The organism is Paenarthrobacter sp. NPDC091669 (genome assembly GCF_044756725.1).
Taxonomy (GTDB): Bacteria; Actinomycetota; Actinomycetes; order Actinomycetales; family Micrococcaceae; genus Arthrobacter; species Arthrobacter bambusae_C.
This window is the reverse complement of record NZ_JBIVTK010000002.1, coordinates 56,609-287,294: the sequence shown is the minus strand read 5'-3', so window position 1 is coordinate 287,294 and position 230,686 is coordinate 56,609. Positions and strand designations below refer to the sequence as shown.

General features: G+C 61.7%; 205 protein-coding genes, 1 tRNA gene and 3 pseudogenes (2 of these 209 cut by a window edge). 93 read left to right on the top strand and 116 right to left on the bottom strand.

Annotated elements, in window-relative coordinates; translation table 11 throughout:
• A protein-coding gene (locus ACIQLI_RS04255) for a glycoside hydrolase family 2 TIM barrel-domain containing protein (protein WP_400385376.1) crosses the window boundary here: on the top strand, window positions 1-345 show its end. Its footprint begins 2,751 nt before the window's first position; 345 of the gene's 3,096 nt are visible here — the last part of the coding sequence; its start codon lies off the left edge, out of view; the stop codon is at window positions 343-345.
• A 164-nt stretch (window positions 346-509) separates the two neighbouring features.
• Here the strand turns inward: ACIQLI_RS04255 and ACIQLI_RS04250 are convergent, their stop codons facing one another.
• Entirely contained in the window at window positions 510-1,925 is a 1,416-nt protein-coding gene (locus ACIQLI_RS04250) for an MFS transporter (RefSeq protein WP_400385373.1), read from the bottom strand.
• Complete coding sequence (locus ACIQLI_RS04245) at window positions 1,922-2,452, bottom strand: winged helix-turn-helix transcriptional regulator (RefSeq protein WP_400385371.1); 531 nt, start codon at window positions 2,450-2,452, stop codon at window positions 1,922-1,924. Before ACIQLI_RS04245 ends, ACIQLI_RS04250 begins: the two co-directional genes overlap by 4 nt.
• Before the next feature lie 197 nt (window positions 2,453-2,649).
• Between ACIQLI_RS04245 and ACIQLI_RS04240 the strand changes: the two genes are divergently transcribed.
• Complete coding sequence (locus tag ACIQLI_RS04240; RefSeq protein WP_400385368.1) at window positions 2,650-4,788, top strand: phosphocholine-specific phospholipase C; 2,139 nt, start codon at window positions 2,650-2,652, stop codon at window positions 4,786-4,788.
• Window positions 4,789-4,888: 100 nt separating this feature from the next.
• On the opposite strand, the gene ACIQLI_RS04235 is transcribed toward ACIQLI_RS04240, so the two are convergent.
• The 4 genes from ACIQLI_RS04235 to ACIQLI_RS04220 form a co-directional block, all read right to left on the bottom strand.
• Window positions 4,889-6,142, bottom strand: a complete 1,254-nt coding sequence (locus ACIQLI_RS04235; protein ID WP_400385366.1) for a glycosyltransferase 87 family protein — start codon at window positions 6,140-6,142, stop codon at window positions 4,889-4,891.
• Between the two features lie 4 nt (window positions 6,143-6,146).
• Entirely contained in the window at window positions 6,147-7,316 is a 1,170-nt protein-coding gene (locus ACIQLI_RS04230; RefSeq protein ID WP_400385364.1) for a cystathionine gamma-synthase, read from the bottom strand.
• 62 nt (window positions 7,317-7,378) lie between these two features.
• Window positions 7,379-8,764, bottom strand: a complete 1,386-nt coding sequence (locus ACIQLI_RS04225; RefSeq protein ID WP_354230361.1) for a cystathionine beta-synthase — start codon at window positions 8,762-8,764, stop codon at window positions 7,379-7,381.
• Between the two features lie 50 nt (window positions 8,765-8,814).
• A complete protein-coding gene (locus tag ACIQLI_RS04220) occupies window positions 8,815-9,207 on the bottom strand; it encodes a VOC family protein (RefSeq protein ID WP_400385361.1) in 393 nt (130 codons plus the stop codon).
• Between the two features lie 292 nt (window positions 9,208-9,499).
• Between ACIQLI_RS04220 and ACIQLI_RS04215 the strand changes: the two genes are divergently transcribed.
• Window positions 9,500-10,264, top strand: coding sequence for a heparin lyase I family protein (locus ACIQLI_RS04215; protein ID WP_400385359.1), 765 nt, complete (start codon window positions 9,500-9,502; stop codon window positions 10,262-10,264).
• 85 nt (window positions 10,265-10,349) lie between these two features.
• Here the strand turns inward: ACIQLI_RS04215 and ACIQLI_RS04210 are convergent, their stop codons facing one another.
• Window positions 10,350-13,025 (bottom strand): polysaccharide lyase 8 family protein, encoded by a 2,676-nt coding sequence (locus tag ACIQLI_RS04210; RefSeq protein ID WP_400385357.1) that lies wholly within the window; start codon window positions 13,023-13,025, stop codon window positions 10,350-10,352.
• Between the two features lie 181 nt (window positions 13,026-13,206).
• Here ACIQLI_RS04210 and ACIQLI_RS04205 point away from each other — a divergent pair, with 181 nt between their 5' ends.
• The 3 genes from ACIQLI_RS04205 (at window position 13,207) to ACIQLI_RS04195 (ending at window position 16,062) form a co-directional block, all read left to right on the top strand.
• Window positions 13,207-14,178 (top strand): DNA-3-methyladenine glycosylase family protein, encoded by a 972-nt coding sequence (locus ACIQLI_RS04205; RefSeq protein ID WP_400385355.1) that lies wholly within the window; start codon window positions 13,207-13,209, stop codon window positions 14,176-14,178.
• Between the two features lie 103 nt (window positions 14,179-14,281).
• Entirely contained in the window at window positions 14,282-15,250 is a 969-nt protein-coding gene (locus tag ACIQLI_RS04200; RefSeq protein ID WP_400385353.1) for an ATP-binding cassette domain-containing protein, read from the top strand.
• Window positions 15,250-16,062, top strand: coding sequence for an ABC transporter permease (locus tag ACIQLI_RS04195; protein WP_354230354.1), 813 nt, complete (start codon window positions 15,250-15,252; stop codon window positions 16,060-16,062). The genes ACIQLI_RS04200 and ACIQLI_RS04195 overlap by 1 nt, the downstream gene beginning before the upstream one ends.
• On the opposite strand, the gene ACIQLI_RS04190 is transcribed toward ACIQLI_RS04195, so the two are convergent.
• On the bottom strand, window positions 16,059-17,735 hold the full coding sequence (locus ACIQLI_RS04190; RefSeq protein WP_400385351.1) for an AMP-binding protein: 1,677 nt from the start codon (window positions 17,733-17,735) through the stop codon (window positions 16,059-16,061). The two genes, ACIQLI_RS04195 and ACIQLI_RS04190, sit on opposite strands and share 4 nt — an antisense overlap.
• Before the next feature lie 83 nt (window positions 17,736-17,818).
• Between ACIQLI_RS04190 and ACIQLI_RS04185 the strand changes: the two genes are divergently transcribed.
• A complete protein-coding gene (locus tag ACIQLI_RS04185) occupies window positions 17,819-18,097 on the top strand; it encodes a putative quinol monooxygenase (protein WP_011775682.1) in 279 nt (92 codons plus the stop codon).
• A gap of 106 nt (window positions 18,098-18,203) precedes the next feature.
• Here ACIQLI_RS04185 and ACIQLI_RS04180 read toward each other — a convergent pair whose 3' ends face one another.
• Both ACIQLI_RS04180 and ACIQLI_RS04175 read right to left on the bottom strand, forming a co-directional pair.
• A complete protein-coding gene (locus ACIQLI_RS04180; RefSeq protein WP_089595875.1) occupies window positions 18,204-18,581 on the bottom strand; it encodes a co-chaperone YbbN in 378 nt (125 codons plus the stop codon).
• A gap of 90 nt (window positions 18,582-18,671) precedes the next feature.
• A complete protein-coding gene (locus ACIQLI_RS04175) occupies window positions 18,672-20,540 on the bottom strand; it encodes a GDSL-type esterase/lipase family protein (RefSeq protein WP_400385347.1) in 1,869 nt (622 codons plus the stop codon).
• 136 nt (window positions 20,541-20,676) lie between these two features.
• Between ACIQLI_RS04175 and ACIQLI_RS04170 the strand changes: the two genes are divergently transcribed.
• From ACIQLI_RS04170 to ACIQLI_RS04160, 3 genes are read left to right on the top strand one after another with little or no spacing between them, the layout of a single operon-like run.
• Complete coding sequence (locus ACIQLI_RS04170) at window positions 20,677-21,354, top strand: TetR family transcriptional regulator (RefSeq protein WP_400385345.1); 678 nt, start codon at window positions 20,677-20,679, stop codon at window positions 21,352-21,354.
• On the top strand, window positions 21,351-22,397 hold the full coding sequence (locus ACIQLI_RS04165; protein WP_400385343.1) for an ABC transporter ATP-binding protein: 1,047 nt from the start codon (window positions 21,351-21,353) through the stop codon (window positions 22,395-22,397). Before ACIQLI_RS04170 ends, ACIQLI_RS04165 begins: the two co-directional genes overlap by 4 nt.
• A complete protein-coding gene (locus ACIQLI_RS04160) occupies window positions 22,390-23,190 on the top strand; it encodes an ABC transporter permease subunit (protein WP_400385340.1) in 801 nt (266 codons plus the stop codon). Before ACIQLI_RS04165 ends, ACIQLI_RS04160 begins: the two co-directional genes overlap by 8 nt.
• Here ACIQLI_RS04160 and ACIQLI_RS04155 read toward each other — a convergent pair.
• Complete coding sequence (locus ACIQLI_RS04155; protein WP_400385338.1) at window positions 23,187-23,732, bottom strand: acyl-CoA thioesterase; 546 nt, start codon at window positions 23,730-23,732, stop codon at window positions 23,187-23,189. The two genes, ACIQLI_RS04160 and ACIQLI_RS04155, sit on opposite strands and share 4 nt — an antisense overlap.
• A gap of 185 nt (window positions 23,733-23,917) precedes the next feature.
• Between ACIQLI_RS04155 and ACIQLI_RS04150 the strand changes: the two genes are divergently transcribed.
• Together ACIQLI_RS04150 and ACIQLI_RS04145 are read left to right on the top strand one after the other, a co-directional pair.
• Window positions 23,918-24,133, top strand: a complete 216-nt coding sequence (locus tag ACIQLI_RS04150) for a hypothetical protein (protein WP_354230711.1) — start codon at window positions 23,918-23,920, stop codon at window positions 24,131-24,133.
• 83 nt (window positions 24,134-24,216) lie between these two features.
• On the top strand, window positions 24,217-25,008 hold the full coding sequence (locus ACIQLI_RS04145; RefSeq protein WP_400385336.1) for a potassium channel family protein: 792 nt from the start codon (window positions 24,217-24,219) through the stop codon (window positions 25,006-25,008).
• 269 nt (window positions 25,009-25,277) lie between these two features.
• Here the strand turns inward: ACIQLI_RS04145 and ACIQLI_RS04140 are convergent.
• Window positions 25,278-25,359: transfer RNA gene (locus ACIQLI_RS04140), tRNA-Tyr, on the bottom strand.
• A 128-nt stretch (window positions 25,360-25,487) separates the two neighbouring features.
• Window positions 25,488-25,754, bottom strand: a complete 267-nt coding sequence (locus ACIQLI_RS04135; RefSeq protein ID WP_172322794.1) for a hypothetical protein — start codon at window positions 25,752-25,754, stop codon at window positions 25,488-25,490.
• Between the two features lie 181 nt (window positions 25,755-25,935).
• Between ACIQLI_RS04135 and ACIQLI_RS04130 the strand changes: the two genes are divergently transcribed.
• From ACIQLI_RS04130 to epsC, 5 genes and pseudogenes are all read left to right on the top strand, one after another.
• The gene (locus ACIQLI_RS04130; RefSeq protein ID WP_017200185.1) at window positions 25,936-26,427 is read left to right on the top strand and encodes a YajQ family cyclic di-GMP-binding protein; all 492 of its coding nucleotides are present in this window, start codon (window positions 25,936-25,938) and stop codon (window positions 26,425-26,427) included.
• A gap of 300 nt (window positions 26,428-26,727) precedes the next feature.
• Window positions 26,728-27,356 (top strand): annotated as a pseudogene (istA, locus tag ACIQLI_RS04125) (IS21 family transposase); the annotation flags it as partial.
• Window positions 27,357-27,393: 37 nt separating this feature from the next.
• On the top strand, window positions 27,394-27,537 hold the full coding sequence (locus ACIQLI_RS04120) for a hypothetical protein (protein ID WP_400385331.1): 144 nt from the start codon (window positions 27,394-27,396) through the stop codon (window positions 27,535-27,537).
• Window positions 27,538-27,592: 55 nt separating this feature from the next.
• Window positions 27,593-28,159, top strand: a complete 567-nt coding sequence (locus tag ACIQLI_RS04115; RefSeq protein ID WP_400385328.1) for a LysE family translocator — start codon at window positions 27,593-27,595, stop codon at window positions 28,157-28,159.
• 57 nt (window positions 28,160-28,216) lie between these two features.
• A pseudogene (gene epsC, locus ACIQLI_RS04110) lies at window positions 28,217-28,794 on the top strand (serine O-acetyltransferase EpsC).
• Between the two features lie 533 nt (window positions 28,795-29,327).
• Here the strand turns inward: epsC and htpX are convergent.
• Window positions 29,328-30,197, bottom strand: a complete 870-nt coding sequence (gene htpX, locus ACIQLI_RS04105; RefSeq protein ID WP_089595884.1) for a zinc metalloprotease HtpX — start codon at window positions 30,195-30,197, stop codon at window positions 29,328-29,330.
• Window positions 30,198-30,307: 110 nt separating this feature from the next.
• The gene (locus tag ACIQLI_RS04100) at window positions 30,308-31,579 is read right to left on the bottom strand and encodes an MFS transporter (protein WP_354512080.1); all 1,272 of its coding nucleotides are present in this window, start codon (window positions 31,577-31,579) and stop codon (window positions 30,308-30,310) included.
• Window positions 31,580-31,683: 104 nt separating this feature from the next.
• Between ACIQLI_RS04100 and ACIQLI_RS04095 the strand changes: the two genes are divergently transcribed.
• The 4 genes from ACIQLI_RS04095 (at window position 31,684) to ACIQLI_RS04080 (ending at window position 35,231) form a co-directional block, all read left to right on the top strand.
• Entirely contained in the window at window positions 31,684-32,460 is a 777-nt protein-coding gene (locus ACIQLI_RS04095) for a hypothetical protein (protein WP_400385324.1), read from the top strand.
• A gap of 30 nt (window positions 32,461-32,490) precedes the next feature.
• Window positions 32,491-32,967: a Fur family transcriptional regulator gene (locus ACIQLI_RS04090; RefSeq protein WP_089595887.1), complete on the top strand. Its 477-nt coding sequence runs from the start codon at window positions 32,491-32,493 to the stop codon at window positions 32,965-32,967.
• A 14-nt stretch (window positions 32,968-32,981) separates the two neighbouring features.
• Window positions 32,982-34,463 carry a catalase gene (locus ACIQLI_RS04085; RefSeq protein ID WP_354512082.1) on the top strand — a complete coding sequence of 494 codons (1,482 nt, stop codon included), beginning with the start codon at window positions 32,982-32,984 and terminating at the stop codon, window positions 34,461-34,463.
• Window positions 34,464-34,595: 132 nt separating this feature from the next.
• Window positions 34,596-35,231 (top strand): DUF2461 domain-containing protein, encoded by a 636-nt coding sequence (locus tag ACIQLI_RS04080; protein ID WP_400385320.1) that lies wholly within the window; start codon window positions 34,596-34,598, stop codon window positions 35,229-35,231.
• A gap of 84 nt (window positions 35,232-35,315) precedes the next feature.
• Here ACIQLI_RS04080 and ACIQLI_RS04075 read toward each other — a convergent pair whose 3' ends face one another.
• The 6 genes from ACIQLI_RS04075 to ACIQLI_RS04050 all read right to left on the bottom strand — a co-directional run bounded on the left by ACIQLI_RS04075 (window position 35,316) and on the right by ACIQLI_RS04050 (window position 43,087).
• Window positions 35,316-36,869: an APC family permease gene (locus tag ACIQLI_RS04075; RefSeq protein ID WP_400385317.1), complete on the bottom strand. Its 1,554-nt coding sequence runs from the start codon at window positions 36,867-36,869 to the stop codon at window positions 35,316-35,318.
• 167 nt (window positions 36,870-37,036) lie between these two features.
• The gene (locus ACIQLI_RS04070) at window positions 37,037-37,453 is read right to left on the bottom strand and encodes a DUF779 domain-containing protein (RefSeq protein WP_400385314.1); all 417 of its coding nucleotides are present in this window, start codon (window positions 37,451-37,453) and stop codon (window positions 37,037-37,039) included.
• Entirely contained in the window at window positions 37,453-38,463 is a 1,011-nt protein-coding gene (gene adhP / locus ACIQLI_RS04065) for an alcohol dehydrogenase AdhP (protein WP_354230707.1), read from the bottom strand. The genes ACIQLI_RS04070 and adhP overlap by 1 nt, the downstream gene beginning before the upstream one ends.
• A gap of 104 nt (window positions 38,464-38,567) precedes the next feature.
• Window positions 38,568-40,091, bottom strand: coding sequence for an aldehyde dehydrogenase family protein (locus ACIQLI_RS04060; RefSeq protein WP_400385311.1), 1,524 nt, complete (start codon window positions 40,089-40,091; stop codon window positions 38,568-38,570).
• 96 nt (window positions 40,092-40,187) lie between these two features.
• Complete coding sequence (locus ACIQLI_RS04055) at window positions 40,188-41,549, bottom strand: GAF domain-containing protein (RefSeq protein WP_400385308.1); 1,362 nt, start codon at window positions 41,547-41,549, stop codon at window positions 40,188-40,190.
• Between the two features lie 89 nt (window positions 41,550-41,638).
• Complete coding sequence (locus ACIQLI_RS04050; protein ID WP_400385305.1) at window positions 41,639-43,087, bottom strand: FAD-dependent oxidoreductase; 1,449 nt, start codon at window positions 43,085-43,087, stop codon at window positions 41,639-41,641.
• Window positions 43,088-43,204: 117 nt separating this feature from the next.
• Between ACIQLI_RS04050 and rarD the strand changes: the two genes are divergently transcribed.
• Window positions 43,205-44,293: an EamA family transporter RarD gene (gene rarD, locus ACIQLI_RS04045; protein ID WP_400385302.1), complete on the top strand. Its 1,089-nt coding sequence runs from the start codon at window positions 43,205-43,207 to the stop codon at window positions 44,291-44,293.
• A gap of 95 nt (window positions 44,294-44,388) precedes the next feature.
• Here the strand turns inward: rarD and ACIQLI_RS04040 are convergent, their stop codons facing one another.
• The 5 genes from ACIQLI_RS04040 to ACIQLI_RS04020 are packed head-to-tail and all read right to left on the bottom strand — an operon-like array spanning window position 44,389 to window position 51,426.
• Window positions 44,389-45,714 (bottom strand): alpha-L-fucosidase, encoded by a 1,326-nt coding sequence (locus tag ACIQLI_RS04040; protein ID WP_400385299.1) that lies wholly within the window; start codon window positions 45,712-45,714, stop codon window positions 44,389-44,391.
• A 50-nt stretch (window positions 45,715-45,764) separates the two neighbouring features.
• On the bottom strand, window positions 45,765-47,729 hold the full coding sequence (locus ACIQLI_RS04035) for a DUF2264 domain-containing protein (RefSeq protein WP_400385296.1): 1,965 nt from the start codon (window positions 47,727-47,729) through the stop codon (window positions 45,765-45,767).
• Between the two features lie 41 nt (window positions 47,730-47,770).
• The gene (locus ACIQLI_RS04030) at window positions 47,771-49,420 is read right to left on the bottom strand and encodes an extracellular solute-binding protein (RefSeq protein ID WP_400385293.1); all 1,650 of its coding nucleotides are present in this window, start codon (window positions 49,418-49,420) and stop codon (window positions 47,771-47,773) included.
• A 25-nt stretch (window positions 49,421-49,445) separates the two neighbouring features.
• Window positions 49,446-50,402 carry a carbohydrate ABC transporter permease gene (locus tag ACIQLI_RS04025; protein WP_400385290.1) on the bottom strand — a complete coding sequence of 319 codons (957 nt, stop codon included), beginning with the start codon at window positions 50,400-50,402 and terminating at the stop codon, window positions 49,446-49,448.
• Window positions 50,386-51,426, bottom strand: a complete 1,041-nt coding sequence (locus ACIQLI_RS04020) for an ABC transporter permease subunit (protein WP_310206320.1) — start codon at window positions 51,424-51,426, stop codon at window positions 50,386-50,388. The genes ACIQLI_RS04025 and ACIQLI_RS04020 overlap by 17 nt, the downstream gene beginning before the upstream one ends.
• A 254-nt stretch (window positions 51,427-51,680) precedes the next feature.
• On the opposite strand from ACIQLI_RS04020, the gene ACIQLI_RS04015 reads away from it, so the two are divergent.
• The 3 genes from ACIQLI_RS04015 (at window position 51,681) to ACIQLI_RS04005 (ending at window position 56,452) form a co-directional block, all read left to right on the top strand.
• A complete protein-coding gene (locus tag ACIQLI_RS04015; RefSeq protein ID WP_400385287.1) occupies window positions 51,681-52,706 on the top strand; it encodes a hydroxyacid dehydrogenase in 1,026 nt (341 codons plus the stop codon).
• Window positions 52,706-53,800 (top strand): substrate-binding domain-containing protein, encoded by a 1,095-nt coding sequence (locus ACIQLI_RS04010; protein WP_400385284.1) that lies wholly within the window; start codon window positions 52,706-52,708, stop codon window positions 53,798-53,800. The genes ACIQLI_RS04015 and ACIQLI_RS04010 overlap by 1 nt, the downstream gene beginning before the upstream one ends.
• 210 nt (window positions 53,801-54,010) lie before the next feature.
• The gene (locus ACIQLI_RS04005) at window positions 54,011-56,452 is read left to right on the top strand and encodes a polysaccharide lyase 8 family protein (RefSeq protein ID WP_400385281.1); all 2,442 of its coding nucleotides are present in this window, start codon (window positions 54,011-54,013) and stop codon (window positions 56,450-56,452) included.
• A gap of 182 nt (window positions 56,453-56,634) precedes the next feature.
• Here ACIQLI_RS04005 and gabT read toward each other — a convergent pair whose 3' ends face one another.
• Both gabT and ACIQLI_RS03995 read right to left on the bottom strand, forming a co-directional pair.
• Entirely contained in the window at window positions 56,635-57,990 is a 1,356-nt protein-coding gene (gene gabT, locus ACIQLI_RS04000; RefSeq protein WP_311214652.1) for a 4-aminobutyrate--2-oxoglutarate transaminase, read from the bottom strand.
• Between the two features lie 46 nt (window positions 57,991-58,036).
• The gene (locus ACIQLI_RS03995) at window positions 58,037-59,467 is read right to left on the bottom strand and encodes an aminobutyraldehyde dehydrogenase (protein ID WP_310206333.1); all 1,431 of its coding nucleotides are present in this window, start codon (window positions 59,465-59,467) and stop codon (window positions 58,037-58,039) included.
• A 144-nt stretch (window positions 59,468-59,611) separates the two neighbouring features.
• Between ACIQLI_RS03995 and ACIQLI_RS03990 the strand changes: the two genes are divergently transcribed.
• The 3 genes from ACIQLI_RS03990 to ACIQLI_RS03980 all read left to right on the top strand — a co-directional run bounded on the left by ACIQLI_RS03990 (window position 59,612) and on the right by ACIQLI_RS03980 (window position 63,095).
• The gene (locus tag ACIQLI_RS03990) at window positions 59,612-61,054 is read left to right on the top strand and encodes a PucR family transcriptional regulator (RefSeq protein WP_400385277.1); all 1,443 of its coding nucleotides are present in this window, start codon (window positions 59,612-59,614) and stop codon (window positions 61,052-61,054) included.
• A 77-nt stretch (window positions 61,055-61,131) separates the two neighbouring features.
• Entirely contained in the window at window positions 61,132-62,418 is a 1,287-nt protein-coding gene (locus ACIQLI_RS03985; protein WP_400385275.1) for an MFS transporter, read from the top strand.
• Window positions 62,415-63,095, top strand: coding sequence for a FadR/GntR family transcriptional regulator (locus ACIQLI_RS03980; RefSeq protein ID WP_089595901.1), 681 nt, complete (start codon window positions 62,415-62,417; stop codon window positions 63,093-63,095). The genes ACIQLI_RS03985 and ACIQLI_RS03980 overlap by 4 nt, the downstream gene beginning before the upstream one ends.
• Before the next feature lie 10 nt (window positions 63,096-63,105).
• On the opposite strand, the gene ACIQLI_RS03975 is transcribed toward ACIQLI_RS03980, so the two are convergent.
• The 6 genes from ACIQLI_RS03975 to ACIQLI_RS03950 form a co-directional block, all read right to left on the bottom strand.
• Entirely contained in the window at window positions 63,106-64,485 is a 1,380-nt protein-coding gene (locus tag ACIQLI_RS03975; RefSeq protein WP_400385270.1) for a rhodanese-like domain-containing protein, read from the bottom strand.
• Between the two features lie 84 nt (window positions 64,486-64,569).
• Window positions 64,570-66,036, bottom strand: a complete 1,467-nt coding sequence (locus tag ACIQLI_RS03970; protein ID WP_400385267.1) for an FAD-dependent oxidoreductase — start codon at window positions 66,034-66,036, stop codon at window positions 64,570-64,572.
• Between the two features lie 20 nt (window positions 66,037-66,056).
• Window positions 66,057-67,334 carry a uroporphyrinogen-III C-methyltransferase gene (cobA, locus tag ACIQLI_RS03965; RefSeq protein WP_400385264.1) on the bottom strand — a complete coding sequence of 426 codons (1,278 nt, stop codon included), beginning with the start codon at window positions 67,332-67,334 and terminating at the stop codon, window positions 66,057-66,059.
• A 90-nt stretch (window positions 67,335-67,424) separates the two neighbouring features.
• Complete coding sequence (locus ACIQLI_RS03960) at window positions 67,425-68,204, bottom strand: DNA alkylation repair protein (RefSeq protein WP_400385261.1); 780 nt, start codon at window positions 68,202-68,204, stop codon at window positions 67,425-67,427.
• A gap of 15 nt (window positions 68,205-68,219) precedes the next feature.
• Window positions 68,220-69,131 (bottom strand): glutaminase, encoded by a 912-nt coding sequence (locus ACIQLI_RS03955; protein WP_347782883.1) that lies wholly within the window; start codon window positions 69,129-69,131, stop codon window positions 68,220-68,222.
• Window positions 69,132-69,136: 5 nt separating this feature from the next.
• Window positions 69,137-70,753, bottom strand: a complete 1,617-nt coding sequence (locus ACIQLI_RS03950; protein ID WP_400385257.1) for a PucR family transcriptional regulator — start codon at window positions 70,751-70,753, stop codon at window positions 69,137-69,139.
• Window positions 70,754-71,092: 339 nt separating this feature from the next.
• On the opposite strand from ACIQLI_RS03950, the gene ACIQLI_RS03945 reads away from it, so the two are divergent.
• Window positions 71,093-72,571 (top strand): amino acid permease, encoded by a 1,479-nt coding sequence (locus ACIQLI_RS03945; RefSeq protein WP_400385255.1) that lies wholly within the window; start codon window positions 71,093-71,095, stop codon window positions 72,569-72,571.
• Window positions 72,572-72,599: 28 nt separating this feature from the next.
• On the top strand, window positions 72,600-75,317 hold the full coding sequence (locus tag ACIQLI_RS03940) for an aminotransferase class I/II-fold pyridoxal phosphate-dependent enzyme (RefSeq protein WP_400385252.1): 2,718 nt from the start codon (window positions 72,600-72,602) through the stop codon (window positions 75,315-75,317).
• On the opposite strand, the gene ACIQLI_RS03935 is transcribed toward ACIQLI_RS03940, so the two are convergent.
• Window positions 75,314-76,351, bottom strand: coding sequence for an LLM class flavin-dependent oxidoreductase (locus ACIQLI_RS03935; protein ID WP_400385249.1), 1,038 nt, complete (start codon window positions 76,349-76,351; stop codon window positions 75,314-75,316). The genes ACIQLI_RS03940 and ACIQLI_RS03935 overlap by 4 nt on opposite strands.
• Window positions 76,352-76,494: 143 nt before the next feature.
• On the opposite strand from ACIQLI_RS03935, the gene ACIQLI_RS03930 reads away from it, so the two are divergent.
• From ACIQLI_RS03930 to ACIQLI_RS03905, 6 genes are all read left to right on the top strand, one after another.
• Window positions 76,495-78,414, top strand: coding sequence for a hypothetical protein (locus ACIQLI_RS03930; RefSeq protein WP_400385246.1), 1,920 nt, complete (start codon window positions 76,495-76,497; stop codon window positions 78,412-78,414).
• A gap of 17 nt (window positions 78,415-78,431) precedes the next feature.
• Window positions 78,432-78,959 (top strand): hypothetical protein, encoded by a 528-nt coding sequence (locus ACIQLI_RS03925; RefSeq protein WP_400385243.1) that lies wholly within the window; start codon window positions 78,432-78,434, stop codon window positions 78,957-78,959.
• A gap of 220 nt (window positions 78,960-79,179) precedes the next feature.
• Window positions 79,180-79,596, top strand: a complete 417-nt coding sequence (locus ACIQLI_RS03920) for a hypothetical protein (RefSeq protein WP_400385241.1) — start codon at window positions 79,180-79,182, stop codon at window positions 79,594-79,596.
• 191 nt (window positions 79,597-79,787) lie between these two features.
• Entirely contained in the window at window positions 79,788-80,204 is a 417-nt protein-coding gene (locus tag ACIQLI_RS03915) for a hypothetical protein (protein ID WP_400385238.1), read from the top strand.
• A 217-nt stretch (window positions 80,205-80,421) separates the two neighbouring features.
• Complete coding sequence (locus ACIQLI_RS03910; RefSeq protein ID WP_310206364.1) at window positions 80,422-80,847, top strand: hypothetical protein; 426 nt, start codon at window positions 80,422-80,424, stop codon at window positions 80,845-80,847.
• A gap of 86 nt (window positions 80,848-80,933) precedes the next feature.
• Complete coding sequence (locus tag ACIQLI_RS03905) at window positions 80,934-81,449, top strand: hypothetical protein (RefSeq protein ID WP_310206366.1); 516 nt, start codon at window positions 80,934-80,936, stop codon at window positions 81,447-81,449.
• 51 nt (window positions 81,450-81,500) lie between these two features.
• Here ACIQLI_RS03905 and ACIQLI_RS03900 read toward each other — a convergent pair whose 3' ends face one another.
• Complete coding sequence (locus ACIQLI_RS03900; RefSeq protein ID WP_400385233.1) at window positions 81,501-82,058, bottom strand: dihydrofolate reductase family protein; 558 nt, start codon at window positions 82,056-82,058, stop codon at window positions 81,501-81,503.
• A 692-nt stretch (window positions 82,059-82,750) separates the two neighbouring features.
• Between ACIQLI_RS03900 and ACIQLI_RS03895 the strand changes: the two genes are divergently transcribed.
• The gene (locus ACIQLI_RS03895) at window positions 82,751-83,368 is read left to right on the top strand and encodes a DUF305 domain-containing protein (protein ID WP_400385231.1); all 618 of its coding nucleotides are present in this window, start codon (window positions 82,751-82,753) and stop codon (window positions 83,366-83,368) included.
• Between the two features lie 108 nt (window positions 83,369-83,476).
• Here the strand turns inward: ACIQLI_RS03895 and ACIQLI_RS03890 are convergent, their stop codons facing one another.
• The 10 genes from ACIQLI_RS03890 to ACIQLI_RS03845 all read right to left on the bottom strand — a co-directional run bounded on the left by ACIQLI_RS03890 (window position 83,477) and on the right by ACIQLI_RS03845 (window position 94,140).
• Entirely contained in the window at window positions 83,477-84,013 is a 537-nt protein-coding gene (locus ACIQLI_RS03890; protein ID WP_400385228.1) for a hypothetical protein, read from the bottom strand.
• A gap of 179 nt (window positions 84,014-84,192) precedes the next feature.
• The gene (locus ACIQLI_RS03885; protein WP_400385225.1) at window positions 84,193-85,137 is read right to left on the bottom strand and encodes an ABC transporter permease; all 945 of its coding nucleotides are present in this window, start codon (window positions 85,135-85,137) and stop codon (window positions 84,193-84,195) included.
• The gene (locus ACIQLI_RS03880; RefSeq protein WP_207594348.1) at window positions 85,127-85,858 is read right to left on the bottom strand and encodes an ABC transporter ATP-binding protein; all 732 of its coding nucleotides are present in this window, start codon (window positions 85,856-85,858) and stop codon (window positions 85,127-85,129) included. Before ACIQLI_RS03880 ends, ACIQLI_RS03885 begins: the two co-directional genes overlap by 11 nt.
• Window positions 85,859-85,953: 95 nt before the next feature.
• Window positions 85,954-87,105 carry an ABC transporter substrate-binding protein gene (locus ACIQLI_RS03875; RefSeq protein ID WP_400385221.1) on the bottom strand — a complete coding sequence of 384 codons (1,152 nt, stop codon included), beginning with the start codon at window positions 87,103-87,105 and terminating at the stop codon, window positions 85,954-85,956.
• Between the two features lie 155 nt (window positions 87,106-87,260).
• Window positions 87,261-88,214 carry a homocysteine S-methyltransferase gene (gene mmuM / locus ACIQLI_RS03870; protein ID WP_400385218.1) on the bottom strand — a complete coding sequence of 318 codons (954 nt, stop codon included), beginning with the start codon at window positions 88,212-88,214 and terminating at the stop codon, window positions 87,261-87,263.
• 99 nt (window positions 88,215-88,313) lie between these two features.
• Window positions 88,314-89,732, bottom strand: a complete 1,419-nt coding sequence (locus ACIQLI_RS03865) for a sulfate adenylyltransferase subunit 1 (RefSeq protein ID WP_026546387.1) — start codon at window positions 89,730-89,732, stop codon at window positions 88,314-88,316.
• Entirely contained in the window at window positions 89,733-90,776 is a 1,044-nt protein-coding gene (gene cysD / locus ACIQLI_RS03860; RefSeq protein WP_400385215.1) for a sulfate adenylyltransferase subunit CysD, read from the bottom strand.
• Window positions 90,773-91,525, bottom strand: a complete 753-nt coding sequence (locus ACIQLI_RS03855; protein WP_089595926.1) for a phosphoadenylyl-sulfate reductase — start codon at window positions 91,523-91,525, stop codon at window positions 90,773-90,775. Before ACIQLI_RS03855 ends, cysD begins: the two co-directional genes overlap by 4 nt.
• Window positions 91,522-93,264 carry a nitrite/sulfite reductase gene (locus ACIQLI_RS03850; RefSeq protein ID WP_400385212.1) on the bottom strand — a complete coding sequence of 581 codons (1,743 nt, stop codon included), beginning with the start codon at window positions 93,262-93,264 and terminating at the stop codon, window positions 91,522-91,524. Before ACIQLI_RS03850 ends, ACIQLI_RS03855 begins: the two co-directional genes overlap by 4 nt.
• 153 nt (window positions 93,265-93,417) lie before the next feature.
• On the bottom strand, window positions 93,418-94,140 hold the full coding sequence (locus ACIQLI_RS03845; RefSeq protein WP_400385210.1) for a sirohydrochlorin chelatase: 723 nt from the start codon (window positions 94,138-94,140) through the stop codon (window positions 93,418-93,420).
• Window positions 94,141-94,203: 63 nt separating this feature from the next.
• On the opposite strand from ACIQLI_RS03845, the gene ACIQLI_RS03840 reads away from it, so the two are divergent.
• Complete coding sequence (locus ACIQLI_RS03840; RefSeq protein WP_354229762.1) at window positions 94,204-94,875, top strand: trimeric intracellular cation channel family protein; 672 nt, start codon at window positions 94,204-94,206, stop codon at window positions 94,873-94,875.
• Window positions 94,876-94,888: 13 nt separating this feature from the next.
• On the top strand, window positions 94,889-95,314 hold the full coding sequence (locus ACIQLI_RS03835) for a hypothetical protein (protein ID WP_354229760.1): 426 nt from the start codon (window positions 94,889-94,891) through the stop codon (window positions 95,312-95,314).
• Between the two features lie 184 nt (window positions 95,315-95,498).
• Here ACIQLI_RS03835 and ACIQLI_RS03830 read toward each other — a convergent pair whose 3' ends face one another.
• The 4 genes from ACIQLI_RS03830 to ACIQLI_RS03815 all read right to left on the bottom strand — a co-directional run bounded on the left by ACIQLI_RS03830 (window position 95,499) and on the right by ACIQLI_RS03815 (window position 100,201).
• Entirely contained in the window at window positions 95,499-96,368 is an 870-nt protein-coding gene (locus ACIQLI_RS03830; RefSeq protein ID WP_400385206.1) for a type IV toxin-antitoxin system AbiEi family antitoxin domain-containing protein, read from the bottom strand.
• 585 nt (window positions 96,369-96,953) lie between these two features.
• Entirely contained in the window at window positions 96,954-98,057 is a 1,104-nt protein-coding gene (locus ACIQLI_RS03825; protein ID WP_400385203.1) for a polyprenyl synthetase family protein, read from the bottom strand.
• Window positions 98,058-98,066: 9 nt separating this feature from the next.
• Window positions 98,067-99,410 carry a geranylgeranyl reductase family protein gene (locus ACIQLI_RS03820; protein WP_400385200.1) on the bottom strand — a complete coding sequence of 448 codons (1,344 nt, stop codon included), beginning with the start codon at window positions 99,408-99,410 and terminating at the stop codon, window positions 98,067-98,069.
• Window positions 99,411-99,439: 29 nt separating this feature from the next.
• The gene (locus tag ACIQLI_RS03815) at window positions 99,440-100,201 is read right to left on the bottom strand and encodes a demethylmenaquinone methyltransferase (protein WP_089595934.1); all 762 of its coding nucleotides are present in this window, start codon (window positions 100,199-100,201) and stop codon (window positions 99,440-99,442) included.
• Window positions 100,202-100,292: 91 nt separating this feature from the next.
• Here ACIQLI_RS03815 and ACIQLI_RS03810 point away from each other — a divergent pair, with 91 nt between their 5' ends.
• The 4 genes from ACIQLI_RS03810 (at window position 100,293) to ACIQLI_RS03795 (ending at window position 104,296) form a co-directional block, all read left to right on the top strand.
• The gene (locus tag ACIQLI_RS03810; RefSeq protein WP_400385197.1) at window positions 100,293-101,648 is read left to right on the top strand and encodes an isochorismate synthase MenF; all 1,356 of its coding nucleotides are present in this window, start codon (window positions 100,293-100,295) and stop codon (window positions 101,646-101,648) included.
• Between the two features lie 158 nt (window positions 101,649-101,806).
• Window positions 101,807-102,604 carry an ABC transporter substrate-binding protein gene (locus ACIQLI_RS03805; protein ID WP_400385194.1) on the top strand — a complete coding sequence of 266 codons (798 nt, stop codon included), beginning with the start codon at window positions 101,807-101,809 and terminating at the stop codon, window positions 102,602-102,604.
• A gap of 94 nt (window positions 102,605-102,698) precedes the next feature.
• Window positions 102,699-103,490: an amino acid ABC transporter permease gene (locus ACIQLI_RS03800; protein WP_089595937.1), complete on the top strand. Its 792-nt coding sequence runs from the start codon at window positions 102,699-102,701 to the stop codon at window positions 103,488-103,490.
• A gap of 11 nt (window positions 103,491-103,501) precedes the next feature.
• Window positions 103,502-104,296 (top strand): amino acid ABC transporter ATP-binding protein, encoded by a 795-nt coding sequence (locus ACIQLI_RS03795; protein WP_354229747.1) that lies wholly within the window; start codon window positions 103,502-103,504, stop codon window positions 104,294-104,296.
• Between the two features lie 266 nt (window positions 104,297-104,562).
• Here the strand turns inward: ACIQLI_RS03795 and menD are convergent, their stop codons facing one another.
• The 4 genes from menD to ACIQLI_RS03775 form a co-directional block, all read right to left on the bottom strand.
• Entirely contained in the window at window positions 104,563-106,272 is a 1,710-nt protein-coding gene (gene menD, locus ACIQLI_RS03790) for a 2-succinyl-5-enolpyruvyl-6-hydroxy-3-cyclohexene-1-carboxylic-acid synthase (protein WP_400385189.1), read from the bottom strand.
• Between the two features lie 152 nt (window positions 106,273-106,424).
• Window positions 106,425-108,512, bottom strand: a complete 2,088-nt coding sequence (locus tag ACIQLI_RS03785; RefSeq protein WP_400385186.1) for a PhoX family protein — start codon at window positions 108,510-108,512, stop codon at window positions 106,425-106,427.
• Between the two features lie 77 nt (window positions 108,513-108,589).
• A complete protein-coding gene (locus ACIQLI_RS03780; protein ID WP_400385183.1) occupies window positions 108,590-109,606 on the bottom strand; it encodes an o-succinylbenzoate synthase in 1,017 nt (338 codons plus the stop codon).
• 61 nt (window positions 109,607-109,667) lie between these two features.
• Window positions 109,668-110,276: a hypothetical protein gene (locus ACIQLI_RS03775; RefSeq protein ID WP_400385180.1), complete on the bottom strand. Its 609-nt coding sequence runs from the start codon at window positions 110,274-110,276 to the stop codon at window positions 109,668-109,670.
• 102 nt (window positions 110,277-110,378) lie between these two features.
• Here ACIQLI_RS03775 and ACIQLI_RS03770 point away from each other — a divergent pair, with 102 nt between their 5' ends.
• Together ACIQLI_RS03770 and ACIQLI_RS03765 are read left to right on the top strand one after the other, a co-directional pair.
• The gene (locus ACIQLI_RS03770; protein ID WP_400385177.1) at window positions 110,379-111,020 is read left to right on the top strand and encodes a DUF2510 domain-containing protein; all 642 of its coding nucleotides are present in this window, start codon (window positions 110,379-110,381) and stop codon (window positions 111,018-111,020) included.
• 64 nt (window positions 111,021-111,084) lie between these two features.
• Window positions 111,085-112,137: a LacI family DNA-binding transcriptional regulator gene (locus ACIQLI_RS03765; protein WP_400385174.1), complete on the top strand. Its 1,053-nt coding sequence runs from the start codon at window positions 111,085-111,087 to the stop codon at window positions 112,135-112,137.
• Window positions 112,138-112,230: 93 nt separating this feature from the next.
• Here the strand turns inward: ACIQLI_RS03765 and ACIQLI_RS03760 are convergent, their stop codons facing one another.
• From ACIQLI_RS03760 to ACIQLI_RS03745, 4 genes are read right to left on the bottom strand one after another with little or no spacing between them, the layout of a single operon-like run.
• Entirely contained in the window at window positions 112,231-113,625 is a 1,395-nt protein-coding gene (locus ACIQLI_RS03760; protein WP_400385171.1) for a glycoside hydrolase family 32 protein, read from the bottom strand.
• A gap of 28 nt (window positions 113,626-113,653) precedes the next feature.
• The gene (locus ACIQLI_RS03755) at window positions 113,654-114,526 is read right to left on the bottom strand and encodes a carbohydrate ABC transporter permease (RefSeq protein ID WP_354229731.1); all 873 of its coding nucleotides are present in this window, start codon (window positions 114,524-114,526) and stop codon (window positions 113,654-113,656) included.
• Between the two features lie 8 nt (window positions 114,527-114,534).
• Entirely contained in the window at window positions 114,535-115,500 is a 966-nt protein-coding gene (locus ACIQLI_RS03750; RefSeq protein WP_400385168.1) for a carbohydrate ABC transporter permease, read from the bottom strand.
• Window positions 115,497-116,915 carry a sugar ABC transporter substrate-binding protein gene (locus ACIQLI_RS03745; protein WP_089595948.1) on the bottom strand — a complete coding sequence of 473 codons (1,419 nt, stop codon included), beginning with the start codon at window positions 116,913-116,915 and terminating at the stop codon, window positions 115,497-115,499. The genes ACIQLI_RS03750 and ACIQLI_RS03745 overlap by 4 nt, the downstream gene beginning before the upstream one ends.
• A gap of 155 nt (window positions 116,916-117,070) precedes the next feature.
• Here ACIQLI_RS03745 and ACIQLI_RS03740 point away from each other — a divergent pair, with 155 nt between their 5' ends.
• Window positions 117,071-117,982 (top strand): phosphatase PAP2 family protein, encoded by a 912-nt coding sequence (locus tag ACIQLI_RS03740; RefSeq protein ID WP_400385164.1) that lies wholly within the window; start codon window positions 117,071-117,073, stop codon window positions 117,980-117,982.
• A 100-nt stretch (window positions 117,983-118,082) separates the two neighbouring features.
• Here the strand turns inward: ACIQLI_RS03740 and ACIQLI_RS03735 are convergent, their stop codons facing one another.
• Window positions 118,083-118,271 carry a hypothetical protein gene (locus tag ACIQLI_RS03735; RefSeq protein WP_400385161.1) on the bottom strand — a complete coding sequence of 63 codons (189 nt, stop codon included), beginning with the start codon at window positions 118,269-118,271 and terminating at the stop codon, window positions 118,083-118,085.
• Between the two features lie 299 nt (window positions 118,272-118,570).
• On the opposite strand from ACIQLI_RS03735, the gene ACIQLI_RS03730 reads away from it, so the two are divergent.
• On the top strand, window positions 118,571-119,911 hold the full coding sequence (locus ACIQLI_RS03730) for an acyltransferase (protein ID WP_400385158.1): 1,341 nt from the start codon (window positions 118,571-118,573) through the stop codon (window positions 119,909-119,911).
• 110 nt (window positions 119,912-120,021) lie between these two features.
• Window positions 120,022-121,563 carry a M28 family peptidase gene (locus ACIQLI_RS03725; RefSeq protein WP_400385155.1) on the top strand — a complete coding sequence of 514 codons (1,542 nt, stop codon included), beginning with the start codon at window positions 120,022-120,024 and terminating at the stop codon, window positions 121,561-121,563.
• A gap of 110 nt (window positions 121,564-121,673) precedes the next feature.
• Here ACIQLI_RS03725 and ACIQLI_RS03720 read toward each other — a convergent pair whose 3' ends face one another.
• The 7 genes from ACIQLI_RS03720 to ACIQLI_RS03690 form a co-directional block, all read right to left on the bottom strand.
• On the bottom strand, window positions 121,674-122,891 hold the full coding sequence (locus ACIQLI_RS03720) for an MFS transporter (RefSeq protein WP_400385152.1): 1,218 nt from the start codon (window positions 122,889-122,891) through the stop codon (window positions 121,674-121,676).
• A gap of 152 nt (window positions 122,892-123,043) precedes the next feature.
• The gene (locus tag ACIQLI_RS03715) at window positions 123,044-124,483 is read right to left on the bottom strand and encodes a cell wall anchor protein (protein ID WP_400385149.1); all 1,440 of its coding nucleotides are present in this window, start codon (window positions 124,481-124,483) and stop codon (window positions 123,044-123,046) included.
• A 98-nt stretch (window positions 124,484-124,581) separates the two neighbouring features.
• Entirely contained in the window at window positions 124,582-125,646 is a 1,065-nt protein-coding gene (locus ACIQLI_RS03710) for a hypothetical protein (RefSeq protein WP_400385146.1), read from the bottom strand.
• A gap of 113 nt (window positions 125,647-125,759) precedes the next feature.
• Entirely contained in the window at window positions 125,760-126,632 is an 873-nt protein-coding gene (locus ACIQLI_RS03705) for an MBL fold metallo-hydrolase (RefSeq protein ID WP_400385143.1), read from the bottom strand.
• Window positions 126,633-126,747: 115 nt separating this feature from the next.
• A complete protein-coding gene (locus ACIQLI_RS03700) occupies window positions 126,748-128,955 on the bottom strand; it encodes a S8 family serine peptidase (protein WP_400385140.1) in 2,208 nt (735 codons plus the stop codon).
• Window positions 128,956-129,145: 190 nt separating this feature from the next.
• A complete protein-coding gene (locus ACIQLI_RS03695; protein WP_400385137.1) occupies window positions 129,146-129,511 on the bottom strand; it encodes a cupin domain-containing protein in 366 nt (121 codons plus the stop codon).
• Between the two features lie 48 nt (window positions 129,512-129,559).
• Entirely contained in the window at window positions 129,560-130,030 is a 471-nt protein-coding gene (locus tag ACIQLI_RS03690) for a DUF2000 family protein (protein ID WP_400385134.1), read from the bottom strand.
• Window positions 130,031-130,044: 14 nt separating this feature from the next.
• On the opposite strand from ACIQLI_RS03690, the gene ACIQLI_RS03685 reads away from it, so the two are divergent.
• The 4 genes and pseudogenes from ACIQLI_RS03685 (at window position 130,045) to ACIQLI_RS03670 (ending at window position 131,732) form a co-directional block, all read left to right on the top strand.
• A complete protein-coding gene (locus ACIQLI_RS03685) occupies window positions 130,045-130,308 on the top strand; it encodes an AraC family ligand binding domain-containing protein (RefSeq protein WP_400385132.1) in 264 nt (87 codons plus the stop codon).
• A 67-nt stretch (window positions 130,309-130,375) separates the two neighbouring features.
• Complete coding sequence (locus ACIQLI_RS03680; RefSeq protein WP_400385125.1) at window positions 130,376-130,846, top strand: helix-turn-helix transcriptional regulator; 471 nt, start codon at window positions 130,376-130,378, stop codon at window positions 130,844-130,846.
• Between the two features lie 82 nt (window positions 130,847-130,928).
• Window positions 130,929-131,081, top strand: a pseudogene (locus ACIQLI_RS03675) (MerR family transcriptional regulator); the annotation flags it as partial.
• 192 nt (window positions 131,082-131,273) lie between these two features.
• Entirely contained in the window at window positions 131,274-131,732 is a 459-nt protein-coding gene (locus ACIQLI_RS03670) for a GyrI-like domain-containing protein (RefSeq protein WP_400385830.1), read from the top strand.
• A 62-nt stretch (window positions 131,733-131,794) separates the two neighbouring features.
• Here ACIQLI_RS03670 and ACIQLI_RS03665 read toward each other — a convergent pair whose 3' ends face one another.
• Both ACIQLI_RS03665 and ACIQLI_RS03660 read right to left on the bottom strand, forming a co-directional pair.
• Window positions 131,795-132,070, bottom strand: coding sequence for a helix-turn-helix domain-containing protein (locus ACIQLI_RS03665; protein ID WP_354229699.1), 276 nt, complete (start codon window positions 132,068-132,070; stop codon window positions 131,795-131,797).
• Window positions 132,067-132,471 (bottom strand): VOC family protein, encoded by a 405-nt coding sequence (locus ACIQLI_RS03660; protein ID WP_400385122.1) that lies wholly within the window; start codon window positions 132,469-132,471, stop codon window positions 132,067-132,069. The genes ACIQLI_RS03665 and ACIQLI_RS03660 overlap by 4 nt, the downstream gene beginning before the upstream one ends.
• A 362-nt stretch (window positions 132,472-132,833) precedes the next feature.
• Between ACIQLI_RS03660 and ACIQLI_RS03655 the strand changes: the two genes are divergently transcribed.
• Window positions 132,834-133,613 (top strand): hypothetical protein, encoded by a 780-nt coding sequence (locus ACIQLI_RS03655; protein ID WP_400385119.1) that lies wholly within the window; start codon window positions 132,834-132,836, stop codon window positions 133,611-133,613.
• Window positions 133,614-133,774: 161 nt separating this feature from the next.
• Here ACIQLI_RS03655 and ACIQLI_RS03650 read toward each other — a convergent pair whose 3' ends face one another.
• Window positions 133,775-134,092 carry a hypothetical protein gene (locus ACIQLI_RS03650; protein ID WP_400385116.1) on the bottom strand — a complete coding sequence of 106 codons (318 nt, stop codon included), beginning with the start codon at window positions 134,090-134,092 and terminating at the stop codon, window positions 133,775-133,777.
• Between the two features lie 256 nt (window positions 134,093-134,348).
• Between ACIQLI_RS03650 and ACIQLI_RS03645 the strand changes: the two genes are divergently transcribed.
• The 4 genes from ACIQLI_RS03645 (at window position 134,349) to ACIQLI_RS03630 (ending at window position 137,863) form a co-directional block, all read left to right on the top strand.
• Window positions 134,349-135,008, top strand: coding sequence for a DNA-binding response regulator (locus ACIQLI_RS03645; RefSeq protein ID WP_400385113.1), 660 nt, complete (start codon window positions 134,349-134,351; stop codon window positions 135,006-135,008).
• 290 nt (window positions 135,009-135,298) lie between these two features.
• Window positions 135,299-136,348 (top strand): ATP-binding protein, encoded by a 1,050-nt coding sequence (locus tag ACIQLI_RS03640; RefSeq protein ID WP_354229689.1) that lies wholly within the window; start codon window positions 135,299-135,301, stop codon window positions 136,346-136,348.
• A complete protein-coding gene (locus ACIQLI_RS03635; RefSeq protein ID WP_400385110.1) occupies window positions 136,341-137,354 on the top strand; it encodes a hypothetical protein in 1,014 nt (337 codons plus the stop codon). Before ACIQLI_RS03640 ends, ACIQLI_RS03635 begins: the two co-directional genes overlap by 8 nt.
• Before the next feature lie 119 nt (window positions 137,355-137,473).
• Window positions 137,474-137,863 carry a DUF4870 domain-containing protein gene (locus ACIQLI_RS03630; protein ID WP_400385107.1) on the top strand — a complete coding sequence of 130 codons (390 nt, stop codon included), beginning with the start codon at window positions 137,474-137,476 and terminating at the stop codon, window positions 137,861-137,863.
• Between the two features lie 154 nt (window positions 137,864-138,017).
• On the opposite strand, the gene ACIQLI_RS03625 is transcribed toward ACIQLI_RS03630, so the two are convergent.
• Window positions 138,018-138,164: a hypothetical protein gene (locus ACIQLI_RS03625; protein WP_400385104.1), complete on the bottom strand. Its 147-nt coding sequence runs from the start codon at window positions 138,162-138,164 to the stop codon at window positions 138,018-138,020.
• Window positions 138,165-138,189: 25 nt separating this feature from the next.
• On the opposite strand from ACIQLI_RS03625, the gene ACIQLI_RS03620 reads away from it, so the two are divergent.
• Both ACIQLI_RS03620 and ACIQLI_RS03615 read left to right on the top strand, forming a co-directional pair.
• A complete protein-coding gene (locus ACIQLI_RS03620) occupies window positions 138,190-138,597 on the top strand; it encodes an NPCBM/NEW2 domain-containing protein (RefSeq protein WP_024817787.1) in 408 nt (135 codons plus the stop codon).
• Between the two features lie 239 nt (window positions 138,598-138,836).
• The gene (locus tag ACIQLI_RS03615) at window positions 138,837-139,484 is read left to right on the top strand and encodes a hypothetical protein (RefSeq protein ID WP_400385101.1); all 648 of its coding nucleotides are present in this window, start codon (window positions 138,837-138,839) and stop codon (window positions 139,482-139,484) included.
• Between the two features lie 126 nt (window positions 139,485-139,610).
• Here the strand turns inward: ACIQLI_RS03615 and ACIQLI_RS03610 are convergent, their stop codons facing one another.
• Genes ACIQLI_RS03610 through pdhA form a run of 3 tightly spaced genes read right to left on the bottom strand, consistent with a single transcriptional unit; the run spans window position 139,611 to window position 143,379 of the window.
• On the bottom strand, window positions 139,611-141,098 hold the full coding sequence (locus ACIQLI_RS03610) for a dihydrolipoamide acetyltransferase family protein (protein WP_400385098.1): 1,488 nt from the start codon (window positions 141,096-141,098) through the stop codon (window positions 139,611-139,613).
• Window positions 141,099-141,100: 2 nt separating this feature from the next.
• Window positions 141,101-142,189, bottom strand: a complete 1,089-nt coding sequence (locus ACIQLI_RS03605) for an alpha-ketoacid dehydrogenase subunit beta (RefSeq protein WP_142938199.1) — start codon at window positions 142,187-142,189, stop codon at window positions 141,101-141,103.
• Window positions 142,186-143,379: a pyruvate dehydrogenase (acetyl-transferring) E1 component subunit alpha gene (gene pdhA, locus ACIQLI_RS03600; protein WP_400385094.1), complete on the bottom strand. Its 1,194-nt coding sequence runs from the start codon at window positions 143,377-143,379 to the stop codon at window positions 142,186-142,188. Before pdhA ends, ACIQLI_RS03605 begins: the two co-directional genes overlap by 4 nt.
• 171 nt (window positions 143,380-143,550) lie before the next feature.
• Between pdhA and ACIQLI_RS03595 the strand changes: the two genes are divergently transcribed.
• From ACIQLI_RS03595 to ACIQLI_RS03565, 7 genes are all read left to right on the top strand, one after another.
• Window positions 143,551-144,015, top strand: coding sequence for an Lrp/AsnC family transcriptional regulator (locus tag ACIQLI_RS03595; protein WP_280623364.1), 465 nt, complete (start codon window positions 143,551-143,553; stop codon window positions 144,013-144,015).
• A 60-nt stretch (window positions 144,016-144,075) separates the two neighbouring features.
• Complete coding sequence (locus tag ACIQLI_RS03590) at window positions 144,076-144,648, top strand: YdcF family protein (RefSeq protein WP_400385091.1); 573 nt, start codon at window positions 144,076-144,078, stop codon at window positions 144,646-144,648.
• A 212-nt stretch (window positions 144,649-144,860) separates the two neighbouring features.
• The gene (locus ACIQLI_RS03585) at window positions 144,861-146,507 is read left to right on the top strand and encodes a hypothetical protein (protein ID WP_400385088.1); all 1,647 of its coding nucleotides are present in this window, start codon (window positions 144,861-144,863) and stop codon (window positions 146,505-146,507) included.
• A 308-nt stretch (window positions 146,508-146,815) separates the two neighbouring features.
• Window positions 146,816-147,040 carry a hypothetical protein gene (locus ACIQLI_RS03580; RefSeq protein WP_400385086.1) on the top strand — a complete coding sequence of 75 codons (225 nt, stop codon included), beginning with the start codon at window positions 146,816-146,818 and terminating at the stop codon, window positions 147,038-147,040.
• Between the two features lie 89 nt (window positions 147,041-147,129).
• Window positions 147,130-148,290 (top strand): non-hydrolyzing UDP-N-acetylglucosamine 2-epimerase, encoded by a 1,161-nt coding sequence (wecB, locus tag ACIQLI_RS03575; protein WP_400385083.1) that lies wholly within the window; start codon window positions 147,130-147,132, stop codon window positions 148,288-148,290.
• 75 nt (window positions 148,291-148,365) lie between these two features.
• The gene (locus ACIQLI_RS03570; protein WP_400385080.1) at window positions 148,366-151,284 is read left to right on the top strand and encodes a glycosyltransferase; all 2,919 of its coding nucleotides are present in this window, start codon (window positions 148,366-148,368) and stop codon (window positions 151,282-151,284) included.
• Window positions 151,285-151,326: 42 nt separating this feature from the next.
• Complete coding sequence (locus ACIQLI_RS03565) at window positions 151,327-153,261, top strand: glycosyltransferase (RefSeq protein WP_400385077.1); 1,935 nt, start codon at window positions 151,327-151,329, stop codon at window positions 153,259-153,261.
• 341 nt (window positions 153,262-153,602) lie between these two features.
• On the opposite strand, the gene ACIQLI_RS03560 is transcribed toward ACIQLI_RS03565, so the two are convergent.
• The 9 genes from ACIQLI_RS03560 to ACIQLI_RS03520 form a co-directional block, all read right to left on the bottom strand.
• Complete coding sequence (locus tag ACIQLI_RS03560) at window positions 153,603-154,319, bottom strand: SGNH/GDSL hydrolase family protein (protein WP_400385074.1); 717 nt, start codon at window positions 154,317-154,319, stop codon at window positions 153,603-153,605.
• A gap of 352 nt (window positions 154,320-154,671) precedes the next feature.
• Window positions 154,672-155,649 (bottom strand): FkbM family methyltransferase, encoded by a 978-nt coding sequence (locus ACIQLI_RS03555; protein WP_400385071.1) that lies wholly within the window; start codon window positions 155,647-155,649, stop codon window positions 154,672-154,674.
• Window positions 155,650-155,836: 187 nt separating this feature from the next.
• On the bottom strand, window positions 155,837-157,123 hold the full coding sequence (gene wecC, locus ACIQLI_RS03550; RefSeq protein WP_400385068.1) for a UDP-N-acetyl-D-mannosamine dehydrogenase: 1,287 nt from the start codon (window positions 157,121-157,123) through the stop codon (window positions 155,837-155,839).
• A 16-nt stretch (window positions 157,124-157,139) separates the two neighbouring features.
• A complete protein-coding gene (locus tag ACIQLI_RS03545; RefSeq protein ID WP_400385065.1) occupies window positions 157,140-158,924 on the bottom strand; it encodes a glycosyltransferase in 1,785 nt (594 codons plus the stop codon).
• Window positions 158,925-159,024: 100 nt separating this feature from the next.
• The gene (locus ACIQLI_RS03540; RefSeq protein WP_400385062.1) at window positions 159,025-159,921 is read right to left on the bottom strand and encodes an ABC transporter ATP-binding protein; all 897 of its coding nucleotides are present in this window, start codon (window positions 159,919-159,921) and stop codon (window positions 159,025-159,027) included.
• Window positions 159,908-160,795: an ABC transporter permease gene (locus ACIQLI_RS03535; protein WP_400385060.1), complete on the bottom strand. Its 888-nt coding sequence runs from the start codon at window positions 160,793-160,795 to the stop codon at window positions 159,908-159,910. Before ACIQLI_RS03535 ends, ACIQLI_RS03540 begins: the two co-directional genes overlap by 14 nt.
• Window positions 160,795-162,546 carry a glycosyltransferase family 4 protein gene (locus tag ACIQLI_RS03530; protein ID WP_400385057.1) on the bottom strand — a complete coding sequence of 584 codons (1,752 nt, stop codon included), beginning with the start codon at window positions 162,544-162,546 and terminating at the stop codon, window positions 160,795-160,797. Before ACIQLI_RS03530 ends, ACIQLI_RS03535 begins: the two co-directional genes overlap by 1 nt.
• Complete coding sequence (locus tag ACIQLI_RS03525) at window positions 162,543-163,817, bottom strand: glycosyltransferase family 4 protein (RefSeq protein WP_400385054.1); 1,275 nt, start codon at window positions 163,815-163,817, stop codon at window positions 162,543-162,545. The genes ACIQLI_RS03530 and ACIQLI_RS03525 overlap by 4 nt, the downstream gene beginning before the upstream one ends.
• A 3-nt stretch (window positions 163,818-163,820) precedes the next feature.
• Window positions 163,821-164,057, bottom strand: a complete 237-nt coding sequence (locus ACIQLI_RS03520) for a hypothetical protein (RefSeq protein WP_400385051.1) — start codon at window positions 164,055-164,057, stop codon at window positions 163,821-163,823.
• 656 nt (window positions 164,058-164,713) lie between these two features.
• Between ACIQLI_RS03520 and ACIQLI_RS03515 the strand changes: the two genes are divergently transcribed.
• Both ACIQLI_RS03515 and ACIQLI_RS03510 read left to right on the top strand, forming a co-directional pair.
• Window positions 164,714-166,462, top strand: coding sequence for a hypothetical protein (locus ACIQLI_RS03515; protein WP_400385049.1), 1,749 nt, complete (start codon window positions 164,714-164,716; stop codon window positions 166,460-166,462).
• A 96-nt stretch (window positions 166,463-166,558) separates the two neighbouring features.
• Window positions 166,559-167,635 carry an LCP family protein gene (locus ACIQLI_RS03510; RefSeq protein ID WP_400385047.1) on the top strand — a complete coding sequence of 359 codons (1,077 nt, stop codon included), beginning with the start codon at window positions 166,559-166,561 and terminating at the stop codon, window positions 167,633-167,635.
• Between the two features lie 104 nt (window positions 167,636-167,739).
• On the opposite strand, the gene ACIQLI_RS03505 is transcribed toward ACIQLI_RS03510, so the two are convergent.
• On the bottom strand, window positions 167,740-168,696 hold the full coding sequence (locus tag ACIQLI_RS03505; RefSeq protein ID WP_400385045.1) for a hypothetical protein: 957 nt from the start codon (window positions 168,694-168,696) through the stop codon (window positions 167,740-167,742).
• A gap of 189 nt (window positions 168,697-168,885) precedes the next feature.
• Here ACIQLI_RS03505 and ACIQLI_RS03500 point away from each other — a divergent pair, with 189 nt between their 5' ends.
• A complete protein-coding gene (locus ACIQLI_RS03500; RefSeq protein WP_400385043.1) occupies window positions 168,886-169,587 on the top strand; it encodes a DUF6270 domain-containing protein in 702 nt (233 codons plus the stop codon).
• Window positions 169,588-169,750: 163 nt separating this feature from the next.
• The gene (locus tag ACIQLI_RS03495; protein ID WP_400385041.1) at window positions 169,751-171,643 is read left to right on the top strand and encodes an FG-GAP-like repeat-containing protein; all 1,893 of its coding nucleotides are present in this window, start codon (window positions 169,751-169,753) and stop codon (window positions 171,641-171,643) included.
• 43 nt (window positions 171,644-171,686) lie between these two features.
• Here ACIQLI_RS03495 and ACIQLI_RS03490 read toward each other — a convergent pair whose 3' ends face one another.
• Window positions 171,687-172,511, bottom strand: coding sequence for an alpha/beta fold hydrolase (locus ACIQLI_RS03490; RefSeq protein WP_400385039.1), 825 nt, complete (start codon window positions 172,509-172,511; stop codon window positions 171,687-171,689).
• 728 nt (window positions 172,512-173,239) lie between these two features.
• On the opposite strand from ACIQLI_RS03490, the gene ACIQLI_RS03485 reads away from it, so the two are divergent.
• Together ACIQLI_RS03485 and ACIQLI_RS03480 are read left to right on the top strand one after the other, a co-directional pair.
• On the top strand, window positions 173,240-174,502 hold the full coding sequence (locus ACIQLI_RS03485) for a choice-of-anchor P family protein (RefSeq protein WP_400385036.1): 1,263 nt from the start codon (window positions 173,240-173,242) through the stop codon (window positions 174,500-174,502).
• 330 nt (window positions 174,503-174,832) lie between these two features.
• Window positions 174,833-175,018 (top strand): hypothetical protein, encoded by a 186-nt coding sequence (locus ACIQLI_RS03480; RefSeq protein ID WP_400385033.1) that lies wholly within the window; start codon window positions 174,833-174,835, stop codon window positions 175,016-175,018.
• A 103-nt stretch (window positions 175,019-175,121) separates the two neighbouring features.
• On the opposite strand, the gene ACIQLI_RS03475 is transcribed toward ACIQLI_RS03480, so the two are convergent.
• On the bottom strand, window positions 175,122-175,550 hold the full coding sequence (locus tag ACIQLI_RS03475) for a hypothetical protein (protein WP_400385030.1): 429 nt from the start codon (window positions 175,548-175,550) through the stop codon (window positions 175,122-175,124).
• A gap of 247 nt (window positions 175,551-175,797) precedes the next feature.
• Between ACIQLI_RS03475 and ACIQLI_RS03470 the strand changes: the two genes are divergently transcribed.
• From ACIQLI_RS03470 to ACIQLI_RS03440, 7 genes are all read left to right on the top strand, one after another.
• Window positions 175,798-176,817: a hypothetical protein gene (locus ACIQLI_RS03470; protein ID WP_400385027.1), complete on the top strand. Its 1,020-nt coding sequence runs from the start codon at window positions 175,798-175,800 to the stop codon at window positions 176,815-176,817.
• Window positions 176,818-176,928: 111 nt separating this feature from the next.
• The gene (locus tag ACIQLI_RS03465) at window positions 176,929-177,117 is read left to right on the top strand and encodes a hypothetical protein (protein WP_400385024.1); all 189 of its coding nucleotides are present in this window, start codon (window positions 176,929-176,931) and stop codon (window positions 177,115-177,117) included.
• Window positions 177,118-177,156: 39 nt separating this feature from the next.
• Window positions 177,157-178,548: an APC family permease gene (locus ACIQLI_RS03460; protein WP_400385021.1), complete on the top strand. Its 1,392-nt coding sequence runs from the start codon at window positions 177,157-177,159 to the stop codon at window positions 178,546-178,548.
• Window positions 178,549-178,586: 38 nt separating this feature from the next.
• Complete coding sequence (locus ACIQLI_RS03455) at window positions 178,587-179,168, top strand: DUF1349 domain-containing protein (RefSeq protein WP_400385019.1); 582 nt, start codon at window positions 178,587-178,589, stop codon at window positions 179,166-179,168.
• Window positions 179,169-179,346: 178 nt separating this feature from the next.
• Window positions 179,347-179,808, top strand: coding sequence for a hypothetical protein (locus ACIQLI_RS03450; RefSeq protein ID WP_354229631.1), 462 nt, complete (start codon window positions 179,347-179,349; stop codon window positions 179,806-179,808).
• Between the two features lie 125 nt (window positions 179,809-179,933).
• Window positions 179,934-180,341, top strand: coding sequence for a MarR family transcriptional regulator (locus tag ACIQLI_RS03445; RefSeq protein WP_354229629.1), 408 nt, complete (start codon window positions 179,934-179,936; stop codon window positions 180,339-180,341).
• Window positions 180,342-180,492: 151 nt separating this feature from the next.
• Window positions 180,493-180,672: a hypothetical protein gene (locus ACIQLI_RS03440; protein ID WP_354229627.1), complete on the top strand. Its 180-nt coding sequence runs from the start codon at window positions 180,493-180,495 to the stop codon at window positions 180,670-180,672.
• Between the two features lie 3 nt (window positions 180,673-180,675).
• On the opposite strand, the gene ACIQLI_RS03435 is transcribed toward ACIQLI_RS03440, so the two are convergent.
• Window positions 180,676-182,139, bottom strand: coding sequence for a YdiU family protein (locus tag ACIQLI_RS03435; RefSeq protein WP_400385014.1), 1,464 nt, complete (start codon window positions 182,137-182,139; stop codon window positions 180,676-180,678).
• Between the two features lie 131 nt (window positions 182,140-182,270).
• Between ACIQLI_RS03435 and ACIQLI_RS03430 the strand changes: the two genes are divergently transcribed.
• On the top strand, window positions 182,271-182,789 hold the full coding sequence (locus ACIQLI_RS03430; RefSeq protein ID WP_400385011.1) for a hypothetical protein: 519 nt from the start codon (window positions 182,271-182,273) through the stop codon (window positions 182,787-182,789).
• A 284-nt stretch (window positions 182,790-183,073) separates the two neighbouring features.
• Here ACIQLI_RS03430 and ACIQLI_RS03425 read toward each other — a convergent pair whose 3' ends face one another.
• Genes ACIQLI_RS03425 through paaA form a run of 7 tightly spaced genes read right to left on the bottom strand, consistent with a single transcriptional unit; the run spans window position 183,074 to window position 188,960 of the window.
• On the bottom strand, window positions 183,074-184,018 hold the full coding sequence (locus tag ACIQLI_RS03425) for a lipid kinase (RefSeq protein WP_400385008.1): 945 nt from the start codon (window positions 184,016-184,018) through the stop codon (window positions 183,074-183,076).
• Window positions 184,019-184,059: 41 nt separating this feature from the next.
• On the bottom strand, window positions 184,060-184,839 hold the full coding sequence (locus tag ACIQLI_RS03420) for an enoyl-CoA hydratase/isomerase family protein (protein WP_400385005.1): 780 nt from the start codon (window positions 184,837-184,839) through the stop codon (window positions 184,060-184,062).
• 9 nt (window positions 184,840-184,848) lie between these two features.
• Window positions 184,849-186,054: a 1,2-phenylacetyl-CoA epoxidase subunit PaaE gene (gene paaE / locus ACIQLI_RS03415; protein WP_354229617.1), complete on the bottom strand. Its 1,206-nt coding sequence runs from the start codon at window positions 186,052-186,054 to the stop codon at window positions 184,849-184,851.
• A gap of 8 nt (window positions 186,055-186,062) precedes the next feature.
• Window positions 186,063-186,620: a 1,2-phenylacetyl-CoA epoxidase subunit PaaD gene (paaD, locus tag ACIQLI_RS03410; protein ID WP_400385002.1), complete on the bottom strand. Its 558-nt coding sequence runs from the start codon at window positions 186,618-186,620 to the stop codon at window positions 186,063-186,065.
• A gap of 5 nt (window positions 186,621-186,625) precedes the next feature.
• On the bottom strand, window positions 186,626-187,543 hold the full coding sequence (gene paaC / locus ACIQLI_RS03405; RefSeq protein ID WP_400384999.1) for a 1,2-phenylacetyl-CoA epoxidase subunit PaaC: 918 nt from the start codon (window positions 187,541-187,543) through the stop codon (window positions 186,626-186,628).
• On the bottom strand, window positions 187,540-187,968 hold the full coding sequence (gene paaB / locus ACIQLI_RS03400; RefSeq protein WP_089596003.1) for a 1,2-phenylacetyl-CoA epoxidase subunit PaaB: 429 nt from the start codon (window positions 187,966-187,968) through the stop codon (window positions 187,540-187,542). Before paaB ends, paaC begins: the two co-directional genes overlap by 4 nt.
• Window positions 187,965-188,960 (bottom strand): 1,2-phenylacetyl-CoA epoxidase subunit PaaA, encoded by a 996-nt coding sequence (paaA, locus tag ACIQLI_RS03395; RefSeq protein WP_354229609.1) that lies wholly within the window; start codon window positions 188,958-188,960, stop codon window positions 187,965-187,967. The genes paaB and paaA overlap by 4 nt, the downstream gene beginning before the upstream one ends.
• Window positions 188,961-189,085: 125 nt before the next feature.
• Between paaA and ACIQLI_RS03390 the strand changes: the two genes are divergently transcribed.
• From ACIQLI_RS03390 to ACIQLI_RS03380, 3 genes are all read left to right on the top strand, one after another.
• Window positions 189,086-190,750: an alkaline phosphatase D family protein gene (locus ACIQLI_RS03390; RefSeq protein ID WP_400384993.1), complete on the top strand. Its 1,665-nt coding sequence runs from the start codon at window positions 189,086-189,088 to the stop codon at window positions 190,748-190,750.
• 401 nt (window positions 190,751-191,151) lie between these two features.
• Complete coding sequence (locus ACIQLI_RS03385; RefSeq protein ID WP_400384990.1) at window positions 191,152-192,600, top strand: sugar transferase; 1,449 nt, start codon at window positions 191,152-191,154, stop codon at window positions 192,598-192,600.
• Window positions 192,601-192,716: 116 nt separating this feature from the next.
• Window positions 192,717-193,928: a hypothetical protein gene (locus ACIQLI_RS03380; RefSeq protein WP_400384987.1), complete on the top strand. Its 1,212-nt coding sequence runs from the start codon at window positions 192,717-192,719 to the stop codon at window positions 193,926-193,928.
• 48 nt (window positions 193,929-193,976) lie between these two features.
• Here the strand turns inward: ACIQLI_RS03380 and ACIQLI_RS03375 are convergent, their stop codons facing one another.
• The 10 genes from ACIQLI_RS03375 to ACIQLI_RS03330 all read right to left on the bottom strand — a co-directional run bounded on the left by ACIQLI_RS03375 (window position 193,977) and on the right by ACIQLI_RS03330 (window position 203,334).
• Window positions 193,977-194,744, bottom strand: a complete 768-nt coding sequence (locus ACIQLI_RS03375; protein ID WP_400384984.1) for a WecB/TagA/CpsF family glycosyltransferase — start codon at window positions 194,742-194,744, stop codon at window positions 193,977-193,979.
• Window positions 194,737-195,756, bottom strand: a complete 1,020-nt coding sequence (locus tag ACIQLI_RS03370; RefSeq protein WP_400384981.1) for a glycosyltransferase — start codon at window positions 195,754-195,756, stop codon at window positions 194,737-194,739. The genes ACIQLI_RS03375 and ACIQLI_RS03370 overlap by 8 nt, the downstream gene beginning before the upstream one ends.
• A 157-nt stretch (window positions 195,757-195,913) precedes the next feature.
• Window positions 195,914-196,198, bottom strand: a complete 285-nt coding sequence (locus ACIQLI_RS03365) for a PqqD family peptide modification chaperone (RefSeq protein WP_400384978.1) — start codon at window positions 196,196-196,198, stop codon at window positions 195,914-195,916.
• 23 nt (window positions 196,199-196,221) lie between these two features.
• Window positions 196,222-197,166 (bottom strand): nucleotidyltransferase family protein, encoded by a 945-nt coding sequence (locus tag ACIQLI_RS03360; RefSeq protein WP_400384975.1) that lies wholly within the window; start codon window positions 197,164-197,166, stop codon window positions 196,222-196,224.
• 2 nt (window positions 197,167-197,168) lie between these two features.
• On the bottom strand, window positions 197,169-198,392 hold the full coding sequence (locus ACIQLI_RS03355) for a lipopolysaccharide biosynthesis protein (protein WP_400384972.1): 1,224 nt from the start codon (window positions 198,390-198,392) through the stop codon (window positions 197,169-197,171).
• Window positions 198,380-199,627, bottom strand: coding sequence for a polysaccharide pyruvyl transferase family protein (locus ACIQLI_RS03350; protein WP_400384969.1), 1,248 nt, complete (start codon window positions 199,625-199,627; stop codon window positions 198,380-198,382). Before ACIQLI_RS03350 ends, ACIQLI_RS03355 begins: the two co-directional genes overlap by 13 nt.
• Window positions 199,624-200,289 (bottom strand): signal peptidase I, encoded by a 666-nt coding sequence (gene lepB / locus ACIQLI_RS03345; protein WP_400384966.1) that lies wholly within the window; start codon window positions 200,287-200,289, stop codon window positions 199,624-199,626. The genes ACIQLI_RS03350 and lepB overlap by 4 nt, the downstream gene beginning before the upstream one ends.
• 62 nt (window positions 200,290-200,351) lie before the next feature.
• The gene (locus ACIQLI_RS03340) at window positions 200,352-201,473 is read right to left on the bottom strand and encodes a hypothetical protein (protein WP_400384963.1); all 1,122 of its coding nucleotides are present in this window, start codon (window positions 201,471-201,473) and stop codon (window positions 200,352-200,354) included.
• Between the two features lie 143 nt (window positions 201,474-201,616).
• Window positions 201,617-202,258 (bottom strand): hypothetical protein, encoded by a 642-nt coding sequence (locus tag ACIQLI_RS03335; RefSeq protein WP_400384960.1) that lies wholly within the window; start codon window positions 202,256-202,258, stop codon window positions 201,617-201,619.
• Between the two features lie 191 nt (window positions 202,259-202,449).
• Window positions 202,450-203,334: a helix-turn-helix domain-containing protein gene (locus ACIQLI_RS03330; protein WP_400384957.1), complete on the bottom strand. Its 885-nt coding sequence runs from the start codon at window positions 203,332-203,334 to the stop codon at window positions 202,450-202,452.
• A 140-nt stretch (window positions 203,335-203,474) separates the two neighbouring features.
• On the opposite strand from ACIQLI_RS03330, the gene ACIQLI_RS03325 reads away from it, so the two are divergent.
• Window positions 203,475-205,004, top strand: coding sequence for a polysaccharide biosynthesis tyrosine autokinase (locus ACIQLI_RS03325; RefSeq protein ID WP_400384954.1), 1,530 nt, complete (start codon window positions 203,475-203,477; stop codon window positions 205,002-205,004).
• Window positions 205,001-205,630 (top strand): low molecular weight phosphatase family protein, encoded by a 630-nt coding sequence (locus ACIQLI_RS03320; RefSeq protein ID WP_400384951.1) that lies wholly within the window; start codon window positions 205,001-205,003, stop codon window positions 205,628-205,630. The genes ACIQLI_RS03325 and ACIQLI_RS03320 overlap by 4 nt, the downstream gene beginning before the upstream one ends.
• Here the strand turns inward: ACIQLI_RS03320 and ACIQLI_RS03315 are convergent.
• A complete protein-coding gene (locus ACIQLI_RS03315) occupies window positions 205,627-206,049 on the bottom strand; it encodes a VanZ family protein (protein ID WP_400384948.1) in 423 nt (140 codons plus the stop codon). The two genes, ACIQLI_RS03320 and ACIQLI_RS03315, sit on opposite strands and share 4 nt — an antisense overlap.
• A gap of 223 nt (window positions 206,050-206,272) precedes the next feature.
• Here ACIQLI_RS03315 and ACIQLI_RS03310 point away from each other — a divergent pair, with 223 nt between their 5' ends.
• On the top strand, window positions 206,273-209,722 hold the full coding sequence (locus ACIQLI_RS03310; RefSeq protein ID WP_400384945.1) for a response regulator: 3,450 nt from the start codon (window positions 206,273-206,275) through the stop codon (window positions 209,720-209,722).
• Window positions 209,719-210,633: a diguanylate cyclase gene (locus ACIQLI_RS03305; protein ID WP_354229573.1), complete on the top strand. Its 915-nt coding sequence runs from the start codon at window positions 209,719-209,721 to the stop codon at window positions 210,631-210,633. Before ACIQLI_RS03310 ends, ACIQLI_RS03305 begins: the two co-directional genes overlap by 4 nt.
• Before the next feature lie 19 nt (window positions 210,634-210,652).
• Here the strand turns inward: ACIQLI_RS03305 and ACIQLI_RS03300 are convergent, their stop codons facing one another.
• The 8 genes from ACIQLI_RS03300 to ACIQLI_RS03265 all read right to left on the bottom strand — a co-directional run bounded on the left by ACIQLI_RS03300 (window position 210,653) and on the right by ACIQLI_RS03265 (window position 220,743).
• Window positions 210,653-211,930: a hypothetical protein gene (locus ACIQLI_RS03300; RefSeq protein WP_400384942.1), complete on the bottom strand. Its 1,278-nt coding sequence runs from the start codon at window positions 211,928-211,930 to the stop codon at window positions 210,653-210,655.
• A gap of 158 nt (window positions 211,931-212,088) precedes the next feature.
• The gene (locus ACIQLI_RS03295; RefSeq protein ID WP_400384940.1) at window positions 212,089-213,405 is read right to left on the bottom strand and encodes a hypothetical protein; all 1,317 of its coding nucleotides are present in this window, start codon (window positions 213,403-213,405) and stop codon (window positions 212,089-212,091) included.
• Window positions 213,406-213,410: 5 nt separating this feature from the next.
• Window positions 213,411-214,994 carry an ArnT family glycosyltransferase gene (locus ACIQLI_RS03290; protein ID WP_400384938.1) on the bottom strand — a complete coding sequence of 528 codons (1,584 nt, stop codon included), beginning with the start codon at window positions 214,992-214,994 and terminating at the stop codon, window positions 213,411-213,413.
• On the bottom strand, window positions 214,991-215,770 hold the full coding sequence (locus ACIQLI_RS03285) for a PIG-L deacetylase family protein (protein ID WP_400384935.1): 780 nt from the start codon (window positions 215,768-215,770) through the stop codon (window positions 214,991-214,993). Before ACIQLI_RS03285 ends, ACIQLI_RS03290 begins: the two co-directional genes overlap by 4 nt.
• A gap of 30 nt (window positions 215,771-215,800) precedes the next feature.
• Complete coding sequence (locus ACIQLI_RS03280) at window positions 215,801-216,946, bottom strand: glycosyltransferase family 4 protein (protein ID WP_400384932.1); 1,146 nt, start codon at window positions 216,944-216,946, stop codon at window positions 215,801-215,803.
• Window positions 216,943-218,520 (bottom strand): lipopolysaccharide biosynthesis protein, encoded by a 1,578-nt coding sequence (locus ACIQLI_RS03275; RefSeq protein ID WP_400384929.1) that lies wholly within the window; start codon window positions 218,518-218,520, stop codon window positions 216,943-216,945. Before ACIQLI_RS03275 ends, ACIQLI_RS03280 begins: the two co-directional genes overlap by 4 nt.
• Before the next feature lie 34 nt (window positions 218,521-218,554).
• Window positions 218,555-219,997: a glycosyltransferase family 4 protein gene (locus tag ACIQLI_RS03270; protein ID WP_400384927.1), complete on the bottom strand. Its 1,443-nt coding sequence runs from the start codon at window positions 219,995-219,997 to the stop codon at window positions 218,555-218,557.
• Window positions 219,994-220,743: a glycosyltransferase gene (locus ACIQLI_RS03265; RefSeq protein ID WP_400384925.1), complete on the bottom strand. Its 750-nt coding sequence runs from the start codon at window positions 220,741-220,743 to the stop codon at window positions 219,994-219,996. The genes ACIQLI_RS03270 and ACIQLI_RS03265 overlap by 4 nt, the downstream gene beginning before the upstream one ends.
• A 241-nt stretch (window positions 220,744-220,984) precedes the next feature.
• Here ACIQLI_RS03265 and ACIQLI_RS03260 point away from each other — a divergent pair, with 241 nt between their 5' ends.
• Entirely contained in the window at window positions 220,985-223,204 is a 2,220-nt protein-coding gene (locus tag ACIQLI_RS03260) for a S9 family peptidase (RefSeq protein ID WP_400384923.1), read from the top strand.
• A 63-nt stretch (window positions 223,205-223,267) separates the two neighbouring features.
• Here ACIQLI_RS03260 and ACIQLI_RS03255 read toward each other — a convergent pair whose 3' ends face one another.
• Both ACIQLI_RS03255 and ACIQLI_RS03250 read right to left on the bottom strand, forming a co-directional pair.
• Complete coding sequence (locus tag ACIQLI_RS03255; protein WP_400384921.1) at window positions 223,268-224,077, bottom strand: class I SAM-dependent methyltransferase; 810 nt, start codon at window positions 224,075-224,077, stop codon at window positions 223,268-223,270.
• A gap of 19 nt (window positions 224,078-224,096) precedes the next feature.
• Entirely contained in the window at window positions 224,097-224,480 is a 384-nt protein-coding gene (locus ACIQLI_RS03250; protein WP_354229554.1) for an STAS/SEC14 domain-containing protein, read from the bottom strand.
• Window positions 224,481-224,659: 179 nt separating this feature from the next.
• On the opposite strand from ACIQLI_RS03250, the gene ACIQLI_RS03245 reads away from it, so the two are divergent.
• Entirely contained in the window at window positions 224,660-226,324 is a 1,665-nt protein-coding gene (locus ACIQLI_RS03245) for an ATP-binding protein (protein WP_400384917.1), read from the top strand.
• Window positions 226,325-226,486: 162 nt separating this feature from the next.
• Here the strand turns inward: ACIQLI_RS03245 and ACIQLI_RS03240 are convergent, their stop codons facing one another.
• Entirely contained in the window at window positions 226,487-226,657 is a 171-nt protein-coding gene (locus tag ACIQLI_RS03240) for a hypothetical protein (RefSeq protein ID WP_337339217.1), read from the bottom strand.
• A gap of 107 nt (window positions 226,658-226,764) precedes the next feature.
• Here ACIQLI_RS03240 and ACIQLI_RS03235 point away from each other — a divergent pair, with 107 nt between their 5' ends.
• Together ACIQLI_RS03235 and ACIQLI_RS03230 are read left to right on the top strand one after the other, a co-directional pair.
• A complete protein-coding gene (locus tag ACIQLI_RS03235) occupies window positions 226,765-227,817 on the top strand; it encodes a hypothetical protein (protein ID WP_354229551.1) in 1,053 nt (350 codons plus the stop codon).
• A 2-nt stretch (window positions 227,818-227,819) separates the two neighbouring features.
• On the top strand, window positions 227,820-229,373 hold the full coding sequence (locus ACIQLI_RS03230; RefSeq protein WP_400384913.1) for a putative bifunctional diguanylate cyclase/phosphodiesterase: 1,554 nt from the start codon (window positions 227,820-227,822) through the stop codon (window positions 229,371-229,373).
• On the opposite strand, the gene ACIQLI_RS03225 is transcribed toward ACIQLI_RS03230, so the two are convergent.
• A complete protein-coding gene (locus tag ACIQLI_RS03225; protein ID WP_089596028.1) occupies window positions 229,366-229,944 on the bottom strand; it encodes a GNAT family N-acetyltransferase in 579 nt (192 codons plus the stop codon). The two genes, ACIQLI_RS03230 and ACIQLI_RS03225, sit on opposite strands and share 8 nt — an antisense overlap.
• Window positions 229,945-230,052: 108 nt before the next feature.
• Here ACIQLI_RS03225 and ACIQLI_RS03220 point away from each other — a divergent pair, with 108 nt between their 5' ends.
• Window positions 230,053-230,517: a hotdog fold thioesterase gene (locus ACIQLI_RS03220; RefSeq protein ID WP_400384909.1), complete on the top strand. Its 465-nt coding sequence runs from the start codon at window positions 230,053-230,055 to the stop codon at window positions 230,515-230,517.
• 7 nt (window positions 230,518-230,524) lie between these two features.
• Window positions 230,525-230,686 carry the 5' portion of a phenylacetate--CoA ligase PaaK gene (gene paaK, locus ACIQLI_RS03215; RefSeq protein ID WP_354229545.1) on the top strand. It continues 1,188 nt past the right edge of the window, so the window shows 162 of its 1,350 coding nt (coding positions 1-162); its start codon is at window positions 230,525-230,527; its stop codon lies off the right edge, out of view.

Sequence of the window (230,686 nt, the reverse complement as noted above, 5' to 3'; positions counted from 1 at the left end):
CTCACGGTGACGTACGCCAAGCCGCAGGAATCGGGACACCGCAGCGCTGTCCGCTCGCTTGACCTGCAGCAGGCCGGGCGTCCCTGGCTGACGCTCGATGCCGCCCCGGACTCCCGTGGCCGCTTGCCTGGGTTTACTCTCTCCCGGCATACAGCGCAGGAGATCTCCGCAGCTGGCCACCCGCACGAGTTGCCGGCAAGCAAGGGCAGCTTCCTGTACCTTGACGCCGCCCAGCACGGCCTCGGGTCCAGGGCGTGCGGACCGGACGTTTGGCCGGAGTACGCTTTGCGCCCCGAAGCCCGGACCCTGACATTCCGGATCGCTGACGCCGGCCGGCCGAGCTAAGCGAAGCGCGTTGTGTGGCCCGCTCTGCGTCTTTCCCGGTCGGGATGGCGCGCAGAGCGGGCCCCACAACAGGCTCAACCCCACGTTGTGGGGCCTGTTTTGCGTGCTTGGTTGAGGAAATAGAACGCAGAGCGGGCCCTGCAACGTCACAGGCAACGGCGCTCTCAGGCAACGGGCACGGGCTCTTTCTTCACGGCGTCCTTCCGGATGGTGGCACTGATGACTGCGGCCACGGTGCACATGGCAGCTGCACCCAGCCAGGCGTAGTTGTAGTGACCGGTGGCATCACGGATGAACCCGGCCAGCAGTGCTGCCACTGCGGCCCCGAGCTGGTGGGCAGCGAACACCCAGCCGAAGACCACGGAACCGTCGGCCCCGAAGACTGAGCGGCAGATGGCTGCGGTGGGAGGCACGGTGGCAACCCAGTCGAGCCCGTAGACCACCACGAAAATGATCATGCTCGGCTCCACGGTGGAGCCCAGCAGCAACGGCAGCACCAACAACCCGATTCCCCGGAATTGGTAATACACCGCCAGCAGGACCTTGGGGTTGAAACGGTCGGTCAGCCAGCCGGAAGCAATGGTCCCCACGATGTCGAAAATCCCGACGACGGCCAGCAAGCCAGCCGCTGTGGTCTCGGGCATGCCGTGATCATGCGCCGACGGAATGAAGTGCGTGCCGATCAGTCCATTGGTGGTTGCTCCACAGATCGCGAAGCCCGCCGCCAAAGCCCAGAAGGTGCGGACTTTGCTGGCCCGTTTGAGGACCTGCAAGGCGCGGACAGCCGCGTTGGCGGAATCCTTCGTCGCCGTACCGGTCGACGCAACCCCAGCGACAGGCTTGCTGTCCGGCGTCGTGGTTGATCCGGCGTCGGCTGCTTGAGTGTCAGCTGCGTGCGCACGAGGCTCCCGCGCCACGGCTTTCTCGGCGCCGTACGGCAGGACCCCGACGTCGGCGGGTGAGTTCCGCAGCCAGCGCAGCACCAGCGGGACCACTGCGAGCGCACCGGCGGCGATGAGGAGTGACGCCCCGCGCCACCCCGGGTTCTGGGCGAGGGCGGCGATGAAGGGAAGGAACACCAGCTGCCCGGCGGCACTTCCGGCGGTCAGTATCCCGATCACCAGCCCACGGCTCTTGGCGAACCAGGTGTTGGCGATGGTGGCCGCGAATACGAGGGCCATGGAGCCTGTGCCGAGGCCGATCAGCAAACCCCAGGTCAGCAGGATCTGCCATGACTGGTTCACGAACACGGTGAGGGCCGAGCCCAGGCCGATGAGGCACAGCGCAAGTGACGTGACCTTGCGGATACCGAAGCGTTCCATGAGCGCTGCCGCGAACGGCGCCGTCAGGCCAAACAGGACCAGGTTGATGCTGACGGCAAGCGACAACACCGTGGTTGACCAGCCGAACTCCTCCTGTAACGGAACCATGAGCACACCGGGCGCCGCACGGAAGCCTGCTGCCCCCACCAACGCCAGGAATGCCACCGCTGCCACGATCCAGGCGGGGTGGAGCCGTCGGCCCTTGCTGGTGGGAGCACCCGCCGTTTTGGCCTGAACTGTTTTTTCGGGCGGGGTCATGCGGGGATCTCCGTTTCAGGGGAAGAAGATATGCGGGTTGCCGGCGCGACAGCCAGTGGCACCGGATGCTCGCTGCGCGTAAAGCTGTGCCAGCTGGTGTTGGCTGCGGTCAGCGGCGTGCCGCAGTGAGTGCAGGTATCGGCTGAAGATGTTGCCTGACCGCAGTCCGTGTGGACCACCTTCATGTGGGACACCTCAGTAGGTGCGTCCAGGTTCTTCTCGGCCCAAATGATAATGGCGTTCAAGACAGGCAGTGCGTCCTCGCCACTGGCGGTGAGGACGTATTCCTGCCGGGTCCGGACGCCGTCGTGATAGGGGCGCCGGGCCAGCAGACCCGATTTAACCAGCCAGCCAAGCCGTTTGCTCAGGACGTTGTCCGCAACTTCCAAGCGTTGCTTGATGGCCTCGTACCGGCCATTGCCGAAGAAGATCTCGCGGAGGACCAGGCTTCCCCAAGGGTCACCGAGGACATCGAGCCCGCGGGCCAGGCTGCAGGTGCGGGCGGACCAGTCGGAGCGAAGAGGCATGGGGCCAAATTAGCTGACTTTTCTCAAGAAAGCTACGTCGCATTGCCTCATTGGTCCCGGCACCCACCAATCCGGCCACTCGGCCCTGGCATGTGATGTGCGCGACACACCCCGCCGGTTTGCCTCTGTTTCACCCGAGGTTCACCCGGGCTGCTTAGGCTTACCCGGTCACCTCTGACCACGAAAGGCACCCCTGAATGTCCTCGAATTCCCCTGAAATGGTTAATCGTTCAACCGAAGCACAAGGGTTCTCCCGCCGCGGCTTCCTCGGCACGGCAGCTGCAGCGACGGCGCTTGCGGCCACCGGGTCCCTCCTGCCGCCCTCGGTTCAGGCGGCCATGGCCAAGCCGGTCCCACCAGGCAGCCTGCAGTCCATCAAGCACGTCATTGTGCTCATGCAGGAAAACCGCTCCTTCGATCACTACTTTGGATCACTGCGTGGGGTCCGCGGCTACGGAGACAAAGCCGTCAGCCGCCTGCGAAACGGCAAGTCCATGTTCGAGCAGCCGCGTGCCACGGGCGAAACCGTGCTGCCATTCTCCCTGCGCAAAGCAGCCGAACTTGCCGGAAGGCCTGGCACGGATATCCAGTACCTGGGCGATCTGGACCACTCGTTCAACGGCACCACCACGGCGTGGAACAACGGCTGGTGCGATCAGTGGATTCCCGCCAAGAGCGCGTCCACCATGACGTTCTACGAGCGCCAGGACATTCCATTGCAATACGAGCTCGCGGATACCTTCACCATCTGCGACGCCTACCACTGCTCCGTCAACGGCTCCACCAACCCCAACCGGAACTACCTCTGGAGCGGCACCACGGGCAGCGAGCCGGCCAGCACCAAGCGTGCCGTCACCAACGCAGCCTACGGTTATGACCACGGCGGTTATGACTGGACCACCTACCCTGAACGCCTCGAGCAGCACGGCGTCTCGTGGAAGATCTACCAGGACTGGGACAATTTCACGGACAACGCCGTGGAATACTTCCAGACGTTCAAGGCGATTGGCCGCAAGATGCTCGCCAAGGTAGATGGAAACCTTCGCACCACCGAGGAGTTCTACGACAAGCTTCACGGTAAAGCCCCGGCCGAACAGGACCGGCTCCTCGCACAATTGGAGCAGGGCCGCGCCGCCCTCACCGATGCCGAGCGGGCACTGTTCGACAAAGCCATGTGGCGTGGCCGTCCCGACACCCTCCTGGAACGCCTCAGCGCAGACATCACCAGTGGAACCTTGCCACAGGTCAGCTGGCTGGTGCCGTCCGCAGCCGATTCCGAGCACCCTGGCGCTTCCACACCGGTGGGCAGCGCGAACTTTGTCTATCGCCTGCTGGATACCGTGGCCAGCAACCCGGAAACGTGGGACAGCACCGCGATTTTCCTGAACTTCGACGAGAACGATGGCTACTTTGACCACGTCCCGCCGCCCGTCCAGCCGCGTCCGGCGTCGGGCGAGTCCACAGATTGGACCACCGCCAGGCCCATCGGACTTGGACCCCGCGTACCCATGACGGTGGTTTCACCCTGGACCGTGGGCGGCTACGTCAGTTCGGAAGTCTTCGACCACACCTCCGTGCTGCGCTTCCTGGAACGCTGGACCGGCGTTGAAGAACCGAACATCTCGCCGTGGCGCCGCGAGGTCTGCGGTGACCTGACCGGCGTCTTCAACTTCACCTCCCCGGGCACGCCGCCCGTCCTTGACCACCCGGGCGCAGTGCCGGCCAAGGTCAGCCGCTGGCGCCCGAATCCCCCGGCCGTGCAGGTGACCCCGATCCAGGAAAATGGCAGCCGTCCGGCCCGCCCGCTCCCCTACCGTCCTCAAGTCTCAGGTAACGTCCAGTCCGCTGCGCTGACGCTGACGCTGACGAACACGGGAAGCCGGTCCACCCACTTCACCGTGTACGGCTACGCCGGCGAGGTCACCGAGCCCCATCACGTGGACGTGCTCGGAACCCGGAAGGTGGACTTCCCCGTCAGCTCCGGCACTTTTGACGTCGTCGTCACCGGCCCCAACCGCTACCAGTACGAACTGAAAGGCACGACGACGGGTGCCGCGTCCGGCGTCGACGTCACCGTGACAGGGCGCCGCGGAAGGAAGGCTGTGGAACTGGAGCTGAGCAACAACGGCAAGGCAACAGTGACCGTGAAGCTGGAGTCCCTGCAGTACGCGGAGAACAACCAGACCGTGAAGCTGAAGGCCGGGCACACCAGGAAGATTGGCTGGGACACCCTGGAAGGTTGGTACGACTTCCAGCTCACCTCGGCCGATGATGAGTCGTTCAGGAGGCGCCTGACCGGGCGTGAGGAGGACGGCCGGGAGGGTATTTCGGGCTAGGCGCTTAAGGAGATCCGGCCCTTGTTCGCCCCACCCACCGTATTGCGGTGAGGAGGGCGAACAAGGGCCGGATTCGTCGGTTACTGCAGGGGTACGCGGGCTAATTCCGGGTCCGCGAGGGATGGTACGCCAGCGCCCAGTAGACCAACATGGCGATACCGCACACCACGCCAAGGCTGGAAATCATGAGCTGCCACTGGGTCTGCGGGTCCTTGCCCCACTCGGCGGCGCCGGCCCACACTGCCAAGTTCTTGGGAGTCATGAAGAAGGCGACGGTGGAACAGGCTGCGATCACCCATCCGGCGGTGCGCATCCGGCCGGAACGTGAAGGTACCCGGTGCATGGCGAAGGCCATGCTGGGGAGCGCGACGGCGACCCACACCCAGTGATGGGACCAGGAGACAGGGCTGATCAAGAGCATCAGGATGGCAGTTGCCGATACTGCAACGAAGTTCTCGTCAGCGTCCACGGCCCACTTGATAATGAGCCCTGCAAGGACCACCAGCCCCAGAGACAGGACCAGCCACGCCACATTGGTGAGGGAAGAGTCCGGCATGCCGAAGTGCAGCAGGAGTCCCTTGACGGAGAGGTTGTCGACGTACGCCGGTCCGCCAATTCGGCCGGTGTCGGGCAGGATCTTCGTCCAGAAGTCCACAGAGGCCTGCGGCAGCACCGCCCAGGCTAACGCAATGGATCCGAAGAAGCCCGCAGCCATCCAACCCAGTGCTTTGAAGTCGCGGCGCACCAGGAAGTACAAACCAAACGCCAGCGGGGTGAGCTTCACTCCCGCGGCCAGGCCAATCAGGAGGCCGGCGGGCCACCGGATTTCCCCTGCGCGGACTTTCCCATACAGGGCGAAGTCAGCCAGGATGACGCCCATCAGGATGATGTTGATCTGCCCGAAGACGAAGGTATCCCGCCAAGGCCCCAGCAAGAGGATGGCGCCTGCTCCCACCAAGGCCGTGGTCCGGAAACGGTAGTCGGCAAACGCTGAGCGCCAGCCCGTCAAGCCGAAGTAGTGCCTTGCCAGCCAAGCAGCCACCACTCCCGCACCCAGCAAGGCAGCGAGGATGAACACCAGGCTGCTGGCGAAGAAGCCCATGGCCGCCAGACCCGTAAAGAGGAGCGCGGCGAACGGCGGGTAGGTAAACGGCAGGCCTTCCCGGACAGCGTAGAGATCGCCGCCTTCCAGGACTTTGCCACCGCCGTAGAAGTAGACCTCAAAGTCGTTCAGCGCCGGCTCGTAGTCCGTGTAGAGGAACCACACCGCCACGGCGAGAGTCAGCGCACCCGCCACGGTGAGGATCCAGCCCCGCTGCGTGGTGGGAGCCGCCGTGTGTGAAGGAGAAGCCACAGTGTCAGCCGTTGCTGATCTTGGCAAAGGCCTGCTCAAGGTCGGCGATCAGGTCCTCGGCTTCCTCGATACCGCAGGACAGGCGCAGGAGGTTGACAGGAACAGCCAGTTCTGTGCCCTTCACGGAGGCGTGGGTCATCTCCGATGGGTAGTTCATCAGGGACTCTATGCCGCCCAGGGATTCCGCCAGCGTGAACACCGAGGTGGATTCGGCAACTGTGCGTGCCGCTGCCTCGCCTCCCTTGAACTGCACGGAGACCATGCCGCCGAACTTCTTCATCTGCTTCGCTGCGAGCTGGTGCCCGGGGTGGTTCGGGAGGCCCGGGTAGAGCACTGCTTCCACCTCGGGACGCTGCAGCAGCCATTCAGCCACTGCCTGGCCGTTGTCGCTGTGACGGTCCATGCGAACGCCAAGTGTCTTCAGTCCGCGGGTGGTGAGGAAAGCATCCATGGGACCGGAAACCGCACCCACCGCGAACTGGATGAAGCCGATCTTCTCTGCCAGCTCATCGTCCTTGACCACAATGGCACCACCCACAACGTCGGAGTGGCCGCCGATGTACTTGGTGGTGGAGTGGACCACCACGTCAGCACCCAAGGCGAGCGGGGTCTGCAGGTAGGGAGACGCGAAGGTGTTGTCGACGACCAGGAGGGCACCGGCGTCGTGCGCTACAGCGGCGAGGGCCTCAATGTCGGTGATCTTCATCATTGGGTTGGAGGGCGTCTCCACCCAGACGATCCGGGTGTTGTTCGCGGCGACGGCTGCCGCCACGGCGTCGAGGTCCGACATGTCCACGGGGGTGTTGCCGATACCCCAGTCGCCCAGGACCCGGTTGATCAGGCGGTAGGTGCCACCGTAGGCGTCGTTACCCAGGACGATGTGGTCACCGGGGCGGGCGACCGCACGGATCAATGAGTCCTCGGCGGCCAAGCCGGAGCCGAAGGAAAAGGCTGCGGTACCACCTTCGAGGGCGGCCAGCTGCTCCTGGAGGGCGTCGCGGGTGGGGTTGCCGCCGCGGCCGTACTCGTACCCGGACCGCAGGTTGCCGATGCCGTCCTGGGCGTAGGTGGAGCTGAAGTGCAGCGGCGGCACCACAGCACCGGTCCGGGGTTCGAAGGCCTGTCCGGCGTGGACGGCGCGCGTGTTGAACCCGGCGTTGTTGGTGGCAGACATGGAAGCTCCTCTTGGGTCGTTGGACGATTGGATAGGCGTCGGGGTTGGACCGGCGCCGGCGCCTAGTTGCTCAGGTACGCCAGAAGGTCGTGGCGCGTCAGGATACCTACCGGGGCACCCACGAAGGTCACCATGACGGTATCGACGTCGGACAGCAGCTCGCGTGCGGCCGAGATGGTTTCCAGTGAGCCGATCACGGGCAGTCGCTCCCCCATGTGTTCGGAGATCTTGTCCGACAGCTTCGCTTCGCCACGGAACAATTTGCTGGTGAGGCTTCGCTCGTCCACGGCTCCCATGACCTCGCCCATGACAACGGGTGGTTCCTGTGAGAGGACCGGGATGTGGGAGACGCCGAATTCGTTCATGATGTTGATGACATCGCGGACGGTCTCGTTGGGGTGGATGTGGACCAGATCCGGCATCTCGCCCGTCTTGGATTTGAGGACCTCACCTACGGAGGACTCTTCACCGCCGGAGAGGAAGCCGTAAGAGCGCATCCACTGGTCGTTGAAGATCTTGGCCAGGTAGCCGCGGCCGGAATCCGGGAGGATCACCACCACTACAGCTGACTCATCCAGGTCCTTGGCAGCCTGCAGTGCAGCCACCACGGCCATACCGGACGAGCCACCCACCAGGAGGCCCTCTTCGCGGGCAAGGCGGCGGGTCATGGAGAACGAGTCGGCATCGGAGACGGCAAGGACGGCATCCGGAACGGAGGGGTCGTAGTTGCCGGGCCACATGTCCTCGCCCACACCCTCCACGAAGTAGGGCCGGCCGGTGCCGCCTGAGTACACCGAACCTTCCGGGTCCGCACCGATGATCTTGACCTGGCCGCCGTCGGACTCCGGACGGTCCGCGGAGACTTCCTTGAGGAAACGGCCGGTGCCGGTGATGGTGCCGCCGGTTCCGGCGCCGATGACCACGTGCGTGACCCGGCCGTCGGTGTCCTGCCAGATTTCCGGGCCCGTGGACTCGTAGTGGCTGCCGGGGGCGGCGGGGTTGGAGAACTGGTCCGGCTTGAAGGCGCCAGGGATCTCGCTGACCAGGCGGTCGGAAACGCCATAGTAGCTTTGCGGGCTGTCAGGGGGCACGGACGTTGGCGTGACCACTACTTCAGCGCCGTACGCCTGCAGGACGGCACGCTTGTCCTCGCCCACCTTGTCCGGCACAACAAAGATGCACTTGTAGCCCTTTTGCTGGGCTACCAGCGCCAATCCCACTCCGGTGTTGCCCGACGTCGGCTCAACGATGGTTCCGCCCGGCTGGAGCCGGCCGTCCTTTTCCGCGTCCTCGATCATCTTCACGGCGATCCGGTCCTTGATGGATCCGCCGGGATTAACGTATTCGAGCTTCACCAGGACGGTGGCTTTGATGCCCTCCGTGACGTGGTTGAGCTTGATGAGCGGCGTATTGCCGATGAGGTCCAACACGGACTGGGCGTACTTCATAGGTACAAAGTTACCGCCTGCCAGGTGCCGGGCTTGCTTCGGCCCCCTGGCTACGTGCCGGCGGAGGTGTCGGTCTGCCACACGCCCAGGACGTTGCCTTCGGTGTCCTTGAAGTAGGCGTACCAGCCCATGGTGGGGATGGCATCCTTGGCCTGGACCACGCTGCCACCGGCAGACTCCACCTGGGCCAGCGCTGCATCAATGTTGTCCACGTCGATGGTGAGCACAGGTGTCTTCAGCGCGTCCGTCCGCGGGAACAGTGCCCCGTTGATGGCTCCGGGCTCCTTCGGCGTGCCGGTCTGTTCGTCGGAGGGTGCCGTGATGGCAATGGTGTAATCCATCCCTTGCATGGGGCTGAGGTTCCAGCCGAAGGCGCTTTCATAGAAGGTGTTGGCACGGTCCTTGTCGTCCGTAGGAATCTCGAAATGCACTATTGCGGCCACGATTCGCGCTCCTTGTACCTGGGATGAGGCGCGGCCCACCCACGCCACATCAGGGAGTCTAGACCCGGGCGGCCGCCGTCGTAAGGGGCCACGTTGACTCTTCGAAAAGGTCCGTGTTGGTGCAATATCATCTGCACGCCTTAGTGTTGCGTCCGTCAATTCTCTTGCCGGCATACCGGGAGCTGTTCATTTATGTTTATCTTCTTCTTCCTGTGTATGCGCATTGATAAACAGAACGTGAATTTTCGAATGGATTCAGAGAGGTTTTATCAAAGCAAGGGAAAGGGCATTGATGATCAACACGACCCGAGCAGTCTCCGGACGCTCACATCAACGACGCTGGATGGCCACCTTGGTGCTTGCCGGAGTCTACTGCTTCACCATGGTTCCCCCGGCCAGCGCAGCTACAATCTGGGATGGTGATGCGTCACAAGGCACCGGGATCTTCCATGGGACGGAATGTGAATCCCCGGGGAGCCTGGACCTCGCCGACCAGACAGACGGGCACGGTACGGTTTTCAGGTTTACCAAGGGCACAACGGCCTGGCGGTGCGAAGGCAGGGGAATCAAGACCGGAGGCAGCGCCTACAGCTTTGACGAGAATTCCACATACTATTTGGGATGGGAGAGCAAGCTGGATAAAGTCGCCCTCCCGGATGGTGGTGACTTTGTGGTATTTCAATGGAAATCATATCCAAATGCCGACCAGAATTATCCACTGCTGATGACAGTTGCCAATGGCCGCGTCCGCCTCCATTACGTGGCTCCGGGTGGCATCTGGAACCAGATATGGTCAGCACCGGTCGCTGCCTTCGACTGGCACCGGTTTGCCCTTGGCATCCATACGTCCACTTCTGCCACGGATGGCTGGATAGAGTTGTGGTTCGACGGTGTTCAGCAGCAGTTCACCAACGGCCAGCAGCGCTTCGTTGGACGCACCTGGGACAGCGCCAACGAACCAAAATGGGGTGTGTACGATCGGGACAATGTCACTGATCAGATCATCAACCGGGTGGATAGCCTCCGTGTGGGCACCACGTTCGCCGACGTCGACTAAGCAACCGCGTACGGCCGCGACGCTCAGGGTTTCTTGAGCGTCGCGGCCGTTCTGTTTGGCTGTGCCGTGGGAAGCGGTTGATCCGTCAGGACGAGGTCTGAACAACCAGCCGCGATGCCAGGTCCGCGAGGTCTCTTACGGAAGCATCGGAATCATGATTTTGGACGAGCCAAGCATCCAACTCGTCCTGAAATGCCCGCAGCTCCAAGCGAGCAGACGCTAACCGATTGCTGTTCATTGCTCCCGCGAATCGACCAGCCTTTTTATGCAGTGAGGACGCCGTCGCAGGCTCAAAGTGGGCATCGGCTGCCCTGGCGGTCATGCTGGTGAGGTCGGAGGCTTTGGGTGGCTGCCAGTCGAGAACGGCGGAAACAGTGGCTCCCGCCAAGCCAGATACGTCCACCGTCACTATGGTGACCTCGCCCCTGATTGCAATAGAAGTGCCGGGATTGTCCTCCCCTGGGCGTATTCCCGGCACACCCAGGCGGATGTGAACCCTGCTCAAGGCTTGAGTGGGATCGCTGACGTGCACAGCGATCTGATGCGCGCTCTCTTCGACGGCGACGATGCAGGGTGCATCTGCAGCAACTATGGACGCAGCGCCGGCCTCAAAGAAGGCAGCGGAAAAGCGACCGGATCTCTCGTGCCGCACCGCTTGGACCGCCGGGGTGTTGGTCACGATCCTGGCGTCCGGCCGCGAGGAGTAGTTATTGGTTGCCTGCTGGTCAGCGTTTGGCAGCACGGCATAGGCATACGAGCTGGACGTGGCACCTTGACGGTGCTGCAGTGCCAAGGTTAGGTACTCGCCGGTTCGTACCTGGCTGGCGGTGGACCCGGTTACCGTCCCACTGATATCAGACAACCTGCCGCTCCGGTTTTCCCGCTTGGCCAGCACGTCTGGAGCATCCAGCAGCACATAACCCCCAACGCCCCCAATGTGCGCCCATTTCGCGCCGTTCACGGTTCGACTCTCACCTATCCTTGGTCCCGGCAAGCCATCAATGACCAAAGGCCCGCTACTGGTCGCGGTCACCCTCCGGTTCTCTACCGTTGTCTCTGCACTACGGCCTGGTGCAACAGAGATCCCCGCGCCCAAGCACAAGTAGGAATCGTCGAAGAAGAATCGTGAGAAGCGTCCGTGCATGCTTGAGGGTGCCTTGGCCTTCAGATCGATCGCCGCGGAGCCCCACGTTCCGGCCGAAAGCCCGCCCGCGTACAGGCTGGGGTTGTGGTATTCCGCACGCCAAGGTACGGGCATGGCGGCTCGCGGGACCGGGTCTACCGTCGTACCGGGGAGGCGGTAAGGATCCACAGTGCACCAATATCCGTCGTCGTACTGCTCCCGGTCCGACGTATAGAGGTAGGTGGCCGCATCCGAGGTATACCACCCTCGCAAATTCTCGTTGTTGCCGGTTTCGTAGTCTGCCATTCGGAGCGAGTGCATGGCGTACGCAACGGACCATTCCGCCCGGCGGTGCAGCACCCTGTCCATGGCCCCGAAGACATGCGTGAATTCAGGTGCTGGTCTGGCGGTGATTGCTGCGTTCCGGATAATGGCCAACGCTGCAGCCGATTCCCGCAGCCCCAGCCCCTCCGTTGGCTGCGTGCCGCGATAACCCAGTTCGGCCTTGATGACCGTTTCAAGATACCTTCGGGATTCGGAGCCCACGCTGGGCAGCAGGTTCAGCATCCCTCCGATAAACGCGACACCTGTTGACTGGTCACCGGCCACTGTGGCCAGCTGCCTGCCGCGGACCGTGTCCATCACCAGCCCGCGCCACAGCCACGGTTCAAACGAGTCCTTGAACCATCCCTGCACGATGCTGATATCGGGACTCCAGGATGTTCCGGTGGTGCGCGCCGCGATGGCGGTGATGGAGCTCAGGAGTGAAGCGCCGTAGCCGCCGACGTATGGGAACTGGCCATGCTGAATGAAGGAACCATCAGGATAGAACCCGTCGTTGCTGAAGAAGGCCGCTTCATCCTTGTCTCCGTTGACAAGGCCAACGGGACCCCCATATGGCTTGGCATTGGCAAGCACCGGTGCCAGATTGTCCTTGGCGGACGCGAGCTCGGCGGCGTCTCCAGCCAAAATTGCCCGTCCGGAGAAGGAATCACAGTACAAAACACGATTGGCAGCAGCGGCCTGCGTACCTGCCTGGGGAATTGAGGGAGTGAACACCCGCTCCGCGGCGACGACGGTCCGCACCAGGGCAGGATCGATTGCCGGGTAGGTCAAAACCACTGTGTCGTTGAGTGCTTGGGGGAGGGACACATCCCAGTCGTACCAATTCCCAAACCGGACCCCGGAGGTGGAGAATACGTCGCGAGTCAACCACGCGACTCCGTCGGCAACCATCTGAAGGGCAGTGCCGGCGTCGGGCCCGAGGCTTCCCGCTGCCCAAGCGAGGGCGATCGAACGTAACCGCCGGGCAGTAGTGCTTACGCGGGCTGAATCGGCGTTGGTTTGACGGGCACTGAGCGGCAGGTCCGCCCAGAGGCCCGTTCGCATGGGCGTCGTGACATAACCGGCCATTGCCGAGCGGGCCGCGACCGCCATCGCATCCAACTTCGCGGCAATGACAGGGTCTGCAAGGTCAAGGTTTTCGCCGACGAGGTAGTGCACCCATTGTTGTCGCGATGCAGCGAACGCTTCAGCAGTGGCGGCCCGTGCCGGGGAAAGCGTGCTGAAGTGGATCGAAGCCAAGGCGCCGGCCAGAAAGGTAGATTTCAGCACGGTGCGACGATTGACGCTCATCATGACGTGTTCCTCTCGTAAACTACGGCAGCAGTCAACGACGGACCGTACCGAACGGATTTCCCGATGCTAGGGACACGCGGGCGCGTTGAGGAACGAAGGGAACAAAAGTGAACAGATACGGAATCAGATGGCGCGTGTTCTGGACACTGACCTCCGCCTCCGGACGTGGGACCATGAAAACATGACCATCGCAGACGCCCCGACTGTTGTTGCGGCCGCGGCAGACGCAGCCGTCAGGTGGCATCCGGGCGGTTCCTTCCGCTTGGACCAGACCATGTTTCCGCTGATGCGCGGCAACGCCGATCCGTCGTTCGCCACGCACTCCAACGGTTTCTGGATGGCCTTCACCGCAGTTTCGGGTCCGGTCACGGTGAGGCTTTCCGCAGGCGGTGCGGGCCCTGATTCGTTTGTGGACGCGCAGGCTTGGGGACCCGGGGCCCAGGACGCGATCGCTGGAGTGCCGCGTTTGCTGGGTGCCCATGACGACTGGTCGGCCTTCGACGAGCCCGCTTTCCATGCCACGCTCCCGCGGCAAGTCACAGAAGCACGACGCCGGAACCTGGCTCTGCGGCTGCCCTCCACCGGACGCGTGGTTGACTCCCTGGTGCCCACCATTTTGGAGCAAAAGGTAACCACCTTGGAGGCACGTCGCGGGTACCGGTATTTGATGTACCGCTACGGAACACCAGCCCCGGGCAGGGCCCCGGCAGGGCTGCTGGTTCCTCCCACCACCAGGGAATGGCTGGCCGTCCCGTCATGGGAGTGGCACAAAGCCGGGGTTGGACCACAGCGCTCGGCGACGGTGATGCGGGCGCTGCAGTCCGCCGTCGCGCTTGAACGTCTGGCCGGCCTGGACTCAGCGCAGGCGAGCGCCAGGATGCAGACCATCCCTGGGATCGGCATCTGGACGGCGTCCGAGGTGGTCCAACGGACACACGGCTGCCCCGACTCGATTTCCGTGGGCGACTACCACCTGGCCTCGTATGTGGGCTACGCCCTGACAGGCCGGAAGACGGATGACGCAGGCATGCTGGAACTGTTGGAACCATGGCGCGGGCAGAGGCAGCGGCTGGTCAGGATGCTCTATTTGAGTGGCTTCCGCAAACCCACGTTCGGTCCACGGATGACCGTTCAGGATCACCGCCGCCACTGACTTTTCATTGCGGACGGGAGCTGTCCGCAGAGCCGTGGACTGACCGAAGGCACGGGTATAGCGTGACGTCTACGAGCCATCACCAGCCCTCCTTGGAGCCACCGTGATCCACACCAAAAAACTCACCAAGACGTTCACCGTGAAGAAGGAAACCGTAGAGGCCGTCAAGGGCGTGGACATTGACGTCGGGCCGGGAGAACTGGTCGCGTTCCTTGGTCCCAACGGAGCCGGCAAATCCACCACGTTGCGTATGCTCACCACCTTGCTGAAGCCAACTTCCGGGTCAGCCACCGTGGCCGGCGTGGACGTCGCGAAGGACCCCGCCGGCGTTCGGGCGCGGATCGGCTACATCGGCCAGGGCAACGGAGGCGGCCACAGCTACCGCGTGATCGACGAACTCATCATGCAGGGCCGCTTCTACGGCATGAACACCACCGACGCCAAGGCACGCGCCGAAACCCTCATGGCCTCCCTGGACCTGGCCGACCTCGCCAAACGAACGGTCATCAAGCTCTCGGGCGGCCAACGCCGCCGCATGGACGTGGCGTTGCGATTGATGCATTCACCGGGTTTGCTGTTCCTCGATGAACCGTCCACCGGAATGGACCCACAGAACCGCGCCAATCTGTGGGAGCACATCATGCGGATGCGCGAGGAACACGGGACCACCATCGTGCTCACCACGCATTACATGGACGAGGCCGATTCGATGTCCGAGCGCGTGATCGTGATCGACCACGGCACCATCATCGCGGACGATACCGCTTCCCGGCTCAAGGCGAACCTGGCCGGAGACCTGATGGCCGTGGAAGTTGCGGCCGGTTCCGCGTCAGAAGTCCGGGGCCTGTTGGGCCGGGCCGCCGCCGAGGGCGACATCCAGGAAAATGCGTACGACGGCGTGGTCCGCTTCCGTCTTCGGCTGGCCCACGGTTCCCGGCTGGCGCCCGGGTTGTTGAAGGACATGCACGACGCCGGCGCTCCCGCCCAGTCGCTGGAATTGAAGCCGCCGACGCTGGACGACGTTTTCCTGGAACTCACTGGCCGCAGCCTGCGGGAAGGAGCTGAAGTCTGATGATTGAACAGGCCGTGGCGCCTGGAGTTGCCGTGCAAAAACGAGGCGCCGGAAGCGTTGTGACGGACACCTGGTTCGTGTTCTGGCGGGAGATGCTGCTGCCACTGCGGGATCCGTTCTCGCTGATTTTCTCCCTCATTCAACCGCTCGTGTTCTTGGGTCTCTTCGGTCCGCTCCTGGGTGCGGCGGTGGGCGCCCCGGCTTTCGGCGGCCAGTCCACCCTCCAGTGGTTCCTGCCGGGCGTGGTGGTGATGATCGCCCTGTTCGGTACCTCCATGACCGGCTCCAACCTGCAGTATGAGCTGATGACCGGCTCTTATGAACGGATCCTGGCCACGCCGTTGTCCCGGTCCTCGCTCATGATCGGCCGGGCCCTGAAGGAGTGGGCTCCCTTGGTGGTGCAGGGCCTGCTGATCTCCGTGGTGTGCATTCCGTTCGGCTTCGTGTTCCATCCCTTGCATGTGCTGCTGGGGTTGGTGATCCTGGGCATTTTCGGCATCGGACTCGGCGCGTTGTCCTACGCTTTGGCCCTGGTATCGCAGAACAAGGAATGGATCTTCTGGGGCGTCCAGCAAACCCTGCTGTTCCCGCTCATGATCCTGTCCGGGATCATGCTGCCAATTGAGGCGGGTCCGGAGTGGATGAAGGTGGCCAGCCTGTTCAATCCCTTGACCTACCTCGTCAACGCCGAACGCGAACTCTTCTCCGGGACCGTTGGTGTGGATACGTTCTGGGGTCTCGTGGCCGCTGTGGTGACTGCCGGCGTCGGACTGGCCGTGGGAATCCGGACCATCAGCCGGAATACCAACTAGGCCTGCAGGCGGGACACCGCTTCCTGCCGCATGTCCACCTTCCGGACTTTGCCGGAAACCGTCATGGGGAAGCTGTCGCGTACATCCACATAGCGGGGAATCTTGTAGTGTGCCAGCTTCCCACGGCAGTACTCCGCCAAGTCCCCGGCGGTCAGTGCCGCAGCACCGGGTTTGAGGATGATGCAGGCCATGAGTTCCTCACCGTACTTGTCATCCGGAACGCCGATCACCTGCACGTCCTGGATGGAGGGATGCAGGTACAGGAATTCCTCGATTTCACGCGGGTAGATGTTCTCGCCACCGCGGATCACCATGTCCTTGATGCGGCCTTCGATCACCACGTAACCGTCCGCATCCATGCGGGCGAGGTCGCCGGTGTGCATCCATCCTTCGGCGTCGATCGCTTCCGCCGTCTTGTCCGGCTGCCCCCAATAGCCGCTCATCACCGCGTAGCCCCGGGTGCACAGCTCGCCGATCACGCCCCGCTCCACCACCTCTCCCGAGCCGGGGTCCACGACGCGGCTCTCCAGGTGCGGCATGGTCCGTCCCACCGTGCTGGTCCGGTGTTCAAGGGTGTCCCCGGCACGGGTCATGGTGGACACAGGCGAGGTCTCAGTCATGCCATAGCAAATGGCGACGTCCACCATGTGCATCTCTTCGATGACCCTGCGCATCACTTCCATGGGACACAGCGAGCCGGCCATCACGCCTGTCCGCAGCGTCGAAAGATCGTAGGAGCCGAAGTCCTCCAAAGCCAGTTCGGCAATGAACATGGTGGGCACCCCGTACAGCGACGTCCCGCCGAAGTCCTGCACCGCTTCCAACGCCGCCGAAGGATTGAAGCCGCGACTGGGGATGATGGTGGCCGCACCGAAACTGAGAGCATTCAGGTTCCCGATCACCATGCCGAAGCAATGGTAGAACGGCACCGGAATCACTACGCGGTCGCGTTCGGTGTAGTTCAGGAGCCGGCCGATGGAGTGTCCGTTGTTGAGGATGTTGTGGTGTGTCAGCGTCGCACCCTTGGGAAAGCCCGTGGTGCCCGAGGTGTACTGCAGGTTGATGGCGTCGTGCGGGTCAAGTTCGGCCATCCGGTCCTGAACCGCTGAAGGCCCGACGCCGTCAGCCCGGGTCAGGAGTTGGACGTACGTCAGTTCGTGGTTGGCTTCAGGTTGGCCCCCTGCCAGCTCCTGCTCAAGGTTTCCCGGGAGGAAGACGATTTCCCGGAGTTCCGGACAGCTTCCGGCCGCATCCCTTGCCATGCCCACATAGTCGCTGTACTTGTCCGAAGGTGCGGCTACCAGCATCCGCATGCCATTCTGCCGCACCACGAATTCCAGCTCGTGGCTCCTGTAGGCAGGGTTGACGTTGACCAGGACCGCACCGACCTTGGCCGTTGCGTACTGCAGGATGGTCCATTCGGCGCAGTTGGGGCTCCAAATACCGATCCGCTCCCCCTTGGCCACCCCTAAAGCGAGCAACGCGCGGGCGAGGCGGTTGACGTCGTCGTTCAGTTTTTCGTAGCTCCAGCGGCGGGCATCACCGCCGGGCGTCGCAGCCGCTTCAATCAGGGCGTCCCGCAAGGGAAATTGTGCGGCGATGCGCTCAAAATGAGCGCCGATGGTCTCTTCGAGCAGCGGGACATCAGTGTCTCCGGCAGTGTAGGACAACATGACGGAACGCTACCAAGGGACGGGGCGCAACAGAACCGTAACCACCTCCAGTGGGGCCGTGTCCTGCCGGTAGGGTTGGATCCATGAGTGCACCCATTGACCTGCAGGCCACGTTCATCCCCAACGAGGGCGAATTCTTCCGCGTGAAGCTCGCCTTGGAAATCGCCATCGACGAGGTCGTGAACGAGCCCGGCTGCATCCGCTATGAACTGACCGAAGCCACTGAGGAAAAGCTCGTCCTCACGGAGCGCTGGGAATCCGAGGAACTCCTCGAGAAGCATTCCAAGGGCATCGCTGTCCAGGACCTGAACGAGTCCCTCAGCGCCCTGCTGGCTGAGCCCGTCAAGCTTGAACGGCTCTGATCGCCGCAATACTGCGGGAACGCCTTAAAGCCCCGAGGTCGCCGGAAATTTCCGGCGACCTCGGTGCGTTTCCGGCGGTTTCGATACGTCAAACCGCCGCTTGGTCTTAGTTTTCCTGGGCCTCGGCACGCGCTTTGGCAACGTGCGCGTGGACTTCTTCCATGTCCAGACCCTTCACGGCTTCAATGACCTGCTCAAGCTGCTGGCCGTTGAGGGCGCCGGGCTGCGAGAAGACCAGGACTTTTTCGCGGAAAGCCATGAGCGTGGGGATGGACGTAATCCCGGCTTCGGCGGCCAGCTGCTGCTCGGCTTCGGTATCCACCTTCGCGAAAACGACGTCGGCGTGCTTGTCCGAAGCTGCCCCGTACGTGGGCGCAAACTGGCGGCACGGGCCGCACCAGGCAGCCCAGAAATCCACCAGGACAATGTCGTTGTCCTCGATGGTCGATGCGAACTGTTCTCCAGTGATGTCAACTGTAGCCATGGTTCCACGGTACGCGACCCTGCCCGCTAAGTCCCGTGGGGGGTCGCCCTGTTCGCTTCCCGCGTTACCGGGAATAAAGCACGGTTCCCCCTACTTGCCCAACACGTACTTCAGTGCGGACGCGTAGAGCGGCGCCACCTTGTTGTGGCCGGTCTGGTTCATGTGGGTGTCGTCGAGGTAGTTTCCGGCGGCTCCCGCAATGGTCGCCGTACCGGCCAGGGAAATCCGCGGCCACCCGCGAAGTGCAGCTTCGCGGGTCACAAGGCCATCCACCCACCGGCGTTGGGCGTGGTTGGAGTCATACCGTGACAGCACGCCATTGATCAGGATGGTGCTGCGGGGGTACTTGCGCCGAAGTTCGTCCCACAGCCGGTTGGCTTGGGACAGGATGGCTGCATCCGTGGCGCCGATCCTGGCATCGTTGCCGCCCAGTGTCACCACCACCAGCCCGGGGTTGCCCTGCGGCAGGAGGATCCGGTCCTGCGCCAGCGCATCAGTCGCGGAGCCACCCCCGACGGCGGGACTTCCGGAAACGTAGCCGAGCCCACCGATGCTGCGGACTACTTGGCGCGGGTACCCGGCTCCGCGGGCACCTTGCTCGCCCCAGGAATCCAGGTCCAGTTGCGAGTCACCCAGGAAAACCACAGTGGATGCGTCGACAGCCTCGGCCGAGTAGAGCTCCTCCGTAGCGTCGTTCCAGATGGTTTCCAGCTTTTGGAAGGCCACATGGGTTCCCCTGCCGTCCGTCCAGGTATCGCGGACGGGCCAACCGAACTCGCCGGGGTTGGCGGACCACACTTTATAGGTGGGGTGTCCAACGATCCGCGCACCGGTGGCGGGTCCCCACACCAGCCAGCCGTTGACGAACTGCTGCACGAGTCCGCCGGCGCGTGGAAGCTTGTCCGTGAGCGGGAGTCCCAATTGTCCGGCCGCTCCGCCCAGCGCGTTGTAGCGGTTGTGGACATCACCGTGGGTGGTGGAATGTGCCCCCGTCGCCGCGGACCAGTAGACCGTGCCGCCCTGGAAGAGCTGGTAGACAAAGGCGTTTTGCCGGACTTCCTCACCCACCGGATAACCGAGGGCCCCATTTTGGCCTCCAGTGGAGGACCAGTAGCTCCGGATGGCACCGGTCAATGCCCGCGCACCGGTGGCCGGTGACCACATGATGGTTCCGCGCTGGTACTGCTGGGATGATCCGCCATTCTTCAGGCCCAGGGATTCATCCGTGGCGGGGTACCCTAGTTCACCTTCTTCCATCCCGGCTTTCCGCCATCGTTCGCGGATGGCGCCCATGGACGGATGCGCTCCGGTGGCCGGCGACCACACCACAAAGCCTCGTTCAAAAGCCTGCCAGGCGCCGCCGTCGCGCAGTCCCGTACTTTCCCCGGTGACCGGGTAGCCGAGGTAACCGGCTTCGAGGCCGGCACGGCTCCAGGCCAGATGGATGGATCCGCTGGTCCGCTGCGCACCCGTTCCCGGCGAGTACGTGATCGCGCCCCGTTCATACGTCTGCTTGGACCCTCCGTTGCGCAGCCCAGTGGTGGTATCGGTCTTTGGATAGCCGTGAAACCCGGAAGGGCCACCCGCAGCCCACCAGGACGTACGGACCGGCCCGTTGACCACCACACGCGCTCCTGTGCGTGCGGACCAGGCGATGTCGCCGCCGGCAAACCGCTGCACGCAACCGCTGGTGTTCCCACTGCCGGAACATTCCTCGGCATTGGTGGGGCGGAGCAGCACGCTTCGTGCCCACGCGCTGGTGTTGTAGAGGTTGCCGATCGCACCTGTGAGGGGCGGCGTCGTGGTCTGCGACTGGACGGACAACGGGACGGAAGCCTGCGCAGGGAGTGCCGCACCCAGCGCGCCAGGAACCAGCAGCGCCATGGCTGCCGCGCCCAGCAACCAAGCCCGCACCGGCCCCACAGCCGTCTTGTTAAAGCCCACTTCGCCAACCCCCACCTGCCGCCCCATCAATATCACTGAGGCAAGTATCTGCGACGCCGGCATACTGAACACCGGCGACCCAGCCAATGGTGTCACATCGTTATGACGCAGCCACTTGATCGGCATTGAACAGGTGTTTAGTGTTTGAAACATGCGTTCAAGCGCAGAGGATCTCACCACCCGGGCCCGCATCCGCGATGCCGCCATCGGACTGTTCGGCCGCGATGGATTCGCCCGCGCCACGGTCCGGGCAGTCGCCTCACTGGCCGGGGTCAGCCCGGGCCTGGTCATCCACCATTTCGGCAGCAAGGAAGGCCTTCGCGCCGCCTGCGACCAGCATGTCCTCTCCCAAACAGCCAGCCAGGGCCGCGAAAAGACCAACCCCGGATCAACACGCCAACTGATCCAGGACTACCTCAACAATCCGGAGCAATACGCCCAGGAGATCGCCTACATCCGTCAATCACTGGGTGACGAATCCGACGCCGGCGATGCCTTCTTTGATGCTGTCGTCAGGCAGACAGAGGACATCATCAACGCCGGCATTGCGGCAGGAACCATCCGGAAGTTCGACGACGTCCGGTCCACCGCCGTCGTGATTGCTTCCAACTGCTTGTCCATCCTCATGCTGGGCAGGCACCTCTCGAGGACGCTGGGCGAAGTCACTGCGGAACCCCACGGAATCGGACCCGGGTTGCTGCGGCAACTAACACTGCCTGCCCTGGAGATCTATACCCACGGCTTCTATACGGACACGCGGTTCCTTGACGCGGCCCGCGACGCTTTGCAGCAAGACACCATCAACCACGGAAGGGAGTATGCCCCGTGACCCAGGCAATCGTCGTCGAGGGGTTGCGCAAGAAGTTCGGACACCGCGAGGTCCTGCACGGACTGGATTTTGCGGTGGAAGCCGGGACGGTGTTCGGCGTCATCGGGCCCAACGGCGCCGGCAAGACCACCACCATGCGCTGCCTGCTGGACATCATCCGGCCCAGCGCGGGTTCCATCTCGGTGCTCGGACAACATCCCCGCAGCGCGGGCACGTCCCTCCGCCGCAGGATCGGCTACCTCCCCGGTGAGCTGCACTTGGAGAACCGCACCACCGGCCGCCGCACTCTGGAGCATTTTGCGGCCATCAGCGGCCCCGTGGACCCTCATCACGTCAACGACCTCGCTGACCGCCTGAACCTGGATCTGGACCGCCAAACCCGGAAACTCTCCAAAGGGAACAAACAGAAGCTGGGGTTGCTGCAGGCCTTCATGCACCAACCCGAGCTCCTGGTGTTGGACGAACCAACCAGCGGCCTTGATCCCTTGGTCCAGCAGGTTTTTCATGCCATGGTCCGCGAGGCAGTGGCCGCAGGCGCCACAGTGTTCCTCAGTTCCCACGTCCTCAGTGAGGTGCAACAAGCAGCCGACGCCGTCGCCATCCTCCGCGACGGCGAAATCGTCACCGTGTCCACAGTGGAGGCCCTGAGGATGGCGGCCGTCCGGCAGCTTCGGTTCAACAGCACCGGTACCGCAGCGAACGACGTCGGGGCGCTGCTGGCCCGGGTGCCGGGCGTCGCCAACGTCGCGGTGCGGGAGCTCCCTGCCGACGGCCACGCCGCCGGGACAGTGGTGGCTACGGCAACGCTTTCCGGACACGTCCAGCTCCTGGTCCAGGAGTTGGCGCGACTGAACCTGACGGACCTCGTCCTTGAAGAACCTGACCTCGAAGAGGCCGTGCTGACCTTGTACACCGGAGGCGCTGACGCCGAACCCGCTGCTGATACGAGCGCTGGCGGTTCGGCGGGCACTGCCGGTTCGGCGGCTTCCGCCGGCAACGCGGCCGCCTCTCCCCGTCGTACGGAAGGAGCGCACCGTGCCTAGGATCCTGCCCCTCTTCACCAAGGCCCTGACCGACTCCTGGCGCTCCACAGTGGCTTGGGCGCTGGGCCTGACGGCGGCGTGCATGCTGTACCTGCCGCTCTACCCCTCGATCGGCGGCAGCGCGCAGATGCAGGACCTGATCAACGCGCTTCCCGCCGAGATGACCAAAGCCCTGAATTACGATCAGATCGCGTCCGGCCCCGGCTACACCCAAGCCACCATGTTCGGCCTGATTGGTTTTCTGCTGATGTCCATGGCCTCCATCGGCTGGGGTGCGGCAGCAGTGGGAGGAGACGAAGAATCAGGGCTGTTGGAGCTGACTCTCGCCCACAGCGTGACCCGCGTGCAGGTGGTCCTGGAACGCGCCCTCGCCATCCTGGTTCGGATCGTGTTCCTTTCCATCCTCGTCTTCTTGATGGTGCTGGGCCTGAATAGGCCTGCGCAACTGGGCATCGACGTCGGACATCTCGCCGGAGCGGTGCTGCTGTTCGCCGCCCTTGCCCTTCTCAGCGGTACAGCGGCCCTCTGCGCGGGAGCAATGACCGGCCGGAAGATATACGCGGTTGCCGCGGGGGCCGCCGTCGCTGTCCTCGGGTATGTCTTCAACGCTGTGGGGAGACAGAGTCCCGACGTCGAGTGGTTGCTGAATCTTTCGCCCTATCACTGGGCGTATGGCAACTCCCCTGTGGCCAATGGCGCCGACTGGGGAGCTGTCGCCGGCCTCTTCGCCATCTCGGCAGCCCTTATTGCCCTCGGTGCCGTGGCGCTGCGACACCGTGATGTGGGTGTCTAGCTCCAGACGTGCGGGGCGGGGCGCCGCGCTCCGGGCAGCGCGTTGTTCTCGCGCCACTCGTGGATCCACTCGGGCAACTCAAGGTCCGCTGGAGGCGCACCGAACTCCGCAATGATTTCTTCCTGGGTGACGGGTTTGCCCTTGGCCACCAGTCGCGTGGCAATGTGCGCACGGGCGTAGATTTCACCGTCCACCACCATCCGCTGTTCAAAGTAGATGGCCTTGGTATCCAGGCCGATGATGCGGGTCTCAATGGTGTAGCGCTGCCACAATTGCAGGGACTTGCGGAAAGCAATGGTTTCGCCGGCGGCCACCGGACTCCACCCCTTCTTGCGCATCTTGGCCCAAATGCCACTGCGGACCATGAGGTCGAAGCGGCCGAGGTCCATCAGCGAAAAGTACATGCCGTTGTTGACGTGCAGGGCAATGTCGATGTCCGTCGGCAGCACTTTCAAGGGCAGGGAGGACTCCTCCCAGACACCCAGCGGCGAGCGTTTGGAGGAGGTGAACAGCAGCATGAGAGTGCGAAGAAGCAGATGCATGCCCACAATGTTACCCGCGGGTAACTTCCTGCAAAAGCCCGAGGACCGCATGATGGACAGGCCGTTAGTCCATGACCTGCTCTATGTCCAACGTTTGCACCAACGTTTACCGCTGGTTCATCAAAGCCATGCAGAATATCTGAAACTCATCTGATGAATGACCATACAAGGGGGACCCTTTGAGCATGCTGCAAACCACCAGGCCACAGGGCCAAGTCTGGCCCGAACTTTCACGCCACCAGAACGTTGTCCTCCAGGACGCCCGCGGCAACCGCATCGAGGGAACCATCGACGGAATGACGGAGGACCGCAGCACGCTGTGGATCCAGCTCAAGGGCGGCCTCGGCAGGCAGCTGATCCACCACCTCGACGGCTACTGGCTGGAGACACCCGCCGCCTGAAGCCTCCGGTGCAGGCCCTCCTGTGCAGGCCCCTTCTTTGAGTCCCGTCCGGGCCGGGCGCCTGCGGTGGCTAGTATTCCCCTATGACACAAGCGCGATACCGGGACCTGGTGGAATGGCCCCTCATGGCCACTGCACTGATTTTCCTCACAGCCTATGCATGGCAGGTCATCGGCCGGGTGGACGGCGCCGCCGCAGTGCCGTTCGAGATTGTCCTCTGGATTACCTGGGGCATCTTCGCGCTGGACTACTTCGTCAACCTCTGGCTTGCCGAAGACAGGATGCGGTGGTTCCTTTGGAACCTGCACGAACTCTTGATCGTGGTGCTCCCCTTCTTCCGGCCCCTGCGGCTGCTGCGTCTGGTCACTTTACTGTCCGTTCTCCAGCGCACCGTTGGCGAAACTTTGCGCGGGCGGGTTGCCACCTACGTTGCAGGAGCGGCGGCGATGCTCATCCTCATCGGCGCACTGGCCGTACTGGATGTCGAACAGAATGACCCCGCCGCCAAGATCCTCAATTTCGGTGACGCCGCCTGGTGGGCCGTCACCACCATCACCACCGTTGGCTACGGAGACCTGTACCCTGTGACCCCCATCGGCAGGATCGTGGCCGCGGCCCTCATGATGAGCGGCATCGCGGTGCTGGGTATTGTCACGGCATCCATCGCGTCCTGGCTGGTTCAACGGATTGAGGAGAACGCCGAGGGGGTGGCAGCAGCAGCCGAAGAGAAGGCCGCCGCGGCCGAGGAACCCGTTCGCGCAGAGATGGCTGACCTGGTGACCGAGATCGCGGCCCTGAGGATGGAGATTGCCGAGCTCCGGGAGGCCACGGCGGTCAGGCAAACCACAGAATTCGGGCGGGAGCGCGAGGTCTAGGCGCGGCGTACCGCTCAACCCGTACCGTCACCACCTACTTTGAGAGCCCAGATGCCATGACACGCCCTGTATTGCGGCGAGTCGCCGGGTAGCTTCGGTCAAAGTGGGTGGTGGCGGCACGGCCGGACCCGCGTTCGTTCAGATCCCACTCCGCGCACGGGCGAGCCGGGCGAACAACTGCTGGATCCCACGGAAGGAATCCGGCGCCGGGAACTCCCAGGAAACACAAAAAATCCCCGGAACCAGTGGTTCCGGGGATTTTCTTTGGGTGGCAGATGAGGGATTCGAACCCCCGTAGGCGTTGCCAGCTGATTTACAGTCAGCCCCCTTTGGCCGCTCGGGTAATCTGCCGAACTTCAAAAGAAGATCACTTTCGGAGACCGTTTCTTTTAGATCCGGTAACCGAAGGCAGAGACAACCTTACAGAACTTTCTGCGAAGAATCTAATCGAGGGAAAACGCCCGGGATTTCGCGGTATGTCAGGCTTCCCCGAGGATCCGGCCGGCGAGTTTCGCTTCGAACTTCTCGGCCTGCTCGGCGGTGATCTGGTTGAGTTGCACCGCCCGCAGCAGGTCAGCGTGCACTCCGTCCATGCGTGCGGTGGCATCGGGTACCGGGCTCAGGACGATCGAAGCCGCAACAGCCGCGGCCGCAACAGCACTGGCTGCGGCAACTGCAGCCGTGCCAAGGGAGCCCGCTGCTGCAGACGCGGATTTACTGATGGACTGGACGGCCTTGCTGCTCATGCTGATCCTCCACTATGCGTTCTTCCAACTGGTACAACTCTCAACCGGCAGCCTCAGTTCCAACCTTGCATGTGCTGTGAGCGAACTGTGAATGCGCTCCACAGCCCCAAGCAGCACCTTCCGTACTAGGCTGGATGCCAGACCAACCCGCCCTCACAGGGCCCCCAACCTAAGGAGAGTCATGGCAGGCGAATCCACATTCGACGTCGTCAGCAAGGTAGACAAGCAAGAGGTCGCCAACGCACTGAACCAGTCCCAGAAGGAAATCGCGCAGCGATACGACTTCAAGGGCGTTGGCGCGGAGATCGACTTCAGCGGCGAGAAGATCCTCATGAAGGCCAACTCCGAGGACCGCGTCCTTGCTGTTCTGGATGTTTTCCAGTCCAAGCTGATCAAGCGCGGCATCTCGCTGAAGTCCCTGGACCAGGGCGAGCCCTTCCCCTCCGGCAAGGAATTCCGCCTGGAGTGCACCATCAAGGAAGGCATTGCCCAGGACATCGCCAAGAAGATCAACAAGATCATCCGCGATGAAGCCCCCAAGTCCGTCAAGTCCCAGATCCAGGGCGACGAACTCCGCGTGACCTCCAAGTCCCGTGACGACCTTCAGGAAACCATGAACATCCTGAAGAAGTTCGAAGAGGCCGACCTGCAGTTCGTGAACTTCCGCAGCTAGTCCCAGCGCCGTCCGAAAAGCCGGTGTGCAGCCCCACCCAAGGGCCTGCACACCGGCTTTTTGCTGCCCGGGAATACGGACAACACCAAGACCACGGGCGCCACGGATGGTCCCATCCAGGTCAGTCCGGCAGGGCGGCTACATCGGCGAGGGGCTGATTATGGCAGTTTGTTTTGGGACCGGGTTTGCAGTCTATTTGGGGCCCACTTCACGGCTCGCCGGCTGATGAATCGCAGTTTGAGTTGAGCCCACCCCACCGTTGGTTCCATCAGAGTGTTTTTCCAACAGTGGAAGGCAGGGATGGAGTTGAGAGTGGAGCTGTTCGCGAGGATCCGCCGGGATGCGAGGGTTCGCGGGATGTCGATCCGTGCCCTAGCCCGTGAGCACAGGGTCTCGAGAAGGACGGTTCGGCAGGCTTTAGCAGCCGCGGAACCGCCCGAACGGAGGCGTTCCTCTCGCCGTGCACCGAGGCTTGATCCATTGAAGGCCGTCATTGATGCGATGTTGCTGGCCGGTCTGGACGCTCCGCGGAAACAACGCCATACCGCGCAACGAGTTTTCGACCGACTGGTTGATGAACACGAGGGGGTCATTTCGTACTCGACGGTCCGGCAGTACGTGAAAGCCCGAAGGGCCGAGCTCGCCATAGAGTCCGGGAATGCACCGGTTGAAGCTTTCATCCCCCAGGAACACGCCCCGGGCGCTGAGGCCGAGGTCGATTTCGGTGACGTATGGGTGGACTTGGACGGGGTGCGTACCCGTTGCTACATGTTCGCTTTCCGGCTTAGTCACTCTGGGAAGTCCGTCCATCGCATATTCCCGACCTGCGCGCAGGAGGCCTTCTTGGAGGGCCATATCGAAGCGTTCCGGTCTTGGGTGGTGCCCCGACCAAACACATCCGCTACGACAACCTCACTTCAGCATCCACACGAGCAGATTGTCAACGTCCTCTCTGGGGAGTTCCAGATGAAAGTAGGTGCTGAGACGTTCAACCTCGTGGCCGGCGACGGGTTGGTCATCCCCAGCGAGGTGCTGCATTCCGGCATCGCAACAACCGAAGTCAAATGTATCGATGTGTTCACGCCGGTGCGTGAAGACTACAGAATCTAGCCATGCACTCTAAAGCCCGGGAGATCCATTGACGATTGCCTCTGTCGGAGCCTTCTTGACCTTCGCATTCGCGGTGTCAATGTCTCCCGGGCCCAACAATGTCTTAGTGGCCTCGTTGGCGGTGGGCAGACCATTCCGCGCGGCGTTACCTGCGATCTTTGGAATATCCATTGGGTTCCTCGCGCTACTGGCCCTCACTAACACCGGAATCGGTTCTCTGATTCAGAGCGTTCCGGCCATATCCTTCTCGCTCAAGGTTGTGGGTGCCGCGTATCTGGTCTACTTGGCATGGAAGATTTTCAGTAGTGACCCTTCAACACCGTCTCCCTCTCTGTCTGCTGCTGGCTTCTGGAAACTCGGCGCACTCCAAGTAGTGAACCCGAAAGCCTGGCTTATGGCGCTGACCGCGTCAGCCACCTACCCGGCAACTCTCGGTGGAGGCATCCAAGGCCTCGTGCTTATGGGCGTGCTTTTCACTGCGGTCAACCTCATATCGAACAGCGCTTGGGCGCTATTGGGCCAAGGCGGATCACGACTGATCCGAACCACGAAAGGCCTGAGAAACCTCAACCGGATCCTTGGCGTTCTTTTGTTACTGTCCGTGGTCATGTTGTTCCTCTGACCTTTCCCATGAATCAGTATGGACGTGTGTGGTTGCCGGCTACCGAAAAGGAACAAAATGACGATTCTGAACCTCCTCAAGGAAGACTTGCAGGCCGCCAAGACTCAAGACCCAGCAGCGTCCAACCTCTTCGAGGTCGCCATAGTCTATTCAGGGGTTCACGCCATCTGGAGCCACCGTCTAGCGCACGCCCTCTGGCAGAAACCGCACCTGAGAGGTTTGGCCAGGGTGATCTCCCAAGCGTCCAAGACCCTCCAGGGATCGAAATTCACCCCGGAGCAAGAATCGGGCGACGACTTTTCATCGACCACGGAACGGGTATCGTCGTGGGGGAAACGGCCGAAATCGGTGACGACGTCCTCATGTACCAAGGCGTCACACTGGGCGGACGGGCATTGAGCAAGACGAAACGGCACCCCACCATCGGCAATCACGTCATGCTCGGCGCAGGCGCAAAGATACTAGGTCCCATCACGATCGGGGAAGACTCTGCCGTAGGCGCGAATGCCGTTGTCGTTCGTGACGTTCCGCCGCGCTCCGTAGCAATCGGAATTCCCGCAACTTCCCGCCGGAAAGACCCAGAAGCTGTTGTGGACCCGAGAACAGATTTCATCGACCCGGCACTCCTCATATAGGGAAGCTGCATCCCGCTTTCGGTTGCTAGGGATTGATGCCACTGTCGTCGAGGAGACCTGCAAGGGGACGGTCCGCAGGCGGGAGGGATGGCGTGCCGTGAAGAGCCCAGAAACCCCTTCGACACTTGGATGAATCGGCCAAGTCTCATCGAGAAATGCTTTTTCACCGGCTTGCCCATGTCTGACCGGGAAAAGTTATTGCTAGTGTCCAGCCAACTGGGCAGTGTCTACCTGTCAACCACGGTTACGTAAGAGATGCCCTGAACGGACCCTCTGTTCAAGCAGCCAAACTTAGCCCGGTGCTGGACCTGACGCTGCGATTCAGGATGTCTTCCCGAGCGCGGACAAGTGTTCACTGGCAGCTCTTCTCGAGGATGAGCAACGAATAAACCACAGACCGCACTTCAAGTTGGCAACAGCCGGCAAAGTGGGTCCCGTTTACGCTGCGATTCATGCGAAAAGTGGGCCCAGATCAGATTGACATTCTCAAGGGGCTGTTCGCGTAGTCCGGGCGTGACCGGTTCACTGTGAACCTAGGAAAGCGGGCGGCCGGCCATCCGCTCCAAGCGGCTGATCCGTTCCTTCATGGGCGGGTGGGTGGAGAACATCCGCCGCATGCCGCCGCCACGGAAGGGGTTGGCGATCATGAGATGCGACGCGTTGACGAGCTTCTGGTCCTGCGGGAGCGGCAGCTGGGTGACGCCGGACTCGATCTTGCGCAGGGCTGAGGCGAGCGCCAGGGGGTCTCCGGTGAGCTCCGCGCCGTCCTCATCGGCGTCGTACTCCCGGGTGCGGGAGATGGCCATCTGGATGAGCGAGGCCGCGAATGGCGCAAGCAAGGCCATGGCGATGGTGGCCAGCGGGTTGGCGTTGCGCCGGTCACCGCTGCCGAAGATCAGCAGCATCTGCCCCACGGAGGTGATGACACCGGCCACTGCAGCAGCCACCGACGAGGTCAGGATGTCGCGGTTGTACACGTGCATCAGTTCATGCCCCAGCACTCCCCGGAGTTCCCGGGCGTCCAGGAGGTGCAGGATCCCTTCGGTGCAGCACACGGCGGCGTTCTTGGGGTTGCGGCCGGTGGCAAAAGCGTTGGGGGTCATGGTGGGCGACAGGTAGATCCGCGGCATTGGCTTGTTGGCCCTGACGGAAAGCTCCCGAACGATCTGGTACAGATGAGGAGCCTGGGATTCAGTGACCGGGTAGGCGGCCATGGACCGGATGGCGATCTTGTCGCTGTTCCAGTATCCGTAGGCGGTGGTGCCGACGCCGATCAACGCCATGATCCAGATAGGCGTGGTGCTGCGCGTTCCCGCTGCGATGAGGGCGCCCAAACCCAACAACACCGCCCACAGCACGCCGAACAGTGCCGCCGTCTTGAGTCCATTGTTGTGTTTGTGCACGGTGGTTCTTGCCTCTTCCTTCGACTCCAGCAGGGGTTCTGTACGGATTAACGCCGACGCCGGTCGTCATGTTCCGATCCCAGCCTACGGCGGCGGCGTGGACGACAGTGCTAGGGCACCGGGTGTTTGGCGTCGTAGGCAACGAACCCGGGCTGAAGCCGCGAAGCCAGCCACGCCAGGACGATGCAGAGGAGTCCACCTATCAGCAACACTCCGCCTTCGCTGAGGAACTGTGTGACACCTCCGGCCAGCATGTCCCCCACGCGGGGACCACCCGCCACCACCACGATGAACACGCCCTGCAGCCGTCCGCGCAGATGATCCGGGGTGGCCGACTGGAGGATGGTGGTGCGGAAGACGGCGCTGACGGAGTCTGAAATACCGGCAAGGGCACAGCACAGGGCTGCCGGAATCAACCAGGGAGTCACGCCGTCGCGGCCTGAATCGCCTGCGAGCAGCACCACCAGCCCAAAGCCGGCAATGGATGCTCCCCAGCCCACCACGGACCACACCACGGCACTGCCCTGTTTTCGTACCCGACCCAGCGGGCCGGAAAACAGGCCGGCGAGAAAAGCCCCGACAGCCGTTGACGCAAGCAGTACGCCCACTGTGGCTTCGCCTCCGCCGATCATGACGGCGCCTATGGCAGGCATCAGAGCACGCGGTTGGGCGCAGATCATGGCGATGAGATCGATGATGAAGGTCATGCGGACGTTGGGGCGGGTACCCAGGAAGCGGAACCCCTCCACCACGGATCGCAGGCCCGGCCGCACAGCGTCCTTGGACGGCGGCAAAGGCGGGAGCTTGAAGAGGCCCCAGAGGGCGAACGTAAAGCTGATGACATCGATCGTATAGGTCCAGCCGAAGCCGATGGTGGCCACCAGAACGCCTGCCAGGAGCGGTCCGGCAGTCATGGACAGGCCGAAGGTCAGCATGCTCAGGGCGTTGGCTGCAGGGAGCAGGTCCTTGCGGACCAGCAACGGAATGATGGCGCTGCGGGCGGGACCATTGATGCCCTGCGCTCCACTTTGGATGGCCACCAAGGCGTAGAGGATCCAGATGTTGCCGATCTCCAGCCATGCCTGCAAGGCGAGCCCAGCTGTGGTGGCCCAGAGGACAAGGGAGGCGATGATGGCCACTTTGCGGCGGTCATAGGCGTCCGAAATGGACCCACCGTAGAGTCCGGCGATCACCAGCGGGACCAGCGCGAAGATACCAAGAAGGCCCACATAGAAGCTCTCCTGGGTGAGCCGGTAGACCTCCAGGCTGACCGCCACCAACGTCAGTTGGGTACCGATGGCAGCCACCGATGCACCCAACCAGAGCCGCCGGAAGGCAGGGCTCTCCTTCAGCGGAGTGATGTCTGCCAGTAGTTTCGCCACCGTCCTACCTTAAACGAGCCTTCCGCCGCCCGCGTTCCGCCCCATTTGGGCTCTCCCGCCCGTAGCGCTCCGCTTGGTAGGCTCACCCGGGGGAAGGAGTTGACATGGTTGCATCGCGACAATTGCTGTACCGTTCGGCCTTTTGGGAGATCGCCAGGCCACGTCACCCCCTCACCGCCGGGCATGTGCTGATCAGGCTCTCGGATCCCTCAACAGAGTTCGCACACCCGTCAGCCGCCGACTGGCTTTTTTGCCACGGCCTGGTCCGTGCCGCTATGGCCAACGTCCTGGGCGTCACCCGGTGCGCCATCATGTTTACCCACCAATGGCACCCCTTGGGTTCAGCAATCGGGGAGCCGGTGGCGGAATCGTCGACGCCCACCTTCCACCTCTTCGGCCGGTGGGCCGGAGAAACCACGACGCCGGGACAGCAGCTGTCGCTTCCGGCGCACCGCCGGAAGGGCGAACCGGACCACGATATGGAAGCCACCGACGCAGCCATGCGTGAGGCACTGCGGCTGGCGCGGCCGGAAACCATGGCGGGCTTCGACGCCATGGCGCGTTCCGGCGTCGAGCCTTATTCCGGGCCTGAACCGCTGGTCCGGGCTGTGGACGCGGGTCCCCGCCATACGGTGATTCAACCCGTCAGGAAAGTGGCGGCCATCAGCGAGGTCAGGCCGGTCGAATTGCTGGCGATGGGTGCAGCCCTGACCGCACTCCCCCAGGCCGGCGGCTTCAGCGGTGTCAGTAGCGTGGCTCTGGAAGGGGCGAGCCCAGGTCCTCCTGTTCGGGTCCATGCGGTGCGCAGATCAGCTGCCGAAGACGTCAATCCCTTGGAGGACCTCTTAAATTTGCCTGAAGTTAGCCTTGCCTTATTGTGAACTCCTCAAAATAAGTGTTTCAATGAATGCATGACAGATCACACAGCCGAGCAAGCAGAATGGGCAGCCGCCCTGCATGCCCACGGCCGGCGTGTGACCAAACAGCGGTTGGCAGTGCTCGCCGCAGTCCAGCACCATCCGCATTCTCCAGCAGAGGGCATTCTTGCCGCTGCCCGCAAAGAGCTTCCTGAACTGACGGCGCAGTCCGTTTACGTGGTTCTCAGCGACCTGACGGACCTGCAGATGTTGCGACGCTTTGAGCCTCCGCACTCCCCGGCCCTTTACGAAACCCGGGTGGGCGATAACCACCACCACGCCGTCTGCATCAGCTGCGGCAAAGTGGAGGACGTCGATTGCGCCGTGGGACACGCACCGTGCCTCACCCCGCACTGGGATGAGAATTCCAAGCCCATGACCATCCAGATCGCAGATGTCCTGTACCAAGGCGTCTGCCAGGACTGCCAGTCCAAACAACAGCTTCCCGTAACTTCCGTAACTCAGAAATAAGAAAAAGGAGAACAATGACTGCCATTTCAACAACCCAGTCAGGTGCCCCCGTTACCTCCGACGCGCACTCGAAGTCCGTCGGCGCTGACGGTGCCATCATCCTCACCGACCACTACCTGGTGGAAAAGCTTGCACAGTTCAACCGCGAGCGGGTCCCGGAGCGTGTAGTGCACGCCAAGGGTGGCGGCGCGTTTGGTACGTTCAAGACCACCTCGGACGTTTCGGCCTACACCAAGGCAGCCTTCCTGCAGCCGGGCGTCGAGACGGACATGCTGATCCGTTTCTCCTCCGTTGCCGGCGAGAACGGTTCTCCCGATACTTGGCGTGACCCCCGCGGTTTCGCCGTGAAGTTCTACACCTCCGAGGGCAACTACGACCTCGTTGGCAACAACACCCCCGTCTTCTTCATCCGCGACGGCATCAAGTTCCCCGACTTCATCCACTCCCAGAAGCGCCTCCCGGGCAGCCACCTGCGTGACGCTGACATGCAGTGGGACTTCTGGACCCTCTCCCCCGAGTCCGCCCACCAGGTCACCTGGCTCATGGGTGACCGCGGCCTCCCGGCTTCCTGGCGTGAAATGCAGGGCTACGGCTCGCACACCTACCAGTGGATCAACGCCGCCGGCGAGCGTTTCTGGGTCAAGTACCACTTCAAGTCCAACCAGGGCGTCAAGACCATCACCGGTGACCAGGCTGAGCAGCTTGCCGGCTCGGATGCGGACTTCTACATCCGCGACCTCCAGGAAAACATCGCCGACGGCAACTTCCCGTCCTGGGAACTGCACGTCCAGGTCATGCCTTATGAGGACGCCAAGACGTACCGCTTCAACCCGTTCGACCTCACCAAGGTGTGGCCGCACTCTGACTACCCGCTGATCCACGTGGGCACCATGGAGCTGAACAAGAACCCGGAGAACTACTTCGCGCAGATCGAGCAGGCCACCTTCGCGCCGTCGAACTTCGTACCGGGCATTGCCGCTTCCCCGGACAAGATGCTGCAGGCCCGCATCTTCTCCTACGCCGACGCACACCGTTACCGCGTGGGCACCAACCACGCACAGATCCCGGTGAACCAGCCCAAGAACCAGGTCAACAACTACAGCCAGGACGGCCAGGGTCGCTTCCTGTTCAACTCCCCGTCCACCCCGGTGTACGCACCGAACTCCGTTGGTGGCCCGGCCGCCGTTGAGCCGACGTCGCCCGCCGGTGGCTGGGAGAACGACGGCGAGCTCACCCTCTCCGCCCACACCCTGCACGCTGAGGACGACGACTTCGGCCAGGCCGGTACCCTGTACCGCGAGGTCTACGACGACGCTGCCAAGGCCCGCCTCCTGGACACCATCACCGGTGCTGTTGGCGGCGTGAAGAACGCCGACATCAAGGAACGCGCAATCCAGTACTGGACCAACGTTGACTCCGATCTTGGCGCCAAGCTCCGCGCCAACCTCGGTGCAGGCCAGACCGAGTCCGACGCCGAAGCAGCCAACAAGCTCTAAGCGTCTTTGCTCTACAGCATTTCAAGGAACACCCCGTTGCGGATCTTCTCCGCGGCGGGGTGTTCTTTTTGTTTTCCACATAGCTCTTCTGGCCTATGGCTGGGCCGTTGGTGGGGTCCATAGGATCCTTACATGAGCACATTCGAAGGCATCCCTGGTGCCGCATTCCGCTTTTACGCCGAGCTTGAAGAGAACAACAACCGCGAGTGGTGGCTTGAACACAAAACCACGTACGACGCCGAGGTCAGGGAGCCGCTGACAGCTCTCCTTTCAGAGTTGGAGCCGCAGTTCGGGCCGGCAAAGATCTTTCGTCCCAACCGGGATGTCCGGTTCTCCCAGGACAAGTCGCCGTACAAGACTGCCCAGGGGGCCTTTGCCGCGACCCAGGAGGGCGTTGGCTACTACGTCCAGATCAGCGCCGATGGCCTGCTGGTCGGCGGGGGCTACCACTCCCACACGCCGGCGCAGCTGGCGCGTTTCCGGGCTGCCGTGGATGCTCCGGACAGTGGATTGGAGCTGCAGGAGATCGTTGACGCGGTGGCGGCGTCAGGCTTCGCCATCGAGGGCGAGAAACTCAAGACCGTTCCACGTGGTCTGGACAAAGACCATCCTCGTGCTGAGCTGCTCAAACACAAGTCCCTGTCAGCGAGCGTGGAGGTGGGGCAGCCTGAGTGGCTGTCCACTCCCGCAGCCCGTAACGAGATCGCTGCACGCTGGGAAGTGCTGAGGCCTTTGGTGGAGTGGGTGGGTACGCATGCGGCACCGTAATGTCGAAGCGCCCGGAAACCAAGGGCTTCCGGGCGCTTCGTGGAGCTGGAGACTGCTGCTGTCTGACAAGCTGCCGCGATTGGTTTAGACCTTCGTGTAGCTGTCTTCGTCCTCGTCGCCGTCGACCCGGCGACTTTCCGGAGCGCCGTTGACGGAGGCCTTGGCCGCAGCGAACTTCTCGTTCAGGCGGGAGTTGCGCTGGCCGTAGGCGAAGTAGATGGCCATGCCAATGGCCAACCAGATCGCGAAGAAGATCCAGGTTTCAACAGCAAGGTTGGTCATGAGGTAGAAGCAGAGCACTGCGGAGACCCACGGCAGGACCTTGCCGAACGGGACGCGGAAGGCTGGCTTGAGATCCGGACGCTTCTTGCGCAACACCAGGATGCCCAGGCTCACCATCACGAACGCAGAGAGCGTTCCGATGTTGATCATTTCCTCGAGCAAGTCCACCTTGGTGACACCTGCCACCACGGCCACCGCTGCGCCACAGATGATCTGCAGGCGGGCCGGCGTCGAACGCTTTTCGCTGGTCTTGGACAGCGAACGCGGCAGGAGACCGTCGCGGCTCATGGCCAGGACCACGCGGGACAGGCCCATGAGCAGCACCATGATCACAGTAGTCAGGCCCACCAGGGAACCGAACGCGATGACCTTGGCAGCATCCGTGTTGCCCACTGCCTCGAAAGCTGTGGTCAGGGTGGGGTTCTTCACCTCGGCCAATTGTGTGTAGGAAACCATGCCAGTCAGCGCAAGGGAGACCAGGATGTACAGCAGCGTCACAACGGCAAGGCCACCGAAGATGCCGCGGGGAAGGGTCTTCTGCGGGTTCTTGACCTCTTCCGCGGAAGTTGCCACTACGTCGAAGCCGATGAAGGCGAAGAAGACCAGGGCTGCGCCGGCGAAGACGCCCAGCGTTCCGTACTGGGCCGGAGCGGCGCCCGTGAGGAAGCCAAAGAAGGACTGCTTCATAACGTCCGCGGCACCGGAGTCGGTGGGCTCGGAGGCTGGAATGAAGGGGGTGTAGTTGGAGAACTTCACGTAGCTGAAGCCAACCACAATCACGAAGAGCACCACGGCGATCTTGATCAGCGTGAAGACGTTGCCGACGCGGGCGGACAACTTTGTCCCCAGCACCAGCAGCACGGTGAAGATCGCGACGATGAGGAAAGCACCCCAGTAGAGGTCAACACCAGCCACCTGGATCGACGGTGGCATCTCCACGCCCATCAGACCAAAGACCGTACTGAGGTAGATGCCCCAGTACTTGGCGATCACAGCAGCTGCGGTGAAGAGCTCAAGGATGAGGTTCCAGCCGATGATCCAGGCGAGGACCTCGCCCATGGTGGCGTACGTGAACACGTAGGCGGAGCCTGCCACGGGGATAGCTGTGGCGAACTCGGCGTAGCACATGATGGCCAAAGCACAGGTGACAGCGGCGATGGCGAAGGAGATGGTGACGGCCGGGCCGGCAAAGTTTGCAGCAGCCTTGGCGCCAACCGAGAAGATCCCGGCGCCGACAGCGACGGCGACGCCCATGATCATGAGGTCCCAGGTGCTCAGGCTGCGCTTGAGTTTGCGACCGGGTTCGTCAGCATCGGCGATCGACTGCTCGATCGATTTGGTCCTGAAAATGTTCATAAAAATGCCACATTCTGGATGGGAGTGGTATAGGACTCATCAAGAATAGTGTCCGGCCAATGGACGGCCATATTTATCCCAAATAGTGAGACGAACCATGGAACCCCGTGACAGGTGTGGCTGGTGTGACCGGGATGCGTTGCCCCCATCACACCAGCCAGGTGCTCCTAAACGCTTGGTACGTCCCAGTCCATGAGGGTGGAGCGGATCAGGAATCGTTTACCCTCGGGGGACTCCACAGAGAATCCACTTCCACGGCCGGCCACTACATCCACGGTCAAATGGGTATGGGACCAGTAGTTGAACTGCTCCTTGGACATCCAGAACTCCAAGGGCTGCGGCTCACCTCCGTCTCCAATATCGAAGCGGCCCAGCAGGACATCGGAGTCACCGGTGAGAAACTCCCCCGCCGGGTAGCACATGGGCGCCGAGCCATCGCAGCAGCCACCGGACTGGTGGAACATGAGCGGCCCATGCTGCTCCCATAACTTCCGGAGCAATTCCAGGGACACCGCGGTGAGCGCCACCCGGGAGAAATTCTCCCCGGGCAGCGTCACCGCAGCTTCCACGCTGATGTTGTGCATCAGAACTTCAGCACCACACGGCCGTCGATCTTGGCGTGCTTCATCTCGTCAAAAACCGCGTTGACTTCGGAGAGTTCCCTGGTTGAGACCGTCGGCTTGATCTTTCCCTGGGCGTAGAACTCCAGCGCCTCCTCAAGGTCCTGGCGTGTTCCCACAATAGAACCGCGGACCGTGAGGCCTTTGAGGACGATCTCGAAGATCGGCGCAGGGAAGTCTCCCGGCGGCAACCCGTTGAAGACGATCGTTCCGCCACGACGGGCCATACCGATCGCTTGTCCAAAGGCCGAAGGATGCACAGCCGTCACCAGGACTCCGTGGCAACCGCCTGTTTCCCGTTGAATGACTTCCGCCGGATCCTCATGCAGGGCGTTGACCGTGAGTTCGGCGCCGTGCTCGCGGGCCAGAGCCAGCTTGTCGTCGGCAATGTCCACGGCAACGACGCGAAGACCCATGGCCACCGCGTACTGCACGGCGATGTGCCCCAAGCCGCCGATGCCGGAGATGGTGACCCACTGGCCGGGCCTGGCCTCTGTCATTTTCAGGCCCTTGTAGACGGTGACGCCCGCACACAGCACTGGAGCCACTTCCACCGGGTCCGAGCCTTCGGGAATCCGCGCCGCAAAACGTGTATCCACCAGCATGTACTCGCCGAACGAGCCGTCTACGCTGTAGCCGCCGTTCTCCTGCGACTCACACAGGGTTTCCCACCCGGTCCGGCAGTACTGGCAGTCCCCGCAGGCAGACCAGAGCCAGGCGTTGCCCACCAACTGGCCAATGGCAAGGTCTGTGACGCCTTCGCCCAAGGCCACTACTTCCCCCACACCTTCATGGCCCGGGATAAACGGTGGCGTTGGCTTGACTGGCCAGTCGCCTTCGGCGGCGTGCAGGTCGGTATGACATACCCCCGACGTGATGAGACGGACCAGCGCCTGGCCGGGACCCGGCGTCGGGCGTTCCACTTCCATGACCGTAAGGTCGGTACCGAATTCCGTAACTACTGCAGCTTGCATGGTGGTCATTGACGATCTCCTTTGATCTGTACGAATGATGGGAGTTTTTGTACAGCTGATGCCCCTAAGACCGCTCCATAAGGGCATCTGCTGTACAAAAACTCTTAGAAGAAGCCGAGCTTGTTCTCGTTGTAGCTGACCAGGAGGTTTTTGGTCTGCTGGTAGTGGTCCAGCATCATGGCGTGGTTCTCACGGCCAATACCTGAGGACTTGTAGCCACCGAAGGCGGCACCTGCCGGGTAGGCATGGTAGTTGTTGACCCACACGCGGCCGGCCTGGATTTCCCGGCCTGCGCGGTAGGCGACATTTCCATTGCGCGACCAGACTCCGGCACCCAGGCCGTAGAGAGTGTCGTTGGCGATGCCGATGGCGTCGTTGTAGTCGCTGAACTTGGTGACGGACACTACCGGACCGAAGATCTCCTCCTGGAAGATGCGCATCCGGTTGTGGCCTTCGAAAATGGTGGGCTGGACGTAGTAGCCCCCTGCCAGATCGCCGGACAGCTCGGCGCGGGCACCACCGGTGAGCACCTTGGCGCCCTCCTGCTTTCCGATGTCGATGTAGGACAGGATCTTCTCCAACTGGTCATTCGAGGCCTGCGCGCCAACCTGGGTGTCGGTATCCAACGGATTGCCCTGGATGATCTTGTTGGTGCGGGCCACGACGTCCGTCATGAAGGAGTCATAGATGCCTTCCTGGACCAGCGCACGGGACGGGCAGGTGCAGACTTCGCCTTGGTTGAAGGCAAAGAGCGTGAAACCTTCCTGGGCTTTGTCGTAGAAAGCGTCGTTCTGGTCGGCGACGTCGTCGAAGAAGATGTTGGGGCTCTTGCCGCCCAGTTCCAAGGTGACGGGAATCAGGTTGTTGGACGCGTACTGGCTGATGAGTCGCCCTGTTGTGGTCTCGCCCGTGAAGGCGATCTTGCGGATGCGGGAGCTTGAAGCGAGAGGCTTGCCGGCTTCTACGCCAAAGCCGTTGACGACGTTCACCACACCGGCAGGGAGGAGATCACCGATGAGTTCCATGAGGACCAGGATGGACGTGGGCGTCTGTTCGGCGGGCTTGAGGACTACGGCGTTACCGGCGGCGAGCGCGGGGGCCAGCTTCCACACGGCCATGAGGATGGGGAAGTTCCACGGGATGATCTGGCCAACAACGCCCAGCGGTTCCTTGAAGTGGTAGGCGGTGGTGTCCTCGTCCAGCTGCGAGAGGTGGCCCTCCTGGGCACGGACAACGGAGGCGAAGTAGCGGAAGTGGTCGGCTGCCAACGGGATGTCGGCGTTGAGGGTTTCACGGATTGGCTTGCCGTTGTCCCAGGTCTCCGCGACTGCGAGCAACTCCACATTCTCGTCAATACGGTCAGCGATCTTGTTGAGGATCGCTGCGCGCTCAGTGGCGGAGGTCTTTCCCCAGGAAGGTGCAACCTTGTGGGCGGCGTCGAGGGCCAGCTCGATGTCCTCGGAGGTGCCGCGGGCAACTTCGCAGAAAGCCTTGCCCGTGACGGGGGTGATGTTCTCAAAGTAGGCACCCTTGACAGGGGCAACCCATTCGCCGCCGATCCAGTTCTCGTAGCGGTCCTTGAACGTGACCTTCGAACCCTTGGCACCCGGCTGTGCGTAAACAGTCATTGCTAGCTCCTTTGCTGCGAATCGCGGTGGCTGTCGCCATTGATCCGAGCCTAGGAGCGGGGAGGTTGCAGCTACGTTGCAACCATGTGAGTCAGCTCACGCGGTGAGTTCGGTGTCGATCCGTTCAAGATCGGCCACGACGGCGGCCCGCTTGGGTGAGCGGGGCGGCAGCAGCTTCAGGACGGCAAGGCGGAGGTCGACGTCGTACTTCGCCTCCGGCAGCTCCGCGTACTTGAGGAGGGAGTCAACGCTGCCGTCGCTAAGCAGCGCCTCGCGCAGCAGGTGCGAGACCCTTTCACGCAATTGCACGACGCCGGGCGCCTCCGAGCGTGGCAGGACCGCACCTTTGTAGATTTCCAGGGCGATGCGGTGGGCGCCTCGTTGCAGGCAGTTAAGGACCTGGCCGGAGTCGGGAAGCAACTCGACGGGCAAACGATACGGCCGGGACTGGGGAACCGCGTCCGGGCTGAGCTCCTGGATCACCTTGCGGAGGCGCACCATCTCTGCCCGCAACGTGGCCGAGTAGCCGTCTCCGGGGTACAACTGGGCACAGAGGTCGTCAGCGCTGAGCCCATCGGGGTGGCTGCTCAGGATCGCCAGGATTTCGCTGTGCCGTGCGGACAGGGACACCGTCCTGCCGTCAATGCTGAGCAGGGACTGGTCCCGGCCCAACAATTGCAGGCTGTTGCGATACAAGGCGTGGCTGGAAGTGGCAGCCGCGCTCCGGCGTCGAGGTCTGTCTTTAACGGCGGCGGCCAGAGTGAGTCTTTCAATGCGCAGCTGGGCTTGGGCGGCGGCCACTGTTGCCTCCACCAGGGAGAGCGTGTGCGCGGCCACTGCGGTTTCGGTGCCGGTGATGTCCACGACACCCAGCACCGCCCCGGAGTCGGGGTCATGGAAGGGAACCGCTGTGCAACTCCAGGGGTGGACGGAGCGTTTGAAGTGTTCGGCACCGGAGATCTGGATGCTGCGGTCCAGTGCGAGTGCCGTGCCGGGTGCGCTGGTGCCCACGGAAGCTTCGGACCAGTCGGCGCCGGCCACGAACATCATGCTTTCAGCGCGGCGCTGCATCACCGGGTCGCCATCCACCCACAGGAGCCGGCCGACGTCGTCGCCCACGGCCACCAACAGGCCGCTGTCATGGCTCGGTTGGACCAGCAACTTCCTGATCACGGGCATGATGGTGGCCAGCGGATGCTGCCGGCGGTATTCCTCCAGCTCGTCCTGGTCCATCGCGAGCGGAGCCTCGGCGACGTCGGGATTGGCTTGCAGGCTGGCCGAACGCTGCCAGGACTCGCGCACCAAGCGGCGGAGCCCCACGATGTCCTGGGTGGTTCCCGTGGTTCCGGTGGTTCCGGGACGGAGGGAGTCCAAGCGCTCGTGGCCCATCAGGGCACGCTTTTGCACCAGCGCCGCGGCCTCGCTGCCTGGAACAGGCGGATGGATTGGATTCCTCATCGAACTCCCTGATAGTCCGCATCAACAGTGCTCTGCACGTGTGGTGGGCGGGACAGTACGGTGAAGTCTAGTTCGGGGAAGGGAGAATGTCAGCCGCGGGAGATCCGGATCATTTCCTCGCGCGGAACAACCTTGATGCGCTCACGGACCACACCGTCGCCTTCGCCTTCGGACCCTTGACCGGAATTCCAGGCAGCACCCAGCGCAGCCTCGTGGGCATCCAGCCGGTTCCAGCCTTCCCAGGTGGTGTACTCGATTCCGCGCTCCTCAAGGAGATCGATGATGGCCTGCGGATCCGGGTTTTCGGCCGGGGGCAGGTTGAGCCTGTCCTCGAGGAGGAAGCCAATGGTCTCCAGGGCATCACCCTTGGTGTGGCCGATCAGCCCCACCGGTCCGCGCTTGATCCAGCCCGTGGCATAGATTCCCGGCACGGGTTCGCCATCGGCACCCAGGACGCGACCGCCGTCGTTCGGTATGACGCCGCGGCGGGCATCGTACTCAAGCTCCTCCAGCGGGGAACCGTGATATCCGATGGCACGGTAGACGGACTGCACCGGGTACTCGATGAATTCGCCCGTTCCCTTGACGTTGCCCGTTCCATCCAGCTGCATGCGCTCGAATTTGATCCCCGAAACCTTGCCGGGGGTTTCCGGCGAATCAAGGATCCGCACGGGGCTGTGCAGGAAATGCAGGTGCAGGCGTCGCGAGGAAGGCTGCTCGGATTCGGCGTGCTCTTCCACCAGCCAGTTGGTCATGGTGTTGACCATGGTCTTGATCTGGTTGTTGGACTTGATGGCCTCGTCCGAGGCTTCATCAAACTCGAAGTCCTCCGGGTATAGGACAATATCCACGTCCTTGCAGTGGGACAGTTCGCGCAGTTCCAGGGGCGTGAATTTCACCTGTGCCGGGCCACGGCGCCCGAAGACATGGACATCGGTGACCGGAGACTTCTTCAGTCCTGCGTAGACGTTGTCCGGGATCTCCGTGACCAGCAATTCCTCCGGGTGCTTGACCAGCATCCGGGCGACATCCAAAGCCACGTTGCCGTTGCCGATCACCGCGATCTCTTGGGCGTCCAGTGGCCAGTCGCGGGGAACGTCCGGGTGTCCGTCGTACCAGGACACGAAGTCCGCGCCGCCGAAGGATCCCTCCAGCTCGACTCCCGGGATGTTCAGGTCCGCGTCCTTGATGGCGCCCGTGGAGAAGATCACGGCGTCATAGAAGGCCCGGAAATCGTGGAGCGACAGGTCCCTGCCGTAGGTCACGTTGCCCAGGAACCGGATATCGCCGCGGTCCAGGACCTTGTGCAAGGCGTTGACGATGCCCTTGATGCGCGGATGATCGGGGGCCACGCCGTAGCGGATCAGTCCGTATGGCGCCGGGTACGCCTCGAAGAGATCGATGCTGACCTCCACGTCGCCGCCCTTGACCTCGTTGGATTTGGTCAGGATGTCCGCGGCGTAAACACCAGCGGGACCTGCGCCGACGATCGCAACGCGAAGCGGACGTTGGGGGGTGGTTGCGGCTGAGTTGGACACCGTTAGCCCTTCCGAAGCAGTGAGCCACGCCGTTGTTGGGGCGCGCAGATTCCAATTCTAGAGGTCCACCCCATGCCCGGCCGCTTATATGGCAGGAGTCACGGAAATTCCCCAAGATTGCGGAATATTGCGTGCCTGCGTGGTGTTGGCGACAATGTGTCGACTCCGGATCAGATAGCTGCCAGCTCTCCCTCTTCAAGCCAGCCCACGACGACGACAGTCGGGGGCGGCGGGCAAAGAACCGGCGGCGTCGGCAAACCTGGCACTGGTTCCGGCAAGCCCGTGCGGAGCGAGTCGACGGCGGGCATCCTGTTCGGTATCGGGGCTTATGGCCTGTGGGGCCTTCTTCCCCTGTACTTCTTCGTTCTGATGCCGGCCAGCGCCGTGGAAATCGTGGCGAACCGGATTGTCTGGTCCCTGATCTTCTGCGCATTGCTCATCACCATCACACGGGCGTGGCGGGTTTTCGGCGCCGCGGTGAAGGATCGGACCGTGTTCGGCCCCTTGGCCCTGGCAGCCGGACTGATTGCCATCAATTGGCTCACCTACACTTTCGGGGTCACCACCGGCCACGCCGTTGAGACCTCGCTCGGTTACTTCATCAATCCGCTGGTTTCGGTCCTCCTGGGCGTCTTCGTCCTGAAGGAAAAGCTGCGTCCCCTGCAGTGGGCCGCGGTGGGCATCGGCTTCGTCGCGGTGGGGGTCCTGACCTTCTCCTACGGCCAACTCCCGTGGATCGCCCTGATCCTGGCCTTCAGCTTCGGCCTCTACGGCTTCGTGAAGAAGCGTGTGGGACCCAAAGTGGACGCCCTCACGAGCCTGAGCGTTGAGACCGTAGTACTGGCTCCGTTTGCCGCGATCACCATGGTGGTCCTTGGCGTGACGGGCGTTCAAACGCTCACCACACTGGGCGCGGGGCACTTCTGGTTGCTGGTGGCCTCGGGTGTCATCACTGCGGTGCCCTTGCTGTTCTTCGGTGCCTCAGCCCGCCGCTTGCCGATGACCACCATCGGCCTGCTGCAGTACTTCGCACCGGTCCTCCAGTTCGTCGTGGCACTGACGGTGTTCAACGAGACAATGACCACGGCCCGCTGGATCGGCTTCTGCGTGGTGTGGCTGGCCCTGATCCTGCTGACCATCGACATGCTGCGGACTGCGCGGAAGAACTCCGTGCTGAAGAAGAAGGCCCGGCTGGCTGCCGCGTAGGTGCGAGTAAACTCCGCCAAATCGCGGGAAGCCTGCCAACTCGTCGGAAGTTTCCCGGCGAGCTGGCACGGTTCCAGCGAACTCGTCGCGATGCCCTAGTCCAGCACGTCCGGGTTGGGTTCCTTTTCGCCCGCGACCCCGTCGATTGCCGTGGTTTCCAACGCGAACACAGTCGGCCCAGCAGCCGCATCAGCCTCAAGGTCCACCTCGAACAACGAGTCCGCCAGCCGTTTGAACGAGTATCTCCCCGAGTCCACGATGCCCTTGCCCAGCGATCGAACTTCGGCGAGCGCGAGCCCGGCCGGCAGCTGCAGCCTGATTCGACCGGACGCCGGCGAACGGGTCACCACGGCGAACACCTGCCCCGTGCCGACATCCCGTGTGAAGTACCCCCACCCCGGGTAGTCCCATCCCTCGGCGAAACCACATCCGTAAATCGCTTCCCCGTTGGCCGCCAGCCACTCCCCCACGCTGCGGGCGATTCCAACCTCTGCCGGGGCCATGGAACCATCACCGCGGGGACCGAAATTCAACAGGAAGTTGCCGCCAAGGGACGTGCAGTGGGCGATCATGTCCACCAGATCCCAGGGGTGCTTGAGCGTCGACTGCGCCCACGGCCCCTGGTGGTAACCCCAGCTTGCCTGCGGGATGGTCATGCAGGCTTCCCAGTCCCGGGTGGCCACGGTGGCGTTCCATGGCTCGGGCAGCCTGCGCTCATAGCCGCTTTCGTAATCGCCCATGAGGACCCCGTTGCTGTCCACGTGCCTGGCGCCGAAGTCGTCCGCCCGCAAGCGACTGTTGACCACCACCCCGGGAATCCGTTCCTTCAGCATCCGCTCAACTTCCCAGGTCCACCACCCGTTGGCCTTGACGGATTCGTCCCAGGTGCCGTCGAACCAGAAGCCCTTGACGCTGGGATACCGTTCGGCCAGTTCCTCCAACTGCTTCCTTGCGAACTCCAGGTAGCGTGCGAAAGCGGCGTGGTCGCCGTCGTCCTCCAAGTTGAAGCGCCAGTCCGGGTGCCGCCAATCGAGCACTGAGTAGTAGAAGTTGACGTCAATGCCCCGCGCTTCGTACGCCTCGATAAGCTCGGCCAGGACATCGCGACCCGACGGCGTGTTGCCCACATGGAAGTCCGTGTGGGCGCTCGGCCAGAGGCAGAAGCCATCGTGGTGCTTGGTGGTGATGGTCATGTACCGCGCGCCCAAAGCCACCGCCGTATCCGCCCATTGTCCGGCGTCGAAATCGGCCAGCGTGAAGTCGTTGGCCAGCGCTTCCCACCGCCGCTGCGGAATCCTGGCCACGCGCGGCAGGAACTCAGCAGCGAACTCCACGTCCTTGCCCTCCCACCGGCCTGCGGGAAGGGCGTAAAGGCCCCAGTGGATGAACTGACCCACCCGGTGGCTGCGGAAACGCTGCATGGCCGCATCCTGACGAGGTTCCTCCCGGGAAGCCCCGTACTTGAGCCCGATCACTTTCCCACCTGCCCATCCCACGGCACGAACGTCCGCAGATCAAAAGACTGCGAAGCGCCGCTTGCCCACGTGACGGCTACTTCCGTACCGGAAACCACGACGGCGGCGGCCGCCTTGAGCGTTTCGGGCACCGGAGCCGTGCCCCGGGTCAGTGTGTGGAGGGCTATATGGACAGTCTCCTCAGCCGGTCGCTGCGCGCTCAGGCTTGGGACGGCAGAATGCCCGCCCATGGCGTTGGCACCGTCATACCGCGTGGTCTTTGGCTCCTCCCAGCCGTGCACGGCAGTCACTGCGGCGAAGACATCGCCGTTGCCGGCCCACGCTGCACTGTCGGTTTGTCCAACCTCCACCGGTGCAGCGCCGGCCACAGCATGGCCACCCTCACGCACCGAGTACCCCATCGGCCCCCGGACCAAGTGGCAGCGCAGCTCGTGGATGCCGTCAACAACGGAAACGGTAGTAACTGCCGTGCCAGGCAGGGCCTTCCCGTAGAGCTGTGGAATGTGCACGGACCCGCTGACGAGTCCGTCCGTGCGGGTGGCACGGAGGGCACACCGCCGGCTCGCCGCGCCGTCGGACCCCAACAACGCAAGGTGGCCGTCAATATTGTCCTCCCACGCAGGCCCAGTACCCGGAGCCGTGTGCGTGGAGTAGGAGAACTTGGCGTAATGGGGGTCGTCCGGGTCCGAGCCGCCACCGACGGGCAAGCCGCAGTGATCGCTGCCATGGTTGGTGAGTCTGACCAAGCCGCCCTGTGTGTTCAACGTCCAACCGGCATCCGGCAAAACCCGCACCAGGGCTGGCCCATCCGTGGGCTGGGGCTCCTCCACGTCCTGCCAAACCCTGTGCTCCGCGGGCAAGGCCAAACCAAGGAATCCGATCCCCGCCAGATACGGGGAACCGAACCCGCTGTAGGCCTGGCAGGACCCCGGGTGTTCGTCATACCACCCCAGGTTCGGCGGACCATCGACACCAACACCCTTCGCGGTGAAATTCGCCAACACCCCGGAGGCGAGCCGGCGCGTAGCCCCCGGGGACAGCGGGTTCACTCCCGAGATCTCTGCACACCACAGGGCAGCCAGGACCGCAGTGCGGTACGCCAAGGATCGCCCGACGTGCAGCACTGCGCCATCGTTGGCGAACATCAAGCTCTGCGTGCCCACAAACTCGCGCAAACGTTCCAGATGACGACGCCCCTCAGGGGTGTCCTCCTGGCCCGTCATCGTGTACCACGCCCACAAGTAGGGGTGGATGGCCCACGCGTTGTAGTAATCGATGGCATGCTCCGGCCCATCGGTGTACCAGCCGTCGCCCAGGTACCAGGACTCCACCCGCGCCACATTCCGGGCACCCGTGCAGCCCGACACGTCCTCGCTCACCGACCGCAGGAACCCCTCCGCCATGGCGGGGAAAAGCTGCCAGTTGTTACCCCATACCTCCAGCCGCGCATGGTGCCGCAACCAGTCGGCAACCTGCTTCTTCTCCCCGGCAGCCAACGGTTCCCACAGCCACTCCCGCGCAATGTGGAGCGAGAAGGCGACGTTCGCGGCCTCGACGATCGAGTTGGTCACGCCCACCAACGGAGACTTGCAGGTGACTCCCAAAGGCCAGCGCTCCGCACCCTCAGGATCTGTCCCCGCGAGCAGCGACTGCCGATACCAAGCAGCCAAACCGAGCCGGTCCCCGCCCTGGGAGCCGGCGATACGCGGCGCAGCCATCAATAGGCTCCGGCAGACAGTCTCCATGCCCTCCCGGCGCTCGCCGTCGCGGGTGACCGGACCGGGAAGGCGTGGGCTGGCCTTGAGCGGACTGGAGTAATCACGGATATGTTCCAGCCAGTGGTCGGCCGTAGCCTCCCAATGGCTGCGGGTCCAGCCGGTAACGGGAGACTGGTCGGCGTCGGGCTCCGGAAGCCAGGACAGCTTGGCCAGCTCGGACAACTTGGGCAGGGACTGTGTCACGGTGTTGATCCTTGGGTTGAGGCAGGCTGTGCGTGGTCGGGTTACTTGGCCAGCGCCGATTCGTATTCGCCGCGGATGGTGTCGCCGCCATTCTTCTTCCAGTCCGCCACGGCGCTCTTGAGTGCGTCCACGGTGCCACGGCCGGCGATAACTGCCGTGGCGGCGTCGGATACTGGCTGGCCCAACTTTGCACCCTTGCTGGCATTCGTGGGGCTGAACAGGGTGCCGCAAGGATCTTCAACTCCCAGCGGGATGAGCTTTGAGTAGGCGTTGTGCATGACGTCCACAATGTCCTTGTTGCTGGGGTCGTACACCACTTGCTGCGGTGCGGCGAGGTACTTCCAGGGCACCGCGTTGTCCAGCAGGGCACGCTCGGTGACCACCGGGTTGCCGTTGGAATCCAACGTATAGTCCGCGCCCTCGGCACCGTAGTTGAGCAGCAAGTACTCTTCGCTGCCGAACGGAGCCGCCAGGAAGTTGGCCACCGCCAGGACTTCCTTGAGCTTGGCCTCGTCCGCTTTCTTCAGCATGACGGTGGCGAAGGTGATGTTGTCCAGCCAGGTCTGTGCCTTACCTCCATCGTGGCCCACGGGGATGAACGGGACTGCTTTGTTGTCCTTGTTCGCGGCGGGGATGCTGCGGCCGTAGCCGGTGGGACCTATGTAGGCAGGAAGTCCGTCATAGATCATGGCCACCTTGCCCGAAATGAAGGAGTTCACCATCTGCGACTTGGTCCACCCCTCGGAACCCGGCACGTACAGGCCGTCCTTGTAGAGCTTGGCTGCGAACTCGATAGCGGCCAGGTATTCGTCCGTCTCGAACGCCCTGGTGAGTTTGCCGCCGTCGTTCTTCCAGACGTTCGGCGTGCGGAACATGTGGTGCAGCATCGTGAGCCCAAACTTGGTGCTCCCAAGCGCCCACTGGTTCTTGGACGGGTTGGTCAGTTCCTTGGCCACCTGGTAGAAATCGTCCTTGTCCTTGATGTCCTCGGTGGATTTGATGCCCACGTTCTCCAACAGGGTCTGGTTCACAAATCCCGAACCACCGGTCAGGTTGCGCGGAATGGGCAGCGAATAGAGCTTGCCGGCCTGCACCGTCTGCTTCCAGAAGACTTCCGGGATGGCGGCCAGGTTGGGGTAGTCCTTGATCTTGTCCCCGCCCAGCAACGGCGTGAGGTCCGCGCACTTGGCCTGCAGGAACTCCACGATGTTGGGCACGGCGGCGCCGTCATTGAGCATGAGGTCCGGCAGTTCGCCACCCGCGATGATGGTGTTGAACTTGGTGGCGTAGTCGTCAGAAGAGACCGAGGTGATGTCCACCTGCCCGCCCAAGCGGGCTTCGATGGCCTGCCACGCCGGGTTGTCTGCCCGGGCATTGGGCGCGGTGCCAAAGAGGTTGGTGATGGCGGTGAGCTTGCCGCCCTTGAGCGGTGCGCTCTCCACACTTCGGAACGGCGCAGGGTACTTGTAGAAGGCCGAGGGCACGCCCTCCGCTGTGCCGGGGATGTCCGCTGCGGCCGCTTTGAGGGGCATGTGCGTGGGCAGCAACGCTTCGCTGGCGTTTGAGGCGACGCTGGTGGTGCGTTGGCCGCAACCAACCAACGCTCCGCCGCTGAACAATGCCAGGGCGCCGATGCCCGTGACGGAAAGGAAGTTCCGGCGGCTGGGGCCGGAAGTCGGGACTGCATTCATAGGATTCCCTTTCAACATGGTTTGACTAGCCTTTGATGGCGCCGGTGAGGACGCCCTTGGTGAAGTACCGCTGCAGGAACGGGAAGACGATCACGATGGGGATCAGTGAAATCACGACGACGGCCATCTGGATCGCTTGCGACGGCACCGCGATCTCGGCTACTGCGGAGTCACCCATGGGCTGGCCGAGCAGCACGTACTGGCGCAGGATCATGGACAGCGGCCACTTGTCGTCGTTCAGGTAGAGCATCGCGTTGAAGAACGCGTTCCAGTAGCCCACCGCGTAGAACAGACCGACGACGGCCAGCACGCCCCGCGACAACGGCAGCACCATCTGGACCAGGATGCGGAAGTCGCCGGCGCCGTCGATCTTTGCGGCCTCGAACAGTTCCTGCGGCAGGTTCATGAAGAACGACCGGACCACCACCAGGTTGAACGCGCTCATCAAGGTGGGCAGGACCAGGGCCGCGTAGTTGTCCAGCAGGCCGAGTTCCTTGACCATGAGGAAACTGGGGATGATGCCCGGGCTGAAGAGCATGGTGAACAGTGCGGTCATCAGGAAGAAGCGGCCACCCACGAGGTCCCGGCGGGTGAGACCGTAGGCCATCGCCACCGTGACCACCAGGGACAGGGCTGTGCCCACGGTGGTGATGACGAGGGAACGTATCAGCGCATCAGTGACTACTCCGCCGGCGAAGATGGTCTGGTACGCGGCGAACGTTGGTTCTTTGGGGAACAGCACCAGGCCGTTGTTGTTCGCGATCTCGCTCTGGCTCGAAAGGCTTGTCGCCAGGACGGCGAGCAAGGGGTAGAGCGCCAGGAAACAGATGACCACCAGGGCGATGGCCTTGGACACCTGCACGGCCGGCTTGGGTTTTTCCATCCAGATGGGGCGGGTGTCCCTGGTCTTCGGGCGGTTGCCGGGGCGGTTCTTCGGGCCGTGGCCAGGGACGGCCGCCAGCGTGCTACTTGGATTTGCCATTGGAATAGACACCTTCCTGTCCGAAGAAATGCGCGAGTTTGTTGGCGCCGAGCACCAGGAACAGCCCCACTATCCCCTTGACGAGCCCCACGGCCGCCGCTGGACCCCACTGGCCGTCCTGGATGCCATGGAAGTAGACGTACGTATCCAGCACTTCGCCGGCACCGGGTCCGACGTTGTCGCGCTGCAGGACGATTTGCTCGAAACCGACAGACAGGATGCTGCCCAGGTTGAGGATGAGCAACAGGACAATCACGGGCATGATCCCCGGGAGGGTGATGTGCCAGAGCCGGTGCCGGGCGTTTGCCCCATCCACCGCCGCGGCCTCGTACAGTTCCTGGTCCACGTTCATGAGGGCTGCCAGGAAGATGATGGTGCCCCAGCCGGCGTCCTTCCAGATGGATTGGATGGTGACCAGGAACGGGAAGAACTCCGGGGTGGTCATGGCATCAAAACGTGGCAGGCCGAGGTTTTCCAGCAGATGCGGAACGGCTCCTGTGGCGCCGAGGACCTCGGAAAAGACCGCCACGATGATGACCCATCCGATGAAGTGCGGGAGGTAAACCACGCTCTGCACGAATTTCCGGATCTTGTTGGACACGATGCTGTTGAGCAGGAGCGCCAGGCAGATGGGCACCGGGAAGAAGAGGGCCAGCTGAAGACCCGTGATCACCAGCGTGTTGCGGAGTGCCTCCCAGAAAGCGCCGTCCTGGAACATGGCGGCGAAGTTGTCCAACCCCACCCAGACGCTGTCCATGAAGCCGAGGTAGGGCTTGTAGTCGAGGAACGCGATGACATTTCCCGCGAGCGGTACGTAGTGGAACACCACAAAGTACAGGAAGCCCGGGGCGATCAGCAGCAACATCACTTTGTCGCGTCGGATCCGCGCCATCAGGCTCTTCCTGCGGTCCTGCCCTGCCGACGCCGCCGGCGGACGACCACGACGGCGACCTTCCGCCACCGTCGCCGGCCCGCCGACGTCGGGCGTCGCCTGGGGCGTGAGTGTTTGGCTGTTGCTGCTCATGTATTTCCTCTGTCTGCGCCGTAGGGCGGATGTGGAGTGGCCCGGCGCCTGGGTGCGCTCAGTGGCTTGAAATAGTAAGCGTTTACTATGAGGAAGAAGCTACCCAGCCGAAGGGTGTGATGTCAATAACATGCACAGAACCTTACATTCATTGATTCTTCTGGGATTGACACAGTTTCAAGCGCCAGCCTAGTCTGACTGCAAATAGCAAGCGCTTTCTATAAATTTTCCTCAAAGAACCGGACGGAACTGCAGTGACCACCAATCCCCACCAAGCCGGCACCATCAAGGCTGCGTTCGTGATGGGCCGCAACAACCTGCCCACACTGTTCAGCTCCGAGGACCTGGCCCGGCTCCGTGGAATGGTCACCCTTGTGGACTCCGAGCCGGTTTCCGACTTCACTGCCCCGGGCGCTTTGGAGCTGCTGGCTGACGCTGAGCTGCTGATCACGGGGTGGGGCGCACCCACCGTCGATGCCTTCGTACTGGACCACCTGCCGGGACTGCGCTGCATCGTCCACGCCGCAGGCACGGTCAAGACGTTCCTGTCGCCCGAGGTCTATGCCCGCGGGATCGAGGTTTCATCCTCGGCTGCAGCCAACGCTGTGCCGGTAGCCGAGTTCACGTTCGCCGCGGTCGTCATGGGACTCAAGCGGGCGCGGCGGTTCAGTGAACAATTGCGCACCACGGGGGCCTCGCGTAACGCGTCCGGCTTCCCCACTATCGGAACCAACGGTGTGACCATCGGCCTGGTGGGCGCCTCGCGCGTCGGCCGCCTGGTGATCGGTCTGCTTAAGAACCTCGACGCGCGGGTGCTGGTCTACGATCCCTACCTCACCGCCGTCGAGGCCTCAGTTTTGGGCGTGGAAACCGTGGGACTGGACCAGCTGTGTGCTTTGTCCGACGTCGTGAGCGTCCACGCCCCCGACATCGCAGAAACACGAGGCATCATCGGCGGGCGGCAACTTGGCCTCATGAAGGACGGAACCCTGGTCATCAATACGGCCCGCGGTGCGCTCATCGACGCCGCAGCACTCACCGCCGAACTCATTTCCGGACGGCTCGACGCGTATCTTGACGTCACAGATCCAGAGCCCCTCCCCGTCAGCTCCGTGCTGCACACCCTTCCCAATGTCGTGCTGACGCCGCACATTGCGGGGGCATTGGGCAACGAAGTCCACCGGTTGGGCAGCCATGCTGTGATGGAAATCCGTCGATTGAGCGAGGGCTTGCCCTTGGCTTATCCGGTATTGGCCGCGGATCTTGCGAGAATCGCCTAGTGACTGAGAAAAGCTCCCCAACAGAACCGCTCCACGCCCGCGGCGGCAGCGGCGCCACCATTGCCGACGTCGCGCAGGCGGCAGGTGTGTCGGTAGCCACCGTTTCCAGGGCCTTGAGCGGCAACTATCCGGTGGCAAAAGCCACGCGTGAGCGCATCTTCCGGTCCGTGACAGACCTCGGGTACGTGGCCAATGCCCATGCCCGTGCCTTGGCCGGCGCCACCACCAGGACCGTGGGGATCATCATCAACGATGTCGCGGACCCCTTCTTCGCCTACATAGCCCGCGGTGTGGAAAGGCAGGCGAGCGCCGAGGGTCGCATGTGCCTCATCACTGCCACGCACGGCGACAAGGAACGCGAACTCGCCCTGGTGGATCTCATGCGCGAGCAGCGCACCGATGCCGTAATCCTGGTCGGTGGCGCTTCGGACGACCCCCGTTATAGGAAGCAGATGGCAGACCGTGCACGTGCTTTGGATGCGGCCGGCTCGTCACTGGTCCTCTGCGGCAGGCCCTCACTGGGGGCGGGAGTGCCCACCAAGATGGTCACCTATGACAATGAAGGAGGCGCCTTTGCGATCACGGACTACCTGATCTCCCAGGGGCACCGCAGGATCCTCTACGTCGGGGGTCCGCGCGATTTTTCGACGACGGCGTCCCGTCTGGCCGGCTTCTACCGCGCCTTGGACGCCCGCGGGATAGAGCGGGATCCTTCGCTGGTCCACGAAGGCGCTTTTGGCCGCGGCTTTGGATACAGCCGGATGCGGGAGCTTCTGGGCCAGGACATGGACTTCACGGCAGTTTTCGGGGCTAACGACCTCGTGGCAGCCGGCATCCTCGAAGCGCTTGAGGAGCGCGGCATCCGTGTTCCGCAGGACCTCTCCGTGGTCGGTTACGACGACGTCCCGGTGGCCAGCGAGCTGCGCCCCCGCCTCACGACGGTCCGGGTTCCGCTCGAAGAACTGGGGCGCGAAGCTGTCCGTCTGGCACTGTCCCAATCACCGCACGACGCCGGTGCCTCCTCCGACAACACCCTCACCGTCGGTACACACATCGTCATCCGGGACTCGGTGTCACCTCCCAGGAAGCTCTGAGCAGTTCTGTTCATTTCTGTTGAGGAGCCCGGGAACCGGACATAAGGTTGCGGAAACTTTCGCCACCCGCATCCACCATCCAATCCCGCCCGCAACGCCCGCCGCCCAAGCGTCTTGCATTGGTTGCTGATCCCAGCGCTGGGAGCGACCACTACTGCCAGCCATTGGGGTGGCCGGGCGAGACGGTCAACAATTATGAACGGAGCAGTCATGAACTTCGCTGGAACCTCCATGAGCCGCCGGACCCTTTTCCGAACCGCCGGTGCAGCCGCCCTCGCGGGTGCTCTACTTTCCCATGCCGGACCATCTTTTGCGATCTCCGATGCAGGGTTGCAGGAGCTCATCAATCGCAGGCGGCTGGTGCTTACTGGCGGCCGGAGCGCCGCGGACATTCCGGAACTTGCCGCGCAACTGGAGGGAATGGGCAAAACCGCCGAAAAATGGTGGACGTCCATGGACAAAACCACTGCACGGACCTCGCTGTGGAACGACATTCCGCTGACGGGCATCGGACAGTCCGCAGCAGCCACCGGCAACATGGGGCTGCACTTCAACCGGCTCTACGACATGGCGCTTGGATACGCGGTCCCGGGCAATCCCTACGCAGGGAACCCTGAGCTGGCCGCTGACATTGTGGCTGGACTCAAGCTGCTCAGTGACACGGCGTACAAACCGTCAACCAAGGCAGCGGGCAACTGGTGGTTCTGGGAGATCGGTGTCCCCCGAAAGACCGTGGACATCCTGACGCTCCTTTACGCCGAAGTTCCCGAAGCCCTGCGGACTTCCTTGTTGGCAGCCGTCCGCTGGTTTACGCCCAACCCGAATTGGCGCGGCCGTGCTACATCCCTGGCGGAGACCGGGGCCAACCGCGTGGACAAGTCGCTGGCCTGCTGCATGCGGGGCATCTTGGACAACAAACCCGACGAAATCGCCCTGGGCAGGGACGCTTTGAGCGACACCGTCCGCGGCGGAATCAACAGCGTCTTCACCTACGTCACCAGCGGAGACGGCTTCTACGCCGATGGCTCCTATGTTCAGCACTCTTACCTGCCGTACGCTGGAACCTACGGCGTGGTGGCCCTGGCCGGGATCGCCGAGATCATCGCGATGCTCGGAGGCAGCACCTGGGCAGTCAATGACCCCAAGCGCACTGTGCTTCTCGACGCCGTGGAAGACACCTACGCCCCGTTCGTCTGGGACGGACGCATCATGGACACCATCCGTGGGCGTGCGGTCTCCCGTCAGCGCGAACCCGACTACGTCAGCGGCTTCGGACTCATCTCCGCGGTCCTTTTGCTGGCGCCTGGCTGCGACGAGCCCTACCGTTCACGATTCCTGGCTCTGGCCAAGGGCTGGTTGGAACGCTGCGCGGACCAGAAACTCGTGGGGCACCCAACGCAGAGCCTGGCAAAGTCCTTGCTCTCGCTCGGTGTCTTGTCCGATGCCTCCGTGGTTGCCGCACCCGCACCCGTTTACAGCCGTATGTTCGCCGACCAGGACAGGCTGGTCCACCACCGCCCGGACTGGGGCTGCACAGTGAACCTCTCATCCAAGCGAATCGGCCGCTACGAGTGGGGCAACAGCGAGAACAACCTCGGCTGGTACCAGGGTGATGGCATGACCTTCCTGTACACGCGAACCGATCCGTCCCAGTTCAGCGCTGACTTCTGGCCCACCGTGGATCCTTATGCACTGCCTGGCACTACCGTGAATGACCAGGTACGTGCCAGCGGTGCAGGAGCTGCCGGCACCGGAATCCCCCGCGCGTTCCAGGCCTTCGCCGGCGGCCTCACGGTGGACGGCAGGTGGGGTGTGATCGGCATGGACCATCTCAACCACAACAAGACCCTGTCCGGCCGGAAATCCTGGTTCTTCCTGGACGACGCCGTGGTCTGCCTCGGCGCGGGCATCACCGGCACGGGAGGCACGGCAGTCATGACCACTGTGGAGAACAGGTCCTTCGCCGCAGGTTCAGTGCCTGCTGTGCGGACCGATTCCCGGAACCGTAGGATGGCCGCCGGCGATGCACCCGTGGTTTTGAAGCGATCCGTCCACATTGAAGGCCACGGCGGCTACGTGTTCCTCGAAGCCCCGGGACTCTCCGGCGCTGCTGACGTTGCCGTGGTCAGCAGGACGGGAAGCTGGTTCGACGTCAATTCAGGAGCAGACACCGGTGGCACTACGGATCCCGTCACCCGGGACTATGTGACCATCACTCATCGCCATGGCAAAGACCCGGTGGCATCCGGCTACGCCTACATGGTCCTGCCGGCTGCGGGCCACTCCACCACGTTCTCCCAGTCCGCCAACCCCGACGTGAAGGTCCTGGCCAACTCTGCCGAGGTCCAAATGATGGAGGTGGCCAAGGACAAGCTGGTCATGGCCAACTTCTTCGCGGCAGGCTCCGCCGGCGGATACACGGCGTCAGGACCGTGCACGGTGGCCGCGATGCAGTCCGGGGACAAACTCACGTTGTCCGTGGCGGACCCGTCACGGACGCAATCCTCTGTGCGGGTCACCCTCGATGACCCTGTGTGGAGCAAGCTGGTGGATTCCGATGCCGGGGTATCACTGGTGGGCCACAATCCGTCGGTCATCGAAGTCCAGCTCGACGGACACGGCCACCAGAAGAACCTGACGCTGGGCACCTAGCCGCGTACCGCCGTCGTGCGTTCCGCGGTCCACCCGCCGAGAACGCGGGAGCGGTGCGAGAACGCAGGGATACTTCCAGCGAACCCGGCACTTTCCTGCGAACCGGGCGCAGACATCTCTGTTAAACACAAAAGGAGGGCCGGGTACAACCCCGGCCCTCCTTTTGTCTACAGCGTGAAGACTTACGCGTGCGCCTTGATGGCTGCGGCGAGGACTTCGAGGCCGTCGATCAGCAGTTCGTCGCTGATGACCAGCGGCGGGAGCAGGCGGATCACGTTGCCGTAGGTGCCACAGGTCAGGATGATGACACCTTCCTTGAGGCAAGCGGCAGCAACGGCCTTGGTGAGCTCAGCGTTCGGTTCCTTGGAACCGGGCTGGACCAGTTCGATGGCCAGCATGGCGCCACGGCCACGGATGTCGCCAACTACGGAAACTTCCCCAGCCAGTTCGCGGAGCTTGCCCAGGGCGAGCTCTTCGATGTGGCGTGCGCGGCCGTTGAGGTCGTGCTGTTCCATGGTGTCGATGGCTGCCAGTGCTGCTGCGCAGGCAACCGGGTTGCCACCGTAGGTGCCGCCGAGGCCGCCCGGGTGGACGGCGTCGAGCAGGTCTGCGCGGCCGGTGATCGCGGACAGCGGGAGGCCGCCGGCGATGCCCTTGGCCATGGTGATGATGTCCGGGACAACACCTTCGTGGTCAACGGCGAACCATTCGCCCGTGCGGCAGAAGCCGGACTGGACCTCGTCAGCGATGAAGACAATGCCCTTTTCCTTGGCCCAAGCGGACAGTGCCGGCAAGAAGCCTTCGGCCGGAACGATGAAGCCGCCCTCACCCTGGATGGGCTCGATGATGATCGCAGCAACCTGGTCGCCACCGATCTGCTTCTCGATCATGGTGATGGCGCGCTTGGCGGCCTCGGCACCCGTGATTTCCGGGTTCTCTTCACGGAACGGGTAGCTCATGGGCATGCGGTAGACCTCGGGCGCGAACGGGCCGAAGTTGGTCTTGTACGGCATGGCCTTGGCGGTCAGTGCCATGGTCAGGTTGGTGCGGCCGTGGTAGGCGTGGTCGAAAGCTACGACGGCGTCACGGCCGGTGGCCAGGCGGGCAACCTTGACGGCGTTCTCCACGGCTTCTGCGCCGGAGTTGAACAGCACGGTGCGCTTGGCGTGGTCGCCCGGAGTGAGGCGGTTGAGCTGCTCGGCAACTGCAACGTAGCCCTCGTACGGGGTCACCATGAAGCAGGTGTGCGTGAAGTGCGCGGCAGCTTCCTGGACGGCAGCGACGACGGCGGGGTCGGACGCGCCGACGCTGGTCACGGCGATGCCGGAGCCGAGGTCAATGAAGGAGTTGCCGTCGACGTCGCGGATGATGCCGCCGTCGGCGTCTTCAACGTAGACGGGGACGCCCGAGGCGACGCCGGCAGCAACGACGGCGGCGCGACGCTCGGCCAGTGCCTGCGACTTGGGGCCGGGGAAGGCGCCGTTGATGTTGCGCTTCTGCTCGATGCGGTACGAGAGTTCGTTCGCGGTGGTGGTCATGGGGTGGTTGCCTTTCTGGGAAATTCGTACGGGTGGGGCGAACGCGCTACGCGTCGAGTGCACTCATCACGTGCTTGATGCGCGTGTAGTCCTCTACGCCGTACATGGAGAGGTCCTTGCCGTAGCCGGACTGCTTGAAGCCGCCGTGCGGCATCTCTGCCGTCAGGAGGATGTGGGTGTTGATCCAGACCGCACCGAAGTCAAGGTCACGGCTCATGCGCATGGCCGTGCCGTGGTCCGTGGTCCACACGCTCGAGGCCAGTGCGTATTCGACGTCGTTGGCCAGCTCGAGTGCTTCGGCTTCAGTGCTGAATTTCTGCACGGTGATGACCGGACCGAAGGTTTCCTTCTGCACGATGTCGTCGGTCTGCTTGGCACCGGAGATGATGGTGGGCTCGAAGAAGAAGCCCTTCTCGCCTGCTCGGTGGCCACCGGTTTCGATCTTGCAGTTGGCCGGGAGGTGCTCCACTACCGAGGTGACGGCGTTGAAGTGGTTCACGTTGTTGAGCGGGCCGAAGTAGTTGTCTTCGTCGTTCTGCGAACCGGTGTGCAGGGTCTTGGTGTGTTCCACCATGGCTGCCACGACGTCGTCGTGCACGGAGTCCTCCACCAACACGCGGGTGATGGCGGTGCAGTCCTGGCCGGCGTTGAAGAAGGCGAACTCGGCGATGGCCGCGGCGCTCTTCTTGATGTCGGCGTCCTTGAAGACGATGGCCGGAGCCTTGCCGCCAAGTTCCAGGTGTGCACGCTTGAGGCCCTTGGCTGCCCCGCTTGCCACGGCGATGCCGGCGCGGACGGAACCGGTGATGGAGACCAGGCCGGGAACCTTGTGGTCCACCATCATGGCGCCGGTTTCACCGGTGCCGAGGACTACGTTGAGGACGCCGGCCGGGAAGATCTCCCCGGCGAGGCGTGCCAGCACCAGGGTGGATTCCGGGGTGGTGTCGGAGGGCTTGAGGACTACGGTGTTGCCGGCCGCCAGGGCGGGGCCGATCTTCCAGATGGCCATGAGGAACGGGTAGTTCCACGGCGCAACCTGGGCTACGACACCGATCGGTTCGCGGCGCACGTAGGAGGTGTGGCCCTCGAAGTATTCGCCTGCGGACTTGCCTTCCATGATGCGTGCAGCACCGGCGAAGAAGCGGAGCTGGTCGGCGCCGGCAGCAACTTCCTCGGACGCGATCAGGGAGCGCACCTGTCCGGTGTTGCGGTGCTGGGCGTCAACGAGTTCGTCGCTGTTGGCCTCCACGGCGTCGGCAAGCTTGAGCAGCATGAGCTGGCGCTGGCCGGGGGTGACGTGCTTCCACGTCTTGAAGGCGTCGGCCGCTGCAGTCATGGCAGCATCGACGTCGGCCTGCACCGAGATGGGCGACTTGGCAACGATTTCCCCGTTGGTGGGGTTCACGATGTCCAGGAGACCCGTGCCTGCCGGCGTAACGAATTCGCCGTTGATGAAGTTCTGCAAGGTTTGAACCACGGTGTGCAACCCTCTTTCGGAGTCTGGGCATGGGTTTAGCTGATCAGAGCCTATGCCAGGGAGGGGGTCCAAGGAATAGCCAGCTGCACACACAAGAAGCCCCCGCTTAGTGCGCTTGACCAGTGCCGGGTTACGCTTTAAAGCATGGCAATGTCCCTCGCTTCCCTCGTCGCTGTCCCCTCACTGAAACTCCGCCAATCCGGCCTCGCCGAGACGACGTGGAACCAGGACATCAGCTGGGTGGCCGTGACGGAATTGGAGGACCCACAGCGCTTCCTCAGCGGCGGGGAACTGGTCCTCACCACGGGGCTGCGCCTCAAGAGCGCTGCCGACCAGCGGCGCTTTGTCCGCCAGGTCCAGCGCGCAGGTGCCGTGGGTATCGGCTTTGGCATCGGCCTCACCCACGAAGTCGTTCCGGAAGCACTGATTGCCGAAGCCAACCGCTGGGGTCTTCCGCTGGTGCAAGTGCCCTACGAGATCCCCTTCATTGCCATCGGAAAACTCGTGGCAGAGTCGCACTCCGCTGACCACTACTCCAACCTGGAGCGGCTCCTCGCCGGACATCAGATCCTTGCCCGTTCACTCCTCACCGGCGGTGGCCTCAACGAACTCCTCAAGCAACTGGGCAGCATGCTCCGCACCGACGTTGTGCTCACCCAGTTCAGCGCGCAGCTGTACAACAGCGTGGCCGGGAAACCGGCCCCGACGGCGGATGGCTGGGCGTCGTATCCGATTCCCACCGGCCGCAGGGACGCCTGCACGCTCTGGCTCCGGCAGCCGTTCGTGGACTCGGGAATTGTCAGCTACGCGCAGAACCTGATCAGCGTGGAGCTCAACAACATGGTCAAGCAGCGCCAGTCCCAGCGGGCCATGGCGGGCCAGGTGTTGGACGACGTCATCCACGGCACCCTGGAAACCATCGAAGCTGCCCGGCGTTTGGCCGGCGTTGGAATCAACAGCACCAGGAAGAACGTGGTGCTTGTTGCAGAGTCCGCGGCACACCATAAGCAACTGGTCAGCATTTCGCTGCCCCAAGCGCTGGAAGCCGGCGTCAGCGCCGTCGTCGGGAAGGACCTGGTCACGGTCATCAGCGACGACGGCAGTTCAGCTACTGCCTTGGCCAAGAGCCTCAGCGACCACCTTCAGGAGGCCGGCATCCATGCCGTGATCGGCATCGGCGGCGCCTACACAAAGCCGAACGGTTTGCGCTGGAGCTACTTTGAAGCGCGCGACGCCGTGGCGCACGGCTTGCCGGTCAACGAGCCCGAACGCCTGAGCCTGACGTCCCTGTTGCTGGCCAGCGAGGATGTTCCACTGGCGGACATGGCCAGCGAGTCACTCACGCCGCTGCGGAAGTTCGACGCCGCCCACGGGGCCGAACTGGTGGCCACGCTGGAAAGCTATCTGAACCACAACGGGTCAGTGGCTGCAGTAGCGGAAGCCCTGACGTTGCACCGGAATACGGTGCGGTACCGACTGGCACAGATCACCGAGCTAACGGGCTATGACCCCTCCCAGACGCCGGACCGGGTGCAGCTGTGGCTGGCGTTGGCGGTGCAGCGTTTGGGCTCGCGCAACCCGCGCTGAATGCCGCCCGCGATCACAAGCGGAGAGCTTCGCCACAAAACTCTAGACATTAGACGTCAAACGTCTAACCTTTAGATATGGCCGCGACGACTCCCCTTACCCCCAGCACTGGAAACATCCCTACTGTTAGCACTGCCCAGGTGGCGCCCGCGCTTTCGGCAAGCCCGGCAGTCCCCAAGACGCGCGTCGTCGCCGTCGTCGGCATTATTGCCGTGGTGCTCATCGGCCTGAACCTGCGTGCCGGCATCACCAGTGCCGCTGCGCTGTTCCACGAACTGCAGCAGGTCCTGGGCTACGGCGCTCTGGTTGCGTCCATCCTGCCCTCCATCCCGCTGCTGTGCTTTGCTGTCGCAGGCATGGGAACGTCGTGGCTGACCCGGCGCGTGGGGGTCGAGAAAGCCATTGCCATCGCTTTGGCGCTGCTGGCCGGCGGCTTGCTGGTGCGTGGCGTTCCGGTGACGGGCGCCCTCCTCGGTGGCACCGTCTTGGCCATGTCCGGACTGGCGGTATGCAACGTGGCTATGCCGTCGTTCATCCGCGAACACTACTCCGAGCGCACTTCAATGATGACCGGCCTTTACACGTTCACCATGTCCGGCGGCGCCACCTTCGCCGCTGTCGTCAGCGTTCCCTTGGCGCAGGAACTCGGTTCACCCTCCATGGGTCTGGCTGCCTGGGGCCTGCTGGGTGTCGCAGCCCTCCTCGGCTTCCTGCCGATAGTCCTGCACACCCACCGGAACGCCACCAAGACTGATCGGCCGAGGGTGTCCATGTGGCCCCTGTTGCGCACGCGCTTGGGCATTCTGATCACCGCCATCTTTACGTTCCAGGCCTTCCTGGCTTATGCCGTGATGAGCTGGTTCGCCTATATCCTCACCTCCCAAGGACTGAGCGCCTCTGAAAGCGGCCTCCAGTTCGGCGTGATGCAGTTGGTCTCGGTTGCTGCCGGCATGATCCTTCTCGCCTTCGGCTCCCGGCCTGGCATGCTCCGTCCCGCCCTCTATCTCGCCAGCAGCTCCACCTTGGTGGCAATTGCTGCAATGATCTGGCTACCGACGTCGTTGGCGGTAGTTCCCGCAGTCCTGTTCGGCTTCGGTTTGGGCATCTTCCCACTGGTTCTGGTGATCATCAGCCGCAGCGGACGGTCGACGGCGGAAACCACCGCACTCTCCACCATCGCCCAATCGCTGGGATACTTGATTGCGGCAATTGGTCCCTTTGGCATGGGACTCCTCCACAGCGCCACCGGCGGCTGGGTGCTGCCCTTGAGCCTGCTCTCCATCGTGGCGGTAGCGCTCATGGTCACCTGCCACCTGCTCACCAGCAAGCGCACTGCCACCAAGACCGGACCGAGGACTGCATGACCCTGACTCCATCGCATCGCCCGGCTCTGGCCGAGGAGATTACTTCCAAGCTGCGGGACATGATCAAGTCCGGCGAATGGCCGCTCCAGGAGCGGATCCCCGCGGAGCCCGAGCTGATGTCCACCTTGGGTGTTTCGCGGGGAACCCTGCGGGAGGCCATCAAGGCGCTGGCCCACTCCGGCATGCTGGAGGTCCGACGCGGCGACGGCACCTATGTCCGGGCCAACAGTGAGATGTCCGGCGCGGCCCAGCGGATGTACTTGGAGCACACCCAGGAACATATCGTTGAAGTCCGGCTCGGCCTGGACACCCAGGCTGCCCGCCTGGCCACCAAGCACGCCACCGCCGAAGACCTGGCCGAAATGCGACGTCTCCTGGCGCTCCGCCACGATGCATGGCAGGCCGAGGACTATCCCACGTGGGCCAGCGCCGACTGGGAATTCCACGAGCGCGTTGCCTTGGCGTCAGGGAATCCCCTGCTGCACCAGTTGTACGTTTCGTTCGGTGGCGTGTTCCACAACGACCTCCTCAGGCAGCAGCGCAAGGGCGGCTTCAACGGCATCCCCCGCGAAGGGCACGACGAATTGGTGGATGCCCTCGAAGCCCACGATCCCGACGCGGCCGTCAGCAGCGTCTACCGGAACCTGGACTACTGCTCGGATCAGGCGCCGCGGTAGCTTTTGCTGTTTACGGCACTGTCTCGATTCCGGCTCCGGCGGCGTCCCTGAACCTGGCATTGATCAGGACCACCTCGCGCCCGGCACGATCCAGGAGACTTGCGGCGACACTCGCCCGGTATCCCGTGGCACAGTGCACCCAGATCCGGGCATCCGGTAACTCCGTGATCCTCCCCAGGAGCTCGTAGACGGGGATGTTCAGCGCGCCCGCCACATGCGAAACCTTGAATTCTTCCGGGCGGCGAACATCCAGCACCACGTCTTCCGGCTCCCGGCTTTTCAGTAACTCAGTCCAGTCCCCGTGCGGGTAGCTCGCCTGGGGAGACGCCGGTGCCACGGCACCGATGTCCAGACCCGTTGAGTCAGGCCCGACGGCGGCATCCGGACTATCGATGCCGATCCTCGCCAGGTCCCGGATCGCTTTTTCAACATCTTCCACCGGGCCCAGCAACGTGAGCGGCTGGTTCCAGGGAATCACCCAGCCGAGGTAGCTGGTGAAGTTGTCGCCCGTCCCATACTCGAAGCTCACGCTGCCGTGAAGATGGCTGTCCGCGAAGGCCACTCGATGACGCAGGTCCACCACCCACTCCCCTGCCCGCAAGCGACGGCTCAGATCCACAGGATCAACCGAGTCAGGAACTTCAAGGATTGCCGGGCCGACACCGGCGGCATTGAGCGGACTCATGTGGGCGTAGTACGCAGGGTAGGCCGTGATGTTCTCCAGCAATTCCGAGACGAAATGGTCTTCGTTGGGATCCGTCAGAGCGTGGTTGGACTTGGCCTGCTCGCCGATCGTTGATGATTCCTGGTGGCTTGCGGGGCCGATGGAACAGAACGATCCGAAGCCATGGGTCGGGTAGAGCGCCGCATCAGGATCCGCAGAGTCCACCAATCGGCGGACCGACGAGTACTGATCGTGGGCCAGCTTCGCGGTGTCGTCTGGCGAGACCAAGTCCGTCCGCCCCACTGAGCCGTAGAGCAAGCTGCCGCCGGAAAACACGGCCTCCCGGCCGCCGTCGTGCGTGTCATCCCGGACCACGTACGAAAGGTGCGTGTGGGTGTGACCCGGCGTCGCAACGACCGAAACCGAGAGCCGGCCGATGCGCAGGACCTGGCCGTCAGTGACCGGGACGCGGGTGAAAGAGACGTGATCGTCGGCGTTCACCAGATACGCGGCACCGTGCTTCTCCGCGAGGATCAGTCCGCCGGTGACGTAGTCGTTGTGGAGGTGCGTTTCGGCCACGTGCGTAATCTGCACGCCGGCTTCCACAGCTGCGGCTTCAACCCGGTCAATGTCCCGTTGGGGATCGATCACCAGCGCCACAGTGCCGTCGTGCACCAGGTAGCTGCGGTCCCCCAACTGGGGAGTTTCGATGACGACGACGTCCATGGTTCAGGGTACCGCTGGCGGTGAGCCCATAAGCAGCAGCGGGGCCACTCGAAAGAGTGACCCCGCTGCCTTGAGAAATAAGAACTAGACCTGCGCGGCTACGCCATCGCGGGAGATGTTAACCATGTCTTCGCGCGGCACAACCTTGATGCGCTCACGCTTGACCTCAACACCGTGGGAGGTGCCAGCCTCGGTTGCTGCTGCACCGAGCGCGAGCTCGTGGGCGTCCAGTGCCAGCCAGCCTTCCCAGCTGGTGAACTCCACGCCGCGGGAGTCGAGGAGATCCACCACGGCATCTGCTGCGGGAACCTCGGCAACCGGCAGGTTCTCGCGGTCTTCCAAGAGGTACGTCACGGTTTCGAGGGCATCGCCCTTGGTGTGGCCGATGAGGCCGACCGGCCCGCGCTTGATCCAGCCCGTCGCGTAGAGACCCGGAATGTGCTGGCCGTCGGCGTCCAGGACGCGACCGCCGTCGTTCGTGACGACGCCCTTCTTGTGGTCGAACTCGACGTCCGGCAGGGCCGAACCGAAGTAACCGATGGAGCGGTAAACGGCCTGGACCGGGTAATCGATGAATTCGCCCGTGCCGCGGGCGTTGCCCGTGCCGTCCAGCTCAGTGCGCTCAAACTTGATGCCGGCAACCTTGCCGGGGGTTTCCGGGGAGTCCACGATTTCCACCGGGCTGTGCAGGAAGTGCAGGTGCAGGCGGCGGGAAGCGGTGAGCTCGGAGAGGTCCTCGGGCTGCTCGGCGATCCAGTTGGTCAGCGTGCCCACCATGGTCTTGGTCTGGTTGTTGGTCTGAACCTGGCGGTCTGACTCTTCGTCGAATTCGAAGTCCTCGGCGTAGAGGATGATATCCACGTCCTTGGAGTGCGAGAGTTCGCGGAGTTCCAGCGGGGTGAACTTCACCTGTGCAGGGCCACGGCGGCCAAAGACGTGGACATCGGTGACCGGGGAGTTCTTCAGGCCGGCGTAAACGTTGTCCGGGATTTCGGTGACCAGGAGGTCATCGGCGTGCTTGGACAGGACGCGTGCGACGTCGAGGGCCACGTTGCCGTTGCCAAGGACAGCGATTTCCTTGGCATCCAGCGGCCATTCGCGGGGAACGTCCGGGTGGCCGTCGTACCACGAAACGAAGTCTGCGCCGCCGAAGGAACCTTCAAGTTCAATGCCCGGGATGTTCAGGTCCGCGTCCTTGATGGCACCGGTGGCGAAGATGACGGCGTCGTAGTGTTTGCGGAGATCTTCAATGGAGATGTCCGTGCCGTAGTCCACGTTGCCGAAGAAGCGGATGTCGCCGCGGTCCAGGACCTTGTGCAGGGCGTTGACGATGCCCTTGATGCGGGGGTGGTCCGGTGCGACGCCGTAGCGGATCAGGCCGTACGGTGCCGGGTAGCGGTCGAAGAGGTCGATGCTGACGTTCAGTTCGCCGCTCTTGACGGCCTCGCTCTTGGTCAGGATGTCAGCTGCGTAAACGCCGGCCGGGCCGGAGCCGATAACGGCGACGCGAAGCGGACGGTCCGCAGAACCTACGGGGGTGCTAATTGACACGGCTGTGTTCCTTCTTCTTCTCAGTTACTGCGGACGCGGGGACGATTGGGGGTAATGGTGCTGTAGTCGGCGGTCTTGAAATGCTGCGGCGCGAAGGGGCTCACACGGACCACATCGCCGATCACGATGACGGCTGGATTGGCCACACCGACGGCTTCTGCCTGGTCCGCGATGCTCCCCAAAGTGCCAATGGTGACGCGCTGTTCCGGCAAATACCCGTTCTCTACGATACCTACTGGTGTGTCCAAAGGCAGACCCGAGCCTGCCAGCGCAGCCGCGGAATCCCGCAATTTCGCTACTCCCATGAGCAACACCACAGTGTGATCGGGGCGGGCGGGGACTTCGGACAGCTCTTCATGGCCGGTCACCACGCTGAAGCCCTTGGCCAGGCCACGGTGAGTCACAGGGATGCCGGCTGCCGCCGGAACCGAGATGGCCGACGTCACCCCGGACACCACTTCAACCTCGACGCCGTTCTGCCGGCAGAATTCCGCTTCCTCGCCACCGCGACCCAGGACATAGGGGTCGCCGCCTTTGAGGCGGACCACGCGGTTGCCCTTGAGGGCTTCGTCCACGAGGATGCGGTTGATTTCGAGCTGAGGAACCGGGTGGTGGCCGGGCGTCTTGCCGACCTCGATGACGCGGACGTCCGGGGCAAGTTCCTTCAGCAGCTCGCGCGGGCCAAGACGGTCGGCAACTACGACGTCGGCCTGGCCCAGCAGGCGGCGACCGCGGACGGTGATGAGTCCCGAGTCGCCAGGACCGCCACCGACCAGTGCAACGGAGCCGGCGGGCGTCTTGCCAGCGGCGTCCGGCTTACGGTGGCGTCGCAGCGGAAGGTCGCCGGTTTCAAGTGCGGTGGCCACAGCATTACGGAGGGCCATGGCACGGCGGGGGTCGCCCCCGGCGTTGATGGCGATCTTGACGTCGTCCACCACGGCGACGGCGGGTGTCCATGCGGCTGATGCTTCGTGGTCCGAGGCGTTGACGCACCAGATGCGCTGCGCCTCGGCGTCGGCCGCTACTTGGGTGTCCACAGCGGCAGTGCCAGTGGCGGTCTGAACGAACCAGACGCCGTCGAGGTCTGAAGTGCGGTACCCGCGCTGTTCCAAGGTGAGCAGCCCGGAAGCGGCGAGTCGGTGGAGGTTTTCGGTGGCAACGGGCGCGACGACGGTAACTTTCGCACCGGCGTCGAGCAGTCCCTTGGCACGGCGTTCCGCAACGGGGCCGCCGCCCACCACCAGCACCGGGCGGCCAAGCAGCCGCAGCGCGGTGGGGTAAATGTCCTGTATTGCCATGAAAAAACTGTAGGGCCGCCCCGTAACATGCTTCAAAGGCTCGGAAACACCCGGTAACGCTGGGTAATCCAACGTCACATACTTCCCCGCCTAGTTCGGGGAAACCCTGTCTTTAAGCGTCAGGTAGTAGGCCCGCTGCTCCTTGCCCAGATGCTCGATCGCGTAACGTAACGCCGTCCGGGGCATGGTGGCTGCGTGGTCATCGAGGAAGGCCAACAAGCGTTCGCGGCTGCTACGCCCGGCATCGCGGACCCAGCCGCCCACTGCTTTGTTGATGAGGTCTTCTTTGTCATGCAGCAGTATTTCGGCGATGGCGAAAGTGTCATCCAGCTGGCCTTCCCGGATGAACGCCGAGGTGGCGACGATGGCGGTCCGACGCTCCCACATGTTTTCCGAACGGGCCAGTTGGTACAGCGGATCCCGCGGCTTATCCATGAGCCAGCCACCCACTACCCTGCCGGCTCCGAGGTCCACCAGATCCCAGTTGTTGATGCGGTCGTGCCTCCGCAGGTACAGCTCGTAAAGCGTGTGGCGGCGCTCTTCCGTGGTCTTCTTCTTCTGGGCTTGGAGCGACATTATCTTCACGGCACCTGCGCGTGCCTCATGGATGTCCTGGTCCAGGAGCTTCTCGATCTCCTCCGGGGGCATGGCCGCGAATTCCTTGCTCAGCGTGAAGACTTCGCCCATGCGGACGCCCATGAAGAAGTCACCCTCGGCGTAGTCCCCTTGGCGGGTCTTGAAGTACCGCTGATATTTGGCCTGTTCGACGTCGGACTGCCGGGCATGGAGCCGCGCGAGGAACTCGACGGCGGTGGGCTCGGTTCCCGGTGCCAACGCCGCTTTGGGTGCCTTCCCTGCCTTGGGGGTCATCCCTCCATCATGCGCCTAAAACACCGACCAGCCAGTACGGGTGGTGAATTCGTCCAGCGCTGCGACACCCGCCACTGAATTCCCGGACCTTCCCAGACCAGGGCTCCACACGCTGATGGAGCACTTGTTCGGAACCACCGCCACGATGCCGCCGCCCACGCCGCTCTTGCCCGGAAGACCCACCCGATATGCGAATTCGCCCGCGGCGTCATACGTTCCACACGTGAGCATGACGGCGTTGATCCTCTTGGTCTGCGCCGGTGAGAGCAACAGCGTCCCGTCTGCGCCCAGGCCGTTGGAGGCAAGGAAGCGGGTTGCGAGTGCAAGGTCTTCGCACGTCATGGCCAATGCGCATTGCTTCGCATAGGAGTCCAGGACATCGTCCACCGGGTTTTCCAGGTTGCCGCAGCTTGCCAGGAAGTGGGCCAAAGAAGCATTGCGGTGGCTGTTGGCCAATTCCGAACCGGCAACGTGGTGATCGGTATCGATGCTGTCCTTGGTGGTCTCCTGGCGCATCAAGTCCCGCACGGCGTGGGCGGCGTTTCCTGTCAGGCTTAAGAGCCGGTCTGTCACAACTATTGCGCCGGCGTTGATGAACGGATTCCGGGGAATGCCATCTTCGCTTTCCAACTGGACCAACGAATTGAACGGGTTGCCGGAGGGCTCCCGGAACACCCGTTTCCAAATACTGTCCCCATCGAAGGCCAGCACCAAGGCGAGCGCAAAGACCTTGGAGATGCTTTGGATGGAAAAGTCCACGTGGGCGTCTCCGGCCGAATACACCTCGCCCTCACGGGTGGCGACGGATATGCCGAATTGTTGGGCATCCACGGCTCCCAGTTGGGGGATGTAGTCAGCTACGTTGCCTTGGCCGACATGCGGCTGCACGGCCCCGACGATGTCGTCGAGGAGATTCTGGATATCCATGGTTCCTAGCCCTTGGTCCCTGCGTAGGTCCAGAGCCTGATCTGGAGGTGTGCCAGCAGGCGTTCATCCGCTGATTGCAGATCCAGCCCAGCCACTTCGCAGGCGCGGCGGAGCCGGTAATGAACAGTGTTGCGGTGGACGGCCAATTCCTCGGCGCACCGGTTCACATCGCCAAAGAACTCCAGGTAAGTCAGGAGGGTCAATGCGAATTCCGGGTAGCGGCCGCACAGCCGGGTGATTCCTGCATGACGCAGAGTGGTCCGCGATTCCAGCAACTCCAACAATTCCCTGGTCAGGACTGTTGTTTCCACGTCGCTGTACGAAGCCACGCGCACGTCCGGCGTTGCTTCCATGACTTTGAGGACGCTGCGCACGTGATCAAGGGTGGCGTGCAGGGCGTCAAGGCGCGGAACGATGGGACCAACTGCTGCCTGCACCTGGAAATGAAGGTGGGTGGTGGCATCACGAACGATGGTGTTGACCAGCCGGTTGATGGCGGGGAGGGATTTCAGCGGGTCCACGTCGGGCAGGATGATGGCCGTTTCCATCCCCAACGCCCCCACTACGGCGCCCGGTCGGTAGGCTGCCGCATGGATTGATGCCACTTTGGAGAGCTCTCCCCTGCGGAGCTGAAGCCCCGCCGCGCTCTGGCTGAGCCCGCCCGCCGAGATCAGGACCAAAGCCGCTGGCTTCGACGGATCGATGCCTGCCGATTGGGCCTGCGAATGGACTTGGGCGGTGCCACTGAGCAGGCTGGACACCCGGTCCTCGCGCATCGACTGGGACTGCTCATTGCGGTGGCGTACCAATTCGATGGCCGCATGCCGGGCCGCACCCACCATGATGCGGTCCGTGTTGGCCGCCAAAGGTTCAGCACCTTCCTGCAACCAGATGTAACCCATGACCCGGCTGCCCGCGTGAATGCCGATCGCCACACGTTCACGAAGACCCGCATCAAGGTTGGCTTCCACATGGACAGGCGCTTCAGTGGCCTGCAGGTGCTTGTAGACCCCTGATTCCTTCAGGAGTTTTTGGTACTTTTCAGGACCACGCCTCGCCAGGATGGACAGCCGGCGGAGCTCGTCAACGTCATTGGACGCCGGGGAGTACGCAAGAACCCTGTTACCCGGATCTTCGATCACCACGTGACCGTTGGTCAGTGTGGCCGTAGTTTGGGCGATCGCGAACAGATCGCGGTGAACTGACGTGGGGGTCTCCCCTGGCACATCGTTCTCCCGGACCCGGTCCAGCGCGATGCTCTCGAACTTATCCCAGCGGAGCCCCGGGGCAACAGCCACCAGTCCAATGCCGGTCGGTTGGAGCAACTCGGCCACGGCTTCCAACTCGCGTTCACTGCCCTTGACAGCAACTGCTGTGGGACGGCCCGCCATGATGCGGCGGAGCGCAGGGAGCGCCGCACGCCCGCGAACGCCGATCAACATGACCAGGGCGCCTGGGCGGATCTCGTCGTCGTCTTCAGCATCAACAATGACAGTTTCGCGAACGGTTCTGTTGTCCTCTGCCGGGGCCAGCAGCAACCGGGCGTTGCCGACACCCAGGTCTTCCAGGACGTCGCTCAATAAGGTGACGACTCCGTCGTCGTCAATTTCCAGGGCTTTCAACGAAGCTATCGCTTCCTCTCCACATCAGTTTCTTCAGCAGTACGCTTCCTCGCCATTGAGGGCGCCGCCGGTACATGTGCGCAGGCACGCACAGCGAGAAACATTACCGGCCCTCCAGAACACCAGTGTTGTCCCGCCGGCACAAGAGTCGGGCCCCGAATTTGGTTCGCCAGCCAATTTGTTGTCGACGGCAGCGACCTAGAGTTGGTGACTGTCCCACACACCACAAAGACTGACTGCAGCGCGGCCATTTTCAGGCGCAACTGCGAGGCAGCCAGCCCCACGTTGTGGAGTATTGAGCCACCTGTGGTGGCAACGGAGTCAAAGGAGACCCCCGAAGTGATACCCACCCCTGCGTCCACACAAACCCTTCCTTCCCCAACAGACCTGGCTGCCAGTCCGCCGTCGAATGCTTTCGCCCAAGAGGAAACCGGCTACCGCAAGACCCTCAAGCCCCGGCAGATCCAGATGATCGCCATCGGAGGCGCAATCGGTACCGGGCTCTTCATGGGCGCTGGAGGCCGCCTCAACGGCTCCGGACCTGCGCTGGTGCTGGTCTATGCCGTCTGCGGATTCTTCGCGTTCCTGATCCTGCGGGCACTGGGCGAGTTGGTGCTGTACCGCGCCACCTCCGGCTCGTTCGTTTCCTATGCCCGCGAGTTCTACGGCGAGAAAATGGCCTACACCGCCGGCTGGCTATACTTCCTGAACTGGGCCATGACCTCCATTGTGGACGTCACCGCCGTAGCCCTGTATGTGAAGTTCTGGGGCCAATATTGGGCACCCATCAACGACATCCCGCAATGGCTGATCGCATTGATCGCTTTGGTAGTGGTGCTCTCCCTGAACCTGGTGTCCGTGAAGATCTTTGGCGAGATGGAGTTCTGGTTTGCCATGATCAAGGTGGGTGCCCTGGTGACGTTCCTCGTGGTGGGAATCTGCTTCATTGTTTTCGGCGGCCGGACGGACGTTGGCGTTCCGGGCTTCAACGTCATCGCTGAGAACGGTGGCATGTTCCCCATGGGCTCCGTGGCGCCGCTCCTGGCCATCAGCGGCGTGGTGTTTGCCTACGCTGCCGTGGAACTAGTGGGCACTGCGGCCGGCGAAACGGCCGAACCCCACAAGGTGATGCCCAAGGCCGTGAACACCGTGGTCATCCGTATCGGAGTCTTCTACGTAGGCTCCGTCCTGCTGCTCTCGCTCCTGCTTCCCTTCACGTCCTATAAGGCCGGCGAATCCCCGTTCGTCACGTTCTTCTCGCATCTCGGTGATCCGCAGGCCGGCGCCATCTCGGCATCCGTGATGAACTTCGTGGTCCTCACCGCCGCGCTCTCCAGCCTCAACGCCGGTCTCTATTCCACTGGCCGCATCCTCCGCTCCATGGCTGTGAACGGCTCGGCTCCGCAATTCACCGGACGGATCAGCGCGTCCGGAGTGCCCTACGGTGGCATCCTCCTGACAGCGGTCATCACCCTGGTGGGCGTTGGATTGAACGCCGTTGTCCCTTCGCAGGTCTTTGAGATCGTGCTGGAAGTCTCGGCGGTGGGCATCATCGGCGGCTGGGCCACCATCATGCTCTGTCACATCAAACTCCAGCACTGGGTTCGCAGCGGCAAGGTGGTACGCCCGACCTTCCGGCTGTTCGGTGCACCCTTTACCTCTTACATCACGCTCGGTTTCCTGGCCTTTGTCCTGGTCACCATGGGGTTCTCGGAAACGGGCCGCTGGGTGCTGGCCTCGTTGCTGGTGTTGGCGCCGCTGCTGATAGCCGGCTGGTATGCGTATCGCGGCCGCATCCGTACAGCCCTGACGTCCTAGACCCCTTTTCAGTTTGAAAGTGAAACACATGAGCACCCCTTCCCCGTCCCCGAAAATCGGCACCCCCAGCAGGGCCTGGCGGTCCCGTGCCGACGCTTGGGAGTTTTTGGGATACGCCCTCAGGCAGCTCGCCTCGGCCCGACACCAGGAGTCCGGTTTGCTGTCCCAGATCGACAGGACCTTTGCCCTCCTGGCAGCGGTGGAACCGTATTGGGCAGAGCCTGGAGTCAACGCCGTGGCCCAGTTGCGCCAGTTAATCGACGACGGCGAACCCCAGGCCGCGCTCCAGCTTCTGGGCGGTTTGTCCCACCTCCCGCTCGCCTCTGCCGGGGAAACAGCTGCGGTGCCGCGCGCTGAGCTCCCGGACGAGGAAGCTGTTGACCAGCCCGAGCCGGCGGAGCGGCCACGCTTTGAGGTCCTGGTGGTGGACACCATGGAGCCCGAAGAAGCCGAGGCGCTCAAGAACACCATGGCTGCGCAGCGCCGCCCTTCGGATGCGTTCACGTACACGGTCAACGTGGTTCCCAGCTATGAGGATGCCTTGGTGGCCATCATGCTGAACCCCGATATCCAGTCCGTTGTTCTTCGTCCGGGCTTTTCCCTCCGCAGCTCCCATCTGTTGGGCAGCGACCTCCGGAGGTTCCTGGCCCGGCATACATCCGCAGACTTGCAGGACTCGCGACCCATCAGACGGATCCTTGCGCTGGCCGATGCAATTTCCGGGCTGCGGCCGGAACTGGACGTCTACCTGGTGGCAGGGGTTTCCATCGAGTCTTTGGCGGGATCCCTCACCAGGAAGTTCCGGCGGATTTTCCGGCGACAGGATCATCTGGACCTGCATCTGTCACTGCTGTCCGGCGTGGCCGAACGCTACGAAACACCGTTCTTCACGGCGCTGCAGGACTACAGCCGCCGCCCGGCCAGCGTCTTCCACGCCCTGCCGATTTCCCGGGGTGCGTCTGTAGGGACGTCACCGTGGATCCGGGACATGGCCGATTTCTACGGGACAAACCTGCTGTTGGCCGAAACCTCCGCCACCTCCGGCGGTCTGGACTCTTTGCTGGATCCCCACGGCTCCATCAAACGCGCACAGGAACTCGCCGCCCGGGCCTTCGGGGCGCAACGAACCTACTTTGTCACCAACGGCACATCCACGGCCAACAAGATCGTGCACCAGTCACTGCTTGCCCCGGGCGATGTTGTGCTGGTGGACCGCAACTGCCACAAATCGCACCACTACGCCTTTGTGCTTGCCGGTGCCCGCGTGTCCTACTTGGATGCCTATCCCCTGGATAAGTACGCCTTTTATGGGGCCGTCCCTCTGGCCAGCCTGAAGGGCAGGCTTCTGGAGTACCGGCGGGCAGGCCGGCTTCACGAGGTGAAAATGGTGACCCTCACCAACTGCACCTTCGACGGCGTTGTGTACGACGTCGAAAGGGTCATGGAGGAATGCCTGGCCATCAAACCGGATCTGGTTTTCCTGTGGGATGAGGCGTGGTTTGCCTTCGCCCGCTCCCATCCGGTGTACCGCCGTCGAACCGGCATGGCGGCAGCAGCCGCCCTGGAAGCTTCCTTCAGCGATCCTGCCTACGCCGCACGGTATGCGAAACAGGCCGCCGCCCTTCATGACCCGGTCACCAGCGAACCCGTTGATGACGAAGCCTGGCTCACCACCAGGCTGATTCCGGATCCTGCCAAGGCACGCCTGCGGGTCTACGCAACGCAGTCAACCCACAAAACGTTGACCTCGTTGCGGCAGGGTTCCATGATCCACGTGTTTGACCAGGACTTCGCCGGCTCCAACCGGGAGTCCTTCCGCGAGGCGTACATGACCCACACGTCCACGTCACCCAACTACCAAATTCTGGCGTCCCTGGACATTGGCAGACGACAGGTGGAACTGGAAGGTTTCGGCCTGGTGCAACGGCAATCGGACCTTGCCGTGTCCGTGGCCCAAGCCGTGGCCCGGCATCCCCTGCTGAAGAAGTACTTCCGGGTGCTTTCCTCGCGGGACCTCATCGGTTCGCGCTATAGGGAAACCGGCTCCAGCATGCCGCTGCGGGATGGGCTAGCCGAGCTGGAGGATGCCTGGCAGCGGGACGAGTTCGTCATCGATCCCAGCCGCCTCACGCTGGACATCAGCAAGACAGGGATCGACGGCGACACTTTCCGCCACAGCTACCTCATGGACGATCACGGCATCCAAGTGAACAAGACCTCACGGAACACTGTGCTGTTCATGACCAACATCGGCACGTCCCGAAGCTCCGTGGCGTACCTGATCGAGGTCCTGGTGAAACTCGCTGAAGGCTTTGATAACCCGCATCCTTCGGCGCGGGCTCGGACGCTACCTGCCTCGTCCGACGCTCCCCGCCCGACTCCCCCGCTCCCGGACTTCAGCACCTTCGCCACGCGCTTCCGTACGGATGATTCCTGCGAGGACGGGGACATCCGGGCCGCCTACTTTGAGAGTTACAAGCCCGATTCCACGGTGTACCTGTCCATGCCTGAGGTGGCTGCGGCGGTGGCCGGAGGACAGGAAGTGGTCTCGGCAGGGTTCGTTACGCCGTATCCGCCCGGGTTCCCCATCCTGGTCCCGGGGCAGGTGATCACCCGGCAGACTCTCGAGTTCATGGCTGCTTTGGATACCCGGGAAATCCATGGGTTCGATCACGAACGGGGGTACCGGGTTTTCGTGGAGCCTGCTACGTCTTCTGTTCTCGAGCTGGTGGCTGTGGCGTCCTAGGCTTTGGCGCTCCAACCGAAAGCAGGGGCGACGTGCTTGGCGACGTTGCCCAGCAGCTTGGCGTTGTAGTCGACGCCAAGCTGGTTGGGCACTGTGAGCAGGACCGTGTCGGCTGCTTGCACGGCTGCGTCGTTCGCCAGTTCGTCCGCCAGTTGATCCGGCTCGCCGATGTAGCTCTTCCCGAAACGGGACAACGCGCCGTCGAGAATTCCCACTTGGTCTTGGCTGTCCGCTTGGGCGCGCAGACCGAAGTAGTGGTTGTCGACGTCGTCCACGATGGGGATCACGCTGCGGCTGACGGAGATCCTCGGTTCAAAGTCGTGCCCTGCGGCGGCCCAGGCGTCGCGGAACATCTGGATCTGCTCGGCTTGCAGTTCATCGAAAGGCACTCCCGTGTCCTCAGTGAGGAGGGTTGAGCTCATGAGGTTCATGCCTTGCTCTGCTGCCCAGACTGCAGTCTTCCGGGTTCCGGCGCCCCACCAGATTCTCTGCGGGAGGCCGGGTGACTGGGGTTGGATGGGCAGCAGACCTGTGGCCCCGCCGGCGTAGTGTGGGTCCGCTTCGGCAATTCCGTGCCCGGCGATGGCTTTGCGGAACAATGCAGTGTGGCGGCGGGCCATGTCGCCGCCGTCCTCACCGTCCTCGGGGACGTAGCCGAAGTTCGCTGCTCCGTTCCGTGCGGGTTCGGGTGAACCACGGCTCACTCCGAGCTGCAACCGCCCATCACTGATGAGGTCTGTGGCTGCTGCTTCCTCGGCCATGTAGAGGCTGTTTTCGTATCTCATGTCGATCACGCCGGTGCCCATTTCGATCCGGCTGGTCCGTGCCGCAATAGCGCTCAGCAGTGGAAAGGGCGATGCTTGCTGCCGGGCGAAGTGATGCACCCGGAAGAACGTTCCGTCGATGCCCAGTTCCTCAGCGGCCACAGCGAGTTCGATGCCCTGTTTCAGGGCCTCCCCAGCCGTTGGCACGAGGGAACCCGGGACACGGGCCCAGTGACCGAAGGACAGGAAGCCGATCCGTTTGTTGTGCATGTTCGGGACAACTCCGCGGGGGCCCGGAGAATTCCACGGAGCCGCTCGTCCAGCGCTCAGCGCTTTCCGAAAGTGATTCAGAATCCGTCGAGCGCATTAGGTATAGTGGAGCCGTCGGCAGTTTATCTATTTGATGGAGTAAAATGAATTTCGACACGGGGGTTGCCGATCGTTTGATCGGTGCATGTCGAGACGCAGCGCGTACGTTGCAGGATCAACGCGGCGGGCGGGAATCGATCTCGACTGCTGCTCTTACGGAATTCCGGGGCGTGTTCGCTGACTGTTTCCGGGAGAACGTTGCCGCTGAACGGGCGGCCCGTTCGGAGCTGGTCCATATGTTGGAAGACGTTGCCCGTCGGATACAGGAAGCGAAGAGCGCCGCGGAGGTTGAGCAGCGTCGCTTGGATCAGGTGACGGAGTGGGCGCTTGCCTCCGGTTGGGCGCGTGCTGGCGGCGGTTTTGCAGTGGATGTGGGGCCGCGCCCGTCGATGGAGGCGACTGACCGTCCGGTGGTGAGCGTGGAGACTGCGCGGCAGAGGTTTCGTGTCTGGGCGAGTGGAAGCACTGGTGGGGCGAGTTCCGCTGATCCGGACACCTTGGACTCCGCAGTGTCAACCTTCAGGATCCAGGACGACTCAGACCGAGGCGCGGCCAACAGAGTCAGTGCAGCTGTGTCCGAGTTCGAGGACAAGTGCTCCTGGGTGCACTCTGATCTCGACGCTGTCCGTGGCGGGCTGCGACGGTTCCTGGAAGACAACCATCAGGACGCGACCCGGCTTTCCGACATCGCGTCGACGTTCCGTGCTGCCGGTGGGAGCGGTGACCTCGGGCAGATAACGGTATCGAACGGCGTTCTTGTGCTTGCAACGGCGCCGATGACCTTATCGGGCTCGGCGCTGCTGGGCTACTTGTCCACTGCCTCCGAGGCTGACGTGAAGGCATTGGCCACAATACCCGGATGGCAGCAGACCCTGCGAGGCATGGACCCATCGAAAATCGGGGCTTGGTGGGCGGGCCTGAAAACGGGAGCCCACACTGCAGTGAACGAGTCCGGGTTCACGCCGGTACAGGAGCTGCTGCTGGCTGCGGCTCCGGCCATGTTCGGCGCTTTGGACGGGATGCCCGCACTGGCCCGGGTCCGGGCTAACCAGTTGAACGCGCCAAGCCTGCTCCGTGCGGCGGAGAACGACCTGGAAACAGCCCGGAAATTGTCGGGGATCGGGCAAGCCCACCACGACCCGAACCGAACAAAAATGCTGGAAAATGAGGTCGCCTACCTGAAGCAGGTGGAAGCCGGGCAAGTTCAGCTTTACCTCTATGACCGGGACCAGTCCCGGATTGTGCAAATGATCGGCACCCCGGGCCCCGACACACGGCACGTGATCACCTACGTTCCAGGAACCTTCACCGGACTGAACATCTTCTACGAAGGCGGCGTACAGCAGGTCTCGACTTACCTCAATAACAACGTGCCGGGGACGGTGGCTTTCGTGTACAAGGATGGGCGGTTCCCCGGGGAAGAGAACACCGCCGGCGGCCCCAACCTCGCGAGAATCGGTGAGGCGAACGATGAGAAACTCGCACGCACGTCCGGGCAGCAACTGGCAGGTTTCGAGACCGGAATGCGTATTGACCCCTACCTGAACGGTGCCGAACAAACCGGCATCGGACACAGCTGGGGCCTGGCGAACGTCACCAGCTCCGAAGTCGCCGGAGCGCGATACGACAAGGTGGTCTCCCTCGCCGGGGCCGGCATGCTCCCGGACTGGAAACCACAGGCAACCACGGAATACTCGAACCTGTACTACTATGATCTGCTCGTCCATGGTCAGGGAGTTGTCAATCCCATCACGAAAAGAGGGGCTGTGTGGGAGGGAAACAACCCCATCCATCGCGATGAGTTCGAACAGCATTACTACCGCGGCCCCGACGACGACCAACTTAGAGCGATCAACACCGTCGAAGAAGGGAACATCCTCATGGAAAACCACAACCTCATCGCCTCAAACAGTGAGGACAACTTGAAAGCGCTTGAAAACATGCTTGGAATCGTGACTCGATGAGGGCACGGACCGGCGCCATGACGTTGTTGCTGGTGGGGCTGATAGGGCTTGCCGGTTGCGCCGGAAACCCCGGAGGGACTCCAATCGAACCAACAGGGCCTACCGCAACAAAGACACAGGAGGCAACGGTGAATGCTGAGATGACATGGCAGCAAGCGAAAGCCCACACACAAGCCGTACAACTGGAGATCGTCGCACTGATCCCAAAAGATGCTGTTGTCTCCATTGATCAGAAGAAGAAGGGCGTGCTTCTGTCCTGCAACAAGACCCAGCACAACTGGAATGCTTCAACGACGGTCACGGTTGCCGAAGGGACCAAAATCGAACCCATTGTGAAAGCCATCGAAGCCCACTACCGGGCGAACGGAGCTAGAGTATCTGTCGATAGAAATGTAAACGAAAACTATCGAATCCAAATCGACCCGCCTGCTCCAGGGGAGAGTTACATCGTCTCCGAAGGATTGTCTCCAAACGAAATCCGTATCGCATCAGGTTCGCCTTGCTTCACCTTGCCCGAGGGCACCTACCCAGGTGGGGATTTCTAATCCTCATGAACAACCACAACCTCATCGACTCAAACAACGAAAACAACATGAAAGCGCTTGAAAACAAGCTTGGAATCGTGACTCGATGAGGGCGCGTCGCGGTGCCATGGCGTTGTTGCTGGTGGCAGGTTCGATCGGGCTCGCCGCTTGCGCCGAGCCACCCAACGGGGGTTCGACAGAGTCAACTGTGCCAACTGCGACTCAAACACAGGAGGAGCCGATGAAAGCTGAACTGACCTGGCAGGAAGCGAAAGCCCACACCCAGGCAATGGAACTGGAGATCGCAGCCCTGATCGCAACCGACACGATTGTCTCTATCAACCAGAAGAAGAAGGGCGTGCTGCTGTCCTGCAACAAGACACAGCACAATTGGAATGGCTCGACGACCGTCACGGTCGCCGACGGAACCAAAATCGAACCCATCGTAAAAGACATCGAAGCCCACTACCGTGCGAGTGGCTTAAATGTGTCCGTCGATAAGGATGTAGACGATAAGTATCGAATTCAAATCGACCCGCCTACTCAGGGGGAGAACTATATTATCGCCGAAGACTTGGCCCCCAACGAAATCCGTGTCGCATCAGGATCTGCGTGCTTCACATTGCCGGAAGGCATCTACCCAGGTGGGGATTTCTAGACCGGGTTCACGTGGAACGGCAGTCTTGAACGCACTTCGGTACATGAAGAAGTTGGTGAATCAATGAAAGCGTCGACCCATGCTGTGTTGCCGCTGGCGGGTGCGATGGTGCTGGCCGGTTGTGCCGGAAGCCCTGGGGGACTCCGATCGAACCACCAGAGCCCACCGCAACAAAGACTCAGGAGGACCCGATGAATGGTGAACTGACGTGGCAGGAAGCGAAGGCCAAAGCCCAAGCCATGGAATTGGAGATCGCCGCCCTCATTCCAAAAGATGCTGCTGTCTCGATCGATCAAAAGATGAAGGGCGTGCTTCTGTCCTGCACCAAAACCCAGCACAACTGGAATGGTTTCACAACCATCACCGTTGCCGAAGGAACCAAAATCGAGCAGATAGTGAGAGCCATCGAGGCCCACTACCAGGCGAAAGGAACCAAAGTATCCGCCGATAGCAATCCAAACGAAGACTATCGAATTCAGATCGACCCGCCTGCGCCTGGGGAGAACTACATCGTCTCCGAAGGATTGGCCCCAAACCAGATTGACATCGACTCGGGCTCGCCGTGCTTCACCTTACCCGAGGGCATCTATCCGGGTGGGGATTTCTGATCCTCATGAACGACCACGGGCTCATCGCCTCCGACCGCGAGAACTACAAGCAGGCACTTCGGTTCATGAAGAAGTTGATGACGCAATGAGAGGGCCGCACCATGCTGCGTTGTTGATTTTGGTCGGTTCGACGATGCTGGCCGGTTGCGCCGGAAGCCCCGGAGGGACTCCAATCGAACCAACGGGGCCCACCGTAACAAAGACACAGGAGGCAACGATGAATGCTGAGCTGACATGGCAGCAAGCGAAAGCAAACACGGAAAAGGAGGCGCTGGAGATCGCGGCCTTGATCCCGAAGGACAAAGTTACTTCCATAGTCCAGAAAGAGACAGGCGTACTCTTATCCTGCAGCAAAACCGAACACAACTGGAACGGCTCGACTTCGATCACGCTGACTGAGGGAAGCGAAGCTGAATCTGTCGTGAAGGAACTTGAGACGGCTGCTCGGGCACACTACACGGATCATCGTTTTGAGGTCTCAAGCGATCGGACCATACAAGGCACTTTTCGTGTTGAGATAAGCGATCCGGCCACCTCGGAAATGTATCTCATCAGGGAGGACGATCCCGGTCTCATTCGCATTGCGTCAGGTTCGCCTTGCTTCACGTTGCCCGAGGGAACCTACCCCGGCGGGGATTTCTAGCTCCTCATGGAAAACCACAATCTCATCGCCTCCAACAGCAACGACAATAGGGAGGCGCTTCGGGACATACAAGGTTTGATTAACCGATGAAAATCTCACGCTACACCGCTATCGCCGTATTATTGGTAGCCATCATGGGTGTTTCCGGTTGTACAGATACAGATATTCCGAGGGAGGAAAATGACTTGGAAACAAGCCTGCCATGGCAAAGTGCGAAAGCAGATACGCAGAAGACCGCACTCGAGATCGCCGGCTTAATCCCGAAAGACAAAGTTACTTCCGTCCTTCAGAAGGAGACCGGCGTACTCCTGTCGTGCAACAGGACCGATCACAACTGGAACGGTTGGACAGATATTACGCTGACGTCCGGCGCGAACGTGGAAGAAGTTATAAAAGGCCTTGAGCTGCACTACAGAGAGAGCCGCTTCGAGGTCACAACCCGGACGGGAATTGATGGCGACTATCAAGTGCATTTGCTTGGGCCCGCTCCCAGTGAAGGATATCTCATCGGTAGAGGCCTAACCCCAAATGTGATTCGCATTGATTCCGGTTCGCCGTGCTTCACATTGCCCGAGGGCACCTACCCCGGTGGAGATTTCTAAAACCGGAGTTCATGGGGATGGCTAGGCGTTGTCATGTTGCCTGCACATTAGTCAAACAGCCCGGCGATAATGCATCGCCACCGCCCCGTTAGTGAGCGGCTCGGCCGAGATCAGTTCAAGGCGCCGGGTGCTGGGCAGTCCGCCTTGGTAAAGGGTGGGGCCGTGGCCTGTGATCATGGGGTGGATGAGGAATTTGTACTCGTCGATCAGGCCCAATCGGTCCAGCTCTGTTGCTAGTTTCCCGCTGCCGAGAAGCACCCCCTTGGGAGTCCTGTCCTTGAGTTCCTGAACGGCCGTACCCAGTTCGCCGACCAGCCGGTGGCTGTTCGTCCAGGGGAAGTCGCTCCGCGTTGTGGAAACGACGTACTTGGGTTTTCCCTCCAAGGTGATCGCCCACTCGCGTAGGGCTGGCGGCGCTTCTACTTCGCCGCGGGCAACCAAGGGCCAGTAGACCTCCATCATTTCGTAGGTAGTCCGGCCCCAGAGCATTGCGCCGCTCTGATCCAGGAGACGCGTGAAGTGGGCGTGCGTCTCGTCGTCGGCGATGCCCTCCTGATGGTCCACGCAACCATCAAGCGTGACGTTGATGCTGAACGTTAGAAGGCCCATTCGACGATTCTAGGCTGCGAATGGAAAGGGCCAGCGGAAATCGGAGGAATGCATAGGGGAAGGAGTGCCAACAGAAAATGAATCACTTGTAGATACCCTATGGGGGTATACTGTCACCACTGGAAGTGGACGAAGGTGGTGAAGCATCGTGAGCAAACTGCTGTCCCCTCGCGCTCTTGCCGCCTCCCTCGTGCGGGCGTTGCTTCTACTTCTGGTGACGGCCGTCATTGCAGGCATATTCGGAATGCACATCATCAGCGGTCCGCATGGGGCAGGGGGAACGCATGCGTCTCATGCGGCATCACCTGTAGTGAGCACCTCCTCATCCCACCACGCGCACGGCCCTTCTCATGAGGTGAGCGGTGCCTCGGCTGGCGACGATCACGGCACGGAATTTGGAAGCTGCTCCTGCACTCAGGCTGCCGGTTGCATCCCATCCCTCACAACAGCTTCTCTGAGCGCTCCCCCACCCGGCACGACAGGCGAAGTCACCCCTGCATCGTGGGAACTGCCCACCATCTTTCCGTCCTGGTCCTACCAACCCCACGGTCCTACACCCGGGCAACTCTGCATCAGCCGTACGTGAGCACTGGATGGTCCGGTAACAACCGGGACCACACATCCATTCACCATCTGTTGACTACGGTGCGGCTGACTATCAACGCCGCCCGAAATGCAAAGGACTTTTACTCATGAACAGAACTCACTTCACTGTGACCGGAGCGGCTCTCGCAGCTCTGCTTGCCCTGGCTGGTTGCGCTTCCAACCCCGGCTCCGGTTCCATGCCGGGCATGGACCATGGAAGTTCCGGCACCTCCATCAGCCCCTCTGCGAACAGCAGCGACGCCGGGCACAACGCCGCAGACACCATGTTCGCCCAGATGATGATCCCCCATCACTCCCAAGCGGTGGAGATGTCCGACGTCATGCTGGCAAAGGCTGACATCCCGGCCTCGATTACCAACTTGGCCGTGAAGATCAAAGACGCGCAGGCACCCGAAATAGAGAAGATGACGGGCTGGCTGAACAGCTGGAACGTGCCTGTCATGGGATCCTCGGGGCATGGCGGCCACGGCATGGACGGCATGCTGAGCGAGGCGGACCTGCAGAAGCTTAGGGATGCCCAGGGTGTGAACGCGGCCACGCTCTTCCTCACGCAGATGATCGCGCATCACGAAGGTGCTGTGACCATGGCCAAAACCGAGATAGCCCAGGGCAAGAACCCGGAGGCTGTCCAGCTAGGCAAGGACATCGTCACGGCGCAGGAAGCAGAGATTCGGGAAATGCGGGATCTGCTGACCGGACTCTAACCTCACCGTCTGGTGACGCAAGGGCTCGACGGCGGGAGGTCGCCGTCGAGCCTTTGCGCGCCGTCCGGAAGTCGACGTTTGCATCGGTCGATGCGAAGGGCCGAGGGCCTAAAGCGTGTCTGGATCAACAACTGTGGTCGGGTATGGCTTGCCCGGATTGAGAGGTGAGACACTGACGATCTTCCAGCCTTCCCCGGATTTTGCCAGTTCAACTTTTTGGTCGTAGACGTAACCTTCGCTGGGGCCTTGCACGCCGTTCACCGGACCGTGTTCCAGCTGTGTCTGCTCCGAGATATCTACGTTGGCGCCGGCATCGGTGATGGTGAATTTCTTGATGGTGATCTCCGAGCCGCTGTCCGTCAAAAGGACGCCATGGGGAGCAATCGCGTCCCTGCGTTGGTGGAGCTGTCCGTACTCAAGCTCGATGCCCTCAACTACGTCCGGCACAAAATCCTGACTGATCTCCTCCTTGGTGGAGGAGAACCCTGTGACAACTTGATGGTTCCTGCGGTCGATCGCCCGCTCAATCAGGGCCTGGACAGCGGCCTTCGCTTCCGCATCCGGCTGCGGGGCTGGCGCTGCACACGACGTCACGGCAAGCAATGCAACTACCGGAGCCATCGTGATTCTTTGCTGCCTGGTCATGACCTGCCACCCTTCACACGACTCCCGGGAATCGCCTCCCCCCACATGCAAAGGCTGGTGGAAACGTAGCACTTCATCCGGGTCGAAACCAGATCCGGCCGGGAAGGGCGAGTTTTTGTACACGTAATGCCCCTAAGAAGCACTCTTAAGGGCATTACGTGTACAAAAACTCCAAAGGGTTAGCGGCTGCTGCCCGCCAGCAAGCCCCGGCGCTGCAGCAGTCGCTTCTCGATCGGCCCGAACACCAGGAGTTCGATCAAGATGCCCACGAACAGGATGAGCAGGATCGCGGACATCACAATGGTCATATCGGAGAGCAAACGTCCCTGATCCAACAATGAGCCCAGCCCGAAGCCGATGGTGCCGCCCACTGCGATGATTTCCGCGGCCATGAGTGAGCGCCAGGAGAAGGCCCAGCCCTGCTTCAGCCCACCGATGTAGCCCGGAAGTGCGGCGGGCAGGACGATCTGCAACGCCATCTGAAGCCGGTTTGCGCCAAGGACGGTGCCCACACTGCGGTACTGCGGCGGGATCTGGTCCACACCGGAGATGAGTCCGTTGATGATGGACGGGATGGCACCCATGAACACCACGAAGTACACGGTGGCGTCGGTCAGGCCGAACCAGATGATGGCGGCAGGAACCCACGCCACGGAGGGGAGTACCTGCAGGCCGGAGATCAGAGGTCCAAACGCACGGCGCAAGGGAGCTACCTGAGCCAGAATCAGACCCACGGGAGTAGCGATGACCACCGAAATCAGGAAGCCGATCACACCACGCTGCAGCGAGGTCCACACAGCTTCCTGGACTTTGCCCTCGCCCCACATCGTCACGAACTGGGTGAGGACGTCAAGGGGCCCGGGAACGAGGTCGCGCCGTTTGAATCCAAGCGAAACGTAGAACTGCCACGCGAGGATCAGGACCACCAGCGCTGCAACGGGCAGCAGCACGCGCTTCCATTCGATGCCGGCCTTGCGCCCACTGTCGGACTGGAGGTTGTCCAAGCCGGCTTCAAGGTCCCGGAGCTCCGAGGCGTTGCCCTTCAGCGACGGCGAAGTGATGTGCTCTTTGGATTCAGTCACGGGAAGGGTCCGCTCTTCGGTGGTGATGGGGTTACTTGGCATGGCGGCGGATCTCCTCGCGAAGACGGCGGGTAATGACACCGGTCAGCTCCCCGGCACGGCCGGCATCGGTACGGTGTTCCTCGGTGACATCCCATTCGGCCACCACACGGCCGGGACGCGAGGACAACAGCAGCACGCGCTGACCCAGTCGAACGGCTTCGCGCACGTTGTGGGTGACGAACACGATGGTCCGGCCCGTTTCCTTCCAGATCCGCTCAAGCTCGTCATGCAGAAGATCGCGGGTGATCGCATCGAGGGCAGCAAACGGCTCATCCATCAGCAGCAACTGCCGGTCCTGGGCCAGGGAACGGGCCAACGCAACGCGCTGCCTCATGCCGCCGGACAATTCGTGCGGGCGCTTGTCGCCGGCGCCACCAAGGTGGACCAGTTCCAACAGTTCGGTGGCGCGTTCGCGCCGGCTCGCCTTGGTGCTGGACTTGTCAGCCAGCTGCAACGCCAACTCAATGTTGCCGCGTGCCGTCAGCCACGGGAACAGGGCCGCGTCCTGGAACATGAAGGCAGCGCCGTCGCTGGGTACTTCAAGAGCGCCCGACGTCGGCGGTTCCAGTCCCGCCATGATGTTCAGCAAGGTGGACTTACCGCAGCCGGACGCACCGAGGAGGGCCACGAACTCGCCTTGAGCGATGGTGGCGTTGACGTCGTCCAGCACCGGGGCGCCGTCGCCGAAGCGTTTGCCCAGATTCTCGAGTACGACTGGCATGGTCCCGTCCTTCGTGTTGATTGGTAAAGCTGATGCGGCCAAAGGCCGGCCCACTCCCCCACCAATAAAGGGGAAGCGGACCAGCCCATTACTGCTTAGTCCTGGCCAAGACCTGCAGCTGAGATCTTCTTGCCTTCAACCTCGTTCAAGGTGCGGAGATCGAAGATGCCGTTGATGTCGGCCTGCTGGGTGGTCCCGGCTTTGACACCGTCTTCCAGCAGCTTGTTGTACGTTCCGGCCAAGGGGTCTGTAGTGAACTTGATGTTCTGGAGCGCACGCTCAATCACGTTGGCCGGCAGCGGCTTGCCTGCCGTGTCCTTGAGGACCGCGTTAATGGTGGTCGCCTTCTCCTCAGCCGAGGCGGAGTTGAGCCAGTTCACCGATTCCACGTGGCCCTTCAGGAGGGCCTTCACGGTTTCCGGGTGTTCCGCAGCGAACTTCTTGTTCACGATCAGGATGGTGGTGGTGAAGTCACCGTTTTCCCACAGGTCCTTCTCATCCACCAGGACCTTTGCACCGGCCTCGAGCACCAGGCGGGAGGCCCAAGGCTCCGGCAACCACGCGCCGTCGAGCTTTCCATCTTGGAAGAGCTTCAGCGACTGCGCGTTCTCGGTCGGGTTGATGTTGACGTCGCCGCTGCCATCAGTGTTGGTCTTGAAACCTTGATCGCCCAGCCAGGCCCGGAGTGCCACGTCCTGGGTTCCACCGAGCTGCGGGGAGCTGAGGATCTTGCCCTTGAGATCGGCCGCGGAGATGATCTCCGGCTTCACCACCAACTGCGCACCACCGGACGCTGCACCGGCGATGATGCTGATGGACTCGCCCTTGCTCTTGACGAAGGAGTTGATGGCCGGGTTCGGGCCGATGTACGTGGCGTCGATGGCGCCGGCGTTCAAGGCTTCGATCGCGGCGGGGCCTGCGTTGAAGACCTGCGTGCTCAGCTTGGTATCGCCGAGCTCCTTGGCGATCAGGCCCTTGCTGGTGCCTACCAGCGCCGGGCCGTGGGTGACGTTGCTGAAGTAGCCGAGCTTCAGCTCAGCAGCCGGGGACGTGCTAGGGGCCGGGGCGGCCTGGTTGTTCTGCGAAACAGCGGAAGCAACTGCAGCGCCTGCACCGATCAGCAGCACCAAGCCGACGGCCAGGGCGATCTCTACTGTGCGGCGGCGCTTGGGCTTGGATGCGGTCTCACCGGCGACAATGCGGGTGGTACCGGAATCAGGTTTCTGTGACTCGGGAGTGTTCGACATGAGGGTGGGTCCTTAGAAGATGTGGGATGCGAGCGGGGCGAAGATCAGGCCCCGTGACATCGCCCGTCGAGGGCAAGCAAGGACCATTCCGGAGAGGTCATGCCTTCACAGTAGGGACTGTCATATTTCGGCTTCAATCCCGTAGAAATCAAGGTTCACGCAGGTTCACGTGGCGTCATATTCGCCGCGAGGGCTTCAATGTCGCGCGGAGTTGTGCGGCAGCAGCCACCTATGAGATGGGCGCCCCGGTCTTGCCAAGCAGCTGCGTTGCCGGCCAAGGTTCCGGTGCCCTGAACGCCCTCCGACGGACTCCATGTTTTGGTCACAGCGTCGTAGTTCTCTCCGGAATTCGGGTAGGCCACCAACGGCTTATCGGAGGCGTGTTGCAGAGTGCCCAGCGCGTCAGTCACCAGTTCCAGCGGCACACAATTAACCCCGACGGCGGCCACCCGCGGTTCCGCGCGCAGCAGCGCAGCGACGTCCGCAAGGGGCGTTCCGTCACTGATGTGGCCGCTGTCCCGCAGCGTAAACGTGAACCAGGATTCGACGTCGAACTCTGCCACGAGCGCCAACAGCGCCTCCGCTTCGGCGTACGACGGCAGGGTCTCGCACGCCAGGAAATCGGCCCCGGCCTCCACCAGCGCCGCAATACGCGGGCGGTGGAAGTCCCGGAATTCCGTGGCCGAAAGCGTGTAGTCGCCGCGGTATTCGGAGCCATCGGCGAGGTATGCGCCGTAGGGTCCAACGGATCCGGCCACCAGCAAAGGGCCGCTCGAAGAGCCCTCGGCCAAGGCTTCCTGGCGGGCTTCGTCGGCCAGCCGGACGCTCAACGCCACCAATTCCAACGACTCCTCCACGGACAACCCGCGCCGCGCAAAGCCCTGCGGAGTGGCCTGGTAGCTGGCCGTGATGGCTACGGAGGCGCCGGCGTCGAAGTAGTCGCGGTGGACTTGCTTGATCAGATGCGGCTGCTCCAGCAGGACCTTGGCAGACCACAACGCGTCTTCCAGGTCGCAGCCGTGGGCCTCCAATTCCGTGGCTAACGCACCGTCCAGGACCAAGTCCTTGCCGGCGTTGAGGAGAGTGCTGAGCGTGGTGTTCTGTGGCATGGGTCCTTCCCCAAAAAGAAAACCGCAGCTTGTCCGAAATTCCCGCCGTACAACGTGAGGAGTCGCGAACAAGCTGCGGTTTTGTGACTACGTGTGACCCTAGATGACGTAACGTTCGTCTTCGTGGTCGCCCGGGTGGTCCTTGACCAAACCAGCGGCAAGGGTGTTGCCGTCGATGGGGTCGATCACCAGGAAAGCGCCGGTGCGGCGGTGGTGCAGGTAGTTCTCCAGCGGCAACGGAGCAGACAGGCGGAGCTGTGCGTGTCCGATGTCGTTGAGCTCGAGGTTGGATGCCGGCTCCACGTTGAAGGTGGCCAGATCCAGCTTGCCGGTGACGTTGCGGACCAGTGCCTGGACCGTGCGCGTGCCGTGCTTCACCAGGACCTTCTGGCCTTCGCGGAGCGGCTTCGGCGAGAGCCAAGCCAGCGACGCATACAGGTCTGCGGTGCTTTCGCGGACCGTACCGGCAGCGGCGATGGTGTCGCCACGGGCGATGTCGATCTCGTCAGCCAGGCGGACAGCCACGGACTGCGGAGCTGCGGCCTCGTCCAACGACTGGCCGGCGAAGTCGATGCCGATCACCGTAGTGGTGCGCGGTTCGTGGCCCGGGCTGATGACACTGACTTCGTCGCCAACCTTGACCGACCCTTCGGTGATCTGGCCGGCGTAGGCGCGGTAATCGCGGTACGCCTCCACATTGAGCCCGGCAGCAACAGCATCCGGAGCCAAGGCACCCTGCGGACGGATCACCAGCTGGACCGGGAAGCGGAAGCTCTCCAGGTCGGCCTCAAGCTCGTCAGCAGCCGGGAGGGTTTCGAGGACCTCCAGCAATGCCGGGCCGGTGTACCAAGGCGTGCGCTCGGAGCGGTCCACCACGTTGTCGCCGTCGAGGGCGGAGACAGGAACCACGAAAAGGTCTGTAACCCCGCCAGCATTTGAATCTTCACGTCCCAAGCCAAGCTCGCGGGCAACCTTCTGCACGTCCGCTTCGATGTCGCGGAAGACCTGCTCGCTGAAGTCCACCAGGTCGATCTTGTTCACGGCCACGATCACGTGGGCAACGCGCAGCAGCTGCAGAACGGACAGGTGACGGCGGGTCTGCTCCAGCACACCCTTACGGGCGTCAATAAGTACGACGACGGCATCCGCAGTGGACGCGCCCGTCACCGTGTTCTTGGTGTACTGAACGTGGCCGGGGCAGTCGGCCAGGATGAAGCTGCGGCGGTCCGTAGCGAAGTAGCGGTAGGCCACATCGATGGTGATGCCTTGCTCGCGCTCGGCACGCAGGCCGTCGGTCAGGAGGGCGAGGTCGATCCCGCCCTTCTCGCCGCCGAAGCCGCGGTCCGCAGAGGTGCGGGCAACGGCGTCGAGCGTGTCAGCAAGAATCGCCTTGGAATCGTGAAGGAGGCGGCCCACCAAAGTGGACTTGCCGTCGTCGACCGATCCGGCGGTGGCGAAACGGAACAGTGTTGTGGGCAGGGCTGTTTCCAGCCCGGCAGCCAAAGTTTCGGTGCTCATTTAGAAGTAGCCGTCCTTCTTGCGGTCTTCCATGGCTGCCTCGGAGATGCGGTCATCTGCTCGGGTGGCGCCACGTTCGGTCAGGGTGGAGGCAGCGACTTCAACAACGACGTCGGCCACGGTGCGGGCATCGGATTCCACAGCACCTGTGCAGGACATGTCGCCCACCGTGCGGTAGCGCACCAGTTTGGTGATGACATCCTCGTGGGGCAGCGGCTGGGATACCTCGCCCACCGCGCGCCACATGCCGTCGCGGGCGAAAACTTCGCGCTCGTGGGCGTAGTAGAGGCCGGGGAGCTCGATGTTCTCGCGCTCGATGTAGCGCCAGATATCCAGCTCGGTCCAGTTGCTGATGGGGAACGCACGGACATGCTGGCCTACCGTGTGGCGGCCGTTGTACAGGTTCCACAGCTCGGGGCGCTGGTTGCGCGGATCCCACTGGCCGAATTCGTCGCGGAGGCTCAGGATGCGTTCCTTGGCGCGGGCCTTGTCCTCGTCACGGCGGCCGCCGCCGAAGACGGCGTCGAACTTGTTCTTCTGGATCGCATCAAGCAACGGAACAGTCTGCAGCGGATTGCGGGTGCCATCAGCGCGCTCTGCCAGCTCGCCGCTGTCGATGAACTCCTGGACCGAGCCGACAACCAGCTTCAAACCCAGTCGCTCCACCGTACGGTCGCGGAAGTCGATGACCTCAGGGAAGTTGTGCCCCGTGTCCACGTGCAGGACGGGGAACGGAACCTTGCCCGGCCAAAACGCTTTGGTGGCCAGGTGCAGCATGACCACGGAGTCCTTGCCGCCGGAGAACAGCAGCGCAGGCTTCTCAAACTCGGCAACAACCTCGCGGATGATATGAATGGCCTCGGATTCGAGGGTGTCCAGCGACGAAAGGCGAGTCGATTCCGGAGCCGAAGCTGCAGATGCCGCCCCGGGAGTGGCATCGGGCCTGTCGTAGCTGGACGCAATGCTGCTTGCAGCATTGCCGTCCAGCGAAGGGGCGGGGGCGGCATCTGCTGCGTAGGCGTCCGTTGTCGTTTGGGTGCTCATGTGTGTAGTCCGCATTCTGTCTTGTCGGATCCTGCCCAACGGCCGGCGCGGGGGTCTTCACCCGGGGCCACTTTGCGGGTGCAGGGCTGGCAGCCGATGGACGGGTAGCCCTGGCTCAGGAGGGGGTTGACGGGAAGGATGTTGTCCTCGGAGTACTCGATCAGCTGATCGAAGGTCCAGTCGACCATCGGGTTCACCTTGACCAGGCCGAAGCCTTCATCCCAGGTGACCACCGGAGTGTTGGTGCGGGTGGGTCCCTCGTCGCGACGGACGCCGGTGAACCACACCTCGTAGCCGGCCAGCGAGCGACGCAGGGGCTGTACCTTGCGCAGTGCACAGCACTGGGCGGGGTCGCGGGCGAACAGGTCCTTGCCCAGGAGGCGGTCCTGCTGTTCCACGGTGTTTTCCGGAAGGACGTCCACCACGTTGACGCGGAGGTTTGCTGCGACTTCGTCGCGTGTCTCGTACGTTTCCTTGAAGTGGTAGCCGGTTTCCAGGAACAAGACGTCGACGCCGGGAAGCTGGTCCGCCACCAAAGCCGGCAGGACGGCGTCGGCCATGGAGCAGGCCACCGTCACCGTGGGCAGCTCGAAGTTGCGCGCCACCCAGGCGATGGCTTCGGTGGCGGAGGCGTTCCAGCCGAGCTCTACCGCACCGGCCTCGGCCAGGGCCTTGAGCTCCTCATGGGATCGCAGCGCCGGACGGGCAGCTGCGCTGGCGAGGTTGGTGATGGTGACGGGATCTGTCATTGGAGATCTCCTTCATCGGCGGAGTGTGCCCACTCAGCGAAGGTCTGGCCCTCGGCGCCAACGGCGACGAACTTACGGACCACACGCTCCACGTAATCGGGCAGGTCTTCCACGGTGACCTTGAGGCCGCGGACCGTACGTCCCAGACCGGCTTCCTCGCGCTCGTTGTTCGCCAGCCCGCCACCGAGGTGGACCTGGAAACCCGGGGTGGGGTCGCCGTCGGGCGTTGGCAGCATCATGCCCTTCAGGCCGATATCGGCCGTCTGGATACGTGCGCAGGAGTTGGGGCAGCCGTTGATGTGGAGGGACAGTGCCGACGGCAGCTGCTTGGACTCCACGAGGTCGGCCAGTCGGCGTTCCAGTTCAGCGATGGCCGTAGCAGCCGTGACCTTGGTTTCCACGATGGCCAGCTTGCAAAACTCGATGCCCGTGCAGGCAATAGTGCCGCGGCGGAATACGGAGGGACGGGCGGAGAGGCCCAGGGTGTCCAGTTCGGCGATGAGCGGCTCTACCTGCTCCTTGGCCACATCCAGGATGACCAGTTTCTGGTGAGGAGTAGTGCGGAGACGGTAGCTGCCGTGCTTCTCCAAGGTATCCGCCAAGGTGACAAGAGCTTCGCCGGACGTGCGGCCCACTGTGGGGGTCACACCGATGAAGAACTTGCCGTCCTTCTGCTCGTGAACGCCGATGTGATCCCCGGGAGCCGTGGGCTTGGGAGCGGCAGGGCCATCCGGAAGCTTGAAGCCCAGGTACTCGTCCTCCAGGATCTGGCGGAACTTGGCCGGACCCCAGTCGTTCATCAGGAACTTCAGGCGGGCCTTGGTGCGCATGCGGCGGTAGCCGTAGTCGCGGAAGATGCTGGTGACGCCGAGCCAAACCTCTGCGGCGACATCGGCCGAGACGAACACACCGAGGCGTTCGGCCAAGCGCGGGTTGGTGGAGAGACCTCCGCCAACCCAGAGATCGTAGCCGGCACCAAGTTCAGGGTGGACGACGCCCACCAAAGCGAAGTCGTTGATCTCGTGCACCACGTCCTGGGACGGGTGGCCCGTGATGGCGGTCTTGTATTTGCGCGGCAGGTTGGCCAGCTCGGGGTCGCCGATGAATCGTTCGGCGAGCTCGTGGATCAGCGGTGTGGGGTCGATGATCTCGTCCTTGGCGATGCCCGCAACCGGGGACCCGAGGATGACACGGGGAACGTCGCCGCAGGCTTCGGTGGTAGACAGCCCGATGCCCTCAAGGCGGCGCCAGATTTCCGGTACGTCTTCGACACGGATCCAGTGCAGCTGGATGTTCTGCCGGTCCGTGAGGTCGGCCGAGCCGCGGGCGAAGTCCACGGAAATCTGGCCGATGACGCGCAGCTGTTCGGTGGTCAGCGCACCGCCGTCGATGCGCACGCGCAGCATGAAGTACTTGTCTTCGAGCTCGTGCGGTTCAAGCGTTGCCGTCTTGCCGCCGTCGATCCCGGGTTTGCGCTGGGTGTAGAGGCCCCACCAACGGAAGCGGCCATGAAGATCAGTGCCATCGATCGAGTCGAAGCCCTCTTTGGAATAGACAGACTCAATGCGCTCACGGACGTTCAGTCCGTTGTCTTCCTGTTTCCAGGTTTCGTTGGCATTCAGTGGCGCGGTGCCGTCAACCTTCCACTGGCCGTGGGGCTTGGCGGCAGGGCGGGTGCGCGCCGGACGCGAGGGGACTGCGGTGTCCGAGGACGCACCGGCTACAGCTGTATCTGTCATACATCGACTGTAGGTCTGGCCAGATTTAGCCAGCAAAGGTCCGGAAATGCTAAGTCACCTAGGGAAACATTTCGTCACGAACACGCCAGCGGCCTTGTCCGGAGGGCGTGTTTTGTGCAGGTCAATTTGGCCCCTTTTCCGCGTGAATAAAGGTTAGGAGAGCCTTTCCAACACTGCGTCGTACCGTTCCAGTGCGATCTCCGCGAGCACCTTTGAGGGCAGCAACGGAGCCGCAACAACGTCCGCGCCGGCCTTCGCCAACTGATCGTGGAAATAGCCTGTCGCCAGCAGGTACGAAGCAATGAAGACCCTGCCTGCTGGGCCGTTCGGTTCGGCGGCGGGTTCGGCGGCGAGTTCGGCGCGCAAGGAGGCGACGCCGTCGGGCACTGTTGGCTGGGCACTTGCACCATAGGCCACCCGCACCTTGTTCGGCAGCAGCTCTGCGAGCAGTCTCGCCTGCTCTTCCGAATCAACCGAGCCGTCCGGAAGGGATGATCCCGCGGCAGCCAGCAGCACGCCGTCGTGCTCCTGCAGCCCCGCCGCGCGCAAGTGTGTGGCCAACAACTCAGCGAGCCGCGGGTCCGGACCCAACGGCCTGGCGGCCACTACCTCGGGGCGGGTCTTGATGGCCTTGGGCACGTCCACCTTGATGTGGAAGCCGGTGGACAGCAAAAGCGGTACGACGACGGCGGCAGTCCCTTCGGGCAGGCCCTCCACCACGCCGCCCAACTCGGGTTCCTGGACGTCGACGTACGCCTCAACCACGCGCAACCCGGGACGGAGTGCTTCAATGTCGGCCATCACGCGACGGATGGCGGCCTGCCCTTCGGCGTTCCGGGTTCCGTGGGCGCAAGCGATCAAAACGGGGCTGTTCATGGCAGCTAGCGTAACGTTGAGCCAGCATCTATTGAGAGTCGTATCCAGAAAGAACCCGTCCACTTGATTTCCATCGACATCGTCCTTCTCTGGCTCGACCTGGTTGGCGTGTTCTTCTTCGCGGTCTCAGGATCCCTGCTGGCTGCCCGCAAACAGTTCGACATCGTTGGCTCCGTGCTCCTCGGTTCCATTGTTGCCCTGGGCGGCGGCGTGATTCGCGACATCGTCATCAATGCCGGTCCCCCGATCGCCTTCACAAATCCGGCCTATCTGGCTCCCCCGCTGCTCGCTGCGATGCTGGTCTACTTCCTGTTCTCCTCGGTCCAGCGCTTCACGTCCCTATTAACACTGTTCGACGCCGGTGGGCTGGCTCTGTTTTGCATCACCGGAACGCTTAAGGCCCTGACTGCCGGGATGAACCCCGTGGCCGCGATCCTGCTCGGTGTCACCACCGCGGTGGGCGGCGGCCTGCTGCGCGACATTACGGCGAACGAAATTCCTACGCTGTTTAATGCCCGCGATCTCTATGCACTCCCGGCGTTTGTGGGGGCCGGCCTCACCACGCTCCTCTGGCATCTGGGGAACTTCACGGGGCTCACAGCGTGCGTTGTGGCAGCGGTTGTTTTCGCCTTCCGGGTTACGGCTTGGCGACGCAGTTGGCATGTCCCGCTGGCCGTTCGTGGCTGGCACCGTCCGGGCGCCGGCCCAGGCGCAATTTCGGGTGCCCGGGATTAGCTAGGATAAGAGCATGACTGACATGTTCCTCGAGAAGTTCCGCGCGCTGGTCCCAAAGTATCTCGAGGATGAATGGCAGGAAGAAGACGGCCTCACGCCCGACGAACTGGACGACGCCCTCTCCGATCACACCTTCACCATCCCGCTGGTCCTGCGCGAGTTCTACCTCGCGATCGGTGGCTGCGAGGACCTCATGGAGGCCTACCATTACTTCTGGGACCCCGAGGAACTCGAAGTGGACGATGAAGGCTTCCTCATGTTCCTTGAGGATGAGGAAGAGCAGTTCACCTGGGGCTTCCGCACCGCCGATCTCGGCATCCCGGACCCCATCGTCTGGCGCCGCAACAACGCCCGCGGCCAGTGGAAGAGCGAGGAAGGCACGTTCTCCGAGTTCGTCTTCGATATGTTCGAGTGGGCCTTCAACGACGACGAAGACTAACTTTCAGTTTTGCAGCGGCCCCTTCCCTGACCTTCCCGGTCAGGGTGGGGGCTGTTTTGTTTGCGGCACGTGTGCGGCCACCACCCACTTTGATTTTGGAGCGGCCCTGACACGCCGTCGAGGTGGCGTGTCGCTGGACTATTGCGGTCAAAGTGGGTGGCGGCGGTACAGCCACAGAGGGAGCTTACGACGGCGGAACCCACCCGGGTGCGTACCTCGCCGGGGCAAAGCGGCCGGCTTCCCTCTTGCGCAGGACTGTCAGGACTTCAGCCACCATGCGCTCAGGGTGGTGAACGACGTCCGCATAGTAGTAGTGGAGGCTCAATAGCCCTCCCCGCATGGCTGCGTTGTTCCTGTACTGGTCCTTCTTGACCTGTTTCCCCTCAAGGTGGGTGCCGCCGTCGATTTCAACGATCAGGCACTCGTTGACAAGGCAGTCCACCTCACCCACCTCCGGCACGTCCACGTGCATCTGGACCTTGAGGCCCGCCTTGGTGAAGTGTGTATGCGCCAGCACCTCGAGGAGGGAGTCGGCACGCGGAAGAACCAAGTCCAAGGTTTCCCGGATCCTGCCATTTCTGTTGCCCGGAAGCTTTGATCTCAGGAAGTCGGTGGAGAGCAGTGCAAGGCTGGCTGCACTCTGCACCATGACGAGCGCGTCGAGTTCGGGCAAGCATCGGAGGGCGTGGATCAACACATCTGCTACCCCGGCAACAGGCAAGTACGGATGATCGGGGTGCAGACGGGCCCCGTGGTGGACCACTCGTCGCCTCGCCAGCCCAGTGCTGCAGCTTAGATGGACTTCCTCTGCTCCCCCAAGGGCCCAGAGACCATAGAACCGCGCGGCAGAGACGCAGGTGATCACACCGTCCGCTCGAAAGGCAGCAACGACGTCCGGGTCGGCCTCCCTGAGCGTGTAAACGCCGCGGTGCAAACGTTTGATGGCCCCGGTACTGACAGCCTTCGCGAGGACCCGCTGGGAGAAGCCCGCCTTCCTGAGGGTTTCCGTCTTGGCTGTTCCGTGCCGGCTTCGGAGGAATGTGGTGAGCTCCATGTAGCCATGCTGGGTTCGACGCGGCCCTTCCGGTTGCCGGGATTGCCCCTATGTGGACAACCGCATGTACCTCCACCACCCTGTTTGCCGGCCCGGAACCTTGCGACACACCCCATGTACGGCGAGTCCCGGCCCTCTGCGGTTCAAAGTGGGTGATGGAGGCTCGGCGCTTCGCTGTAAATCGCACGGCAGATAAGAAAAAACCGTTGACCCAAAGAGTTGCATATGTGACAGGATTGTCATAAGCTTTTCACGGATCCACTAAATGCCTCCGGTGGGTCTGATGCGAACGGAGATTGTGGTCCCGGTTCGGTGCAGCGTATGACTCGTAACGTTGCAACGAACCGGGGCCATTCCGTTTTTCCGGAAACTTCAAGTTTGGGCGCGCGCGGCCACCACCCACTTTGATTCCACCAGCAGCCCAACACGCCGCCACCACAGGCGAGTCATCACGCGCGAACACTCAAAGTAGGTGGTGACGGTACGGGTTCCCCGACGGCGAAGGGCCTGCAACCGGAATCCAGACAACAAAAAACAGGCGCCCGGCCTACAAAAGACCGGACGCCTGCGAAAGTAAAGAAGAACCTAGCTGCTGCGGTCCACCACGGCATGCGCGAAGTTGGTCAGCGACGCCTTCACCACTCCCTCGGGCAGCGGGGCCAGTGCAGCCACGGCCTCGGCGGACCACTGGCGGGCGATCTTCCAGGACTCGTTGGTCACAGGGTGCTCGCGCAGGCCGGCCACGGCCTCAGCCAGGGCGGCATCGGAGGACAGGTCGCCGTCGATCAATTCCAGGAGAGCAGTGGCCGAGGCATCCCCTGCAGTGGCGTCGCGGCGGAGCAGCAACACGGGCAAGGTGGGCACACCTTCGCGGAGGTCGGTGCCCGGGGACTTGCCGGACTTGACCTTCACACCGGTGACATCGATGACGTCGTCGGCAAGCTGGAAGGCAACGCCCACCTTCTCGCCGTACTCCACCAGCAGGTCCTCGTAGGCCTCATCGGCGCCGGCAAAGATCGCACCGAGCTGCCCGGAGGCGGCCACCAAGGAGCCGGTCTTGTCCGCGATGACGGACAAGTAGTGCTCCACGGGATCCTCGTCTTCGCGCGGTCCTACGGTTTCGTGGAGCTGGCCGAGGCACAGGCGTTCGAAGGTTCGGGCCTGGATGCCCAGGGCGCGGGAGCCGAGCTCGGACACCAGGATGGAAGCGCGGGCGAAGATGAGGTCACCGGTGAGGATGGCCACCGAGTTGCCCCAGACTTCATGGGCCGTAGGAGCACCGCGGCGGAAGGGGGCGGAGTCCATCACGTCATCGTGGTAGAGCGTTGCGAGGTGGGTGAGCTCCACAACTACTGCAGCCTGGACAACCTCGGGACGTGAAGCATCGCCAAGGTGGGCGCACAGCAGGGTAAGCAGTGGGCGGATGCGTTTGCCACCGGCTTCCACCAGGTGACGCGACGTTGCATCAGCCAGGGGGTCCGAGTTGGAGATGGCTTCGCGGAGTTTCTTTTCCACCCGGGCAAGGTTGGTGGTGATGGCAGGACCCAGCTCCGGATCACCGGCAATGGCGGCGAAACCGGCGGGCAGCTGGAGTCCCGTTGCGATCGCGGTGGTGTTGGGAGCAGGCTCAACAGCCTGCGGCAAGCCATGCCCGGCATGCGTCCAGCTGTGTTCGGCAGAGTTCGTCACGGGTTAACCCTAACTAGTTGGTGCGGAAACCGCGGTGTCGGAGCCTGCCGGCGTCAGGGCACGGGCAGAGGAAGTGTTGGACGTGGCCGGAACCAGCATCTCGAGGACCCGGATGACGCGGTCTTCGAAGCCCTTCGCGGCGGGGTCCGTGAGGTTGGCGAGCAGGCGGACCACAAAGCGCATCAGCACAGGAATCGGCATCCCGGTTCGCAGGGCGAGCTTCATCACGGCAGGCTTGCCGATCAGGAAAGCGAAAGCGCGTCCCAGCGTAAAGTGCGATCCCCACTGGTCCCGCACATAGTCCGCGTAACGCGAAAGGTGCGCGTCGGCGTCATGCGTTGACCAACCGGCTGAAGCCGCCCTCGAAGAAGAGTCGATCAGGAACTCTGCCGCGAACCGTGCGGACTCCATGGCGTAGGAGATGCCTTCGCCGTTGAACGGGGACACCATGCCACCGGCGTCGCCCAGCAGGAGCAACCCGGGTGAGTAGTGCGGGGTGCGGTTGAAGCCCATGGGCAGGGCGGCGCCGCGGATCTCCCCTACCTGATTTTCCGGCGTGAAGCCCCACTCTGAGGGCATCCCGGCGGTCCATTCGCGCAGGACCTGCTTGTAGTCCAGCTTGCCGAACTCCTTGGAGGAGTTCAGGATGCCCAGGCCCACGTTGGAGGTGCCGTCGCCAACACCAAAGACCCAGCCGTAGCCGGGCAGCGGCTTGCCGGATTTGCCGGGAAGTTCCAACCAGCCTTCCATCCAGTCGTCGTCATGGCGGGGGGACGTGAAGTAGGTACGCACGGCGACGCCCAGCGGACGGTCGTCGCGCTTATGCATCCCCAACGACACGGCGGTTCGCGTCGAGTTTCCGTCTGCGGCGAGCACGACGTCGGCATGGAAGTCGCGCGTTTCGCCCGTCTTGCGTCCGGACTCGTCAAGGATGGACGCCCGTGCGCCGATGACGCGACCGTCGTCGGCGGTCAAAGCGGAGGTGACGCTGTGGCGTTCAAGAACGACGGCGCCAGCGGCTTCTGCGTGCCGGGCCAACGATTCGTCGAAGCCAAGCCGCGTACGGATCAGGCCATACGTGGGAAAGTCGGAAACCTCGGGCCACGGCAATTCAATGGTGCGTCCACCGGCGATGAGGCGGAGGCCCTTGTTGCGGCGCCACCCGTCCTCCACAGCGTGGGACAGCCCAAGCTTCTGGATCTCGCGGACGGCGCGCGGGGTGAGGCCGTCGCCGCACACTTTCTCACGCGGGAAAGAGGTCTTTTCCAGCACCGTGACGTCGATGCCCGCCTGGGCGAGGTAATACGCGGCGGTGGACCCGGCCGGGCCCGCGCCAACAATCAGTACTTTCACGTCGTCCTAAATCAGCAGGCGGTACGGGGTCAGCCGGCCTGTTGGCGCGGCTTGATCTGGCGGCGAAGCTTGGCCACGGGAACACTTTCGCGGTGCTCGGCGGGCTTCTGTGCGCGGTGCACGGCGACAATGCCGCCGCTGAGGTTGCGGTAAGTAATATCGGTCCAGCCGGCGTCGCTGAGCCACTGGGCCAAGTGGTCCTGGTCCGGCCAGGCACGGATGGACTCGGCGAGGTACACATAGGCGTCCGGATTGGAGGACACCTTGGTAGCGATGGCCGGGAGCGCACGCATGAGGTACTCGGTGTAGAGGTTGCGCCACAGCGGCACTACGGGGTGCGAGAACTCGGCAATGACCAGGCGGCCGCCGGGCTTGGTGACGCGCAGCATTTCCTCCAGTGCCTTGCGGGGCTCTACGACGTTGCGCAGGCCGAAGGAGATGGTGGAAGCGTCGAAGCTGTTGTCCGCGAACGGCAGGTTGGTGGCGTCGCCGGCGATGAAGTCGATGTCCGGGCGGCGGCGCTTGCCCACTTTGAGCATGCCCAAGGAGAAGTCGCAGGCCACGACGTCCACGCCGGCGTCTGCGTAGGGTTCGCTGGAGGTTCCGGTGCCGGCGGCGAGGTCCAGGACCTTCTGGCCAACCTTCACATCCACGGCATCAACCACGATCCGGCGCCAACGCCGGGTCTGCCCCATGGACAGGACATCATTGACGACGTCGTATTTTGGGGCGACATCATCAAACATCGTCGCAACTTCGTCCGGACGCTTTTCCAAGGATGCTCGGTTCACCCTGTAATTGTCTCAGACATTCAGCCGACTTTGCTGCGCTGTAGAAGTCGGCTCAGATTCTGGTTGTCCGCGGGAGTACTGTTGTTCCATCATGACGAGCACGCTCCGCACCTTGACAGTCCCCCTCGATGTTGAATCATCCTCCGGGGGGCTGCCGTCGTTTCTGGTGCGGGACGACATTCTTTGCTGGTCCCGCCGCGAGGCTGGGTTGGTGGGCTACGGCGAACTGACCCGCTTCAACGCCACCGGACCCGAGCGTTTCCTTGAGGCCGATATCTGGTGGCGGCACCTCATTCTTGAGGCCGAAATCACTGATCACGTGGAGCTTCCGGGAACCGGTCCCGTGGCTTTCGGCTCGTTCGCCTTCTCCAAAACCTCCCCGCATGTGTCCCGTTTGATCCTCCCGGAGCTGGTGGTAGGGATCCGCGATGGCCGCGCCTGGGCAACCCAACTAACGTTCGACGACGACCCCCTCACCGAAGCGGGCGTCCTCGCCTCCGTGCACCGCTGGCTGACAGAACCGGAATCGAACGGTGAGGATTCGGCGGCAGGAGGGTCCGACGTCGTGCCCTCTGCCAAGGTGATTGCCGCTGACGGTTCCGCCGGTCACCTCAGCCATGGTTCCCTCAGCGAGGACGCGTGGATGCAGGCAGTGTCCAACGGCGTGGAGGAGATCCGCGCCGGGAAACTGGAGAAGCTGGTGTTGGCGCGCGACGTCGTCGCGAACCTTCCGGAGGGCGTCAACGCCGCGGAGGTACTTCGCCAACTCGCCGCAAGGTACCGCGAATGCTGGACGTACGGCGTGGACGGATTGGTGGGCGCAACGCCTGAGATGCTGATTCAGGTGGAGGGCCGCACCGCACAAGCCCGTGTGCTGGCAGGAACCTTGGATCGACGTGATGCCGACGGCATGGACGGCTCCCCCATGGAATATGCGGAGCGGGTCCTGGCTGGATCCGAGAAGCAGCGGCATGAGCACGAGATCGCGATCGATTCCCTGACGCGTCAGCTTGCGCCCTTCTCGGACGCGATGAACTCACACAGCGAACCCTTCATTCTTGAACTACCCAATGTGTGGCATCTGGCCTCGGACGTGAAGGCGGAGTTGGCGGATATCGAGGGGCACGTGCCCACGTGTTTGGCCCTGATCAACGCGCTGCACCCTACGGCCGCAGTGTGCGGAACCCCCACACTGGTTGCCGGTGCGTTGATCCGCAAACTCGAACACCTGGACCGGGGCCCGTACGCCGGACCTGTCGGTTGGCTCGACGCCGCCGGCAACGGCGAATGGGGTATCGCGCTCCGGGGCGCGGTGATCGAGGACGCCAACACGGTGCGCCTGTACGCGGGGTGCGGCATCGTCGAGGGCTCCCAGCCGGAGGCCGAACTGGCGGAAACCTGGGCGAAATTCCGGCCGATGCTTGAAGCGCTGGGAATCCGCCGCTGAATCTGGGATTCCAGACAGAGCTCCTTCGGGCGTGGTTGATAAGCGCGTAAGCTTGTTATCCAATAGTGAAACTTCGTTTCCTGTGATGCACATCTCACGTTCGGCGCTACACTAAAACCGACTCAGTTCAGCATCCACCGCAACAAAAGGTAAACAACATGCAGATCTCCCGTTCGGTTCTGTCCGGCACCAAGATTGCCGCCGTGCTCGCAGCCGGCGCACTGGCCCTCACCGCCTGCGGTGGCTCCTCCACCCCGGCCGCCTCGGATGACTCGGGCCTCAAGCTCATCAACTCCGGCAAGCTCACGGTGTGCTCGGACGTTCCCTACGAGCCGTTCGAATTCCAGAAGGACGGCAAGATTGTCGGCTTCGACATGGACATCGCCGCCGAGCTCGCCAAGGACGTCAAGGCCGAACTCAACGTGGTGGACAGCTCCTTCGAAGCAATCGAGACCGGCACCGCACTGACCGGCTGCGACGTCTCCATCTCCTCGATCTCCATCACCGACGTCCGCAAGAGCGTCATGGACTTCTCCACCCCTTACCTGGACGACGACCTGACCCTCGTGGCCACCTCGTCCTCCGGCATCAGCAACATCGACGGCGCCAAGGGCAAGAAGGTCGGCGTCCAGCAGGCCACCACCGGCGCCCAGTACGCCAAGGACAAGGGAATCGACGCACAGCAGTTCGAAGACTCCGGCCTCCTGGTCCAGGCCCTCAAGGCCGGCACCATCGACGCCGCGATCGGCAACCAGTCCGTCCTGGGCTACGCCATCAAGGACGACTCCAACCTCAAGCGCGTTGAAGACTACGCAACGGGCGAGAAGCTGGGCATCTCCATCAAGAAGGGCAACACCGCCATGACGGACGCCGTGAACGCCACGCTGAAGCGCATCACCGACGACGGCTCCCTCAAGAAGTTCGAGACCACCTGGTTCGGCGAAGCCACCAAGTAGTCCGAGCCCCGGCTCCCCCAGATCCACGCAGGCGGGCCCCGAAACGACACGTTGTTTCGGGGCCCCACCTGCGCAACATGAATGTGAGAACCCCATGGCAATGACTGCACGTCAACGAGCCAAAGTCAGTTTGTACGTCCAGGCCGGAATCTTCGTCGTGGCCGTGGCCGCAGTGATCCTCGCTGTGGACTGGAAGACGATTGGCACCAGCGTCTTCAACTTCTCCAAAATCGGACCGATGTTCCCGGACATCTTCCTGGTGGGCCTCAAGAACACCCTGATTTACACGTTCCTCGGCTTCGTGGTGGGCTTGTCCGGAGGCCTTCTGCTGGCCCTGATGAAGCTCTCGTCCTTCCCGCTGTACCGCTGGCTCGCAACGGGATACATCGAGTTCTTCCGGGGTGTTCCCGCACTGCTGGTCTTCATCGCTTTCGGCTACGGCGTTCCGCTGGCCTTCGGAATCCAGTGGGACGTGAACATCATCGTGATGGTCTCCCTGGGTATGGTCGCAGCCGCGTACATCGCTGAAACCCTCCGTGCAGGCCTTCAGGCCGTGCCCAAGGGCCAGATGGAAGCAGCCCGTTCGCTGGGCATGCCACAGTGGCGGGCCATGGTTTCCATCGTCATCCCGCAGGCTTTCAAGATTGTCCTCCCGCCGCTCACCAACGAGATCATCCTGCTCACTAAGGACTCCTCGCTGATCTACGTCCTGGGCCTCACCGCGTCCCAGTACGAGCTCACCAAGTTCGGGCGCGACGGCATCTCCAGCCTCGGAGCCGGCTTGACGCCACTGCTCGTGGCCGGCGCCTTCTACCTGGTCATCACCATCCCCTTGAGCCTCCTGGCACGGAAGTTCGAAAGCCGCTCCGCGCGGACGAAGCGATAGGCAGGACAGTCATGAATAACTCCACTGGGAGCACGTCCGGCGTTCGCGCTGCGGGCGTCGACATCAAGGATCTCCGCAAGTCCTACGGCAGCAACGAGGTCCTCAAAGGTATCTCCCTGACCGTTGAACCTGGTCAGGTAGTTTGCCTGATCGGGCCCTCGGGTTCCGGCAAGTCCACCCTCCTTCGCTGCGTCAACCTGCTTGAGCAGCCCAACGCCGGCACCATCAATGTGGGCAAGTTCGAGGCTACCGACCCCGACGTAGACCTCAACAAGATGCGCCAAAGCGTTGGAATGGTGTTCCAGCACTTCAACCTGTTCCCGCACCTCAGCGTCCTGGACAACTGCACCATCTCGCAGACTAAGGTCCTCAAGCGTTCCAAGTCCGAAGCTGCTGACGTAGCGCGCCACAACCTGGAGCGCGTTGGCTTGGGACACCTCGCCGACCGATTCCCGGATCAGCTCTCCGGTGGCCAGCAGCAGCGCGTGGCTATTGCCCGGGCCCTGTCCATGGACCCGCAGCTCATGCTTTTCGATGAGCCCACCTCTGCCCTCGACCCCGAAACCGTGGGCGACGTCCTGGCCGTCATGCGCAAGCTGGCACAGGAAGGCATGACCATGCTGGTGGTTACCCACGAGATGGGCTTCGCCCGCGAAGTTGCCGACCGCGTGGTCTTTATGGACGCCGGCGTTGTGGTGGAAGAAGGGCCGGCGGAAAACGTCATCAGCGCCCCCACCCAGCCTCGCACCAAGGAATTCCTGCGCCGCGTCCTGGATCCCACGCACATTGGTGTGGAGGAAGCGTAGCTCCTTCGTTTTGCTCCGCCGACGGGCGGGCGGCACTCCTCTGTGGGTGGTGCCCGCCCGTTTTTGCGTGCTTGGGCGCACCCGCTTCCGCATCCCGACCAACCCACACCAACCCACTACTCCCGCCCCGCGCCCACACCCGCACGGCGCACCGTTTCCGCCCGGCGCACCACTCGTTCACCGGCGGCGCACCCCTTCGCGCCATTCGCACCAGAGCGTACGGGCACGATCGGCGCCAACGGGCGCGTGGTTGGCGGGCATTGGTCTTAGCGGGCCGTCAGGACCTGGCTCACTGCAGAGGAAATGGCTTCCTTAATCCGAGCATGAAGTACCCGCAGGCCTGCCCGGTCCACGCGCACCTCCACAATGGTGCGCCCCTTGAGCGGCGCCTTGAGCGCCGAGGTAAGTTCCGCCGTCGTACTTACCGCTTGATGTCCGACGCCGTACGCCGCCGCGAGTGCCGCGATGTCCACTGAGTGCGGGGTGCCAAAGAGGCGTTCGACGGCGGTGCCGTAGGCGCCTGAGTCCTCGACGGCGCCGTGCTCGAGGAGGCTGAAGATGGCACCGCCGGCGTCGTTGAGCACCACGATGCGCAGGTCCGGCACAGGTTCACCGTGGCCGAGGAGCAACCCCCCGGCGTCGTGGAGGAAAGTGACATCGCCCAGGAGGACCGTCGTTTCGCGTCCGCTGCCCAAGGCAATACCTGTGGCTGTGGCGATGGTGCCGTCGATGCCGGCGAGGCCACGGTTGGCGTAAACACTGGCAATCGGTTCGGTGTGGGGTTGTCCGGCGAGGTCGACGTCGCGGATGCCGTTGGAGGACCCGAGCACCAACTGTCCGCGGGAGTGCTCCCAGACCGTAGCGCCTACTGACGGACCGTTCGCGAGGTTCTCCCCCACGAGCACCCCATCGAGGCCGTGTTGGGCGGCCGCGCCCGCGAGGAGCCAGGAATCGAGCCATTCGGCAGAGCCGCGGCCGGCGAAATCGGCGAGCTCGGGGAGGGTTTCGATCGGCGTTTCACGGCGTCGGCCAGCCTGGTACCAAGCAACAGGAACGGGCTGGTAGATGGCTGTCTCTACTGATTCGCGTGCCAGGAGGGATGCCACGGGACGGGACAGCGTGGCGCGGCCAAACAAGACCACGCGTTCGATCGGAGATGGTGATTCGGGCCCGAAATGCTCCAACAACACCCGGTACGGTCCCACTGCATTCGGGCCGAAGCGTGCGTTCGACGAGGGTTCGGCGAGCAGGGGCAGGCCATGGGCGCGGGCGAAGGCCTCGGCCACAGGGCCAGCGTCGTGACCTGCGAGGACTACGGTGCGTCGCTCGGCGAGTTCACTGGATGCTTCCGGGAGAACCAGTGCCTGAGGTCCGGCGTCGTAATGGAACACACCGTGTCCTGCAGCGGTAGGAAGCGCGTCGCCGTCGGCCGGCACCAAGGGGTCACGGAAGGCAAGATTCACTTGGACAGGGCCGGGCGGGGTGTCTTCGAGGGCGCCGGTCGCTGCGTACAGCGCCGTGGCAACTGCTTTTTGGGGATGGTCGCCCGCCGGAACGTCGACGGCGAATCTCACGTGATCGCCGAAGAGGTCCAGTTGGGTGGTGGTCTGGTTCGCCCCGGTTCCGTGGAGTTCTTCCGGGCGGTCCGCGGAAATAACCACCACGGGAACCGCGGAATGATTTGCTTCCATAACGGCCGGCAGCAGGTTGCCGACAGCCGTGCCGGATGTGGTTACCACGGCAACAGGGGCCTCGGTGGAAAGTGCCAGGCCAAGCGCGGTGAATCCGGCGTCCCGTTCATCGATCCGCACGTGCAGCCGGACGCGGCCCGAAGCTTCTGCTTCAGCCAGGGCGTAGGCCATGGGCGCAGAACGTGAACCTGGCGCCACCACCACGTGCCGCACACCGCCGTCGAGCAGTGCCGTAACGGCGATCCGGGCGGCACCAATGGATGTCAGAGAGTCCTGGGAAGTCACCGTTCCAGTCTATTGGCGTACGCGGACCCTCAACGCGCGCTTACACCCCGGCCCAAACACGCGGGAAGTGATAGAGCGTCCGGGAAGAGGAAGTGCTCCCCCACCCGGCAACCCGGGCGGGAGAGCACTCGTCATGCGGAAGGTACAGAAGCCTACTTACGGAAGACCTGCACCACCGAGGGGCGGGGAGCCCGCGCCGCACCCGCAGCGGGGGTAGCACCGGCCGGCACGTAGTCCGGGAAGAAGGAGTTCTGTGCCGCGAACGAGCCGTCCTCACCCGGGTGCTGGACGGCGACGAACACCGTGCGCTCTTCGTCGTGGATGATCGGACCACAGGTTTCAGCGTCGCGGGGAACAGCAAGGAACTGCTCAACCTTGCCGCGCTCCGGTCCTTCGAGGGTGACCTTGAACAACCCGTCGGCGTAGCCAATGGTGCCGGGGGCGCCGTCGGTGGAGATCCAGAGGTTGCCCACGGAGTCGAAGGCTACGTTGTCCGGGCAGGAGATCGGCGAGACTTTGTCGGCCGGGAAGCCGGAGAAGTACGTGGAGGTGTTCTTGGCGGGGTCACCGGCCACCAGCAGGAGGTTCCAGTTGAACTTGGTGCCTGTCTGCTCGCGGCCTTCGGTGATTTCCACGACGTGCCCGTCACGGTTGAGGGTGCGCGGGTTGACCTCGGTAGCGCCTTCCTTGCCCGGCTTGCCACGGTCGGTGTTGTTGGTGCAGGCCACGTAGACCTTGCCGGTACGCGGGTTGGGCTCAACATCTTCGCAACGGTCCATCTTGGTCGGCCCAACCTTGTCGGCGGCCAGGCGGGTGTAGACCAGGACTTCCGGGACGGTCATGCCGGGAACTGCGGAGGTGCCGTTGACTACCAGGGGCAGCCATTCGCCGGTGCCGTCGAAGGCGCCGTCGGCAGGAAGCTTGCCGGTACCGTCGATGTCGGCAGGCGAATCGCCCGTGAACTTGGCAACGTAGAGGTCACCTTCGGAGAGCAGGTTCATATTGTTCCTGCGGGCCTCGCGTGAGTCCCCGGCCTGGTACTTGCCCTTGGAAACGAACTTGTAGAGGTAGTCGAAGCGCTCGTCGTCGCCCATGTACGCCACTACCTTGCCGGACGGGGCAACAATGACGTTGGCGCCTTCGTGCTTGAAGCGGCCCATCGCGGAGTGCTTCTTGGGAGTGGAGCTGGGGTCGAACGGGTCAACTTCAACAATCCAGCCGAAGCGGTTGGTCTCGTTGGCGTAGCCGGCGTTCCGTGTGTCGAAGCGTGGCTCGTCGAGTTCCCACTGGCGGGTGGTTGCCTTGGCGGAGAGACCGTAGCGCTTGTCTCCGTCGCTGGTGCCGGGAGCGGCGAAGTAGCCGTTGAAGTTCTCTTCGCCGGAGAGGATGGTTCCCCAGGGGGTGGTTCCACCGGCGCAGTTGCCCAGCGTGCCCTTGATCCAGCGGCCTGCCGGGTCGTCGATCGTCTTGACCAGATCGGTACCGGCCGCGGCGCCCGTCAGTTCGTAAACAGTGTCCGTGAGGAAGCGACGGTTCAGGGGTGCTCCCTGGACGTAGTTCCACGGCTTGTTCTTGTTCTTGCGCTCGAGCTCCACCACGGCAAGGCCATGCCCGGCGCGTCCGATGGCACGTGCCTCTTTGGGGTCAAAGCCTTCGGGCAGCATGATGTTCTCGTTGGTGTACTCGTGGTTGCTGAAGAGTACGGCACGGCGATCCTTGGAACCCGGGATGGGCAGGATGTCCGTGTAGTCGTTGTTGTACCCGAACTGGCGGGCCTGGGCTGCGGCAGTCTGCGCGTTGAGGTCAAAGGCAGGCGAGTCGGCAAAGAGGGGGTCGCCCCAGCGGATGACCGGCTTCCAGTCGAAGCCCTCGGGCACGGTGAAGGCATCCACCGCTGCGTCTACCGGCTTGATGGCGGTGAACTTGAGCTTGGACTTGTCGAAGCCCTTCTTGGCGGCATCGGAGAGTCCGTTTCCCGGGTCGGCCACTGCGGTGTCGCCACCGGTCACGGCACCACCGAGGACGATGGCGAGCGCTCCTGCGGCACCGAGGCCCAGGGCGGCACGGCGGGACATGGCTGTGGAGGCAATGTCCCGGAAGTAGCCGTTGGCGCTCGTGTTGCAGACATCGCCAGAGCAGGCGTTGTCGCATTTCAAAGCGCAGGTAACCGCGCTGCGCTTGCCCTTGGTGTGGCCGAGCATGGGGAGCAGCGGAAACGTGCGTCCGGTGGTTTCAGACATGGGGGAAGACCTTCCAGAGGTGTACGAGGTTCACGCTGAGCCTTTCAGCGGAAACCGAATCTGAGAGGTCTCTCCGGTTAAGAAACGGTGAACAAAGGATGCTGGTTTCCTGCCAGTACTGCATGCACCCTGCGAAGACGGTCCAGCCACCAGTCCCTGCGCTCCGCCGGGGCCGCGTACTGCTCAAGCAGCCCGGGATCGGCGACAGCCTCGCGGACGTGGATGGCGCCGTCGTCGGCCACCAAGGGGTCCAACGTAATGTCCGAGGCAAACAGCGAAACGGTGCCAAGTCCGCAAGCGTAGGGAAGTGAGGGCAATGCGCCTGCGAGCGCGAGTCCAGCGCGGATGCCCACGGAGGTATCCAGCGCAGAACTGACGACGGCGGGCAGCCCGGCTTGGTGCACGATGTCCAGGGCCCGCCGCACTCCCCCGAGTGGAGCGACCTTCACCACGATGAGGTCCGCGGCGCCGGCTCTGGCTACCCGAAGGGGATCGTCTTCCTTGCGTACGCTCTCGTCCGCGGCGATGAGGACCGGCGTCCCAGCGTCAGAGAGCCGACCACGGACCTCGGCCAGGCCCTCAATGGTGGGTACGGGCTGTTCGGCGTATTCAAGGCCGACGGCAGAGAGCTTCCCCAGGGCCTTCACTGCCTGCTCTACGTCCCATCCCCCGTTGGCATCCACTCGGATGGCGGCCTCCGGCAAAGCCTCACGTACTGCGTTTACCCGCGCTACGTCGTCCTGCAAAGACTGCCCGCGCTCGGCAACTTTGATTTTGACCGCGTCCACCCGACCGAAGCGTGCCAGCACCTCCGGGACGCGCTCTGCTGGAATGGCGGGAACCGTCGCGTTGACCGGGATGGTGTCCCTGAGCTGAGGGGGGAAACCAAGCCAGCCGGCCTCGAGGGCGGCGGCCAGCCAGCGGGAGGATTCGTCGTCGTCGTATTCGGGGAACGGACAGAACTCGCCCCAGCCCCTGGGCCCGCGCAAGAGGAGCGTCTCGCGTTCCATGATGCCGCGAAACTTCACGCGCATGGGGAGAGAGACCACATGGGCCGAATCGAGAAGTTCTTCGAGAGGGGGAAGCGCAGGCATAGTGCCACTGTACCGGCGGCCCTCCGACCCGGCGGATGGTCAATCCGGCTATGTGGACAAGCTACCCGGACCAGTAGTTCCGGACCCTGCCCAAGGCATCCCCGAGCTGGGCACCTGACAATTCAAGGGAGCTTTCCGGCAGTCCCAACGCCTCCCACCGGGCCACCAGCGTCGTGTCCCCTTCCAGCGGCAACGGCCATAACCAGTAGCGGCCGGTGAACTGGACGTAGTCGCCGTTGTTACTCCCTCCGCCTCCACCCAAGGTTGTCAGCACTGGCCCAGTGACGTCGTCATTTTCTTCAGAGGACGCCGGCCCGTGGATGGCAGCGACAGCCTTGCGTCCGTCCGCAAAGGCGACCCCTAATTCCAGCCCCGTTCTGGTGTCCAAGCTGGAGCGCGGGTGGTTGTAGCACTCCTCCACGATCTCCCGCCACTCCTGGTCTGGCTCGTCCCCGCGTCGAACGGACCACACCAGGTCCAGCAGGCATCCCGTGGAGTAGACCTCTACCAGTTTCAGGGCCACCACCATCCGCTGGCTCTGATGAACAAAACCGCCAACGGGAACCACCCCAGGCAGTTCCTCCGACGGCGGTCCGGCCCACCCCGGCCTGAGCGGCTGCGGTTGACGTGCTTGTTCGGGAGGCTCAGGGAGGTCGTCGAAGAAGCTCATAAACCACTCATACACCACCCCACAGGCACTGGGGAGAGGCGCGTGGCAACCGAGAGACGGCAATCGCGATATTCTCGGAATACGACTCAATGTGGGGGAGATATGACTCAATCAACGCCAGGTTCCACGACGCCTCCCGGATGGTACCCGGACCCTTCGGACCCCCGGCTGGTCCGTTGGTGGGACGGCCACACCTGGACAGCCCACCAGGCGCCGCTGCAGGCCCCGCAACAGGTGCAGTACCAACCGGTTTTCAAGGCTCCACGAACCCCGATCAGCGAACAGACACCGGTCTACAACCCTTTCATTTGGGCCATCACGTTGCTGCCCTTGGTCTCGGTTTTGTTCATGCTCACCTGGCAGCCGGAATTCCGCGTCATCACCACCCGTCAAGGCGTCACCACGCTTGACCCCTTATCCATCTACACGCCGGGGTACTTCCTGCTGATGGCATCGAGCCTGGTGATCTATGGCCTTTCGGTGTTCTTCGCGTACCTGGACCATCAGCGGTTGGCGAGGTCCGGCGTCGTACGTCCCTTCCACTGGGCCTGGACGTTCCTGAACTCTGCGGTCTACGTCATTGGCCGTTCGGTGATCGTCAATAAAGTGGCACCCAAGCGCGGACTGTTGCCGGTGTGGATCACCATCGCCGTCTTTGTGATCAGCATGGTGGTGGCCGGCATTTGGACGTCCACCATGATGCAGACCATGGTGTCGTCCTTCGGTTCTTCACTCACCACCTAGTACCCCAGGGAAACCTCACACGCGTTAGGTAGACTGCTGTCAACAACCGGAAGGACACCTCCCCATGAACCGCAAGGCCACCGCACTGGATGTCGCCAAGCTGGCGGGCGTGTCCAGAAGCGCGGTCTCGCTGGTCCTGAATGGCCGCGGCGACGGGAATGTGGCCAAGGAGAGCCAGGACCGGATCCGGGCCGCGGCGCTGGAGCTGAACTACTCCCCCAACGCGATCGCGCTCAGCCTGCGAAACCAGCGTTCACGGGTAATTGGCATCCTGTCCGATGAAGTGGTGGTCAGCCCGTTCGACGGCAACATCATCGGCGGCGCGGATGACATCGCCCGCAGCCGCGGCTTTGTCACGGTTGTCATGGACACTGAGCGGGATAGCGCCCGGGATGCCGGCGCCATCGAGACCCTCCTTGACCGGCAAGTGGATGGGCTCATGTACGTCACTGTGGGCTTGAAACCGATCGACGTTCCGCAGGGCATGCTCCGCGTTCCCTCCGTGCTGGCCAACTGCTACGACGCCCTCCCCCAGCCGCAGCTGCACCACGTTATTCCGGACGAGGTCACCGGCGGTCGCGAAGCTGCCGAGCACCTGCTGCAGCTGGGTCACCGGGACATCGCGCTGCTGGCAGGAGATGAAGACTCGCCGGCCGCGCCGCTCCGCGTTCAGGGGTACCGGGATGCGCATGCAGCGGCCAACGTTCCGCTGCGGGGCGACCGGATCTTCATGGCCGGATGGGATATTGATGCCGGCTACCGCGGCGCCATGAAACTGCTCGACGGCGTGTCCCCGGCTGAACGTCCAACGGCCATCATGTGCGCGAACGACCGCCTGGCCGTCGGGGTGACGCTTGCGGCTGCACGGCTTGGGCTCAGCGTCCCCGGGGACCTGTCCGTGATGGGCTACGACGACGAAACCCGGATCGCTGACACCATGGTTCCGGCACTGACCACCATGGCATTGCCGCTGCGGGAGATCGGCCGCGCCGCCATGACCACGCTGCTGGACGCCATCGAGGGAACCGACACCACAGGAAAGGGGACCACCGTTGAAACGATGGTCCCCTGCCGCCTGGTCATCCGCGAATCGACCGGCCCTGCGCCCACACGCTGACTCCCCGCGTTGCGAGGCCCGCTCTGCGCCCCAAACCCAACGTGAAGCACGCAAAACAGGCCCCACAACCAGCGCACGACGCCGGCCTGCCGCCTATGCGGGGAGGCTCAACTTCCACACGTCGGCAGTCGCGCCGTCGGGCAAGGTGAGCTGCCAGTCCTCCCCCGGAGCCGGGTAGGCCCGAAGGGTGGTGGCGACGGAACCGGAACGATAGACCTCCACGAGGGAAGCATCGACGAAGATCCGGAGCTCCTCCCCTGCAGCAAGGGAACCCGAGTAGACCACTTGAGCATCGGCCCCCGAACCAAGCACCAGTTCCACAGAACCGGATCCAGAAGAAGAACCCCGAACCAGCACCTCGGCAAAGGCAGGCACAGCAACAGATCCCGCAGCTCCCGAAGCCACAGCAGCACCCCGGTACGCCTCAATCCCAGACGCAGGAGCCACCACCAGCACCCCGTCAACCACGGACAACACGCGGGGATGCGTCAGCACACCCGACCACCCGGCGTCGTCGATTTCTTCCTGGGTGCGGCCACGGCGACCGTCGCGTCCGGGACCTTCATTTGCCCACCCCCATAACAAAGCAGCAGCAGGAGCAGAACCGTCAGAGTAAGCCAGCTGCACAATCTGCGGCGCATAGAAGTCGCGGCCAAGATCCGCCTTCCCACCCGAGACCGGGGCAAACACAGGCAGCCCCGTGACAGGATCCGCCGACAGGGAGCCGGTCAGGTAGCCCACCCCGTTGGCGTGCTCATGGTCGTCGCCGGAGAGCCACAGGGAGAACATCATGACCCAGGTGGAGCCACCGGAAGAGAGTGGCACCTCCACCAACTGCGGGCATTCCCAGATCTCCGCCGGTGTATGCACAGCAGCCACGGGATCAGCAGTGGTCAGCCAGATCCCTTGGTACTTCCAGTCGTCAAGGGAGTCCACCGTGTACAGCAGCAACGCGGCGCGCCCGTCGGAGAGCCCCGCACCCTGCATGGCATAGCGGGCGCCGTTGAAGCGGAAGATGAAGGGGTCGCGGACGGCTGTTACCAGCGGATCCTCAGGCATGGACGCAGCCACATGCCCGTCCTGCTCCCACGTCACCAGATCAGCGGACCCGCGTGCGATCACCACCTGCGAGTGACCGCCGTGGTCCTTGATCCCGGAGTAGGCAGCGGTGGGCACGCCATCGTCCGAGGTCACTACGCCCGTCCAGCAGCCCGCCGAATCCGGCCCTCCGGCCTGCGGCGAAAGCGCCACGGGGTGCTCTTCCCAACGCACCAAATCAGAAGAGCTCAGGTGCCCCCACTGAATCTGCGAGTGCCGCGCGGAGTCCGGGTTGTACTGGAAGAACACGTGGTACCGGCCGTTGATGAAGCTGATGCCGTTGGGATCGTTGATCCAGCCTTGCGCCGGCCGCGGGTGGAAGCGCGGGAATGCGGGATCCGGGTGCGTCGCCGCCATGGAAAGAGAGGAAGAAAGTGCAAGGTCCGTCAACGGAACCCCTTTCAAAAGAGAGTGAAAACTATTTGCCCGTGCCCGCAGTGAGGCCGTCCTGCAGCGCGCGCTGGCCGAACATGAACACCACCAGCGCGGGAATCATGGACAGGACAACACCAGCCAGGACCACGGAGATGCTGCCGGTGCCGAGATTGCCTTGAAGGGAGACCAAGCCCAGCGGGAGGGTGAAGTTCTGCTCGGAGATGGTCATGATGAGGGGCCGGAAGAACTCGTTCCAGTGGAAGTTGAACGCCAGGATGCCCACGATCGCCAGACCCGGCATGGCCAGCGGCGCATACACGGAGCGGAAGGTCCGCCACGGCGAGGCGCCGTCGATCGCGGCCGCTTCAGCGAGCTCACCCGGCAACCCCATGAAGTACTGGCGCATCAGGAAGGTACCGAACGCCGTCGGGATGGCCGGAATGATCAGCGCGAGCAGAGTGTCCGAGAGGCCCACGCCACGGATCAGCATGAACACGGGTACGATCGTGACCTGCGCGGGCACCATCATGGTGGCAAGCACGATCGAGAACAGGGCGCCCCGCCCTCGGAACTTAAGGTGCGCAAACGCGTAGCCAGCCAAGGCGGCCGTGATCATTTGCCCCACAGCGATCAGACCTGTGACCAGCGCGCTGTTCAGCACCAACAGCACGATGTTGAGTTGCTTGAACACCTGCTCGTAGGAGGTGAAGTCCGGGTTCAGCGGAAGGAACGCGGGCGGCAGCTGGAAGGATTCCGACGGCGGTCGCAGCGAGGTGGACAGCGTCCACAGCACCGGGCCCAGGATAAAGACGGACGCGATCAGCAAGACAACGACGCGGACGGCCACTGACCAGTCGCGCTTCTTCCGCTTCACCACAGGCGCCGTGGTGGTGACACGTTCTTGAATGGTAGTCATGGCGGGCCTTACTGGTAGAAGACGAATCGTTTGCTGAGCCGAAATTGCGCGGCGGTGATGGCCATGATGATGAGCGTCAGGATCACGCCGATCGCCGAGGCCTCGCCGAACTCAAGGCGCTGGAACGCGGACTCGAAGATGACCATCACGGCTGTTCGCGTTGAGTCTCCGGGGCCGCCTCGGGTGAGCACGTAGGGCTGGTCGAACACTTGGAGCGCGTTGATGATCGCCATGACCGAGGCCACCAGGGTGGTGGGGCTGAGCAGCGGCAAGGTGACGAACCAGTGCTTGCGCCAACCCGTCGCACCGTCAATGGACGCGGCCTCGTACGTCTCCACCGGAATGGAGGCCAGGCCGCCAATGAACAGCAGGAACGAGAACCCGAAGTTCTGCCACACATAAACAAGAATCACGACGGCGGCAGACCCGGTTGGCGTCGTCAGCCACGGGACCGCTGGGATGCCAACGATGGAAAGCAACCAGTTCACCACGCCGAATTGCTCGTTGAAGAGGTAGCGCATGAAAATCGATACCGATGCCGCGGACAGGATCAGCGGGAAGAAGAAGGCGGAGCGGAAGAACACCCTGAGCCAGGCCGGGAGCTTTTCCTGCACCATGATCGCCAGGCCCAACGCCAGTCCGAGCTGGAGGGCCACTGCCACCACCACGAACACGATGGTGTTCAGGAATGACACCCGGACTGTCGGGTCCTGGACTACCTCGGCAAAGTTATCGAAACCCACGAACGTCGGCGCGGAGATGATGTCCCAGCGGAAGAAGGCGAGCGCAATCGAAGCCACGATCGGCAGCAGGGTGAAGATGCCCATGCCCACGATGGTCGGGGCCAGGAAAGCCCACGGCAGCCAGCGTTGTTGGACGCGGCCGCGCTTGGAGATTTGCCCGGTCTTATGGGCGGCCTGGCGCCGACCCGGCTCACTCCCCGTGCCTGTAGGAGTACTGGTGGCGGTGCTCATGGCTGCCTCCTCAGGGCAATTTCGAGGTCACGCTGCATGGAGGTCAGGGCGTCCTTGAGTTGGCGCTCATCCCCGCTGACGGCCAGGCTGACGTTTTTCATGAGGGCGGTTTCGACGGCGGCCTGCTGGGGTGGCGCCGGAATGGGCCCTGTGGTGGGGAACTTGTCCAGGGTGTCGTAGAAGACCTTCCAGTTCCGTGGACCGGTTCCTGCGTAAAGCTGTTCGTTGACCATGGAGCGCCGGGCAGGGGTGGTGTTTGGTGTGGGGAAGACGATCTGCATGGCTTCGCGGCTGGAGCTGAACTTCACCCATTCCCAGGCGGCGTCCTTGTCCTTGGCGGTCTTCATGATCGCGTACCCGGCGGTGCCGAACTGGTGCCGTTGGGTGCGCCATTTGGGGAAGAACTGAACGTCGAAGTCATTCTCGGTCATCCCCGCCTCGTGGAGGCCTTGGACCCAATAGCCGCCCGCCGGCGTCGTACCTATCCTGTTGGAGGCGAAGAGGCCGATCAGCGCACTGCCGCCGCCTTCCTCCGGCCGGACACCCAGCCCATCCTTGACCAGTCCGCGGAGGTAGTCGAAGGATTCGAAGACCCGGGGATCGTCGGCGTTGGGTTCCAGCCACTGGTAGCCGCCGGAGCGGAGGCTGCGGGAGGGGTCGTTGGCGTAGAAGCCGTCCCACAACCATTCGCCGCCCGGGGACTTGGTTTCCTTGAGGAAGCTGGTGTCATTGGCGTAGAGCCACGGCACCACGCCACCGAAGAGGCGGTTGGTCCAGTAGTAGGGGGTGAAGTCCTTGGGGTTGGCCTTCTTCATGGCGGCGAGGGTGCTGCGGAAGTCGGTGTGCGTCCAGTTGTCGGAGGGTCGCTCCAGTCCCGCTTTAGTGAGCGCAGTGGCGTTGTAGTACATGTTGGCGGCGTTCCAGTCGATGGGGAGCTGGAACAGGCTGCCTTTGTACATGAATGCTTCCACCAGGCTGGGATGGACGTCCTCGAAGTATTCCTTCATGTGGTCCGCGTCGCGGCGCAGGTACTCATCCAGGGGGTGGGCGAGCTTTTCTGCGAAGAGCTGGGCGCCTTCCGTGGCCACGTAGACCACGTCCGGCGGGGTGCCTGCTGCCACCATGGTGAGGATCTTGGTGAAGAAGTCCTTCCAGTCCACGGCCTGGATCGCTTGGACCTTGACCTTGATTTCGGGGTGGACTTTGGCAAAGGCATCGATGACCTTTTGACGGGCGGCAGCGTCTGCCGCGGTGCCCATGATGGCGATGCTGAGGCTGTTGTCTCCCCGGCCGGGGATGTCCGCCCCGGTCAAGCGCGGCCACGACGCCGCGGTTACTCCAACAATCCCGGCGCCGAGGGCTGTGAGGGCACTTCTGCGTGTGAATTGACGCAAAGCCCCATTGGTTCCCGACATGTAGATTTCCTTCCCTAACACGTGTTAGGAAGCCTAAACCTGCCACCTAACACGTGTCAACCGTCACAGGAATGTTGCAGGGATCTCACTTTGCCCCGCCATGCTCATAACGAACTCACACCGGCCTTCCAGAGAACTGTGGCACCCTAGACAGAATGAGTTCCCAGCAATTCCGCACCAGCGGGAGGTCGAGCAAACGGCCGCTTCAACAGCGCGACGCAGGCATTGGAACAGGATTCCTTTTCATCCTGGCCACCATCGCCAGCGTGGTGGGCCTGGCCGCGACGTACTACTTCTTTGTGCGCACCACCATGGGCCAGTTCATCGACGAGTCAGCGCTTGTTGAAGCCACCGTGCTGGGCGGAACAGCCGGCAGGGCCTCTACGGAGTTCCTGGACATGCTGCCCATGATGTCGCTCGCGATAGCCGCCATCATGGTGCTCTTCGTGACCATCGCCCGCCGCCGCTGGAGGGCCGCAGGCATCGCCGTGGCCGCATGCATCGCCGCCAACGCAGCCACGCAGATCCTCAAATTCATCATCCCGGACCGGCCCGACCGCGGCGTCCAAACCCTGGAACTGAACTCACTTCCGTCCGGGCACACCACCCTCGCCGCCTCCGCTGCCGCTGCCGTATTCCTCATGGTGTCGCCGCGCTGGCGCCCTCTGGCCGGGTTCCTCGGCAGCACCTTCGCTGTAGCTACCGGAGTCTCCACGCTCATCAATCAATGGCACCGCCCGGCCGATGTCGTAGCGGCCTTCCTGGTAGTCGGCGCCGTCATGCTCCCGGCAGGGTGGCTCATCCTCCGCACGGGGACCAGCTGGAACGTGTGGAAGGGATACGGCGAGCACTGGGCCGCTTCCCGGCTGTGGGTGTGGCTCACGGTAACTGCTCTGGTGGTGGCCGGCATTGTTGCGGGCTACTCGTTGCTGCAGGTCATGCCCGGGCTGAGCACCGACAGCACCATCGACTACTTCTGGGCCGGCACAGCCTTCATGGTGATCGCCGGCTACCTTTCCGCCCTGGGCGGCACGTGGCTCTTCGGACTGGCGGCGCGGAAGAACTAAACGCTCGTCATGCACGACGGCGGCGCACCCCTTCGCGCCGACCGCACCAGAGCTTACGGGGGCGATCCGCGCCAACCGGTGCGCCCGCCGTGGCGAGTTGCTAGTCCTCCGGGCCCACTGAATCGAAGAACCTGGGATCCTCCGCGGCCGCATTCCCCCGAAGGTGCGCCTGCTCCCGGATGAAAAGTTGGTCATCGGCAGTGAGCAACGTGCCGCCGTGGATGTCCACGGCCCCGTCCTCGCCGGTTTCGCCATTGAAAATGGCCGTCATGGTTCGGGGCACAATCATGCTTCCTGGATTGTCGATGAGCCATTGCTGCGTCTCCGGAGAAAGCTGACTCCAAAATTCCCTGATGTGCATAGTGATCAGCGCTGCCGTTCATTGTTGGGGTGGATTCGTGGGACCTGAGGCGCTGCGCAATCTCTCTGGATACTGGGGCGGGTCCTCCTTCTTCAGGCTACGCCCCGTCGGGTCATTCCTAACCCGAATGCCGAGACCTTTCTGAACAAGACGTCGACGTAACCCCGTTCAGTGGGTTACAGTTAATCCACTCGTTGGATAAACAAGGCAACTTCCCAGGAGCACCCATGTCTTCCACCTTCACGCCCGCCTCAAGCAGCAAGCCCGCTACCGCACACGTCCCGGCGTCCCGCGATCTCGTGGTCGACTTCATTCGCGTCGCCTGCATGTTTGCCGTAGTGGCCGTCCACCTGCTCATGATGGGCATCAGCGTGGACTCCTCCGGTATTGGGGTAGGGAATCCCTTGACGTCCTTGAGCTGGTTCGCGCAGGGGACGTGGTTCGGCCAGGTCATGCCGCTCTTCTTTGTGGTGGGCGGCTTCGCGTCGCTCACCTCGTGGCGGAGCCTGCAACGCAAGGGCGGAGACGCCGGCGATTACCTCCGGAACCGCGTGCTCCGACTGGTTCGTCCTACGGTCGCCCTCTACGCCTTCCTCACCATTGCGCTGTGGAGCGCGACGGCGGCCGGCGTCCCGGGCGACCTTCTTACCGTTATCGCTGCGGGCGCGGGAGTTCAGTTGTGGTTCCTGGCTGCATACCTGATCTGCCAGGCGATGGTTCCTACCATGGCGAAGCTCCACGGCCTGGCACCGTACCGGACCGTCGCAGCGCTGGCCGCGGGCGCCGTCGTCGTTGATGTTGTTCGCTTGGGCTTGGAGCACAACCCGTGGGGTTTCGACTCAAATCCGATCGGGCTGCTGAACATGGTGTTCGTGTGGGGGCTGCTGCAGCAGCTGGGGTTCTTCTACGCCGATGGCTTCTTTGACCGGTTTGCCCGCTGGAAGCTGGTCCTGGCCGCGGTTGCTTGTTATGGAGCGCTGGTCCCGCTGACGGGTGCCGGTCCCTACCCCGTGGATATGCTGACCAGCCAGAACCCGCCCATGTTCCCGCTGGTGTTGGTGGGCCTGGCGCATGTTTTCCTGGTCAAAGCCGTGTACCCGATGTTGCAGTGGTGCGTGCAGGTGGGCTGGGTGCAGAAGGTGATGTTCGTGGTGGGCAGCCGGGCCATGACCATCTACCTGTGGCACCTGCCGTTGATCATTGCCTTGTTCGGGATCGCACTGGTCCTGCGGCTGCCGTTCCCTGAGCCAGCCAGCACCGAGTGGTGGCTGAGCCGTCCTCTCTTCTACATTGCAGCGTGGGCGCTGGTGTTGCTGGTCTCCACGCCCCTGGTCCGCTTGGAACTTGCCGGCACTGCGCTGGCTCCCGGTGCTTCGCGGCCGCCCTTGTGGCGTATCGCAGCTGGAACCGTCCTGGCGATCATCCCGCCCTTCGTGGTGATGAGGCAGGCCCTTGATGTCACCAATGCGACATGGGGTTTGGTCCTGTTGGTGGTCGCCGTGGCACTTGTTACCGGCAAGGTCCCGGACCGGGCATGGAAGACGCCACGGCCGGCTGAGCGCGTCTAAGCCTGACCGGCGCAAAAAACAAGCCTTCACCAGCGGACTCCTGAGGGGTAGATTCTGCGCTACCGCACCCGGCCACCCAATTACCGGGTCCCCACAGGGAGATGCATGAGATGCATACAAAGCACAAACCACGCATTGAAAACCGAACCTCTGCCCTCGCGGCAGGAGTGGCAACGTTCGCCATTCTTGCCGTGGCCATAACGCCACCCGCACTGGCTGCCAAGGGGACGGACACCCAGGCCCTTCGCGACGCAGTCACTGCGGAAGCCATCATCGGCCACCTCGAAGAACTTCAAGCGATCGCTGATGCCAATGGCGGCACGCGATCTGCCGGTACGGCGGGCCATGTGGCCTCGGCGGAGTACATCGAGGATCAGCTTGAAGCCGCAGGGTTCGTGACACAACGACAGTATTTCGAATACCTCAAGTTCAACCTGACGGGTGAAGCTTTTGAGCGGCTTACGCCAACCCCAAGGACATACACCGAGGACGATTTCGCTGCGATGTCCTACTCCGGCTTCGGTAGCGTCACGGGGACGGTGACGCCGGTGGATATCAATCTCACGGGCGACCGTGCCTCAACCAGTGGTTGCGAGGCTACCGACTTCACCGGATTTGTGGCCGGAAGTATCGCACTTATTCAGCGTGGCACCTGTCCCTTCAACACCAAGGCCGTGAACGCCCAAGCTGCGGGGGCAGCGGGCGTGATCATCTTCAACCAGGGCGACGCCGATGATCGGCTGGGCAGGGTGGATGGAACCCTCGGCGCACCCACGGCCGACAACCCCGCAGTGACGGTCCCAACGGTTGGCGCAAGCTTTGCCGTGGGAGAGGAATTGGCCGGTCTTTCAGGAGCCACGGTGCGCATCGAGGTGGAGGGCGACACCCAGCCGATCGAGACCTTCAACGTCCTGGCCGATACAACCGGACGTGCAGACCGGACGGTCGTGGTGGGGGCCCACTTGGACTCAGTGGCTGAAGGCCCGGGCATCAACGACAATGGGTCCGGCTCCGCCGCCATCCTGGAAACCGCACTGCAGTTCGCGGCGCTCGGAATATCCCCGGAGAACCGCGTGCGCTTCGCGTGGTGGAGCGGTGAGGAAGACGGCCTGATTGGCTCCGACTACTACATTTCGGAGCTGAGCAAGACTGATCTCAAGAACCATGCGCTCAACCTCAACTTCGACATGGTGGCATCTCCCAACCCGGTCCGGTTTGTCTACGACGGCGACGGCCAACCGCTCGGCACTGCCGGCCCCAACGGTTCGGCGCTGATCGAGAAAGTCTTCCTGGACTACTTCGCCTCGCAAGGCCTGCCAACGGAGCCTACAGAGTTTGATGGCCGCTCCGACTACTTCGGTTTCATTGAAAACGGCATTCCGGCCGGAGGCCTCTTCACCGGCGCCGAAGAGATCAAGACGGCGGAGCAGGCGGCAATCTACGGCGGCACGGCAGGGGTTGCCTATGACCCCTGCTACCACCAGGCCTGCGATGACATAGACAACATCGACGCAACGGTCCTCGAACAGATGGCCGACGCCATTGCCCACTCCACGCTGGTCTTCGCTGAAACCCAGTCCGCGGTGAACGGCACCGCGAAGGGCACGGGCAACCTGAAGCTCGAATTCAAGGGCAACCAGGCAGTCCGCTAGCAGTTCCCTCACCTGAACCCATCTGAACAACGAACGGCCGCAGGGCAACCCTCAGAGGGGTTGTCCTGCGGCCGTTGGTGGTTGCCAGGCTTCTTACTGCGGCAGAAGGTTCAGTAATTCCGCCGGTGTTTCAATCTTGGAATTGCGACGGCGAACACCACTGCGGCTGCGAAGCCCAGTACGCCTGTGGCCCAGATCCCTGCGGACAGTGAGATGGCGGCTGTCAGCCCGGAAAGCAGCACCGGTCCCCCGGTTCCGCCAGAGTCAGCTATGAAGCGCCAAATGCCCAAAAAGTGGCTGCGGCCGTTGTCCGGCGAGAAGTCGGCCCCCAGCGTCATAATGAGTCCTGAACTAATGCCGTTGCCGAACCCGATCAGCAGTGCAACCAGCAGCAGCGGCACAAACCCTGCGGTGAAGGGGATCAGGATCAAGGCCGACCCCATGATCACTGTGGAGGGGATGGCCACCCATTGGCGGCCTTTCCGGTCCATGAGCTTTCCAGCAGGGTAGAACACCAGCATGTCGATCGCACCCGACAGGCCGAACAGCAGGGAGGCATGCGTGGCGTCGAGCCCTAAGTGATCCGCCCACAACGGGATGACCACCTGACGCGAGGCACGCAAGGCACTCAACAGCAGAATCCCGAACCCTACGGTCAGGAACACGCCCGCATGGGAGGCCGCGACGCTCCGCAGCGTGGACGCCGGAGGGCGAGTGCCGCCGTCGGACGTGTCCGGAGCCACCAGATCCGGGATGGTGAGGGACAAAGCTGCGGCCGCCATCATGCCCGCAAAGCCCACCCAGTATGCGCCGCTGATGCCCGCGAACTGCATGACGCCGGCCCCAACGAAGGGTCCGATGAAGAGACCGATCCTGGTCACGCCGCCCAATGTGGACAGTGCCCGTGCGCGATAGAGAACCGGGACCGCTTCTGTGAGGAACTTCTGCCGGGCAAGGTTGAAGACGCTGGCCGACATACCCACCAGCGTCATCGAAGCCGCCAGCAGCCACAGGCCGTGCTCCATTTGAGGTGCAAACGCTGCCGCACCGAGCGCTATTGCGCCTAAGGCGCCGGCCCCGACGATCGACCATCGTTCGCCGAACTTCTCCGTGATGATCGACGCCGGAATGTTGAAGATCCAGGATCCCAGTCCAATCAGCGTCACGATCAGCGCGGAAACTGCCACGGACGCCCCGAGGTCACGTGCTGAGAGCGCGATGACCGGCAGCACCGCCCCTTCACCAATACAGAACAGCAACGCGGGCCCGAAGGCCGGAAGCGCAACGCTGCGAAGGCTGAACGTTTGGTTTGTCTGGGTCTTGGTCATCCCTTTCATCCTAGGACTGCGATTACTGAGGTCAGGGCCAGCATTACGTTGTGCAATGGGCGCCCTTAGACCAGTGCGCTCCGCAGTTTGTTGCGGCCCCTGGGTACGGAGCCGCAACAAACTACATGCCGAGCGGGATTGCGTGCCGAGGACTACCGGCGGTTGACTGCTTCCTTCCGGCGGCTACCTGCCGCCAAGAGGAGACCCATCAGGAGCATGGCGCCCGCCCAGATAACGGCGATGCCGTTCAGTCCGGTATTGGCCAGTGCGTTAGAGCTCCCGACGGCGGTGGAGGCTGCCGCGGTCATCGCACCCTTAGTAGAACCAAGAGATACAACGGTGCCGGCTTGGGTGCCGACTCCTGCGGTGATGATGTCTGTGTTACCACCGAGGATAAGTCCGCCACCAACAGGCGGGTTCACAGACGGCGGGGTTACTACCGGAGGAGTGACAACCGGCGGGGTAACCACGGGCGGGTTCACTACCGGAGGAGCCACAACCGGCGGGTTCACTACCGGAGGAGCCACAACCGGCGGGGTCACCGTTCCAGTCGAGCCGCCCCCTACACCTACGGAGGTGGACCCTACGGTGACCGGTGCGGTAATCGGAATGATCAGCTGCGTGCCCGAGAGAATTCCGCCATTGCCGGAGGTAGTGCTGCCGCCCGCAGTGCCAGCAGGAGCAGCAGCACCACTGGTACCGGAGCTCGTGGCCGAAGAATCACCCAGCACACCTACCGACGTAGAACCCAGATTCACCGGAGCCGTAATCGGAGCAACCACCTGCGTGCCCGAAGCAACACCATCTGCACCACTGGTGGAAGCACCCGAAGACGTCCCGGCAGGAGCAGCCGGAGCAGCAGGCGCGGAAGAACCGGACGTGGCTGCAGATTCCCCAGCTACACCCACAGCAGTGGCTCCGATGTTAACAGGGACCGCTATCGGAGCCACTACCTGAGCGCCGGATGCGATTGACTCTCCCCCCGACGTTGTTGCCTGCGCCGGCGCTTGAGCAGGCGCAGGAGCTGCTGGTGCTGGAGCTGATGCCGCAGGTGCAGTGGTGGCTGATGAGTCCCCCAAAACACCGGCCGACGTCGACCCCACCGTGATGGGAACCGTCACCGGTGCTACCACTTGGGTTCCCGAGGCGATGCCGCCGGAACCGCTGGTCCCGGCCGCCGGCGTCGAACCTGTTGCCGCTGCTGGTGCGGCAGGTGTGGCTGGGCTCGCCGCAGTGGAGCCCCCCAGCAGACCCACTGACGACGAGCCCAGGTTTATGGGCACCGTGACCGGGGCGACTACTTGCGTCCCGGAGCCGATGCTGTTGGAGCCATTGGTGGTAGCGGCAGGCGCGTGGCCCGAACCTCCAGCAGTTCCCGGCGCGGACGCCGTAGCTGCTGAATCCCCCAACAGTCCCAGTGAGGTGGCGCCAGTTGAAATCGGCGCTGTTACTGGCGCTATGACCTGCGTCCCCGAAAGGAGTCCGTCCTTGCCGGACGTGGTGTCCGCGGCATTGGCCGTGGTTGCGCTGAGGACAATCATGCCCCCGGCAAAGCATGTGCCGATCAGGCACTTGCGAAGGGTCCTGTTCATGGTGATCTTCTCCTGAAAGTCTTGTTCCCAAAGGCGTCCGTTGACGGAGCGCCTGAATTGCCGTCGGCTGCGTTTTGTCGCGCAGCGGGGCTGGGGAACTAGTCAGGAGAGGAGCCGGGATCGAATGAAACCGGCTTTGGATGGTGTTCATCGCTGACCGTCTCCAGGTCAGTGAGGGAATCCGCGGGAATGATCAGTGCACCATGCAGGTATGCCGCGGCGGGGCTCGGGGGGCCGTTCTGGGAGTTCCCCGAGCCAGTGCCTGCGAGTCCGGCCGGCACTGATTCGGGGCCGGCCGGAAAGCCTGCGGGATCCGCAGGGTCCTGGGCAGCCCCAGCTCCGACGGCCTGTTCTGAGCTTGCAGAACCCAACACACGGGAGATGGACAGAACCGGCGACGCCATCGTGGCAGTACCCGAAGCAATGGCACGGGTGGCTGGCACGGTTCCTGCCGCTGCAGGTACCTCCACATCACTTTCGGTCGGGGCCGTCCCCTGCTGTGAACTTACGACGCCGGAAGCTGGCAGAGTGCCAACACCCGGTGGTGCATCTCCCGAAGGTGCTGCCGGAGGTAAGGGTACGACACCTCCAGGCAGAGGCGGCAGAACCGGCGCGGCGACGGAGCCGACAGGGGGCAGGACCTTGTCAGCAACGTCGTCAACCACGTCAATGATCGGCTGAACGATGGGGTTGGTGACGTCGGTGACGGGTTCCAGGGCAATAGGTCTCAGGGCCTCGTTGACCGGAGGAACAACTGCAACGACAGTGTGATCCACGGTTTCCGTCACGGGGACAGCGACTGCCTCCAGAACGGTTCCGACAGTTTCTCCTGCGGCCCCTCCCACGTGCTCCACGATGGGCGTTACTGCTGGAACCCGAACGGAAGCCGGCTGCGCTGGCACTACCGCCTTCACGGGAGCGGGCAGCGCAACATTTGGGACGGGAACGCTGACTGAGGGAGCCGAAGACTGCGGGGCCGTTACTTCTGCAACAGGTGACAAAGTGGACGTCACTTCGCCAAGAAGTGAGTGGTTATCTGCGGCTCCGGTGTCGGCACTCGCAGCTGTTGCGGAGAGTGTCACCCAGAGTGCCGTTCCGGCTCCAGCGATCATGACTGAGCGGAGAATGTTGGTAGCACGCGGAAAGACGCGTGTGCCCTTCATCTCGACACCCCCAGGTAGTCGCGAACCGAATGGTCGCCTTCATCCTAGGACTGGACTTGCCCAATAGTCCATGGCTGGGAGTAAACAAGATGACGAATTTGTAAGGAGCCTTGCTACGAAGGGTACGAACCTGTTTTCCCTGGCCCAAAGTCAGGGGTTCCCAGCGACGACCGTCCCTGGGCGTTGGTTTCTTGAAGCCGTTTGATGAACCATCGGGACTGTTCGGGGCCATAAGGAAGGACCGGAATCGCCTTGGTTGCGTCTGATGGCATGTCCCGGATGGACTGCGTGGCTTGCCGGACCGCTGTGCCCATGGTGTCTGCCATGGTCTTCACGAACTCGTCGCTGGCAGGTTTGCCGTGGCCGGGAACCAGGAATTCATAGCGATGGCGGAGGGCGGAGATATGCCGCAAAGCATCAGCCCACTCTTCGGGGTATGAGTCCTCGAACGACGGATGCGCACCCTGCTCCACCAGATCGCCAACGTAGAGAGTGGTGCTGGTGCCCACCAAGAGGTCGCCGTCGGTGTGGGCACGGCCCAGGTAGAAGAGCGTGGCAGTGATCCCCCCGAGGTCCACCAGTACGGGCTGGTCATGGACCAAAGCGTTGGGAACTACGATGTCGACGGCGTCACCCTCCCCCGCTGCCATCTCAGGTTCGTTGGTAGCCACGAAGCGCCGCTGGTTGTCGGCGTCTTTCTCGATAGCCGCCGCACAGTTGGCGTGCGCCCAAAACTCCGTGACGCCGTCGTCCGCGAAAACGGCGTTGCCGAAGTAGTGGTCGTAGTGGGCGTGGGTGTTCACAACCACCAGAGGAAGCTGGGTCTTTTCGCGCACTGCTGCGAGGATCTCCCGGCCTTGGCGGGGGCCACAGCCGGTGTCGATGACCATAGCGAGTTCAGAGCCCACCACGAGCCCCGTGTTCAGTAAGGACCCCTCGGTTTCCAGGACGAAGTTGTTGGGACCGAGTTCTAGCCAAGCTGACAATTGATTCTCCGTTTACAGTGCAATCCGGCGATGTTCAGGCCTCTACTCTACCCACGGAAAGCTGGGAGGGCGCGGAACCCGCACTATCGCGGCGCACTGATTTACGTGCAGTGCTTCAGAGGATGGCAGTCATGATGTTCCAGCCGGATCCTACTTGAGTGGCATAGATCCAGCCGCCTGAACCGTTGCCGCCGTAAAGAACCAGGTCGCCGTTGCTGGCCCGACCCAAAAGGTCCACGGTGCCGTCTCCGTTGAAGTCGCCCGGAGATTCGATGGCGGTCATGATGTTCCAGCCTTGACCGATCTGGCCAGCGGGAAGCCAACCACCGGAACCGTTGCCCGGGTAGAGCAGAAGTGCGCCAGAGCCGTTGCGGGCCACGACGTCGGCTTTGCCGTCTCCGTTGAAGTCACCCACGCCCTCAATGGCGGTCATGACGTTCCAGCCCTGACCGATCTGACGGGCAGGGAGCCAACCACCGGAACCATTGCCCGGGTACAGCCAGAGGACACCTGCGGAGTCGCGGGCAATCACATCGGTCTTGTAGTCCCCATTGAAGTCACCGGGGGCTTCAATGGCAGTCATGACGTTCCAGCCCGAGCCGATTTGGCGGGCAGCAAGCCAGCCACCGGAACCGTTGCCCGGGTAGAGCCACAACCGGCCGCTGGAATCGCGGGCCAGGACGTCGGCGTTGCCGTCGCCATCGAAGTCACCGGGAGCCTCGATAGCGGTCATGCCATTCCAGCCCGAACCGATCTGACGGCTGGCAAGCCAACCGCGGTAGCCGTTGCCTGCGTAGAGCCACAACCGGCCGCTGGAGTCGCGCGCCAGGACGTCGCTGCGGGAGTCGCCGTCGAAATCGGTGATCTTCCTCCTGTTAACCGGGGCCGTCCCGCCGTAGGTGCTCAGTGCCTTGTTGGCATCGACAAGGCCTGCCCCGCAGCCAGCCGGGCACCCCGCCGGAAGAGGCCTTGAGGTTGCTTTCAATTGCTGCTCCACCTGAGCTGGTGTGAGGCTGCTGCCCTCGGCCGAGATCAGCAACGCCGCCAGCCCAGCGACCTGAGGTGCCGCCATGGAAGTTCCCTGCATCCAGGCGTAGGCAGATCCGGCGCTGGTGGTTTTTCCGAAGTTGAACGTAGACAGGATTCCGTTTTTGGCAGCCTGGCTCATGTCGCCGCCAGGGGCAGTGACGTCCACTGCACTGCCATAGTTTGAGTACTGCGCGCGGCCGCCGGAAGCGTTGCTGGCGGCCACGGTGATGACGTTGTCGCAGTTGGCCGGGCTTGCATCGGCAGCGGGACGGTTGGAGTTTCCTGCCGACACCACAACTACGGCACCGGCGTTGCGGGCGAAATTAATGGCGTTTTGGTAGGTCGCCGAGCAGGGCTTGATACCGCCGAGGCTGAGGTTGATCACGCGGGCCGGGTTGGGGTTGACCGGCGCTCCGGTAACGGTCCCGCCGGCGGCCCAGATGATGGAATCAGCGATGTCAGAGGTGTATCCGCCGCAATAGCTCATGGCCCGAACGGGCAGGATCTGTGAGTAAGGCGCAACGCCCGTGATGCCCTGTCCGTTGTTGGTAACCGCAGCGACAATTCCGGCGACATGGGTGCCGTGCCACGACGAATTTTGGGCGGGGCTTCCCACCTCGCATACACCGGCCGGTTCCCAGTCACCTTGGTCAGTGGGGTCCGGATCGCGGCCGTCGCCGTCCCGGGCATCCTCGGCGTAGGAGATCATGTCATAACCAGGCAGGACGTTCCCGTCCAGATCCTCGTGCCGGGTGATTCCGCTGTCCACCACCGCAACAACAACGTTCTCGCCCTGGACGTAGTCCCAGGCGCCGGCAGCATTGATGCTGGCAGGACCCTTCAGGTTCCACTGATCCGGGAAGCCCGGGTCAGTGGCATCCGCGGTGGCATGCATGATGTCATCCGGCTCTGCGTAGGCAATGGCGGGATCGCTGCGCAGCGTTTTGACGAAAAGCGCTGACTCCGCAGCGGAAAGCGGCTTGTCGAGCTTGATGACATGCCCGCCCGCAGCGTTCTGGCGGGAGGTCTCGGCCACAGCACCGAGCGGGCTCGCCGCTTTGCCGGCAACATCGCGCACTGCTTTGTCGGCGGACTGGGCCGTGGCGTCCTTCATCCCCACAATGAACTGATCTGTGGGAGATTCGGTGGCGGGCTTCAGCACCTGCGGCCCCGCGGGAACAATATCCAGGGTGTCTGCTGCGGCCGGCTGGACTGCCAGGCCACCGCCGATCAGAAGAGTAGTGAGCGCCAGACCTGCAGCTCTCAGGGACCGGGTTCGGGAGTCTTTAACCATCAGGGGCATCCTTGGGACGTCGCGACCAACCCTGAGCGGCTGATTGCGGGCAACTGGAGACCACCAGTTGACCCCCAAGGAATTGTAAGCTGACTCCCGGCTGTTCGGTGTATGAATCGCAGGTTGTTACAGCTTCCGCGAAATCGCCCCGAGAAGGACCTACTCGACGCCGGCGGGGAACCCATGGTTTTCAGCTCAGTTCACGCAGTCCAGCGGTCATGTCACCACCAACGTCGCCAGTGTTGACTGTACCTTTTGGCTCGAACAGCAGTGCCTGAACTTCGTTTTCGGCCTTGGGGCAGTGCTCGGTTCCCTTCGGGACCACGTAAATGTCGTTCGGCCCGAGCTCCACATCGCCATCGCGAAGTTGAATGGTGAGATTGCCACTGACGACCATGAACAGTTCATCGGTATCAGGGTGGGTGTGCCAGACGAACTCCCCCTGGATCTTCACCACCTTTACGTCATAGTCATTGATGCTGATCAGCCGGTGCGGCTGCCAACGCTCCGAGATCGAACTAAGGGCGGCATTGATGTTGCGAACGGAATCGGTCATGGTGGTCAGCTCTTTCTCTTGATGTCATCACTCCGGGCGTCGGGCGTTTCATGCATGCATTCGTGCGCCCTTGACGATCCGATCAAAAACGTTCCGTGGTCCGCGGAGGGCCATTCCCACGAGATCCAGATCCGAGGCAGCAACGGCCGCCACCGCTGCGCGATTGGCCTCATCGTGGCCCGTGGAAAAGAGGTCACGGGTGTACAAGGCGACGGGAACTTCGCGGGAGATCGCCCGCTCCCGCGCTGCTGCCAGAAGTTCCTGTCCGGCCCTAAGAACCAGAACGGGCTGGCGAAGCATGGGAAGGTAGCTGTTTCCGTCCCGATCCTGGTAGGGCTCCCCCGTCAGGCCGGGGGCACTGGTGGCAATGGCACTCATGAGGAAAGCCGTCACGTTGAGCTCTTGCCACGGCAAAAGATCGTCGCTAAGGACTACCACTATTTTTGTGTCAAAGCGGCCGGTTGCGGGGGAAGGGGAATCAATAACTGATGTGGAGTTTTCCTGCATGATTCTAAGCATGGCCGCCGGCAGGAATGGCCGTCTTGTACATTTCTTGCATGGGCAACTCAGTGCAGGCATGGCATCCGGCCGTGCCATACGTGCGCGAGGTGCTGCATGCAACGTTCGAGGACCACAGCTACCCGTCCCATACCCATGAGGACTGGACTGTGCTTCTGATCGACAAGGGTGCAGTGACGTACGACCTTGGGCGCACCGAGCATCAGGCGGTTCCCGCCTCAATCACCCTGCTCCCCCCCGCATGTCCCGCACGACGGTCGATCCGCCGTCGGGGGTGAATCATTCCGTAAGCGGGTCCTGTACCTGAGCGAGGACTGGCTGCCTGCCAAGGCAGCGGAGGCGGCAGTGGCGCAACCACTGCTGCTGGATCCGCAGACCGTGGCAACCGTGACCGGCATCCACACGGCGCTCACCTCCCCGGCGGACGCCATGGAGGCCGAAAGCGGCGTTCTGGCTCTCCGGGAATCCGTACGTATACACCTCGGGACACCGTCGGCGCCGGTGCGCGACTCTCCCCTGGCCCGCCAACTGCGCGAGATGCTGGATGACCGGCTGTTCGAGTCCTTCACCATTGCCGAAGCGGCTCAATTACTGGGTGCGCACCCGAGCCACCTGGTGCGCGCATTTTCCAAGGCTTACGGCATCGCCCCTTACCGCTACGTCACGGGGCGCCGCGTGGACCGCGCCCGACGCCTGCTGGTGGACGGTCACCCGGCTTCTGTTGCAGCAGTAGAGGCAGGCTTCCATGATCAGTCGCACCTCACCCGGCATTTCCGGCGCGTTCTGGGTACAACGCCGGGAGCATTCACCGCCTGATCTTCTCCGACCAAGGCGTCGAAAGCGATCGGCGTCGGGCGATACTTGACTCTGACACTGTGGAAGGCGAGAGAACTGAGTCATGTTATCCATCGGAGCCTTCGCGCAGATCGGGCAGGTGACCCACCGGATGCTGCGGCATTGGGACACCGCAGGTCTGCTCGTGCCAGCCCACGTTGACGAGTTCAGCGGTTACCGATCCTATGATCCCTCTCAGCTTGAGCGTCTGCATCGAATCGTTGCACTGCGCCAGCTCGGGTTCGGCCTGAACGACATTTCGTCGATTCTTGACCAGGGGGTCGAGGCCGATCGCATCGCAGCCCTGTTGCGGATTCGCCGGGCAGAGGTTGAGCAGGAACACCGGATCGCTGCTGGCCGCCTCGTCGACGTGCAACGGCGGCTCCATCTCATCGAGAAAGAGAACCAGATGTCCCAGATCGAGATCATTGAGAAGCCCCTGCCCGCTATCCGCCTCGCAGCCCGCCGCACGGTCGTAGCAGACCAACCCGAAGTCGCAAGTGTCGTGGGGCCCTCCTTTGACGCCGTATCCCGGATCATCGGCGGTGAGCGTGGAACTCTGGAGACGCCTGTCGCGTTGTACGAGACGGTTGAAGACGGCCTGCAAATCATCGCCGGCTACGCCTACACGGGAGCCGCCCGCGACGGCTTCGAGATCGTCGAGCTGCCCGCTGTTGAAAATGCCGTTTGCGGCGTCCATCTCGGCTCCATGGAGCACATTGCCGAAAGCTGGCAAGCGCTCCACGCTGAGATCTTCGCTCGAGGGCTTGTCCACTCAGGGCCGTGCCGCGAACTTTACGTCCGCGCGATTTCAGAGGATCAGTCCGACTGGGTGACCGAGCTGCAGCAGCCTGTTCGGCAGGATTAAGCATCCCAAGGTTCCAATTACGGTGTCTGGACGCCTAGGTTTCCGGGGGCGCCTCCGGGCCCTTACCCGCTGCCCCAGCGTTCCAGCGCGACGATCGCCTCGCGCAAGGCGAGCCCTTTATCGGTCAGCGCGTAGGCCCTGGTGTTGTGCCGGAGTGGCAGGCGGGAAAGTACGCCGGCGGCCTCAAGCTCGCGCAGGCGCGTGGCGAGTATGTTGGTCGGCACTCCCAGGTCGCGCTGCAGATCGCCGTAACGCTGTGGTCCGTCGAGCAGCCGTTCCACGATAAGCAGGGCCCACCGTGCTCCGACGACGTCGAGGGCTGCGGCGAGATTGCTCACGCAGCCGGATCGGCTTCAGGCTTCATCCAAAACGGCGAGTAGTGGTAGCCGTCGGGGTCATCGAACTGGCGCTGGTACATGAAGGGGTAGTCGTCGGTGTCACCGATCCGGCCGCCGGCGGCGCCTGCGCGTTCGATGAGTTCGTCCACCGCTTCGCGACTGCCGAGGTCGAATGAGACCGTAACTTTCGAGGGGGTGTCGGGTCCGCCCACCAGTTCCTCGGCGCCGCCGACGCTCGCGTACATCTCGCGACTGCCCAGCATGACGTATTGCTCAGGCGCGATCGCGAAACACGACACGTTGTGATCGGACATCTCGGTATTCAGGGTCCAGCCGAGAGCGGCATAGAAGGCGGTCGCACGCTGGACGCTGTCAACTGGGCAGGTGATAAAAAGGCTCATGCGGCCCATACTTGCAAAATGCAAGTGCGGCGTCAAGACTTGTCAGCTCTTCTCGACCCAAGCGCGTGTTTACGAGTTCCGACCCGTACATTGCGAAGGTCATGGCGTACGCGGGCCAACAGACGGGCCGCCCGGAATGGGAGGCCCGCCTGTGGGTCGGTACCAACCGCCTGATCAGCGCACTCCTGTCATTTTCCTGGGATTGCATGCGTCGACACTGATCTCCTTGCAGCTCTTATTGTCATGGGTTCTGCGCCGGAGGAGACTTGAGGCGACGGCATCCGGTCTGGGGCCGCCCGCGAGGCCACTGAGCTGCGGGGACTCGCAGTACCCTAAAGCGGCTTGGTGGATCGAAGAGCTCCATGACACCCCTTGAACTGGCCACTCAGCGATGGCGCTATCTCTTACCCTTGCTGGTTATCGCACTCATTGGATGTCTCAGTGGGTGCGAATCCAAGCCCGACAACGTCTCCCTCCCGTCCTCAAGTTTTTCGACAACGGAGGCTCGCACGACCCCGGCACTGCCGGACGGTGGCGACCCTCGAACGGTCCCGCTGCTGCCGGAGAGTGGCGACATCGACGCCGGCACCTACCGCGTCCTCGTCAAGGGCTACTCGGCGCCCTTCGAGATCACCGTCCCAGCCGGTTGGTCGACTGACGACGGCGATGGTGTGGCCAAGGACGACCCGAATCACCCGGATGAATGGGGGGTCTACGTGGGTTGGTGGCCCGCCGACTATGTGCCGACGGACGCATGCGCTTGGGAGGGCGCGCTCGTCGAGATCGATCCTTCGGTTAACGACTTCGTCGACGCGTTGACGGCGCAGACATCAACGGCGAGCACCCCTCCCGTCAAGGTCAAGGTGGGTGATTACTCCGGCTTCGAGTTCGACCACTCCGTCAAGGGCGACGTGGATACCACAGCCTGCGACCGCGGCAAGTTCTGCATCCACTCAGAATTTTCAAACGAATGCACACGCTGGTACTCGAGCGCCGCTGAGCGCGAAACCTACCGGGTGGTGGACTTGAACGGCAAGCGCGCTGTGAGCTGGGTGGTCCAATTCCACGAATCGATCAATCCGGAGCTGACGAGAGAGGCGCGCGCCGTTTTCGACTCGATCGTGTACAGGTCCGGCAACTGATCTGGTGATGAGCAAGTTTCCACGTTCTTTGGCCTCGAAGACTGAATACAGTCGTCTGCACGATCAGAAAGCGGCCGATTCCCGGCATGCCGAGCCAGCATAGTTGGGGACCATCCGGGTGCTGCCCGTGATCTCGAGTCCCATCGATTCAGCTGCTCAAGCTAGCCCGACATGCCGCTAAGCTTCGCATCCGATGGCTTCACTTGGCAGTAGGCCTTGGCCGAAAGCTTGTAAGCAGTAACTTTGAGGGCGCTGGGATTCGTCTCGCCCTTATCTGCGTAGATCTTCTTGATGACGTTGGTCTGGTCCCCGGACTTCATGGCGTTGAAGTCCTTACAGTTGGTGTTGGCTCCAGGGGTGCCGCACGATGTCAGCCCGGCAACAAACATCACAGCCAGTGCCAACAGCCCAGCACGTTTGGCGGCCGAAACTCCGGATTGCCGCACAGCGATTCCGTTGAACTCGTGTGTAGTTTCCATGGCTAAGTTCCCTTCGGAAAGAATGAACCGCAGATTGCGGAAGTGGTTCAAACTATGAGTCCACGCGAATCATGGGGAACCGCTGCAGAGCTGAATGTCACCACAAATGATGACCCGCCCATCGGCCCATACTTTCAAGCGTTCAAAGTGATACTCCACTTCAGCCCGAGTCGTCTGCCGTAGCTCACGTGACAAACATATGCTGACGTCAAAAGAGTCAGGGCAGCAATACGAGGGGGCTGGTTTGAATCGTCGTGTGGTGAAGGTTGGAGTGGTTGATGACCATGAAGCAGTCCGAATAGGGTTTGCAGCGGCCGCATCGTTGGACGCCAAGACTGCCGAAGTTCCAGTCGTTGCAGTTCGCCTGGCAGACACTGTGAATTCTCTTTTATCCGGGGGGCATACGGCTTTTGACGTAGTTGCCTTGGACATGTCACTAGCCGATGGGTCACGCCCCCGGGATAACGTCCGCCGACTACTTGCGGCAGGGTACCCCGTGCTGGTGTTCAGCGTTGGGGACAGACAAGAGGATTTGCGGGAGGCATTAGCCGCCGGAGCTTCGGGGGTCTCCCGAAAGTCAGAAAACATACGCCAGACCCTGGAACTGATCCGGCAGGTTGCTCTTGGCAAGACCATTGACAATCAGGAACTGGCTGCCGCCATTGACGGTGACCGTGAGTTCGTCGCGGCTCAGCTCAGCGACCGCGAGCGGGAGACTCTCCGCTTGTACGCGGCAGGATTTACAAGATCCCAGACCGCATCCAGGATGAACGTCTCCCCCAATACCGTGGGAACGAACATAAGGCGCATCCGGGAGAAGTATGCGGCTGCCAACCGTCCAGCGGCCTCCAAGCTCGAGCTTTATCATCGAGCCGTGGAGGACGGCCTCTACACACCGCCGCATGGACGAGACTAGGCAGACCGGTGGGAACCAACCGTGTCACCTGTTCTGATGACGAAAAACGTGAAGGGCGGATCCCTCCTGAAATTCCTTGGAGCCTCCGGATAGTCTTCGGACAATAGTTTGGAGGATACGCGTTGACCCAGACAAACGTCCGCACGGGGAACCAACCGTACTCCAGGGCGAACATCGAGTACCTTGTTGCCCGCTGCTCTGGCTTGGTGGCTCTGGTTTTATACTGCTTGGCTCTTCCCGAGATTGTGTCTCAAATTCCGCTGCACTCGCCCCTTTGGGATCTGACCTTCATGGTGGGAATCCCGATTACCATCCTTGGAACGCTGATGATTCGCCGGTCTTTGGCGCGGATCAAAGTCAGTGCCGGAGCTGCGGCTGCCCTGATATTTTGCGGCTTCGCGCTTTGGCATTTCGGCCTGATCGGAGATGGCAGCCAGGTTGAGTCCAAGCCTTGGTCAAACGGGGCAGCATCCATAGGTGTTGCTCTGGCAGCAGTCTCCGTCCGTCCTGCAGCAGCAACCTTCTACAACGTACTTTTCAGCACGATGCTCGTGCTGGTACCGGCAACGGGATACGGCAACACACGGGATTGGTATGACTCAGCGCAGGATGGCCTCCTGTCTCTGGCACTAGGAATTGTCATCGTCACGTTGATGTCTGCTCTCCGTGACGCGGCGTCGGCTTCTGACCGGGCTGCAGTGAGGGCTGTAGATAGATTTGGAGAGGTAGCCCGATCCGAAGCGATAAGAACGGAAAGGTCCCGGCTGGACGGGCTGATCCATGACACGGTGATGGCCACGCTGATAGTCGCGGCCCAGGCACGCTCCCAGGAAGTATTTGATGCGGCCCGTAAAGCGGCGAAATTGGCGTTGGCCGAGCTCGGTGCGATTATGTCTGGGCGCGCGGACGACAGCACGTCCATAAGTCGTGAAGAATTTGTGAACAGACTCCAGGCAGCCACATCCCACTACTCTCCTGACTTCACCTGCGGACTGGGACGGGATCCGATTGAATTCCTCCCCCTCGGTTCTGCGCGTGCCATCATTCAAGCCACCACAGAAGCGGTCAGGAACAGCAGCATCCATGCTTCAGGAACCCCGGCGCACGTAGCTGTCAGGTTTGATCAGTCACAGCGAGCGCCCAACCGGGAAGTTGTTGTGGAGATATCAGATCAGGGACCAGGCTTCGAAGTATCCCAAGTGTCGCCGCGCAGGTTAGGCGTTCGTGTTTCGATCATTCAGCGGATGACCGAAGCCCACGGCGAAGCCCAAATATCTTCCTCGAAACACGGGACGACGGTGCGATTGACGTGGCGTGAAGGATCTGGCGGCCGTGGATAGAACCATATCGCGTCGTGTCATCCTCGCTTGCAGCATTCCTTATCCCGTGGTCCACATAGTTCTTGGCCTTGCGAATCTGCATCGAGTCACGTCAGCCACACAGACACTGGCTGCGATGGTCATTTGTGTTGCCGTCATAGTCGTCGTTTCCATCTCGGACGCCCAGCGGCCGCTTGGCGTGGCGTCCGCTTGGGCGGCAACTGTCGGCGTCGTCATTATTGAGGTTCTCGTCAAAAGTGCGCTGCCCGTAGGTACACACCCTGGCTACGCGGCTTGGCATTGCGGGGCAATCCAGATGCTGTTGGTAACCGTGGCCCTCCGAGGCCGAAAGGGAATCGCCTGGTTTGGAATTGGTGTCTTCGCTGTAGTCGATTTTGTGGCTTCCCTTGCGCAGCAACTGACGCTGAATGCGGCGCTTGCAATGGTTGTCACTCCGCTCTTATGGATGGGTATGGCCACGGCCCTTAGTTTCATCCTCAGGCGTTGTGCCCGGCAAACTGCCGCCTTCACCGACCAGGAACAGTCTTCGGCCCAGATCCTGGCCACCCAAAATGCACGTGACCTTGCTCAAAATGAATGGATGAGGGATCTCAGCAGGGCGACCCGGCCAATGCTGGAACGCATCGCTGAGGGGGCAATCGGACCAGCAGAGCAGGAAGCGTGTGTCCTTTTGGAAGCGGAGCTGCGGGATCAAATTCGCGGGCGGGCATTGGCCACTCCGGCCGTGTTGCACGCAGCCCGAGCCGCCAGAGGAAGAGGGGTCCGGGTAGATATTTTGGATGACCGTGCCACGGATCTTCCCGAGGACTTACTCGCGGAAGCAACCGCACAGCTGATCGGAGCTCTTGATCGCGCTGAGGACGGAGCCGTGAAATGCCGTGCCCTCCCTGAAGGCGCTGACGTCGCTGTGACCATCCTGGCCTTCAGCGAGGACGCAAACGATGAGGCTCTGTTCATGGAAATCCGACACGGATTGAATGACGCCGCCAGTCACCAGTTGTGGTGACAATTCCCGCGGACCAGGGGCTTGAACTACATCAGGCACTTAGCCTTCAAGAAGCCAGAGCCATACGATTCCGGAAAGTCCGGTGATCGCCACTCTGAGATGAGAGGGTCGTGATCGTCATGTCGGCACAGCCAATCCAGGCTTCCCCCCTATCGGGTAACAGCCATCATGCGGAACTTTCGCCCGAAGCCGAAACCACCTTGGGCATGTTCGCCCACCTGAGTGGGCTGATGGGAATTGTGGGTCCTTTAGTCGTATATCTCGTTTTGAAGGAGCGATCGCTGTTCGCCCGGAAGCAAGCCTTGGAAGCGATCAACTTTCATCTCACGGTGATCCTGGCAGTCCCGGTTGGTATTGCCTTCGCATTCGCCGGGAACCTCTTCGGCTCATACCAACCCATCACTGTCATCGTGGCTTCCGCCTTCATCTTCCCCATCGTGGCAGCTACCAACGCAGGAGCCGGCCAGCTCTACCGGTACCCCGTGGCAATCCGTTTCATCAAAAACTGAACCAAAGGCTCGAGAGAAGAAAACCCATGCCTGCAAAATTGTCACGCACCGCGATCATCATGGTCACCCTCATCGGGCTTGCCTCGTTGACTGCTTGCGCGGCTCCGTCACCTGACGTGGCCGAGCAACCGTCAGCCGAAGAGGCATCGACCAGCTATTCGGCTCCCGCCTCGGCTCCCCCTTCTCCAACATCGACGTCGGCGAAGACAACCTCAAGCGCCCCGTCGGAGACCGGGACTGCCTCACTTTCCGCATCAGTCTCAGCTAGCCCCACGGCAACTTCGCGATCTACAACCGCCACGGCTGGCTCCTACAGGCTCACGGATGTGGCCTCGGCAGCGTGGGGAAACGGATTCAACACCGAGGATGGAGTCACCATCCAAACCACCAAGTTCGCTGAAGCAATCGTAGGCAGCTACCCTTCCAGCTCTACCAACAAGATGAACACGGCGTCGTGGGCTCTTAAGGGACTGTGTACCTCGCTCACGGTTTCGGTTGGTCAGGATGCTTCGTCTCCTGACGTTGGCGGAAGCACCCACTTCATCGTCTTTGTTGACGGAGCTGAGAAGGCCCAGGAGTCAAAAGGGCCTTACGATCAGCCGACTGAGCTGACGGTGGATGTAACCGGCGGCAATCGTTTGGAGCTTCTGGACCTACGAACCCAGAAAGACGGTCATAACGTCTGGGGCAGCCCCCGGATTGCTTGCTCACAAAACCCATCCCCCAAGAAATGACTCCGGAGAAGGTAAAGCTCATGGGCAACAAGCTTCTATCGATCCCAGTACTAGCCGCAGCCGTCGCACTTTCGGGGTGCTCAGCGAGTGCAGTCCCGGTAGGCCAACCTTTGCCGGCGTTTGACTCGACCGTACCGCCAAGTGCGAGTTCCTCGTCGGTACCGCCAGTTCCAACTACGCCAGCAGTCACGCCGTCGATCGCCCCACAGCCTGAAATCATCTCTCCAGCGCCCCACACCATGGACTGGAAATTCGCCAACGACAGCGGCTACAGCTACACGATGTCAATCGGCCTATGGGACACCGTGACGGTTCCAGCTGATGGAACAGTTGTTCACCCCGGGAAGAGCAGTTTCCTCTTGGGAGGGACCTGCGCCTACGACCCTCAACGCGATGCCGTCATCCCCGGCGCTCTTGGAGCAAAAGTCACCACCGAATCCTTCACCACAGCAGTCAGCATGAGGGCCATCATTTCCAGTTCAGGACTGGACCTTGAGAAATACTCCGGGGCCGGAGTAGCGCCGGCACGCGAGGATAAACGCATTCAAGTTGCCCAGTCCTTCGAATCAGGCCCGAGCTGTAAGGCATTCTCGAGCGAGAACTCTGTGGGCTACGGCGAAGCCGGAGGGTTTGGCGTGAAGTGGACAGATCCCCAACAGCCGGGGGCCACGTTGTCGCATCATTTCTTCATCATCGTTAAGAACTACCGCAGTCCAGCCACACCCTCTGGAGACCAGGATCTGCTCAATGCCATCGGTATCCGTCCAATTTCGAGCGGCGACACCTCAGATGCCGGGAGCGTATTCAAAGAAGTGGGAGAACTGACTCAGGGCAAACGCAATTACCGAGGGCTAACGCTCTCCGGCATGAGCGCCAGCGGTTCATAAAAAACATCGGTGGCTATTCCCTTAATTGGGAAGAGCCACCGATGTGATGGAGCGCCCGGCTCAAGCCCGAGGGAAGTGAGAGAGCGTCCGGCTCAAGCCCGCGGGATGTGAGAGAGGGTGCGGGGGTTACATGTCCGCGAGCGCTCCACCCGGGTTCTCGATGGCGTCAGCCACGTATCGGAGGAAACCGGCCGCGGTTTCGCCGTCGCACACGCGGTGGTCGAAGGCCAAGGTCAGTTCGGTGACCTTGCGGACGGCCAGCTCACCGTTGACCACCCATGGCTTATCAATGATGCGACCCACACCCAGCATCGCTACCTCGGGGTAGTTGATGATCGCTGCGGAACCATCCACGCCGAACACACCGTAGTTGTTGAGCGTGAAGGTGCCCGAGCCCAGTTCTGTGGGGGTCGCCTTTCCGTCACGCGCGACGGCGGTGAGTCGGCGGATCTCTGCGTCCAGTTCGCGGGCACTCAGCTCATGTGCATTCCGCACGGACGGGACCACGAGTCCGCGGTCGGTCTGGGCGGCGAAGCCGAGGTTGATGCCGTCGAAACCGACGATCTCTTGCGAGCCGTCCGACGCAGTTTCAAAGCGCGTGTTCAGAGCCGGGTATTTTTTTAACCCAGCCGTGACAAAGCGAGCAATGAAGGCCAGCAAACCAGGGGTATCGTGCGGTGCACGCTTCTTCAGCTCGGCCCGCATTTCCAGCAAGGCGGTAGCGTCCACGTCCACCCACACCGTGGCTTCGGGGATCTCCGAACGGCTTCGGGTCATGTTCGCGGCCACAGCCTTGCGGACCCCACGAACAGGCGTCCGTGCCGAGACAGCCAAACCAGTCCGGCCGTCGACTGCGCCCGCATCAACAGAAGCGGGTACCGGAGTAGGAGCCGAGGCAGGAACAGCAACGGAAGGAGAAGTAATCGCCGCCTCCACATCCCGGCGCATGATCAGCCCACTGGAACCGGAACCCTCAATCGCGTCGAGGGAAACCCCATGGTCGCGCGCCATCTTCCGCACGAGCGGAGAGATGACAGCACTGAGCTTGCCAGGGATGCGCGTCCCCGCCACAGCCGGCTCCATCGCCGGCTCAGGGGAAGGCTCAGCAGCGGGCTCAGCCACGGAAACGGCGGAAGCACCGACGCCGACACTCGCCTTCCGCGGACGCGTCCGGCCACTGGTCGCTCCCCCTGGCGTACCGTACCCAATCAGTACGTTGCCGGAGCCGGCCTTCTCTTCCGTCCGGTAGGTCTCGGCAGCAGCTTCCACGGCCGGCGAAACGTCAAGGCCCGAGGACACCGGCGAAGGATCAACAGAACCAGCCGGAGCAGGAACAGGATCGGCAGCGGGCGCAGCCGCCGAAGAACCAGCGCGAGCAATCGAGATCAGCGGCTTGCCGACGTCGAGCGTTTGACCGGCTTCACCGTGCAGCTCGGCAACGGTGCCGGCGTAAGGCGAGGGCACCTCAACCATGGACTTGGCGGTCTCAACCTCGGCGATGGGCTGGTCAACCACAATCTCGTCGCCCACGGCAACGAGCCAGTTCACCAGTTCGGCCTCGGTGAGGCCTTCCCCCAGGTCGGGCAGTTTGAAAACCTGCATATCTGAGCTCATGGTCAGTCCTCCCATTGAAGGTCGTCGACGGCGTCGAGGATGCGGTCGACGCTTGGCAGGTAGTAGTGCTCCAGCTTGGGAGACGGGAACGGGACGTCGAAGCCGGTCACACGGAGGATCGGCGCGGCGAGGTAGTGGAACGCACGCTCCTGGACGCGGGCCACGATTTCGGAGGACACGGACGCGAATCCATGGGCTTCGGCAATCACGACGGCGCGTCCAGTCTTGCGCACGGACGCGCAGACGGTTTCATCATCGAAGGGGACGAGAGTACGGACGTCGATGACTTCCAGCGAGCGTCCTTCTTCTGCGGCGGCCGCTGCTGCGGCGAGCGCGGTAGGGACAGACGGGCCATAGGCGATGAGTGTCGCGTCCGTGCCGGGACGGGCAACGGCTGCGCGGCCCTCGGTGGAGGTACCGGCGTCGTGCTCTGCTCGGAGGGCGCCCAGGTCCACCTGGTCCTTGGACCAGTAGAGCTTCTTGGGTTCCATGAACATCACGGGGTCATCGGAGTCGATGGCTTCGCGGAGCATCCGGTAACCGTCGGCCACGGTGGCCGGGGTGTAGACCTTCAGGCCGGCGGTGTGCGCGTAGTAGGACTCGGAAGAGTCGCAGTGGTGCTCCACTCCCCCAATGCCGCCGGCGTAGGGAACACGGATGACCATGGGCATTTTGAGCTTGCCCTTGGTGCGGTTGTGCATTTTGGCGACGTGGCTGACGATCTGTTCGAAGGCCGGGTAGGCGAACGCGTCGAACTGCATCTCGATGACGGGGCGCATGCCGTTGATGGCCATACCCACGGCCATACCGACGATGCCGGACTCGGCCAGCGGGGTGTCGAAGCAGCGTTGTTCGCCGAATTCGGCCATGAGTCCGTCGGTGATGCGGAAGACGCCACCCAACATGCCGACATCCTCGCCGAAGACCAGGACGGAGGAATCGGCGCGCATGGCATCGGCCATGGCGGTGTTGAGCGCTTTGGCCATGGTGAGGCTCTGCGGGCCGGTGGCTTCGGCAGTGGCCGCGGCGGACGCGGCGGCGCTGGCGGTGGCTGCGCTGACGTTTCCGTTAACGGTGGTGGTGACGGTCATTTTGCGCTCTCCTCTCGTGCGAGTTCGCTGGCGAGCAGTTCGGACTGTTCTTTCAGCTGCGGCGTTTGCTTGGCGAAGACGTACTTGAAGAGGTCCAGGGGCTGGACCGGGACATCCTCGCCCAGGCCCTCGCGGAGCTGGGTGGCGACGTCTTCTGCGTGCGCAGCAATCCTGTTGCCTGCCTCTTCGTCCAGCAGCCCCTTGTCCGTGAGGTACGACTTCATGCGCGCCAGCGGATCCTTGGCCTGCCATTCGGCGACTTCGCTGTCCGGACGGTAGCGGGTGGCGTCGTCGGCGTTGGTGTGGGCCTGCATGCGGTAGGTGTGGGCCTCGATCAGGAGCGGTCCTGATCCTTCGCGGGCCAGCTTCACCGCTCGGTCCATCACGGCGAGCAGTGCGACCAGGTCGTTGCCGTCGACGCGCTCACCGGCCATGCCGTAGCCCACAGCCTTGTGGGCCAGCGACGGCGCCACGGACTGGTGGCTGAGCGGTACGGAGATGGCGTACTTGTTGTTCTGCACGAAGAAGATGACAGGCAGGTGGAAAACTGCAGCGAAGTTCAGGGCCTCGTGGAAGTCGCCTTCGCTGGTGGCGCCGTCGCCACACATGGCCATCACTACCGTGTTTTCACCGCGCAGCTTGGCGGCATGGGCCACACCGACGGCGTGAAGCAGCTGCGTGGTCAGAGGGGTGCACTGGATGCCGACGTTGCGCTCTGTGGGGTCGTACCCGCCGTGCCAGTCGCCGCGGAAGATGGTCATCACCTCAACGGGGTCCACCCCGCGGGTCATGACGGCGACGGCGTCGCGGTACGTGGGGAACAGCCAGTCACCTTCGCTGAGGCACATGGCAGCTGCAACCTGGCAGGCTTCCTGGCCGTGGCTTGAGGGGTAGACGGCCATACGGCCCTGCCGGACCAGTGCCGAGTTCTGGTCGTTGACGCGACGTCCGACGACGAGTTGCTCGTAAGCGGCCATCAATTCAGCATCGCTGGGCGTGGGGTACTCGTGGCCAGGCTCGGTGCCCTGCTCGTCATGGGAGCGGAGGGTGCCGTCCGGGTTCACCATTTGGATCTGGTGCCGGGCGGGGAGCATGTAGTCCTCAACGCTGATGCCGAATTTTGTCCGAACGTCAGCAGCGTGGTCCTCTACAGCCGTTTCCGGCGCAGAGTGGTCTGCGTGGATCGTCATTGGTCCGTCCTTCTCTAGCCACTATGTGCTTCCAGTATGTTCCCCAGCCTTGTTTCGTATCCAGCTTTCGGCTGAATCATGGAAGCCCTTTTCTGGAATGGGTATTCTGGAAGACAAATTGCAATTGTGAGCTGGGTAACTTGCCCGTGCTGTAGACGAATTGGAGAGCCAGTGAGCGAGGCCGAGGCGGAGCAGACCGCCGTACCGCTGGACAGTGTGGACCGGGACATCATCCGCGAGCTGACCACCGATGGGCGCATGTCCGTCACCCAGGTGGCTGAGAACGTGCACATCAGCCGCGCCCACGCCTATACAAGGATTGCCCGCCTCACGGGCGAAGGTGTGCTGACCAAGTTCACGGCCTTGGTGGATCCCATCAAGGCAGGCCTTCGGTCATCGGCCTACGTGACGTTGAAAGTTCAGCAGCACTCGTGGCGCGAACTCAAGGAACAGCTGCGCGCGATTCCCGAAATTCACCACATCGCCCTGGTGGGCGGAGACTTCGACGTCATCCTTTTGGTTCGGGCAACTGACAACATCCACCTCCGGCGTGTGATCTTCGACCAATTGCAGTCCATGGACGGAGTGCAGGATACCCAGACTTTCCTTGTCTTTGAGGATGTTGACACCCGGTAGACGCCCGGGGCAGCCCTTTGCTGGGAGGAAGCACCCATTTGGGAACCTTAGACTGTCCCCGTGCCCCTCAAAACTGCCTCCGCCACGCATGTCATTGGCGTGGTTGCGGCGGCGTGCCTCTTGGCAGCGTTGCTCTGGCTGATCGCGGCCTTTCAGTTCTTCTACAACCCTCCGGAGGCAACGCCTCACCGCACGGATGCGATCGTGGTGCTGGGCGGAATGAGCAAGGAGCGTTTGCCTGTGGCTCAAAAGCTCCAGCGGGAACTGGGCATTCCCATGCTGGTGGTCTCTACGACTGGCTTGGCCGGCAACGCGGAGGGTGATGCGCTGTGCGATGAGGAGTCGGGTGATTCCAAACTTGTGTGCTTCCGCCCTTCACCGCTGAATACCAGAGGCGAGGCTGACGCTTTGCGGGGGCTGATTGCCGACCATGGTTGGAAGTCCGTGACGGTGGTGACATCCGAGTATCACGTGATGCGCGCGGGCACACTGATCGGCCAATGCACATCCGCCGAGGTCCAGATGGTTGGGTCCCAGCCGGACCTCTCAACTGGAGCTTGGATGGACCGGTTCGTGGTGGAAACAGGTGGGTTGATCGACACGTGGATGCGACCGGAGTGCACTTCCAGCTAAATGAGTAATACTCCTGCGGAGCCTGATCCGATATGACAACACTGGTAGGACCGCTGTCGATTCAGCGAACTGAGTTGTCAAGGTGCACGGAAAATTTTGTAGTTTTTTTGGTCGCTTGAAGATTCTTGTCAAGCTATTGAGTTTTGGGGATGCAGCAAGCCATCCTTTTTCCATAGGTCCAAGGTCTCACACTACGAGCCCAAGGATCCATCGTGGAAAAATTCAGATCTGAGTCCTCCACCCCCAACGCCACTCGTGCAAGGCATTTCATAGCCAGCCTGCTCGCCGCCTTTGTCCTGGTGATTGGTTTCCTTCACGGACCAATTGCGCAAGCAGCGCCAGCCCCGGTATATCCCATTAGCGGCTACTTCATATTTGGCAGCACGAACGACGCCGCCAATATGTCGAAGCTAACGGACATCAAGTCAGTGGGCGGGGATACTGTCATCACGTTCGGTTCGCAGATCAAACCTGCGACATCTGCCGCCAATCCAGCCGGGTGCTCCATCTCTGGCGTCAATTGCGTGGCGGCAGCCACAGCGGGAATCAGCGTAAATCGCTACTTCACATACACCGACGGCAACTCCTGGGGTGCTCCGTCCCTTGCGTGTCCGCGCGACAAGACCGCAACCAGCGGGACAACCGTATACACCATCATGGTCATCCCCACACAAGGCACCGGCTGCACATCATCGAACAACTCGTATGACGTCGTGATTATTACCAGCGGGACTGCATCAATCTCCGTGTCAGTGGCTAAAGCGGCTACAACGCTCGGGATGAAGTTCTACGCCGGCATGCCCGCACCCATCAAAAGGACAGACGTCACATACCTTGCGGATCTTTCCTACGAATCGACCTTGTCAAACTTCACTAATCGATTCCTTCAGTTTCAAGGGAAGGTCAACAACGTTGCCGGCCTGGTGGGCTACTACCACCACACTGAGATGCCCGTTGCCGCTGGAGCGATTTGGGACTCCATACTTTCCGTCTACCGACTGCAAAATGCCGCAATCAAGAAGCTGCAACCGACACGTTCAGCACTGATCAGCCCCTATCTGGATACTCGAATGTCGAACACTGGCCGAGTCACAGTCGACAACGCGCGTGCCGGCATAGCTAAGATGGCCGGGACAGCGAACGGGGTCAAGCTCGCAATCGCCGTACAAGACGGGATGGGAACAGGCAAGACAGGTTCCTATTTCGGCCATGAAAGCGGCTCCAACGTAGACCAGTTTGCCGCCTCGATAGTCGGCAGCGGCACCTGGGGCAGCAAGTATGCCGCACCCAACCGCGAGTACTTCCTTGCAATGTCGGAAGGCATTCAAGGAACCGGAGCAGAGCTCTGGGCCAATATGGAGGGCATGGCACCGGGCACAAGCCAAAACCCTTGCGACAACCAATTCCGAGGCCAGAGCTCTAAAGCCCGTCACGACCGCCAACTGCAACAGATCGGGAACTACCCCGTGAAAATCATCTCGTACATGTGGGATCCGTTCTTCACGTGCACTGGAACTTGGGCGCCCATGCTTGACCAGATGAAGGCCAAAAGCATGACCCCTGTGATCACGGACTCCATCTTTTATGGGAATGGCGATGTGCTCGTGACCGGTCAGAATCTCAGTGGTGGCACCATCCAGGTGAAGTGGACCGACACGTACGGCCGGGTCTTCGACAAGACCGTTACGGCTGCAAGCTACAACCCCTCCTACGGCAAACAACTCGGCATGAACCCACGTCTGGAATCCGTGACGGCCAAGCTAGGCAGCACGACCCTAGGCTCGGGGAAGTACGTGTATATCAACGTCACTAATAGTTCGGGCATGAAAAACGACGCACCATACTCCGACCGAGGCTGACAACCAAAAAATGGGGGCCGGCACTCGTGTGCCGGCCCCCATTTTCAAGTGCCACCGCTCCGTGCCGGAGCAGCGATAAGCCAGACCGTGAACCCTGCAGATACCTCGACCCAGTCAAACAAATGTTCTCGGAAGCCCTCAGATGCAAGAATTGAGCAGGGCCCTGTTTCATCTGGACGCAGCATAGGAGTTAAGTAGTGACGGATACTGTCGGACAACCGGTGGTGCTTTCACCCTCTCCTCGGCACATGCGCAAGCGGCGCTTCTTGGGGGACGTCCCGCCTTCCCAAGTGCCAGGACATAGCACCTTGTCCCAACCTGCACAGCTGCCGCCCTCGGCTGAGGAACCTCCGCACACGCAGCCAAAAGAAACCGTGACGGCAGCGCCACCTTCACCCGTCCCCGAGAAGAAGTCGGGGGCAAAGCTAAAAAAAGCAACGCTTGCCCAGAAACGACTGATTGCCCTTGTAGTTGTGATCCTCGTCTCCATCAGCATCCCCTTGCTGGTTCTGACCTTGATGTTTGCAGGCTGAGCGGCCTTCTTCGTCATACACAATTGATCACCTCGATTGACTGTGCGATAGCATCGGCTGGTCAGCCATTGCCTTTCCCGGGGGAATCCATGCCCAGCGTCATGCCTATTTTCGGTACTCGTCCGGAAGCCATCAAGATGGCTCCAATCGTCACCGCCCTTCAGCAGTCTCCCGACTTCGACTGCGTGGTGACTGTCACTGGTCAACACCGGGAGATGCTCGACCAAGTCAACGAACTCTTCGGCATCGTTCCGGATCACGACCTCAACATCCTTCAGCAGCGACAGTCTCTCTCCGCGATCATGACCAGGACCATCGATGGCCTGGACAAGTTGTTCTCAGACAACAAGCCCGACGCGGTCATTGTCCAGGGTGACACCACCACATCGACGGCAGGGGCGATCGCAGCCTTCTACCATGGCATCCCCGTGGTCCACGTTGAGGCAGGGCTGCGAAGCGGTGATCTACTCTCCCCGTTCCCGGAGGAGGCAAACCGCAAGATCACCAGCCAAATTGCCAGCCTGCATCTCGCACCGACGAGCACCAGCAAGGCCAACCTCTTGGCGGAGGGGATCCGGGAGCGCGACATCGTTGTTACGGGCAACACTGTGATCGACGCGTTGCTCACTACTGTTGACAAAAACGTTCCGTTCTCCGATCCCCAGCTGGAAGAATTGGCAGCCAGCGGCCGGAAAATTCTCTTGGTAACCACGCACCGCCGCGAAAACCAGGGCGACGCCATGCGCGGAGTTGGCCGAGCCTTGGCACGCATCGCAGATGCTGAACCCGACCTCGTAATAGTGCTCCCGGCTCACAAGAATCCAGTAGTCCGGGAAGCAGTTCTGCCTGCAATCGATGGGAAGCCAAACGTCATCGTCACTGAGCCGTTGGCTTACGGAGAGTTCACTCGAATGCTGTCCATTGCTCATATTGTGCTCACGGACTCCGGAGGAGTTCAGGAAGAAGCACCCAGCTTAGGCAAGCCGGTGCTGGTCATGCGTGACAATACAGAACGACCAGAGGCTGTACACGCCGGCACCGTAACTCTGATCGGGACAGACGAAGAAAAGATTGTCAAGGAAGTAGACCGCCTCCTCAACCAGCAGGACGCATTCGACGCCATGGCTAACGCAGTTAACCCCTACGGTGATGGTAAAGCCGCCGAACGGACCGTAGCGGCCGTGGCCGAACTTCTCGGCGTAGGACTCCGCGTTTCAGAATTCGTGAGCGACGTCGAGCCAGCTCTCTAAACGTCCCGGTACTGTCCCCGGGTACCTTAGCCGCCAGTAAGGTCACTCCCCTAACTCAGAAAATGGAGTCCAGCGTTGCTACGCAAACTCTTTGATCGTCCGGCTGCACCTCAGACCATCTGGACCAACCACGAGCCGGCTCAGCCTCGCTCCTCTCTCCTTATTGACTCGGGCAAAGTGCCGACCGAGCATGTCATGCTGCGCAAAAAGGCATACGAGGTACGGTTTCAAGTCGTTCCAGGCTCTGAAGTAACAGCGACTTTCCAGACTATTTCCGATCCCAGTCAGCATGAAACCAAAGCTGGGATTATCTGGGTGAAGTTCATTGACAAGCACGGCAACGAAGTTGCTAGCAGGGGACGCATCAGCAAGGGACCACAAGGCTACTACGTCTACATAGTGCCCGATGCGTTAAGTGCCGGCGAGGCAAAGCTGTTTATCCCCGAAGATTGTACTGAAGTAGTGCTGGGTTTCGCGCTTTGGAAGGGCTACCCAGGAAGCCTTTCGTTGGGAAACAGTGTTTCCGTACATCACAGTGTTCTGCCGCTCTTTCCGGAATTAGCAGAACGCGATGCTGACAACCTGCGGGGACACCGCATCGTGCTTTCCTCGAACCATGAACCGAGTTCCGCAATCGGTCTTCAGGCAGAGCCCCTCTGGATTAATGTGTCGGTGCTCGAGGTCAAACACTTCAGAGTCCAGGCGCAGCTTCCAGGCAGCAAACAGTGCCGGCTTGGAGATGCAGTATTGCTGTTCAGGTTTGCTGACAAAAATGGAGACGAGGTCGGAAGCCTTACTGACATTCCCAGGGGCCTCAATGGAGAGTATGTCTACATTCAACCTGACGCCGATGGACAGTTCTCATTTGAGGTACACGCTCCAGCTGACTGTGTCAGCGTTCGAATGGGATTTGCCGCTTGGAAAGCTAAGCCAGGATCGCTGCAAATCCTCAACGCAGTCGAGTTCAACGAACTGACCGCAGAGTCCGCCAACGAACTCCGGCCGGGATTCGGGCCCCCACAGTCAAAGTCGGCAGCACTGCAATTTGATCGCCTCCACGAACTCGGCGCTCGAGTACCCGTCACTGAACGAGCTCGTTGGGCGCGCATTCCAATCACACATATTAAGGGGCCTCAGCTCAGGGTCAAGTTTGAAGTCGAACCTAAGGTAGCGGGTCTAACCCCAAAGAGCGGTCTGACGCTCATCGAGTTCGCCGACATTGACGGCGGCAGAATTCCCGTGGCGGAACTTGCGACCTCCGAGGAACATGGCGAATTCAAGTACATCGACGGGCGGCAACGGCACGACGTTTCGTTAACGCTGAACATTCCCAAAAATGCTACAGAGATTCGCGTGGGAACGATGCTGTGGGCGGCGGTGCCGGATCAGTTGTTCACCAGCAACCAAATCTGGGTCGAAGCACTTGAAGACAAGAAACCCGAGCCGGCCAAAGCGGGTGCAGGTTCCAAACCTGCTTCCTTCGCGACGAGTGGACAGGCCGTTGCGGCCTTGGATCAGCCCCGACGGGCCAAGGATCTAAAGGTTGCTTTGATAGCCGACGAGTTCACTTACAACTGTTTCAAGTACGAGTTCACCCCCATCATCTTCGAGCCTCAAAACTGGCGGGAACGTTTCGAATCCAATCGACCCGATCTATTCCTTTGCGAATCCGCTTGGTCCGGGACGGACAGCGTGACACGCCCTTGGAAGGGCCGTATTTACGCGAGTTCCAACTTTGCCCGTGAGAACAGGACCGAGCTTCTCGAGATACTCGCCTGGTGTAATCAAGAGAAAATCCCTACTGTCTTTTGGAACAAAGAAGACCCCACTCACTTTGATGACAAGATCCACAACTTCATCGATACAGCAATACTGTTTGACCATGTCTTCACCACAGACCTGACATGTGTTCCCAGGTATGAGGAAGAATACGATCACCCCAGTGTTCACTGCCTCCCCTTCGCGACCCAGCCGAAACTCTTCAACCCCCGCGAATCGGCGCCCCGGGCTGAAGGGGTGTCGTTTGCCGGTAGCTGGTACGCCAACCATGCGGAACGTTCGACCGAAATGACTGTTATTTTTGAACAGATCCTTGAGGCTGGACTCGATCTACGAATTTTTGATCGATTCTGGGGCACTGATGACGAACTCCACCTCTTCCCCGAACAGTATCGGCACCTCACCGAGCCGGCTATTCCGCACTCCGAGATAGCGAACGCTTACAAATCGACAACCCTGGGCTTGAACATCAACACCGTGACCTCATCACCAACAATGTTCGCCCGGCGTATCTTCGAACTCATGTCCTGCAACACACTCGTGGTGTCCAACTACTCTCCCGGTGTTGCGGAATTCTTCGACGGACGCATTCTCTTTGCCGGAGAAAACCACAACGATATTCTCGAGTTGGAATCCGAGCAAGCTGATTCCATCCGGCATGCCGCTCTTCACGACGTTCTTGCCAACCACACTTACCAGCGCCGGTTTGAGCAAATTCTTGATTCAATTGGTTTCGATTATGCTAAACCAAGTCAATTAGTCACTCTCGTTTGTCCTGTGGAAAATGAACACGAGCTTGTGCAAGCCATAGCTCGACAAGCAGAGTTTGCCGACATTGCCAACGGTTTGGTCATTGTCCTTGGGCAGCAATTCCAAAAGAGCGATGCGGCCTACTACCAAGCCAAGTACGGCCGATTCGGAGTGATTGTTCTTTCGTGGGCTTGGGCCACTGACGAGGTACTCGATGCTGCTACCTACGTCAGGGGCGAGGCCTTCGCACTGGTCCTGCCCGACTCAAGCGTTACAGCCACGATGATTTCGGAGGCCAGCCTTCATCTCTGCTACGCCGACGGGCCCATTGCAATTGGCGAGGATGACCCCTACCGCTTCAGTGCCGAGCACTCTGTTCGGGACATCGTCGCGCGCCCGGCTTTCTTCCAGAAAGCCGTCAAACACTACGGCCAGACCATCTCCGACAACTTTTACCTCGTCTAGAGGTTGAACGAATCATTGCGAGCCTTTGAGGATTCTCCGGTTATGAAACTCAGTATCGTCGTACCTTGTTATAACGCCGAGACCAAGATTGGTCCATGTCTAGAGTCGCTTGAACGAATCAGCCTGCCGGAGGACAGCTTCGAGGTCCTCTTCGTGGACGACTTCTCAACAGATGGGACATTGGCTCTCCTGGAACATAGAGCCGATGCACACAGCAACTGGCGTGTCGTAGCACTTGCAGCAAACAGCGGCTCTCCATCGCGTCCGCGCAATGTAGGCACGTCAAAAGCCACCGGAGAGTACGTATTCTTCCTGGACTGTGACGACGAAATACTCCCGGAAGCACTGCGCTTGCAGTTAGAGCTTGCAGAAAATGAAGATTCGGACATCGTTCGCGCTTCACTTTTCACCATCGAGCGTGGCAAGAAACCTCAGCTACTGAACCGCGTGATCGATTTCAACTTTACAGACTCACGTACTGAGAAAATTGCCAAGATCGTGCGTGACCAGAGCACAACGAACTCTTCGCTCATCCGGCGGAGTTTGCTCATTGATAATGGAATCATCTGGCCTGAACACTTACACATGGGCGAGGACACCGTATTTCTGAACAACGTATTATCAGCTTCGCAGAATATCTCCTACCTGGATGAACCAGCGATTGTCTACCATAAGTCCATTGGTTTCATCAGATCAACCACTCAGCAGTATGGCGCCCGCGAGCTAGCCTCACATCTCGAAGTATGGGAAAGTGCCGAGTCCACGCTCTCTCGCGTGGGCCTGAGCTACATGGAGATCCGTGGACATGTTTCTCTTCGAGTGGCCTTGGAATCCATCTACCGCTTTAACCGTGGTGATATCGATGCAGGGCTCTTCTCCAAACTCGCCCGATTAGTTCAAAACAATTGGGACTCCATCACCGAGAAGGCCTTCCGGCCTCGCATTCGAGAAACACTGGAGGTGATCAATTCAGGTAATTATGAAGCGTTCCAGCAGAACATCAAGCAACGGCTTCTCATCGCTGGAATGGATCTAAAATTCATATCGCCCGCGATCCCTGCTTTGCAGGAACACTACAGCGTCAAGCTTGACGCCTGGACAGGCCATGACGCCCACGATGCTGAGCAAAGCCAGGAACTTCTCGAGTGGGCAGACGTGATATTCTGCGAATGGCTGCTGGGCAACGCCGTTTGGTATGCACAACACAAGCGAGCCCACCAGCGACTAGTGGTACGGCTCCATCGCTTCGAACTGAACACTCGATTCGGCCATGACATCGACCAATCCAAGGTCGACTGCTTTATCTCGGTTTCCCTCCACACGAGCGAAGACATGATCCGCACCTTCAGCATGGATCGCACGAAGGTCCGGATCATACCGAACTACTTGGACGTGAATTCTTACAGGACCAGTGACGATCCCAAGAAGACCAAGCGGCTCGCGATGGTTGGCATGTTGCCGAAGTTGAAGGGCTACCACCGCGCACTCGAGCTGCTTCATTATCTTGATTCACACGGCGATTTCACGCTGACAGTTTTCGGGAAAGGCCCCCTCGACTTGCCTTGGGTCTATAAAAACCCTGTCGAGAGGGACTACTACGAGGCCTGTGATCAGTACATCTTGGACCACAACCTTTCGGATAAAGTGACCTTCTCCGGTTGGGTTGATACAAAAGAAGCGCTGGCAGATTTTGGATTTGTGTTGTCACTTTCCGATCTGGAAAGCTTCCATGTGGCTCCGGCAGAGGGTTTTGCTGCTGGGAATCAGGGCGTATTCCTACCTTGGCATGGCGTTGACTACATTTATCCAAGTGACTACATATTTGAAGATATTTTTGGGATCAGGGACTACATCCTGAAGAACCAAGACCTCGTCGACTTCAACCGAACTGCCGAGCTGGGACAGTCTTTCGTACGCGACAGGTACTCACTGGAAACTTTCGTATCCTTAGTGCAAGAGGCGTTGGAAGAGGTTTAGCACTCCCTGCGGCGAGCCTGCCTGAGTACGCGCTGACGGTCAACCATAGTGCTTTTCGCGGGGGCCTGGTGACGAGAGCCCCTAATTCAGAGTTTCGAAGAAGTCAGCACGGTTGAATGTGCCTGAGCCGGTCAAGGCCTCACGTGATCCGACGGGCCGGCGTGCTTCCGTTTGCGGTCGTATCCAGAAACAAAGCTAAAGACCCGCAGGTGTACCCGGCCGCCGTGAGACCCCACCGAACCTCACGGTTCATGGGTTAGCGCCGGAGTGATTCAAACCATTGGACTGGCCGCTCGGCTACGACGTAGCCGAGCGGCGTGTCTAGTTCAGTGGATGACTGGCTACTTGCTGTTCAATACACGTAATTGATCGGCAAGCCATGCGGCAAACATGCCGTGCCCTCGTTCATTCAAGTGGGTATCGTCGTAGAAAGCCGAGTGAGTATCAGAAAACGCCGCCTCGGCGTCCAAGAACGTGACTCCGCTGCTGGCCACAAAGTCCAGTACCGCCCGACGAATGTCATCCCGCCGCTTCATCAGCGCGTCGTGCTGGTCTGCTGTGACTCGCTTCGCGACAAAGGGATCATCCTCCCTGGAGGCGTTTCTGTTGGGCGACGACACCAAGATAAAGTCGATTTCAAACTCCTGAGCGGCCCAAACAGCCAAGCCCAGAATAGAAGTCAACGCCTTTGAACCCCGCGGAAGATCTGCTGCAGCCGGCTCCACGGGCGGACTGAGTGGAGCATAGCGATCTGTAGGATACCAGTAACTGCTGGGACGGAAGTAGATGGGCAAATCCGATTGAGGCAGGAAAAATATGACTCTACCGCCACGCCCGACGTGGGGAACAACCTTGTTCAAGAACACATTAAACAGCTGCAATGTGGTGGCCCCTGAGTAACCACCGTTAAGACAGCGAAAGTTTAGGCCCTCGGTTGCCAGGTGTCGCTCTACTTGGGACACAAACCGGATGTCTTCCGGGGCGTAGATGGCTTCGACAAACGAGTCGCCGAGAAAGACCAAAGGTTCGGCATCCTCCCTGACGATGTTTCCGGTCATGATGAAACCGTCATCGTCAGTTCGAACCCGCCAGGGCCCGTCACCCACAGTTCCGTCGGTTGTTTCGAAGTAGCCTTCCGGACGAGTCTTTAGACTGTCAACATTGGGCGTAGACTCCGTCAGCCTTATGGATCGGCGATCTGACACTGTGACTCCCCAAGGGTATGACGAACAACAAACCCACTGATTCTATCCCTAGGCCACCTTTGCCCTCTAATCGGATGCGACTCGTGGATCTAGTGACGAGCCATAAACGGCAGGGTTTCCTTGAAGTGGCAATTCAGACCGCCGTGGGCCCCGGCTGACGGGCCAAGGGAAGGGGGCCAGGAGGCAACTATCAGCTGGCTCAGGTTCAAACCTGGGGCTCATTGGGGCTCTGTTCTTCAGCGCCACTGGCTAGTCGCCCGGTTAGAGCCTCGACCATCGCTTCCAGCCTCTCAACGCGATCCACTAACGCTGCCTGGGCACGCGCGCCCTCTTTCGCCAATTCGTCCAAGGCCGCAGAGGGCGTCTGCGCATCGCTCAGACTCTTCACGTTGGTGTTCACAAGGCCCACGCGATAGTAAAGATCCCGTGTTGCCCAATGAGTACGAGTGAGGAGGCCCGCAGCCCTACGTTCGACCCTTGCGCGTTCAAGTGGGGTGCCTGCTGGGGCCAAAATGTAGGTAGGAGTCGCATTGAATTCTGCTACAAACGCGTAGCCTATCTCGGACGCAAACCGCTCCAAGGCCACCTGTTCAACAGAAGTAGCGGCCTCACAGGCAATTATTGGCCTGTCTCTGGAGATCAGCTTCGTGGCACCTTTCAAAACTGAGAGGTCCATGCCCTCGGCGTCCACTTTTATCAGGGACACGCGCTCCAGTATGCCCTCCAGATCGAGTGCGCTCACATCGAAGTCCCCTTCAGGAGACAGCTCAAAGGTAGTGGCACCGACATTGGATAGATCCATTTTATCCAATTTTGCTTTGGAACGGCCCTCACCCAATGCCTTACGGCGGACTTCGATGTGCTCCTGCAGGGAGTTTCTATCAACATTCCGTTGTAAGATTTCGGCAGCTAAAGGCAGTGGCTCAAATGAAATCACCTGAGCCCCGCAGACCGCGGCGAAGTAGAGACTGTGGTTGCCAATATTGGCGCCGACATCAAGAACCAGGTCTCCGGCCTTTAGGTACTGCGACAGTTCACCCAAAAATTGCCACTCATAGAAATTTTTCGATGCCTTGATCGTTGCGGCGATGTGATCACCGGCCACTGCCTCTATGGTGACTTGCTTGTCTCCATGCGCAACTAATAACGTTGTTGTTGCGATTGACTCGGGCGAACTGTCCATGACTTCTCTCATCGATGACGCTGACTGACACTAATGCAGGATTCTCTCACAACTCTCCGTTAAACCTCTGGTCCGTCTCAAGTGAGTCCAAAAGGGGAACGTTGCGGAGGAAGCCATGACGTTCTGTGTACGTCACAAGCCAAGGAAGGAAGGCACCGAAGACTAGTTCTCCGGTGCCTTCTGGAAATCACAAGGTTGTTGCAGCGGCGGCATCTGTGACAGATTCGCGCCAAATGCCTCTGGTATCAATTACCGTCTTGCCCACCAGGGAAGCCTGTGGGATTGATTTGAACTCGTCGTGATCCACCAGAACAACAACGACGTCAGCCTGCGCAATGGCGTCCTGTGTAGCCGTCAGAACAACGTTGGCCCTGCCGGCCAGGGCCTTTGGCAACTCTTCAACGTGTGGTTCGACGACCATGACATTCGCGGACGCCAATGCGTCTGCCAATGACGCTGTGATCCCGATCGCCGGCGACTCACGGAGGTCGTCAATGTTCGCCTTGAATGCCAGCCCCAGTGCTGCGATCTTCGGTTGACCGCCGTATGCCTGTACCGCACTGCGTACCTTATCGACAACCCATTCAGGCTTTGAGTCGTTGACTTCCCGCGCCGTGCGAATCAAGCGCGACTCGTCCGGCGCAGCTGCCACGATGAACCATGGGTCTACAGCAATGCAGTGCCCTCCGACGCCGGGGCCAGGCTGAAGGATGTTAACCCGGGGGTGGTGATTGGCCAGTCGGATCAGTTCCCAGACGTCAATACCCAGCTTGTCGCTGATAACGGAAAGTTCATTTGCGAAGGCGATGTTTACATCTCGATAGGAGTTCTCGACCAGTTTGGCCATCTCCGCGGTTACGTCATCGGTAACCAGTATCTCCCCTTGGCAGAAGACGGAATAGAGCTCTTTGGCCAGTTCCGCCGCCTCGGTCGTGATACCGCCGACGATGCGGTCATTCGTGACGAGTTCAATCATGACTCGGCCAGGAAGAACTCGTTCCGGGCAGTGCGCGAAGTGCACGACCGGAGCACCATCGGCGCCATCCAACGAAAGATCGGGCCTAAGCGCCAGGATGTAATCTGCCAGGTGTCTCGTAGCACGAGGCGGAGACGTAGATTCAAGAATGACCAACTCATCGCCTTTGAGCTGCGGCGCAATTCCTCGTGCCGCTGCTTCGATGTAGCTGAGGTCCGCAGAGCGATCAGCCAAGAAAGGTGTCGGTACAGCCACTATGTAGGCGTCTGCAGACGGAGTTTCAGTTGTGGCGCGCAAGTTTCCCTGGCTCACAGCTCCCGCTACGTGAACACCAAGATCCGGTTCAACGAAAGGAACCTCGCCTCGGTTCACTGCGTCCACGGTATTGCTATTTACGTCTACCCCGATAACGCTGAGTCCGTTTGTAGCCAAAATCGCGGCGGTCGGCAACCCGATGTAGCCGAGTCCGATTACAGCTACCGTTTTAATCGATGACAATTTCTTCCCCTATTAATTAAACAGTGATGTGTTCTTTGGGATCTCCAAAGAACTTGATTTCGCCTGAGGCTGCCAGTTCATCGTCAGATGCATTCCACGTGTGCCCTTCCACCTCACGCATCTGACAGAAGTTGAACCGATCGGCAGCGTAAATGGAACCACCTGACGAGGTGACCGCCTTCAGGAAGGCAGTATCCTCTCCCCGATTCAGGGCCTCAAATGGGTGAGCTTCGAAGACCTCACGTCGCGCAGTGATAGTCGGTCCCATCACAAATCGGCTATATGAGTGCTCCTTATGGGCCATCCGAAGAACAGTCATCCCCGTGGACTTCAGATGCATGTGGTGCGCATGCTTCCCCACAATGTCCGCATTTGAGTAGTCCAGTGCATACAACAGGTCAGCCAGGTAGTGAGGACCGTAGTAGTCGTCATCGTCCATTTTCGTCAGGACCGACCCCGATGAAGCCTCCACGCACAAGTTCAGGCACTCTCCCAATGACACGTCACGATCCCGCGACAACAGCCTGTAACGGAGAACACCGTGTTGCTGTGCCAGTTCATGCACACGGTCAAGGGGCACTTCAAACCCGTGAGTCAGCAGGACGAGCTCTACATCAACTCCGATTTGACTGCCAACAGTTGCAAATACATGCTCCAGCTGATTCGGACGAATAGTCGATACCAATGCACTCACCCTGGGAAGGTCAACAGACCTGGTGAGGTGCGGCAGCACAGATGAAACTACAGCCTCTGCCCTGTGCGCATAGGTGTTTTCCGACCAAACCCTCCGCTGGCCCTTGTGCACCACACGATCATTGAGCTCCGGGCTCCGTGACAGCATACGGATCTGAAAGGCCGCTTGATCCCGGGAGTTAGCCACAAGCACTTCATCTGGCGCGAAGAACTGCCCGATAGCCGCGCTGGGAGTGGAAACTACAGGCGTACCACATGCCGTTATCTCAAATATTCTCCGGGCACACATACTTGGAGAATCCACCACAGAGTTAACGTTCAAAAAGACCTTATACGCACGGTAGGCCGTGAGCATGCGCTTGTAGTCCAAGCTTCCGACAACATGCTGATCGAATGGCACCGGAAACTGATAGTTCGGGTCCCCGCCAAGTTGACGTGAAAAAATCTCGAGCGTTGGCCCCCCCTGGGTGGAGGCGTCTTTGGCCGCGTTGAGTAGTAGGTCCATTTGTTGACGCCGCTCAGGATACTTGTGGGCGAAGTACATACCTGCAAACGCGACCCCCCGTGAGTGCCTCGAATCACCGATTCTCATGGGATTGTGAATTGCTGGCTGGGCCGCAAAGGCAAGCGCCGCGATCCTCTCGTGGCCAAGATCCCTGATGTAGCTCGAAATCCGTTCCGAGTCGCTGGTGAAGACCATGTCGAAGAGGCGTGCTGCCGGCAGAAAATCCTCATAATGCGGAGGGTCCTCCTTGTTCCAAAACACAGTGGGAACTTCTTGTTCTCGGCACCAGCTCATGAGTTCGAGGAATTCGCGCTTCGGGCCGGATGCTCCCATTAGCTGGTACTGCCAAGAACCACCGTTGCCATTCCAAGCAGATTCGACAAAGAGAAAGTCAATTTTATTCTCGGCAAGCTGCTTCGTCCAATCCTCTCTACGAAGATGAACGAGGTTCCACTCAAAAGCAAAGGCTGCAGTCGAAAAATCATCCAGAATAACACCAACGGTAAGATCCGAGCGTCGTGGTGAACGGTCCGGGATCCGATGGGGTCCAAAAATTGGCGGTCCTGATTTGTTGGCAGACCCCAAGGGACCAGACACATTCATGTTGTCTATTCTTCTGCGGCGGAGCCACTCATTGAGTTGGCCAGGGCCCCCTCTACGAAGATGCCATAACGCCTTACGCACGCCTTCGAGAGCGACCATATCAGCGCCCCTCCATTCTGCGTCCACTGGCGCGCTCAAGAACTTGGGTTGCCACTAAATTAGCGCGAGCTTGGTCCTTTATCTTTCCGGCGGTGATGTTATTTCCCTTTGAAAGGTGGGAAGAAAACTCCTCATACAGCTGGGTGGTCTCCTTTGGATCACCATCCATAATAAGCTCTCCTTTATCCAGCCAAATTACACGACTGCACATGGTTTGAATTGTGTAGAGGCTGTGACTAACTATGAAGACACATCCAGCTTGCGCCCTAAGTTCATCCATTCTCGCCTTGCTGCGAGTAGCGAACTGGGCATCACCGGTATTCAAGGCCTCATCAACCAGGAGAATTTCGGGATTGACAGCTGCAGCGATCGCAAAGCGGAGGCGCGACGACATGCCGGAAGAATAGCCTTTCATCGGAAGATAAATGGCTGAATCCAGACCCGAAACTTCGACGATACTGTCAAACCGCTCATCGATCTGATCCATGTCCATACCCATGGCAAGGCATCCAAGAACGACGTTCTGATCGCCCGAGAGCTCTGGTACCAAGGCTGCATGCACCCCCAAAAGGACGGGAGTGCTTGAGGCAAACACCGCACCATGAGTAGGCGCCATCTGGCCGCTAATCAGCTTCATCATCGTGCTCTTACCCGAACCATTGCGCCCGATGATTCCTACGGATTCCCCGCGTTCAACGACTAGAGAAATTTCTTTAAGCGCACTGACTGTCACGAGATTGGATTGGCGGAAGACTTTGCGAAGAGCACCTTTGAAACCTCTGCGGCTCGCCGTTGTTGTTCGCCCGTCCGACGATGGGACCTTGTAGGTCATACGGACCTTGTCTACAACCACACACGGCGGCCCATCCAAGAAAACAGTCTGATCAGTCTCGACCATAGCTCTCCTCCCCTTGCCAGAAGAATACGAATCCGACTATCAAGGCCGTCAACGCAACGACGGCCAGACTGGCCCAGGATTCCCACGACGGAACGGTGTCGTAAAGGACACAGCTTCGGACGATGTCGATAACGTTGAATAATGGATTGAACTTGAGTATCGCCAGCAATGCGGGTTCGTGAATAAAGCGCTCGTAGGAGTAAAATACGGCGGAAGCGTACATCCATGCGCGGATTGCGAAAGGTATCAAGTGGGTTACGTCGTGAACCATGGAGATGATTCGGGCGAGTATCATTCCTATACCGAGGTTGAATATTCCCTGTAGAATAACGGCAGGAATAACCAACAACCACAACCATGAGATTTTTTCGGCAGGTGGAATCAGAATGATCAGCAGAAGCATACCTATGATCAACGGTACCGAGGAAAGAATTTCCCGGATATTGGCACCGATCGGTAAGGCTGCACGCGGGAAATTGAATGCCTGAACTACAGACTTCCCGTTTCGGATGGATCGCGAACCTTCGGTAATCGCTCCTGCGCTGAATTGGAACATGAATATTCCAACGATGAGGTATCCGATGAAATTATCTATTCCGCCACTTGTGTTGAGCAGCAATCCAAAAATGAGGTAGTACGTTAACCCGTTGAAGACGGGGTTCAGCAAAAGCCATGCGCTGCCCAGCCGGTCTTTTCGTGTCCCCGTCTGAACACGCGCCCGTGCATCATAAAAAATGAACTGCCGATACTCCCACAACTGAACCAAGTAATCAAGAAATCCTGGCCTGGATCCAACCCGTGAGAGTTTCCGCATGTCAACGGATAGGGGCTGAATGGAAGCTGGCGGCGGTAGCTTTGCCTTCTTTGCCGACATCAACTCACCCTCCTCTTATAGTTAGACGCCAAAGTTTCGTAAGCTTGGCCGTACGCACGAGCGTTGGCCTGCCACGTCCTCGTGGCTAGTACATATTCTCTGCCCGCGGAACCCAACCGCCGGCGCAAACCTTCATCCTCCAGCAGCTCACGCAAGACTTCCGCCAGGCGACCAGGGTCCTCAGCTTTGCTCACCCTGCCGTTGACGCCGTCGAACACTATCTCACGCAGAGCGTCGAGATCACTGACCACAACCGGGCGGCCAGAGGCGAGGGCCTCCACCGGTTTCAGGGGCGTTACTGCACGAGTAACGGCTGAATCTTTACGAGGAACCACAAAGACATCCAACGCCGCGTGGTAGAGGCGTGCTTGCTCCGGTTTAACCCGGCCGGTGAAAATCGTGCGGTCCGACAGCCCTAACCGCCGCACCTGGTCGCGGAGAGCAGGAGCTGCCGTGCCGTCACCCACCAAGACCAGCTTCAACTTTGGCAGTCCCGGGGCCAGCAGCGCAAATGATGTGACGAGGTCGTCGAGACCCTCGTAGCCGACCAGGCTACTGACCGTTCCTATGAAGAGGTCGCTTGGTTCAAGTCCGAGCGCCCGCCGAGCATCGCGGTGATCCAGAGGATCTTCTAGATACCCGCCCCCAACAGCATTGGGGCTGATCAGTATTTTTTCGTCTGGAATACCCATTGCAGCTATGTTTCGTTTCATGGACTCACCGAGGGTCACCACAAGGTCAGCTGCACGCATCACCTCCGCTTCACGCGTGGTGAAAAGTTTGTACCGTTGGCTGTTCCGCGCCGCTTCATCGCGAGTGGAAGCCCATGTGTCCGCGAGTTGTCCTCTGACCTCGTAGACCCAGGGAATATCTAAAGCTCTGGCAACCTCACCCGCCACAATGCCATTTACGAAGTGGGTAGTGGTGTGAATGACTGACGGCCTGAATCGCCTCGCCAGAGTGAGGAGTCCAGAGGCCTGTTGTTGCAACCGCCCCTCCATGGTCGTGGCCATGTCGCTTGGCAGGATCCGCTCGTAACGGATCCCATCCACCACATCCTTGCTTCTTGCAGTGAGCGTCCCAATCTGAACGGGATAGCCCAGGCGAGTAACAGCCAAGGTTTCCCAGTCTTGTTCCTGCTGTGCGGTCAGGATGGAGTGTGTACGCCGAGAGTAGCCGCTCCCGGTATGCGGCACCGAGTTGGTCAAAAGGTGAAGTACCCGGCGGGGTTCCGTGGCTACCACGGTGGACTGGAGTGCTGGCTTCCAGCCCTTGAACACGTTCAATTCAGACTCGAGTCGCAGACGTTGTTTAGCCATGCTGCCTGGCTGCTCCTGAAGAGCCTTAAGAGCGCCGCTCATGTCGCCGTCGTACCACTTACGCCTTGCCACCGTGGCCGCAACGCGCGAAGAACTGCCAGCCCGCTCCAGCAGAACGCCGGCCCAACTGGTAGAGCCGGCCGCAACCGCCACTTCTGCGGCCATTCGGGCACGTTCTCCCTCCACACCGTCGGACAGCAATTTCTCAAAACGACGGTTTAGTCCGGCTTCCGATCCAGCTGCGTGGCTCGCCAAAAGAAATAGCGGATGCCCAGACAATGGGGCCAAGGAAGCGACGACACGTGCAAGCGGCTGAACAAATCTTGCCGGCAACTTCCTGAGGACTTGAAGTACCAGGACGAACGGCGCCTCGGATACATGCTCCGACACCACGCCGGCAGCAAGCCTTATATTGCGAAAAAGTTGGATCACTTAACTGACTTCCGGCCGGCAACCTGTTCAGGACGAACCAGCCCAGAGATCACGTCCATGTACTTAACCGCCAACTGTGCGTAGTCAGCGTTATCGCGCACCCATTCGCGTCCGCTGGCACCGGAGGCCAGTCGACTGCGATCCGAGGCCAACTCTCGCCACAGCTGGGCCACTGCCTCTGGATTTGCGGGTACAACATCTCCCCCGCCAGCCTCGATAATGATGCGTTCCGCTTCCCCTCGCACAATGGCCGTGACATGCCGCCCAATTGCAAGAACCTCGTACGTTTTGGAGGGAACTGTTGTCTCGAACGACTTCCAGTCGTCACGAAGGGACACTATGCATGTGTCAGCTTCGCGGTATTTTTCAACCACCTCCGGCCCCTGTAGAGAGGGAAAGAAGGTCACTGGTGCATTGAGTTCTCGAGCCAATTTCACAAGTTGCGGACGCGTGGTGCCGTGCCCAACGAGCGTCAGCTGAAAACCGTCACCCAGAAGTGCGCTGGCGCGGATCAATATGTCCAGTCGTTGGCTCTTGCCATGATTGCCCAGATACAAGGCGCGAAAGACCCCGCGCTCCAACGACGGCGGATCCAAGAACGGTATCGAGTTCAAATCAAGCCCGTTGCTTACGGTAACCACGTTTTTCAAGCCACGTTCACGCAATGTTTCCGCGAAGCCTTCTGTAACCGTCACGACAAGATCGGCCCGTTGTTGCACGAACTCCACAACACGTTCCACCAGGCTCTTTACGCTGCCCTGAACCATCCGTGCGTCCCGGGCCAGATCGGGCCAGGCATCCCGCATCTCCACGATAAAGGGGACTCGTCGTAACTTGGAAAGCACGTACCCTGTGGCCAGCGTAGGGAGACTCGGCGCGGTTGCAAGGATCGCGTTGGGTTTCCTTCCTCCCATGCCGACTGGAACAGAGACGACGGCGGAAAATAGTTGATCGACGAAGCGCGCCAAGGACGACGTGCCTAAATGTCGCAAGTACGGAACGCGTCGGATGGTTTCCCCGTGCGGTCCACGATGATACGAGAAGGCAAGGCCGGCTTCTCTGCGGGGCAAATTCCGGCGACCGTTCGGATAGTGCGCCACAGGAGCGACAACATCGACGTCCCATCCTGCCCTGCGGAATTCCCGGGTTAAGGACAGCCAGCGTCGCTGCGGGGGGCTGTGCTCGGGCCAGTAGGAGTGCGTGAGGACCATGAGACGCATCGGCAATGCAGGATTTTCAGCAGCATTGTCCCCGGCGAGGGAGTTGGGCATGCGCTATTTGCCGTTGGTGCGGGGGCCGGGAACCCCTTTTGAACGCAACGCACGGAAATAAGCAACGCCCAGAAGGATAAGAACCAGGACCGTCAGTCCCTGAACCAATGGGTTGCTATCAGAAACCGGCGCCAGCGCAACTTTGAGGGGTCCCGCGATGTCGGCGCTGGCAACGGGAGGGGCTGCTGCCTGGGTGGCTACCGGCGTTGGAGTCGGAGTGGGCGCCGTCTCAGTAGGCACGGGCGAGACTACCTCAGCCGGTGCCTGCGGTTCTACCACATAACTCGGGACCTCGACTTCGGCCGGGATGGGGTTTGTCTCCGGCGGAACTGCCGGAGCTATCGGCTGTGAAACTGGAGGGGCAGCAGGCTCCACGACAGGTGGAGCAACCGGCTGAGGCGCCACAGGGGGATCTGCCGGCGGCGCAGGTGTCTCAGGGGCTGGAGCAGACGGGCTGGGCTCTGGTTCAAAAACCGGAGGTGTCACTGCTGGCAGCGTGGGCAGCGTCGGGCCGACTGGCTGTTCAGTCTCTTGCCCGGGGCCAGGTTCCGTTTGCGTGGCCATCGCAGGGTGGACGCCAAAGAATCCAAGAGCAGCCAGCATCACGACGGCACTTACGGCTTGAACGCGTCTGATTACCTTACCCATCTTTCCCCCGTTGTACGTTCGTCGGTGCGCGCTAAGCACACAAGTTCTGCCCTGACCGCCAGAGTCACGGCGACAGCGGACGTCCACCGTCGGAGGGCGACCCGGATTAGTTTACCGTATGGATTAGTGTCACCTCCGCGATGTGGTTACCGACGCTGAGCTCACCGGGATGTCTCCTGTCTTCCTCCACGCCACCTACGGCGGCACTTGCTAGAGTCGAAGCTGCACAAGCCGATAGCAAGGAATCCATGTCGCTACGCAAGGTTCACAACACTGAAGAGCTGTCCCGACGATCGGTCTTGAAGCGGCTTTCACAAGGAACTCTGCCTCTCATCGCAGCCTTAATGTGTCTCCTGATCATTCTGGTCTTGGGAGCCGGCGCGGGCATCACTGAACGTGAAGCGCCCGGCGATATTGTGGCGACCACAACGCCCGCCCCAGGCAAGGCAGACGTTCCAAATCAAAAACCATCAGAGCCCAGATATCCCATTAGCGGGTATTTCATTGCTGGGAGCTCACGAGATGCCACTAACTACAAGAAGCTGGCAGACATCAAGGAGTTCGGGGGTGACACGGTAATCACTTTCGGAACGTCTCTCCGCCCGGCGTCGCTCGAGACGATCCCCTCGGATTGCGTTATCGATGGGAGGAACTGCGCCTCGGTTGCCGCAGATTCCGTAAGTGTTAATCGCTACTTCACTTTTCTGGACGGCAGCAACTGGAACGACACTGCCCTTAAATGCCCCAGAGACCGCAAAGTCACAAACAAAGGCCAGTCCTACTTACTTCTGGTGCTGCCTGCCGTCGGGAGTTCATGCAACTCTCCCAACGGAGAATATGACGTTGTTGTCACCGGTGGGAGTAGTTCGTCGGCTTCGGACCCTTCCCGGTCTCTAGCGGCAGCCGCCACGAAACTCGGCATGAAGTACTTCGCTGGTATGCCTGCACCTGTGAAGAGGAAGGATCTGACGTATCTTCCGGATCTTTCCTACGAGACGACTCTTAGTCTCTTTACCGAGAGGTTCCTGCAGTATCAAGCGTCCGCTAACAACGTTGGAGGCTTGGCTGGTTTCTACCATCACACTGAAATGCCCTTGACAGACAGCCTGACGTTCGACTCGATCCTGGCCCTCTACAAGAATCAGAACCGCGCCATCAAGCGCATCCTCCCGACAAGACAAGCAATTGTCAGTCCTTATATTGAGGCTCGGGTGGGGAAATCCGGCATCAGCGCCGAGGAGGCTCGCCTGGGTACCAAACGAATTGCTCAGACTGCGGAGGGTCTTGTCCTTAACATTGCCGTGCAGGACGGCATGGGCACCGGCAAAGGAGGGGCGTTCACCAGCCGCGAAGCTGGTTCCCTGGTTGACCCATTCGCAGCAACTATCGTGGGAAACGGCTCTTGGGGTGCTAAATACTTGGCACCAAACCGTGATTACTACACAGCGGCCGCTGCTGGGACGGTCGGAACGAACGCTGTACTTTGGGCCAATCTGGAAGGGATGGCGCCAGCTACAAAACTGAATACCTGTGGCGATAGTCTGCGAGGGCAGACAACCAAGGCCCGGATCGATCGCCAACTTCAGCAAGTGGCCAACGCCAAGAAGGTTATCTCGTTCATGTGGGACTCCTACTTCACCTGCAAGGGCACCGGTACGCCGCTAAAAGGCCAAGTCGAGAGGAGTCTCACGACGCCCATCATTACGGATACGTCTTTCCGGCCGGGAACTGGTGAACTGCAAATCGTCGGCTTTAACATACGGGGAGGCAGTGCACGTGTGAAGTGGACCGGAGGCGGAGGACAGCCGCTCGAAAAATCGGCAGTGGCCAGCGACTCAGATGCCACCTACGGACTCCGGAGAGGCCTGAATCCCAAACTGGAGAAAATCACGCTCTCTGTCGGTTCAACTACCGTTAACGCCTCGAGAGTTTACTCCGTTAGGGTCATCAATGGTTGGGGCGTCGAATCTGTCGAGTTTCATTCCCAACTTCCCTAGATGCGGCACCCAGCAGATATGACGACATCTCCGATGCTCCGCTTGCTTTTGCCACTTGATAGAATCATCCCTGCTGATGCCGACACCTAGGAACTCATGACGCTCCCGACAGACACCGAAAATACCCCTGCCGAGTCCCGTCCCAGGCGGCAGAAACAGGGTAAGAAAACCGCGCGCAACGTGCTCCTGGGCTTCGCGGCAGCTGTGCTGGTGGCTGGCCTCGTTGGCGGCATATACGTGGCAAACCTGGCACAGACGTTCAATTCGGGCACCACTAAGATCGAGACGGCTTTTCCGGAAGAGTCCACGCGGCCTCAAAAAACAGAACCCATCAATGGCACCGCGGCGATGAACATCCTGGTGATGGGCAGCGATACGCGCGGCTCAGCTGAACTCGATGTTGACACTGCTGCGTCGACTGATCAGCGGGCTGACACCTTGATGCTCGTACATATTCCGGCTGACCGTAAAAACGTCTACGCTGTGTCCCTAATGCGAGACCTCTGGGTGGACATCCCCGGAAAGGGCGAGTCGAAGATTAATTCGGCTCTCGCCCAAGGCGGCGTCCCGCTCATGGTGCAAACCGTCGAATCGCTTTTTAAGCAACGGATCGATCATGTGGCCATGGTCGACTTCGAAGGCTTCAAAGGGCTCACCGACGCCGTGGGTGGAGTAGAAGTCGATGTCAAGATTCCTTTCGCACCAGCAAAGGGGCCAATGAAGGGCCACTATTACGAGGCTGGCAAGCAGACCCTGAATGGTGACGAAGCGCTGGCTTTTGTCCGTGAACGTATGTCCTTCAGCGATGGGGACTATCAGCGAGTGCGAAACCAGCAGGCTTACATGAAAGCAATCATCAGCAAGACCATCGCCCGCGAGACGCTGACTAACCCTGTGACCGTCAACAGCATGGTCAGCGCAGTTTCGCCCTTTGTTAGCGTTGACAAGAGTTTCGACGCCGCTGCAATCGGTACCCTCGCCTTGGGAATGAGAGACCTCCGCGCCAGTGACACCGTGATGTTCACCCTGCCTACCCTTGGAACCGGTACTTCAGCTGACGGCCAGTCAATCGTTGTACCGGACAACACTGCTATCTCAGAGATTGCCACGGCCCTCTCAAAGGATCAGCTCGGGGCGTATGTAACATCACACGCCCTAGAGAAAGGCAACTAAACTGCCGAGGACGGCTCGCCGTGACAGCAGACCCCGTAGGCACGCTGCGTCTACGGGGTCTGGCTCTGCAACTCCACAAGGCGGTCAAAGGCTGGGTGCCCTGACTAAGAGATAAGCGGCACTTCCATTTGCTCAACGGTGATGAGATGAGGGTGTGACCACTCGGGGGTTCTCCAGGAAGTCGCATGGCGCGCGAGCATGGCATCAACAGCTTGACTCGCAGTAGTCCCCGGGTCAAGGAACTGGTGTATGAGCGCCGTCAGAGGCCCTTCCGGAAGTGGTGCATGACCGTCACCATACGAGGCGAAGCACACCACTGCGGAGTCCTTCACGAAGACACCACGGCCACGGTGGGTGAAATGTCCGGCCTCAAGGAAAGGCTGCGTGTGCCCGGAGACATGCCAATCATTTGCGTTCTGCATATAGACGAGCCGTTTTGGGAGCGAGCCAACGACTGACGTTTGCGCAGTACAGTTCTCTTCCCCACCCCAGGCATGCTGCATGTAATTTTCAACAAAAGCTGGATTATATTTCTGAATCTCCGTTTGGGGGTTCCACACGATGGCGGATGCAACCGTACTTAGCTTTCCTCCGTAGTAGAGGGACGCAAACCCTCCACCCGAGCCCCCGATGAACAGTAGCTCCCGTTCAGTTCTGGCAGCGATTGAGGCCAGAACTGCCGTTATCTGGTCTTGAACGTCGCTGTACCGGTTGCCTGCATACCATGCCAGCCCAACCGAAGGGTCGAGACCAAGTGAAGGGTCGGAAACTGCGATGAACCCAAATCCGCCTTTGGTTGCCAATCGGGATCCAGAGAAGAAGGGCCCAGTCTTTGTTTCACGCGCCGATACAGCACCGTTGAAGAAAACCGGAATGACAGCACCTGACGTGTGAGGCTGTCCCACGATCATCAAGTCCAAGGAGGGCCCGTCGCCCAAGCTGATTGTATGCACGCCGTCAGCCCATGGCCCGTTGGCGGCGAACTCAGAGACCGAGTCCCAGCGGGTCAGGTCAATGTGCCATGCTTCATAATTACTGCTGGGCCGGGTTTCGGTGGTCATCAGCCAAGGATAGTACGGATGGGGTACAGCCGCCCTTGCTGCCTGAACTGATGACACCACGCCTGAGCATTTGCTGGTGTTAACAGCCTGAAGCTCGCCCCCGCATGACAGTGCTGATGTCGTTCGAGTCCTCCACCTCTTCCGGGCATCGGTGAAGGTGGACAATCTGCTGTCGTGTAGGCTGAGCCAGTGCCATCAGTCTTCATTTACGGGAGTTGCGTATCCCGGGATCCATTTGAAACGCCAAACGACTTTGAGCTAAAGGGCTACTTCGCTCGCTCGTCGTTGGGCAGCGCATTTAGCGATCCCCTGCCCCCAGAGACCCCCTTGCCGGAAGTCGGCTCTTTGCAGAGCCAGTTCCAGCAGAGAATGCTTCAATCCGATATCAGCAAGTCTCTTCCCGGCCTTCTAACATCTACGGATTATGACGTCCTTGTTGTTGATTTTATTGATGAACGCATGAATACGATCGAGCTCAGCGGGACGACAATTACTGAATCTGCTGAACTTAAGGCAACTGGATACTCGGTGGTGCCGGCCGACGTCCACGAGCCGTGGAGCGAAACTGGGATTGCCCGAAGATTTCAGGGGATACAGGCACTTCTTAATGTCGTTGACCCTAAGAAGATCGTTGTAAACCGGGTTTACTGGGCAACTGTTGACACAGACGGAGTGCCGTTCCCACGATCACGGTGGTTCGACAGAAATAACAAACTCCTTTATGACCTGTACCAAGAAATTGGAAAGGCCCCCGGAGTTCGATTCATAGACTACCCGGGGGGAGCACCCATGGCTGCACCCGACCACCGGTGGGGTCGCCAACCGTATCACTACACCCAGGCGGCCAACCATCACTTCCTTGCAGAGCTCACGCGGCTGGCATCTGCATAGCCGGCAATAATGGAGGACTGTCTAGCTGGCCTCCGCCAGCGTTGTTTGGTGTGACGATTTGTCCTTCGCATCCAGGCGGGACGTTTGGCCACCGCATGTTCTGTCGTTGACTCGCGTCTGTCTCTAGACACAGTCAGGACTTGAGCCCCTTAGAATTCCAACAGTGAAGCGTTCCGTTTTCAAATTGGGGGATCAAGTGGCTGCTCTATTGGATAGCTCGCATGCAGCGAGGAACAAACGTCGGCTTCGTCGCCGAATGCTTGCCCTCCAACTCATCCTCGTATTGGCGTGCGCATCCCTGCTGGCAAGTCCTGTTTCGACAGCGCACGCCGATAGAGTCACGGACAATTTTCGAGTGGGCCATGTGCCGGACAGCATTGCGGTGAACCCCGTGACCAATACGGTGTATGTCACCACTCAAGAGGGAATGTATGTGCACGGTGGTCCTGCTGGAGGCCGCCACATTCCGGTTTTTTATACCTCGGATGTCGCTGTGAATACCGCGACAAATAAGATTTATGTCAGCACCAACTACGACTATGTTGCTGTGGTGGATGGCGCTACTCACGGCGAGCCCGAGCGGATTCTCGCGAAAGGGAACGTTCTGGCCGTTGATGAAGATACCAACAAAATCTACCTCGGCAGCACCAACACCCTCACGATCATCGACGGTGCAACGCAGGCCACCACGCTCTTGCCAATTGCCGGAGTCGTGGAGGACATCGTGGTGAATTCCGCGACCAACAAGGTCTATGTTGTAAGTGACGGCACCATCACGATCATCAATTCCGGGGCCGTCAGCTCCTCGATCAACATCGGCACCGGCGGAATACTCTCCATCGCGGTGAATCCCGCGACCAACATGATTTATTTCACGACGTCCACCAAGTACGGCGCCGGTATCCGCGTCATTGACGGCACGTCGGACACTGTCTCGACTTCCATCCCATCGTCGTACCCCGTGGGCAGGCTAGCGATAAACAAGACGACCAACAAGATCTACGTAGAAGTAGAACGCAGCTCCGCAGACAGGTTCGTTCAGGTCATTGACGGGGGAAATGCGACGCACGTGGCTGAATTCAGAACCCCGACGCGAATCACCGACCTGATTGTGAATGAAGGCAACAACAAGGTCTACGCCCCGTCAGGGAGCGGAACCACTATCTTCAACGGTTCAAACAACAGCACCTCAATCGTCAATACTGGCGGTAGTGCTGGCGTTGGCGCTGTCAACGAAATTACTCATAGGGCTTATATCACCGACCAGGGGTGGAACATGACGATCATTGATGGGTCCGTTTCCGCCCCGGTAAAAAATGACTTCAACGGCGACGGTAAATCCGATGTCTTAGCCAGGGACGGTGCAGGCGTGCTCTGGCTTTATCCCGGCGACGGCTCGGGTTGGTGGCTGCCTCGCAGCAGGGTGGGACAGGGCTGGAGCGTCATGACCACCATAATTTCTCCTGGCGACTTCAACGGCGACGGAAAGTCCGACGTTCTGGCCAGCGACAGCGGCGGAACGTTGTGGCTGTACCCAGGCGACGGCTCCGGCGGTTGGCTGCCCCGTAGTCAGGTGGGGCAGGGTTGGAACGTCATGACAGAGATCACGGCCGTCGGCGATTTTAAGGGCGACGGACCACCTGATATTGCTGCGCGTGACAGCAGAGGCACTATCTGGTTGTACAGAGCAGATGGGCGCGGCGGTTGGCTGCCGCGACACTGGCATGCTGCTGATTGGAACAGCCTGTCTGAAATCACTGGGATCGGGGACTACAACGGTGATGGTTCGCCTGACATGGCCGCCCGTGATGGCGCCGGTGCGCTCTGGCTCTACCCCGGACCAGGTTATTGGGTTCCCCGGCAAACAATTGGTCAGGGTTGGAATGTGATGAACTCCTTAGCTTGGCCAGGCGACTTCAACGGTGACGGATGGCCCGACATCCTCGCCCGAAACTCATCAGGCGAGCTTTGGCTGTATTCGGGGCACGGGGGGTTCTACTGGCCGACGGCGAGCAAAATTGGCGTCGGTTGGAACGGCATGACGGCCATTCTCTAACGCACTCAGCCATCAGAGGTAAAGGACGGCTGGCCCTAAATGATCAGGACCAGCCGCCCCGCACGCCACCCAGAAACTCCCGCACGTCCCCCGCCACCCGCTCCGGGCACTCCCACAGCACCAGATGACCGGTCTCCTCATAGATCTTGAGGCGCGATCCCGGAATGCGGCTGGCAAGGGTCTCCTGATGATGCCGAGGAACCAGATGGTCGTGGGCGCCCCAAAGAATCAAGGCAGGTGCTGAAATTGTGCCTGATTCCGTCGGCGGCACCGCTTCGTAGTAGCCGCGCAGCGACTCCTTCCAAATAGCCGCCGGCATGGCCAGACCGTCTTGTACCCGGTCTTCAATGTAGGAAGCAGGAACTGTGTGAAGCAGCCGGTACCAGGACAAAGACCCGCGCACCCACTCCTCTGAAATTGGATCAGTCAGCGACTCCATTTCGGCGGCGAACGCCGGCTTCCCGTGGAGGCTCAAGGGCGCCCCCACCAAAATCAGCGAAGCCACCAGTTCCGGATGCATCACGGCTAGTTGTTGGGCAACATATCCCCCGCTGGACGAACCCACCACGTGGGCACGAACAAGACCCAACGCATCAAACAGAGCCACCACGTCTTCGGCCACCTCCACCAGCGAATAACCGCCGGGAGGCTTCTCGGCAAGACCATGCCCACGAAGATCCGGTGCCACAACGGTCATGTCCGGAACTGAGGCAATCAGCCGCTCAAAACTGCGCCAGGACTCGCTCCAGGCGTGCAACAGGACTAAGGGCGTGCCGCCGTCGTTGGCTGTTTGTTCAAGGCGACCTTGTACGAAACAGGGGACGCTGATACCGGTGCGCACGGCGACAGTCCGGACCTCGGACTCCATAGGGCCAGCGTACGCTCAGAGCCTTCGCGGGACGAGGGCAAAGGGCACCCGGCGAACCACCAGCTAGCGAGGCTATGGTTGATGAGTCCCGCCTGATCCCCCATCAGGCGGGACACTTTCGTTTCAACTGGGCATGGCGTCGGTCTCGTCGGATTTGCCGTTCCGGCAAAGAAGGTAATATCACTCGTGTCGTTTGTATCCGGACTTTTGTCTTGGCGCGTTGCTTCGAGATGGATCCGAGGACCGGGACATGAATCAGTCGCGGAGGGACTGTCTATCGCCTACGGCGGAGTCCAACCCTGCTGGCAGAATCTCAACGAAATCGCCCTCTTAGATCCGATATTGGGACAGCACGGGCACGTCTTTGACCCTGGCGTTGGGTTGTGGGCTCATCGATGCCGTACGTTCCCCTCACGGAAAGCAGTAATAGAGTCCTTCTTGATGCTCGCCAATGCCCCACCAGCGCGCCTCAAGTGCTTTCGGGACGGACAAGGGGGCTATGAACCAGAGCAGAGGGCCAGGACTTTCCGTCCACGGCGTAGAGCACGCCTTTAAAGCCCTCCCCCCAAATGGAGTGAGTGTTCATCCCAAACGTCGTTTTACGAAACCGAAGTTGAATTTTCTGCAGAAAGAGGGAGAACTCTTGTTCGGGACTATTCTCGGGCTGTACGGTGAGCACAATCGTAAGCACCTTACGGGATCGTGTAATAAATTCTGGGGAGTACTACATGAAACGTTTGCGGGTTTCATTGGTAGGCGCACTTACGCTTGCCCTTGCCGGGTCGGTTACCCCGGCCTTTGCCGCCACCACACCAGCGCAGATCACCACCGGATTCTCCGGTACTGCGTACGGTTCCTACATTTTCAATACTGATAAGACATTGACGTCTGGTCCGACGGCGAGTTCAAGTATGAGTTGCACCGGTGCCACCGGAAGAACTTCCTCGAATACCGCGGCGGCTCTAGCAGTTCCTGCCGTAGGCAACGTCGGGGCAGCAACAACCAGTGTTAAGACTCTGCTAACAACCACGGGAAAGCGTATCGAAAGCCGATCCACCATCAACGGAACCAACCTCTTGGGTGGCCTCGTTACCGCTGGCGCTATTACTTCCGAAAGTGCTGCCGAGAAAAACACCGCCGGCGCCTATTCCGGCATGAACAAAACGACCATTGCTGACTTGAAGGTTTTGGGCGTCGCGGTTGGTGCCAACCCCGGCGCGAACACAGTGCTAGATCTTAGCGTTCCCCTGGTGGGATCGGTCGGCAAGATCACGCTTAACGGTCAGGAGAAGCGCCTGGTCAACGGGGTATATCAAGTGTCAACCACAGCGCTTCGTGTTGAAGTCCTGAAAGCCGGTCTGCCTGGTCTCAAGATCGGAACGGACATCCGACTTGGTGTTAGCAGCGCAAACCTGACTCCTGCCCAGGCGGGTTTCCTATCCGGTACAGGTTTCACCACAAAGGCGGTGCTGGCCTCCGGACTCCTCAATTCTGGTCCGACGGCAGTGGTTTACGTCGGGTGCAGCGGCGGAGCCGGGTCCGCGAACGTAGCTGGAGTCAACATCCCTGGCCTCCTAACAGTTGGGGCGTCTTCAACCAAGACCAGCGGCGTCCTGACCCCGCAACCGAAGAGCGTGGTGACGAACTCCCTTTCAGGGCTTAACGTGCTCAACGGCCTGATCCGGGCTGATGCCATCAAGGCTGAGACAAGCGCCACCCGAGCGGCGGGTGCAGCCACAGCGACGCTGACGGACACATCAACTTTCACAAATCTCAAGATTGCCGGGCTTCCGGCTATCAGTGCCTCAGTTGCCCCGAACACCGTGGTGCAGGTCCCGGGGCTCGGCCAAGTGACTTTGCACAAGGTCACCAAGTCATCCAATGCAATCATCGTCACGATGATTGAAGTCGTCATCAGCCAGCCGCTAGGGGCTCTGCCCACTGGCTCGACCATCCAGATTGGATACTCCAGCACGGGAGTCTGGCTCTAAGGTCAAGGACTTCACTCGACGTCTTATCATCGAGTAGCAACCGAGAACGGTCCGTCACCACATCTTCGTGCGTGGCGGACCGTTCTTCGTTTTGATGGCTGAGGTTGGCTCTTAACTAATCCACGCCACCTATCCCCATTTCGCTCACGCGGTTTTGCGACGTCGCCTTGCCCGTTCCACAGTATGGTGGCGTCAACGATGAAAACACAATCCGTTTGGGGCGGAATGACTCTGGAACTAATTATTGTTGGGGCAATAGTGCTCATCGCTGTATGCCTGCTCTTACTGGTAGCGATGCTGTTCCTTACGCTTTTGGTGAGGAGTACACGGATGGCCCTGCCGAGGTACAAAGACGACTACGTCGTTTCTGAACTCCTCCATGAAGAGAAGACCCGGACGACGCTTCGAGGCAAGCTGACTCTTTGGTTTCTTGTCGGTTTGGCTATTACGGTCATATACCTCGCGTACTTCGGGCCCGTCCTTTTGTTTGCCGCGCAGCTTCCGGGGCGGCCCTAGGCAGCGGAAAGGAAGTCGATCCGGGCGTCACCCGAATCCGGCAGAAGCACTGGTTGACCACAGCGGCGGCCAGCCGCCGTCGACGCTTGGCTTTTCAGCCGCGTTAGCGCTGGTCGCGGCGAGGAACCGGCTGTGGCGGGACGGCAGGGTCCGATGCCGGTACACAGAACCTCAGCCCGTCGCCCCAGAATCCGTTGTTAGTGCAGTAGAGAGGCACCTGTTCGTCGCCGACGTGAAGCGTGGGATTCCGCATGCGTTTAGTCGAACTGAAGGTTAGTTCCACTGTGCCGTCAGGGGACTTGCAGCTGTAGGCGCCGTTCCACGGGCTCAAGTCTTCGCAGGTGTTGAGTTCCCTCGATACGCCGTCCCGGTCCACGTACTCCCAGGTCCTGTCCCTCTTCTCGCCGACCTGAATGACGGAGTTTGGCACGGACCGGGCATAGTCACGGGTAAATGACCGCTCGTCGCAGCCCGCGGCTGTGAGCGTGAGCAACGCGAGCAGGGCGAAGCCCAATTTTGTTTTACGACGCATTCCGTTGCCCCCATCAGCTGAACTCCGCCAAGCCTATCCACACAGTGGCTTGAAGAGCGCCTTGCCCGCGAGCGTCATGTCGGAGCCCGGCCCGTTCCCAAGGTGCCGGCCGCGATGGCCACGCCCGTGCAAGTGGAACGCTCAATCGAAAGACTTTCTAAAAGGGTGTAATCAAAAGTTCCTTGCCGGAAACAACATGTTTGAGCGCAAGAATTGCTCGATCACTCCGTGGGGGAAGGAACCCAAAATGAAGTACCGCCGATCCGGATATGCCAAGTACGCCACCCTCGCAACGCTGACCCTTGCACTCACGCTCGCAGCCTGTGCGCCGTCCGCTCCGGTCGCAAGCAGTTCATTCACAACAGCAGCAGAAGAAACCAGCGGCGTGGTCGAGCTCCCTGCAGCTCCGCTGGAAGAAGCACTCGCTGCCACATCTTTCGAAGACAGCGCCCCAGCGCAACCCAGCCAGCCGGAGGTCTTACCACTACCCGGGGATCCTGTTGTGATCACTCCCGTGCGGGAAGTAATTGTCCCAGCCCCGGCAGCGCCGACAGCTCCCGCCGTGGCAGCGGAACCCGTTGTACCGGCCGCGCCTGTAGTTCCCGCGCCGCCGGTTGATCCGGCACCGCAGGTTGAACCGGCGCCGCAGGCAACCATTCCGCCGTCGACCGTTCCTCCCGCCGTTCCTGAAATAACCCCGGCGACTCCCGCCGTACCGACGCCACACGTCTCGCCCAGCTACCCGCAGACCGGCTTGTTCACTTTCCCCGACGGACACATCTCCTTCCTGCTGCCGGCGGGCTGGACCGTCCACACTGAGGAAATACCCATGGACTTCTACGGTGCCGGCCGCCACACGGTCATAGCCGATATCCATGACGAGATGGGCGTTAAGGTAGCGGAGATCGCCAGCGGTGTTTTCGGCGGCATCGTGGCCGGCCCCGTGAACCGCACCATCCTCGACTCCCAGCAACTGACCGATTTCGAAAGCCGGGACGGAGCATCCCACTTCGCGTTCTTCAGGGACGAATACCCCTTCGACCCCGCAATATCCCGGTACTTCATGGGGGTGGTGACAAAGGAATTCATGACCGAGGGCCCGGGCAGCGCCTCAGCCCACAGCTTCATGGTCATGGGCAACGGTGCAGCCCAAGCGACTGCCAACATCGAGGTTTCAATGTCCACTGAAAGTGCTGCGACCTGGATGGAAACCGAGCAATACAGCAAGCTCAAAGCCCTCATGACGAGCATCCAGTACGCGGAGTAGCAACTCAGTTTGGCTCGATACCCGCACCCCTCATAACGGTGTGCGGGCATCGAGGCACCTCCTCAGGTCTGCCCCTGGACCGCTAACGCCCACATCTCGAGAGAAATGATCATGGAACTCTTCGACGCGCACACCCTGGTAATGTCCGCCGTCCTGCTGATTCACATCGCGGGTGTGATGATCGTGGCCGTTTCGGCCGTTGTGCTGGTGATGTCAACGTTGGCAGTGGTCCTGGCCGTGCGCGGGGTCAAAACCACGTGGGAACTGAGGCGTCACGGCGCATCCGGGCGCACCAACTGATTTAGTAAGGTTACTTAGCTTCATGTACTATCTGTTCCCATGAACAGCCCGGCAAAGCCCCAGACGTCAAAACTCAAGCAGTCGATTACCGGCCCACTGCTTTTCCTTTTTATCCTCGGCGACGTACTGGGTGCGGGCATCTACGCCTTGATGGGGAAGGTTGCGGGCGAAGTGGGAGGCGCCGTCTGGATTCCGCTGGCGTTGGCCCTGCTCCTGGCCATGCTCACCGCCGCCTCCTACGCGGAGCTCGTGACAAAGTACCCGAAGGCCGGCGGGGCTGCAGTCTTTGCTGAGCGGGCTTTCAAAGTGCCACTGGTTTCGTTCCTGGTGGGCTTTTCCATGTTGGCCGCCGGGGTGACGAGCGCAGCAGGGTTGAGCCTCGCCTTCGCCGGGGACTACCTGAAGCCCTTCCTGGACGTACCAGCCACCCCCACGGCTCTGGTGTTTCTGTTGTTGATCGCTCTCCTGAACGCACGCGGGGTCAAGGAGTCCGTCAGGGCGAATGTGGTCATGACCATCATTGAAGTATCAGGCCTGGTGTTGGTGATCGTCTTGGTGGGCCTGATGTTCGGCCGCGGAGACGGCGATGCTTCCCGCGTTCTTGAGTTCAACCCCGCAGTGTCCCCCGGAGCAGGAATCCTCGCCGCATCCCTGCTGGCGTACTACTCGTTCGTGGGCTTTGAAACCTCTGCCAACGTTGCCGAAGAGGTCCGGGACATTCACCGCGTTTACCCCAAGGCACTCTTCGGGGCATTGTTGACTGCCGGGGCCATCTACATTCTCATCGGCTTGGCCTCATCCATTGCCTTGCCTTCGAGTGAATTGAACAGTTCTTCAGGTCCGTTGCTGCAAGTTGTCCAGGCCACTGGTTTTGGAGTTCCGGACTGGCTCTTCGGTCTGGTCGCCCTCATTGCCGTAGCCAACGGTGCCCTGCTGACAATGATCATGGCCAGTCGCCTGGCATTCGGCATGGCAGAGCAATCATTGCTTCCCGCCGGGTTGGGCAAGGTCCTCCCCCAGCGGCGCACCCCGTGGGTAGCCATTCTGGTGACCACGTTGGCGGCAATGGCACTGACCGCCACCGGCGACCTCGGCTCCCTCGCCGAAACGGTGGTCCTGCTTCTCCTGTTCGTCTTCATCAGTACCAACATGGCTGTTCTGGTGCTGCGCAAAGACAAGGTGGAACACCAGCACTTCCGCGTCCCAGTGGTTATTCCATGCCTGGCATTGGCCTCCTGCGTTCTCCTCCTGTTCCAGCAAGGCCCGGAAATCTGGTTGCGCGCAGGCATCCTCTTGGGAATCGGGCTCGTCCTCTTTTTCGTTACGCGATGGATTCAGCGGCGCCAGCGGACCGACCTGCCCGCGGCCAAACAACGTCCCGAGACGCAGTTTGCTGAGTCCCTGAAGGGCAACGAGGCTGGAGGCCCTTAAGCTGTGGAACTGTACGTGCCACAACCCCGAGGAGCCCCGTGAACATCGAGATCCCCTGGAACCGCGGCGAGTGGACCAACCAGCCGGCCGCCGTCGTCAAGCAGGCAGGTGACTTGCTGGTGACTGCGGCCGAAAGCAGCGACGCTTGGCGCGTCACGTCCTACGGATTTATCCACGACACAGAGCACGCGCTGCTTGCCCCTTTTCCCCAGGACAGCGCCATGGAGGTTGAGTTCACTGCTGCGTTCTCCCACCAGTTCGACCAAGCGGGCATCTTCATCCGGGTCACCGCCGAGCATTGGATCAAGGCGGGCGTTGAATTCGCCGACGGCGCCGCTCAACTGGGTGCCGTGGTCACGGACCGCTTCTCTGACTGGTCCTTGGCGCCGGTCCCGCAATGGAATGGCGGGCGGGTCCGCATGAGGGTCAGCCGTTCGGGCGATGCACTGACCATCCGGGCGGCCTCAGGCGACAACGAACTCCAGCTGGTCCGGGTTGTGCCATTGGCGCCTGACGTGGTCGCCGCCGCCGGGCCCTTCACCTGCGCGCCAACCCGCGCAGGGTTGACCGTACCCTTTCACTCCTGGCGGGCTACGACCGCGGACAGCCAACTCCACTGATGCCGTCAGGGCGGAACGAGGTTGCGGGTCCCTTCGTTCATGAGATTATGGAGTTTCCTGCGGCCTGCCATTGAACAGTGCTGCAACTCAGTTGGCTCCAAAACAAGCCTGTGGGGGGCACATCACTGTGGAAGATACTGCGAGTCTTTGGCGTACTGACCCTACGACGTTCCGCGACGTGGCGATCAACCGCGAATCGGTGGAAGCGGCGTTGGCTGGTGAGTGTCCGCCGGTGGAGCGCGTCCGGTACTTGGCGCTGCTGGGCCGGGACACTGAAGCCCTCGACGAGGGTTTCAAGCTGCTGCCCCACACGCCCGACCGCCGCGAGCTGTTGCTGATACTTGCGCAGGTCAACCAACGACAATACCGCTGGCACGACGCAGCCGTACTCCACGAAAAGGCTCTGCGAACGGTCCGGTCTCCGGAAGAAGAGGCCTACGTTCGTCACCACATCGGCCGACGTCTTTTCGACGAAGCCCGTTTCCGTGCCGCTGCCGATGAGTTTCAGTGGGCAGCGGACCTCTACCGGGTGGCCGGCCACCCTGAACTTGCCGAAGACAACCGCCAAGCCATGCGGCACGCCCTGCAGGTGCACGGAGCCGAGCGGGCCGTGGGACGTTCTGCCTTCGACCTCTCCTGAACCCAACGGTGAGTCCCACCGCGCGTATCCCCCAATTAAACGCAGCCAGCTTTTGCCCCGGCCTGATGTAATCTAGTAAGGAAGCTGACTATTCTGGAGAGCCTTGGGGGGCCTGAATGCCTGACATGGACCGATGGCCAACCAGCCGGCTGCTGTCCACGGCAGCACGGCTGGTGGAACTCGCTTGGAACGACAAGCTGCGCCCTCTGGGGTTGACGTACCCGGCAGTATTGACGCTGGAAACTGTGGCGACGGCGGGACCCATAGCGCCAGGAAAACTTGCCCAGAGCGTCCGCGTTCAAGCGCAAACCATGGGACCGCTGCTGACCAGGCTGGAAGCCCGGGGCTACATCCACCGACAACCCAATCGCTTCGACCGCCGCGGCCAACTGATATCGATTACCGATTCGGGGTTGGCGCTGCTTGAACAGTCCCACCATTTGGAGAGCAGTGTTCTTTCCGCCATCATGTCGGACTCGGGAAATCTGCGCGAAGAGCTGTTGGCAATCGTTCGCCACTCCAACTTCAGCTGAAGTTAGGCAGTCCCACGTAGACGGAAGCCATCCATCAGGGCAGTATGGAGTTATCCGCTGATGAAGTCCGGCGTCTCCAGGAGAAACTTATCTCCACCACCACACCGGGCCAGCCTCACGTATGGTGACACCCGGCGAACAAAAGGACACCATGAGCGATCTTCAAATCGGCGACACCCTTCCAGTAGATCTCCTGAGCTTCAGGGCAACAGAATGCCTTGTATCGACAGGCGCCCCTGAAGCAGAGGACGTCTGCGTCCTGGATGCAGGACATACCGGCCAGCATCTGGCGGCGGGTGCAGACATGGTGGTTCGAGCCGCCTGGAGCTAGCCCTTACGTGCCGCAGAAGGTTCGGTAAGGTCCGAAGCTCTCCGGCGCCGGAGTGGCGTACTCTTCCAGTCCGGGACGTTCGTTCCAAGGGTCGGATACGGCTGTGAGCAGCCGCCCTGCCGGTCCCATGTCTCCCCCGGTTGCGGCAGCAAGCGCCTCCTCCACCAAGTGGTTCCGTGGAATATAGATCGGGTTGACCCAGTCCATGGCATCGGCGTCCGGCGTGAGTGCACCCCAACGCGCCAGCCAGGCATCAAACGCTGCCAGGTCAAGAACGGCCCCGCGGGCGGGTTCAACCTGCCCGCGGGCCGCCTTGCCGAGGCTGCGGAAGAACGAGGTGTAGTCCGCGCGTGCCTCTTGGACCAGCTCCAGCAGGTCGTCCACCAAAGGTGAGGCAACGTCGTCGTCAATGTCCTCCGGCAACCCAAGCTTGGCTTTCATGCCGTTGAACCAGGCAGCGCTGTACTGCTGGCGGAATCCATTGAGCGCCTCAACGGCAAGGGCCACCGCTTGCTCCTCATCCTCGTGGATGAGCGGCGCGATCGACTCGGCGAAACGGGCCAGGTTCCACTCCGCCACCACTGGCTGGCTACGGTAGGCATAGCGTCCCATCTCATCAATGGAGCTGTACACGGCTCCTGGATCGAAGCCTTCCATGAAGGCGCACGGACCATAATCGATGGTTTCGCCGGACACTGTCATGTTGTCCGTGTTCATGACCCCATGCACAAACCCCACCAGCATCCACTGCGCCACAAGGGTTGCCTGGACTGAAATGACGCCCTTGAGGAGCCCCAGGTAGCGGTTGTTCTCACCGGCCGACGACGGGTGGTGGCGTTCGATCGCATGGTCAGCAAGCCGGCGAAGCACATCCAGGTCATCTGTGGCCCTGGCGTATTGGAAACTGCCTACCCGCAAGTGGCTGCTGGCAACCCGCGTCAGAACCGCTCCCGGAAGGAGCGACTCACGCGGAACCTGACGTCCTGTCCCGACGACGGCAAGGCTCCTGGTAGTGGGAATGTGCAAGGCATGCATCGCCTCACTGAGGATGTACTCCCGCAGCATCGGACCAACAGCCGCCCGGCCGTCCCCATTCCGTGCGAAAGGCGTGCGCCCCGAACCCTTCAGGTGGATGTCGCGGAGTTTCCCGTCAGCTCCCGCAACCTCGCCGAGCAGCAGCGCCCGCCCATCGCCAAGACGCGGTGAGTACCAGCCGAACTGGTGGCCGGAATAGGCCTGTGCCACCGGAGTTGCCTCTTCCGGGACCGCATTACCAATCAACAGCCCAATACCCTCTGGGCTGCGGAGGAACGCAGGATCAAAACCCAGCTCGACGGCGAGTGGCTCGTTGAGTGCCAGAAGCTGCGGTTCGGGAGCCTCCTCCGCCCGCCAGCGAACAGCGAGCTCCGGAAATTCCCGGGCGAAGTGCCCCTCGAAAGCGATGGTGGAACGCGCTATGTCACTCATCACTCAAGGATATAGTTTTGCCTCACATCTGGTTTTGCCACGCGCGTCACGTTTTGCAATTGGATGTCACTCATAGAAGTGACGGGTACACCCCGCTTGGCTGTTTTTGCCCCCTAACCGAAGGATCAAGCATGCGAGTTCGCGACAACCTGGAAACTGTACGACGCGGCCGACGCCGACTTAGTACCTTACTGGCGGTGCTGACATTGAGCGTTGGTTCAGTGATGGGTTCTGCGCCGGCATCGGTGGCCTACAACTCGGGCGATTTTCATGTCTATACTCACGTGCAGAACGTCGGGTGGACGAGTAACAGCGGAACGGTAGGGCAAGGGCTACGGCTTGAAGCGATCCGTGTGTATCAGGTGAACAGCCGTCAGTTTTGCGGTCGAGCGCACGTTGCCACACTGGGGTGGCAGGCCGTCCAGTGCACTTCAACCAGTAACAGACAGATCACACTCGGGACCCAGGGGCGGAGCCTGGCGATTGAAGCGGTCGAGCTCTGGACCCCGGGCTACAACCTCGGGGCAACGGCACACGTCCAGAACATCGGCTGGATCCAGAAGGCAACCTCATACGCTGGACAGCACGTCACAATCGGCACAACCGGCCAGGGTCTCCGGATGGAAGCTTTCGTGTTTGCTATAAAGTGAGCCTCCCTCTGCCACGCGGCAACCGGGTGTCGGCGAAGTCAGTGCATGAAACCGCTGCCGTCCCAGTCACGATCGTATTTGCCGCACCGGGTGCAGCGCCTGTAACGCCCGCTGCCATCCTCTGCTGACTCCACATGCCAGTGGTGGTGGAGGTTCAGTTTGCACATGATCATCTGGAGCATGGCCATCTCCGTTCAACGCACGCTTAACCCGCAAATTGCGTTCGATGCGTGTCCTCAAAGTTTAAGCCGCTGATGCCTGCGGCGGCAGTACTCTGAGCAGGGTCAGCCCCGCATCCGCCCATCCAGCGAGGCGCTGTTGCTGCTCTGCGGCACCATGACGTGGACGGCGTTGCGCTGAACACTGAATTCGGTGGGAGTTACCGCAGCGATTTCGCCATCCAGGTTCACGGACATGGGCGGTTCCGTGACCAAACGGACTCTTCGGGTCGCCAGGTGGTGAACCCGATCGTGATCAATAAAGCTGCCGTCCTTGAGTAACCGTGCAATCTTGACGTGCTCTTTAAGCGATGCCGCCAGGATCGCGTAGATATCCAGGGTGTGATCGTCGATCCCCGCCATCGGCGCCACCATGTTGCCGCCGCCGTAGTGTTTGCCGTTGCCCACTGCCACCTGAAGCACGTGGTCAAGGTTCATCGGCTCGTGGTCGCCGTCCGGGAATTCCAGGCGCGCCCGGAAAGGCCGGTGCCGGGCGTAGGCCCGCACGGTGGCGATGCCGTAGGCCAAGGGCCCAATGTGCCGTTTCAGGCGGGGACTAAGAGCCTCCGTGACACCCACCGACAGCCCCACCGAGGCGACGTTGAGGAAGGGCTCGCCATTGGCCCGCCCAAGGTCGATGTCCACCACCTTTCCGTCCGCGATAACGGCGCAGGCCTCAGAGAGACCGCTCGGTATCTCAAGGGTTCGGGCCAGATCATTGGCGGTACCCAACGGAAGGACACCGAGTATGACGTCAGTCCCGGCAAGGAGTCCGGCGGCAGAGGTCACGGTGCCGTCACCACCACCCACAACCACCAGGTCATGTCCTTCTGAAATCACTTGGCGCAGGGCCTCGAACAATCCCGCGCCCGACGTCACCGGATGCACGGAACGGACTGGCACGCCGGACTTCTTCATTGCGTCCACGGCCAGTTGGCTCGCTGCGGCCCCGCGACGTGATGCCGCGTTAATCACCACGGCCGCTGAGCGCACTTGTTGGGGAGCCATCATGTGACCAATGCTAGGCCCAACTACCTTGGAGGAACCTGCGGCTACCCCTTGAAAACCGGCGCCCGCTTCTCCTGGAACGCCCGGAAGCCCTCCGCATAGTCGTCGGTCTTGCACAGCCGTGCCTGCTCGGCGTTTTCCTCGGTCATGGAAGCCCAAAGGCCCAGGCGCTGATCGCGGATGTGGGCCACGAGTTCCTTCGACGCATTGAAAGCTTCAGTGGCGCCGACGGCCACCCGCGCAACAATCTCCCGCGTCTGGTCCAGCAAAACATCGGCCGGCATGGCACGGCTGAACATACCCTGCGCCACGGCTTCGGCCCCGGAGATGAGATCGGCCGTGTAAATCAGGTCCAGCGTGCGGTGCATGCCCAGGCGCTCGGTGAAGTACCAGTGCCCGCCCGAGTCCAACGTGGCCCCCAGCTTGGCAAAGGGTGAGCCGAACTTGGCGTTTTCCGCCACGTACACAACGTCGCTGGCCAACAACAGCCCCAGCCCAACGCCGAGGCAAGCGCCATGAGCGGCAGCGAACGTGGGTGTCGGGAAAGCGGCCATCTTCTTCAACAACGGCTCCACGAGACCGCCGAGGTAAGCCTGGGCGTCATCGGTTTCGGGAGTAACAGCAGCAATGTCACGGCCCGCGCAGAAGGCGCGCCCCTCGCCGCGAAGGAGCAGTGCCCGCACCTCACCACGTGAGGCGGCGGCAGCGGCGTCGTCGTACGCTTTATCCAGTTCGGCCAGCGCGTCCTCGTTGAGCGAGTTCAGCTTTTCTGGGGCATTGAGGACAATTTCGGCAATGCCGTTGGCAATGGAGAGCTCGATCATGGGGACTCCTTAGACGTCGAAGTCGACGGTCACTTCTTCGCTGGTGGGGTGGGACTGGCAGGTCAGGACGTAGCCCTTATCCAACTCGTCCTGTTCAAGGGCGTAGTTCTCATCCATGGTCACCGTACCGGTGACCAGCTTGGCCCGACAGGTGCCACACACACCACCGGCGCACGCGAACGGAACATCCGGGCGGACACGCAAAGCTGCGTTGAGGATGGATTCGCGGGCATGGGTGGGACTGGCGACGTCACCGGTCAGACCATCCAGGGTGAAGGTGATCTTGTACGTATCCTGCGACTCGTCCTCCACAACGGGGCGGCCGGCGTTGCCCTCGGGGCGGTCCGGACGGCCAGTGGTGAACAGCTCGAAACGGACGTGCTCGGGCTCAACGCCACGGGCAGCCAGCGTGTCGCGGCACAGCTGAACCAGCTCGAACGGCCCGCACAGGAACCACTCGTCCACATCCTCGGCACGGATGGCACTGCTGAGCAGCGCCTGCAGCTTCTCGGAATCAATACGCCCGGTCATCAGCGGTGCGATCCGCTGCTCGCGGGACAACACGTGATGCAGCGCCAGGCGCGACGGATACTTGTCCTTCAGGTCCGCCAGCTCTTCAAGAAACATGACGTCCATGGCAGCTTTGTTGGCGTACACCAGGTCAAAGGTGGTCTCCGGATTGGCCGCCAACAGCGTGCGCGCAATCGCGATGACCGGGGTGATGCCCGAGCCGGCGGCGATCGCCACGAAGTTGCCCGGCTCCCCCGCCAACTCCTCCGGGTGGTTCATGGAGTTCATGACGTTGTGCTGAACGGCCGCGCCGTCCTTGCCGTGCCGCGAAATGAACGCGCCCTGCGGGCTCATCACGTCCAGGACGTCACCGGCCTTCAGCTCGGCATTGGCCCACGTGGAGAAGACGCCGCCCAGGTCCTTCTTGATGGCTACGCGGATCTCGCTGCTGCCGTCCTCGAAGCTGCGCGGCTCTGCGCAAATCGAGTAGCTGCGCCGGACCTCGTGCGGCTCACCGTTCTCATCCGGCAACGAGGTGCGCAAGGCCACGTACTGACCGGGAAGGTAGTCGTACTGCCCTGCCAGCTCGGCGGGAACACCGAACGAGACCTCAATGGCATCGTCGGTCAGGCGCCGGACTTCCGAGACGGTCAGGTGATGAAAAGACGCACGACGGCGGCTGGCTGTCTGGGTTTCGGTGGTCATGGAATTCCTTAGAGGACTTTGAAGTAGTCGAACGGTTCCTTGCAGTCCTGGCAGACGAACAGCGCCTTGCAGGACGTGGAACCAAAGCGGGTGAGTTCCTTGGTGTTCAACGACGAACACTGCGGACATTTCACGGCCAGGCTCAACCGGACGGGACCGGAATGGCCACCCGCGGCAGCCATACCACTGGGCGGGGCAATCCCGTATTCCTCCAGCTTGGCCTTGCCCGAATCCGTCATCCAGTCAGTGGTCCACGCCGGGGACAACACCAGGTTGATGCGCACGCTCGCGTAGCCTTCCTTCTCGAAGGCTGTCCGCAAGTCGTCACCAATGGCGTCCATCGCCGGGCAACCGGAGTACGTGGGCGTGATGGTGACCTCGACGGCGGTACTCGACGTACCGCCGTCGTGCTGGTCATCCGCGGTGGCCGCCTCAGGCGACTCAACAACCCGCACACCGCGCAGGATGCCCAGGTCCTCGATGGTGAGGACCGGGATCTCCGGATCGCAGACCGTGGATGCGATGTCCCAGGCCCGCTGTTCTTCAGTTCGTGACAGGGTGGCCATGCTGGTCACCAGCTCGCGCCCGGGTGTTCGCGGGCCAAGACCTGCATTTCAGCGAGGATGTAGCCCAGGAACTCGGAGTGCTTGCCACGGCGACCGCCGCCCAGGGACTGCGGGACGGCGGGAATTTCCAGCTCCGCTTCGGCCATGATGTCGCCTGTGAGGCGATCGAACCCAGCACGGAGGCTGGAGGGCTGAACGGTCACGCCGGCCTCGGCCAGGCGGGTGGTCAGGTCATCGTCCTCGAAGAGTTCGTCCACGTAAGGCCACACGAGCTTGAAGCCCTGGATGATGCGTTCGCGGGACTCATCCGTGCCGCCGGCCAGTCGAAGCACCCACTGCGCGCTGTGATCGCGGTGGTAATCCACTTCCTTGACGGCCTTTGCGGAGATGGCTGCAAGGGTGGCGTCCGTGGACTCCATGAGCTTGGTGTAGAGCTCGTACTGGTAGTAGCTCACAATGAACTGCCGGGCGATGGTGACCGCGAAGTCGCCGTTGGGCTGTTCAAAAAGGTGGGCGGAACGGAACTCGTGCTCGCGGCGGAAGTATGCCAAGTCGTCCTCGGACTTGCCCCACGCGGCGCCGGCGTAGGTCAGGAAGGAGCGTGCGTGACCCAGCTGGTCCAGCGCAATGTTGCCGAGCGCGATGTCTTCCTCGAGCTCAGGGGCACGGGAAATCCAGTGACCCAGGCGTTGGGCGAGGATCAGGCCGTCGTCGCCGATGCGCAGGGCGAACTCTGCCACATCCTCGGTGGGCTTGACCTGCCCCCGGCTGATCTCGAGCGCGATGTCCTCCGGGCGCAGTGCGTTGCCCGGCGTGATGCGGGTGGCGCTGGCAGAACCGTCGCCGGACGCGCCGGCTCCGTGGACGCCGACGGAAATGTCCCCGTGGCCGTCGATGGCGAAGTCAGTATCTTTGGTCGTCACAGGTGCTTCACGCCTTCGCTCTTGGTGTAATACGTTGCGTGGCGGTAATCCTTGCCCTGCGGGGACTCAAAGAAGGAACCCTTGGAGTCGGGATCGCTGGAGGAAATCGCCTCGGCGGGGACAACCCAGATGGAGACGCCTTCGTTGCGGCGCGTGTAGAGATCGCGGGCGTTCCGGAGGGCCATGGCCGCATCCGGGGCGTGCAAGGAGCCGGCATGCACGTGGGACAGGCCGCGGCTGGAGCGGACGAAGACCTCCCACAGGGACCACGGCGTTTCTTCCGTGGCGCCGCGCGGGGTGACGGCCGGGCCTGAGGCGGGTGCCGGCGTCGTGCTGTCAGCGTTGGTGGCCGCAACCTTGGGGGCCTCGCGGGCGATTTCGCTGGCGGCGCTTGCCGGTGCTTCCGGGTTACCGTGGGGGCTCATGCTGCGTGTTCCTTCTGTGCTTGCTTGCGGGCGTAGGCCACCGCGGCTTCGCGAACCCAGGCACCGTTCTCGTGTGCCTCACGGCGGCGCTCGATGCGCTGCGAGTTGCAGGGACCGCGGCCGGCCAGGACTTCCTTGAACTCGTTCCAGTCCAGGGGTCCGTGCTCCCACTTCTTGGTTTCTTCGTTGAAACGGACGTCCTTGTCAGGCAAGGTCAGGCCGAGGACCCGGACCTGCTCCACCATCATGCCGACGAACCGGCTGCGCAGCTCGTCATTGCTGAAGCGCTTGATGTTCCAGGCCATGGACTGCTTGGAGTTGGGTGAATCGTCATCCGGCGGACCGAACATCATCAGCGACGGCGCGTACCAGCGGTTCACTGCGTCCTGGGCCATCTGCTTCTGCGCAGGCGTGCCGTTGGCGAGCTCCAGCAGGATCTCGAAACCCTGGCGCTGGTGGAATGATTCCTCCTTGCAGATGCGCACCATTGCGCGACCGTAAGGACCGTACGAGGCACGGCACAGGGGAACCTGGTTGCAGATGGCCGCACCATCAACAAGCCATCCGATGGCTCCCATGTCTGCCCAGGAAATCGTGGGGTAGTTAAAGATGGATGAGTACCGGGCTTTGCCGGCAATCAGGTCTTCCATCATCTGGTCCCGGGACTGGCCCAGGGTCTCGGCGGCCGAGTACAGGTACAGGCCGTGGCCGGCTTCGTCCTGGACCTTGGCCATGAGGATGGACTTGCGCTTCAGGCTCGGTGCCCTGGTGATCCAGTTGGCTTCCGGCTGCATGCCGATGATTTCCGAGTGTGCGTGCTGCGAGATCTGGCGCAGCAAAGTCTTGCGGTACGCCGCCGGCATCCAGTCGCGCGGTTCGATGCGCGAGTCCTCCGAAATGATGCGATCAAAATACGCCTGTCCGGCTGCCTCCCGCTCCTGCTCTTCCGGGGACAGCTCAGCGGGCACTGACTGCAGATTCTGCGATGCCATGGTTGCTCCTAATAAATTACCGACCGTTCGTTCAGAATATGCGGAGCGGACGTTTTCAGTCAAGGTCCGGGTTCCTTTACCTCAGCCTCATCTCCCGTTCACGGGCGCTGACAAGAGTGGACTGCATGACTGACCTCACACGCCGAACCCTCGTCACAACGTCCCTCGCCGGCCTGGCCCTGACCGGCCTTGCCACCAACGCGGCACCCGCATCCGCCGCACCATCCGTTGCGCCGTCCGCTGTGCCGCTGGTCCGCAAACGGCTGACGCTCCCTACCGGCATTGCAACGGGAGACGTCACCACCGACTCCGCCGTCCTCTGGTCCCGCGCCTCCGGACCCGGCCGGCTCACGGCCTTGCTGCAGGCAGTAGACAGCTCCGGCGAAATCCTGCGTGGCCGGTACGGTTTCAGCCGCACCATCCGTGGGCCCCTCGCCACCGAAGCCAGCGACTTCACCGCCAAAATCCATGCCACTGGACTCCCCGCCGGCACCCGATTCGCGCTGGAGCTGAACTTCGAGGACGAGAACGGAGCAGGTGAAGCAGTCCGTGGCACGTTCAGCACAGCGCCCGGAAAGCACGACGACGGTACGGAAGACGCGCGCGGAGGCGGCAGGCCGTCGTCGTCCGCGCAGTCCTTCGTCTGGACCGGCGACACCGCCGGCCAAGGCTGGGGCATCAACGAGGAACTGGGCGGAATGCGCGGTTACAAGGCCATGCATGCCACCCGGCCGGACTTCTTCATTCACTCCGGCGACACCATTTACGCCGATGGCCCCATCGCTGCCACTGTCACGGAAAAGGACGGCCAAGTGTGGCGGAACATCGTCACCGAGGAAGTCACCAAAGTGGCCGAGACGCTGAAGGAATACCGGGGCCGCCACCGCTACAACTCCCTGGATGCCAACATGCGCGCCATGTTCGCCGATGTCCCCGTGATTGCACAGTGGGACGACCACGAGACCACCAACAACTGGTACCCCGGCGAAATCCTAGACGACCCCCGCTACACCGAACGGAACGTCAACGTCCTTGCCGCCCGGGGCCGCCAGGCGTGGCAGGAAAACATGCCGATCGCCGACGCCGCGGCGCTCTGGCGCCCAGGAAAGGTCGACGCCGGGCAGTACCAGCCGGCGCGCATCTACCGGAAGATTTCGCGCGGACCTCAACTGGACATTTTCTGCCTGGACATGCGGACCTTCAAATCGCCCAACACCGACGGCAAGGAACCCTACGCCACCAACATCCTGGGCCAGGAGCAAGCGGATTGGCTGATCAAAGAAGTCCGGAAATCCAAGGCGACCTGGAAAGTGATCGCCGCAGACCTGCCACTGGGCATCATCGTCCCCGACGGTGCCGTGAACCAGGAAAGCCTGGCCAACCGGGATCACGGTGCTCCCCTGGGCCGCGAACTGGAGATCGCCGGCGTGCTTTCAGCGTTTAAGAAGTACGGCGTCAAGAACACGGTATGGCTGACCGCTGACGTGCACTACTGCGCGGCGCATCACTACGCCCCCGAGCGGGCCTCCTTCACGGACTTCGACCCCTTCTGGGAATTTGTGGCCGGGCCGATCAACGCCGGATCCTTTGGGCCGAGCGACATGGACAAGACCTTTGGGCCGGAAGTTCTGTTTGCCAAGGCCGGGCGCTTCCCGGGCGAGTCACCCCGCGATGGTGAGAACCAGTACTTCGGGCATGTGGACCTGGCCGCCGACGGCGTCTTTACTGTGAGCCTCCGTAACGCCAACGGTGCGGTGCTGTATTCAAAGGCACTTACACCGGAGCGGTAGGCAGGGAATCTTCCTGGGCGGAGGGACACCGGCCGGTGCGTTGCTTACCACAGTGCCTGATGAACGAGGTAGCTTGAGTCCCGCAAATTGAATTTGCGCAGAAATTGCTAATTTTTGCACAAAATGAATCACATAAGGCCCCTTGTAATCTATATATATAGATTGCAAGGGGCCTTCTTATTCACGCAATTTGTGCTGTTACTAAAGTCCGTTTACGATGGCTCTTGAAGTGTCAAGTCAAACGCCGATCATCGAGTCTTGGCCGGATGCTAAGGCCTGAGAAGGCGTGGGGGCAGCTATGGGGGCTGAATTATGGCTTTGTTTTTGTTTTCTTTGAGCTCTTCCAATGGGTCGCATTGCCCCTGCGTCTCGCTTTTCCGACATAAGTAGGCAGTTCCATCATGGCCACTTCTGTTTCGGCTCCTCATTCACTCCAAGTCTCTGGCAGTGCCAGCTGGCTGCGAACACAAAGCATGCAGATGCGCGTCGTGGATTTGATCTGTGTATCGCTGGCAGTCGGTGGAGCACACATGCTTCGCTTCGGTGCTGATGACGCTTCCATTGCGGAGACCGAAGTCTCGTACGCAACCGTCTCGATTCTTCTCGTTATCGCATGGAAAGCAATACTGGAATACAGCGGGACCAAGGACATGAAGGTTCTGGGCACTGGATCAGAAGAATACAAGAGAGTCACCGCCTCATCGCTTTGGCTCTTCGGCGCACTGGCCGTGTTCTCTTACGTCTTCCAATTGCAAACGGCCCGCGGCTATGTCTCGGTGGCGTTGCCCTTAGGCATCGCTCTTCTCCTGGCCAGCCGTTGGGTTCAGCGGCAGGTGCTCCACAAGGGCAGGCGCGAAGGCCTGTATCTGCACAGAGTCTTGCTCATCGGAGCCTCACATAGCGTCGATCATTTGTGGAACAGACTGAACCAGCACATCATCTCTGGATACAAGCCCGTCGCAGCGTTCGTGACCGACTCAGGACACACGGGTGAGAACGTGCCGGTTCTGGGCACCACGCCCTCAGTTGAAGCCGTGCTTGAGGCAATCAGCAATCGGAAGGTTGATACTGTGGCCATCTCAAGCGGCGCCGATCCTTCCTTTCTGCGCCACTTGGGCTGGGCCCTGTCAGCCCGTGATGTAGGAATGATCATGGCGCCCGCTCTCACCGATGTCTCCGGCCCCAGAATCCACATTCAGCCAGTAGCAGGGCTGCCTTTGGTCCATGTAACCACGCCCAAGCTTGAAGGGTTGCAGGCCATCGCGAAGCGTGGGTTTGATATCGTCGCATCCGCCGCAATCCTCGCGGTGCTGTGCCTTCCGATGGCCGTCGTAGCATTCCTCATCAAGCTCGATGGCTGCGGACCCGTCTTCTTCCTTCAGCAGCGCATTGGCAAAGCCGGCGAATCGTTCAGCATGTATAAATTCCGTTCCATGCGAGTAGATGCTGAAGCCCAACTCCACGCGCTCTCGCAGAAGAACGAGGGCAACGGCGTTCTTTTCAAGATGAAGGATGATCCCAGGGTAACGCGGGTAGGCAAGTGGATCCGGCGATACTCCATCGACGAACTTCCCCAGCTCATCAACGTCCTCAAGGGCGACATGAGCTTGGTCGGACCGCGTCCTCCTCTACCAAAGGAAGTCGCCGCCTACGAGCAACACGAACACCGGCGGCTCATGGTTAAACCCGGCATCACGGGCTTGTGGCAAGTCAGTGGACGCAGTGATCTGTCATGGGAGGAATCAATCCGCCTGGATCTCTACTATGTGGAAAACTGGTCACCGGCGCAGGACCTGATGATCCTGTTCCGGACACTCCGGGCTGTGCTAGCACGAGACGGCGCTTACTGATGTCCTTAAAGGGGACGAGGGGATGGACAGATTTGACGTCCGAACGTCAGAAGCGGCAGAGCAGACCCGCTGAATTCCGTGGATTGACCTTCACCCCGGCGCAGTCAGGTTGGCTGGTGGGGGTTCTGGCAATTGGTGCACTGGTCACGGGCTTGGGGCAGAACCTTCTGCTCACATACTCATCCTTCGGGGGTTTCAACCTCATGGATGACGTGTTCATTTCGTTGATGTTCCTTGTGGCCCTGACCCGGCTCGCTAACCGGTTCAACGTCCCCGCCCTGCTCGCCATTATCTGGATCATCGCCTGCATGGTTGCTCTGTGGCGAACGACGGATGAGAGCATCATCCCCGGAGATTCAGCTTTCTTCCTGTTCCGCCAAATTTGCATGCCCGTCCTGGTCATTGTCTGCGGTTTGGTGATGACCCGGCGGGAATGGCGCTGGATTCTGTTCTTGGTCCTGGCTATCGGAACACTGAATGCCGCCTATATCGGGCTCGAGGTGCTTGGAATCCGACTGGTCGATCCCGCACCCTTCGCAGTCCTCAGCAAGACCGCAATTTACCCCAACGGATTACCGGGTTATTACATGTCATTCGACTTGAACGGTGAGCTGGCCGTCCGCGCTGGGGGTCTCTATCTCAACCCTCCAACCACCGGCATCGCCACCGGCGCTGCTGCTCCACTGGCCTTCCACGCACTCCGCTTCCGAGGGCGGATTCTGCTGGTCGTAGCCCTTGGTCTGGCCACGGTAGCCACCATTAGCCGCGCCGGTATCCTCCTCATGTTGATTGCCATCGTTGGCCCCCTGCTCGCCCGCAAGATCCACCCCCTGCTGGCCCTGCCTCTGCTCGGCGCTCCGGTTGTCATGGCCGGTAATAACATCGCAGACCTGGGTAACTCGGATTCCCACGTCGATGGTCTGACTGTGGGTATTGAACACGCCTTCGAATCTGTCATTGGACGTGGGTTCGGCTATGTCGGAAACTTCGCGGGGAGGGCAGGCGAACTACAGGAGGCCTCTGAAAGCCTTGCAGGAATTGCCTTCTCTGCAGCAGGTTTGCTCACTGTCGCTATCTACGCCGCTGGCCTCTGTGTGGCCGTCTTTGCCATCCTGAAACAGCCTCGACGCTGGGAGTTCTACCTCGTGCTTGGCGCCTTGGTCATCGCCATGTTGGCGGAGACCGCTGGGTCCATGAACGCCACCGTACCCCTGTGGCTTCTGGTTGGCGCGGCCTTCGGCGCCGGCAAGCAGAACACTGAAACTGCAGCGACCCAAGACCAAGTTAAAAGCCGAGCGGCCGAAGCAGACCCGGTCTCAGGCCGCTGACCCGCTGGAGACAGCTGACCCGCTGGGCTAACCAAAGGGGCTTGTAAACTAGGAACGCTTGCGGAGCCGGGCCTTGAGGGCCAGCAAGACAAATTGGGTGTTCCCCAGCAGGTACCGCTTCAGGAGACGGCGTGGCTCCTGAGCAAACCGGTAACACCATTCAAGGCCGAGTTTCTGGATCCATAGCGGCGCACGCTTGAGCCGCCCCGAGATCACATCAAACGATCCGCCGACGCCAAAGGCCAACCCTGTGTTCAGCTGGTGCTTGTGTTGAAGGACGAAGTGTTCCTTCCTGGGACTGGGCAGCGCCAAAAAGAGCAGGTCCGGGCTGGTTGCCGCTATTTCCCGAACCACGTCCGATTCTTCTTCAGGGGTCCAGTAGCCATCACGGAATCCCACCACGTTCACGCCACGAGCCGTGAAATTCTCCGCTACGGCCTGCGCAACATCGTGCCGGGCACCCAACAGATAAACACGGTCCCCACGTTCCGGGGCGAGCTTTATGAGCTCCAGAAAGAGATCGATTCCGGAAACACGCTCCGGTGCCTCCGCTCCCAACAGCCGGCCTGCCCAGACGATTGACTGTCCGTCAGCGTTGATGATGGCGCTCGTTTCCACATATTCCCTGAGCTCGTCATCCTCCAGCGCAGCTAGGACGATCGAGGCATTCAGGTCCGCCCGCCAATGACCCCGTTCGGCGATGAGCCGGTGGCACAGCTGAACGGACTCAGCCATGGTCAGGGCATCCAGCGGAAGGTCGAAGACGCGTTTGCGTTTTCCTCCGGCAACCGTGCCAGTCATTTCCTGCTCAGTCATCTCCGTGAATCCATTCCGACAGACGGGCAAGAGCCTTGCTTTGCTCGTACACCCTGTCAGTCCTCAGCTCAGTAATCCGCTTTTCGAACTCTGCCTGCAGGTGGGCAGCTTTCCGAACAGCGCTGGCGTAGCGGTCTGCTTGGGGCGGGACGGTCAACGCCGCTTCGCCAAAGAAGTCCTTCAGCACGGCGGTATCAGAAGTCACCAGGGCTTTGCCCGCGCACATGGCCTCATAGCCTGCGCGCTGCATGGTCTCTTCCTCGGTTGTTGGGGCAAGCAGGACATTGGCGTGCCCCAGAAGCCTCAGATACTCCTCCCGTGAGACGAAGCCCGGGAAGACTGTGTTGTCAGGGTTGCAGGCGTCAACAAACGTGCTGGGTGGGCGTCCGGTGAAGACCCAGGAGACATCAGGTGCCAGGTGCGTTGCCGCGGCGAGCTCATAGAGGGGCTCATCGTAGGAATATGTAATTGGGACAAGAACGTATTTGCCGTCAACAAGAGGCGCTAGCGCAGGATCGTCAAACGCACCCAGGCTCTCAACGTCCGGGTACGTCTCGATAAGGTCGTGAAGGACCAGCGCTTCGGCTCCCTGCTTCCGCACTTTGCCGGCAAGGGAGTCATTGGTGACGATGGCGAGGTTCGATCCTCCCAGCAGCCTGGCGACGAGTTTAGTGGACCATTTCCACTTAGGATCGTGAAAGGTCCCGGTGTGCAGGTCTCCGCAGATGCGTACGTTCTTACCGACGGCGGCCCGTACCGCGAGCAGGGCGACGACCGGAGGTTGCATCACGATGACTGCGGAGGGCTTTGCGCTCCGCAGATACTTCCAAGTTGAAGTCCACAACCGCAGGTAGCGCAGCGGAAGCGGACCGGCCCCTCCACCCTCCGACCACTCATTGATCCCCAAGGTGCGGGCAATTCCTTCGCTTCGTCCATGGAAATCAATCCAACTCACAAAGACCGGAGACTTCTCCCCTGCTGAGACAACCTCGGATTTGAGCGTGGTACTCATTTGCCTGCAGCCCCAATGCCCTCGTTCTTTCGGGCACCGCAGTGCCGGAGCATGGTCGTCATAGATTTCTCCCCCATGAAATCAGCCAGCGTGAACGGATAAAATTCCCGGCTGGCAAGATTGGAAAACCGCTATCCGGTTCCCCTGCAATTCTACGTTATTGGCTTCTCTCTTTGGAATTGACGGACAGCATCAGGGCCAGCCCAGCTGACTTCAATTCGTAGAGGAAGGCAGCGGCTTGTTCCGTGATATCCGCGGGTTCCATTCCGTATACCTGCGCCACCCCGCGGACAATGTCAGATTCGGCTATAGGGGCATCAGGTGTGCCTAGAGCCAGCCAAATGGTTCCAGACGCTCCCTGAAGCGCCTGGGGCGAAAGCCCTGCATTCATGTCCCGAAGGTCCAGGACAAAAACGGTGTCATCGAGAATCTCAAAAGCCACGTCCGCAGGCCTGTACCACGCGTTCATCTGGTGCCCCAGTTCCTGAAAATGCTCAAAGCAGCAGACGGCAATGTCCGGAGACCTCTGGCAAGCCTTCGCAGGCGGGCAGCGATGAGCTTGGAAGTGTCGGATCCGGCCATGCCGGGGTCCTTTCGCAATTCGTCATTGCTTGGATAGATGGCTTTGAGGAAGACCTTGATCTTCGATTTCCCGCCCGCCACGGAAATGGCATAGAGCCAACTGCCGGTGGTGGCTTCCGAGCCGGTCTGCCGATTGATTTCCCAACGGGCCAACTCCTGGGGTGCCACGTCCTCAAACGTCCCGGTAATGCCGAGTTCCATGAGTTCCCGTTTCAAGATGCTCCTGAACCGTCCCACGTCGGCCAACCGGCTCAGTGCCAAGGCTTGTTCTCTGCCGTTCGTTGCCCGCAAGGCAGACATCAACTCACCGTATTGCTGATGTTCTTCTGCCGTGGGGGAATTCCGGAGAAGGTGCAGGAGTGCGATGACGGCGTTCGCTTCGCGGCTGGCCGTGGAAACCTGGACATTGGCCAACTCCACCTGGATCCGCGACTCCCACAGGAAATCGAAGACTTCGTCCGCAGGTCCAAAGAATCCAGGAAAATAGCTGTGGACGTCGATGTCGCTGGGCCACTTTTCATGGATCAGTGTCCTGGAATGCGGCTCCAGAATGCTGGGAGAAAACCTCACATCGCGGTCGTTCCACCCATACCGGGACAGGATCCCGCAGAATTCAGTCATCCTTGATGGTTCCACCAGGATGTCGGCGTCTGTGGAGATCTTATGGGCGCGCAGCCCGAGTCTTTCCAGAAGTGGGCCTTTGATGGCCAAGACCCGCACACCGTGCTCGGTGGCAATCCGATCAACCAGGGCATAGGCAAGAGGGGTAGCCACCGCCACTGGCAGCGTCACAGAAACTTCGTCAACGACGTCTGAGCCCGGTTCCATTCTTAGACCCTTTCCTTTCTCGTCCGTGGTGCACTGAGGTACGCAAGCCCCGGCACAAGCATGACGGCGTATGCGACGGTTCCAGCGATGGCGGCCCCTACGGCTCCCCATGGAGACGACAGCACCATTCCCACGACGCTGAAACAAACCGCAGTCAGTGTGGCAAAAGCCCTGATCCGGGCATGGCCGGTCTTTACCAAAATGCCATTAACCAGGAACCCCAGGCCCTTGGCCCACCCTCCGAGAGCAAGGATAACGGCAGGTACAACGGCACCCTGGAACTCTTCTCCGAAAACCCACGGGATGATGAACCACAGCGTTCCAACGCAAACAAGGACCCCGGCAGTCATAACCAACGAGCACCACTTGATGATCGCGGCGAATTCGGCGGGCTTTCGCAGACCGTTGCTGCCGGCCATCGCTGCATCCCGGAACGGCTTGGCCGCGACAGTAAAAAGCTCCGCCACCAGCAACGCAATCGCATAGTAGCCAAGTTGCTCGGCGCCGATGAGGGGCCGAAGGACCATCGGGTCAAGGTTGACCAGCAGCACCCCGCCAAGCCCACCTACGACCGCCCAGTTGAGGGTCTTCATAGGCCGGATGGTGGCCCGGCGCATGGTCCTTGCCGGCTCTGAGGGCCCTGTCCCGCGCTTTCCAGCGGCGGCGAAGAAGAGATAAAGGAGCCCGAGCAACTGCGGGAGAACCAGTGTCACCACGGCGTTCTGCAGGGTGAGATGACCAGTGAGAAAGAGTCCTGCCGTCAACATCAGGCGGGACAAGGCGGTGACCCACTTTTCAACTGAAATAGCCAGGATCATGTTCCGGTTCAGGGCCATACCGCGTTGGAGCAACGCGGCGGCGAAAATTACGGCACCGCTTCCGAGGACCAACAACAAATCAGCGCGGAGGAAGCCGGCTTGGGTAAAGGCCAGCGCCGCACAGAAGGCCATGACGAACGCCCCAAGGATCACCGCCGCCCAAACGCCCAGCCGGAACTTCCGGAGCCAGTAATTGCCGTAAACAGCAAGCGAATCAGAAGCTCCAAGCCCCAGAATCGATGCGGCCACCACGATGATTGACTGACTGGTTGCGAAATCGCCTTGCCCAGAAGGACCCAAAGACCGGGTAAGAAGCGGGGCTACCAGCAAGGAGCTCAGAGGCACAAGCACGGAGCCCAGTGCATTCATGACATGGTGCCCGCGCTTGATGGTGGCTACAGCAACCATGATGGTGGACGGTTCACGAACGCAGGGGTGCTCCGCGCTGTATTACCTGAATCTCCGGCGGCTTGTCGGGCAAGCTCTACTACGCGCTGCGCCGAAGGGTGACTTTCCCACGAGAGCACGTAACGGTCGGCGTCGTACCACTGGAACTGGCCCGAAAATTTGTCGACGTAGTCAAGGCCGACACACGGCACGCCCTGGCTCAGGGCGGCCACACCGGCGTGCATCCTGGCTGTCACCACGACGGCGGCCAGGGCCAGCATCCCTTTGGCCTCTTGGGCATTTCTCGGGACGGCCGAAATCAATCTCTCCCCGGACCGGCCGCGAACCATGGTTTCGGACAAGGCAACGTCACCGGGATCCTGCCGGACGTCGTGGGCCAGGACCACCACGGAGAAGCCTGCCTCCAACAACGCAAAGGTGTAGGTCTTGAAACGTGAAGTGACCTCTTGGATACCCGCTCCATTGAACGCGGCAAGGTGTGCATTGGGGACAACAATGGCGGTGAGCCCGTCCTGGGCCGTTACCCACGCACGCAACTGCTCAACGGCCGGCGTCGAGGCAGGCTTCATGTAGGCGGCCACATCCGGGAAAACATTGACTTTCCGTTGGAGCGCCTCGACGACCCTCGCCTGCGAGTTCGTATCCCGGGCGGTCAATCGAACCCGTGGGTCCAGACGACGAAGGGCTGCCAGGGCATCATCGCTGGCGTTGCGACGAAAACTGAAGTTGGCGAGTTCGGCGTGCCGACCCTGGGCCGCAGCGACGTTGAGCAAACTAACCCTCTGGGTAATGGAGCGGATCCCGTAGGCCCCATCGATCGAGTCCGCCCCCAGGACCACAATCCGCTGGGCATCAGTGAGTCTCTTCAGTTTTCGAGCATCCACATGCATCCGCCCAAACCCGATGACGCCGTCAAAGGACTCCATTCCCGCGACGCCCATGTCCGCCCACGGTTCGTTCGAACCGGGAGTCAGCAAATGCGGAGTCCCGGAGGCAGCCAGAATACTGTCGCGGCTCCCTTGAATCATGCCTTCGTCCCCAAAGGAGCCATAACTTGCGGGCGAAAGAACCGCGGTCCGTCCTGAAACGGTCTTTGCCGGCTTTTCCAACCCCAGCAACCGTCGTTGGGCAGTGACGAGCGTGGGCGCGGCATGCCCGGCCAGCAGTCTGTTGAAGTTGCCCAAGCTGTTTTCCCGTTTCCTGTTCTCCCGCGTAGTCTCCAGGCCAGTTGTCATTGCTTGCCCCCAAGGGTGGTCTTCAAGTGTTGGTTGTTGCCCCATTTGCTGAACGGATAAAGGAATCCGTCCACCGTCCCCACCAGATCTGAACGATCCGCCGTTCTGACGCATGCGGAGGCTGCTTCCGCGTTCCGGCAGGCGGAAACTGAGTCCTCCGAGTTGGAGCGGTGATCGCCGAGGAGCAGATACTGGCCTTGTTCCAGCCGGATGGCGGTAAAGCATCGCGGCGAGGATACCTGCGTTGAGCAGTCAAAGGCAGTGGCTTCGAAAGCCAAGTCCTTGACCACATAGGGTTCGTTGAGCGCCTCGCCGTTGACCTTGATCTGCCCTGCTTCCGAGCAGCATTCCACAGTGTCACCCGGCAAGCCAATGACACGTTTGACCAGGAACTCGGTGTTGCCCGGTCCGATTCCCGTGAGATCGCCAAACCAACCAATAGCCATTCGCAGCGCTCCGTGCTCCGGAGCATTTCCCCAGCCGGACGGTTTACGGAAGACCACAACGTCCCCGCGCTGCGGTTCGGCGGAAAAATACGCAGTCCGGTTCACCAGCACACGGTCACCAACATCCAGTGTTTGCTCCATGGAGGCAGATGGCACGTGGTAAATCTTCACCAGGAAACCCTGAACCAGGGCTACCGCAATCAACGAGAACAGCACGTGGGTCCATGGTGAGCGGAGGATCCGCCTACGTCGGGAAATACCCTTCACTGATTCGGGGCTCAAGAGCCCGGTACCGGATCACGGATTACCAAGCCGGCGTCAACCAAGGCTTGGAGGACTCCCACAACTGCTTCATTGAGGGACAGCCCCGGGGGCGAACCGAACTGGCGGTCTACCTCAGTTGCGAGGGAGTCAAAATCCAGCCCCTCTCCCAGCAGCTTCCAGACCAAAGGCCCAACGCCGTCAAGGACATGGACCACACGGTCTACGTCCAAGATGGCTGTCTGGCCACCAGCTTCCACGGCATCCAATACGGGCGCCGGCACGAAGGATTCTGGAGCAAAAGGATTCAGGACGCCGGAAGATTCAGCGGGAAGCACCGCAGCCCAGGCCTCTGGCTCCGAACGTCGCAAGAGATTCGATATGACAGGCAGGACCTGTGCAGCATCGGTGTAGGTCAGGCGCTGGATCGCTCCGCACCGATCGACATGTTGGGCGATGGTTTGAAGTGGTTTGTCCAAGTCAGCCAGATAGCTGACTTCCGGGACCAGTGCTGCAAGCGCCTCGCAAAGCCCCACATCTGTTAGCTCCGCTTCGGCCAGTACCACGTGAACGCGCGAAACGAGCACCAACCCTGCCAGTCGTAGCGACGTGGCCGGGAGCTCCTTGAGCTCCAGGGCAGAGGGTGCCAACTGCGCCTTGTAGATTTCACCGGGCTGGATCACAGACAAGGGCTTGCGGTACGGATGGACTGTGCCGTCGAGGTCTATTCCTACAGTCTCATCGGTGACATAGCCGTACACCGCGCCGAGCTCGCGGGCCAAGGTGGTTTTGCCCCTGCCGGATGGGCCGATGAAGGCCAGGACCTGTCCGGACTCATCCGCGATTCCGGCTGCATGCAGCATAAGAAGGTTGCCCCGTTTGGCTTCAATTGCGGCCAATGTTGCATGGGTCGACAATTCTGCCACTGAGCCGGCAATTCCGCCTTTGTCGGGAAATGGCCAGACAAGTTCTGCTATCTCATCTTCGGCAGCGCGAATTGCGGGATCGTGGTTGGTTGCATCCTGCCAAGGCCTGTGCAGTTCCATGGCAAGGTCTTCGTCATAGCCATGTCCGGAATAATCAAAACGGATCCTGACCAGGCCACCCAAGGCATTCACCAAAATGTCATCGGTCTGCATGTCCCCCACCCCAAATTCGTGAGCCCTCTGAAGTTCTGTGTGAACCAGGCCCGGAAAGATCCTATTTCAGAGAATCCAGACATGCGAAAACGCGTAAGCCGAATGGCTCACGCGTTTTCGCATGAAATCTACAGCGAAGAGCCCTAGAGGATACCGGCGCCAACGGGGACCGAAATGGTGCCGCTGCCCGTGATAACCCTCGTGCCCAAGTCCACGGAAATCGTGACGGGGAACGTCGACAAAGCGCTGATAGTCACACCGGTGCTGGTGCCTGCAAGACCGAACACGATGGGCAGGGACAAGCTGCCGTCACTTGCAATAGATACTGCCTGCGTGCTGGTCCAGGTGGTGATCGGGAAGCCGAACTGCCCGACGATCGGGGCTGACTGGTACACGGCCGTGCGCTCAGCGGAGCTAGTGACCACGCCGTTGTAGGAGTAGACGCCGAAGCCGCGCGCACGCCCCACGGGAAGGTTGATGCCAGCCGGACGTCCAACAGTTACGGTGATGGTCGCGTTTTGGGAGACTGCGCCAGGGCCGTTGGTGTAGGTTACCGTCGTTGGAACGGTGACCAGTACCTGAGCGGTGAGCGTGCCGCCACCGTCAAGCAGGTTGAGGCTAAGGAGGCTGGTTGAGGAGGCCGAGAAAGCCACACTCAAAGTGTTCACGGACGCGACGGCAGCCGGGGCTGCAACAGCGGCGGCAATGACCGGCACGGACCAGGCGGCACCCTTGACTACGGCGCGGCGGGAGTGCGGCTTGGAAACGGTGACTTCGTCGCTCATTGTTCTTCTCTCAACTCGGAATGAAAACCATCGGTTGGAATCCAGCACGTGCCGAGTTCCCCCATCAGGGATAGACATTACCCACGCATTTTCGCCTCAAAGCGCAGATCTGGCCCTCGCCGGAAGTTTTGTCGCTCAACGGTTCAAGGTCTGCGCGGAACGTCCTCTGCCCCTGCCACAAACGTGAATCTTCATGACTGGGAAGCGTCGATTCCCCGGCGTTCCCTGAGATCCCGCGGCCCGCAGCCGTATAGCTCATCCAGCGCCCGGCGCAGGGCAGCCGTTGTCCCGAATCCAGTCTGCTCGGCGATTTGTTGGATGCTGAGAATGTCGTAACGGGCATCGGTGAGCAACGTTCGCGCCAGCCTGCCGCGTTGCCGGCGAATCTCCGCGGCAATGGAATTTCCCACCTCCGCGAACGCGGCTTGCACCCTCCGAAGTGACGACTGCACAGCCTTGGCCACGGCTTCCGGGTTCAGCTCCCGGTCAGCGCAACGCTGGGCAATGACCGCCATGGCCTGGTCCCGGAGCACCGACGTCAAGGACGTGGAATCCCAGGAAACTCCACAGTGATCCAGCAGGAGGCTGCCCGTCAGTTCAAGAAGGATCTGCTCGGTGGCGTACAGCTCGATGGCAGAACCGTGCCGGGCGGGCTGATTCAGGATGGCCCCGATGAAGGCCTCAGCAGCAGCATCGAGCCGGGAGCGGACGGGAGTGACGGTCACGCTGTCCAGTGCATGGGGGACGAAAGTCTCCGCCGCGCTTCTCTGGATCCGGATCCGTTTCGCGTCCGCTTCCCCGATGAATGGCGACGGCAGGCCCCTGCCGCCAGGGACAACAACAACCGATTCGCCGCCCGGGAGGTGCGTCCCTGAGTGCGGGTCCCGGATATGGCCGGACGCGACGAAGTAAATGTCCACGGTGTCCTCGTGTCCCGTGGCATCGGGGGCATTGAAATCCCCCGAAAGTGAACTAATGGTCAGCTCACCAAATACGCATTCGGCATGCCTCTGAAGACCATGTTGATCCTGCGCGAAGTACACCGCTCCCATTTGGAGAAAGTCAGTATCCTGCATTTGTCATAAACCCCCCATCCCACCGAGAGGTGGGTATCCCCTTTAGGTCAGCACGTTACGATACTTACAACGCAGTGCAAGAACTGCGTTCTTTTTGTGTCGACGTGTCGACGCCACACAGCATCAGGGGGACCAATTTCATGGAGCTCACGGACTATTGGAAGGTCCTGCGGGCACACTGGATTTCAGTGATTGCCATTACCGTGTTGGGGGGAATAGTCGCATTCGGCTGGACTTTGACCCAGACCAAGGTCTTCAGCGCCGATGCCAGCGGCATCATTTCGGTAGGCGTCAATAAAGATCTCGGTACGGCCATGGCCGGCGAGAGCTACTCCAAATCCCGCGCAAAGTCCTACCTGGACGTAGCGAAATCACGCTCCGTGGCAGAGACAGTCATCCAGGACCTCAAGCTCCAAGGGACCTCTCCCGAGCAACTGATCAGCCGCATTTCGGCCCAGAACCCGCAGGACACCGCCACCCTCAAATTCTCCGCACAGGCCAGCAGCCCCGAGCGTGCCCGCGACCTTGCCGAGGCTTGGGTCCGGGCCGTCGGGGAGCAGGTTGCCGAGCTTGAAAAGGGCAGCAACAGCAGTGAAACGTCCATCGTCAGTTTCCGCTCGCTCGATGCCGCGCAACTCCCCACCACTCCGACGTCCCCCAACACCAGGCTCGCGCTGATGATTGGCGTGGTTGCCGGCCTGCTCCTGGCCATCGGGTACGCACTGCTCAGGAACATCTTCGACCGTCGCGTCCGTTCGGCAGTCCAGCTCGAAGCCGAGACCGGCGTCGCCGTCATTGGAACTATTCCGTTCCACAACAATTTCGACGGCGTCAACCGCCTCGTGTTGTCCCGCGGCGGCAACGATCTTGAGAACAAGAACCACCAGGACTACGCCGTAGCCGAGGCCATCCGTGAACTGCGGACCAACCTCCAGTTCATGGACGTGGATGAGCCTCCCCGCATCATCGTTGTCACCTCTGCCCTCCCGGGTGAAGGAAAGACCACTGTGGTGGCCAACCTTGCCCAAACCATCGCCGCCTCCGGGCAGCGCGTTGTTGTGGTGGACGGTGACCTCCGCCGCCCCACCGTGGCCAAGACGTTTGGTCTGCTGACCAACGTGGGCCTCACAGATGTCCTGATCGGCAGGGCCACCCTCAACGACGTCCTCCAGCCCTGGGGCGAAAGCGGCGACCTCTTTGTACTCGGTGCCGGCTCAGTCCCACCGAACCCCAGCGAACTTCTGGGCTCCAACGTCATGCGGACGCTGCTCGAAGACATTGCCAAGCACGCGATTGTCCTGGTGGACGCCCCACCGCTGTTGCCCGTCACCGACGCCGCCATCCTCACCGCCCGCACGGACGGAGCCTTGGTGGTCAGCCGCGCAGGCAAAACCACCTACGACCAACTGAAACGTGCCCTGCAGAACCTCGAACGCGTCAAGGGCAGGCCCCTGGGTCTGATCATCAACGGCGTTTCCCGCAAATCCTCCAAGGGCGAGGACTACGGCTACCAGTACTACACGTACTACAACCGCAAGGACACCGGCGAGGAAGCGGCCAAAGCCAACCACGTTCCCGCAACGGAATCGACTCCCGTGGCTGCGACAGAGCAGGTCCAGCTGACCGACCAGCGCCGTGGCCGCCGCCGCGAAAGCACCAACGCCCTGTGAGCCTGACCCATCAAGGTTCCCGGCCGCCGTCGTCCATTCTGACCGTCTGCACCGGCAACATCTGCCGGTCACCGCTGGCCGAGCAACTGATCCGTGCCCAGCTCCAGGGCAACGGCCTCAGCACCTTTCAGGTGGTCAGCGCCGGCCTGCACGCTGCGGCAGGGGCGCCCATGGAGCCTCTCCCCGCTGCCCTGTCCAGGGAGTACGGCGGCAACCCGGATGGCTCGGTCGGCCGGCAGATCTCGGCCGAGGTTGTCGAGGCGGCCGGCCTGGTGTTGACGATGACCCGCAAGCAGCGCGACGAACTGGTGCAGAAGTATCCGGGTGCCGCGCAGCGCGCGTTCACCATGGCCGAGTTCGCCCGCGCGGCAGCGAAGGTTCCTGCCAGCGAAGGCATGGCAGCTCCGGCCGCCGCCAGCTGGGCATCGGTGACTGGCGCAGTGACGAACACTCCCCTGGCCGGTCTGGTCAGCCGAACGGCAGCTGTCCGGTCCACCGCCGAACTCCGCGACGAGGACGATATCCCGGACCCCATCAACGCCAGCGAGGCCGTGCACCGGGACGTTGCCCAACGCATTGCCGGGCACTGCAAGGACGTTGCCGACATCCTCCGGAAGCACCTCTAAGCAAAAGTCGTCGCAAGCCTCTTCATCACCGCGAGGCCCAGCAAGGCTCCCAAGGTGTTCGCCACAACATCCGACAACGCTGTGACGCGCCCCGGAACCACCATCTGCACCGTTTCGATCAACGCCGACGATCCTACGGCGAGCAGCCCCGTCGCCCACCAGTTCCACAGCGCGGGCCTGAGGAGGCGGAGAAACGCCCCGAACGGGATGAACAGGACAATGTTGGCAGCGAACTCCACGCCCACTGCGGCGGCGCCGAGCGGCAGGCCAAGCAGCGAAAGCCACCCGGCAATGACCCCCACGAACCCAGTGACGGTGCTGGCTTCACGCGCCGGCAGGAAGACCACCAAGGCCAACGCCACCAGGTACGCGCCGAACATGACCTGGATCCAGCGACGGGCGACCTTCGGGTAAACCACCAGCAACCTCCTCTACCGTGTGCGTGCCTGCAGCCATCAACTATAGGGGTCCATGGCGTCCGCCCCTTGAGATCGTCCACATTCCTTGCGGCCTGCCCTGCTCTTCGGGCGTGTTTTCGGCGTATGCTCTCCTCAGCGCAGGCAAGACGCGTTGTTCGCTTTTGGTGGGGCCACTTTCGAAGGCAGGGGTTCAGTGGCAGGAGTGAAGCACGGGGTTCTTCCGATGCGTTCGTCGGCTCGGCATGGCTGGCGCTTGATTTTGGTGCCTGTTGCGTTCTGTTTAGTGCTGCTGGCCGTCGGTTTGGCAAGCGGAACAGGAACGACGACGGCGCAACTCGCGGGTGACCTGGCGATCCTTCTCGCCGTACTCACCGCCTTGACCACCCACACGATCGCGGCCCGGCGAGGACAAGACAAGTCCACGGGCCGCTGGTTCATAGTGGCGGGCCTGGCCATCTGGAGCGCCGGGCAAATGGTGTGGACCTTCAACGGCATCACTCTGAACCACCAATACCCCTTCCCGTCCTTCGCGGACATTGGCTTTGTTTGGTACGCACTGCCCACCTCCGTTGGCCTGATCCTGCTGCTGAGGGGCCAGGGGCTGCGTCTTCCTCTGCGCCGCACCGTCCTGGACGCCGGAGTAGTTGCGAGCTCCACGTTCTTCATAGCGTGGAGCTCACTTTTGGGTCCCTTGGCCGGAGCCACGAACCAGGACGCGTTTGCCCGGATTACGCAGATGGCCTATCCCATCGCAGACGTCTTCATGGTCTCGGTGGTCATTGTGCTGACCATGCGCGCGGCCCGCGGACGCAGATTGCCTTGGCTGAGCATGGGCCTTGGCTTCTGGATCCTCGCCATTACAGACCTGACGTATATGAGCTTCACGATCCAAGGCATCAGCGGAGTCACGGGATCACCTTTGGCGTTCGGATGGGTTCTCGCCTTCCTGCTGGTGGGACTCAGCCCTTTGCTTCCGGAAGCAGACAGTACGCGCAAAGACGGCAGGGCCTATGCCGCGGCCCTCGAACTGCTCCCCTACCTGCCCGTCTTCAGTGCAGTGTTCTTCTCCCGCAGCCGCCCTATTGGGACGGATCCCGTCCTGCTGGTCACCGGGTTGGTGGTGGTGGTCTTCGTGATTGTGCGGCAGGTGCTGATCGTCGTCGAAAATGTGACGCTGACCCGGGACCTTGAATCGAAGGTGGCCGAACGGACTGCCCAACTTGAAGGGCTGGGTGCAATCGTCAACTCCTCCGGCGATGCCATCATCGGTGAAACACCCGATGGCGTCATCACCAGCTGGAACCCCGGGGCGGAGCGTATCTTCGGGTACCAGGCGTCGGAAGCCATCGGCAGGAAGGGCGATTTCTTTGTCCCGGCCCACCTGCTGGAGAAAGAACGGCAAGCTTTGAAATCCACCGCCCGGAGCGGTGAAGTGCAGAACTATGAGACGGAACGCAAACGCGGCGACGGCGCCACCATCCCCGTCTCGGTAACCCTGTCCCCCGTCCGCGGCGAGGGCGGCATCAGCGGAGTCGCCACCATCTCCCGCGACATCACCGAGCGCAGGGCTGCCGAGGTCGAGCTGCTTGCAGCACGTGAGGCGGCGCTGGAAGCGAGCAGGCTCAAGTCCGAGTTCCTGGCCACCATGAGCCACGAGATCCGCACTCCCCTCAACGCGGTGATCGGGCTGACCTCGCTCATGATGGACACGCCGCTCAGCGAGGGCCAGAGGCAATACGCACAGGGCGTTAAAGGCGCCGGCGAGGTTTTGCTGACCCTGATCAACGACATCCTGGACTTCTCCAAACTGGAGGCCGGGAAAGTGGACCTGGACGTCACCTCCTTCGACCCCCGGTCTTTGGTGGACGAGGTGGCCGGGTTGGTTGCGGAGGCGGCCCAGGGCAAAAATCTGGAACTCATCTCCTACTGCCACCCCGACGTACCGGCACGCCTGATGGGCGACGCCGGACGCATCCGGCAGATCCTGTTGAACCTGTCCTCCAACGCGGTCAAGTTCACCCCTGCCGGCGAAGTCGAAATCCAGATCTCCATGGTCAGCCGGGATGCAGACAACGCCTCACTGCGGTTCGAAGTCAGGGATACCGGCATTGGAATCAGCGCCGAGGACCATCACCGGCTGTTCGAATCTTTCGCCCAAGCCGACGCCTCCACCACCCGCCGGTACGGAGGCACGGGGCTGGGCTTGGCCATCTCCCGGCGCCTCACCGAAGTCATGGACGGGAGCATCGGACTGGAAAGCGAGCCGGGAACAGGCAGCAAATTCTGGTTTGTCCTGGACCTTCCCATTGGCCCGGACGCTTCCGACACAGGGACCCTGCCGGCTACGCTCGCCGGCCGCAGGGTCCTGGTGGTGGACGACAATGCCACCAACCGCCTGGTGCTGGAAAAGCAATTGGCCAGTTGGGGCATGCAGCCGGTGGCTGTCGCGGACGCAGCTTCCGCAATGGAGGAATACCGCACAGCCGTGTTAACACAACACCCGTATGACATCGCCGTGGTGGACATGTGCATGCCCGATACCGACGGCTTGGAGCTGGCGCGCCAGATCAAGGGCGAGAGTCACGGCTCCGGATCGCCGGGAATCATCCTGCTGACTTCCACCATGCAGGTGGAAAGGGTGGATCTTGTCAGCGCGGGAATCCGCGAATACCTCACCAAACCCGTGCGAAGTTCAGAGTTCTACAACCGCCTCCTGCGCCTGATGGCCACCCGGACCGTGGGATCACCTGCGCAACCCGTGCAGTTGGATGCAGCTGCATTGGCCGAACCGGTGCCACAGCAGGGCAAACTCCTGGTGGCCGAAGACAACGAGGTCAACCAGTTGGTAGCCCGAGGGATGGCCAACAGGCTGGGTTACGACGTTGACATTGTGGACGACGGCGCCAAAGCAGTGACCGCAGCCCTGTCCGGAAGGTACGCAGCCGTACTCATGGACTGCCACATGCCCGTGATGGACGGCTTCGACGCCACCCGGGCCATCCGCGCCCGGAACGGTCACGCCGCCCGCATTCCCATCATCGCCATGACTGCAGGGGCACTGGATGAGGACCGCGAGCGCTGCTTCGCCGCCGGCATGGACGACTACCTCAGCAAACCCGTGGACCTCGCCAAGCTCGCCGCGGTGCTGACGCGATGGGTTCCGGATCAAGAGCAAACGTCGACGGCGGTGGGCGGCTCTGTGCCCGGAGCGGCGGTGGGCGTCGCGGAGGTGCCGGCGGGCGTCGAACGTATGCCGGCGGCAGCATCGGCGTCGAACGCTGGTAGTGAAGAGGCTGCTGTTCCCGACGCTGTGGTTCTTGACGCTGACCGGCTGCAGATCCTCCGCGAGCTTGGGCCGGCGGACGGCCTGGGCCTCTTGCCCGACGCTATCCGGGCTTTCCGGCAGGACGCCCAAACCACCTTGGAGGCACTGCGTACCGCGCTGGGGGCGGGGCAAGCCGCTGCCGTGGAAGCGGCCGCACATAAACTCGCCGGTGCGGCCTCCAACATCGGAGCAGCCGGCGCCGCGGTGCTGTGCAAGGATCTGGAGCGGTTCGGCCGCGAGGCGGGACCGGACCTGGCTTCAATCGGCATGCCGGTGCTCACGCAATTGCAGTCAGAACTCGAGCAGGTGGACGTTGCCCTCGAACGCACTCTCCAAGGAGCTTCATGAAAGTCCTGATCGCCGACGACGACCAGATCTCCCGGATGATCACCAAAGCCGCCGTCGAGCAGTCCGGCCATGAGTGCATCGTGGCGGAGGATGGCGACTCGGCCTGGCAGCTGTACCAGGAGCACGGCCCCGAAGCCGTAGTTACGGACCTCATGATGCCCGGCCTCAACGGGCTGGACCTCTGCCGCGCCATCCGCGCGTCCGAGGAGGACAGCTACACGTACATCATCCTGGTGACCTCGCACGGTTCCCGGAAGGATGTGCTGGCAGGCATGGAGGCCGGTGCGGACGACTACGTCACCAAGCCCTTGGACCCGTTCAGCCTTCACATCAGGCTCCTGGCTGCCCAGCGGATCACATCCTTGCACGCAGACCTTGCCCGCTACCGATCGGCACTGACCGAGCAAGCGCGCACGGACCCCCTCACCAAGCTGCACAACCGCCTGAAACTCACGGAGGACCTGGGCCTGCTGCACAGCCTCGATGATCACGATTACTGCCTTGCGATGGTGGACGTGGACAACTTCAAGAGCTACAACGACATCTACGGGCACCAGGCCGGTGATGCCGCGCTGGTGGCGATCGCAACAACCCTTGCCCGCGAAGTCCGGAAAGCCGACGCCGTCTACCGCTTTGGTGGCGAAGAGTTCCTCTTGGTCCTGCAAGACCAGTCCCCTGCCACCGCCGCTTCCGTCATGGAACGTGTCCGGTCCGCGGTCCATGACCTGCGGATCGAGCACTCCGGAGATCCGGACGGTGTCCTGACCATCAGCGCCGGAGTCTCGGCCTTCACGGACGGGCACCGGGCAGGCAGCGAGCAACTCCTGCGTGAAGCCGATCTTGCCCTCTACGCGGCGAAGGCCTCCGGCCGAAACCGGGTGAACCTGGCCAGCGCGCTCCGCATGGAATGAACAGGGTCAGTGGATCTCATCAGCACAACGCAGTATAGGTATTCCGGGCGTTGATGTTCCCTGTACCTGAAGGAAGACGATAGTCCCCCGAGTTGCACGCGGTGTTGTCCGTCATCGTCACGTACGTCACTGGCCTTTCGAAGTCAACGGCACCGCCCGTTGTCTTGATGTCGTTATTCATAAAGGTGTTGCCCACAATTTGTATGTGGTGGATGTGCTCCGTGCCGTCATAGTATGCGTCGTGTAACCCACGCGGAGAGCCCCAGACAGTGTTACCCGTGAGATTGATGTTGTAGATGACGCCGGATCCTCCGGCGAGGTCGATCCCGGCACCATGCCGGCCTCCACGCACATTGTTGTTGGCGATCCGGATGTCGTGAACGTCTTCGTCGCCAAATGTGTGGACAGCTATACCGTCGTCACCATCCGTGCCTTTGCGCTGATCCACTATGTTTCCCACGATGTCACCGTCACTGGTGTTCATCGCGTGGATGCCGTCCAGCTCCACGTACTTACCGTTGGTGGCTGACTGGGTGCTGCTGTCCCTGACACACCATCCGGAACCGCCAACAAAGGCGATCGAGTAAGTGAAGGGGTTCTTGGTATGGACGTCTTGGACGAGTGAATTCCTGGACTCGCGGACATCAATCACGTACTCATTGAGGCGTCCCACAACATTGCCGTTCAAGGTGTCCCCGGAGTGGTCCGCGGTGAAGTGCGACAGCGTTGTATTGTCTGCACCCGCCGTAGTCACCAGGGGATATCCGCCAGCAGGTCCGGTGTTGTTCGTGAACGAAGGACCGGCCTTGAGGATTGTGCCCGGCCCCTGGCCTTCAAGCGTGACGTTGTTTTGCATCTGCAGTTTTCCATTGATGATGTAGGTTCCCGTTGAGAGTTTCACCACTCCTCCGCCGGCAATACCCGCCGCGTTGATTCTGCCCTGGATGTTTGCGGTGTCATCAATGGAGTCGTTGGGGGTGGCAGTGACTGCGTAGGCGCTGGTGGCACTACTGCCTGTGGTGCCGCTCTGGGCACAGGCAGAGGGCGCCGCGGCAACGGGCGCCGCGGCAACGGGCAGCGAACTCCGAACCGGCATAGCCGCTGCCGCCGGGATGGCAACGGGCGCCATCGACGTCAGTAACAAGAGCATGGGGCCTACGGCCGAAAGGAGTCGAGGTGGACCCTGTTTCCGCCGACCCTCACGGCGCAATGGCCGGGCAGCTGTGAAGGAAGTGCCGCCCTCTGCACCGCTGGGTGACAGGGGCATGGGTACGGCGGCATTTTTGCCATTGGTCATGGATGTTCTCCTCATCGAACCTTGTCAGCAAGGCGACAACGCTATGTACGCAATTCCGGCGTCCACCCTGTGGTCGGCAGCGGGGTCCGCGGCCGACTCATCTAATAAGTGAGCGCAGCTCGCCGAACATGACCCCGGCCCGGGGACTGCCGCCAGAATCAGTGGCTCTGCTGGATGACCTCTTTGTAGTCATCCAAGGTGACCCCACCTTCGCCGTCGTCGAACAAATTCTCTTCAAAGCCGAACAGGAACATGGTCATTCCACAGTCCACGGCGTAGCCGGGAGCGGTCCGCAGTTGTTCGGCAAGACTGTCCGACAATGAGGAGCCGCCCGTAAACGGGAAGTCCGGCGGACCGGGGTTCTCCCCCACCAAGCCGAGTCCCGCGCGTCGGGCCAAGGCGCTCGTATACCGCTGCGAGGACCACGATGAGACGTCTTCCTTGACCGCCTTCTCTTCGTCGCCGGGGCTGCACCGATCCTGGCGCGGAACGGTGGAACGGGCCGCGGCTGCTGAGACGTCATCCAGCCCGGTGAAGTCCACGTCCACGCCGGTAACCATCGACAAGACGGCGAACTGTGCCAGGTAATCCAGGCCACGCTCCTGGGCACCATCAGGGTTCGCCCGCCCATCCAGATGCCCGGCAACAGCCTTTGCTTTGTCAGCAGGCAGGACGCCGCGGCCTGCGACAGGAACGTGGACCCGTCCCTGATAACCCAGACTACGCAACGCCTTGACCTGCCAGACCACTGCTTCCACAGCCGATCCGGTGTACCAATCCCACCACTCATGGACCTGTTGGCCAGTCACAGCCCGGCCATTCCATACAGCCGAGCCGGGCACCCATCCCGGCATCGGGGAGAGTGCCACCCCTTCGGCTAAACCCGTGCCCTTTTGTGGAGCGTCGCCGAACGCCCAAAACTCGCGCTCGTTGCCACCGTCGTCTGGCCCCGGATACCCCAGTTCCCCGCTCGAGTTTGTCCCGACCCTTATTGCTGCAATATTCTCCATTCCTTGGTCCACCCCTAATCGCAAGACAAGGCGCGACAAGTACCTGTGGGCGGCTTTTCTCACCTCGGAGCTGAAGATCAGCTCGGCACCGCTGCCCCGTGGCACGCCTCCCTTGCTTCCCCTCAACTCACCACCAGGCAGTCCTCGTACCCATGCGGGCGGGTAGTGCAGACCGGGGGACAAAATCACCTTGATGCGGGCCTGACGGCACTGCTCCAGCTGTGCCACGACGGCGGCAACATACCGGCCGTCCACCCTTCCCTGGCGAGGCTCGAAACGGTCCCAAGCCACAGGCAGTTCCACGATCGAAACCCCGGCCTGGCGAAGGGCCGCGAGGCGTTGAGGTTCACAGGTTGCGCCTAAAACTCCAAATGCCAAAGGCTCCGGTACTGCACGCTGGGAGCCAGCGCTGCATCCGGCAGTCATGGCAGCCATCACGATCGACAGCACCAGCGAAAGGGCCACGCGCTTCACCTGTACCCACCTGATACAGGCGGCAGTACCAGTCCGCCTGAAACGGCCGCCTCCAGCTTGGTTCGATCCAATCGCCACACCACGGTCTCACCCGACGTTGGTCCACTAAAGGTAAAGACGGGCCGGGCATTGTTCTGCAGCCAGTCCAAAAAGCCAGGAGAAGCAAAACCGTACCCTTGGCTTAGCTGCCTGCCTTGGGTCAGAACGTACTGGGCGTCCCCGTCCCTCAAGGATTCCAACGAGGGCAGGACCTCCCAGTTCTCATGCGGAAGCAAGGCGAATTCACCCGTCACGGATGTCAAGCCCACTCTTGCCGACGCGGGCAGCTCGGCAATCATCCAATTCCTGGCCTGGATGAGCCCGTCATCCACCACGGAGCGTGCTTGAACCCCAAGGAAAAGACTGAGGGCAGTGATGAGTGCCGTCGCAACAACCACCAACCGTCCCAGCCGGGGCCGCCACGACACAACCATCACTACAGCCACGGGTAGTGAGACCACGCCTGCAAGGACCACGCAGTAACCAAATTGTTCTTCTGCAGCACCAAAAAAGACCGAGTAGACCCCAACCAGGCCTGTGAATATCGAGAACAAACCGACAACGCGGCGATTTGCCGCAGGCGATGTGGCGGCAACGGCGCCGGCCAGTACGGAAAGTCCCAAGAGCATGTAGCTGGTGCCGAACCGTCCCACTAGATCCACCAGGCGGTCTGCGAGGCTTACCTCGGAGACCGAATTGAAACCGGTCATCTGAACGGCACCTACCATCCTCAGAATGCCAACCGATTTTTGGTCGACGAACTGTGGAAGAAGTCCCATGGCGGTCAGCAAGCCCAAGTACACCGCATAGGGAACCAAGGCTGAGGCGAGAATCCGCCAGGCAGTGAATGGCGGTATGGTTCTGCGCCAGAACACGCCGGCGACGAGCGGAACCACGGTGAACACGGCCGTCATGTCCTTCATGACGATGGCCAGCCCGAACACCAGGCCGGCGCTGATTTCCAGCCACAGACGTGCCCGTCCTTTCCGGCGGTCAAGCACCACGAGGACCAGGAGCCAGCCCGTCAGAACGGCCAAACCTGCCGGCGTCTCCATCATCAAACGGCCATCCATGCGGAGCACAAAGGGATCGCTTGCCAGGACCACTCCTGCCACTGCGGCAGCTCCGATGCCCACCAGGCGGCGAACCACCAGGAAGCACACGACCACCGTCACGGCCCCCAGGATGCCGTTGACCCACCGCAATTGCAGCGCCAGGTCCATCGAACTTCCTTGAAGGCCCAAGCCACGGATGACCAGGGCGTTGAGGGCGTAGGTGCCCGGAGGATGCAGGAAAAAGGGAGTGCCCAGAATTGTTGGCATCTGCCCGTCTGCCATTTGTTGGGCCAGATCTGCGTACGTCACTTCGTCGATGAAGACATCGTTTGCCCGCTGGACCCCGAATACCCGAAATACCAGAGCCAGCACTCCCACAAGCGCTGCGACCCAGAGCGGGTGCTGGATTGCCTGACGCCGCTTCCCGGCAGACCGTCGTGCAGTGAACCTTAGTGGTGCCGGATCAGCGCGGTGAAGCGAAGTCATCGAGCTCCTGACGGCGCTGCGGGCACAAAGTAGGTTTCCGGAATCAGAGGGATCTCCCCTGAGGGAAACAAGGCGTCGGCCTGCGTGGCATACTGCCTGATGCGGCCGGGCTTGGTGTCCAGGCCCCTGTCCCAGGACCACCGCACAAATCCTCTGTTGGACAGGTATGCTTCATCCGGTCCGGCCACCAGGTCGTAGGGAAAGTCGGAGTACATCACGAGATTTAGCGGGTGATCCCTGCCAAGGTCGCGGGTGATCAGATGGTCAATGTGACGGCCCACTCCCGCAGGGCAAAAGAGCAGCTCCGCCCCGGTCAGTTCCAAGAGCCCGGCGACCCGTGTGCGAAGCAGACGTATCATGTCCCGGTCTCCCCGGGAGATTCTGCCCAAGGCGATGTCGAACCGGTAGGTGGGGTATCTGTGCGTCAGTTCAGGAAGAAGCCTGTCCCAGGCACTGCTTCCCATCTTCGGTGGCTTGCTCCGGCGTCGAAACAGCGCATCCACTTCCCCTAGATGCAGGGACTGGACTCCCATGTCTTCCAGCACGGCCCGGTCCTCGGACCTTCTGGCCTCGAAGAGTTCCCCGGCATCCGGGACGGTGCACTGACGCAGGAACGACCCTGCCGCGCGGGTGTGCGGAGCCGGGGATGACTCAGTGAAAAGAGTCGCAACGACGATCTGACGCCTCTGGGCCTGCGCTTCGATGAGAGCCCCGCAGGACAACACAGCATCGTCCAGATGGGGTGACAAGAACAGCCATGGAGCGTCTCCGGCCATGGAACGATCAACTCTGGATTGGAACGGCATTCAGGCCCTTTCTGCACGGCGGAGTTGCTCCTGCCGGGGTTGGGAGGTGTTCAATTCACCCAGTGCGGTGACGTAGGCCTGAGCCTGCAAGTCTGCGAGCGCATCCCAGTTGTAGCCGGCGGCAAACCGGCGTCCTTCCACAGCCGCCTGCTCCAGCCCTGGCTGGGAATAGCGGGTGGCAATCTGATGGGCGAAAGCAGTGACGTCAAAGGGGGTGACAAGCCATCCGGTCCCGGCAGGGAGGATCTCTCTGAGGCACGGGATATCGAAAGCAATCACTGGCGTACCAGCAGCCAAGGCATCAATGGCCACCAAGCCGAACGTCTCGTGCCGGGAAGGCACCACCACCAGACGGGCCTCGCTGATGGTCTTGTACTTCCTCTCCCCGGACAACCAGCCCAGCAGCTGAACACGTTCGGACAGACCGGCTTCCTGGACGGCTGCACGCAATCTGTCTTCGTCCGGACCGGTGCCGGCAATCAGCAGATTTCCCTCAACCCTGCTGCACGCTTGGGACCAAGCCTGCAGGAGGAGGTCAAGCCCCTTATGCCCGTACTCCAGACGACCGATGAAGAGGACATCCTTCCCATGGCGCGGCGGGTTGCTCCACACACAGGGGTCCACACCGTTGCCGATCACGTCCACATGAACGTTTGGATTCAGTTTCTTCAACCGTTCGGCTATGCCCTGCGAAACAGCGATGAGTCTTCGGTGCTTCCGTACCCCCAGCCGCTCCATCCAATGCAGCGGCAACTTGTACTGCCGGGCCTTGTCCCTGGCATGGAGCCACTGGACAACCCCAATGGTGGGGCGTTGGGTCCATAGCGGGGCTGCCATGGTGGAAAACGGGGCGAAGAAATCTTCCACCACCAAGTCAACCGATGATCGGCGCCGGCTCACTTCGAACGGCAGCCGTGCCACGTACGCCACCAACCGGGTCAGCCGGTTGCGGCCGGATCCGTACCCGATCGGCACGTAACGCACGCCGTCCTCCACGCGTTCCGTCCAGCCCGGATACCGGGTGGTGAGCACCGTGATGTGATAACCCTTGCCTGCAAGGCGACGGTTGATTTCGTGGGTCCGCACGGATCCCCCGCCGGCCCCCGGCATGCGCGGATCTTCGAATCCCAAATGCAAAACTCTCATAGCTGTCTTTCCATTCTTCGGGCGTTGGGAGGCCATGGACTGTGGTCGCCGTGACTATGGCGGTCACCTCCGCGATTGAAACCCCGACGGCGGCTGCCGCCAGCACGAGTGCCAGCCAACCGCCCGCCAACATGCCGTCGTCGTCGAATTTTGAAGTCGTTTCTGTGCGGCAGCAGCCCCCGTTGATGAGCGAGAACCATGAGGCCGCTGACAGTGGCCAGGGCCAGCCACACCAAGGGCTGGACTGGGGCGGCTACAGCCAGCGCCACTATCAAGGCGCCGGCCAGAACCAGGAACGGGCCGGCTCCCCGGCCGGGGTGTGCCGCAATGAGTACCGGGCGTGCCAGGAGAGCCAGCACACCACCGGCCACGACGGCTCCCACGGCGGAACCCACAGCCATGCCGGTGACGGCGTTGACTTGCCAGCCCACCCACAGGCCGCCCACTACCAGGACACTCGCGCAGGCCAGGCCGATCTGGCATCGGCGGTAGGCTCGCACGGCAAGGAGAACCGTGGACAGGACCATGAGGACCGCGTAACCAAGACCGGAAGCAGCCAGCCATGGCAGGAGCCCCAAGGAGCCGTGGTACTTCTGGGGAACAATGAATCCGGCCATCAACGGCGGGGCTGTAGCGATGATGGCGAAGGCCACCACGGCTAGTTGCCCGAACGAGGCAAAGGCAGCACCCAGGACCTCACCTGCTTTGGCACCGGGCGTGCGCAGCAACGGGAAGGCCACCAAAGCGGTTCCGGCTGCCACATAGACCGGCCCTTTGGCGATGGTGGCAAGCGCCTGGAAGCCTGCGGCATCGGCCGAGCCGCCGTCCAGGAAGCCGACCACCACGACGTCGACGCCCACCAACACAGAGACAACGCCGAGAACGGAGGCGATGTCACTGGTTTCGGCCCATCTCCACTTCTCCAACAGAACCCGCGGACGCCACCGCAGGTCCCGGTAGAAGGACCACGGCACTACCAACGGCGCAAGACATCCCACGACGAAGCCGAAGACCGCTCCCCCCGCACCCCAGGCCATGGCAATCACCACGACGCTGAAGATGAGCCTGAGGAGAACCTCACCGACCGTGGCAAGTGCGTACCAAGTGAAACGGAGTTCACCCTGCAGCCACCCCGCGGGTGCATTGGCCATGAAGATGACGAAGGCTGCAAGCGCCACCACTGCGGCCAGGCCGGGGTCGGCGAGCGCGAGCGTCACGCTGCCTGAGATCGCTGCCGCGGCAAGTCCCGTCAGGCAGGAAACGAAGACCGAGAAGGCAACGCCATTACGCCGTTCCTCGGAGCCTGCCGGGTGGACGGCAACAACGTGGGACAAAGGAAGCGGGACCAGAGCATTGGCCACGATTCCCACAACTCCAAGGATCATGGCCGCTGCGGCGAACATCGTGTAGTCCGCGGTGTCCAGCTTGGTGGCCATGAGGAGGGTGCAGGCGTAACTCATGACGCCAACAACCCCTGCCGACACTGCGAGGAAGCTGCTGTTCGCGGCAATTCCCGGGTCTTTGTCCGACGCCCTGCGGTTTGCCCTGGGCCGTTCCTGCACATCAAGAGTCATTGTTTTCTGGGATGAATCCATGGATGAACGTCCGTTACTGGCCATCAAGGGCATCGGCGGGAGTGAAGGCGCTCCCGGGGCCGGCCAGCAGAGTGGTGCGCCCGGCCGAACGGAGTTCCGCAAAAGTCACGCCGATCTTCTGCATTGCCGCGAAGGCCTCGAACTCGTCACGTCCCTTCAGCAGCACAGCGACATGTCCATCATCCGCAAGGGCAACCTCATCCGTCCGGTGCAGGATGGACTGAAGATCGGCATCTTCAGGCAACACGAACCGGACCAGGGTGGAAAGGTCAGAGTGGAACGAACGAGGATCCCCGCCGTCGCGCCGTATCTTCTCCTCTTCCATCAGGGCTCCAGTGAGCAGTCTGGTGCTGCGGTCCCAGGTGAAGCAGCGGGCCCATTCCCGGCACTCCGCTGAGACCACCGCTTCCGAGTCCGGCTCACTCAAGGCGGTGAGGGCCTCAACCATTGCGGTCCCAAGCTCCTGGGGAGTATCCACCAGCCAACCGGTTCTGCCGTCCACTACGGAGTCCCGTATGCCTGGAACACGCAGGGCCAGGCAGGGCACACCCCATGCGGCGGCTTCGATCACCGAGCAGCCCCAACCTTCTGACGCCGAGGTGGAAGCAGTCAGCCAAGCCCGGCTCAACAACCTGTCACGGACCTCATTGGGCTGGTAGCCGTGGAACGTTACTGCGTGGTCCAGGCCGAGGTCCATGGCCAACTGCTGCAACCGGGCCCGTTCCGGGCCGTCCCCCACGATGTCCATCCTCAGTTTGGGAATGCTTCGCACTGCCACGGCAAACTGGCCCATCAGCAGGTCCAGCCTCTTATGCGGCACCAAGCGGCTGACGACGGCGATGGTCGGGTGGGGCGCGCGGGCGGCAACCTCCTCCGGAATGTCGATGGTTCCGTTCGGAACCACGTGGACAGGACCGGAGAACCCGAGTTTCCTCAGTTCCAGCCGTGTGGAGGGCGAGACCGCCACAATGGAACGCTGGCCGTACACCGTCTTGGCTCCCGAACTTTCCAGGAACCGGCCCACGGCGGCCAAAGGCGGAGAGAACCTGGTGCGGAACTGTTCCTGGTGGACGTGGTGGATCACCTGGATGATCGGCAGGTTCCGTGGCAGGAACAAGGGCGAAAAGAACGGTATCCCGTTCTGGCAGTCCACCACGGCATCAAATTGCCCGCCGGTCCGCACAAGCCGGAGCGCGGCATGTCCATAAATGGACAGGGCCCCGCCTCCGCGCAGAATGCGGATGCCGTCAATGACATCCTCAGGTGACTGGCCGTCGTCGCGCCCTGTAAACCAGGTGACGTGGACGCCGTTCTGCACCCACCTCTTGGAAATCTCGTGCATGTACTGCTCGGCGCCCCCGGCTTGTGAATGCTGGACGTCGCGCCAGTTCAGGACCAGCACGTGCTTTCCTGCGAGAAGGGTCGGAGAGTTGATGTCGGGAAGGCCGGACATCATGGTGTTGCCCTCTGGAGTTGGATCACCGAGGCAAAACTGGCTACCCCGTCCTGGAAGGGGCGGAACGTAGATGCAGCTCCATCGGTCCATGCCACAGGAAGTTCGACAATACTGACGTTGTTGTCCTGCAGGCGCAGCAGAAGCTCAACGTCGAAGGCGAACCCGGTACTGCGGCACTGCACCATGGCTGCGGTGAGGGCATCGCGTTCGAAGAATTTGAAGCCGCACTGAGTGTCCCGTATGCCCTTGACCTTTGACTTGGTCAGCGCCCGGAAGGCAGAGCCTCCCACCCTTCGTCCGAGGTGTTGGGGCCGGACCAGGGTTGAGCCGGGTGCATGGCGGGAAGCGATCACCGCTGCCGCGCCATCGGAGAGATGGGCCATGGCCTCGGTGAGTGTTTCCAGCGGCGTGGCGAGGTCGGCGTCGAAAAAGCCCGTGAACCTGGACGTGCCGCTAAGGAGGCCGCGACGGACTGCCGCTCCCTTCCCCTTCCGTGAGCACCCCACCACGGAAATGGGAACGGCGTCCCCCTCTTCCCGGGAGATCCTGCGGACCACTGCAGCGGTCTCATCAACGCTTCCGTTGTCCACCACAACAATCCGCGAAGACCACGGCTGGTTGGCCAGGAAATCGACCGTCTGTTTCAAGGTGTCGGGGATTCTCGCGGCCTCGTTGTAGGCGGGAATGACCACCTCCAAATCCACGCGGGAGCGGCGCAGCGAGTCTGAATGTCGGCGTGCCTGCACACTCCCTCTCTTGCCTATGTGCACACTGTGCTGTTGAAGAAGGACCATCTGAACCTCCATATATCCGGGTACGGCACAAAAACGTGCTCGCAATATAAGGAGTGGGGGCACCACGGAAGTCATGACGCCAATCCAGCCGTAGTGCTCCAAGTCATGGACCACTCTCAATACTGGGAGCGGAGCCGGGCGCTCTGAGCGAAATTGCTGGTTCCTTGTCTGAGCCCGTCTATAGAGTGGCCACATGAGCCACACATCTTCCGTCCCTGCCGCTGCTCCGGAATCAACAGCGGTGCCTCCTGTCGCCAAGCGGGTCCCCACGCGCCGTGAACACCACGGCGACGTTTTTATGGACAACTACGAGTGGCTCAGGGACAAGGAATCCGCTGAAGTGGTGGACCTCCTGAAGGCAGAGAACGCCTACCAGGAAGCCGTCACAGCGCACCAGGAGCCGTTGCGGGAAGCCATGTTCCAAGAAATCAAGGGCCGCACCCAGGAAACGGATCTGTCCGTGCCCAGCCGCAAGGACGGCTGGTGGTACTACAGCCGTTCGGTGGAAGGCAAGGAGTACAGCATCCAGTGCCGCGTCCTGGCCCACAACACCGGGGACCCCGTAGCGGACTGGACGCCCCCGTCCGTGGAGCCCGGCGTGGAAATCGACGGCGAACAGATCCTCCTGGACGGCAACATCGAAGCTGAGGGCCAACCGTTCTTCAGCGTGGGCGGTGCTGCGGTGACGGTGGACGGCAACCTTTACGCCTACGCCGTGGACAACTCAGGCGATGAACGGTTCACCCTCAGGATCAAGGACCTGCGCACCGGGGAGCTCCTCCCGGACGTTATTGAGGACATCTTCTATGGAGTGGCCTTCTCCCCCGACGGCACGCGTCTCTTCTACACCGTGGTGGATGATTCGTGGCGCCCCTACCAGGTGAAGGCGCACGTCCTTGGTACGCCGGTGGCCGAGGATGAGGTTCTCTACCAGGAGGACGACGTCGCGATGTGGCTGGGGTTCGATCTCTCCGCGGACCGCCGCCACCTGGTGCTCAGCATCGGCTGCTCGGAGTTCAGCGAAACGCAACTGCTCCGCTTCGACGACTACGACGCCGGACTCAGCACGGTGATCTCCCGCGACCACCACATCCTGTACGAGGCCGAGCCCTTCCTCCTGGACGGCAAGGAAACCCTTCTCCTGACCCACAACAAGGACGCCATCAACTCGATGGTCAGCCTGGTGAACCCCGCTGAGGTGACCAAGCCGCTGGCAGAGCAGAACTGGCGCACCGTCGTCGAACATTCCAACGACGTCCGGGTCAACGGCGCCGGCGTGACGTCCACGCACCTGGTGCTGTCCGTCCGGAAGGACACCATCGAACGGGTCCAGGTCCTGCCCTTGGCCGGCCTCGGCACAGCGGCCCAGGGTGCGCCGGTGGAGCCGGCCTTTGACGAAGAGCTCTACACCGCCGGGGTGGCAGGTTCGGACTACGAGGCTCCCGTCATCCGCATGGGCTACACGTCCTACTTCACGCCGTCGCGCGTCTACGACTTTGTGCTCCCCACCGCCGGACTTCCCGCCGGCCAGTTGCTCCTCCGCAAGGAAAGCCCCGTCCTGGGCGGCTACACGGCGCAGGATTACGTGGCCACCCGCGAATGGGCAACGGCCGACGACGGCACCAGGGTCCCGCTGTCAGTGCTGCGTCACGCGTCGGTCCGGCAGGATTCCAGGAACGCTGGCCTGGTGTACGGCTATGGCTCGTACGAGATGAGCATGGATCCGGGCTTCGGCGTGGCCCGCTTGTCCCTCCTGGACCGCGGCATTGTCATGGTGATCGCCCACATCCGGGGCGGCGGCGAATTGGGCCGCCAGTGGTACGAGGATGGCAAGAAGCTCACCAAGAAGAACACCTTCACGGACTTCATCGCGGCCACGGATTGGCTGGCTGGATCGGGATGGGTTGACCCGTCCCGAATCGCGGCGATGGGTGGGTCTGCGGGAGGCTTGCTCATGGGTGCAGTCGCCAACATGGCCCCGGAAAAATATGCTGCCGTGGTGGCACAGGTGCCGTTCGTGGATGCCCTGACCACCATCCTGGATCCCGAGCTTCCGCTGTCCGCCCTGGAATGGGAGGAATGGGGCAACCCGATCACGGACCCCGAGGCCTACGCCTACATGAAGTCCTACACTCCGTACGAGAATGTGGGGGCCGTTGCCTACCCCAGGATCGCTGCGGTGACATCCTTCAATGACACCCGGGTGCTGTATGTCGAGCCTGCCAAATGGGTTCAGGCACTGCGCTCCGTGTCCACGGGTTCCGAGCCGATCGTCATGAAGATCGAAATGGACGGCGGACACGGCGGAGCCTCGGGCCGGTACGTCCAGTGGCGTGAGCGGGCCTGGGACTACGCGTTCGTCGCCGACTCCCTCGGAGCCACCGAACTCCTGCCGGGAGCCGGCCTGAAGTAGGAGTTTTTGTACAGCAGATGCCCTCATGAAGGCCTTTTGAGGGCATCTGCTGTACAAAAACTCTCAGCGCCGGCGGGCCCGGAGCAGCGCGAAGTAGCCAGGGATCAGGTCCGGGGTGGATGGGTTGCTCAGCGGGCGCGTCTCGATGCTCGCCGGGCCTTCCTCCACAAGGCTCCAGTCCGACGCCGCGAAGGCTTTGGCCCGCTGTGCCGCCCCGAACCGGCCAGGCATCGGCAGCCCGCGGATGGCCCACTCCAACGGGGCGGGGATGGACTTGCGGGTGGCGCCCAGATGGCTGACGTAGTCCACCGGCGTACCCGGAAAATTGGTTTCAGCCAGGAACACGCCGCCGCGGGTCCCGACGACGGGCAGCAGGTTCGCAGCCAACGCGGCGCGGCCGCTTCGGTCCAGAACGTGCAGGACACCACGGATGAAGACGTTCGCGTCCCCCGTCCAGCCTGCCGCTTCAAGGGCCGTAGCGACAGTCTGCGCTGCGTCCGGTGCCGTCATGTCGCAGACCGCATATGACGCCGTCGTGATTCCTGTTGACTCCTGCCGTGCCCGCTCAACCGCGTTTGCAGAGTAATCCAACCCGAGAGCGTGCGGGAAGTGCTGCGTCAGCAAGCGCGTGAAACTGCCGTTGCCGCATCCGACGTCCACCACGGGCAAGGAAGGGTCCAACTGCGCCATTTGAGGGAGGTAGCCGTTGAGTTCATGGTCGCTGCCCGAGTCCCACAGGACGTCGCCAGTGGCACCGGTCGAGCGGATATCGCCCCAGAACCGGTCCCAGGCAGTGCGGGGATCCTTGGGCGCAGCGGAAGAGAGCCTGATGAGGCGGGGAATCAGCAGGTACTTCCTCAAAGCGGAGAACATTCTCCAAATATAGGTGGCGCTATGCCTCCACCAGCCACTCCAGCGCCTCTGTTTCAGATGTGAAGAACTTGGTGGGGCACGGTGGCTTCATGATGCCCAGAAAAAAGTTGGCAATGACCCTGTCCACCGGAGATGAGCCCCAGAGCGCGATGCGGTTGGCCTGGCACGGTTTGGCAAACACGGAACGGGCACCCCGGGTGACATCGTCCGTGGTGGCCATGTCCACGATCATGGGATGGCGTTCCTCGCCGCAGAGCTCGTTCACCCGGTCCATGGCCCGCTGAGCGTCAGGTTCCTTGATTTTTGCCCCGCGCGGCCACGTCAGGCGAAGAATGCCTGGTTCTTCGAGCTCCAGCTCAAATGTCACCTGTTGGTGGTCCTGCGGTGTTGCTGGGTGGTCCACAGTGCTCCTTGCGCGGTTGGTACTGCTGCAGCGGTTCCCTCTGCTGACACATCAAGGCTGTCGAATCCCAAAGGCAAAGTAAAGATGTGTCCCAGGACTCATCCATCGCATTTGACACATGGTCACCTTTGGCCGCAATGCCGCTGATAGGGTGTTGCCACATCATGAAAACACCGTGAATGAACCGTTGGAACGGAAGGGGCTCAGTGGGCGAGACCGTTGCCGGCGTACAGCATGCCCGCTCCGCCGTAGTGGCGGACTCAGACCAGGACCGCTTGGCCGCGACGACGGCCGCCCTTGCCGCAGCGGGATTCAACATTTTCCCTGCCGTGGATGCCGCGACCCTGGCCGCCCATCTCCAGCACTACACCCCCTCGGTAGCGGTGGCTGAGAGTTCCCTGGCACACGGACTGCGCAGCCCCGGGGTGCCCATGCTGCTGATCCTTGACTCCCAGGAATCCCTGGATCTCCAGGAAGTGGAATCCTGGCGCGTAGCGGACTACGTCATCAGTCCCGTGCGATCCGGGGAACTGGTCCACCGGGTTGAAACCCTGATCGGCCGCGCCGCCGAGCGCGCTCGTTCCCGCGGCGAAATCGAAGCACTGCGCGAAAGCCTCCGCAATGTCTCCTCGGCGATCCGGGAGACCAACGATCCCCAATTGATCTCAGACCATGTGGTGCGCGGCTTCGGTGAGGCGCTGGACGTGGACCACGTCTGGTTTGCTACCTTCCGCGACGAACGCGTTCCCAGCATTCGTGCACAGTGGAACCGCCCCGGACTTCCGTTGCTTCCCGCGAGGCTGGGTGAGAGCGAAAACGCCATTATCGAGGCGGCCAACAGACTGTGGGCGGATGCGGATGTCCTGGCGGTCGCGGACCACCGCGAAGACCCCGACTCCAGGATCGCCAAGGCCCTGCGGGAGTGGTCCGGCGAGCTCAACCCTGTGTCCACCGTCCTTCTCCCCGTGGGTGAGGGAGCCACCGCGTTGGGCATCATCCTGCTCTCCACCATCCAGGAACGGCACGATTGGACCCGACCCGAAATCGCGTTGATGCAACACGTGGCCGGGAACGTGGCCCACGGGCTCATCCAAGGCCACCTCATCAGTGCCCAACAGCGGGTCCTGCACCAGCTAAGGCAGCTGGACAAAGCCAAGACCGACTTCCTGGCCACCGTCAACCATGAACTCCGGACACCGCTGACCTCCATCACCGCTTATCTGGACATGATCCAGGACGGATCCGGCGGGCCGGTTCCCGACGGCATCAGGAAGATGCTGGACGTCATCGCCCGGAACTCCACCCGCCTCCGCAGGCTCATCGAGGACATGCTGACCGTGTCCATGCAGGACGGCAGCAACCTGGACCTCAAACCGGTGGATATTGCCAAGCTCCTCCAGGTGGTGGTGGCCACGCTTCGGCCACTGGCAGAGTCCCGCCACGTCTCGTTGTCCTTCACCGAAGGGACTGACGACATCGAGGTCACGGCCGACGAAGCGAAGCTGGAGCAGGTGTTCACCAACATCGTGGCCAACGCCATCAAGTTCACGCCCGAAGGCGGCAGGGTGGGCATCACCAGTTCCGTCACGGACTCGGAGGGCGGCGGGCTGGCGCTGGTAAGGATCGCAGACAACGGCCTGGGCATCCCCGAACACGATCTCCCCCACATCTTCACCCGCTTCTACCGGGCCTCCAACGCCACATCCGCAGCGGTCCCCGGCAGTGGGCTTGGACTGGCGATAGCGCACGACATCATCAGCCGCCACATGGGCCGCCTCCTGCTGGATTCCACCCTCGGGGCCGGCACCACTGTGTCCGTGGAGTTGCCGGTGGGTGGGCCGTAGTCACACCCTGCCCGGTGTGACAAGCGTGTCAACGTAAGGTCCGCGCAAGTGCTCTACGGTCACTAATGCTCGACATACTGCGAAACAAAAAATTGATGCCCCGGGCAGCAGCCCGGGGCATCAATTGACGTTATATGGCCTTGAGAGGCGCTCCCCCAAAGTTTAGTTCGGCCACCAACCGATGCTGGTGGTGTTCGTCTTCGTGGCGGTGTAGCTGTTAGGCCACCAGCCGATTGCCGTGCTGTCCTGCGTAGGCTCGGCATTAGCCGGGGCAGCGAAACCTGTTACTGCCAGAACCGCCGCCATGAGCAGGGTTGCCGCAAATTTTTTCATCCGCTATGCCCTTTCGTACTGATGCGAATTTGTTGTCTGTGACTTGAATAAAGTCACGGTGCAAACTATACGAGCTTTTCGTCTGCAATGACATGGATAATGGGCACATGCAAAGTCCGCACCTCGCCTCCCACTTCGTCGCCGGTCTCACGGCACGCGCCAAGTGGAAGGAACGGGACTTCGACGAGGCCTACCGCCTGGCCGGAGAGGCTGCCGGGCTGTCCACCGCCGCCGGAGATGACGAGTCCTGGTGGAACATGCGGTACCTGCAAGCGGAATGTCTCCGGGACCAAGGCCGCATTGAGGAATACCTCAACGTTGCCATGGAGATCAACAATCACAGCCTGACCGCTTCCTCACCCGAACTGGGGGCCAAAGCCGGAACCATGGTTGCCGTGGCATTCCAAGGCCTGGGCAGGCTCCCCGAGGCTGCCGCCATGGCTGCGGATGCGGCCAAACTTGCCGCCGGGGATGCCGAATTGCTGTACGTTCAGATCCTCGCCCAGCGCGCCCTGATCGCCGCTTTGGCGGAGAGCCGGCTCCTGGATGATGCCTGGCGCGAATGCCTCGTCCTGGAAACCTTGCTGACCGACGACGTCGATGAAGACACTGCCGGCAAAGGCTATTGGGTGATTGGCAATGTTGCGTTCCTTGCCAATCGTGTTGCCGACGGCGGCCGCTACCACGATCTCGCGGCCGAACGGCTTTCACCGTCCAAAGACGTTGATTTATGGGCACGGTTCAACAGGGCATCAGCGGAAATGCGCCTGCAGGCAAAACTCAGTGATGCTGCAACCCTCCGCTGCATTGAAAGGGCAGAGCTCGCCACGGACATTGTGGGCGGCTCCGAGCGGGACCACTTGGAAATGTCGCTGGTCCGCGCCCACTGGTATTTCCTCAGCGGCGATATGCAGCAAGCCACCGCAATCCTGGAACCCTTGTGCGCCCGCTCCTCCATTCTGGCCACGCAAACCTCGGCGGAAGCACATTTCCTTTTGGCCCGGACCCTGCTTGAATCCGATAGACGGCAGGATGCACTGGTGACGTTTGAAAAAGCTGCCATGCTGTTCGAACAGGCGGCATTGCCCGAACGCAGCGCAGCTGTTCGGGAGTACCTTCGCCATAGCGATGAACAACGAGGCGGGCCACACGGGGGGTGAGCATGTCCGAAGGGAAAATGTACTCCGGCAACGACCCGCGCCTCGGGCTGCTCCTGGACGGAATCGTGAGGCTGGCCGCCGGGGATCTCAACACCAGAATTGAGGTCTCAGAGGCACGCGATGAAATCGATGCCGTGATCATGGGTACCAACCTCCTGGCCGAGGATCTCCAGATCGTTTACGAAGAGCTGGAGCAAAGGGTGCGGGCCCGTACCCAGCAGCTCAACGAAGCCCACCTGGCGATGCAGCATATGGCCATGACTGATCCCCTCACAGGCCTGAACAACCGCTCAGCATTTGCCACGGCACTCAGCGAAGCCCAGGCCAGTGGGGCGCAGAGCGGCCGAAAGGCAGCCATCCTCCTCCTGGACATGGACGGGTTCAAAGCGATCAACGACTCGCTGGGGCACACCATCGGAGACAAGGTCCTGGAAACGGTGGCCAAGCGGATCACCGGCGCGGTGCGCGATCAGGACATGGTGGCCCGCATGGGCGGAGACGAATTCGCGGTGCTGATCCCCGACGTGACTCCCGCGATCGCGGCCTCCATCGGTAACCGCATCCTTGCCGCGGTGGTAGGCGTCATGGAGATTGAGGGCCAGCACCTGCGTTGCGGTGCCAGCATGGGCCTCCGGATGGCCGACCCCGGCCACCGCGCGGAGGAACTGATGATGGAAGCGGACATCGCCATGTACGAGTCCAAAGCTGACGGGCGTGGCAAGCTCAAGGTCTTCGAACCAGCCATGCTGCACACCAGACAGATGCGGAACCAACTGGTGGGCGAACTCAAAGAAGCGATCACTGGCTCGCAGCTGGTGCTCTACTATCAGCCGATCATCCGGTTGGATACCCGCGAAATCGAGGGCGTGGAGGCATTGGTCCGCTGGAACCACCCCACCCGCGGACTCGTCATGCCGGACGAGTTCATCCCCATTGCCGAGGAAACCGGAATGATCTCCGATCTGGGCGGCTGGGTGCTCCGCACCGCCGTCGGGCAGTTGAAGCAATGGCGCACCGACCCCCTCACGTCGGGTCACAACTTCAGCATGCGGATCAACGTTTCGGCGGCGGATCTGCAGCGCCTGGAGTTCATCGAAGACGTCCGGGAGGCTTTGGCTTCGGCTGAGTTGGACCCGTCGCTGCTGGTCCTGGAGCTGACCGAGAGCGCAGTTATTCAAGGCAATGACCTGGATCGCTACACGCTCAACAGTCTGCGCCGACTGGGTGTGGGACTGGAAATCGACGACTTTGGCACCGGCTACTCATCCATCAGCTACCTGCGCCAGCTCCCGGTGGACACCGTCAAAGTGGACCGGACCCTGCTCTCAGCACTGGGCAGCGACCCCTCGCAACCCGCACTGCTGGCCGCCGTGCTGCAGTTGATCCGGGCTTGCGGGTTGGCTGCGGTGTGGGAAGGCGTCGAAAGTGCCGAGCAAGCCGAATATCTCCTCAGCATCGGGTGCACCAGCGGCCAAGGGTACTACTTCAGCAGGCCACTGCCTGAAGAGCAGCTGACCGAACAGCTCAAGCACCACAAGACGTGGCCCGTCAGTTGATGGTCCGCGTCCACGGATGGTGCCGGGTTCGCCACTCGGAGTCGAGAATCGCGTAGATAGTTTCCGTGGCCCATTGGCCCTTGTAGTGCCAGTTGTCCACCAGCGTCGCTTCCAGGCGCATGCCCAGGCGCTTGGCGATGCCGGCCGATCCTTCGTTGAGGGCATCCAACTTGGCATCAACGCGGTGGAATGAGAGTGTCTCGAACGCCAGCCTCAGCACGGCTTCCGCGGCTTCGGTGGCAATGCCGTGGCCTTGGGCATCAGGATGGAGAATCCAGCCCACCTCTGCCTGCCCCGTCCCCTCAAGCCATTTGAGCACCACCTCGCCCATGAGGCCCGGGTGGTCCTTCCGCTCGATGGCCAGGCAAATCCAGTCGCCTTCCTGGTTGAACTCGAAGTTGGCGTACCTGCCCAGGACTTCCATGGACTTGGTCCTTGTCAGCTCGTTGCGCAGGAGGAACCGGGCAGTTTCGGGAAGTGACTGGTATCCGTGGAAGCGATCGAGGTCCTCGGCTTCGAAGCGGCGCAGAATGAGTCGGTCGGTGGTGATGGGGAGCTCAATTTCGGGCATGTCTCCGAGGCTACTAGGTGCGGGCGAATACTGGTCCAGTCTTGACACGTGGCGCGATCTGGGATTACCTAATGAACATTCGGTAAATAAAGCTGGAGGCAATGACGCATGGTTGAAACAACCCTCTCCGGTGCATCGCACCACATCCTGACGAACGACTACGCGTCCGAATGGATGGGCATCGAGGTCCTCAGGCTCGACGACGGGCACGCCACCATCCGCATGCACCTCCGCCAGGAGATGCTCAACGGATTCGGCATGGCCCACGGCGGAATGATCTTCGCCTTCGGGGACACCGCCTTCGCACTGGCCTGCAACCCGGCCAACCCCACGCCCAAGCAAGCCGCCAACATCACGGTGGCGTCCGGCGTCGACATCAACTTCATCAAGCCCGCGTTCCAAGGCCAGGTGATCACCGCCGTCGCAAACCGCCGCGCGAGCACCGGCCGAAGCGGCCTGTACGACATCCAGATCTACGCGGCCTCTCCCGACGTCCCTTCCGCCACAGACACCCAGCCCGGAGAACTCATTGCCGAGTTCCGTGGCCGCAGCCGCACCATCTCCAAGAAGTAGGAACCCCATGACGCAGAACACCGTGGCCGCACCCGCAGCTTCCTCCTCGAAGGCAACTGACCCCGTGCTGGACCGTGAAGAAACCATCTCCCGCGACGAACTCGAAGCCCTGCAGCTCACCCGCCTGAAGCACACCGTGGCCTACGCCTACGATCGGGTGCCGCTGTAC

Excerpts from the sequence above, each read along its gene's own strand:
- ACIQLI_RS04250 (WP_400385373.1), bottom strand. The coding sequence starts at position 1,925 with ATGACCCCGCCCGAAAAAACAGTTCAGGCCAAAACGGCGGGTGCTCCC.
- ACIQLI_RS04245 (WP_400385371.1), bottom strand. The coding sequence starts at position 2,452 with ATGCCTCTTCGCTCCGACTGGTCCGCCCGCACCTGCAGCCTGGCCCGC.
- ACIQLI_RS04240 (WP_400385368.1), top strand. The coding sequence starts at position 2,650 with ATGTCCTCGAATTCCCCTGAAATGGTTAATCGTTCAACCGAAGCACAA.
- ACIQLI_RS04230 (WP_400385364.1), bottom strand. The coding sequence starts at position 7,316 with ATGTCTGCCACCAACAACGCCGGGTTCAACACGCGCGCCGTCCACGCC.
- ACIQLI_RS04225 (WP_354230361.1), bottom strand. The coding sequence starts at position 8,764 with ATGAAGTACGCCCAGTCCGTGTTGGACCTCATCGGCAATACGCCGCTC.
- ACIQLI_RS04215 (WP_400385359.1), top strand. The coding sequence starts at position 9,500 with ATGATCAACACGACCCGAGCAGTCTCCGGACGCTCACATCAACGACGC.
- ACIQLI_RS04210 (WP_400385357.1), bottom strand. The coding sequence starts at position 13,025 with ATGATGAGCGTCAATCGTCGCACCGTGCTGAAATCTACCTTTCTGGCC.
- ACIQLI_RS04205 (WP_400385355.1), top strand. The coding sequence starts at position 13,207 with ATGACCATCGCAGACGCCCCGACTGTTGTTGCGGCCGCGGCAGACGCA.
- ACIQLI_RS04195 (WP_354230354.1), top strand. The coding sequence starts at position 15,250 with ATGATTGAACAGGCCGTGGCGCCTGGAGTTGCCGTGCAAAAACGAGGC.
- ACIQLI_RS04190 (WP_400385351.1), bottom strand. The coding sequence starts at position 17,735 with ATGTTGTCCTACACTGCCGGAGACACTGATGTCCCGCTGCTCGAAGAG.
- ACIQLI_RS04185 (WP_011775682.1), top strand. The coding sequence starts at position 17,819 with ATGAGTGCACCCATTGACCTGCAGGCCACGTTCATCCCCAACGAGGGC.
- ACIQLI_RS04180 (WP_089595875.1), bottom strand. The coding sequence starts at position 18,581 with ATGGCTACAGTTGACATCACTGGAGAACAGTTCGCATCGACCATCGAG.
- ACIQLI_RS04170 (WP_400385345.1), top strand. The coding sequence starts at position 20,677 with ATGCGTTCAAGCGCAGAGGATCTCACCACCCGGGCCCGCATCCGCGAT.
- ACIQLI_RS04155 (WP_400385338.1), bottom strand. The coding sequence starts at position 23,732 with ATGCATCTGCTTCTTCGCACTCTCATGCTGCTGTTCACCTCCTCCAAA.
- ACIQLI_RS04150 (WP_354230711.1), top strand. The coding sequence starts at position 23,918 with ATGCTGCAAACCACCAGGCCACAGGGCCAAGTCTGGCCCGAACTTTCA.
- ACIQLI_RS04145 (WP_400385336.1), top strand. The coding sequence starts at position 24,217 with ATGACACAAGCGCGATACCGGGACCTGGTGGAATGGCCCCTCATGGCC.
- ACIQLI_RS04135 (WP_172322794.1), bottom strand. The coding sequence starts at position 25,754 with ATGAGCAGCAAGGCCGTCCAGTCCATCAGTAAATCCGCGTCTGCAGCA.
- ACIQLI_RS04130 (WP_017200185.1), top strand. The coding sequence starts at position 25,936 with ATGGCAGGCGAATCCACATTCGACGTCGTCAGCAAGGTAGACAAGCAA.
- ACIQLI_RS04120 (WP_400385331.1), top strand. The coding sequence starts at position 27,394 with ATGAAAGTAGGTGCTGAGACGTTCAACCTCGTGGCCGGCGACGGGTTG.
- ACIQLI_RS04095 (WP_400385324.1), top strand. The coding sequence starts at position 31,684 with ATGGTTGCATCGCGACAATTGCTGTACCGTTCGGCCTTTTGGGAGATC.
- ACIQLI_RS04090 (WP_089595887.1), top strand. The coding sequence starts at position 32,491 with ATGACAGATCACACAGCCGAGCAAGCAGAATGGGCAGCCGCCCTGCAT.
- ACIQLI_RS04085 (WP_354512082.1), top strand. The coding sequence starts at position 32,982 with ATGACTGCCATTTCAACAACCCAGTCAGGTGCCCCCGTTACCTCCGAC.
- ACIQLI_RS04080 (WP_400385320.1), top strand. The coding sequence starts at position 34,596 with ATGAGCACATTCGAAGGCATCCCTGGTGCCGCATTCCGCTTTTACGCC.
- ACIQLI_RS04075 (WP_400385317.1), bottom strand. The coding sequence starts at position 36,869 with ATGAACATTTTCAGGACCAAATCGATCGAGCAGTCGATCGCCGATGCT.
- ACIQLI_RS04070 (WP_400385314.1), bottom strand. The coding sequence starts at position 37,453 with ATGCACAACATCAGCGTGGAAGCTGCGGTGACGCTGCCCGGGGAGAAT.
- adhP (WP_354230707.1), bottom strand. The coding sequence starts at position 38,463 with ATGCAAGCTGCAGTAGTTACGGAATTCGGTACCGACCTTACGGTCATG.
- ACIQLI_RS04060 (WP_400385311.1), bottom strand. The coding sequence starts at position 40,091 with ATGACTGTTTACGCACAGCCGGGTGCCAAGGGTTCGAAGGTCACGTTC.
- ACIQLI_RS04055 (WP_400385308.1), bottom strand. The coding sequence starts at position 41,549 with ATGAGGAATCCAATCCATCCGCCTGTTCCAGGCAGCGAGGCCGCGGCG.
- ACIQLI_RS04040 (WP_400385299.1), bottom strand. The coding sequence starts at position 45,714 with ATGCAGCGTTTCCGCAGCCACCGGGTGGGTCAGTTCATCCACTGGGGC.
- ACIQLI_RS04030 (WP_400385293.1), bottom strand. The coding sequence starts at position 49,420 with ATGAATGCAGTCCCGACTTCCGGCCCCAGCCGCCGGAACTTCCTTTCC.
- ACIQLI_RS04025 (WP_400385290.1), bottom strand. The coding sequence starts at position 50,402 with ATGGCAAATCCAAGTAGCACGCTGGCGGCCGTCCCTGGCCACGGCCCG.
- ACIQLI_RS04020 (WP_310206320.1), bottom strand. The coding sequence starts at position 51,426 with ATGAGCAGCAACAGCCAAACACTCACGCCCCAGGCGACGCCCGACGTC.
- ACIQLI_RS04005 (WP_400385281.1), top strand. The coding sequence starts at position 54,011 with ATGAACTTCGCTGGAACCTCCATGAGCCGCCGGACCCTTTTCCGAACC.
- gabT (WP_311214652.1), bottom strand. The coding sequence starts at position 57,990 with ATGACCACCACCGCGAACGAACTCTCGTACCGCATCGAGCAGAAGCGC.
- ACIQLI_RS03990 (WP_400385277.1), top strand. The coding sequence starts at position 59,612 with ATGGCAATGTCCCTCGCTTCCCTCGTCGCTGTCCCCTCACTGAAACTC.
- ACIQLI_RS03985 (WP_400385275.1), top strand. The coding sequence starts at position 61,132 with ATGGCCGCGACGACTCCCCTTACCCCCAGCACTGGAAACATCCCTACT.
- ACIQLI_RS03980 (WP_089595901.1), top strand. The coding sequence starts at position 62,415 with ATGACCCTGACTCCATCGCATCGCCCGGCTCTGGCCGAGGAGATTACT.
- ACIQLI_RS03975 (WP_400385270.1), bottom strand. The coding sequence starts at position 64,485 with ATGGACGTCGTCGTCATCGAAACTCCCCAGTTGGGGGACCGCAGCTAC.
- cobA (WP_400385264.1), bottom strand. The coding sequence starts at position 67,334 with ATGGCAATACAGGACATTTACCCCACCGCGCTGCGGCTGCTTGGCCGC.
- ACIQLI_RS03960 (WP_400385261.1), bottom strand. The coding sequence starts at position 68,204 with ATGACCCCCAAGGCAGGGAAGGCACCCAAAGCGGCGTTGGCACCGGGA.
- ACIQLI_RS03955 (WP_347782883.1), bottom strand. The coding sequence starts at position 69,131 with ATGGATATCCAGAATCTCCTCGACGACATCGTCGGGGCCGTGCAGCCG.
- ACIQLI_RS03940 (WP_400385252.1), top strand. The coding sequence starts at position 72,600 with ATGAGCACCCCTTCCCCGTCCCCGAAAATCGGCACCCCCAGCAGGGCC.
- ACIQLI_RS03935 (WP_400385249.1), bottom strand. The coding sequence starts at position 76,351 with ATGCACAACAAACGGATCGGCTTCCTGTCCTTCGGTCACTGGGCCCGT.
- ACIQLI_RS03930 (WP_400385246.1), top strand. The coding sequence starts at position 76,495 with ATGAATTTCGACACGGGGGTTGCCGATCGTTTGATCGGTGCATGTCGA.
- ACIQLI_RS03925 (WP_400385243.1), top strand. The coding sequence starts at position 78,432 with ATGACGTTGTTGCTGGTGGGGCTGATAGGGCTTGCCGGTTGCGCCGGA.
- ACIQLI_RS03920 (WP_400385241.1), top strand. The coding sequence starts at position 79,180 with ATGAAAGCTGAACTGACCTGGCAGGAAGCGAAAGCCCACACCCAGGCA.
- ACIQLI_RS03915 (WP_400385238.1), top strand. The coding sequence starts at position 79,788 with ATGAATGGTGAACTGACGTGGCAGGAAGCGAAGGCCAAAGCCCAAGCC.
- ACIQLI_RS03910 (WP_310206364.1), top strand. The coding sequence starts at position 80,422 with ATGAATGCTGAGCTGACATGGCAGCAAGCGAAAGCAAACACGGAAAAG.
- ACIQLI_RS03905 (WP_310206366.1), top strand. The coding sequence starts at position 80,934 with ATGAAAATCTCACGCTACACCGCTATCGCCGTATTATTGGTAGCCATC.
- ACIQLI_RS03900 (WP_400385233.1), bottom strand. The coding sequence starts at position 82,058 with ATGGGCCTTCTAACGTTCAGCATCAACGTCACGCTTGATGGTTGCGTG.
- ACIQLI_RS03895 (WP_400385231.1), top strand. The coding sequence starts at position 82,751 with ATGAACAGAACTCACTTCACTGTGACCGGAGCGGCTCTCGCAGCTCTG.
- ACIQLI_RS03890 (WP_400385228.1), bottom strand. The coding sequence starts at position 84,013 with ATGACCAGGCAGCAAAGAATCACGATGGCTCCGGTAGTTGCATTGCTT.
- ACIQLI_RS03885 (WP_400385225.1), bottom strand. The coding sequence starts at position 85,137 with ATGCCAAGTAACCCCATCACCACCGAAGAGCGGACCCTTCCCGTGACT.
- ACIQLI_RS03880 (WP_207594348.1), bottom strand. The coding sequence starts at position 85,858 with ATGCCAGTCGTACTCGAGAATCTGGGCAAACGCTTCGGCGACGGCGCC.
- ACIQLI_RS03875 (WP_400385221.1), bottom strand. The coding sequence starts at position 87,105 with ATGTCGAACACTCCCGAGTCACAGAAACCTGATTCCGGTACCACCCGC.
- mmuM (WP_400385218.1), bottom strand. The coding sequence starts at position 88,214 with ATGCCACAGAACACCACGCTCAGCACTCTCCTCAACGCCGGCAAGGAC.
- ACIQLI_RS03865 (WP_026546387.1), bottom strand. The coding sequence starts at position 89,732 with ATGAGCACCGAAACTTTGGCTGCCGGGCTGGAAACAGCCCTGCCCACA.
- cysD (WP_400385215.1), bottom strand. The coding sequence starts at position 90,776 with ATGAGCACCCAAACGACAACGGACGCCTACGCAGCAGATGCCGCCCCC.
- ACIQLI_RS03855 (WP_089595926.1), bottom strand. The coding sequence starts at position 91,525 with ATGACAGATCCCGTCACCATCACCAACCTCGCCAGCGCAGCTGCCCGT.
- ACIQLI_RS03850 (WP_400385212.1), bottom strand. The coding sequence starts at position 93,264 with ATGACAGATACAGCTGTAGCCGGTGCGTCCTCGGACACCGCAGTCCCC.
- ACIQLI_RS03845 (WP_400385210.1), bottom strand. The coding sequence starts at position 94,140 with ATGAACAGCCCCGTTTTGATCGCTTGCGCCCACGGAACCCGGAACGCC.
- ACIQLI_RS03835 (WP_354229760.1), top strand. The coding sequence starts at position 94,889 with ATGACTGACATGTTCCTCGAGAAGTTCCGCGCGCTGGTCCCAAAGTAT.
- ACIQLI_RS03830 (WP_400385206.1), bottom strand. The coding sequence starts at position 96,368 with ATGGAGCTCACCACATTCCTCCGAAGCCGGCACGGAACAGCCAAGACG.
- ACIQLI_RS03810 (WP_400385197.1), top strand. The coding sequence starts at position 100,293 with ATGACGAGCACGCTCCGCACCTTGACAGTCCCCCTCGATGTTGAATCA.
- ACIQLI_RS03805 (WP_400385194.1), top strand. The coding sequence starts at position 101,807 with ATGCAGATCTCCCGTTCGGTTCTGTCCGGCACCAAGATTGCCGCCGTG.
- ACIQLI_RS03800 (WP_089595937.1), top strand. The coding sequence starts at position 102,699 with ATGGCAATGACTGCACGTCAACGAGCCAAAGTCAGTTTGTACGTCCAG.
- ACIQLI_RS03795 (WP_354229747.1), top strand. The coding sequence starts at position 103,502 with ATGAATAACTCCACTGGGAGCACGTCCGGCGTTCGCGCTGCGGGCGTC.
- ACIQLI_RS03785 (WP_400385186.1), bottom strand. The coding sequence starts at position 108,512 with ATGTCTGAAACCACCGGACGCACGTTTCCGCTGCTCCCCATGCTCGGC.
- ACIQLI_RS03780 (WP_400385183.1), bottom strand. The coding sequence starts at position 109,606 with ATGCCTGCGCTTCCCCCTCTCGAAGAACTTCTCGATTCGGCCCATGTG.
- ACIQLI_RS03775 (WP_400385180.1), bottom strand. The coding sequence starts at position 110,276 with ATGAGCTTCTTCGACGACCTCCCTGAGCCTCCCGAACAAGCACGTCAA.
- ACIQLI_RS03770 (WP_400385177.1), top strand. The coding sequence starts at position 110,379 with ATGACTCAATCAACGCCAGGTTCCACGACGCCTCCCGGATGGTACCCG.
- ACIQLI_RS03765 (WP_400385174.1), top strand. The coding sequence starts at position 111,085 with ATGAACCGCAAGGCCACCGCACTGGATGTCGCCAAGCTGGCGGGCGTG.
- ACIQLI_RS03755 (WP_354229731.1), bottom strand. The coding sequence starts at position 114,526 with ATGACTACCATTCAAGAACGTGTCACCACCACGGCGCCTGTGGTGAAG.
- ACIQLI_RS03750 (WP_400385168.1), bottom strand. The coding sequence starts at position 115,500 with ATGAGCACCGCCACCAGTACTCCTACAGGCACGGGGAGTGAGCCGGGT.
- ACIQLI_RS03745 (WP_089595948.1), bottom strand. The coding sequence starts at position 116,915 with ATGTCGGGAACCAATGGGGCTTTGCGTCAATTCACACGCAGAAGTGCC.
- ACIQLI_RS03740 (WP_400385164.1), top strand. The coding sequence starts at position 117,071 with ATGAGTTCCCAGCAATTCCGCACCAGCGGGAGGTCGAGCAAACGGCCG.
- ACIQLI_RS03735 (WP_400385161.1), bottom strand. The coding sequence starts at position 118,271 with ATGATTGTGCCCCGAACCATGACGGCCATTTTCAATGGCGAAACCGGC.
- ACIQLI_RS03730 (WP_400385158.1), top strand. The coding sequence starts at position 118,571 with ATGTCTTCCACCTTCACGCCCGCCTCAAGCAGCAAGCCCGCTACCGCA.
- ACIQLI_RS03725 (WP_400385155.1), top strand. The coding sequence starts at position 120,022 with ATGCATACAAAGCACAAACCACGCATTGAAAACCGAACCTCTGCCCTC.
- ACIQLI_RS03720 (WP_400385152.1), bottom strand. The coding sequence starts at position 122,891 with ATGACCAAGACCCAGACAAACCAAACGTTCAGCCTTCGCAGCGTTGCG.
- ACIQLI_RS03715 (WP_400385149.1), bottom strand. The coding sequence starts at position 124,483 with ATGAACAGGACCCTTCGCAAGTGCCTGATCGGCACATGCTTTGCCGGG.
- ACIQLI_RS03710 (WP_400385146.1), bottom strand. The coding sequence starts at position 125,646 with ATGAAGGGCACACGCGTCTTTCCGCGTGCTACCAACATTCTCCGCTCA.
- ACIQLI_RS03700 (WP_400385140.1), bottom strand. The coding sequence starts at position 128,955 with ATGGTTAAAGACTCCCGAACCCGGTCCCTGAGAGCTGCAGGTCTGGCG.
- ACIQLI_RS03695 (WP_400385137.1), bottom strand. The coding sequence starts at position 129,511 with ATGACCGATTCCGTTCGCAACATCAATGCCGCCCTTAGTTCGATCTCG.
- ACIQLI_RS03690 (WP_400385134.1), bottom strand. The coding sequence starts at position 130,030 with ATGCTTAGAATCATGCAGGAAAACTCCACATCAGTTATTGATTCCCCT.
- ACIQLI_RS03685 (WP_400385132.1), top strand. The coding sequence starts at position 130,045 with ATGGCCGTCTTGTACATTTCTTGCATGGGCAACTCAGTGCAGGCATGG.
- ACIQLI_RS03670 (WP_400385830.1), top strand. The coding sequence starts at position 131,274 with ATGTCCCAGATCGAGATCATTGAGAAGCCCCTGCCCGCTATCCGCCTC.
- ACIQLI_RS03660 (WP_400385122.1), bottom strand. The coding sequence starts at position 132,471 with ATGAGCCTTTTTATCACCTGCCCAGTTGACAGCGTCCAGCGTGCGACC.
- ACIQLI_RS03655 (WP_400385119.1), top strand. The coding sequence starts at position 132,834 with ATGACACCCCTTGAACTGGCCACTCAGCGATGGCGCTATCTCTTACCC.
- ACIQLI_RS03650 (WP_400385116.1), bottom strand. The coding sequence starts at position 134,092 with ATGGAAACTACACACGAGTTCAACGGAATCGCTGTGCGGCAATCCGGA.
- ACIQLI_RS03640 (WP_354229689.1), top strand. The coding sequence starts at position 135,299 with ATGGTGGGAATCCCGATTACCATCCTTGGAACGCTGATGATTCGCCGG.
- ACIQLI_RS03630 (WP_400385107.1), top strand. The coding sequence starts at position 137,474 with ATGTCGGCACAGCCAATCCAGGCTTCCCCCCTATCGGGTAACAGCCAT.
- ACIQLI_RS03615 (WP_400385101.1), top strand. The coding sequence starts at position 138,837 with ATGGACTGGAAATTCGCCAACGACAGCGGCTACAGCTACACGATGTCA.
- ACIQLI_RS03610 (WP_400385098.1), bottom strand. The coding sequence starts at position 141,098 with ATGAGCTCAGATATGCAGGTTTTCAAACTGCCCGACCTGGGGGAAGGC.
- ACIQLI_RS03605 (WP_142938199.1), bottom strand. The coding sequence starts at position 142,189 with ATGACCGTCACCACCACCGTTAACGGAAACGTCAGCGCAGCCACCGCC.
- pdhA (WP_400385094.1), bottom strand. The coding sequence starts at position 143,379 with ATGACGATCCACGCAGACCACTCTGCGCCGGAAACGGCTGTAGAGGAC.
- wecB (WP_400385083.1), top strand. The coding sequence starts at position 147,130 with ATGCCCAGCGTCATGCCTATTTTCGGTACTCGTCCGGAAGCCATCAAG.
- ACIQLI_RS03565 (WP_400385077.1), top strand. The coding sequence starts at position 151,327 with ATGAAACTCAGTATCGTCGTACCTTGTTATAACGCCGAGACCAAGATT.
- ACIQLI_RS03560 (WP_400385074.1), bottom strand. The coding sequence starts at position 154,319 with ATGACCGGAAACATCGTCAGGGAGGATGCCGAACCTTTGGTCTTTCTC.
- ACIQLI_RS03555 (WP_400385071.1), bottom strand. The coding sequence starts at position 155,649 with ATGGACAGTTCGCCCGAGTCAATCGCAACAACAACGTTATTAGTTGCG.
- ACIQLI_RS03545 (WP_400385065.1), bottom strand. The coding sequence starts at position 158,924 with ATGAATGTGTCTGGTCCCTTGGGGTCTGCCAACAAATCAGGACCGCCA.
- ACIQLI_RS03540 (WP_400385062.1), bottom strand. The coding sequence starts at position 159,921 with ATGGTCGAGACTGATCAGACTGTTTTCTTGGATGGGCCGCCGTGTGTG.
- ACIQLI_RS03535 (WP_400385060.1), bottom strand. The coding sequence starts at position 160,795 with ATGTCGGCAAAGAAGGCAAAGCTACCGCCGCCAGCTTCCATTCAGCCC.
- ACIQLI_RS03525 (WP_400385054.1), bottom strand. The coding sequence starts at position 163,817 with ATGCCCAACTCCCTCGCCGGGGACAATGCTGCTGAAAATCCTGCATTG.
- ACIQLI_RS03515 (WP_400385049.1), top strand. The coding sequence starts at position 164,714 with ATGTCGCTACGCAAGGTTCACAACACTGAAGAGCTGTCCCGACGATCG.
- ACIQLI_RS03510 (WP_400385047.1), top strand. The coding sequence starts at position 166,559 with ATGACGCTCCCGACAGACACCGAAAATACCCCTGCCGAGTCCCGTCCC.
- ACIQLI_RS03505 (WP_400385045.1), bottom strand. The coding sequence starts at position 168,696 with ATGACCACCGAAACCCGGCCCAGCAGTAATTATGAAGCATGGCACATT.
- ACIQLI_RS03490 (WP_400385039.1), bottom strand. The coding sequence starts at position 172,511 with ATGGAGTCCGAGGTCCGGACTGTCGCCGTGCGCACCGGTATCAGCGTC.
- ACIQLI_RS03485 (WP_400385036.1), top strand. The coding sequence starts at position 173,240 with ATGAAACGTTTGCGGGTTTCATTGGTAGGCGCACTTACGCTTGCCCTT.
- ACIQLI_RS03480 (WP_400385033.1), top strand. The coding sequence starts at position 174,833 with ATGGCCCTGCCGAGGTACAAAGACGACTACGTCGTTTCTGAACTCCTC.
- ACIQLI_RS03475 (WP_400385030.1), bottom strand. The coding sequence starts at position 175,550 with ATGCGTCGTAAAACAAAATTGGGCTTCGCCCTGCTCGCGTTGCTCACG.
- ACIQLI_RS03470 (WP_400385027.1), top strand. The coding sequence starts at position 175,798 with ATGAAGTACCGCCGATCCGGATATGCCAAGTACGCCACCCTCGCAACG.
- ACIQLI_RS03465 (WP_400385024.1), top strand. The coding sequence starts at position 176,929 with ATGGAACTCTTCGACGCGCACACCCTGGTAATGTCCGCCGTCCTGCTG.
- ACIQLI_RS03460 (WP_400385021.1), top strand. The coding sequence starts at position 177,157 with ATGAACAGCCCGGCAAAGCCCCAGACGTCAAAACTCAAGCAGTCGATT.
- ACIQLI_RS03445 (WP_354229629.1), top strand. The coding sequence starts at position 179,934 with ATGGACCGATGGCCAACCAGCCGGCTGCTGTCCACGGCAGCACGGCTG.
- ACIQLI_RS03440 (WP_354229627.1), top strand. The coding sequence starts at position 180,493 with ATGAGCGATCTTCAAATCGGCGACACCCTTCCAGTAGATCTCCTGAGC.
- ACIQLI_RS03435 (WP_400385014.1), bottom strand. The coding sequence starts at position 182,139 with ATGAGTGACATAGCGCGTTCCACCATCGCTTTCGAGGGGCACTTCGCC.
- ACIQLI_RS03430 (WP_400385011.1), top strand. The coding sequence starts at position 182,271 with ATGCGAGTTCGCGACAACCTGGAAACTGTACGACGCGGCCGACGCCGA.
- ACIQLI_RS03425 (WP_400385008.1), bottom strand. The coding sequence starts at position 184,018 with ATGATGGCTCCCCAACAAGTGCGCTCAGCGGCCGTGGTGATTAACGCG.
- ACIQLI_RS03420 (WP_400385005.1), bottom strand. The coding sequence starts at position 184,839 with ATGATCGAGCTCTCCATTGCCAACGGCATTGCCGAAATTGTCCTCAAT.
- paaE (WP_354229617.1), bottom strand. The coding sequence starts at position 186,054 with ATGACCACCGAAACCCAGACAGCCAGCCGCCGTCGTGCGTCTTTTCAT.
- paaD (WP_400385002.1), bottom strand. The coding sequence starts at position 186,620 with ATGGCCACCCTGTCACGAACTGAAGAACAGCGGGCCTGGGACATCGCA.
- paaB (WP_089596003.1), bottom strand. The coding sequence starts at position 187,968 with ATGAGCCCCCACGGTAACCCGGAAGCACCGGCAAGCGCCGCCAGCGAA.
- paaA (WP_354229609.1), bottom strand. The coding sequence starts at position 188,960 with ATGGCATCGCAGAATCTGCAGTCAGTGCCCGCTGAGCTGTCCCCGGAA.
- ACIQLI_RS03390 (WP_400384993.1), top strand. The coding sequence starts at position 189,086 with ATGACTGACCTCACACGCCGAACCCTCGTCACAACGTCCCTCGCCGGC.
- ACIQLI_RS03385 (WP_400384990.1), top strand. The coding sequence starts at position 191,152 with ATGGCCACTTCTGTTTCGGCTCCTCATTCACTCCAAGTCTCTGGCAGT.
- ACIQLI_RS03375 (WP_400384984.1), bottom strand. The coding sequence starts at position 194,744 with ATGACTGAGCAGGAAATGACTGGCACGGTTGCCGGAGGAAAACGCAAA.
- ACIQLI_RS03370 (WP_400384981.1), bottom strand. The coding sequence starts at position 195,756 with ATGAGTACCACGCTCAAATCCGAGGTTGTCTCAGCAGGGGAGAAGTCT.
- ACIQLI_RS03360 (WP_400384975.1), bottom strand. The coding sequence starts at position 197,166 with ATGGAACCGGGCTCAGACGTCGTTGACGAAGTTTCTGTGACGCTGCCA.
- ACIQLI_RS03355 (WP_400384972.1), bottom strand. The coding sequence starts at position 198,392 with ATGGTTGCTGTAGCCACCATCAAGCGCGGGCACCATGTCATGAATGCA.
- ACIQLI_RS03350 (WP_400384969.1), bottom strand. The coding sequence starts at position 199,627 with ATGACAACTGGCCTGGAGACTACGCGGGAGAACAGGAAACGGGAAAAC.
- ACIQLI_RS03340 (WP_400384963.1), bottom strand. The coding sequence starts at position 201,473 with ATGCAGACCGATGACATTTTGGTGAATGCCTTGGGTGGCCTGGTCAGG.
- ACIQLI_RS03335 (WP_400384960.1), bottom strand. The coding sequence starts at position 202,258 with ATGAGCGACGAAGTCACCGTTTCCAAGCCGCACTCCCGCCGCGCCGTA.
- ACIQLI_RS03330 (WP_400384957.1), bottom strand. The coding sequence starts at position 203,334 with ATGCAGGATACTGACTTTCTCCAAATGGGAGCGGTGTACTTCGCGCAG.
- ACIQLI_RS03325 (WP_400384954.1), top strand. The coding sequence starts at position 203,475 with ATGGAGCTCACGGACTATTGGAAGGTCCTGCGGGCACACTGGATTTCA.
- ACIQLI_RS03310 (WP_400384945.1), top strand. The coding sequence starts at position 206,273 with ATGCGTTCGTCGGCTCGGCATGGCTGGCGCTTGATTTTGGTGCCTGTT.
- ACIQLI_RS03305 (WP_354229573.1), top strand. The coding sequence starts at position 209,719 with ATGAAAGTCCTGATCGCCGACGACGACCAGATCTCCCGGATGATCACC.
- ACIQLI_RS03300 (WP_400384942.1), bottom strand. The coding sequence starts at position 211,930 with ATGACCAATGGCAAAAATGCCGCCGTACCCATGCCCCTGTCACCCAGC.
- ACIQLI_RS03290 (WP_400384938.1), bottom strand. The coding sequence starts at position 214,994 with ATGACTTCGCTTCACCGCGCTGATCCGGCACCACTAAGGTTCACTGCA.
- ACIQLI_RS03285 (WP_400384935.1), bottom strand. The coding sequence starts at position 215,770 with ATGGCCGGAGACGCTCCATGGCTGTTCTTGTCACCCCATCTGGACGAT.
- ACIQLI_RS03280 (WP_400384932.1), bottom strand. The coding sequence starts at position 216,946 with ATGAGAGTTTTGCATTTGGGATTCGAAGATCCGCGCATGCCGGGGGCC.
- ACIQLI_RS03275 (WP_400384929.1), bottom strand. The coding sequence starts at position 218,520 with ATGACTCTTGATGTGCAGGAACGGCCCAGGGCAAACCGCAGGGCGTCG.
- ACIQLI_RS03270 (WP_400384927.1), bottom strand. The coding sequence starts at position 219,997 with ATGATGTCCGGCCTTCCCGACATCAACTCTCCGACCCTTCTCGCAGGA.
- ACIQLI_RS03260 (WP_400384923.1), top strand. The coding sequence starts at position 220,985 with ATGAGCCACACATCTTCCGTCCCTGCCGCTGCTCCGGAATCAACAGCG.
- ACIQLI_RS03255 (WP_400384921.1), bottom strand. The coding sequence starts at position 224,077 with ATGTTCTCCGCTTTGAGGAAGTACCTGCTGATTCCCCGCCTCATCAGG.
- ACIQLI_RS03245 (WP_400384917.1), top strand. The coding sequence starts at position 224,660 with ATGAACCGTTGGAACGGAAGGGGCTCAGTGGGCGAGACCGTTGCCGGC.
- ACIQLI_RS03240 (WP_337339217.1), bottom strand. The coding sequence starts at position 226,657 with ATGAAAAAATTTGCGGCAACCCTGCTCATGGCGGCGGTTCTGGCAGTA.
- ACIQLI_RS03235 (WP_354229551.1), top strand. The coding sequence starts at position 226,765 with ATGCAAAGTCCGCACCTCGCCTCCCACTTCGTCGCCGGTCTCACGGCA.
- ACIQLI_RS03230 (WP_400384913.1), top strand. The coding sequence starts at position 227,820 with ATGTCCGAAGGGAAAATGTACTCCGGCAACGACCCGCGCCTCGGGCTG.
- ACIQLI_RS03225 (WP_089596028.1), bottom strand. The coding sequence starts at position 229,944 with ATGCCCGAAATTGAGCTCCCCATCACCACCGACCGACTCATTCTGCGC.
- ACIQLI_RS03220 (WP_400384909.1), top strand. The coding sequence starts at position 230,053 with ATGGTTGAAACAACCCTCTCCGGTGCATCGCACCACATCCTGACGAAC.